This is a genomic window from Rhodoferax sp. TH121, assembly GCF_002251855.1.
Classification (GTDB): domain Bacteria; phylum Pseudomonadota; class Gammaproteobacteria; order Burkholderiales; family Burkholderiaceae_C; genus Allorhodoferax.
Genome location: NZ_NOXW01000022.1, coordinates 735,931 through 959,301 on the forward strand (window position 1 = coordinate 735,931; position 223,371 = coordinate 959,301).

229 protein-coding genes and 2 tRNA genes (1 of these 231 only partly in view) are annotated in these 223,371 nt (G+C 59.7%); 156 read left to right on the plus strand and 75 right to left on the minus strand.

The window, feature by feature from the left end; all coding sequences use genetic code 11:
• Together CHU94_RS17810 and CHU94_RS17815 are read left to right on the plus strand one after the other, a co-directional pair.
• Positions 1-1,311: the 3' portion of a CRTAC1 family protein gene (locus CHU94_RS17810; RefSeq protein WP_255034025.1), read on the plus strand. 318 nt of this gene lie to the left of the window's left edge; 1,311 of the gene's 1,629 nt are visible here — the last part of the coding sequence; its start codon lies off the left edge, out of view; it ends in the stop codon at positions 1,309-1,311.
• A complete protein-coding gene (locus CHU94_RS17815) occupies positions 1,308-2,666 on the plus strand; it encodes a vanadium-dependent haloperoxidase (protein WP_176452076.1) in 1,359 nt (452 codons plus the stop codon). The genes CHU94_RS17810 and CHU94_RS17815 overlap by 4 nt, the downstream gene beginning before the upstream one ends.
• Positions 2,667-2,683: 17 nt before the next feature.
• Here CHU94_RS17815 and CHU94_RS17820 read toward each other — a convergent pair whose 3' ends face one another.
• On the minus strand, positions 2,684-3,322 hold the full coding sequence (locus CHU94_RS17820; protein ID WP_094482341.1) for a protocatechuate 3,4-dioxygenase: 639 nt from the start codon (positions 3,320-3,322) through the stop codon (positions 2,684-2,686).
• 135 nt (positions 3,323-3,457) lie between these two features.
• Positions 3,458-4,042 (minus strand): hemerythrin domain-containing protein, encoded by a 585-nt coding sequence (locus tag CHU94_RS17825; RefSeq protein ID WP_094482343.1) that lies wholly within the window; start codon positions 4,040-4,042, stop codon positions 3,458-3,460.
• 155 nt (positions 4,043-4,197) lie between these two features.
• Between CHU94_RS17825 and CHU94_RS17830 the strand changes: the two genes are divergently transcribed.
• From CHU94_RS17830 to CHU94_RS17840, 3 genes are all read left to right on the plus strand, one after another.
• Positions 4,198-7,929, plus strand: coding sequence for a DUF748 domain-containing protein (locus CHU94_RS17830; protein WP_094482345.1), 3,732 nt, complete (start codon positions 4,198-4,200; stop codon positions 7,927-7,929).
• Between the two features lie 11 nt (positions 7,930-7,940).
• Positions 7,941-8,585 carry an FMN-binding negative transcriptional regulator gene (locus CHU94_RS17835; protein ID WP_094482347.1) on the plus strand — a complete coding sequence of 215 codons (645 nt, stop codon included), beginning with the start codon at positions 7,941-7,943 and terminating at the stop codon, positions 8,583-8,585.
• An 87-nt stretch (positions 8,586-8,672) separates the two neighbouring features.
• A complete protein-coding gene (locus tag CHU94_RS17840; protein WP_255034026.1) occupies positions 8,673-9,722 on the plus strand; it encodes a collagen-binding domain-containing protein in 1,050 nt (349 codons plus the stop codon).
• Positions 9,723-9,805: 83 nt separating this feature from the next.
• Here CHU94_RS17840 and CHU94_RS17845 read toward each other — a convergent pair whose 3' ends face one another.
• Positions 9,806-10,822, minus strand: a complete 1,017-nt coding sequence (locus tag CHU94_RS17845) for a pirin family protein (protein WP_255034027.1) — start codon at positions 10,820-10,822, stop codon at positions 9,806-9,808.
• Between the two features lie 79 nt (positions 10,823-10,901).
• Between CHU94_RS17845 and CHU94_RS17850 the strand changes: the two genes are divergently transcribed.
• The 9 genes from CHU94_RS17850 (at position 10,902) to CHU94_RS17890 (ending at position 19,030) form a co-directional block, all read left to right on the plus strand.
• Positions 10,902-12,101, plus strand: a complete 1,200-nt coding sequence (locus CHU94_RS17850; RefSeq protein ID WP_094482353.1) for an exo-alpha-sialidase — start codon at positions 10,902-10,904, stop codon at positions 12,099-12,101.
• Entirely contained in the window at positions 12,098-12,712 is a 615-nt protein-coding gene (locus tag CHU94_RS17855; protein ID WP_094482355.1) for a hypothetical protein, read from the plus strand. Before CHU94_RS17850 ends, CHU94_RS17855 begins: the two co-directional genes overlap by 4 nt.
• 134 nt (positions 12,713-12,846) lie before the next feature.
• Positions 12,847-13,752, plus strand: coding sequence for a 4,5-DOPA dioxygenase extradiol (ygiD, locus tag CHU94_RS17860; protein ID WP_094482357.1), 906 nt, complete (start codon positions 12,847-12,849; stop codon positions 13,750-13,752).
• A 101-nt stretch (positions 13,753-13,853) separates the two neighbouring features.
• Positions 13,854-14,558: a TetR/AcrR family transcriptional regulator gene (locus CHU94_RS17865; RefSeq protein WP_094482359.1), complete on the plus strand. Its 705-nt coding sequence runs from the start codon at positions 13,854-13,856 to the stop codon at positions 14,556-14,558.
• A 159-nt stretch (positions 14,559-14,717) separates the two neighbouring features.
• Positions 14,718-15,272, plus strand: coding sequence for a TRAP transporter small permease (locus tag CHU94_RS17870; RefSeq protein WP_176452077.1), 555 nt, complete (start codon positions 14,718-14,720; stop codon positions 15,270-15,272).
• Between the two features lie 17 nt (positions 15,273-15,289).
• Positions 15,290-16,567, plus strand: coding sequence for a TRAP transporter large permease subunit (locus CHU94_RS17875; RefSeq protein WP_094482361.1), 1,278 nt, complete (start codon positions 15,290-15,292; stop codon positions 16,565-16,567).
• A gap of 100 nt (positions 16,568-16,667) precedes the next feature.
• Positions 16,668-17,675 (plus strand): TRAP transporter substrate-binding protein, encoded by a 1,008-nt coding sequence (locus tag CHU94_RS17880; protein ID WP_094482363.1) that lies wholly within the window; start codon positions 16,668-16,670, stop codon positions 17,673-17,675.
• A gap of 66 nt (positions 17,676-17,741) precedes the next feature.
• Positions 17,742-18,197 carry a type II 3-dehydroquinate dehydratase gene (gene aroQ / locus CHU94_RS17885; RefSeq protein ID WP_094482365.1) on the plus strand — a complete coding sequence of 152 codons (456 nt, stop codon included), beginning with the start codon at positions 17,742-17,744 and terminating at the stop codon, positions 18,195-18,197.
• Positions 18,197-19,030: a shikimate dehydrogenase gene (locus CHU94_RS17890; RefSeq protein ID WP_094482868.1), complete on the plus strand. Its 834-nt coding sequence runs from the start codon at positions 18,197-18,199 to the stop codon at positions 19,028-19,030. The genes aroQ and CHU94_RS17890 overlap by 1 nt, the downstream gene beginning before the upstream one ends.
• Before the next feature lie 85 nt (positions 19,031-19,115).
• On the opposite strand, the gene CHU94_RS17895 is transcribed toward CHU94_RS17890, so the two are convergent.
• From CHU94_RS17895 to metK, 4 genes are read right to left on the minus strand one after another with little or no spacing between them, the layout of a single operon-like run.
• Positions 19,116-20,939, minus strand: a complete 1,824-nt coding sequence (locus CHU94_RS17895) for a glycosyltransferase family 39 protein (protein WP_094482367.1) — start codon at positions 20,937-20,939, stop codon at positions 19,116-19,118.
• Positions 20,936-21,427 carry a GtrA family protein gene (locus tag CHU94_RS17900; RefSeq protein WP_094482368.1) on the minus strand — a complete coding sequence of 164 codons (492 nt, stop codon included), beginning with the start codon at positions 21,425-21,427 and terminating at the stop codon, positions 20,936-20,938. Before CHU94_RS17900 ends, CHU94_RS17895 begins: the two co-directional genes overlap by 4 nt.
• Positions 21,424-22,665: a glycosyltransferase family 9 protein gene (locus tag CHU94_RS17905; protein ID WP_094482370.1), complete on the minus strand. Its 1,242-nt coding sequence runs from the start codon at positions 22,663-22,665 to the stop codon at positions 21,424-21,426. The genes CHU94_RS17900 and CHU94_RS17905 overlap by 4 nt, the downstream gene beginning before the upstream one ends.
• A gap of 53 nt (positions 22,666-22,718) precedes the next feature.
• Complete coding sequence (gene metK / locus CHU94_RS17910; RefSeq protein ID WP_094482372.1) at positions 22,719-23,900, minus strand: methionine adenosyltransferase; 1,182 nt, start codon at positions 23,898-23,900, stop codon at positions 22,719-22,721.
• Positions 23,901-24,084: 184 nt separating this feature from the next.
• Between metK and CHU94_RS17915 the strand changes: the two genes are divergently transcribed.
• Both CHU94_RS17915 and CHU94_RS17920 read left to right on the plus strand, forming a co-directional pair.
• On the plus strand, positions 24,085-24,915 hold the full coding sequence (locus CHU94_RS17915) for a lysophospholipid acyltransferase family protein (RefSeq protein ID WP_094482374.1): 831 nt from the start codon (positions 24,085-24,087) through the stop codon (positions 24,913-24,915).
• A 33-nt stretch (positions 24,916-24,948) separates the two neighbouring features.
• Positions 24,949-25,800: a lipid A biosynthesis acyltransferase gene (locus CHU94_RS17920; RefSeq protein WP_255034028.1), complete on the plus strand. Its 852-nt coding sequence runs from the start codon at positions 24,949-24,951 to the stop codon at positions 25,798-25,800.
• A gap of 4 nt (positions 25,801-25,804) precedes the next feature.
• Here the strand turns inward: CHU94_RS17920 and yihA are convergent, their stop codons facing one another.
• Complete coding sequence (gene yihA, locus CHU94_RS17925; RefSeq protein WP_255034051.1) at positions 25,805-26,452, minus strand: ribosome biogenesis GTP-binding protein YihA/YsxC; 648 nt, start codon at positions 26,450-26,452, stop codon at positions 25,805-25,807.
• 154 nt (positions 26,453-26,606) lie between these two features.
• Here yihA and CHU94_RS17930 point away from each other — a divergent pair, with 154 nt between their 5' ends.
• From CHU94_RS17930 to CHU94_RS17950, 5 genes are all read left to right on the plus strand, one after another.
• Positions 26,607-27,245, plus strand: a complete 639-nt coding sequence (locus tag CHU94_RS17930) for a cytochrome c (protein ID WP_094482381.1) — start codon at positions 26,607-26,609, stop codon at positions 27,243-27,245.
• A gap of 115 nt (positions 27,246-27,360) precedes the next feature.
• Positions 27,361-29,493, plus strand: a complete 2,133-nt coding sequence (locus CHU94_RS17935; protein ID WP_094482383.1) for a cytochrome c biogenesis protein ResB — start codon at positions 27,361-27,363, stop codon at positions 29,491-29,493.
• A 4-nt stretch (positions 29,494-29,497) separates the two neighbouring features.
• Positions 29,498-30,856: a c-type cytochrome biogenesis protein CcsB gene (gene ccsB, locus CHU94_RS17940; protein ID WP_094482385.1), complete on the plus strand. Its 1,359-nt coding sequence runs from the start codon at positions 29,498-29,500 to the stop codon at positions 30,854-30,856.
• Between the two features lie 44 nt (positions 30,857-30,900).
• A complete protein-coding gene (msrP, locus tag CHU94_RS17945; RefSeq protein WP_094482870.1) occupies positions 30,901-31,908 on the plus strand; it encodes a protein-methionine-sulfoxide reductase catalytic subunit MsrP in 1,008 nt (335 codons plus the stop codon).
• A gap of 3 nt (positions 31,909-31,911) precedes the next feature.
• Positions 31,912-32,526 (plus strand): sulfite oxidase heme-binding subunit YedZ, encoded by a 615-nt coding sequence (locus tag CHU94_RS17950; RefSeq protein WP_094482387.1) that lies wholly within the window; start codon positions 31,912-31,914, stop codon positions 32,524-32,526.
• A 43-nt stretch (positions 32,527-32,569) separates the two neighbouring features.
• Here the strand turns inward: CHU94_RS17950 and lysA are convergent, their stop codons facing one another.
• Both lysA and CHU94_RS19130 read right to left on the minus strand, forming a co-directional pair.
• Entirely contained in the window at positions 32,570-33,853 is a 1,284-nt protein-coding gene (lysA, locus tag CHU94_RS17955) for a diaminopimelate decarboxylase (RefSeq protein WP_094482389.1), read from the minus strand.
• The gene (locus CHU94_RS19130) at positions 33,850-34,035 is read right to left on the minus strand and encodes a lipoprotein (RefSeq protein ID WP_141211488.1); all 186 of its coding nucleotides are present in this window, start codon (positions 34,033-34,035) and stop codon (positions 33,850-33,852) included. The genes lysA and CHU94_RS19130 overlap by 4 nt, the downstream gene beginning before the upstream one ends.
• A 12-nt stretch (positions 34,036-34,047) precedes the next feature.
• On the opposite strand from CHU94_RS19130, the gene cyaY reads away from it, so the two are divergent.
• The gene (cyaY, locus tag CHU94_RS17960) at positions 34,048-34,377 is read left to right on the plus strand and encodes an iron donor protein CyaY (protein ID WP_094482391.1); all 330 of its coding nucleotides are present in this window, start codon (positions 34,048-34,050) and stop codon (positions 34,375-34,377) included.
• Here cyaY and CHU94_RS17965 read toward each other — a convergent pair whose 3' ends face one another.
• A complete protein-coding gene (locus CHU94_RS17965; RefSeq protein ID WP_255034052.1) occupies positions 34,378-36,675 on the minus strand; it encodes a penicillin-binding protein 1A in 2,298 nt (765 codons plus the stop codon).
• On the opposite strand from CHU94_RS17965, the gene CHU94_RS19605 reads away from it, so the two are divergent.
• The 44 genes from CHU94_RS19605 to tatC all read left to right on the plus strand — a co-directional run bounded on the left by CHU94_RS19605 (position 36,599) and on the right by tatC (position 73,735).
• Positions 36,599-36,781, plus strand: coding sequence for a hypothetical protein (locus tag CHU94_RS19605; RefSeq protein WP_255034055.1), 183 nt, complete (start codon positions 36,599-36,601; stop codon positions 36,779-36,781). The genes CHU94_RS17965 and CHU94_RS19605 overlap by 77 nt on opposite strands.
• A 233-nt stretch (positions 36,782-37,014) precedes the next feature.
• Positions 37,015-38,094, plus strand: a complete 1,080-nt coding sequence (locus CHU94_RS17970; RefSeq protein WP_094482872.1) for a pilus assembly protein PilM — start codon at positions 37,015-37,017, stop codon at positions 38,092-38,094.
• Positions 38,091-38,747, plus strand: a complete 657-nt coding sequence (locus CHU94_RS17975) for a PilN domain-containing protein (protein ID WP_094482396.1) — start codon at positions 38,091-38,093, stop codon at positions 38,745-38,747. Before CHU94_RS17970 ends, CHU94_RS17975 begins: the two co-directional genes overlap by 4 nt.
• A gap of 9 nt (positions 38,748-38,756) precedes the next feature.
• The gene (locus CHU94_RS17980) at positions 38,757-39,422 is read left to right on the plus strand and encodes a type 4a pilus biogenesis protein PilO (RefSeq protein ID WP_094482398.1); all 666 of its coding nucleotides are present in this window, start codon (positions 38,757-38,759) and stop codon (positions 39,420-39,422) included.
• Positions 39,419-39,967, plus strand: a complete 549-nt coding sequence (locus tag CHU94_RS17985; RefSeq protein WP_094482400.1) for a pilus assembly protein PilP — start codon at positions 39,419-39,421, stop codon at positions 39,965-39,967. Before CHU94_RS17980 ends, CHU94_RS17985 begins: the two co-directional genes overlap by 4 nt.
• Before the next feature lie 29 nt (positions 39,968-39,996).
• Entirely contained in the window at positions 39,997-42,054 is a 2,058-nt protein-coding gene (gene pilQ / locus CHU94_RS17990) for a type IV pilus secretin PilQ (RefSeq protein ID WP_255034053.1), read from the plus strand.
• A 33-nt stretch (positions 42,055-42,087) separates the two neighbouring features.
• Positions 42,088-42,612, plus strand: a complete 525-nt coding sequence (locus tag CHU94_RS17995; RefSeq protein WP_094482876.1) for a shikimate kinase — start codon at positions 42,088-42,090, stop codon at positions 42,610-42,612.
• A gap of 59 nt (positions 42,613-42,671) precedes the next feature.
• Positions 42,672-43,778: a 3-dehydroquinate synthase gene (gene aroB, locus CHU94_RS18000; protein WP_094482402.1), complete on the plus strand. Its 1,107-nt coding sequence runs from the start codon at positions 42,672-42,674 to the stop codon at positions 43,776-43,778.
• 58 nt (positions 43,779-43,836) lie between these two features.
• Positions 43,837-45,045 (plus strand): deoxyguanosinetriphosphate triphosphohydrolase, encoded by a 1,209-nt coding sequence (locus CHU94_RS18005; RefSeq protein WP_094482405.1) that lies wholly within the window; start codon positions 43,837-43,839, stop codon positions 45,043-45,045.
• A gap of 20 nt (positions 45,046-45,065) precedes the next feature.
• On the plus strand, positions 45,066-45,650 hold the full coding sequence (locus CHU94_RS18010) for a DUF1415 domain-containing protein (RefSeq protein ID WP_094482878.1): 585 nt from the start codon (positions 45,066-45,068) through the stop codon (positions 45,648-45,650).
• The gene (locus CHU94_RS18015) at positions 45,647-46,543 is read left to right on the plus strand and encodes an SAM-dependent methyltransferase (protein ID WP_094482407.1); all 897 of its coding nucleotides are present in this window, start codon (positions 45,647-45,649) and stop codon (positions 46,541-46,543) included. The genes CHU94_RS18010 and CHU94_RS18015 overlap by 4 nt, the downstream gene beginning before the upstream one ends.
• 74 nt (positions 46,544-46,617) lie before the next feature.
• On the plus strand, positions 46,618-47,085 hold the full coding sequence (locus tag CHU94_RS18020; protein ID WP_255034029.1) for a hypothetical protein: 468 nt from the start codon (positions 46,618-46,620) through the stop codon (positions 47,083-47,085).
• A gap of 93 nt (positions 47,086-47,178) precedes the next feature.
• Complete coding sequence (locus CHU94_RS18025; protein WP_094482409.1) at positions 47,179-47,955, plus strand: MBL fold metallo-hydrolase; 777 nt, start codon at positions 47,179-47,181, stop codon at positions 47,953-47,955.
• Positions 47,956-47,994: 39 nt separating this feature from the next.
• Positions 47,995-48,687 (plus strand): transposase, encoded by a 693-nt coding sequence (locus CHU94_RS18030; RefSeq protein ID WP_094482411.1) that lies wholly within the window; start codon positions 47,995-47,997, stop codon positions 48,685-48,687.
• A 184-nt stretch (positions 48,688-48,871) separates the two neighbouring features.
• On the plus strand, positions 48,872-53,644 hold the full coding sequence (locus CHU94_RS18035; protein ID WP_094482413.1) for a glutamate synthase-related protein: 4,773 nt from the start codon (positions 48,872-48,874) through the stop codon (positions 53,642-53,644).
• A 34-nt stretch (positions 53,645-53,678) separates the two neighbouring features.
• Entirely contained in the window at positions 53,679-55,145 is a 1,467-nt protein-coding gene (locus CHU94_RS18040; protein ID WP_094482415.1) for a glutamate synthase subunit beta, read from the plus strand.
• A 56-nt stretch (positions 55,146-55,201) separates the two neighbouring features.
• Positions 55,202-56,041: an ABC transporter ATP-binding protein gene (locus CHU94_RS18045; RefSeq protein ID WP_094482417.1), complete on the plus strand. Its 840-nt coding sequence runs from the start codon at positions 55,202-55,204 to the stop codon at positions 56,039-56,041.
• Positions 56,038-56,820 carry a lipid asymmetry maintenance ABC transporter permease subunit MlaE gene (mlaE, locus tag CHU94_RS18050; RefSeq protein WP_094482419.1) on the plus strand — a complete coding sequence of 261 codons (783 nt, stop codon included), beginning with the start codon at positions 56,038-56,040 and terminating at the stop codon, positions 56,818-56,820. The genes CHU94_RS18045 and mlaE overlap by 4 nt, the downstream gene beginning before the upstream one ends.
• Positions 56,821-56,830: 10 nt before the next feature.
• A complete protein-coding gene (gene mlaD / locus CHU94_RS18055) occupies positions 56,831-57,313 on the plus strand; it encodes an outer membrane lipid asymmetry maintenance protein MlaD (protein WP_094482421.1) in 483 nt (160 codons plus the stop codon).
• A gap of 131 nt (positions 57,314-57,444) precedes the next feature.
• Positions 57,445-58,062 carry a VacJ family lipoprotein gene (locus CHU94_RS18060; RefSeq protein WP_255034030.1) on the plus strand — a complete coding sequence of 206 codons (618 nt, stop codon included), beginning with the start codon at positions 57,445-57,447 and terminating at the stop codon, positions 58,060-58,062.
• A 116-nt stretch (positions 58,063-58,178) separates the two neighbouring features.
• A complete protein-coding gene (locus CHU94_RS18065) occupies positions 58,179-58,775 on the plus strand; it encodes a phospholipid-binding protein MlaC (RefSeq protein WP_255034054.1) in 597 nt (198 codons plus the stop codon).
• Position 58,776: 1 nt separating this feature from the next.
• Positions 58,777-59,043, plus strand: a complete 267-nt coding sequence (locus CHU94_RS18070) for a lipid asymmetry maintenance protein MlaB (protein ID WP_094482425.1) — start codon at positions 58,777-58,779, stop codon at positions 59,041-59,043.
• A 28-nt stretch (positions 59,044-59,071) separates the two neighbouring features.
• A complete protein-coding gene (locus tag CHU94_RS18075) occupies positions 59,072-60,001 on the plus strand; it encodes an ABC transporter ATP-binding protein (RefSeq protein WP_094482427.1) in 930 nt (309 codons plus the stop codon).
• Positions 59,998-60,753 carry an ABC transporter permease gene (locus CHU94_RS18080; protein WP_094482429.1) on the plus strand — a complete coding sequence of 252 codons (756 nt, stop codon included), beginning with the start codon at positions 59,998-60,000 and terminating at the stop codon, positions 60,751-60,753. The genes CHU94_RS18075 and CHU94_RS18080 overlap by 4 nt, the downstream gene beginning before the upstream one ends.
• 5 nt (positions 60,754-60,758) lie before the next feature.
• Entirely contained in the window at positions 60,759-61,001 is a 243-nt protein-coding gene (locus tag CHU94_RS18085; RefSeq protein ID WP_094482431.1) for a BolA family protein, read from the plus strand.
• A 7-nt stretch (positions 61,002-61,008) separates the two neighbouring features.
• Positions 61,009-62,274, plus strand: coding sequence for a UDP-N-acetylglucosamine 1-carboxyvinyltransferase (gene murA, locus CHU94_RS18090; protein ID WP_094482433.1), 1,266 nt, complete (start codon positions 61,009-61,011; stop codon positions 62,272-62,274).
• Between the two features lie 5 nt (positions 62,275-62,279).
• Positions 62,280-62,918: an ATP phosphoribosyltransferase gene (gene hisG, locus CHU94_RS18095; protein ID WP_094482884.1), complete on the plus strand. Its 639-nt coding sequence runs from the start codon at positions 62,280-62,282 to the stop codon at positions 62,916-62,918.
• A gap of 18 nt (positions 62,919-62,936) precedes the next feature.
• On the plus strand, positions 62,937-64,253 hold the full coding sequence (hisD, locus tag CHU94_RS18100) for a histidinol dehydrogenase (RefSeq protein WP_094482435.1): 1,317 nt from the start codon (positions 62,937-62,939) through the stop codon (positions 64,251-64,253).
• A 29-nt stretch (positions 64,254-64,282) separates the two neighbouring features.
• The gene (locus CHU94_RS18105; protein ID WP_255034031.1) at positions 64,283-64,654 is read left to right on the plus strand and encodes a hypothetical protein; all 372 of its coding nucleotides are present in this window, start codon (positions 64,283-64,285) and stop codon (positions 64,652-64,654) included.
• 61 nt (positions 64,655-64,715) lie between these two features.
• Entirely contained in the window at positions 64,716-65,702 is a 987-nt protein-coding gene (galE, locus tag CHU94_RS18110) for a UDP-glucose 4-epimerase GalE (RefSeq protein ID WP_094482437.1), read from the plus strand.
• A gap of 69 nt (positions 65,703-65,771) precedes the next feature.
• Positions 65,772-65,999: a CopG family transcriptional regulator gene (locus CHU94_RS19320; RefSeq protein ID WP_176452079.1), complete on the plus strand. Its 228-nt coding sequence runs from the start codon at positions 65,772-65,774 to the stop codon at positions 65,997-65,999.
• Positions 65,992-66,456, plus strand: coding sequence for a PIN domain-containing protein (locus tag CHU94_RS18115; RefSeq protein ID WP_176452080.1), 465 nt, complete (start codon positions 65,992-65,994; stop codon positions 66,454-66,456). Before CHU94_RS19320 ends, CHU94_RS18115 begins: the two co-directional genes overlap by 8 nt.
• A gap of 19 nt (positions 66,457-66,475) precedes the next feature.
• Entirely contained in the window at positions 66,476-67,624 is a 1,149-nt protein-coding gene (hisC, locus tag CHU94_RS18120) for a histidinol-phosphate transaminase (RefSeq protein WP_094482439.1), read from the plus strand.
• Between the two features lie 38 nt (positions 67,625-67,662).
• A complete protein-coding gene (hisB, locus tag CHU94_RS18125) occupies positions 67,663-68,256 on the plus strand; it encodes an imidazoleglycerol-phosphate dehydratase HisB (RefSeq protein WP_094482888.1) in 594 nt (197 codons plus the stop codon).
• Positions 68,256-68,915: an imidazole glycerol phosphate synthase subunit HisH gene (gene hisH / locus CHU94_RS18130; protein ID WP_094482441.1), complete on the plus strand. Its 660-nt coding sequence runs from the start codon at positions 68,256-68,258 to the stop codon at positions 68,913-68,915. The genes hisB and hisH overlap by 1 nt, the downstream gene beginning before the upstream one ends.
• 68 nt (positions 68,916-68,983) lie before the next feature.
• Positions 68,984-69,724 carry a 1-(5-phosphoribosyl)-5-[(5-phosphoribosylamino)methylideneamino]imidazole-4-carboxamide isomerase gene (gene hisA / locus CHU94_RS18135; RefSeq protein ID WP_094482443.1) on the plus strand — a complete coding sequence of 247 codons (741 nt, stop codon included), beginning with the start codon at positions 68,984-68,986 and terminating at the stop codon, positions 69,722-69,724.
• A complete protein-coding gene (gene hisF, locus CHU94_RS18140) occupies positions 69,724-70,503 on the plus strand; it encodes an imidazole glycerol phosphate synthase subunit HisF (protein ID WP_094482445.1) in 780 nt (259 codons plus the stop codon). Before hisA ends, hisF begins: the two co-directional genes overlap by 1 nt.
• A 59-nt stretch (positions 70,504-70,562) precedes the next feature.
• On the plus strand, positions 70,563-70,976 hold the full coding sequence (gene hisI, locus CHU94_RS18145) for a phosphoribosyl-AMP cyclohydrolase (protein ID WP_094482447.1): 414 nt from the start codon (positions 70,563-70,565) through the stop codon (positions 70,974-70,976).
• 11 nt (positions 70,977-70,987) lie between these two features.
• A complete protein-coding gene (locus tag CHU94_RS18150; RefSeq protein ID WP_094482449.1) occupies positions 70,988-71,371 on the plus strand; it encodes a phosphoribosyl-ATP diphosphatase in 384 nt (127 codons plus the stop codon).
• A gap of 10 nt (positions 71,372-71,381) precedes the next feature.
• Positions 71,382-71,777, plus strand: coding sequence for a hypothetical protein (locus CHU94_RS18155; RefSeq protein ID WP_094482451.1), 396 nt, complete (start codon positions 71,382-71,384; stop codon positions 71,775-71,777).
• Positions 71,774-72,148, plus strand: a complete 375-nt coding sequence (locus CHU94_RS18160) for a histidine triad nucleotide-binding protein (RefSeq protein WP_176452082.1) — start codon at positions 71,774-71,776, stop codon at positions 72,146-72,148. Before CHU94_RS18155 ends, CHU94_RS18160 begins: the two co-directional genes overlap by 4 nt.
• 74 nt (positions 72,149-72,222) lie before the next feature.
• Complete coding sequence (tatA, locus tag CHU94_RS18165; RefSeq protein WP_094482453.1) at positions 72,223-72,462, plus strand: Sec-independent protein translocase subunit TatA; 240 nt, start codon at positions 72,223-72,225, stop codon at positions 72,460-72,462.
• Between the two features lie 14 nt (positions 72,463-72,476).
• A complete protein-coding gene (gene tatB, locus CHU94_RS18170; RefSeq protein ID WP_094482455.1) occupies positions 72,477-72,920 on the plus strand; it encodes a Sec-independent protein translocase protein TatB in 444 nt (147 codons plus the stop codon).
• A 20-nt stretch (positions 72,921-72,940) separates the two neighbouring features.
• Positions 72,941-73,735 carry a twin-arginine translocase subunit TatC gene (gene tatC / locus CHU94_RS18175; RefSeq protein ID WP_094482457.1) on the plus strand — a complete coding sequence of 265 codons (795 nt, stop codon included), beginning with the start codon at positions 72,941-72,943 and terminating at the stop codon, positions 73,733-73,735.
• A gap of 126 nt (positions 73,736-73,861) precedes the next feature.
• Here tatC and CHU94_RS18180 read toward each other — a convergent pair whose 3' ends face one another.
• Positions 73,862-75,004, minus strand: a complete 1,143-nt coding sequence (locus CHU94_RS18180) for a S1C family serine protease (RefSeq protein WP_094482892.1) — start codon at positions 75,002-75,004, stop codon at positions 73,862-73,864.
• Between the two features lie 98 nt (positions 75,005-75,102).
• On the opposite strand from CHU94_RS18180, the gene CHU94_RS18185 reads away from it, so the two are divergent.
• The 3 genes from CHU94_RS18185 to pdxA are packed head-to-tail and all read left to right on the plus strand — an operon-like array spanning position 75,103 to position 77,280.
• The gene (locus tag CHU94_RS18185) at positions 75,103-75,468 is read left to right on the plus strand and encodes a hypothetical protein (RefSeq protein ID WP_176452083.1); all 366 of its coding nucleotides are present in this window, start codon (positions 75,103-75,105) and stop codon (positions 75,466-75,468) included.
• 16 nt (positions 75,469-75,484) lie between these two features.
• Complete coding sequence (locus tag CHU94_RS18190) at positions 75,485-76,237, plus strand: Nif3-like dinuclear metal center hexameric protein (RefSeq protein WP_094482459.1); 753 nt, start codon at positions 75,485-75,487, stop codon at positions 76,235-76,237.
• Positions 76,234-77,280, plus strand: coding sequence for a 4-hydroxythreonine-4-phosphate dehydrogenase PdxA (gene pdxA / locus CHU94_RS18195; protein WP_094482461.1), 1,047 nt, complete (start codon positions 76,234-76,236; stop codon positions 77,278-77,280). Before CHU94_RS18190 ends, pdxA begins: the two co-directional genes overlap by 4 nt.
• An 83-nt stretch (positions 77,281-77,363) precedes the next feature.
• Here pdxA and mscL read toward each other — a convergent pair whose 3' ends face one another.
• Complete coding sequence (gene mscL, locus CHU94_RS18200) at positions 77,364-77,792, minus strand: large conductance mechanosensitive channel protein MscL (protein WP_094482463.1); 429 nt, start codon at positions 77,790-77,792, stop codon at positions 77,364-77,366.
• Positions 77,793-77,947: 155 nt separating this feature from the next.
• On the opposite strand from mscL, the gene petA (CHU94_RS18205) reads away from it, so the two are divergent.
• The 6 genes from petA (CHU94_RS18205) to CHU94_RS18230 all read left to right on the plus strand — a co-directional run bounded on the left by petA (CHU94_RS18205) (position 77,948) and on the right by CHU94_RS18230 (position 82,085).
• A complete protein-coding gene (petA, locus tag CHU94_RS18205) occupies positions 77,948-78,562 on the plus strand; it encodes a ubiquinol-cytochrome c reductase iron-sulfur subunit (RefSeq protein ID WP_094482465.1) in 615 nt (204 codons plus the stop codon).
• A gap of 11 nt (positions 78,563-78,573) precedes the next feature.
• On the plus strand, positions 78,574-79,986 hold the full coding sequence (locus tag CHU94_RS18210) for a cytochrome bc complex cytochrome b subunit (RefSeq protein WP_094482467.1): 1,413 nt from the start codon (positions 78,574-78,576) through the stop codon (positions 79,984-79,986).
• Between the two features lie 19 nt (positions 79,987-80,005).
• Positions 80,006-80,761: a cytochrome c1 gene (locus CHU94_RS18215; RefSeq protein ID WP_094482469.1), complete on the plus strand. Its 756-nt coding sequence runs from the start codon at positions 80,006-80,008 to the stop codon at positions 80,759-80,761.
• Positions 80,762-80,863: 102 nt separating this feature from the next.
• Positions 80,864-81,475 carry a glutathione S-transferase N-terminal domain-containing protein gene (locus tag CHU94_RS18220; protein WP_094482471.1) on the plus strand — a complete coding sequence of 204 codons (612 nt, stop codon included), beginning with the start codon at positions 80,864-80,866 and terminating at the stop codon, positions 81,473-81,475.
• A 19-nt stretch (positions 81,476-81,494) separates the two neighbouring features.
• Complete coding sequence (locus CHU94_RS18225) at positions 81,495-81,959, plus strand: ClpXP protease specificity-enhancing factor (RefSeq protein WP_176452101.1); 465 nt, start codon at positions 81,495-81,497, stop codon at positions 81,957-81,959.
• A 50-nt stretch (positions 81,960-82,009) separates the two neighbouring features.
• Positions 82,010-82,085: transfer RNA gene (locus CHU94_RS18230), tRNA-Thr, on the plus strand.
• Between the two features lie 13 nt (positions 82,086-82,098).
• Here the strand turns inward: CHU94_RS18230 and CHU94_RS18235 are convergent.
• Positions 82,099-82,422 carry a hypothetical protein gene (locus CHU94_RS18235; protein WP_094482896.1) on the minus strand — a complete coding sequence of 108 codons (324 nt, stop codon included), beginning with the start codon at positions 82,420-82,422 and terminating at the stop codon, positions 82,099-82,101.
• Between the two features lie 26 nt (positions 82,423-82,448).
• On the opposite strand from CHU94_RS18235, the gene CHU94_RS18240 reads away from it, so the two are divergent.
• The 5 genes from CHU94_RS18240 (at position 82,449) to CHU94_RS18260 (ending at position 88,917) form a co-directional block, all read left to right on the plus strand.
• Entirely contained in the window at positions 82,449-83,405 is a 957-nt protein-coding gene (locus CHU94_RS18240) for a M23 family metallopeptidase (RefSeq protein ID WP_094482475.1), read from the plus strand.
• A gap of 137 nt (positions 83,406-83,542) precedes the next feature.
• Complete coding sequence (gene secA / locus CHU94_RS18245) at positions 83,543-86,296, plus strand: preprotein translocase subunit SecA (RefSeq protein ID WP_094482477.1); 2,754 nt, start codon at positions 83,543-83,545, stop codon at positions 86,294-86,296.
• A gap of 10 nt (positions 86,297-86,306) precedes the next feature.
• The gene (argJ, locus tag CHU94_RS18250; RefSeq protein WP_094482479.1) at positions 86,307-87,536 is read left to right on the plus strand and encodes a bifunctional glutamate N-acetyltransferase/amino-acid acetyltransferase ArgJ; all 1,230 of its coding nucleotides are present in this window, start codon (positions 86,307-86,309) and stop codon (positions 87,534-87,536) included.
• A gap of 11 nt (positions 87,537-87,547) precedes the next feature.
• On the plus strand, positions 87,548-88,432 hold the full coding sequence (locus CHU94_RS18255; RefSeq protein ID WP_094482481.1) for an ATP-binding protein: 885 nt from the start codon (positions 87,548-87,550) through the stop codon (positions 88,430-88,432).
• Complete coding sequence (locus tag CHU94_RS18260) at positions 88,429-88,917, plus strand: NUDIX domain-containing protein (RefSeq protein WP_094482483.1); 489 nt, start codon at positions 88,429-88,431, stop codon at positions 88,915-88,917. The genes CHU94_RS18255 and CHU94_RS18260 overlap by 4 nt, the downstream gene beginning before the upstream one ends.
• A gap of 28 nt (positions 88,918-88,945) precedes the next feature.
• Here CHU94_RS18260 and CHU94_RS18265 read toward each other — a convergent pair whose 3' ends face one another.
• The 10 genes from CHU94_RS18265 to rfbB all read right to left on the minus strand — a co-directional run bounded on the left by CHU94_RS18265 (position 88,946) and on the right by rfbB (position 97,928).
• Positions 88,946-89,149: a DNA gyrase inhibitor YacG gene (locus CHU94_RS18265; protein WP_094482485.1), complete on the minus strand. Its 204-nt coding sequence runs from the start codon at positions 89,147-89,149 to the stop codon at positions 88,946-88,948.
• An 18-nt stretch (positions 89,150-89,167) separates the two neighbouring features.
• Positions 89,168-89,923 carry a cell division protein ZapD gene (zapD, locus tag CHU94_RS18270; protein ID WP_094482487.1) on the minus strand — a complete coding sequence of 252 codons (756 nt, stop codon included), beginning with the start codon at positions 89,921-89,923 and terminating at the stop codon, positions 89,168-89,170.
• 22 nt (positions 89,924-89,945) lie between these two features.
• A complete protein-coding gene (gene coaE, locus CHU94_RS18275) occupies positions 89,946-90,554 on the minus strand; it encodes a dephospho-CoA kinase (RefSeq protein WP_094482490.1) in 609 nt (202 codons plus the stop codon).
• Positions 90,555-90,558: 4 nt separating this feature from the next.
• Positions 90,559-91,404: an A24 family peptidase gene (locus CHU94_RS18280; protein ID WP_176452084.1), complete on the minus strand. Its 846-nt coding sequence runs from the start codon at positions 91,402-91,404 to the stop codon at positions 90,559-90,561.
• On the minus strand, positions 91,404-92,621 hold the full coding sequence (locus CHU94_RS18285; protein ID WP_094482492.1) for a type II secretion system F family protein: 1,218 nt from the start codon (positions 92,619-92,621) through the stop codon (positions 91,404-91,406). Before CHU94_RS18285 ends, CHU94_RS18280 begins: the two co-directional genes overlap by 1 nt.
• 20 nt (positions 92,622-92,641) lie before the next feature.
• The gene (gene pilB / locus CHU94_RS18290; RefSeq protein WP_094482494.1) at positions 92,642-94,372 is read right to left on the minus strand and encodes a type IV-A pilus assembly ATPase PilB; all 1,731 of its coding nucleotides are present in this window, start codon (positions 94,370-94,372) and stop codon (positions 92,642-92,644) included.
• 133 nt (positions 94,373-94,505) lie between these two features.
• Positions 94,506-95,042 carry a dTDP-4-dehydrorhamnose 3,5-epimerase gene (rfbC, locus tag CHU94_RS18295; RefSeq protein ID WP_094482496.1) on the minus strand — a complete coding sequence of 179 codons (537 nt, stop codon included), beginning with the start codon at positions 95,040-95,042 and terminating at the stop codon, positions 94,506-94,508.
• Entirely contained in the window at positions 95,042-95,944 is a 903-nt protein-coding gene (gene rfbA, locus CHU94_RS18300) for a glucose-1-phosphate thymidylyltransferase RfbA (RefSeq protein WP_094482498.1), read from the minus strand. Before rfbA ends, rfbC begins: the two co-directional genes overlap by 1 nt.
• Positions 95,945-95,946: 2 nt before the next feature.
• Positions 95,947-96,852: a dTDP-4-dehydrorhamnose reductase gene (rfbD, locus tag CHU94_RS18305; protein WP_094482500.1), complete on the minus strand. Its 906-nt coding sequence runs from the start codon at positions 96,850-96,852 to the stop codon at positions 95,947-95,949.
• Positions 96,849-97,928, minus strand: coding sequence for a dTDP-glucose 4,6-dehydratase (rfbB, locus tag CHU94_RS18310; protein ID WP_094482502.1), 1,080 nt, complete (start codon positions 97,926-97,928; stop codon positions 96,849-96,851). The genes rfbD and rfbB overlap by 4 nt, the downstream gene beginning before the upstream one ends.
• Positions 97,929-98,233: 305 nt before the next feature.
• On the opposite strand from rfbB, the gene CHU94_RS19610 reads away from it, so the two are divergent.
• The 12 genes from CHU94_RS19610 (at position 98,234) to CHU94_RS18370 (ending at position 110,923) form a co-directional block, all read left to right on the plus strand.
• On the plus strand, positions 98,234-98,890 hold the full coding sequence (locus CHU94_RS19610; RefSeq protein ID WP_255034032.1) for a PEP-CTERM sorting domain-containing protein: 657 nt from the start codon (positions 98,234-98,236) through the stop codon (positions 98,888-98,890).
• Positions 98,891-99,053: 163 nt separating this feature from the next.
• Positions 99,054-99,890, plus strand: a complete 837-nt coding sequence (gene epsA / locus CHU94_RS18320; protein ID WP_094482506.1) for an XrtB/PEP-CTERM-associated transcriptional regulator EpsA — start codon at positions 99,054-99,056, stop codon at positions 99,888-99,890.
• The gene (locus CHU94_RS18325) at positions 99,883-101,298 is read left to right on the plus strand and encodes an undecaprenyl-phosphate glucose phosphotransferase (RefSeq protein WP_094482508.1); all 1,416 of its coding nucleotides are present in this window, start codon (positions 99,883-99,885) and stop codon (positions 101,296-101,298) included. Before epsA ends, CHU94_RS18325 begins: the two co-directional genes overlap by 8 nt.
• Before the next feature lie 98 nt (positions 101,299-101,396).
• Positions 101,397-101,930, plus strand: coding sequence for a Crp/Fnr family transcriptional regulator (locus tag CHU94_RS18330; protein WP_176452085.1), 534 nt, complete (start codon positions 101,397-101,399; stop codon positions 101,928-101,930).
• Between the two features lie 8 nt (positions 101,931-101,938).
• A complete protein-coding gene (locus CHU94_RS18335) occupies positions 101,939-103,081 on the plus strand; it encodes a hypothetical protein (protein WP_176452086.1) in 1,143 nt (380 codons plus the stop codon).
• 22 nt (positions 103,082-103,103) lie between these two features.
• Positions 103,104-104,201 carry an EpsD family peptidyl-prolyl cis-trans isomerase gene (locus CHU94_RS18340; protein ID WP_094482514.1) on the plus strand — a complete coding sequence of 366 codons (1,098 nt, stop codon included), beginning with the start codon at positions 103,104-103,106 and terminating at the stop codon, positions 104,199-104,201.
• The gene (gene epsE / locus CHU94_RS18345; RefSeq protein WP_094482516.1) at positions 104,198-105,004 is read left to right on the plus strand and encodes a polysaccharide export protein EpsE; all 807 of its coding nucleotides are present in this window, start codon (positions 104,198-104,200) and stop codon (positions 105,002-105,004) included. Before CHU94_RS18340 ends, epsE begins: the two co-directional genes overlap by 4 nt.
• Before the next feature lie 11 nt (positions 105,005-105,015).
• Positions 105,016-106,446 (plus strand): GNVR domain-containing protein, encoded by a 1,431-nt coding sequence (locus tag CHU94_RS18350; RefSeq protein ID WP_094482518.1) that lies wholly within the window; start codon positions 105,016-105,018, stop codon positions 106,444-106,446.
• Entirely contained in the window at positions 106,443-107,396 is a 954-nt protein-coding gene (epsG, locus tag CHU94_RS18355; protein WP_094482520.1) for a chain length determinant protein tyrosine kinase EpsG, read from the plus strand. The genes CHU94_RS18350 and epsG overlap by 4 nt, the downstream gene beginning before the upstream one ends.
• Before the next feature lie 20 nt (positions 107,397-107,416).
• The gene (locus CHU94_RS18360) at positions 107,417-108,916 is read left to right on the plus strand and encodes an O-antigen ligase (RefSeq protein WP_094482522.1); all 1,500 of its coding nucleotides are present in this window, start codon (positions 107,417-107,419) and stop codon (positions 108,914-108,916) included.
• A gap of 10 nt (positions 108,917-108,926) precedes the next feature.
• Positions 108,927-110,033 carry an acyltransferase gene (locus CHU94_RS18365; RefSeq protein ID WP_141211489.1) on the plus strand — a complete coding sequence of 369 codons (1,107 nt, stop codon included), beginning with the start codon at positions 108,927-108,929 and terminating at the stop codon, positions 110,031-110,033.
• Between the two features lie 5 nt (positions 110,034-110,038).
• Positions 110,039-110,923: a hypothetical protein gene (locus tag CHU94_RS18370; protein WP_094482526.1), complete on the plus strand. Its 885-nt coding sequence runs from the start codon at positions 110,039-110,041 to the stop codon at positions 110,921-110,923.
• Between the two features lie 27 nt (positions 110,924-110,950).
• Here CHU94_RS18370 and CHU94_RS18375 read toward each other — a convergent pair whose 3' ends face one another.
• Genes CHU94_RS18375 through CHU94_RS18385 form a run of 3 tightly spaced genes read right to left on the minus strand, consistent with a single transcriptional unit; the run spans position 110,951 to position 114,032 of the window.
• Positions 110,951-112,144, minus strand: a complete 1,194-nt coding sequence (locus CHU94_RS18375; RefSeq protein ID WP_094482528.1) for a glycosyltransferase family 4 protein — start codon at positions 112,142-112,144, stop codon at positions 110,951-110,953.
• Positions 112,141-113,112, minus strand: coding sequence for an NAD-dependent epimerase/dehydratase family protein (locus tag CHU94_RS18380; RefSeq protein ID WP_094482530.1), 972 nt, complete (start codon positions 113,110-113,112; stop codon positions 112,141-112,143). The genes CHU94_RS18375 and CHU94_RS18380 overlap by 4 nt, the downstream gene beginning before the upstream one ends.
• A gap of 5 nt (positions 113,113-113,117) precedes the next feature.
• On the minus strand, positions 113,118-114,032 hold the full coding sequence (locus CHU94_RS18385; protein ID WP_094482532.1) for a glycosyltransferase family 2 protein: 915 nt from the start codon (positions 114,030-114,032) through the stop codon (positions 113,118-113,120).
• 100 nt (positions 114,033-114,132) lie between these two features.
• Between CHU94_RS18385 and CHU94_RS18390 the strand changes: the two genes are divergently transcribed.
• From CHU94_RS18390 to CHU94_RS18420, 7 genes are all read left to right on the plus strand, one after another.
• Positions 114,133-115,083 carry a glycosyltransferase family 2 protein gene (locus tag CHU94_RS18390; protein ID WP_094482534.1) on the plus strand — a complete coding sequence of 317 codons (951 nt, stop codon included), beginning with the start codon at positions 114,133-114,135 and terminating at the stop codon, positions 115,081-115,083.
• A gap of 5 nt (positions 115,084-115,088) precedes the next feature.
• Positions 115,089-116,060: a glycosyltransferase family 2 protein gene (locus CHU94_RS18395; protein WP_176452087.1), complete on the plus strand. Its 972-nt coding sequence runs from the start codon at positions 115,089-115,091 to the stop codon at positions 116,058-116,060.
• Between the two features lie 14 nt (positions 116,061-116,074).
• Entirely contained in the window at positions 116,075-117,874 is a 1,800-nt protein-coding gene (locus CHU94_RS18400) for an asparagine synthetase B family protein (RefSeq protein WP_094482538.1), read from the plus strand.
• The gene (locus CHU94_RS19615; protein ID WP_255034034.1) at positions 117,871-118,461 is read left to right on the plus strand and encodes an acyltransferase; all 591 of its coding nucleotides are present in this window, start codon (positions 117,871-117,873) and stop codon (positions 118,459-118,461) included. The genes CHU94_RS18400 and CHU94_RS19615 overlap by 4 nt, the downstream gene beginning before the upstream one ends.
• Complete coding sequence (locus CHU94_RS18410) at positions 118,458-119,672, plus strand: glycosyltransferase family 4 protein (RefSeq protein WP_094482540.1); 1,215 nt, start codon at positions 118,458-118,460, stop codon at positions 119,670-119,672. The genes CHU94_RS19615 and CHU94_RS18410 overlap by 4 nt, the downstream gene beginning before the upstream one ends.
• Positions 119,669-120,574 (plus strand): glycosyltransferase family A protein, encoded by a 906-nt coding sequence (locus CHU94_RS18415; RefSeq protein WP_094482542.1) that lies wholly within the window; start codon positions 119,669-119,671, stop codon positions 120,572-120,574. Before CHU94_RS18410 ends, CHU94_RS18415 begins: the two co-directional genes overlap by 4 nt.
• Positions 120,575-120,668: 94 nt before the next feature.
• On the plus strand, positions 120,669-122,561 hold the full coding sequence (locus tag CHU94_RS18420) for a right-handed parallel beta-helix repeat-containing protein (RefSeq protein WP_176452088.1): 1,893 nt from the start codon (positions 120,669-120,671) through the stop codon (positions 122,559-122,561).
• 182 nt (positions 122,562-122,743) lie between these two features.
• Here the strand turns inward: CHU94_RS18420 and CHU94_RS18425 are convergent, their stop codons facing one another.
• The 3 genes from CHU94_RS18425 to CHU94_RS18435 form a co-directional block, all read right to left on the minus strand.
• On the minus strand, positions 122,744-123,727 hold the full coding sequence (locus CHU94_RS18425) for a glycosyltransferase family 61 protein (protein WP_176452089.1): 984 nt from the start codon (positions 123,725-123,727) through the stop codon (positions 122,744-122,746).
• A 63-nt stretch (positions 123,728-123,790) separates the two neighbouring features.
• Complete coding sequence (locus tag CHU94_RS18430; protein WP_094482548.1) at positions 123,791-125,110, minus strand: oligosaccharide flippase family protein; 1,320 nt, start codon at positions 125,108-125,110, stop codon at positions 123,791-123,793.
• Between the two features lie 25 nt (positions 125,111-125,135).
• A complete protein-coding gene (locus CHU94_RS18435) occupies positions 125,136-125,891 on the minus strand; it encodes a WecB/TagA/CpsF family glycosyltransferase (RefSeq protein ID WP_255034035.1) in 756 nt (251 codons plus the stop codon).
• A gap of 198 nt (positions 125,892-126,089) precedes the next feature.
• Between CHU94_RS18435 and CHU94_RS18440 the strand changes: the two genes are divergently transcribed.
• From CHU94_RS18440 to CHU94_RS18460, 5 genes are read left to right on the plus strand one after another with little or no spacing between them, the layout of a single operon-like run.
• Positions 126,090-127,412 (plus strand): UDP-glucose/GDP-mannose dehydrogenase family protein, encoded by a 1,323-nt coding sequence (locus CHU94_RS18440; RefSeq protein ID WP_094482550.1) that lies wholly within the window; start codon positions 126,090-126,092, stop codon positions 127,410-127,412.
• A 39-nt stretch (positions 127,413-127,451) separates the two neighbouring features.
• A complete protein-coding gene (gene xrtB / locus CHU94_RS18445) occupies positions 127,452-128,351 on the plus strand; it encodes an exosortase B (protein WP_094482552.1) in 900 nt (299 codons plus the stop codon).
• Complete coding sequence (gene epsI, locus CHU94_RS18450) at positions 128,348-129,043, plus strand: exosortase-associated protein EpsI, B-type (RefSeq protein ID WP_094482554.1); 696 nt, start codon at positions 128,348-128,350, stop codon at positions 129,041-129,043. The genes xrtB and epsI overlap by 4 nt, the downstream gene beginning before the upstream one ends.
• Before the next feature lie 21 nt (positions 129,044-129,064).
• A complete protein-coding gene (locus CHU94_RS18455; RefSeq protein ID WP_094482556.1) occupies positions 129,065-130,168 on the plus strand; it encodes a sugar phosphate nucleotidyltransferase in 1,104 nt (367 codons plus the stop codon).
• Between the two features lie 28 nt (positions 130,169-130,196).
• Positions 130,197-131,642, plus strand: a complete 1,446-nt coding sequence (locus CHU94_RS18460) for a mannose-1-phosphate guanylyltransferase/mannose-6-phosphate isomerase (protein WP_094482558.1) — start codon at positions 130,197-130,199, stop codon at positions 131,640-131,642.
• Positions 131,643-131,647: 5 nt separating this feature from the next.
• On the opposite strand, the gene CHU94_RS18465 is transcribed toward CHU94_RS18460, so the two are convergent.
• Both CHU94_RS18465 and CHU94_RS18470 read right to left on the minus strand, forming a co-directional pair.
• Positions 131,648-131,724 (minus strand) — tRNA-Pro (locus CHU94_RS18465).
• A gap of 25 nt (positions 131,725-131,749) precedes the next feature.
• Entirely contained in the window at positions 131,750-132,679 is a 930-nt protein-coding gene (locus tag CHU94_RS18470; protein ID WP_094482560.1) for a polyprenyl synthetase family protein, read from the minus strand.
• 208 nt (positions 132,680-132,887) lie between these two features.
• Between CHU94_RS18470 and rplU the strand changes: the two genes are divergently transcribed.
• The 4 genes from rplU (at position 132,888) to proB (ending at position 135,838) form a co-directional block, all read left to right on the plus strand.
• Positions 132,888-133,199 (plus strand): 50S ribosomal protein L21, encoded by a 312-nt coding sequence (gene rplU / locus CHU94_RS18475; protein ID WP_094482562.1) that lies wholly within the window; start codon positions 132,888-132,890, stop codon positions 133,197-133,199.
• Between the two features lie 12 nt (positions 133,200-133,211).
• Positions 133,212-133,469, plus strand: coding sequence for a 50S ribosomal protein L27 (rpmA, locus tag CHU94_RS18480; protein ID WP_094482564.1), 258 nt, complete (start codon positions 133,212-133,214; stop codon positions 133,467-133,469).
• A 72-nt stretch (positions 133,470-133,541) separates the two neighbouring features.
• Positions 133,542-134,633, plus strand: coding sequence for an Obg family GTPase CgtA (gene cgtA / locus CHU94_RS18485; RefSeq protein WP_094482566.1), 1,092 nt, complete (start codon positions 133,542-133,544; stop codon positions 134,631-134,633).
• A gap of 68 nt (positions 134,634-134,701) precedes the next feature.
• On the plus strand, positions 134,702-135,838 hold the full coding sequence (gene proB, locus CHU94_RS18490; RefSeq protein ID WP_094482568.1) for a glutamate 5-kinase: 1,137 nt from the start codon (positions 134,702-134,704) through the stop codon (positions 135,836-135,838).
• Positions 135,839-135,849: 11 nt separating this feature from the next.
• Here proB and CHU94_RS18495 read toward each other — a convergent pair whose 3' ends face one another.
• Together CHU94_RS18495 and CHU94_RS18500 are read right to left on the minus strand one after the other, a co-directional pair.
• Complete coding sequence (locus CHU94_RS18495; RefSeq protein WP_094482570.1) at positions 135,850-136,377, minus strand: CNP1-like family protein; 528 nt, start codon at positions 136,375-136,377, stop codon at positions 135,850-135,852.
• Positions 136,370-136,999, minus strand: a complete 630-nt coding sequence (locus CHU94_RS18500) for an RNA pyrophosphohydrolase (RefSeq protein WP_094482572.1) — start codon at positions 136,997-136,999, stop codon at positions 136,370-136,372. The genes CHU94_RS18495 and CHU94_RS18500 overlap by 8 nt, the downstream gene beginning before the upstream one ends.
• A gap of 90 nt (positions 137,000-137,089) precedes the next feature.
• Between CHU94_RS18500 and CHU94_RS18505 the strand changes: the two genes are divergently transcribed.
• Together CHU94_RS18505 and CHU94_RS18510 are read left to right on the plus strand one after the other, a co-directional pair.
• On the plus strand, positions 137,090-138,832 hold the full coding sequence (locus CHU94_RS18505; RefSeq protein ID WP_094482574.1) for a proline--tRNA ligase: 1,743 nt from the start codon (positions 137,090-137,092) through the stop codon (positions 138,830-138,832).
• Positions 138,829-139,473, plus strand: a complete 645-nt coding sequence (locus tag CHU94_RS18510; protein WP_094482576.1) for a lytic transglycosylase domain-containing protein — start codon at positions 138,829-138,831, stop codon at positions 139,471-139,473. Before CHU94_RS18505 ends, CHU94_RS18510 begins: the two co-directional genes overlap by 4 nt.
• Here CHU94_RS18510 and CHU94_RS18515 read toward each other — a convergent pair.
• Together CHU94_RS18515 and grxD are read right to left on the minus strand one after the other, a co-directional pair.
• Positions 139,470-141,371, minus strand: a complete 1,902-nt coding sequence (locus CHU94_RS18515; RefSeq protein ID WP_176452090.1) for a bifunctional diguanylate cyclase/phosphodiesterase — start codon at positions 141,369-141,371, stop codon at positions 139,470-139,472. The two genes, CHU94_RS18510 and CHU94_RS18515, sit on opposite strands and share 4 nt — an antisense overlap.
• Positions 141,372-141,446: 75 nt before the next feature.
• Entirely contained in the window at positions 141,447-141,773 is a 327-nt protein-coding gene (gene grxD / locus CHU94_RS18520) for a Grx4 family monothiol glutaredoxin (protein WP_094482580.1), read from the minus strand.
• A gap of 112 nt (positions 141,774-141,885) precedes the next feature.
• Between grxD and CHU94_RS18525 the strand changes: the two genes are divergently transcribed.
• Complete coding sequence (locus tag CHU94_RS18525) at positions 141,886-142,362, plus strand: peptidylprolyl isomerase (protein ID WP_094482582.1); 477 nt, start codon at positions 141,886-141,888, stop codon at positions 142,360-142,362.
• Between the two features lie 166 nt (positions 142,363-142,528).
• Positions 142,529-144,268: a 2-isopropylmalate synthase gene (leuA, locus tag CHU94_RS18530; RefSeq protein WP_217901332.1), complete on the plus strand. Its 1,740-nt coding sequence runs from the start codon at positions 142,529-142,531 to the stop codon at positions 144,266-144,268.
• Positions 144,269-144,294: 26 nt separating this feature from the next.
• On the opposite strand, the gene CHU94_RS18535 is transcribed toward leuA, so the two are convergent.
• The 3 genes from CHU94_RS18535 to prmC all read right to left on the minus strand — a co-directional run bounded on the left by CHU94_RS18535 (position 144,295) and on the right by prmC (position 146,429).
• Positions 144,295-145,125: an ABC transporter substrate-binding protein gene (locus tag CHU94_RS18535; protein ID WP_217901333.1), complete on the minus strand. Its 831-nt coding sequence runs from the start codon at positions 145,123-145,125 to the stop codon at positions 144,295-144,297.
• 95 nt (positions 145,126-145,220) lie between these two features.
• A complete protein-coding gene (locus tag CHU94_RS18540) occupies positions 145,221-145,559 on the minus strand; it encodes a zinc ribbon domain-containing protein YjdM (RefSeq protein ID WP_094482586.1) in 339 nt (112 codons plus the stop codon).
• 54 nt (positions 145,560-145,613) lie between these two features.
• Positions 145,614-146,429, minus strand: a complete 816-nt coding sequence (gene prmC / locus CHU94_RS18545; protein WP_094482588.1) for a peptide chain release factor N(5)-glutamine methyltransferase — start codon at positions 146,427-146,429, stop codon at positions 145,614-145,616.
• Between the two features lie 197 nt (positions 146,430-146,626).
• Between prmC and CHU94_RS18550 the strand changes: the two genes are divergently transcribed.
• Complete coding sequence (locus tag CHU94_RS18550) at positions 146,627-148,594, plus strand: methyl-accepting chemotaxis protein (RefSeq protein WP_255034036.1); 1,968 nt, start codon at positions 146,627-146,629, stop codon at positions 148,592-148,594.
• Positions 148,595-148,669: 75 nt separating this feature from the next.
• On the opposite strand, the gene prfA is transcribed toward CHU94_RS18550, so the two are convergent.
• Both prfA and hemA read right to left on the minus strand, forming a co-directional pair.
• Entirely contained in the window at positions 148,670-149,779 is a 1,110-nt protein-coding gene (prfA, locus tag CHU94_RS18555) for a peptide chain release factor 1 (RefSeq protein ID WP_094482592.1), read from the minus strand.
• A gap of 127 nt (positions 149,780-149,906) precedes the next feature.
• Entirely contained in the window at positions 149,907-151,166 is a 1,260-nt protein-coding gene (gene hemA, locus CHU94_RS18560) for a glutamyl-tRNA reductase (RefSeq protein ID WP_094482594.1), read from the minus strand.
• 77 nt (positions 151,167-151,243) lie between these two features.
• On the opposite strand from hemA, the gene CHU94_RS18565 reads away from it, so the two are divergent.
• The gene (locus CHU94_RS18565; protein WP_094482596.1) at positions 151,244-151,513 is read left to right on the plus strand and encodes a hypothetical protein; all 270 of its coding nucleotides are present in this window, start codon (positions 151,244-151,246) and stop codon (positions 151,511-151,513) included.
• 29 nt (positions 151,514-151,542) lie between these two features.
• Complete coding sequence (locus CHU94_RS18570; protein WP_094482598.1) at positions 151,543-152,205, plus strand: HAD family phosphatase; 663 nt, start codon at positions 151,543-151,545, stop codon at positions 152,203-152,205.
• Positions 152,206-152,266: 61 nt separating this feature from the next.
• Here CHU94_RS18570 and ugpQ read toward each other — a convergent pair whose 3' ends face one another.
• The 5 genes from ugpQ to ugpB form a co-directional block, all read right to left on the minus strand.
• Positions 152,267-153,049, minus strand: coding sequence for a glycerophosphodiester phosphodiesterase (gene ugpQ, locus CHU94_RS18575; protein WP_094482600.1), 783 nt, complete (start codon positions 153,047-153,049; stop codon positions 152,267-152,269).
• Positions 153,046-154,071, minus strand: a complete 1,026-nt coding sequence (locus CHU94_RS18580; protein ID WP_094482602.1) for a sn-glycerol-3-phosphate import ATP-binding protein UgpC — start codon at positions 154,069-154,071, stop codon at positions 153,046-153,048. Before CHU94_RS18580 ends, ugpQ begins: the two co-directional genes overlap by 4 nt.
• Positions 154,072-154,175: 104 nt before the next feature.
• Complete coding sequence (ugpE, locus tag CHU94_RS18585; protein WP_094482604.1) at positions 154,176-155,027, minus strand: sn-glycerol-3-phosphate ABC transporter permease UgpE; 852 nt, start codon at positions 155,025-155,027, stop codon at positions 154,176-154,178.
• A complete protein-coding gene (gene ugpA, locus CHU94_RS18590) occupies positions 155,027-155,914 on the minus strand; it encodes a sn-glycerol-3-phosphate ABC transporter permease UgpA (protein ID WP_094482606.1) in 888 nt (295 codons plus the stop codon). The genes ugpE and ugpA overlap by 1 nt, the downstream gene beginning before the upstream one ends.
• 62 nt (positions 155,915-155,976) lie before the next feature.
• A complete protein-coding gene (ugpB, locus tag CHU94_RS18595) occupies positions 155,977-157,305 on the minus strand; it encodes a sn-glycerol-3-phosphate ABC transporter substrate-binding protein UgpB (protein ID WP_094482608.1) in 1,329 nt (442 codons plus the stop codon).
• Between the two features lie 199 nt (positions 157,306-157,504).
• Between ugpB and CHU94_RS18600 the strand changes: the two genes are divergently transcribed.
• From CHU94_RS18600 to CHU94_RS18675, 16 genes are all read left to right on the plus strand, one after another.
• Positions 157,505-161,431: a DUF3683 domain-containing protein gene (locus CHU94_RS18600; RefSeq protein ID WP_094482610.1), complete on the plus strand. Its 3,927-nt coding sequence runs from the start codon at positions 157,505-157,507 to the stop codon at positions 161,429-161,431.
• A gap of 9 nt (positions 161,432-161,440) precedes the next feature.
• Complete coding sequence (locus tag CHU94_RS18605) at positions 161,441-161,854, plus strand: gamma-butyrobetaine hydroxylase-like domain-containing protein (RefSeq protein WP_094482613.1); 414 nt, start codon at positions 161,441-161,443, stop codon at positions 161,852-161,854.
• Between the two features lie 68 nt (positions 161,855-161,922).
• Positions 161,923-162,654: a bifunctional demethylmenaquinone methyltransferase/2-methoxy-6-polyprenyl-1,4-benzoquinol methylase UbiE gene (gene ubiE, locus CHU94_RS18610; RefSeq protein ID WP_094482615.1), complete on the plus strand. Its 732-nt coding sequence runs from the start codon at positions 161,923-161,925 to the stop codon at positions 162,652-162,654.
• A gap of 22 nt (positions 162,655-162,676) precedes the next feature.
• A complete protein-coding gene (locus CHU94_RS18615) occupies positions 162,677-163,657 on the plus strand; it encodes a Tim44 domain-containing protein (protein ID WP_176452091.1) in 981 nt (326 codons plus the stop codon).
• A gap of 41 nt (positions 163,658-163,698) precedes the next feature.
• Positions 163,699-164,253, plus strand: a complete 555-nt coding sequence (locus CHU94_RS18620; protein ID WP_094482616.1) for an SCP2 domain-containing protein — start codon at positions 163,699-163,701, stop codon at positions 164,251-164,253.
• The gene (ubiB, locus tag CHU94_RS18625) at positions 164,250-165,815 is read left to right on the plus strand and encodes a ubiquinone biosynthesis regulatory protein kinase UbiB (protein ID WP_094482618.1); all 1,566 of its coding nucleotides are present in this window, start codon (positions 164,250-164,252) and stop codon (positions 165,813-165,815) included. Before CHU94_RS18620 ends, ubiB begins: the two co-directional genes overlap by 4 nt.
• Positions 165,816-165,866: 51 nt before the next feature.
• Complete coding sequence (locus CHU94_RS18630; RefSeq protein ID WP_094482620.1) at positions 165,867-166,178, plus strand: FmdB family zinc ribbon protein; 312 nt, start codon at positions 165,867-165,869, stop codon at positions 166,176-166,178.
• 31 nt (positions 166,179-166,209) lie between these two features.
• On the plus strand, positions 166,210-166,851 hold the full coding sequence (locus CHU94_RS18635) for a DUF502 domain-containing protein (RefSeq protein ID WP_176452102.1): 642 nt from the start codon (positions 166,210-166,212) through the stop codon (positions 166,849-166,851).
• A gap of 47 nt (positions 166,852-166,898) precedes the next feature.
• Positions 166,899-168,713 (plus strand): aspartate--tRNA ligase, encoded by a 1,815-nt coding sequence (aspS, locus tag CHU94_RS18640; RefSeq protein WP_094482622.1) that lies wholly within the window; start codon positions 166,899-166,901, stop codon positions 168,711-168,713.
• A gap of 61 nt (positions 168,714-168,774) precedes the next feature.
• Positions 168,775-169,254, plus strand: a complete 480-nt coding sequence (nudB, locus tag CHU94_RS18645) for a dihydroneopterin triphosphate diphosphatase (RefSeq protein ID WP_094482624.1) — start codon at positions 168,775-168,777, stop codon at positions 169,252-169,254.
• Positions 169,255-169,313: 59 nt separating this feature from the next.
• Positions 169,314-170,054: an endonuclease/exonuclease/phosphatase family protein gene (locus tag CHU94_RS18650; RefSeq protein WP_094482911.1), complete on the plus strand. Its 741-nt coding sequence runs from the start codon at positions 169,314-169,316 to the stop codon at positions 170,052-170,054.
• The gene (gene clsB, locus CHU94_RS18655; protein WP_255034037.1) at positions 170,051-171,250 is read left to right on the plus strand and encodes a cardiolipin synthase ClsB; all 1,200 of its coding nucleotides are present in this window, start codon (positions 170,051-170,053) and stop codon (positions 171,248-171,250) included. The genes CHU94_RS18650 and clsB overlap by 4 nt, the downstream gene beginning before the upstream one ends.
• A gap of 113 nt (positions 171,251-171,363) precedes the next feature.
• Positions 171,364-172,065: a GTP cyclohydrolase I gene (gene folE, locus CHU94_RS18660; protein WP_094482628.1), complete on the plus strand. Its 702-nt coding sequence runs from the start codon at positions 171,364-171,366 to the stop codon at positions 172,063-172,065.
• 4 nt (positions 172,066-172,069) lie between these two features.
• Complete coding sequence (locus tag CHU94_RS18665) at positions 172,070-172,492, plus strand: BLUF domain-containing protein (RefSeq protein ID WP_094482630.1); 423 nt, start codon at positions 172,070-172,072, stop codon at positions 172,490-172,492.
• Positions 172,493-172,589: 97 nt separating this feature from the next.
• Positions 172,590-173,471 carry an EamA family transporter gene (locus CHU94_RS18670; RefSeq protein WP_094482632.1) on the plus strand — a complete coding sequence of 294 codons (882 nt, stop codon included), beginning with the start codon at positions 172,590-172,592 and terminating at the stop codon, positions 173,469-173,471.
• A 3-nt stretch (positions 173,472-173,474) separates the two neighbouring features.
• On the plus strand, positions 173,475-174,311 hold the full coding sequence (locus CHU94_RS18675) for a DUF429 domain-containing protein (RefSeq protein WP_094482634.1): 837 nt from the start codon (positions 173,475-173,477) through the stop codon (positions 174,309-174,311).
• Positions 174,312-174,329: 18 nt separating this feature from the next.
• Here CHU94_RS18675 and CHU94_RS18680 read toward each other — a convergent pair whose 3' ends face one another.
• From CHU94_RS18680 to gpmA, 5 genes are all read right to left on the minus strand, one after another.
• A complete protein-coding gene (locus tag CHU94_RS18680; RefSeq protein WP_094482636.1) occupies positions 174,330-175,166 on the minus strand; it encodes a MinD/ParA family protein in 837 nt (278 codons plus the stop codon).
• Positions 175,166-175,960 (minus strand): GGDEF domain-containing protein, encoded by a 795-nt coding sequence (locus CHU94_RS18685; RefSeq protein ID WP_094482638.1) that lies wholly within the window; start codon positions 175,958-175,960, stop codon positions 175,166-175,168. Before CHU94_RS18685 ends, CHU94_RS18680 begins: the two co-directional genes overlap by 1 nt.
• A 99-nt stretch (positions 175,961-176,059) precedes the next feature.
• Entirely contained in the window at positions 176,060-176,809 is a 750-nt protein-coding gene (locus CHU94_RS18690; RefSeq protein WP_094482640.1) for a molybdopterin-synthase adenylyltransferase MoeB, read from the minus strand.
• A gap of 6 nt (positions 176,810-176,815) precedes the next feature.
• Entirely contained in the window at positions 176,816-178,252 is a 1,437-nt protein-coding gene (locus tag CHU94_RS18695) for a S41 family peptidase (protein WP_094482642.1), read from the minus strand.
• Positions 178,253-178,350: 98 nt separating this feature from the next.
• A complete protein-coding gene (gene gpmA, locus CHU94_RS18700; RefSeq protein WP_094482913.1) occupies positions 178,351-179,094 on the minus strand; it encodes a 2,3-diphosphoglycerate-dependent phosphoglycerate mutase in 744 nt (247 codons plus the stop codon).
• A 106-nt stretch (positions 179,095-179,200) separates the two neighbouring features.
• On the opposite strand from gpmA, the gene CHU94_RS18705 reads away from it, so the two are divergent.
• The 4 genes from CHU94_RS18705 (at position 179,201) to CHU94_RS18720 (ending at position 181,501) form a co-directional block, all read left to right on the plus strand.
• Positions 179,201-179,608, plus strand: coding sequence for a rhodanese-like domain-containing protein (locus CHU94_RS18705; RefSeq protein WP_094482644.1), 408 nt, complete (start codon positions 179,201-179,203; stop codon positions 179,606-179,608).
• A 29-nt stretch (positions 179,609-179,637) separates the two neighbouring features.
• Positions 179,638-179,901, plus strand: coding sequence for a glutaredoxin 3 (gene grxC / locus CHU94_RS18710; RefSeq protein WP_094482646.1), 264 nt, complete (start codon positions 179,638-179,640; stop codon positions 179,899-179,901).
• An 84-nt stretch (positions 179,902-179,985) separates the two neighbouring features.
• Complete coding sequence (secB, locus tag CHU94_RS18715; RefSeq protein WP_094482648.1) at positions 179,986-180,429, plus strand: protein-export chaperone SecB; 444 nt, start codon at positions 179,986-179,988, stop codon at positions 180,427-180,429.
• 55 nt (positions 180,430-180,484) lie between these two features.
• Positions 180,485-181,501: an NAD(P)H-dependent glycerol-3-phosphate dehydrogenase gene (locus tag CHU94_RS18720; RefSeq protein WP_094482915.1), complete on the plus strand. Its 1,017-nt coding sequence runs from the start codon at positions 180,485-180,487 to the stop codon at positions 181,499-181,501.
• Here the strand turns inward: CHU94_RS18720 and cphA (CHU94_RS18725) are convergent.
• Both cphA (CHU94_RS18725) and cphA (CHU94_RS18730) read right to left on the minus strand, forming a co-directional pair.
• Positions 181,498-184,068, minus strand: coding sequence for a cyanophycin synthetase (cphA, locus tag CHU94_RS18725; protein ID WP_094482650.1), 2,571 nt, complete (start codon positions 184,066-184,068; stop codon positions 181,498-181,500). The genes CHU94_RS18720 and cphA (CHU94_RS18725) overlap by 4 nt on opposite strands.
• 7 nt (positions 184,069-184,075) lie before the next feature.
• The gene (gene cphA, locus CHU94_RS18730) at positions 184,076-186,250 is read right to left on the minus strand and encodes a cyanophycin synthetase (protein WP_094482652.1); all 2,175 of its coding nucleotides are present in this window, start codon (positions 186,248-186,250) and stop codon (positions 184,076-184,078) included.
• 149 nt (positions 186,251-186,399) lie between these two features.
• Between cphA (CHU94_RS18730) and CHU94_RS18735 the strand changes: the two genes are divergently transcribed.
• The 4 genes from CHU94_RS18735 to CHU94_RS18750 all read left to right on the plus strand — a co-directional run bounded on the left by CHU94_RS18735 (position 186,400) and on the right by CHU94_RS18750 (position 191,041).
• A complete protein-coding gene (locus CHU94_RS18735) occupies positions 186,400-188,661 on the plus strand; it encodes an ABC transporter ATP-binding protein (protein ID WP_094482654.1) in 2,262 nt (753 codons plus the stop codon).
• Positions 188,658-189,149: a DUF1854 domain-containing protein gene (locus CHU94_RS18740; protein WP_094482656.1), complete on the plus strand. Its 492-nt coding sequence runs from the start codon at positions 188,658-188,660 to the stop codon at positions 189,147-189,149. The genes CHU94_RS18735 and CHU94_RS18740 overlap by 4 nt, the downstream gene beginning before the upstream one ends.
• Positions 189,150-189,260: 111 nt before the next feature.
• On the plus strand, positions 189,261-189,833 hold the full coding sequence (locus tag CHU94_RS18745; protein ID WP_094482658.1) for an SPOR domain-containing protein: 573 nt from the start codon (positions 189,261-189,263) through the stop codon (positions 189,831-189,833).
• A 236-nt stretch (positions 189,834-190,069) separates the two neighbouring features.
• Entirely contained in the window at positions 190,070-191,041 is a 972-nt protein-coding gene (locus CHU94_RS18750; RefSeq protein WP_094482660.1) for a porin, read from the plus strand.
• Positions 191,042-191,112: 71 nt separating this feature from the next.
• Here CHU94_RS18750 and panC read toward each other — a convergent pair whose 3' ends face one another.
• The 4 genes from panC to CHU94_RS18770 all read right to left on the minus strand — a co-directional run bounded on the left by panC (position 191,113) and on the right by CHU94_RS18770 (position 194,061).
• Positions 191,113-191,937 (minus strand): pantoate--beta-alanine ligase, encoded by an 825-nt coding sequence (panC, locus tag CHU94_RS18755; protein ID WP_094482662.1) that lies wholly within the window; start codon positions 191,935-191,937, stop codon positions 191,113-191,115.
• Positions 191,938-191,947: 10 nt separating this feature from the next.
• On the minus strand, positions 191,948-192,850 hold the full coding sequence (panB, locus tag CHU94_RS18760; RefSeq protein WP_094482664.1) for a 3-methyl-2-oxobutanoate hydroxymethyltransferase: 903 nt from the start codon (positions 192,848-192,850) through the stop codon (positions 191,948-191,950).
• 92 nt (positions 192,851-192,942) lie between these two features.
• Positions 192,943-193,791 (minus strand): ScpA family protein, encoded by an 849-nt coding sequence (locus CHU94_RS18765; protein WP_094482666.1) that lies wholly within the window; start codon positions 193,789-193,791, stop codon positions 192,943-192,945.
• Between the two features lie 63 nt (positions 193,792-193,854).
• Positions 193,855-194,061: a DUF3460 family protein gene (locus tag CHU94_RS18770; protein ID WP_094482917.1), complete on the minus strand. Its 207-nt coding sequence runs from the start codon at positions 194,059-194,061 to the stop codon at positions 193,855-193,857.
• Positions 194,062-194,153: 92 nt separating this feature from the next.
• Between CHU94_RS18770 and nadC the strand changes: the two genes are divergently transcribed.
• The 8 genes from nadC (at position 194,154) to CHU94_RS18810 (ending at position 199,564) form a co-directional block, all read left to right on the plus strand.
• Complete coding sequence (gene nadC, locus CHU94_RS18775) at positions 194,154-195,023, plus strand: carboxylating nicotinate-nucleotide diphosphorylase (RefSeq protein WP_094482668.1); 870 nt, start codon at positions 194,154-194,156, stop codon at positions 195,021-195,023.
• Positions 195,023-196,126 carry a quinolinate synthase NadA gene (gene nadA, locus CHU94_RS18780; protein WP_094482670.1) on the plus strand — a complete coding sequence of 368 codons (1,104 nt, stop codon included), beginning with the start codon at positions 195,023-195,025 and terminating at the stop codon, positions 196,124-196,126. Before nadC ends, nadA begins: the two co-directional genes overlap by 1 nt.
• 303 nt (positions 196,127-196,429) lie before the next feature.
• The gene (locus CHU94_RS18785) at positions 196,430-196,819 is read left to right on the plus strand and encodes a hypothetical protein (protein ID WP_094482672.1); all 390 of its coding nucleotides are present in this window, start codon (positions 196,430-196,432) and stop codon (positions 196,817-196,819) included.
• A 27-nt stretch (positions 196,820-196,846) separates the two neighbouring features.
• A complete protein-coding gene (locus tag CHU94_RS18790) occupies positions 196,847-197,245 on the plus strand; it encodes an Imm10 family immunity protein (protein WP_094482674.1) in 399 nt (132 codons plus the stop codon).
• Positions 197,246-197,409: 164 nt separating this feature from the next.
• Positions 197,410-197,847, plus strand: a complete 438-nt coding sequence (locus CHU94_RS18795; RefSeq protein ID WP_094482676.1) for a hypothetical protein — start codon at positions 197,410-197,412, stop codon at positions 197,845-197,847.
• 535 nt (positions 197,848-198,382) lie between these two features.
• The gene (locus tag CHU94_RS18800; protein ID WP_094482678.1) at positions 198,383-198,823 is read left to right on the plus strand and encodes a tetratricopeptide repeat protein; all 441 of its coding nucleotides are present in this window, start codon (positions 198,383-198,385) and stop codon (positions 198,821-198,823) included.
• A 328-nt stretch (positions 198,824-199,151) separates the two neighbouring features.
• Positions 199,152-199,292: a hypothetical protein gene (locus tag CHU94_RS19135; protein ID WP_176452092.1), complete on the plus strand. Its 141-nt coding sequence runs from the start codon at positions 199,152-199,154 to the stop codon at positions 199,290-199,292.
• A gap of 23 nt (positions 199,293-199,315) precedes the next feature.
• Positions 199,316-199,564, plus strand: coding sequence for a DUF3297 family protein (locus CHU94_RS18810; protein ID WP_094482682.1), 249 nt, complete (start codon positions 199,316-199,318; stop codon positions 199,562-199,564).
• A gap of 78 nt (positions 199,565-199,642) precedes the next feature.
• Here CHU94_RS18810 and CHU94_RS18815 read toward each other — a convergent pair whose 3' ends face one another.
• From CHU94_RS18815 to nhaR, 8 genes are all read right to left on the minus strand, one after another.
• Positions 199,643-200,086 (minus strand): PRC-barrel domain-containing protein, encoded by a 444-nt coding sequence (locus tag CHU94_RS18815; protein ID WP_094482684.1) that lies wholly within the window; start codon positions 200,084-200,086, stop codon positions 199,643-199,645.
• Positions 200,087-200,252: 166 nt separating this feature from the next.
• Positions 200,253-201,347 carry a sulfate/molybdate ABC transporter ATP-binding protein gene (locus CHU94_RS18820; protein ID WP_094482686.1) on the minus strand — a complete coding sequence of 365 codons (1,095 nt, stop codon included), beginning with the start codon at positions 201,345-201,347 and terminating at the stop codon, positions 200,253-200,255.
• A gap of 24 nt (positions 201,348-201,371) precedes the next feature.
• The gene (cysW, locus tag CHU94_RS18825; protein WP_094482688.1) at positions 201,372-202,259 is read right to left on the minus strand and encodes a sulfate ABC transporter permease subunit CysW; all 888 of its coding nucleotides are present in this window, start codon (positions 202,257-202,259) and stop codon (positions 201,372-201,374) included.
• A gap of 3 nt (positions 202,260-202,262) precedes the next feature.
• Positions 202,263-203,165, minus strand: coding sequence for a sulfate ABC transporter permease subunit CysT (gene cysT / locus CHU94_RS18830; protein ID WP_094482690.1), 903 nt, complete (start codon positions 203,163-203,165; stop codon positions 202,263-202,265).
• Positions 203,166-204,167, minus strand: a complete 1,002-nt coding sequence (locus tag CHU94_RS18835) for a sulfate ABC transporter substrate-binding protein (RefSeq protein WP_094482692.1) — start codon at positions 204,165-204,167, stop codon at positions 203,166-203,168.
• A gap of 123 nt (positions 204,168-204,290) precedes the next feature.
• Positions 204,291-205,142, minus strand: a complete 852-nt coding sequence (locus CHU94_RS18840; protein WP_094482694.1) for a MipA/OmpV family protein — start codon at positions 205,140-205,142, stop codon at positions 204,291-204,293.
• Positions 205,142-205,612: a CopD family protein gene (locus CHU94_RS18845; protein WP_094482696.1), complete on the minus strand. Its 471-nt coding sequence runs from the start codon at positions 205,610-205,612 to the stop codon at positions 205,142-205,144. The genes CHU94_RS18840 and CHU94_RS18845 overlap by 1 nt, the downstream gene beginning before the upstream one ends.
• 44 nt (positions 205,613-205,656) lie before the next feature.
• Entirely contained in the window at positions 205,657-206,550 is an 894-nt protein-coding gene (gene nhaR / locus CHU94_RS18850; protein ID WP_094482698.1) for a transcriptional activator NhaR, read from the minus strand.
• 133 nt (positions 206,551-206,683) lie between these two features.
• Between nhaR and CHU94_RS18855 the strand changes: the two genes are divergently transcribed.
• Positions 206,684-207,205, plus strand: coding sequence for an Rrf2 family transcriptional regulator (locus CHU94_RS18855; protein ID WP_094482700.1), 522 nt, complete (start codon positions 206,684-206,686; stop codon positions 207,203-207,205).
• Positions 207,206-207,256: 51 nt separating this feature from the next.
• On the opposite strand, the gene CHU94_RS18860 is transcribed toward CHU94_RS18855, so the two are convergent.
• From CHU94_RS18860 to CHU94_RS18885, 6 genes are all read right to left on the minus strand, one after another.
• Positions 207,257-207,817: an alpha/beta hydrolase gene (locus CHU94_RS18860; protein WP_094482702.1), complete on the minus strand. Its 561-nt coding sequence runs from the start codon at positions 207,815-207,817 to the stop codon at positions 207,257-207,259.
• Between the two features lie 139 nt (positions 207,818-207,956).
• Positions 207,957-209,648: a SulP family inorganic anion transporter gene (locus tag CHU94_RS18865; protein WP_094482704.1), complete on the minus strand. Its 1,692-nt coding sequence runs from the start codon at positions 209,646-209,648 to the stop codon at positions 207,957-207,959.
• 25 nt (positions 209,649-209,673) lie between these two features.
• Positions 209,674-210,018 carry a TIGR01244 family sulfur transferase gene (locus tag CHU94_RS18870; protein ID WP_094482706.1) on the minus strand — a complete coding sequence of 115 codons (345 nt, stop codon included), beginning with the start codon at positions 210,016-210,018 and terminating at the stop codon, positions 209,674-209,676.
• A gap of 1 nt (position 210,019) precedes the next feature.
• Positions 210,020-210,463: a DUF6691 family protein gene (locus tag CHU94_RS18875; RefSeq protein WP_094482708.1), complete on the minus strand. Its 444-nt coding sequence runs from the start codon at positions 210,461-210,463 to the stop codon at positions 210,020-210,022.
• 11 nt (positions 210,464-210,474) lie between these two features.
• The gene (locus CHU94_RS18880; protein WP_094482710.1) at positions 210,475-210,906 is read right to left on the minus strand and encodes a YeeE/YedE family protein; all 432 of its coding nucleotides are present in this window, start codon (positions 210,904-210,906) and stop codon (positions 210,475-210,477) included.
• Positions 210,903-211,247, minus strand: coding sequence for a helix-turn-helix transcriptional regulator (locus CHU94_RS18885; protein ID WP_094482713.1), 345 nt, complete (start codon positions 211,245-211,247; stop codon positions 210,903-210,905). The genes CHU94_RS18880 and CHU94_RS18885 overlap by 4 nt, the downstream gene beginning before the upstream one ends.
• Positions 211,248-211,359: 112 nt before the next feature.
• On the opposite strand from CHU94_RS18885, the gene CHU94_RS18890 reads away from it, so the two are divergent.
• A complete protein-coding gene (locus CHU94_RS18890) occupies positions 211,360-212,226 on the plus strand; it encodes an MBL fold metallo-hydrolase (RefSeq protein WP_094482715.1) in 867 nt (288 codons plus the stop codon).
• Between the two features lie 40 nt (positions 212,227-212,266).
• Positions 212,267-212,890: a ubiquinol-cytochrome c reductase iron-sulfur subunit gene (gene petA, locus CHU94_RS18895; protein ID WP_094482717.1), complete on the plus strand. Its 624-nt coding sequence runs from the start codon at positions 212,267-212,269 to the stop codon at positions 212,888-212,890.
• A 94-nt stretch (positions 212,891-212,984) separates the two neighbouring features.
• Here the strand turns inward: petA (CHU94_RS18895) and CHU94_RS18900 are convergent, their stop codons facing one another.
• From CHU94_RS18900 to ccoG, 4 genes are read right to left on the minus strand one after another with little or no spacing between them, the layout of a single operon-like run.
• Positions 212,985-213,341: a rhodanese-like domain-containing protein gene (locus tag CHU94_RS18900; RefSeq protein WP_094482719.1), complete on the minus strand. Its 357-nt coding sequence runs from the start codon at positions 213,339-213,341 to the stop codon at positions 212,985-212,987.
• Between the two features lie 48 nt (positions 213,342-213,389).
• The gene (locus tag CHU94_RS18905) at positions 213,390-214,283 is read right to left on the minus strand and encodes a DUF2892 domain-containing protein (protein WP_094482721.1); all 894 of its coding nucleotides are present in this window, start codon (positions 214,281-214,283) and stop codon (positions 213,390-213,392) included.
• Positions 214,276-214,524 carry a hypothetical protein gene (locus tag CHU94_RS18910; protein ID WP_094482723.1) on the minus strand — a complete coding sequence of 83 codons (249 nt, stop codon included), beginning with the start codon at positions 214,522-214,524 and terminating at the stop codon, positions 214,276-214,278. The genes CHU94_RS18905 and CHU94_RS18910 overlap by 8 nt, the downstream gene beginning before the upstream one ends.
• 10 nt (positions 214,525-214,534) lie before the next feature.
• Complete coding sequence (ccoG, locus tag CHU94_RS18915; RefSeq protein WP_094482725.1) at positions 214,535-216,004, minus strand: cytochrome c oxidase accessory protein CcoG; 1,470 nt, start codon at positions 216,002-216,004, stop codon at positions 214,535-214,537.
• Positions 216,005-216,237: 233 nt separating this feature from the next.
• Between ccoG and CHU94_RS18920 the strand changes: the two genes are divergently transcribed.
• From CHU94_RS18920 to CHU94_RS18945, 6 genes are all read left to right on the plus strand, one after another.
• Positions 216,238-217,326 carry an efflux RND transporter periplasmic adaptor subunit gene (locus tag CHU94_RS18920; protein WP_176452093.1) on the plus strand — a complete coding sequence of 363 codons (1,089 nt, stop codon included), beginning with the start codon at positions 216,238-216,240 and terminating at the stop codon, positions 217,324-217,326.
• Between the two features lie 26 nt (positions 217,327-217,352).
• Complete coding sequence (locus CHU94_RS18925) at positions 217,353-220,661, plus strand: efflux RND transporter permease subunit (RefSeq protein WP_094482729.1); 3,309 nt, start codon at positions 217,353-217,355, stop codon at positions 220,659-220,661.
• Between the two features lie 25 nt (positions 220,662-220,686).
• Positions 220,687-221,979 carry an NAD(P)/FAD-dependent oxidoreductase gene (locus CHU94_RS18930; RefSeq protein WP_094482731.1) on the plus strand — a complete coding sequence of 431 codons (1,293 nt, stop codon included), beginning with the start codon at positions 220,687-220,689 and terminating at the stop codon, positions 221,977-221,979.
• Positions 221,980-222,019: 40 nt separating this feature from the next.
• Positions 222,020-222,244 carry a DUF2892 domain-containing protein gene (locus CHU94_RS18935; protein WP_094482733.1) on the plus strand — a complete coding sequence of 75 codons (225 nt, stop codon included), beginning with the start codon at positions 222,020-222,022 and terminating at the stop codon, positions 222,242-222,244.
• Positions 222,245-222,315: 71 nt separating this feature from the next.
• Positions 222,316-222,609: a metal-sensing transcriptional repressor gene (locus CHU94_RS18940; RefSeq protein WP_094482735.1), complete on the plus strand. Its 294-nt coding sequence runs from the start codon at positions 222,316-222,318 to the stop codon at positions 222,607-222,609.
• A gap of 24 nt (positions 222,610-222,633) precedes the next feature.
• A partial coding sequence (locus CHU94_RS18945; protein ID WP_176452094.1) for a TolC family protein occupies positions 222,634-223,371 on the plus strand: 738 nt, incomplete at its 3' end.

Sequence of the window (223,371 nt, forward strand, 5' to 3'; positions counted from 1 at the left end):
CTGGAGCTGACCAATGCGGTAGGCGCCTACCCGCTGGACATCGACGGTGATGGCCAGACCGACTTGGTGGTGCTGCGCGTGGGTGAGGTGCAGGTGTTCAAGGGGCTGGGCCAATGCAAGTTCGAGCGCGCCAATGACGCCTGGACCATACGCACCGGCAATGGTTGGCACACCGCGTTTGCCGCCACCTGGGAGCAAGGCCAAAGCTGGCCCACGCTGGCCATTGGCACCTACACCGACCGCAGCAAACCAGAGTTCCCTTGGGGCAGCTGCACACCGGGTCTGCTGCTGCGCCCCAAAGAGGGGGGCGGTTACCAGCCTGCCACGCCCTTGGTGCCGGGCCACTGTGCGCTGTCCATGCTGTTTTCGGACTGGAATCGCTCGGGCACAGCTGCGCTGCGGGTCAGCAACGACCGTGAGTATTACAAGGGTGGTGAGGAGCAACTGTGGCAGTTGCCTGCGGGCGGCGCGCCTGCGCTGTACACCGCCGCCCAGGGCTGGAAGCCGTTGCAGATCTGGGGCATGGGCATTGCCAGCCACGACCTCAATGGTGATGGCTACCCCGAAGTGTTCTTGACCAGCATGTCCGACAACAAGCTGCAGACGCTCGAGGCGGGCGTGACCCAGCCGCGCTTCATCGATATAGCCTTCAAGCGCGGCGTCACCGCACACCGGCCCTACGTGGGCGGTGATGTGCACCCCAGCACCGCCTGGCACGCGCAGTTTGCCGACATGAACAACGATGGGCTGGCCGACCTGTTTGTGGTCAAAGGCAATGTGTCCACCATGCCCGACTTCGCCACGCTGGACCCCAACAATCTGCTGCTGCAAAAGGTCGATGGCAATTTTGTGGAAGCCGGCAGCCAGGCGGGCTTGGCCAGCTTCAAGCGCGGGCGCGGCGGCATGGTGGTGGACCTGAATGGTGACGGTTTGTTGGACGTGGTCGTGGTGAATCGCTGGGACAAGGCCCAGCTCTGGCGCCAGACCAGCAGCGGCGCACCTGCAGAGGCCAGCCACTGGCTGCAACTGCGCCTGCAACAGCCCGCAGCTAACCGCGATGCGGTGGGCGCCTGGGTGGAAGTGAAGCTGGGTGAGGGGGATGCGACCCGCGTGATTCGGCAGGAGCTCACGGTGGGCGGCGGTCACGCCAGCGGCCACCTGGGTTGGATGCACTTTGGCCTGGGCGCAGCAGAGGCTGTGCAGGTGCGGGTGCAATGGCCGCACGGCGGCTGGAGCGACTGGCTGCCCGCCAAGGCCGGCGCTTTCTACACCCTCAGCCCCCAAGGCCTTGTGAATTGGAAAGCCCCATGAAACACCGATTGCTCTCCCTGTGTCTGGCTGGAGTCTGCGTTTGGGCCGGTGGGCCCTTGGCCGCGCAGGCGCAGCAGCCCACCCCTGCGGCCCGCCCGGCCAGCGCCTTCAGTGCGAGTGTGGCCACCGAATGGTTCAACCTGGTCTTGTTGCTCACCCAGCAGACACCGGGATACAGCCCGCCCGTGGCCTCGCGGGCCTTGGCGTATCTGGGGCTCACGCTGTACGAGTCGGTGGTGCCCGGCATGCCGCAGCACCAAAGCTTGGCAGGCCAGCTCAACGAGCTGCAGTCCCTGCCCTGGGCCCAGCCCGATGAGGTGCTGCACTGGCCCACGGTGGCCAACGCATCCATGGCGACCATGACGCGCATGATGTTCCCCACCGCCAGCGCCGAGAACAAGACCCGGATCGACCTGCTGGAGCGCAGTCTGCCGCTCAAGTACAGCCAGGACTTTGACCCCAACACGGTCACGCCAGAGATCACCAACCGTTCGGAAACTTTTGGCAAGCTCATGGCCATGGCGATCATGACCTGGGCCCGGACCGACGGTGGCCACGAGGCCTGGGGCCCGCTGCGCCGCAGCCAGCAAAACTATGTGCCGCCGAGCGGTGAAGGCCAGTGGTCGGCTACACCGCCTGCGTTTGCTGCAGCGCTGTTGCCTTGGTGGGGAGACGTGCGGCCCTTTGTGTTGAAAACTGGCAGCAGCTGCGCTGCGCCGCCGCATCCCCCGTATTCAGAGAGCCCTGGGTCGGCCTTTTACAAAGAGGCACAAGAGGTCTACCAGGTGAGCAACAAGGCCACCCAAGAGCAGCGCCAGGTGTCGCTGTACTGGGCCGATGACCCACTCAAGACCCCCACGCCAGCGGGCCACTGGGCCTACATTGCCAACGACTTGCTGAAGTCGCAAAAAGCGGACTTGGCCAAGGCGGCCCACACCATGGTGCGCCTGAACCTGGCCATGGCCGACGCATTTATTGCAGGCTGGAAAACCAAATACACCGCCAACCTGTTGCGTCCAGTCACCTATGTGCAACTGGTGATCGACAGCAACTGGGTCCCCACGCTGATGCACACGCCACCGTTTCCCGAATACCCGTCTGGCCACTCCGTGCAGTCCAGCGCGGCGGCTGGAGTGCTGGAGCAGGTGTTTGGTGCCAACCAGCCGTTTACCGACAACACCCACAACGACCGGGGCTGGGGGCCGCGCACTTTTGCGAGTTTCCGCGTGGCGGCCGACGAGGCGGCGATTTCGCGCATGTACGCAGGCATCCACTTCCGCAGTGGCATTGAGGGTGGCAAGGTGCAGGGGCGCTGCGTGGCCCAGCAGGTGCTGGCGCTCAAGCTGGCGCGTTGAGGCCAACGCAGAGCCTGCTAGGCCTGCACCACGATGGGAAATTCGGCGCGCAGGCCGTTTGCGGAGGGGCTGAAGGTACGTGTCAGGGCGGCCCGCTCCTGCTCGTCGAGGCGTCGCCACAGGGCGTCGCGGTCGTTTCCGGGCTCGCCCGCCACATAGAGTTGTGTGGTTAGAAGCTCCTTGCGGTCGAGCTTCACTTTTACATGGATGTGGGGCGTGCGCCCGGTGTAGGGCGCTGGCCTCATGGTGCGAAAGCGGTAGCGGCCGTCTTTGCCAACTGCCACCGAGCCGAAGCCCTGAAAACTGGGGTCCGCTTTGTTGCCGTCGCGGGGGTGGTGGTAGTGGCCCTCGTGGTCACACTGCCAGATTTCAACCACCGCGCCAGACACCGGCACACCTTTCGTGTCGGTCACCACCCCCTCTACCCAAGCGACCTGTGCTTTGTTGTAGACCGCGCTACCGTTGCGCAACAGATCAAAGTCGTTGTCGCTGGGCAGGGCAATGGGGTAATAGGGCCCTTCGGTCTGGCTGGGCGTGGGTCGCAGGGCCGTCTGCGCCCATGCGGGGCTGAGCCAAGCGGAGGCACCCGTAACGGCAAAAATGCCTGCACCATGGGCCAGCAACGAGCGGCGGGATGGCGGGTTGGCGTCATGCATGGCGGAATCCTGAAAAATGGACGACTGGCCCCGCGAGGGGCATCAGACTACAAGCATCCGAATACGCAGAAACCGGAAAGTTCCACGCTTTGCCAAATCTGAGTGCCTTGGCGCCACGGTTCCGTAGCGCGGGGCTCAGCCTTCGCCCACTCCAATGGGCGCGGGCGCCCGCATCACGATGCGGGTGAACAGCCGGTCGAAAGCCGGATCGCGCGGATGTTGGCCGGTGAGCGGGTCGCAGTTGTTGGCAAAGGCCGCGTCCAACTCTGCCCAATCGGCATCGCCCAGCACGGCTTGCGCTACGGGCAGGATGGCAGTTTCTTCCAGCTTCATGTGGGCCAGGTAGGCGGCCACATAGCGGCGCACCGCGGCATCAAATGCGGCGTGGCGGCTTTCGCCCAGCAACTCCCAGGCCAGCAGCAGGTGTTGCAGCTCGCGCACGGCGGCTTCGCTGTGGGCGTGGTCTTTTTCCAGCTGGGTCACGGCTTCCATGGTCTGGGGCGCCAGGCGCACCACGCGCGGAAACAGCAGGTCCGACTCCTTGGGGTGGTGTAAACGCTCGGGGAATTCGTCGATGTAGAACAGCATGGCGCGCAGCACGTCAAAAAAGCGCTCGGGCTCATCACCGGGCCCACGGTCCAGCATGAGCAGCAGCGACTGCAGCATGGCGGCCAAGGCGGCGTGTTCGTCTTTGATGGTTTGCAGGCTGCTGCGGGGCATGGCGTGTCTCCGGTGATTTTGGTGAGAGCTTCCCACGCGCGGTGCCCGGTGAGCTTGATGCAGGTCAACGGCTGTGCACGGTTCAAATGGCGCCGTTACCATCTCTGGTGTGCGCCACCCGGCGCGGTACCGACGCTTTTACCTCCAGACCCGCCATGACCCCACTACCCCCCCGAATCCTGCCCTGGTTGCGCCGCCTGGCCTATGCGCTGGGTGCGCTGGTTTTGCTGTGGGGGCTGGCCTGGGCGCTGCTGCCTTCCATCGCAAAGAGCCAGGCCCAAACCCGGCTGTCGGCCCTGCTGGGCCGCGCGGTGTCGATTGGGGCTATTGAGTTTGCGCCCTGGTCGCTGGAGCTCACGGTGCGCGACTTGGCGGTGGCCAAGGCGGATGGCAGCGGGCCGCAGTTCAGCGTGGCGCGCGTCTATGTGGATGCCGAACTCCAGTCCTTGCTGCGCTTGGCGCCGGTGGTGGACGCCGTGGCGGTGGAGGCGCCCACGCTGCACCTCACCCACACGGGCAAAGGGCAGTACGACATTGACGACATCGTGCAGCGCCTGCAGGCACCCTCGGACGCTCCCGCAGGGGACCCGCTGCGCTTTGCGGTGTACAACGTCACCCTCAGCCGCGGCAGCGTGGACTACACCGACCAGTCGCTACAAGGCCCGCCGCGCCAGCACACGCTGCGCGAGCTGCAGCTCAATGTGCCGTTTTTGAGCAACTTTGATTCCAAGCGCGATGTGCTGGTGGAGCCCCGTCTGGCTTTTGTCCTCAATGGCAGCGCGTTTGACACGGCTGCCCAAGGTACCCCTTTTGCCCAAACCCGCAAGGGTGAGGCGCAACTCAAGATCAGCCAGTTCGACCTCAAGCCCTATCTGCCTTACCTGCCTGCGGGCCTGCCGGTGCAGCCGCAAAGTGCGGTGGTGGATGCAGAGCTCAAGATCGGCTTTGTGCAGCAGCCACAAACGGCGGTCACGCTGTCGGGTGTGGTCACTGTGGGCCAGTTGGCTGTCGCCGATGCCGCTGGTGCCCCCCTGCTGTCGCTGGACACGGTGCGCACCGAGCTGGTCGATGTACGTCCACTGGAACAGCAGGTGACGCTGGGCGCGGTAGAGATTACCAACCCGCGCCTGCAGGTGCAGCGCGCGCGCAACGGCCGCCTGAATCTGGAGCTGGCTAGTGCAGGTGCTGCCAAAAATGCTCCTAAAACAGAAGCTACTCGCGCAGAATCCACGGGGTCTAAAGGCCAAAAAGACTCAAAAATACCGGTGACCGCCAAGCCATGGGCCTTGGCGCTAGAGCGCCTGGCGCTGCGCGGCGGACGTCTGGATTGGCAGGATCAACAGACCCCCGCCAAGCTGGCCCTCACCGACCTGGAACTCAGCGCACAGGGCCTGCACTGGCCCTTGGAGAAGCCGGTGCAAGCAGAACTCAGCGCCAACCTGCCTGCGGGCAAGACCAGCGCGCGCCTGAGCATGCAGGCAGAGGGCACCGACCAGCAGGGTCGTGCCCAAGCCACGGTCAATGGCCTGGCATTAGCGCTGGCTGATCCCTACCTGTCTGCCTGGCTGCAGCCCACGGTGCGCGGGACGCTGGATGCCGAACTGGGCGCCACGTGGGCCGGCGACCAGCTGCAGGCTACGGTGAAAAAACTGGCCGTGCGCGACGCTGGCCTGGTGGCCAGCAAGGCCATGGTGGCTGCGGCCCCCACGCGAACGACGCGCAACTCTGAGAGCCCCAGCTCCCAGGATCTGCCCAAGTTCAAGCTGCTTGAGCTGAGTGATGCCCAGGTGGACGTGGCCGCCCGCAGTGCCCGTGTGGGCAAGCTGCTGCTGGCTGGCGCCAGCAGCGGTGTGCGCCGCGAGACAGACGGGACCTGGATGTTTGAGCGCTGGCTGAAGACGGCTACTGAGGCTGCGCCCAGTGCTCCTGCCATCCCGGCTGCCACTGCGCACGCTGCTACACCGTGGAAAGTGGTGCTGGGCGAGCTGCAACTGCAAGACGCCAGTTTGCAATTCACCGACCGGGTGAATACACGCCCGGTGCGACTGGACGTGTCAGCCCTGAACCTGCAGGCCAAAGGAGCTGCGCTCGATGGCAAGAAGCCGGTGCCGGTGACGCTCAGCGCCCGCGTCAAGTCCGGTCAGGCCGAGGCTGGCAGCCTGCGCTATCAAGGCACCGTGGCCTGGGAGCCTGTGCTGGCCCAGGGCACGTTGGAGCTTGTGGAGCTGCCAGTGCACGCGCTGGCACCGTATGGAGCCAGCCAGGTGAATCTGGATGTTCTGCGGGCCGATGCCAGCTTCAAGGGCCAGCTGCGCTTTGCCAGCACGGCCAAGGGGCCAGAGCTCGCCCTCAAGGGCGATGCGCAGCTGGAAGATTTCCGGGCCAACACCGTGCAAGGCGCAGCCGGCAGTTTTGCCGAAGAACTGCTGAGCTGGAAGTCACTCAACGTGCCTGGCATCGACCTGGCCATGGCGCCCGGCACCGCCACCCGCGTGAGCGTGCGTGAGGCGGCACTGTCCGACTTTTATGCCCGCCTCATCGTCAACCCCAATGGCCGCCTGAACCTGCAAGACCTGGGCAAAACCCCGGCCCAGGCCGATGCCGCCGCCAGTGCGCCAGCCGGTGCCACAGCTTCGGCCCCCGCACCTGCTGTATCCGCTGACGCCAGTGCCAACGCCAGCCCCGAAGCCATCATCACCATGGGCCCCATCAGCCTGGTCAACGGCCGGGTGCTCTTCTCCGACCGCTTTATCCAGCCCAACTACACGGCCAACCTGAGCGACCTGACCGGCAAGCTCAGCCAGTTCTCCAGCCAGCCCGCGAATGGTGTGGTGCAGCTGGCCGATCTGGAACTGCGTGGCCGTGCCGAGGGCACGGCTTCGCTGGAGATCACCGGCAAGCTCAACCCGCTGGCCAAACCGCTGGCGCTGGACATTGCGGGTAAGGTGCGCGACCTGGAGCTGTCGCCGCTCTCGCCCTATGCCGTCAAGTACGCGGGCTACGGCATTGAGCGCGGCAAGCTCAGCCTGGATGTGCGTTACACCGTGCAACCCGATGGCCAGCTCACCGCCACCAACAAGCTGGTACTCAACCAGCTGACCTTTGGCGACAAGGTGGACGGCGCGCCCAACAGCCTGCCGGTTAAGCTGGCGGTGACCCTGCTGGCCGACCGCAATGGTGTGATTGACCTAGACCTGCCCATCAGCGGCTCGCTCAACGACCCGCAGTTCCGCATCGGCCCGGTGATCTGGAAGGTGGTGACCAACCTGGTGGCCAAGGCCATCACGGCACCGTTCAGCTTGCTGGCCAACGCATTGGGCGGCGCAGGCAGTTCGGAACTGAGCACCGTGGCCTTTGCGCCCGGTAGTGGCGTGTTGACCGACTCCGCCAAAGCTGGCCTGGACAAGGTGGCCAAGGCCTTGGTGGACCGCCCCGGTTTGCGTCTGACCGTGCAAGGCACGGCCAACGTGGAGGCTGAGTACGGAGCCATCAAGCGCGAACGCCTCAAGGGTCTGCTGCTGGCCGAAAAGCGCCGTCGCACCACAGCCCAGGGACAAGATGCGGCGGCAGTGGCCAGCTACAGCGCCGAAGAAATGCCGGTGCTGTTACGCGCGGTCTACCGCCGCGCCGACATCACCAAACCACGCAACCTGGTGGGCCTGACCAAAGACATCGAAGTGCCCGACATGGAGGCCCTGCTGCTGGCCAACATCACGGTCAACGACGAGGCCGCGCGTGAGCTCGCGCTGCAGCGTGGTGTCGTGGTCAAGGACTACCTGGCTGCCAAACAGGTGAATGCCGAGCGCCTGTTTCTGGGGGCGGTGAAAACCGGTGGCGCAGCGGCCGAGGCCAAGCCACAAGCCGAACTCAACTTGGCTAGCCCATAGGAGCATGCCGGATGTACCAGCCCAGCCACTTTGAAGAAACCCGCACCGGGGTGTTGTATGCCTTGCTGCGCAGTCACCCGCTGGCCACATTGGTCACACGCACTGCACAAGGGATAGAGGCCAATCACATCCCCTTGCTGTTGCGCACCGAGGGTGTGGACCGACCCGTACTGGTGGGCCACGTCGCGCGGGCCAACCCACTGTGGCGTGAGACCGATCTGGCCACACCGGTGCTGGCGATCTTTCAGGGCCCGCAGCACTACATCAGCCCTGGCTGGTACGCCAGCAAGGCGGAGCATGGCAAGGTCGTGCCCACTTGGAACTACGCAGTGGTCCACGCCAAGGGCCTGTTGCGGGTGCATGACGATGCGACCTGGATTCGCCAGCAGATGCAAGACCTGACCACCCAACAAGAAGCGCCGATGCCAACGCCCTGGTCTGTGGAAGATGCCCCGCGCGATTACACCGACCGCCTGATCTCCGCGGTGGTGGGCATTGAAATTGCCCTCGACAGCCTGGTGGGCAAATGGAAGGTGAGCCAGAACCAGCCCGCTGCCAACCAGGCTAGCGTGCAGCAGGGGCTGCACGGCCTGGGCACCGATGCCGCTGCCACGATGGCAGGGCTGGTGGAAGGCTTTGGCGTGAGCGGCACGTGAGGGCATAGTCCATTTGGGCTATTGGTCCGGAGCGGGCCTGTGGGTACGATGCTGGTCGTAGTCACACGATGCTCCAGGGAGAAAGATTTGACCAAGTTACGCCCCCAATTGCTGGCTTTGGGCCTCGCGCTTTCGGCCACGCTGGCGCCACTGGCAGCGCATGCCGAACTGACCCTGGAACAGGCACTGAACCAGTTCAACTTGGTGGTGCTGGGTGATGCCAAGTCCAGCTCCCATGTGGACGGTCGGACCTTTGTGGGTGGCAACCTCGCCGGCAATGGTGATTTTGTGCAACACCCCGCTGATACCCCCGCGTCTGGCTACACCGGCCTCACGGTGCTGGGCAACGCCAATGTGGGCAGCGTCAACGGGCTGGGTGTGTACGTCGGTGGCAATTTGACGCAGGGCAATGTCAACTCGGGTGCCGCGCGCGTCCAGGGCAATGTGTCCAACGCCAACCTCAATGGCAGTGCCCCTGCCGCCATCGGCGGCACGGTATTGGGCAGCAACATCAACAGCGGCCGCATCGGTGGTGCGGCCGAAACTGCGGCCCTGGTGGCCGCCGGGGCGCAAGCCAACGCCCAGGACTTCGGTGCCTTGTTCAGCCAGTCGTCCAGTTTCATTGCCGGCTTGGCGGATACCGGCGGCACTGTCAGCATCGCCTACAACCGTGTCACCTTCAACGCTGTGGCCACGAACGGCGTGGCGGTGTTCGATCTGTCTGCCATCGATGACGCCGTGTTTGCTGCCGGAGAGTTTCAGTTCAACCTGAACGGCGCTACCACCGTCATCTTCAACAGCGACAAGGCGAATATCCAGACCAGTGCCAATTTCCTGGCCAACTCTGCGCTGGCCTACGGCAAGAGCTTTTTGTGGAATTTTTATAACGCCACGGACATCGTGTTGGGCAGCCAGTTTGGCGGCAGCATTCTGGCCACCAACGCCAAGCTCACCAACGCCAACAACATCGAAGGTTCGGTGGTGGTGAAGTCGCTGGACCAGAGGGGCGAGATCCACCTGCAGCCATTCGCCGGCACGATTCCGGTCACCCCTGTGCCTGAGCCAGGCACCTACGCCATGCTCTTGGCCGGCCTGGCACTGACGGCCCGTGTGGTTGCCAAGCGCCGCAAGGTCTGACGGGTTCTGGTCCCCAGCAAAAAAGCGCCCTGCGGGGCGCTTTTTTGCTGGCCTGCGCATCGGCGCAGCGTGGGGGTGAAGCTCTAGCGCTCTTCCACCTTGCCATCGGCGTGTTTGGCAAAGCGGCCCTGGGTGCGCGGGTGCACGGGGTCACTCGCGCCCCAGGGCCAGCCGCCAAATTCGGTGCGTCGGTAGTCGGCAAAGGCCTGGTGAATCTCTTGCTGGGTGTTCATCACAAACGGGCCGTACTGCGCCACCGGCTCACCAATCGGGCGAGCCTGCAGCACCAACAGTTCACTCTCGGCCTCACCGTTCACGAAACTGCAGCCATGGTCCGCCTGCACTTCCATCACGGATTGGACGGGTACTGACTCTCCCGCCACGGTGAGTGCGCCGCCCTTGAAAAAATACAGGATGCGGCGTGTGGCAGCACTCGCCGCCGCGGGCAAGGTCCACTGGGCGCCGGGGCTGAGTTTGATGGTGTAGATGCCCAGGTCGCTGCCCGGTTCGCTGGCCCAGGAGTCGGGGGGCGGGGGCAGGGCCTGTTTGCCTTCCAGGGTGCCGGCAATACACACCACCTCGGTGGTCTTGCCCTGTGCATCGGTCGCGGTAATGCGGGGAATGTCCTCGTGCCAGAACATGGTGAAGTGGGGCTCGGCCATCTTGTGCTTGGCCGGCAGGTTGACCCAGATCTGGAACAGCTCGGTCGGGTTGGGCGCGTCGGTGTGCAAGAGCGGAAACATCTCGCAGTGCACGATGCCTTTGCCGGCCGTGAGCCACTGCACGTCACCGCCGCCAAAGCGGGCGGTGGCTCCCAGCGAGTCGGAGTGGTCAATGCGGCCGTTGCGCACGATGGTGACCGTCTCAAAGCCCCGGTGCGGGTGCGAGGGGAAGCCCGGCACGGTGTCACCGTGGTACATGCTCCAGCCGTCCTTGCCGGCAAAGTCTTGGCCGATGTTGCGGCCGGCCAGCAGCGCCGGGTCGGGCGCCATCTGCGCGTTGCCCGCCGGGTAGGCGTCGTTGTGGTGCACGCAGAACAGGAAGGGGTCCATGGTCTGCCAGGGGAAACTCAAAGGGGCGATGGAGCGCAGGATTTTCATATCCCGCATTGTCCCCGCCTTGGTAAGTTTTTGCAGCCCTTGCGGCAGAGCCCCTGTGGCGCCCCACTAAGATCGGCGCATGCTTTTTTCTTCTCTTTTGGCGCGCCCCGGTGGCCGTGTGGCCCTGGTGCTGGCCAGCCTGGCGGTGCTGCTGGGCGCAGACTACGCGGTGCGCCCGCCTGCGGCCGCCCCCGCGCTGGCGCAGATGCCGGCCATTGCCGTGGGCGGCCAGCCGGTCCAGGCGGCGCAGTTGCAGCGTGTGGCCGGGGGCGATGTGCCCATGCCGCCTGGCGCCGCCGCCGCGCACGCCAGCAGCCTGCTACCCATGCCGTCCGGACACGCTGCAGCTTTGAGCCTGTTCTGGTTTTCGGGCGAGCGCGAAAGTGGCCCGCTGGTGCAGATTGCCGCCACCCAATGGGTCCGCGCCAGCCAGGCCTGGCTGCCGCCGCGCTTTGTGGTGAATCGCCACCAGATGGGCGACTTGCTGGGCCATGGCCTGCGCCGCTTGGGCAACCCCGTGGCGTGGAAGGATGCGCAGGGCCGCATGCACCTGTTTGTGGTGGCCACGGGCTGGGGCGGTTGGGCCGCCAGCCGGGTGCTGCATTTGCAGCAAAGCAGTGCCTCGCAGGACCTGGCTCAGCTGGCCTTTGCACCCGTGCGCGTGCTGCCCTTGTCGTGGTTGTGGAACACCAGTTTTTTGGTGCGCAACGCCACGCTGCCCCTGCAAGACGGCGGTGCGGTGTTGCCGGTGCACTTTGAGCTGGGGCTGAAATATCCAGCGGCCGTGCGGCTGGATGCGAACGGGGAATTTCTGGGCCTGACCCGTATGTCCAACCGGACCCACAACCTGCAACCCAGCCTCCTGCCGCAAAGCCCTGCGCAGTGGGTGGCGCTGATGCGCGATGAGCGGCACGGTGGCCGGGTCACCGCCGCACGCACCGACGATGGCGGCGCGCATTGGACCGATTTGCCCGACCTGCCGCTCGGCAACCCCGATGCGGCCGTCGCCGGCTTTGCACTGGGCCCGCAGCAAATGCTGCTGGCCCACAACCCCACCCCCGAAGGCCGCGCCCGGCTGGACCTGAGTCGTAGTGCTGACGGCCTGCAGTGGACGCTGCAGCAAACGCTGGCAAAAGGCGCGGAGGAGGCAGAGTTTTCGTACCCCGCGCTGGCTTGGGCCGATGGCGCCTTGTGGATCAGCTACACCGTGGACCGCGCGACGCTGTCCTGGCAGCGGTTTGCACCCGGTGGATCCGGCACACCTGGAGGCACGCCATGAGTGCGCCCGCTTTGCCACCACTGTGGTTGATGCAGGTCTGGCTGCCGTTGGGCTGGGCGGTGGTCCTGGCTGCCTTGGTGCTGCTGCTTGTCAGCCGCTTCACCCGGCATCGCGGTGTGGTGTGGGGCTTGCCGCTGCTGGTGGCGCTGTGGACCCTGCTGCCTGGCGAGTGGTCACCCGCGTACTGGCTGGGCCTGGCGTTTCAGGCGCCCAGCGTGCTGATGGTGCTGCTGTGCGCCTGGTGGGGCGGCCGCGTGCTGCGTGGTGCCCCTGGGGTGGCGCGCCCGGGCAAACCCATGGTCGTTGTGCTGCTTGCCGCCCTGGTGCTGGGCTGGCTGCTGTTGCTCGACACCCTGGCCCAACTGCCGGTCGCCTTGTATGCCTTGGGCTTTGGTGCGCCCGCCGTGGCTGTTGTGGCGCTGGTCACCGTATTGCCGCTCTTGCAAGCGGGTTCGGCCCAACGCGTGAGCACCTGGCTGGCGCCGCTGGCCGTGTTGCTGTTTGTGCTGCTGCGCCTGCCCACCGGCAACGTGTGGGACGCGGTGCTGGACCCCTGGCTGTGGCTGGCACTGCATGTGGTTCTGCTGCGGAGTGTTTTGAATCGCTCCTGATTTGATAGCTGCTCACGCAGCGATCACGAGGGCTAGAGGCTCATATGGCTTCAATAGGAGGACGGGGCGATAGAGCGTCTGCTCTGCCGCTGCCGTGGCGGGAACTTCATACCGCCAGCCGGGCTCCACACCCCATGCAACGCAGAACCACCTTGGCCGCTCTGGCCGCACTCCCCAGCCTGATCACCACCCCGCTGTCCAGCGCCGCCACCCAGCCCTTGTTGCAAGGGCTCAAGCCCTCGCCGCGCATGCCGGTGCTGTTTGTGGGGCATGGCAGCCCCATGAATGCGATTGAAGATAACGCCTGGCGGCGCAGCTGGCAGACCATGGGGACCGAGCTGTTGGCACGGGGCGTGCGGCCGCAGCTCATTCTGTGCATCTCGGCGCACTGGCTCACACCGGGCTGGCAGCTCACTGGCATGGCGAAGCCCAAGACCATCCACGACTTTGGTGGTTTTCCGCAGGCCCTGTTTGACCAGCAATACCCCGCGCCCGGCGCGCCTGCGGTGGCGCGCAGTCTGGCGAGCACACTCCAGTCGCCTGCCACTGGCGCGCCCTTGGGAGTGGACGCCCAGTGGGGCTTTGACCACGGCACCTGGTCGGTGCTCAAGCCCATGTTCCCCAAGGCCGACATTCCCGTGCTGCAACTCAGCATGGACTACAGCCGCGCGCCTGCCGAGCACTACGCGCTGGGCCGGCAGCTGCAGGCGCTGCGCGAGCGGGGCGTTCTCATCGTGGGCAGCGGCAACATCGTGCACAACCTGCGCGCCACCCGCGAAGGGACCGCCGCCAACGAGGCCTACGACTGGGCCACCGAGTTCGATACCGTGGTGCAGAACCAGATCAAAAAGGGGCAACTGGACGCCTTGCAAAACTTTCAGTCACTGGGTGCGGTGGCGCAGCAGGCCCACCCCTCGCACGACCACTACCTGCCACTCCTTTACGCGGCGGGTGCGGCGCGCGCCTCTGAGATGCCGCGCTTCTTCAACACTGGCTTCCAGTCCGCGTCCATCTCGATGCGCTCGGTGTTGTGGGGGTGAGGGGTTTTTGATTGCTATTAAAAATGTAGCTGTTTGCGCATATTCAATAAGGGATTTGGGCACTTTTTGTATATAGATTGAGGCCCTCCTATACTTGGGCCATGAGTGAGTCAGCCCTTTCTTCCGCCTTGCCAGCCAGCGCACACCCGGTGCCGCAATCTGCGCGTGCCGGCAAATCTGCCAAGCCAGCCACCCGCACCAATGACCCGGCCCGCACCATGGCCGGCATTATGGAAGTGGCGACCAAGGAGTTTGCCGCCAAGGGCCTGAGTGGTGCGCGCATCGATGCGATTGCCGAGGCCACCCACACCAGCAAGCGCATGATTTATTACTACTACGGCAGCAAGGAAGGGCTGTACGTAGCGGTGCTGGAAGAGTCCTACCGGCGCATGCGCCAGATCGAAGGACAGTTGCATCTGGAGGACATGGAGCCGGAGGCCGCGCTGCGCCGGCTGGTGGAGTTCACGTTCGACCGGCATGCGGACAACGAGGACTTCATACGCCTCGTGATGAACGAAAATATCGAGCAGGGCAGCTACCTGGCGCAGAGCAAGACCATCCAGCAGCTCAACGTGCCGGCCATACAGGCGATTCGCCAACTCTATGACCGGGGGGTGCAACAGGGTGTGTTCCGCCCGGGGCTGGATCCGGTGGACATCCACGCCTCCATCTCGGCGCTGACGTTTTTCAATGTGTCCAACCGCCACACCTTCGGGCTGATCTTCAAGGACAAGGCGCAGAACGCGCAGTCCGATGCCCGTCGCGCCAGCATCACCGAGATGGTGGTGCGCTTCGTGCGCAAGTAATCCCTTCGGTTCGATGCCCCTGGGCGCAAGGCGCCCCCAAGCCATTTACTTTTGGCATAACAGCTTTCCCGGCTATAGGCGATCGATCTAGGGAAAACCCGCATCTCGTAAAACTAACTAGTTCGTACATTGGCAAACGTACGAAATCTGGAGCGTTGCGTGGTCAACAAATTTATCAATGGGTACTGCAAGTTGTTGGGCTACCTGATCGCCGCAGCATTGGCGCTGATGGTGGTGCTGGTGTTTGGCAATGTGGTGATGCGTTACGCCTTCAACTCGGGCTTCACCCTGTCTGAGGAGTTGTCGCGCTGGTTGTTTGTGTGGGTCACCTTCATGGGCGCTGTGGTGGCCCTGCATGAAAAAGCCCACTTGGGCACCGACATGCTGGTGGGCCGCCTGGGCGCCACCGGCAAGAAGGTGTGCATGGTGCTGTCTCTGGTGCTGATGTTGTTCTGCCTGTGGCTGGTGGCCAAAGGTTCTTACGACCAGTACCTCATCAACAAGGGTTCCACCAGCCCGGTGATGGAAGTGTCCATGGGCATTTTTTACGCCTCGGGGGTGGTCTTTGCCGCACTGGGTGCACCCATTGTGCTGATGGACCTGTGGCGCTTGCTCAGCGGCCAGGTGGACGACGCACACCTGGTGCTGATCCAGGAATCTGAAGAGGCCCCGCACGGTGGCAATTCGGATGCCCAAGCCCATTCCCGCAACTGAGCCCGGAGCCGATTGAGATGACGATTGCAATTTTTCTGGGCTCTTTGCTGGCGGCCATGGCGCTAGGCGTGCCGATTGCGTTTGCCCTTCTGCTATGTGGCGCTGCGCTGATGTGGCAGATGAACATGTTCGATGCGCAGATCCTGGCACAGAACGTGATCGAGGGGGCGAACAGCTTTCCGTTGCTGGCGGTGCCCTTCTTCATGCTGGCCGGCGAAATCATGAATGCAGGCGGCCTGTCGCGCCGCATCGTGAACTTTGCCATGGCGCTGGTGGGCCACATCAAGGGTGGCTTGGGCTACGTGACGATTGTGGCAGCTGTGATCATGGCGTCGCTGTCGGGCTCTGCGGTGGCCGACGCTGCTGCGCTGACCGCTTTGCTCTTGCCCATGATGGTGGCGGCTGGCCACGACCGGGCCCGCTCGGCCGGGCTGATTGCATCGGCCGGCATCATCGCGCCCATCATTCCGCCCAGCATTGGCTTTGTGATTTTTGGCGTGGCAGCCAACGTGTCTATTTCCAAGCTCTTCATGGCCGGCATCTTCCCGGGCGTGTGGCTGGCCCTGTCCTTGGTGGTGACCTGGTGGTGGCTGGTGCGCAAGGAAATGGTGGTACCGCCACCGCGCAAGAGCGCAGCAGAGGTGCTGGAGGCCATGCGCTTGGCCACCTGGGCACTGGTGCTGCCCTTCATCATCGTGTTTGGCCTGAAGTTCGGGGTGTTCACACCCACCGAGGCGGCCGTGGTGGCAGCCGTCTATTCGCTATTTGTTTCTACCGTGATCTACCGCGAGCTGAATTTCAGCAAGCTGGTGCCTCTGTTTATTGCAGCCGCCAAGACCAGTGCGGTGGTGATGTTTCTAGTGGCAGCAGCCATGGTCTCAGCCTGGATGATCACCGTGGCCAACCTGCCTGGCCAGGTGGTGGAATTGCTGCAGCCGCTGCTGGACAGCCCGCGCCTTTTGATGTTGGCCATCATGATCCTGACGATTGTGGTGGGTACCGCACTGGACATGACCCCCACGATTCTGCTGCTGACCCCAGTGTTGATGCCGGTGGTCAAGGCTGCAGGCATTGACCCGGTGTACTTCGGTGTGATGTTCATCATCAACAACGCGATTGGTCTGATCACCCCGCCAGTAGGCACGGTGCTGAACGCCGTGGCCGGCGTGGGCAAGGTGGGTATGGACGAGGTGACCAAAGGGGTGCTGCCCTTCATGTTTGCGCAGTTCGCCATCATGTTTTTGATGGTCGCCTTCCCGCAGCTGGTGATGGTGCCTGCGCGCTGGTTTTATTGATTCTTAACGGCAGCCGGGCGTGCTTGGGTACGCCACGTCCGGCAGGCTTTTTGTAATGCGTACAGCCGCTCTCGGTTCCCACAATTTCAGGAGACAAGTCATGAAGCGTTTAGCCCTCAAAGCCATTGCCGCTGCCGCCGTCCTCGCCACCTTGGGCGTGGCCCAGGCACAAGAGATCCGTGAACACACCATCAAGTTCGCCACCCAAAACCCCAAGGGCCACCCCATGGTGCTGGGCATGGAGCGTTTTGCCGAGAATGTGACCAAGAAGTCCGGCGGCAAGATCAAGGTCAACCTGTTCCCCGGCGGTGTGCTGGGCGGTGACCAGGCCAATGTGTCCGCCGTGCAGGGCGGCACGCTGGAAATGGTGGTGCTCAACACCGGTATCTTGGCCAGCGTGGCCAAAGAGTTGGCAATTTTTGACTTCCCTTTCCTGATTAGCTCCGCCCAAGAAGCCGATGCGCTGGTGGACGGCCCCGTGGGCAAGAAGCTGCACGCCAAGCTGGAAGAAAAAGGCATTGTGGGTCTGTCCTACTGGGAGCTGGGATTTCGCAACATCACCAACAGCAAGCGCCCCATCCTCAAGGTGGAGGATATCGAAGGCCTGAAGCTGCGCGTGATCCCCAACCCCATCAATGTGGACTGGGTGAAGGCCCTGGGTGCCAACCCCACACCGCTGCCGTTCCCCGAGCTGTACGCAGCGCTGGAGCAAAAGGCGATTGACGGCCAGGAGAACCCCCTGACCGTGATCAATGCCAACAAGCTGTACGAGGTGCAGAAGTACGTCACGCTGACCAACCACCAGTACAACCCCCAGTCGGTGATCATCAGCAAGAAGTTCTGGGACACGCTGAACGCTGCCGAGAAGAAGCTGATTGACGAAGCATCGGACGACGCCACCAAGTACCAGCGCGAGCAGTCCCGCGCCCAAGCCGCTGCGGCGGTGGATGGTCTCAAAAAGGGCGGCATGACGGTGAGCGAGTTCTCGCCGGCCGAGCTGGCCAAGCTGCGCGAGAAGATGAAGCCCGTGGTGGCCAAGTACAGCGCCAACGTGGGTGAAGCCACCGTCGCCGAAGTGCAGGCCGAACTGGCCAAAAACCGCAAGTAAGGGCCGCCCCCCTGCGCAGCCAGGTGGCTGCGCAGGGCCGCTGAATTTTTAAGTATTCGAGGTTGTATGAAAGTCCTGATGCTGCACGGCATTAACCACAATATGTTCGGCAAGCGCGACCCCGCGCAGTACGGCACCATCACGCTGGACGAAATCAACGCCAGCTTGACCACGCTGGGCCGCGAGCTGGGCGTTGACGTGGAGGCCTTTCAGACCAACAGCGAGAGCGCCATGTGTGAGCGCATCCACCAAGCGTTTACCGATGGGGTGGACGCCGTGCTCATCAACGCCGGTGCCTGGACGCACTACAGCTATGGCATCCGCGATGCCGTCTCCATCCTGACCTGCCCGGTGGTGGAGCTGCACATGTCCAACATCCATGCGCGCGAGGAATTCCGGCACAAGTCGGTATTTGCCGACATCGTCAAAGGCCAGATTGCCGGCTTCGGCGCAGACAGTTATTTGCTGGCGCTGCGCGCCGGTGTGAATGCGGCCAAGGCTGCGAAGGCCGCGCAGGCATGATCATCAACGGCAACACCGAAGTCATTGCCCACATTGGCTTCCCCACGCACGCCTTCAAGGCCCCCATGATTTACAACCCCTGGTTTGAAAAAGCCGGGGCCAATGTGGTGGTGGTGCCCATGGGCTGCCAGAGCCCGGACTACGCCACCTTTTTGCGCAGCGTGTTCACGCTCACCAACATCCGCGGCGCACTCATCACCATGCCGCACAAGGTGCCTACCACGGAGCTGGTGGACGAGTTGTCGCCCACTGCGGCCATTGCCGGCGCGTGCAATGCGGTGCGCCGGGGCCCGCAAGGGCAGCTGCAGGGGGACATGTTTGACGGCGCCGGCTTTGTGCGTGGTGTGTTGCGCAAGGGCCTGAAGCTGCAAGGCGCCCGCGCCCTGGTGGTGGGCAGCGGCGGTGTGGGCTGTGCCATTGCGGCCTCGCTGGCGGCCGAAGGCCTGTCGGCACTGGCTGTGTTTGATGTGAACGCCGCTGCGTCCGATGGCCTGGCCGCCCGCCTGCGTCAGCACTACCCGCAGCTCGACGTGTTGACCGGCTCCACCGACCCGGTGGGCTTTGACCTGGTGGTGAACGCCACGCCGCTGGGCATGAATGAGGGCGACGCGATGCCGCTGGATGTGACACGCCTGGCCGCCACCACGTTTGTGGGCGAGGTGGTCATGAAGTCCGAGACTACGGCTTTTCTGGCCGCGGCCATCGCACGTGGCTGTAAGGTGCAGGTGGGGTCTGACATGCTGTTCGAGCAGATTCCGGCCTACCTGGAGTACTTTGGCCTGCCCAGCACCACCCCCGAAGAGCTGCGGGCCGTGGCCACGCTGCAGTACTGATTTTTAAGCCTTTTAGGCCTCTAGGCCTCGTGGATACTGCGTGAGCAGCTCCTAAATCAGGAGTGAAACGAGCTGCTGTTTGCGGCTAAGGCGTGCGCACCAGCAGCCATTCGCGGCGGAACAGCCAGTCCTGGGGGTGCCACAGGTTGTCCAGCGTCACCTCGCCACTCTTGTGGCGGCTCTTCACATGCCAGCGCTGCGCCACCAGCGTGCAGTGGGGCAGGCAGCTGGGGGCTTCGTTCAGGTCCTCTTGCAGCCAGACTATGGCGTCAAAATCTGCCAGCAAGCGGTCCAGTCGTTCCTTGGCGGGCATGTCGGGGTACAACGCGCCGGTGTTGCGGCCTTCGGAGTCGTAGGGGGTGATGCGCGCACCGGGCAGCACAAAGTGAAAACGTTCGTACTGGCCGGTAAACCCGTTGGGCACCACCACGCGCTGGCCGCGCATCTGCGCCTGCACGGCGGGGCTGTAGCCGGCGGCAACGGTAGAAATCGGCGCCACCATCAGCGTGAAGCAGCCATAGACCGCCGCACAGGTCAGCAGGCAGGCGTTGCGCACCCAGATTTTGGAAAGAAATCCTGCGGCAGCCCCAGCCAATCCTGCGCCAGCAGCTAGCAAAGTCATAGCAACTTCTGGCGTGCTGGCAATCCCCATGCTGCCCATGACCCAACCAATGCGTGCCAGCATCACCAGCGCTGGGGCGCACACCAAGAGGGTGACCCAGAACCAGACGCGGGGCAGCCGGTCCCACACCAGCGCCATGGCAATGGCCAAGGCTGGCATGGCCGGAATGACATAACGCGCCGAGCGCTGGCTGGGAATGGTAAACACCACCAGCCACACCACCAGCCAGGCCAGCAGCACCCACAGCGCCGGCGTGAGTTGCGCATAACTTTGGCGGCGCACGCCGCGCCACAGCACCAGCGCACAAAAGCCCAGGGCCATGAAGGCGAGCAGTCCCGCGTTTTCGGGGTAGGCCAGCAGCTGTGTCCACAGGGGGTAGGGGCCCGACAGCGCCGCTTGCCAGTAGCCCATGGTGTTGGACATCTTGCCCGCGTTTTCGGCCACCACAAATTCTTGCCAGACGGCAGCCGGGTCCGGATCCAGCACAAACCACAGCGCAAAAATGCCCACGCCCAGCAGCGTGCTCCAGGCCACGCCCGCGGTGGTGCGCCACGTGGTGCGCCAGGCCAAAGGTTCACTCAGCAGCACCGCGCACCACAGGGCTGCGGCAGCCGGGGCCACCAGGGCAAATGATTTGTAGGCCGCGCCCAAGCCCATGGCGATACCAAACAAGGTGTAAGCCAGCCAGCCCAGGGTGGATGGCTGGTTCAGGGCGTTGTCACGGACACGCAGCCACAACACCCACCACATTGGTAGGGCCAGCCAGAAGGTTTCGGGGGCCGAGGTGAGGTAGACACGCCCGTAGCGGAAGGTCGAGAAGAACAGCAGGTACAAGGCCGCTGCCACGCAGGCCGCGCGCAGCTTACCGGGCGCCGGCGCCATGCGGTGGGCAAAGAAGGCCAGCAGGGCGGTGGTGGCAAAGGTGTAGGCGATGCTGGGCAGGCGCAGCGCAAACAGGTCCCAGCTTTGGCCCCAGTCACCGGCCACCATGGCTTGCCAGATCAGTAGCGGCGGCTTGGTGTTACGCGTGCCCAGCAGCTCGGACTGCAGGGGCAGCCAGTGGCCGCTCTCGGCCGTCATGCGCGCGATGTGGATGTAAACCATCTCGTCGCCATTGGTGGGCGCGTAGGGGCTGCCCAGGCCCAACAGGTACAGCAGCGCAGTAAACGCTACCAAAAGCAGCCATGGCCAATGCGCAGATCGGTTTTTGCGCCGGGCCGCCCCAAGCAAAAACGCGCCCCCCTGGGGGGCAGCGACCCGCGCAGCGGTGGAGCGTGGGGGCTTCATTCTTTGGGGCGCTTGAAGGTCCAGCGGTCGTTGGCCAAGAAGTTGCTGACGCTGGCGGCGATGATGGCGATGATGTTCGCCACGCGGTAGTCCATGCTGCCCGACAGCAGCAGCGTGAGCACGTACTGCAGGCCGCTGCCGAAGGCCGACGCAGTGACGTACTGGCCAAACTCCATCCCCAGCAGACGCAGGCTCACGGGTTGGACTTCGCCGGCTTCCAGGTTCTTCACCCGGTCAGCCCACGTCCACAGGCGGTTCCAGGTGAAGTTGTTGAGGGTGGCCAGGGCGATGGCCAGTGCCAGGGACAGGTAGGGTTTTTTGTAACCCGCCTCAATGACATTGAAGAGGTATTCGTGGCCCAGGTAGAGCACGCTCAGGTTCACCACCACGCCGCTGGCGCCCACGATGCCAAATTTGATGAAACGGTAACGCTCCAGCAGGCCCAGCGCCCACAGCACGGCGCGCTGCAGTCCATTCACGCCACTCATACGCTTGCGGCCTCGGTGCGGGTGCGCAGGTAGGTCAGGGCTTGGTCCAGCACCGGGTCGGGGGCGATGCGTTTGAGGCACTGGTTATCGCCATCGCAAAAGGTCAGGCGGTGGTTGTAAGCGGTGAGGCAGGGCGAGCAGGCGATGCCCGACTCCAAAATGATGGTGCGCTTGCCCAGCGGCCCATAGAGTTTGCCCGTTTCGGGCCCGAAGAACACCATGGTCTGGATGGGCGTGACCGTAGCGAAATGACTGGGTCCGCCGTCATTGGTGATCAACAGGGCACTGGCGTGCATCAGCATGAGCAACTCGCGGATGCTCTTGGTGTAGCCGGTCAGGTTGAGGCAGGCTTCGTGGCCCACCTGGGTCTGGAGATCGCGTGCGAGGATGGCATCGTCCTTCAGGCCGATCAGGCCCACGGCATAACCGGCAGCACACAGGCCTTGGACCACGCGCGCATAGTGGCTGGCAGGCCAGGCGCGCTCGGGCAGGATGCCGCCGCCCGCATAGACCAGCACCAGGGGGCGATCCCGCGTCACGGGGTGGTCGGTTTCCACCTTGCTGCGGTAGGTCTCCAATTCGGTGGGCGTGAAGGCCACCGACAACTCTGGCTCGGCCGGAACGTCGCGGATGGCCCCTGCGCGGTTGCGTGGCATGCCGTGGGGCGACTGCAGTGCATCCACCAGCGACAAGAACTGCTTGCTGATGTGCTGGTAAGGGTTGTAGGGAATCGCGTGGTTGATGAAGCTGCCGCGGTACAGGCCTTCCTGCGTGTGGGGCGTAAAGCCCGCGCGCACGGGTGCACCCGTGCTGAAAGAGAGCAGGGCGCTCACGCGCGAAAACAGTTCGCAGTCAATCACTGCGTCCAGACCGAGGCGGCGCATGGTCAGGCTCACTTTGAGAATGTCTGCAATCAGTGCGCCACCGGAACTGTCGTCCAGCGTGTGCATGTGCTCGGGCTCGGTGAGCGAGAGCAGCTTGGAGACTTCCTGGTTTTTCTTGAGCTGCAGGATATGAATGGCCGCACCGGGGTATTGGCGGCGCAGCGCTGCAAACATGGGGCCTGCCAGCACAATGCTGCCCATCTCGGACAGCAGGATGACCAGAATATTCTTGGCTTGTGCGTCCAGCGTGGCGGGCGCAGACCATAAGCCGGTGACGCGTACCCAAGCCGAGACCGCAGCACACAGCAGTTGGCCAACCCAGCGGTCTATGAATCGTTGTGTTTGGAGTTTCATCGGGTTGGCATTGTGCCAGCCGCGCAGTTGTGCGCCGCTGGCTGAGGACGGCTTTACAGGCCGGCGGCTGCGCGCAGGGCGGCAGTCTTGTCGGTGCGCTCCCAGGTGAACTCGGGCTCTTCGCGACCGAAGTGACCGTAGGCGGCCGTCTTTTCGTAGATGGGGCGCAGCAGGTCCAGCATCTGGATGATGCCCTTGGGACGCAAGTCAAACACCTCGGCCACGATGGCAGAGAGCTTGTCGTCGGGAATCACGCCCGTACCTTCGGTGTACACCGTGATGTTCATGGGCTTGGCTACGCCGATGGCGTAGGCCACTTGCACCTGGCACTGCTTGGCCAAGCCTGCAGCCACCACGTTTTTGGCCACGTAGCGTGCAGCGTAGGCAGCCGAGCGGTCGACCTTGGAGGGATCTTTGCCAGAGAATGCGCCGCCACCATGGGGGCAGGCACCGCCGTAAGTGTCCACAATGATCTTGCGACCCGTCAAGCCGCAATCGCCCTGGGGGCCACCCACCACAAAGCGGCCGGTGGGGTTGATCAGGTACTTGGTGTTTTGCAGCCACTCTTTGGGCAGCACGGGCTTGATGATTTCTTCGATGATGGCTTCGGTGAACGAAGCCTTCATCTTGTGCTGGGTCTCCGACTGGTCGGGGCTGTGCTGGGTGGACAGCACCACAGTGTCGATGCTGTGGGGCTTGCCGTCTACATAGCGCATGGTGACCTGGCTTTTGGCGTCAGGGCGCAGGAAGGGCAGGCGGCCGTCCTTGCGCAGCTGCGCCTGGCGTTCCATCAGACGGTGCGCGTAGTAGATGGGGGCGGGCATCAGCTCGGGAGTCTCGTCGCAGGCGTAGCCGAACATCAGGCCCTGGTCGCCAGCGCCGGTGTTCAGGTGGTCGTCGGACGCGTGGTCCACGCCCTGGGCGATGTCGTTGGACTGCTTGTCATAGGCGACCAGCACGGCACAGCCTTTGTAGTCGATGCCGTACTCGGTGTTGTCGTAGCCGATGCGCTTGATGGTGTCGCGTGCCACCTGGATGTAGTCCACATGGGCGTTAGTGGTGATTTCACCGGCCAAGACCACCAGACCGGTGTTGGTCAGGGTCTCGGCAGCCACACGGGACATGGGGTCCTGCTTGAAAATCGCGTCCAGGATTGCATCGGAAATCTGGTCGGCGACTTTGTCGGGGTGGCCTTCAGACACAGACTCGGAGGTAAAGAGAAAATCGTTCGCCATAACTAGGTCTCCAAAATTAACGTCAAGTCGCGTTGCTTGGGCTTTGGAGCTTGCAGCGAACGCTTTAGCAGATTCGTCAAAAATTTGACAAGGCACAATGGCGGGCCTTGGGAGGCAAACCAGTGTGTGCGTCGCCCTGCAAGTAGTTCCATAACTCAGCGACGCTGCCGATTTTAGCCCACCCATGTTCCTGGTTTTCAAATTGCTGTCTTATCTGCCTTTGTGGCTATTACACGGCGTGGGCTGGGTGCTGGGATGGTTGGCCTTTCTCTTGTCGCCTACGTACCGCCAGCGCTTTGTCGCCAATGCACGTCAAGCGGGTTTGGGTGCGGCGCAGCGGCGTGCTGCGGTAGGCCAATCCGGCATGTTGGTGGCAGAGTTGCCGCGCTTGTGGTTGGGGGCGCCAGTGCCCGTGGTATGGCAGGGGCGACAGCATGTGGAAGCTGCCATGCAGGGGGGGCGTGGTGTGGTGTTCTTGACCCCTCACCTCGGCTGTTTTGAGATTACGGCCCAGGCCTATGCCCAGGCCTTTGGCCAGCAGGGCCGGCCCATGACGGTCTTGTTTCGGCCGCCCAGGCAAGCGTGGCTCGCGCCCCTGGTGACGCAAAGCCGTGCCCGGCCCGGCATGGAAACCGCTCCCACCACGCTGGCCGGGGTCAAGCAAATGCTCAAGGCGCTCAAGGCTGGGCATAGCGTGGGTTTGTTGCCGGACCAGGTACCGCCGCAATCGCAGGGGGTGTGGGCTCCGTTTTTTGGCCGAGATGCCTACACCATGACCTTGTCTGCCCGTTTGGCGGTCCAAAGCGGTGCAACGGTTTTGGTGGCTTGGGGTGAGCGACTGCCTTGGGGGGAGGGGTATGTCGTCCACGTACGGCCTTTGGATGCGCCCATGTCCCCCGATTTGAGTGTGGCTGCAGGCCAGATCAACGCAGCGATGGAGGCGCTCATCCTCCAGTGCCCGATGCAGTACCTGTGGGGTTATGCCAGGTACAAGACGCCGCGTGCGACGCCCTGAGGGGCCCAAAGGTAGGCCATGATGAGTCGCTGGATGCTGAAACTATTGGTGCTGCTGGGGGCACTGCCTTTGCCGCTACTGCGTGGTTTGGGATGGGTGTTGGGCGCGATGTTGTACGTCCTGGTTCCCTCCCGGCGGCATGTGGTGCAGACCAATTTGGCCTTGTGTTTTCCTGCGTGGAGCTCGGCCGAGCGCAGGCGGCAATGTCTTTTGACCTTTGTGCACTTCGCCCAATCCTGGCTGGACCGGGGGTGGCTCTGGCATGCACCGCCATCGCTGGTGCAGGCACGCTTGCAACTAAACGGTGCGCTGGAGGCACTGGCTGGCGATACCCCGACTGTCTTGTTTGCCCCTCATTTCATGGGCCTGGATGCTGCGTGGACGGCGCTGACCCAGCAGGTGCCGCGGCGGTTTTCGACGATTTACTCCCCCCAGCTCAACCCTGCGGTCGATGCCTGGGTCCTGGCGGGGAGACAACGCTTTGGACAGGCGGAGATGGTGGCGCGCTTGGATGGCGCCAAGCCGATTGTGGCGGCGGTACGTCGCGGGGAGCCCCTCTATCTTTTGCCGGATATGAACTTTGATCCATCCGAGTCACTGTTCGTGCCCTTTTATGGCGTGTCTGCGGCGACCGTGCCCTCCTTATCACGCTTTGCCAAGCTGGGGCGGGCCCAGGTGGTGCCTGTGGTGACTCGCATGACGCCCAAGGGCTACGCCATTCAAGTGTTGCCACCTTGGGACAACTTTCCGACAGCAGACCTCGAGGCCGATACCGAGCGCATGAATAGCGAGCTGCAGTCATACATCGACACCATGCCTGCCCAGTATTACTGGGTGCACAAACGCTTTAAAGACCGCCCCAACGGAGAGGCCCCGCCTTATTAATTAGTTAGGTCGCTGGCGCGGTGTCGGCTGGCGCAGCGCCTGTGGTGTCGCCCGGGTGGGCCCATTTCCACAGGAGCTGGGCGACCTCTTCAATGCCCTGGCGTTTGGGGGCCGAGAACAGCATGACTTCGCCGCCACCTGCCTGCAATTTGGTAATAGACAAAATCTTGGCTTGTTCGCTGCGGGTGAGCTTGTCGGCCTTGGTCAGGATGATCAAGAACTTCAGACCCTCTTGCACCCGGGGGCGGATCACATCGAGCAGGATTTCATCCAGCTCGGTCATCCCGTGGCGCGGATCGCACATCAACACAATAGCCTGCAGGTTTTTGCGCGTAACCAGGTAATTAGCCATGACCTGCTGCCAGCGGATCTTGTCCTGTTTGGGGACGGCCGCGTAGCCGTAACCCGGCAAATCGGTCAGCACTGCATCGGTCTGGCCCTGTTTGCCCAAGGCGAACAGGTTGATATGCTGGGTCCGGCCGGGCTTCTTGGAGGCAAAGGCCAGCTGCTTCTGCTGGGTCAGGATGTTGATGCAGGTGGATTTGCCTGCGTTGGAGCGGCCTACGAAGGCAATTTCGGGTACGTCCAGCTCCGGCAAAAAGTGCAATTGGGGCGCTGTTGTGAGAAAGCGGGCCGTATGTAACCAGCCCATGGCCACCGCTCCCGCCGACTTTTCTGCGCCGGGTGCGGGGGTGTTGGTGGCGCTTGGAGCGCGTGGGTTTGGTGTATTGGTCATTGAATGTGAAGGTAAACCCAGAGCTGCATTGTAGAATGGCGCTGTTTTGCTCACCAGACACGACATTCCTATGAAGTTGATTGCACACCTGCTCCTCGCGGCCTCTTTTGTGGCCTTCTCTGCGCCTTCCTTCGCAGAAGACGCCAAGCCAGAGGTTGCCAAAGCCGCCAAGCCTGACCTGGTCAAGGGTGAAGCCAGCTATGCCGCAGTGTGTGCCGCCTGCCACGGGGCGGATGGCAACGCGGGATCGCCTGCTTACCCCAAACTGTCGCAGCAGCATCCCGAGTATTTGGTGAAGCAGCTGCAAGAGTTCAAGGCCGACAAGCGCAACAACGCCGTGATGAAGGGTTTTGCATCAGCGCTGAGCGATGCTGACATGAAGAACATTGCCTACTGGTTGACTACGCAAAAAGCCAAGACTGGTTTTGCCAAAGACAAGGCGCTGGTGTCCTTGGGTGAGCGTATTTACCGGGGCGGGATTGCTGATCGTCAAGTTCCCGCATGTGCAGGTTGCCACAGCCCCAACGGCGCAGGTATTCCCTCCCAGTACCCGCGCCTGAGCGGCCAGCATGCGGATTATTCGGTGGCCCAGTTGGTCGCCTTCCGTGACGGCGTACGCAAGAACAGTTTGCAAATGAGCCAAGTGGCCGCCAAGATGAACGACCGTGAAATCAAGGCTGTGTCGGATTACATCGCCGGCCTGCGCTAAGTCTTATTTTTCGGCGCGCGCTTGGTTCTACGGAACCAATCGCACCGTAACCACCCCAACAGGCGGGACCATCCCATGATGGCCTGCCTTTTTTTTTGAATCTTCACAGCTGCCCATGACAGTTTCTACCCAAGGCTTGGCGTTAAAGACGGGCTCGCAGGCTTGGCGCTCTGCCGTCGAGTTGCTGTCGTCCATGCGTTTTGCTATTTCACTTCTCACGGTGATTTGCATTGCATCCATCATCGGCACGGTTCTCAAGCAGCACGAGCCTCTGAATAACTATGTCAACCAGTTCGGGCCTTTCTGGACCGATGTCTTTGGCATGGCCAGCCTTTTCAGCGTCTACAGCGCTTGGTGGTTCTTGTTGATTCTTGCGTTTTTGGTGACGAGCACGTCCTTGTGTGTCGCGCGCAATACGCCAAAAATTTTGGCGGATCTTCGTTCTTACAAAGAGAACATTCGCGAGCAAAGCCTGCAGGCTTTTGGGCAGCGGGCACAGGCGGAGTTGGCAGAGCCCGCAGAGCCAGCTGCACACCGGATTGGCAATTTGCTGGTCAGCGGTGGCTGGCGTGTCAAGTTGCAACGGCGTGAAACAGCACAAGGCACTGGGTGGATGGTGGCGGCCAAAGCGGGCGCGGCCAACAAGTTGGGGTATATCGCAGCCCATAGCGCGATTGTGTTGGTGTGTTTGGGGGGCTTGCTCGATGGCGACTTGATTGTGCGGGCCCAAATGCTGTTCAACGGCAAGCAGGTCTACAAGGGCGGAGGACTGATTGCGGACGTGCCGCAGCAGCATCGTCTGAGCGAGCGCAATCCGACTTTCCGCGGCAATTTGCTGGTCGCAGAAGGCACGCAGTCCAGCACGGCCATCTTGAACCAATCGGATGGCGTATTGTTGCAGGACTTGCCGTTTGCCATTGAACTCAAAAAGTTCATCGTGGAGTACTACTCCACAGGCATGCCCAAATTGTTTGCCAGCGATATCGTGATTCACGACAAAGTGACCGGTGAAAAGATTGAGGCGCGTACGGAGGTGAACCACCCTGTCAAGCACCGTGGCATCGAGATTTTCCAAAGCAGTTTTGACGACGGCGGCTCCAGCTTGCGTTTGCGCGCGCAGTCGCTCACCGGTCGTAGTCCCACCTTTGAACTACAAGGGGTGGTCGGAGGCAGCTCCCAATTGACGAACCAAGTTGGTCTGCCAGGCGATCAATTGACAGTGGAGTACACCGGTCTGCGCGTGATCAATGTAGAGAACTTTGGCAGCAATCCGGCAGAAGGCGTTGATGTTCGCAAAGTGGATTTGCGCGAGGCCATGAACGCCCAAATGGGCGCTGCCAACAAGACGAAAGAACAAAAAAATTTGCGCAATGTGGGCCCTAGCGTGACCTACAAGCTGCGCGATGGTGCCGGCCAAGCCCGCGAATACCACAATTACATGCTGCCGGTGGACATGGGTGAGGGTGTGCCTGTGTTTTTGCTCGGAATGCGAGAGACGCCGGCAGACACTTTTCGCTATATCCGTGTGCCTGCAGACGAGAAAGGCTCCATGGATGATTTCATGCGCCTGAGCCAAGCACTGGCCAATCCCGCCATGCGCGACAAGGCCGTGCAACGGTATGCCGCTAAGGCGGTGGATGGCAAGCGGCCGGAGTTGTCAGCGCAGCTCAGTGCTTCTGCGGCACGTGCGTTGGCCTTGTTTGCAGGCGTGCCAGTGGGGGAGCAGGTGACTGCCGTTGCAGGGCTGCAAGCCATTTCAGATTTTATTGAGGCCAATGTGCCGCAAACCGAGCGCAGCAAAGCTGGTGAGGTATTGGTACGTATTTTGAATGGTGTTTTGTTTGAGTTGGAGCAAGTGGCCCGTGAGCAGGCTGGGCTGCCAGCCTTTGCGCCCGATGCACGTGGCCAAGCCTTTATGACCCAAGCAGTGCTGGCGCTGAGTGATGTACCTTTGTATCCTGCGCCTTTCGTGTTGACGCTGGAAGATTTCACGCAGGTACAGGCCAGTGTGTTCCAAGTGGCGCGCGCCCCCGGTAAAACAGTGGTGTATCTGGGGTGTGCCCTCCTGATCATTGGGGTATTTGCCATGCTCTACGTTCGTGAGCGCCGCGTGTGGGTATGGTTGGCACCAGAGACCGGTGGTGCGACGACCCGGGCGTCCATGGCCTTTTCCTCCAATCGCAAGACCCTGGACAGTGACCAAGAGTTTGAGCACCTCAAAACACGTTTGTTGGCGTGGAAGGAATAGAGATATGAATGCAGTGACCGGAACCCGCAACGAGACTTTGGAGCAAGCGTCCGCGGACGCTATCAGCCTGAATGTGGGCTACTTTGCCCGGCGTACCTGGTTTGACTGGCTGTTTGCACTGCTGGTGGTTGCGGGCGGCCTGTTTGCCTTTACCCGCTATGCCGACAGCATGGATGTGTATGAGAAAGGCATTTTGCTGGCGGCGATTCCCTCGGTGATCTGGCTAGGTTGGTTTTGGAGACCCTTGCAGGCCTTGATGCTGGTAGTGGCCGGGCTGTCGCTGGCGGCCGTGTTCTCTTACCAAGGCTCGCTGGAGCGGGCCGAGACGGTGTTTTGGCTCAAGTACTTTTTGTCCAGCCAGTCGGCCATTTTGTGGATGAGCATGTTGTTCTTCATGGCGACGGTGTTCTATTGGATTGGCGTGTTTGCTAAAGGCCGCGCTGACGGTATAGAGTTGGTGGCGTCGCGTTTGGTGTGGGTGGCCATCACCATGGCACTGACCGGCACCATGGTGCGTTGGTACGAAAGTTATTTGCTGGGGGCTGACGTTGGGCACATCCCGGTGAGCAATCTGTACGAAGTTTTCGTTCTGTTTTGCTGGATGACTGCTGCGTTCTATTTGTACTTTGAAGCCCAATACAAGACTCGTTCTTTGGGAGCGTTTGTCATGCTGGTGATTAGCGCTGCCGTGGGCTTCTTGCTCTGGTACACGGTGGTGCGCCAGGCCCATGAAATTCAGCCTTTGGTGCCCGCACTGAAGAGCTGGTGGATGAAGCTGCATGTGCCGGCCAACTTCATTGGCTACGGTACCTTCGCCTTGGCTGCCATGGTGGCCTTTGCCTACCTGATCAAGCAACAGGCAACAGAAACCCGCTGGTACAAACTCGCTCCGCTGTGGTTGTTGGGCATTGTGTTGTGTTTTGAACCGCTGGTGTTTCGTCGGTCTGCGAGCGGCGGAATGAGCGACTATTGGGCCGTGTACTTTGGTGTCTCGGCCCTGGTGGTTGCGGGTATTTTGCTGGGGCGCAAGCAGATTGCGGCCAAGCTGCCCAGCTTTGAGATTCTGGACGACGTCATGTACAAGTCCATCGCGGTCGGCTTTGCGTTTTTTACCATCGCCACCGTGCTGGGTGCACTGTGGGCAGCTGAGGCATGGGGTGGCTACTGGAGCTGGGACCCCAAGGAGACCTGGGCCTTGATCGTGTGGCTCAATTACGCGGCTTGGCTGCATATGCGTCTCATGAAGGGGCTGCGCGGCACCGTGGCCGCGTGGTGGGCCTTGGCAGGGCTGGCAGTGACCACGTTTGCCTTTATTGGTGTCAACATGTTCCTGAGTGGCTTGCACAGCTACGGAACTTTGTAAGAAGCGGCATGGTCGGACGACCAATGACCATCCAAGGAGTCCCCATGCTGATCAAGTCCACAAGTTCCGGTTTTGAGCACCCGATCGCCAGCGAGATCACCGCGCCTGGCGTCTACGAGTCACGTCGCCAAATGCTCAAGCACTTGGCCACAGGTGTTGCAGGTGTTGGCATGGCGCAATGGGCGGCTCGGGACGCTTTGGCGCAGAGTGCCGTTTGGGGGGCAGCGCCTGGCAAACTGGCTGCATTGCCCTCCAAAGCCTCTTCTGTGGCAGGTGCCATGGCGATGGAAAAGGTGACTGCTTACAAGGACGCCAGCAGCTACAACAACTTTTACGAATTCGGTACCGACAAAGCGGACCCCGCTGTCAACGCCCACACACTCAGGACCGATCCCTGGTCGGTGGAGGTCGAGGGGTTGGTGAAAAAACCAGGCCGCTTCGCGCTGGAGGATCTGCTCAAGCTCAGCCCCATGGAGGAGCGGATCTACCGCCTACGCTGTGTGGAGGGTTGGTCCATGGTGATTCCGTGGGTGGGCTACTCGCTGGCAGAGCTGATCAGGAAGGTGGAGCCGCTAGGCAGTGCCAAGTACGTGGAGTTTGTGACTTTGGCTGACCCCAAGACGATGCCTTTTGTCGGTTCGCGTGTTCTGGACTGGCCCTATGTGGAAGGTCTGCGCATGGATGAGGCCCTACACCCGCTGACCTTGCTGAGCTTCGGCATGTATGGCGAAGTGCTGCCCAAGCAGAACGGAGCCCCCGTGCGTCTGGTGGTGCCATGGAAGTACGGTTTCAAGAGCGGCAAGAGCATCGTCAAGATCCGCTTCACCGAGAAGCAACCCGGTACTGCGTGGAACAAGGCGGCGGCCAACGAATATGGCTTCTATTCCAACGTGAACCCGAATGTGGACCACCCGCGCTGGAGCCAGGCCACTGAGCGCCGTATTGGCGAAGACGGCCTGTTTGCCAAGAAGCGCAAGACGTTGATGTTCAACGGCTACGAAGCCCAGGTGGGCCAGCTCTACGCCGGCATGGACCTCAAGAAGTTCTACTGAGGTATGGCCTTCGTAAATGCCTGGCTGGCCCATCGCGCGGCCAAGCCAGTGGTGTTTGCCGTGGCAGCCTTGCCGCTGGCGTGGCTGGTGTTTGCGGCTTTTGCGGACCGTCTTGGCGCCAACCCTGCAGAAGCGCTGGTGCGTGCCACGGGAGATTGGACGCTGCGCCTGCTCTGCGTGGTGTTGACGGTGACACCACTGCGGACGATTGCCGGTTGGCCCTCACTGGCTCGTCTGCGGCGCATGCTGGGGCTGTGGACCTTTGCCTACGCGCTGTTGCACCTGCTGGCCTACAGCTGGTTCGACATGGGGCTGGACGTGGGGGATATCGCCAAGGACATCGCCAAGCGACCGTTCATCCTGGTCGGCTTTACGGCTTGGCTTCTGCTGTGGGCCTTGGCAGCCACCTCGTTCAACCGGGTCATCAAGGGCATGGGCGCTAAGCGTTGGCAGGCGCTACATCGGGCGGTGTACGCCGTGGCTGGCTTGGCCCTGTTGCATTTCTTCTGGATGCGGGCCGGTAAAAACAACTTTGCCGAAGTCGCGGTTTACGCGCTCATCATCGCGCTGTTGTTGGGCTGGCGCCTGCGCCGTCTTTTGAAGAAAAACAGGCCCTAGCCCCCTTAGATTCTGCGCGAGCAGCTCCTGTTTTGATAGTGAATCAGAGCAGCAACTCACCGCGCAGTTGGTCTGCCAGCGTGTCGCGCTGGCGGATCAGGCGGGCCTGCACACCATCCACCAGCACTTCGGCAGCTTTGGGGCGGGAGTTGTAATTGCTCGACATGCTCATGCAATAGGCACCAGCCGACAGCACGGCCAAGCGATCGCCGGGTTGCGCTGCCAGGCTGCGGTCGCGGCCAATCCAGTCACCGCTTTCGCAGACCGGGCCCACCACGTCGTAGACCGTGCTGCCTGCAGTGGCAGACGTGGCTTGCAGCGGCACGATGGCATGAAAGGCTTGGTACATGGCCGGGCGGGGCAGGTCATTCATGGCGGCGTCGACGATGCAGAAGTTTTTCTGCTCGCCGGGCTTGAGGTACAGCACCTCGGTCACGCACAGGCCGGCGTTGCCCACCAGCGAGCGGCCCGGCTCGATCATCAGCTTGCGCTGGCCGAAGCCACGTGCGTCCAGCTTGGCCAGCAGCTTGGCCCACAGAGCGTCGGCTGCGGGTGGTGTATCGCCGTTGTAGTTGATGCCCAGGCCACCACCGAAGTCGATATGTTCAATCGGGATGCCGGCTTTCTCAATGGATTCCACCAGGTCCAGCATGCGGTCCATGGCATCCAGATAGGGCGTTTCCTCGGTGATTTGGGAGCCGATGTGGCAGTCAATGCCGACCACTTGCAGGCCGGGCAGGGCGGCGGCGCGCTGGTAGGTAGCGAGGGTGCGCTCGTGCGCGACACCGAATTTGTTGCCCTTCAGTCCCGTAGAGATATAGGGGTGGGTCTTGGGGTCGACGTTGGGGTTCACGCGGATGCTGATAGGGGCTTTGCGTCCCATCGATACCGCAACGTCGTTCAGCACGTCGATCTCGGCCTCGCTCTCCACATTGAAGCAGCCCACGCCGGCTTCCAATGCCTCGCGCATTTCGGCGCGGGTCTTGCCCACGCCGGAGAAGATCACTTTGGCCGCATCGCCGCCAGCTGCCAGTACGCGGGCCAGTTCGCCGCCCGACACGATGTCAAAGCCGCAACCGGCCTTGGCAAATAGCTGGAGCACGGCCAGCGAAGAATTGGCCTTCATGGCGTAGCAGATCTGCGCGTTGCGGCCGGCGAAGCCCTTCTGGTAGGCGGCTAGCGCTGCCAGCATGGAGCCCTTGGAATACACAAATAGGGGGGTGCCGTGTTGCGCTGCCAGCGCATCGACGGCGCAGTTTTCTACATGCAATTGCCCGTTGTCGGCGTAGTGGACAAAAGGGTGACCGGGCAGAGAGGCGTGGCTCATGGTGTGGAGGAGGTACTGCTGGAGGGGCTTGCTGCGGGCACCTGGGGTGCTGCTACAGGCGTGTTGCGGGGGGGAGTTTTGGCGGGCAGATACAGTGAGCCGGTCTGGCCACAGGCGGCCACAGTGAGCACACTGAGGGCAAGGGCAAGGTGTCTGACTAGAATTAGTGCTGCTTTCAACATGCTGAAATTGTAATGACCGACCAGGAATTCATGGATCGCGCCGAAGCGCTGCTCAAGGCAGTGGAGGTCGGCTGCGACAGGATCAACGATGATTCGGATGCCGACATCGACAACCAGCGGGTTGGTGGAATGGTGACGCTGACCTTTCCCAACCGCAGCCAGATCATCATCAACTTGCAAAAACCGCTGCATGAGGTCTGGATGGCGGCCAAGTCCGGCGGCTACCACTACTGCTGGTTGGACGGAGCCTGGCAGGATACGAAAGGGCAGGGAGAGTTCTTCTCGGCATTGACGGCCAACGCTACTCAGCAGGCCGGCATGGCACTGGTGTTCACGGCCTGATCATTGGCTGAACAGATCGAGGATTTTTTTCTTTTCCTCGGCTGCTGGCATTGGGATGGTTTCGGCTTCAGGTGCGTCACCCAAGCCCAGCGAGGAGATGCCCGCGCCTTTGGCGAATTCCTCGTAATACCACTCGCCTCCTTGGTGAACGACCCCCTCGGGTACGGGGACCTCGGTCACGGGCACGTTTTTGAGTGCCGTTTCCATGAAGCTGATCCACACCGGCAGACTCAGGCCACCACCGGTCTCCCGGTCGCCCAATTTGCGTGGGGTGTCGTAGCCAATCCAAGTGACTGCAGCCAAGGTGGGCTGGTAGCCTGCAAACCAGGCATCCATGGAGTCGTTGGTCGTACCGGTCTTGCCATAAAGGTCGGGGCGCTTGAGTGTGGCTTGCGCGCGCGCGGCAGTGCCGGAGCGGGTGACTTCCTGCAGCAGGCTAGACATGATGAAGGCATTGCGTGGTTCGATCGCACGCTCTGATTCTTCCAAGATGGGGGCCGAGGACTCAACCAGCACCTTGCCACGCTGTTCGCTGACCTTGGAGATCACCCACGGATTTACGCGGTAGCCCCCGTTGGCAAACACCGCATAGCCGGTGGCCATCTGCATGGGGGTGACAGTACCCGCGCCCAGCGCCATCGTGAGGTAGGCCGGGTGCTTCTCTGCTTCAAAACCAAACTTGCCCACCCACTGTTGGGCGTATTCGGTCCCTACCGACTGCAGCACCCGGATGGAGACCATGTTTTTGGACTTGGCTAGGCCACGGCGCAAGGTCATTGGGCCTTCGAAAGTGCCATCGTAATTTTTGGGCTCCCAGGGCTGCCCGCCTGTGACGCCGGCGCTAAAGAATAGGGGGGCGTCGTTGATCACAGTGGCCGGCGTGAACCCTTTTTCCAGGGCTGCCGAATAAATGAAGGGCTTGAAGCTGGAGCCTGGCTGGCGCTGGGCCTGGATGACATGGTTGAACTTGTTCTTGGCAAAGTCAAAGCCGCCCACCAGGGCTTTGATCGAGCCGTCCCGCGGGTCCAGCGCCACAAACGCGCCTTCCACTTCCGGCAACTGTGTCATCTCCCAGCCACCTTTGGCGGTTTTTGCGACACGAATGACAGCGCCACGGCGGATCTTGATGTTGGGCGGGGCTTTTTCTGATAGCCCCGACTGTGCCGGTTTGAGCCCATCCCCGGTGATTTCCACGATCTCGGCATTCTGTCGAATGGCTTTGACCAGTTTGGGAGTGGCTTCAAGGACGACCGCGGACATTACATCCCCATTGTCCGGGTGTTCGTCCAGGGCTTCGTCGATCGCATCTTCCAGCTCCTGCGCATTGGTGGGCAGGGTGATGAATTTTTCGGGGCCTCGATAGACTTGGCGACGCTCAAAATCCATGATGCCCCGGCGCAGGGCTTTGTAGGCTGCTATTTGGTCTTGTGTGCGTAGGGTGGTTTGAACGTCTAAGCCGCGGGTATATGTTTCCTCACCATACTGTGCATAGACCAGCTGGCGCACCATCTCCGCCACATACTCGGCGTGGACGGGGTTGGCAGCTGCGTTGTTTTTTATCCTGAGGGGCTCAGCTTTTGCCGCCACTGCCTGCTCTTCGGTGATGAAGTTGTTTTCCAGCATCCTGTCAATGATGTAGAGCTGGCGCGAGCGGGCGCGTTTGGGATTGGCGACCGGGTTGTAGGCTGAGGGGGCTTTGGGCAGCCCAGCCAACATGGCGGCTTCAGCGACGGTGAGGTCTTTCAGCGGTTTGCCGAAGTAGGTCTCCGCCGCAGCTGCAAACCCGTAGGCGCGGTTGCCCAAGTAGATCTGGTTCATGTAGATTTCCAGAATCTGATCTTTGCTCAAGTAGTGTTCCAACTTGAAAGTCAGCAGGATTTCATAGATTTTTCGTGTGAATGTTTTTTCAGAGGACAGATAGACATTGCGTGCCACTTGCATGGTGATCGTCGAGGCGCCTTGGCTTTTGACGCGGCCAACATTGGCCAGACCGGCCCGAACCACGCCGACATAGTCCACACCGCCGTGTTCATAAAAGCGTGCGTCCTCGATCGCCAAAATGGCGTTGGTCATGACCTTCGGGATGTCTTTGATGGGTGTGAGGTTGCGGCGTTCTTCGCCGAACTCTCCAATCAAATCACCGTCTGCTGAGAAAACACGCAGCGGCAGTTTGGGGCGGTAATCCGACAGATCCGAGATATCCGGCAAATTGGGAAAGGCCATGGCCAATGCCAAGGCCACCATTGCAAGAACAGAAAATACACCTGCCAAGCCTAGGCCCACCAGCCACAACAAGATGCGTAATACCCAGTGCATGGGCGTGGAGGAGGGTGGCGATTCGGATTTTGAAGCGGGCATACTGTGTGAAAGTGGCGGCGTACGCAATTATAAAAATGCTGCCTGAAAGCCAGCCGGAGGTAAGAACTGGCATTCTTCAACATACTCTGGTGGTCTGTGCACAGGCACCCTCTGAAATCCGTCACTCGCTTACTTTGCGTAACAAAGCGTCTGCTTTTGGCAACGTTGCTTAGAATCAAAATGGCGAAAAACCTTTGCCGCTCAATGATCTTGCTGCTAGCATTGAAGTGATTTCTTAAGTTTCGCCGGTCTGTTGCCGGTTTGTTTCAGGGGACCATTTTGATCGCATTGGGGTCGTTATTCAGTCGACAGCCCGCGCCCATGCTGGGGCTGGACATCAGTTCGTCCAGCGTTAAGCTGGTAGAGCTAGGGCGTGACAAGGCTGGTAATCTGGTCCTTGAGCGTTGTGCCATCGAACCGTTGGAGCGGGGTTGGATTTCTGATGGCAACATCGAAAAATTCGACGAAGTGGCGGAGGCCGTTCGCCGATTGGTCAAAAAAAGCGGTACCAAAACCAAGCACGTTGCAATGGCGCTGCCGCCATCTGCGGTGATTACCAAAAAAATTATTCTGCCCGGTGGCATGACAGACCAAGACTTGGAGTTGCAGGTCGAGTCGGAGGCCAACCAGTACATCCCCTTTCCACTCGATGAAGTCAGCTTGGACTTTTGCGTCATCGGACCCAGCGCAGCATCAGCAGGCGATATCGAGGTTCTGATTGCTGCTTCGCGTCGGGAGAAAGTTCAAGATGTTCAGGGCCTTGCGGAGGCCGCTGGCCTCACCCCGGTGGTCGTGGACGTGGAGTCATATGCCTCGCGCTTGGCTGCTGCACGCCTGATTGAAAATTTGCCCAATGAAGGCCGTGGGCTTATCGTCGCTTTGTTTGAGATCGGCGCGATGACCACCAGCATGCAAGTCATGCGTGATGACGAAGTACTCTATGACCGAGATCAAGCGTTTGGTGGTGCGCAGCTCACGCAGTTGATTGTTAGGCAGTATGGATTTTCTCAAGAAGAGGCAGAAAGCAAAAAGCGCAGTGGAGAACTGCCTGAGGACTACGAGTCCGCAGTCCTCAAGCCCTTTATTGACACCATGGTGCAGGAATTGGGGCGCGCGCTGCAATTTTTCTTCACCAGCACGCCGCACAACAAAGTGGACTACATCATGCTGGCTGGCGGCTCCGCAGCCTTGCCAGGCCTCACCAATGCTGTGACTCAGCACACTACTTTCCCTTGCAGCTTGCTGAACCCATTTGATGGCATGGAAATTGGTGATGGCGTCAGGCTTAAGCGCATGACACGTGAGGCACCGTCTTATCTGACTTCGTGCGGGTTGGCCTTGCGGAGGTTCGCACAGTGATTCTGATCAACTTATTGCCCCATCGCGAGGCAGCCCGCAAGCGCCGTCGTGATTTATTCAATGTCTCACTTGGCGCTTCCGCTTTGCTTGGCGGCATTATTGCGGGCTCTGTTTTCCTCTGGTATCAAGCTGCGATTGCTTCCCAACAGTCCAACAATACCTTGTTGGAAACTGAAATCAAGAAACTGGAAGCACAAATCAAGGACATTGCGACCCTCGAGTCCGAGATTGCTGCATTGCGCGCCCGCCAGCAAGCGGTGGAAGATTTGCAGTCGGATCGCAACTTGCCAGTGCACTTGTTGACGGAGTTGGTGAATCAGTTGCCTGATGGCGTGTATGTCAACAAAATGACTCAGGTAGACCAGTCAGTCACCTTGAACGGTGTTGCCCAATCCAATGAGCGAGTTTCTGAGTTGTTGCGTAATCTTGCGAACAACACCCCTTGGTTTTCCAAGCCAGAGTTGGTTGAAATCGTTTCGGGAACGGCGTCTATCTCGCCAAAAGAACAAAAGCGGGTTGCCAACTTTGTGATTCGTGTGCGCTTGGTCCGAGCCAGCGAAGCAGAAAAAATTGCAGCCAAGATGGCAGCCGAAGTAGCGTCCAGTGCTGTGCGGCCCGCTTCTTCGGTGGCGCTCGTGCCAGCCAAACCTTAGGTCCTGCGTATGGCTAAATCTACATCCTCTTCGATTGACTTTGCAGCTTTGCAGGAAAAGCTTGCAGGGCAGTTTCGTGACCTTGATCCCAAGGATCCGTCATTGTGGCCTTCGCTTCCCCAATACGCACTGTTCGCTGTTACCAGCATTGCCGTAGTCGTCGCACTCTGGTTTGTTTGGCTCAGTGGATCAGAGGAGGCTTTGAAGCTTGAGCAAGACAAAGAGCTGGTACTGCGTGAAGACTACAAGAAGAAGCTTGTAAAGGCGGTGAATCTGGATGCTCTGCGCAAGCAGCGTGAACAGGTACAGCAGTACGTGACCCAATTGGAAAAACAATTGCCCAGCAAGGCGGAGATGGATGCTTTGTTGTCGGACATCAACCAAGCTGGTTTGGGCCGCAGTTTGCAGTTTGAGCTTTTTCGGCCTGGGCAAGTGGCGGTGAAGGAGTACTATGCAGAACTGCCTATTACGCTACGTGTGACAGGGCGATACCATGACATCGGCGCGTTTGCATCAGACATTGCTCACTTGTCGCGTATCGTGACCTTGAACAACCTAACTGTTGTTCCACGGTCCGAAGGAGCCTTGACGTTGGACGCTACTGCCAAAACCTTCCGCTATCTAGATGCCGACGAAGTTAACGCGCAAAGAAAAGCTACTGGAGCAAAGAAATGATCCAGCAAGTGTGGAGGGTAATCCCGTTTTTGGCATTTGCTGTCTTGCTTGCCGGTTGTGGATCGTCTAGTGAGGACGATATTCGCCAATGGATGGTCAGCGAACGCAATCAAGCGCGCCCCAAGGTCGCTCCCATACCTGAGCCGAAGCAGTTTGTTCCCGCACCTTATACCAACATTGCGGCGGTTGAGCCGTTTAGCAATCAAAAACTGACGCAAGCGCTTAAGCGTGATTCGGCGCGGGCAGTGTCGAACGCCTCTCTGGTAGCGCCAGAATTGACCCGCCGCAAGGAGCCGCTCGAGGCCTTCCCGTTGGACACTATGTCTCTGGTGGGCAGTATTGTGAAGGCCGGCCAGCCTGTCGCTCTGGTGAAGGTGGATAACCTGTTGTACCAAGTCAAAGTAGGCAACTACTTGGGCCCCAACTATGGCCGTGTCATGAAGATCGATGAGACCGAAGTCACTTTGCGCGAGATTGTGCAAGACGCCGTTGGTGAGTGGATTGAACGCGCTGCAACCCTGTCGTTGCAAGAGAGGTCGAAATGATGATTCCTATGCTTATGCGAGAACTGCGAATGTACAAAAGAATTTGTGCGGCCTTTCTGTTGTCTTTGTGTGGATTGGTTTATGCCCAGCCCGTGATCGAAGCTGTAACGGGCTCCATGCAAGGTGGCGGTGAAGTTGTAAAGATTGACCTTTCCCAGGCGTTGACGGCGTTGCCAACAGGATTCGCTATTCAGTCTCCTGCGCGTATTGCATTGGACTTCCCTGGTGTCACTAACGCCATGGGGCGCTCGACAGTCGAAATTAATCAAGGAAATTTGCGTTCGGTCAGTGTGGTGCAGGCTGGAGAGCGCACCCGTGTGGTCTTGAATTTGAAGCAACCCGCAGCCTACAAGGCTGAAATCCAGGGCAAATCGCTATTGGTGGCGTTGGAGCCAGTCGTTGCGACTGGGCCTGCTTCGATCACCAATTTTGCTGAGAGTCGAAATCGCGACAGTGCTCCTCTCAAAGATCTGGATTTCCGTCGTACTGCAGAAGGTGCAGGCCGAGTGGTTGTGACCTTGCCCAATAATCAAGTGGGCGTGGATATTCGCCAGCAAGGTCAAACTTTGGTCGTTGACTTTATGAAATCCACCTTGCCCGAAGGTCTTCGCCGCAAGCTCGATGTGAGTGATTTTGGCACTCCAGTGAAGTCGGTGACGTCTGTACAGTCGGGTGACCGTGTCCGAATGGTGATTGAGCCGCAGGGCCAATGGGAGCACAGTGCCTATCAAAGCGATGAGCAGTTCGTCGTGGAAGTCAAAGAAATTAAGGTGGATCCCAAGAAGCTGACACAAGGCGTTGGTTATAACGGGCAAAAACTGTCCTTGAATTTCCAGAATATTGAAGTTCGGAGTTTGCTGCAAGTAATTGCAGACTTCACTAACTTCAATATCGTTACTTCAGACTCTGTGTCCGGTTCTGTGACACTCCGCCTGCAGGATGTGCCTTGGGATCAAGCACTGGACATTATTTTGCAAGCCAAGGGTCTGGGTCTGCGCAAGAGCGGCAATGTTCTTTGGGTTGCGCCCAAGGACGAAATTGCCGCCAAGGAAAAGCTGGATTTGGAATCCGTGGTTGCCGTGCAGAATTTGGAGCCTTTGCGAACACAGGCATTCCAGATTAACTATGGCAAAGCTTCAGATATCGCTGCAGGGTTGGTAGCTGCTGGGTCGGGGCCTGGACAAGGTGTAACACCTAGCCGGATTTTGAGTAGTCGCGGCAGCGTGATTTACGAAAATCGTACCAACCAGTTGTTCGTAACTGATATTCCGAGCAAGTTGGAGCAGGTGCAACAATTGATTGCCAAGATCGATATTGCAGTTCGCCAGGTGCTTATTGAAGCGCGTATCGTTGAAGCCTCGGACAGCTTTGGTAAATCCTTGGGCGTGAAGTTAGGTGGGGGCGGTACTGCGGCTGCCACCGCTGATCGTCCTGGGCTTGCTGTTGGCTCCAGTTATGTTGTGGGTTCAGCGGCTACAACCTCTGGGAACTTTGTTAATTTGCCGTCTACGGGCGCGTTGGGTTCCAGTAGCCCTGGTACTTTCGCGGTATCCATTTTTGGTGCTGGCGCAGACCGTTTCTTGAACTTGGAGATATCTGCGCTGGAGGCCGATGGGAAAGGTAAGGTTGTATCCAGTCCACGGGTTGTGACTGCAGACCAAATCAAGGCCTTGATTGAGCAGGGTACTGAATTGCCGTACCAAGTCGCTTCTTCCAGTGGAGCAACATCGATTGCCTTCCGCAAAGCTAACTTGAAGCTGGAGGTGTTACCGCAAATTACACCTGAGGGCAACATCATTTTGACTTTGGACGTTACAAAAGACACGGTGGGGCAATCCACGCCTGCTGGTTTTGCGATTGATACCAAACACATTCAGACGCAAGTGTTGGTCGAAAACGGGGGCACTGTGGTGATTGGCGGGATTTTCACGGAAGACCAAACCGAAAGTGAAACCAAGGTGCCATTTTTTGGCGATTTGCCCGGTTTGGGTGTGTTGTTCCGCAACCGTGCCAAATCCACCACCAAGCGGGAAATGCTGGTGTTCATCACTCCCAAGGTGCTGTCTGACAAGGCCATTGCCCGCTAACTCTGGAGTCGGTTGGGTGGATGTGTCTTGCTTTTGAGTATCAGTCTGGTCGGCTTGCCCGGCTCTGGAAAAACGACGGTAGGAAGGCAGCTTGCACGCAGGCTTCGCCTTCCTTTCGTCGATTCTGACCACGCTATCGAATCACGTCTGGGCTGTTCGATTCGCGAGTTCTTTGACCGCGAAGGAGAGGCCAAGTTTCGCGACATTGAGCAGGATGTGCTTGATACCTTGACGCTAGGGGATGTTTCGGTCATCTCCACGGGCGGTGGGGCTGTGTTACGGCCAACCAACCGCCAACACCTACATGACCGTAGCCATGTGGTGTACCTCAAATCCACACCTGAAGAGTTGTTTCGACGCTTGCGCCATGATGTCAGCCGTCCGCTCCTCCAGGTGGCTGACCCTTTAACCCGCATGCGGGACCTGTTTGCTGTGCGTGATCCCCTGTACCGGGAAACTGCCCACTTTGTGTTGGAGACCGGGCGCCCCTCCGTCGCCACTCTGGTGAACATGGTAGTCATGCAATTGGAGCTGTCAGGGCATTTGCCAGCGGCTTAACGTCGTTCTGCTGGGCAAGGGATCTCCGCTCACATGCGCTCAGCCTCTAAACTCGGGGGATGACGACTCCCACCTTCTCCACCGTTTCCATTGATCTGGGGGAGCGCAGCTATCCCATCATTATCGGCACGGGCTTGCTGGCCCACCCCGCTACCTACGCCCAGCTTCCCAAGGCCGCCCACGCCGTGGTGGTGACCAACACCACCGTATCGCCGCTGTACGCCGACGCACTGGTGTCCGCCCTGCGCACGCGCTACCCGGGGGTGGATCTAGTGGTGCTGCCCGATGGCGAGAGCTACAAGCACTGGCAGACGTTGAACCAGATCTTCGACGCCCTGCTGGGCAAAGGCTGTGACCGCAAGACCATTCTCTTTGCCCTAGGCGGTGGCGTGGTGGGCGACATGACTGGTTTCGCCGCCGCCAGCTACATGCGGGGCGTGCCCTTTGTGCAGGTGCCCACGACCTTGCTCGCCCAGGTGGACTCCTCGGTGGGGGGCAAGACCGGCATCAACCACCCGCTGGGCAAGAACATGATTGGCGCCTTCTACCAGCCACAAATGGTGGTGTGCGACATCGCCAGCCTCACCACCCTGCCTGCGCGCGAGCTGAGCGCGGGCCTGGCGGAGGTCATCAAATACGGCCCCATTGCCGATCTGCAGTTCCTCGACTGGATCGAAGCCAACCTGGAAGCCTTGATAGCGCGCGAGCCGCAGGCTCTGGCCTATGCCGTGCAGCGCAGCTGCGAGATCAAGGCCTGGGTAGTGGGCCAGGACGAGCGCGAAGCCGGCCTGCGCGCCATCCTGAACTTTGGCCACACGTTTGGCCACGCCATCGAAGCCGGACTCGGCTATGGCGAATGGCTGCACGGCGAGGCCGTGGGCTGCGGCATGGTGATGGCGGCGCATTTGTCGCAGCGCCTGGGCTTGGTGGATGTCGCCTTTGTGGAGCGACTCACGCGGCTGGTCCAGAAGGCCGGTCTGCCTATCGTCGGCCCGAAGCTGGACGCTGCAGACAACGCAGGCCGCTACCTGGAATTGATGCGTCTGGACAAAAAGTCGGAAGCGGGCGATATCCGCTTCGTGGTGATAGACGGGCCGGCGCGAGCGGCCGTGCGCGGTGCACCGGATGCTGTGGTGCGCGAGGTGATTGACCACTGTTGCGCCTAATGCGCTATTGATTTAATAGCTGTTCGCGCATATTCCATAAGCTTTATAGCCCTAATCCATGCCAGAAACCCTGCGCCCGTACGCGTGTGACCCCGCGCATTCGCGCGGGCGGCGTTATGCGCAGCCCGATGCCCCGACACGCACCGCCTTCCAGCGCGACCGCGACCGCATTGTGCACTCCACGGCCTTTCGGCGGCTGGTCTACAAGACGCAGGTGTTCATCAACCACGAAGGGGATTTGTTCCGCACGCGGCTGACCCACTCGCTGGAGGTGGCACAGCTGGGGCGCTCCATGGCCCGCACCTTGGGGCTGAGCGAAGACCTGGTGGAAACCATTGCGCTGGCCCATGACCTGGGGCACACCCCGTTTGGCCATGCCGGACAAGACGCACTCAATGAATGCATGGCGCCTTTTGGGGGCTTTGAGCACAACTTGCAAAGCCTGCGCGTGGTGGATTGGCTGGAGGAGCGTTACCCCCAGTTCGACGGGCTCAACCTCAGCTTCGAGTCGCGCGAAGGCATCCTCAAGCACTGCTCGCGCAGCAATGCCGGGGCGATTGAGGCGCTGGAGCCCGCATACGCCGATGGCGGCGGCGGGGTAGGGCGCCGCTTTCTGGGCCCAGGCCAGCCCAGCCTAGAGGCGCAGCTTTGCAACCTGGCCGACGAGATCGCCTACAACGCGCATGACATTGACGACGGGGTGCGATCGGGCCTGCTGAAGCTGGAGCAGCTGCAGGACGTGCCGCTGTTCGCCGAGTTCAGCCAGTCCGCCCTGACGCAGCACCCCGACCTGGGCCAGCCCGCGCACGCGCGCCGCTGGCTGTACGAATCCATCCGCCTGATGCTCAGTGCGCAGGTGTACGACCTGATGGCCGCCACCCAGGCCGCGCTGGATGCGGCGCAGCCGGCGTCCGTGGCGGCGGTGCGCCAGCACCCGGAGGCGCTGGTGTGCTTCAGTGCCGACATGCGGGCCCAGTCCCGCGCCATGAAGGCCTTTTTGTTCAAGCACCTGTACCGCCACCCCCAGGTCACGCAGACCATGGCCCAGGCCAAGCAGGTGATTGCCGATTTGTTTGCCGCCTACTGCGACGCACCCACGCAAATGCAAAACGAAGCGGCAGTTCGCCTGGCCGCCCCGGCACCGAAGCACCACCTGCACGATGCCTGTGTGGAGCGCCGGGTGGCGGACTACATTGCCGGCATGACCGACCGCTTTGCGCTGCGCGAACATGAACGCCTTACGGGGCAGCGCCTGTTTGCCGCATGACCCTGACCTGCACCACATCCATGTCGTCTTCCGCCAACGCCCCCACCCCCGAAGCGGCGCGTGCCATCGCCGCCATGCAGCATTGGCTGGAGCGCGCCGTGATTGGCCTGAACCTGTGCCCGTTTGCCAAGGCGGTGCACGTCAAGCAGCAGATCCACTACGTGGTCTACCTGGGTGACGATGCCCAAGAGTGCCTGGCCTTGCTGCGGGCCGAACTGCGCGACCTAGCAGACGCCGACCAAGAGGTGCGTGACACCACCTTGCTGATCGCGCCCCATGCCTGGCCCGACTTTCTGGATTTCAATGATTTTCTGAACCAGGCCGACCGGGTGCTGCGCAAGGCCAAGCTCGACGGCGTGTTGCAGATCGCCAGTTTTCACCCCCAGTTCCAGTTTGCCGATGCTGCGCCGCAGGACATTGGCAACTACACCAACCGCGCCCCGTTTCCCACCCTGCATTTGCTGCGCGAAGCGAGCATTGACCGGGCGGTCCAGGCCTTCCCCAACGCCGAGTCCATCTTCGAGAAGAACATTGAGACCCTGGAGCGGCTCGGACATGCCGGTTGGGATGCACTGGGTTTGCGCTCCACCAAGGACTCATCATGAACACCAAGCCACGCAAGCCGGGTGCCCAAGTCAGCGCGCCGCCCAAGGCCCATCCCCTGGCCGAAGAGGTGCGACCCGGGCAATCCATCCAGCTGCTGCAGGAGCTGCACATCCTCACGCGTGAGGGCAAGCTCAACCAGGACTCGCGCCGCAAGCTCAAGCAGGTCTACCACCTCTACCAGTTCATTGAAAAACTCATGCTGGAGCTACCCCCCAGCAGCAGCGGCACGCTGACCCTGGCTGACCACGGGGCCGGCAAGTCCTACCTAGGCTTTATCCTGTACGACCTGTTCTTCAAGAACCTGCCAGCCAGTCACCTCTATGGCATCGAGACGCGGGCGGAACTGGTGCAGAAATCGCTGACCCTCGCGCAGCAGCTGGGCTTTGCGCGCATGAGTTTCCTGAACATCAGCGTGGCCGAATCGACCCAGTCCAGCGACTTGCCGCCCACCTTCGATGTGGTCACGGCCCTGCACGCCTGCGACACGGCCACCGACGATGCCATCGCGTTTGGCCTGCAAAAGAAGGCTCGCGCCTTTGTGCTGGTGCCTTGCTGCCAGGCCGAAGTTGCACGCCACCTTAGCCAGAGCAAGGCCCTTTCGCTGACGCGCACGCCGCTGGCCGAGCTGTGGCGCCACCCGCTGCACACGCGTGAATTGGGTAGCCAGATCACCAATGTGCTGCGCTGCCTGTACTTGGAGGCGCATGGCTACCAGGTCACGGTGACCGAGCTGGTGGGCTGGGAGCACAGCATGAAGAACGAGTTGATCCTGGCGCGCTACACCGGCCAGCGCAAGCGGTCTGCCGCCCAGCGCCTGCGCGCCATTCTGGAAGAATTTGGCCTGCTGGCCCTGCTTGACACGCGGTTTACATTGCCGGTCGAGAATGCGTAGGACAACGCCTTGCCCGTCTGAACCGTTAAGAAGGGCTGGCGATGCGGTTCGCAATTGTGAAACAGGAGTTTTATATGCAAATGAATCTGAAATCGGTGGGCTCTGTGGCACTGGTGTTGGCCTTGGTTGCCTGTGCCAGCAGCAGCCCTGACGTGATTCAGCGTGGCGATGCCCAGCGCATGGCCCAGGTGCAAGACGGCGTGGTTCTGTCCGTGCGCACTGTGGTGGTGGACGGCAGCCAGTCCGGTATTGGCGCAGCCGTCGGTGGCGTTGTGGGTGCTATCGGTGGCTCCGCCGGCAGCGGCGTGCAGCGAGAGGCCCAGGTTCTGGGCGTGTTGGCGGGTGTGGCGGGGGCGGCTGCTGGCAATGCCATCGAACGGTTTTCCACCAAAGAAGAAGCCGTGGAAATTCTGGTGCAGCTCAAAGGTGGTGACCGCCGTGCCATCGTTCAGGCCAAAGGCAGCGAGCAATTGGCAGCAGGGGACCCAGTGATTTTGGTGACAACAGGTGGCAAGGTCCGTGTGACCAAAGCGCCCAAGTAACCTGACTTAGATCAATACTGTTGCGGGGGCGTCGCCCCACAATGGGAACCGAACGGGCGCAATCAAGCGCTCGTTGTCTTTGGGGTCCCCAGCATGCCAATCGAGCTTTACAAAGATGCCCATCACTGCTGCGTGATGTTTACGGACCTGGTGTCCGATGAAGCCGAGGCGGTACAGGCCAACCAGTTCCTGATCGTCAACCACGGGGAGGGCGTCATCCTGGATCCGGGTGGCAACATGACCTATAACGAGCTGAACCTGACCATGCGCAAGTACATTGCGCCCCAGCAGCTGGACTACATCCTCGCCTCCCACGCGGACCCCGACATCATTGCTTCCCTGGATCGCTGGATGACCTCCACCCAGGCCAAGCTGGTGATCTCCAAACTTTGGGCACGGTTTGCGCCTCACTTTTGCAAAATCGGAAAAACGGAAGACCGGATCATCGCCATTCCCGATGAGGGCGGGCGCCTGCACTACGGCAAGGCCGATCTGTGGCTACTGCCGGCCCACTTTCTGCATTCCGAGGGCAATTTCCAGTTTTACGACCCAGTAAGCAAAATCCTGTTTTCGGGTGATCTCGGTGTTTCCCTGGTCAGCGGTCAGGAGGCGCAGCAGTTCATTACCTCATTGACTCCTATGCCGCCTGGCATGGAGGCCTTTCACCGTCGCTACATGGTTAGCAACAAAATCCTTAAACTTTGGGTACGCATGGTGCGGGAGCTGGAAATTTCCATGATCGTGCCCCAGCATGGCGCGCCAATTAAGGGCGAGGCAATCGGGCAATTGTTGGACTGGCTAGAGACCTTGTCCTGCGGAATCGACCTGATGGGCACGCCCCAGTACCAGTTGCCGCATACGCGTCTTTGAGTTTGCCAAGGATTGGCGGCATTCGGGCAAACTAACGATATGGCACGTCTCCCCCGATTGACCCTGGCGGCTCATCCTCACCACATCATCCAGCGCGGCAATAACCGCCAAGCCATTTGCTTGGACAGTGCGGATTTCCAGGCCCTCAAAGACGCTTTGGACACATCCGCTCAGCGCCTTCAGGTCGCTGTACACGCTTTTGTGCTCATGGACAACCACTTCCACCTGCTGGCCACGCCGCCTACGGATGAAGCCTTGCCCAAGATGATGCAGGCCCTGGGGCGCAGCTATGTGCGTTACTTCAACGACCGCCACCAACGCACTGGCACCCTATGGGAAGGGCGCTACAAGTCCACGTTGATCGAGCCGGAGCCGTATCTGCTGGCCTGCATGGTCTACATCGACCTCAACCCTGTACGAGCCGGCATGGTCGCCAATGCGGCGGACTACCCCTGGTCCAGCTATGCGAACTACGCGGGTATGCGCGCGGACAAGCTGCTGACCCCACATCACTTGGTCTGGAACCTTGGTAACACTCCGTTCGCGCGCGAGGCCGCCTACGCCGAATTGGTGCAGGCTGGCCTCACATCCGTGCAGCAGGCTGCGCTCACCCAGGCGGTGTTACACGGTTGGGCACTGGGGGCGCCAGAGTTTCTCGATGCCTTGCAGAAAAAAACCCCGCGCCGCGTTACCAAGGGTACTCCAGGGCGGCCGTCCAAATCTGCAAGTTAGAAGCGAAATTGGCCTCTAGCCCTTGTGGGCATTGCGTAAGTAGCTATTAATTTTAATATGTCCCTATTTATTTCCCGACAGAAACATTCAACAAATAAGTGTAATCTGACCCCTTTTAAAGTGTTTGGCACTTTTGTTGCATTGCAGTATCCTCACAATCCACTGCAATTTTCAGGAGTGCGCCATGACCACGGCAGCCGAAATCCAATACCTCAAAGACCACGGTTTGTATTCCAACGCCAATGAGCACGATGCCTGCGGCGTCGGCTTTGTGGCGCATATTCGTGGCGAAAAGAGTCACGATATTGTCAAGAATGCCCTGAAAATCCTGGAGAACTTGGATCACCGGGGTGCCGTAGGCGCTGACGCATTGATGGGTGATGGTGCGGGCATCCTGATCCAGTTGCCTGATGCGTTGTACCGAGAAGAGATGGCCGCCCAAGGTGTCACTCTGCCGCCGCAAGGCGAATACGGTGTGGGCATGATCTTCCTCCCCAAAGAGCACGCCTCCCGCCTCGCTTGCGAGCAGGAAATGGAGCGCGCCATCAAGGCAGAAGGCCAAGTGCTGTTGGGCTGGCGTGACGTGCCGGTGAACCGCGACATGCCCATGTCGCCTACCGTGCGCGATAAAGAACCAATCCTGCGCCAAGTTTTTATTGGTCGCGGTAACGACGTGATCGTGCAGGATGCGCTGGAGCGCAAGCTGTACGTGATCCGCAAAACCGCCAGCGCCAATATTCAGGCCTTGGGCCTGAAGCACAGCAAGGAGTACTACGTTCCCAGCATGTCTAGCCGTACCGTGGTCTACAAGGGCCTGTTGCTGGCCGACCAGGTGGGTGTGTACTTCAAGGACCTGGAAGATGCGCGCTGCGTGTCTGCCCTGGGTCTAGTGCACCAGCGCTTTTCCACCAATACCTTTCCAGAGTGGCCACTGGCTCACCCCTACCGCTATGTGGCCCACAACGGTGAAATCAACACCGTCAAAGGCAATTACAACTGGATGAAGGCCCGCGAAGGCGTGATGTCCTCGCCTGTTTTGGCAGCCGACCTGCAAAAGCTCTACCCCATTAGCTTTGCCGATCAGTCCGATACGGCTACCTTCGATAACTGCCTCGAGCTGTTAACCATGGCCGGCTACCCTATTAGCCAGGCCGTGATGATGATGATTCCCGAGCCCTGGGAACAACACACCACCATGGATGAGCGCCGCAAGGCCTTCTACGAATACCACGCTGCCATGATGGAGCCATGGGATGGCCCGGCCTCTATCGTGTTCACCGATGGCCGCCAGATCGGTGCCACGCTGGACCGGAACGGCCTGCGTCCTTCCCGCTACTGCATCACTGATGACGACCTGGTCATCATGGGCTCCGAATCCGGCGTGCTGCCGGTGCCGGAGAACAAAATTGTGCGCAAGTGGCGCCTACAGCCTGGCAAGATGTTCTTAATCGACCTGGAACAAGGTCGCATGATTGACGACGAAGAGCTCAAAGCCAACCTCGCCAACAGCAAGCCCTACAAACAATGGATCGAGAACCTGCGCATCAAGCTTGACGACGTCAAGTTCGATGAGCGCCGCACCGACAAGGCTCTGGCCGACGTGGTAGCCGGTGTGGAGCCGAAGCGCGTCACCGACCAAGTGAGCTTGCTGGACCGCCAGCAAGCTTTCGGCTTTACCCAGGAAGACCTGAAGTTCCTGATTGCACCTATGGCAATCGCCGGCGAAGAAGCCATCGGTTCCATGGGCAACGATAGTCCCTTGGCGGTTTTGTCGGACAAAAACAAGCCGCTGTACAGCTACTTCAAGCAGCTCTTCGCCCAGGTGACCAACCCGCCTATCGACCCGATCCGCGAAGCCATCGTGATGTCGCTGGTGTCCTTCATCGGTCCCAAGCCCAACCTGCTTGACATCAACCAGGTGAACCCGCCCATGCGTCTGGAAGTGAGCCAGCCGATTCTGGACTTTGCCGACATGGCCAAGGTACGCGACATCGAGCAGCACACCCAAGGCAAGTTCCGCAGCGCCACGCTGGACATCACCTACCCGCTGGCCTGGGGCCACGAGGGTGTGGAAGCCAAGCTGGCGTCCCTGTGTGCAGAAGCGGTTGACGCCATCAAGGGCGGCAAAAACATCCTGATCATCAGCGACCGCGGCATCAGCGCGACCCAGGTGGCGATTCCTGCGCTTTTGGCACTCTCTGCTATTCACCAGCATTTGGTGCGCGAAGGGCTTCGCACCACAGCAGGTCTGGTGGTGGAAACCGGCACGGCCCGTGAAGTGCACCACTTTGCAGTGTTGGCCGGTTACGGCGCAGAGGCCGTACACCCCTACCTCGCCATGGAAACTCTGGAGAGCATCCATAAGGATCTACCAGGCGACCTGAGCGCTGAGAAAGCCATCTACAACTACATCAAGGCGATCGGCAAGGGCCTGTCCAAGATCATGTCCAAAATGGGCGTGTCGACCTACATGTCCTACTGCGGTGCCCAGCTGTTCGAAGCCATTGGCCTGAACACCGAAACCATCGACAAGTACTTCACCCGCACTCCCAGCAAGGTGGAGGGGATAGGCGTGTTCGAGATCGCGGAAGAAGCCATCCGCATGCACAAGCTGGCCTTTGGTGACAGCCCTGTGCTGGCGAACGCCTTGGACGCCGGCGGTGAATACGCCTGGCGTACCCGTGGTGAAGAGCACATGTGGACACCAGATGCGATTGCCAAGCTGCAGCACTCCACCCGCGCCAACAACTGGAATACCTACAAAGAGTACGCCCAGATCATCAACGACCAGTCCAAGCGCCACCTGACGCTGCGCGGCCTGTTCGAGTTCAAGGTGGATCCTGCCAAGGCCATTCCGCTGGAAGAAGTTGAGCCCGCCAAGGAAATCGTCAAGCGCTTTGCGACTGGCGCCATGTCTTTGGGCTCCATCTCCACCGAAGCGCACGCGACGCTGGCTGTGGCGATGAACCGTATCGGTGGAAAGAGCAACACCGGTGAAGGTGGTGAAGACGCGGCACGTTACCGCAACGAACTCAAAGGCATCCCGATCAAGCAGGGCGACAGCCTCAAGAGCGTGATCGGCGCCGAGAACGTGGAAGTGGATCTGCCTTTGTTGGCCGGTGACTCCCTGCGTAGCCGCATCAAGCAAGTGGCGTCCGGCCGCTTTGGTGTGACCGCTGAGTACCTGTCCAGCGCGGATCAGATCCAGATCAAGATGGCCCAGGGCGCCAAGCCCGGCGAAGGCGGCCAGTTGCCTGGCGGCAAAGTGTCCGATTACATCGGCAAGCTACGCCACTCCGTGCCCGGTGTGGGCCTGATTTCGCCCCCTCCGCACCACGACATCTACTCCATCGAGGACTTGGCCCAACTGATCCATGACCTGAAAAACGTCGCGCCACACTCTGGCATCAGCGTCAAGCTGGTGTCTGAAATCGGTGTGGGCACCATCGCTGCCGGCGTTGCCAAGTGCAAGGCCGATCACGTGGTGATCGCAGGTCACGATGGTGGCACCGGTGCGTCCCCCTGGTCGTCCATCAAGCACGCCGGTTCCCCATGGGAAATCGGCTTGGCCGAAACCCAGCAGACTCTGGTGCTGAACCGTCTGCGCAGCCGCATCCGCGTGCAGGCAGATGGCCAAATGAAGACGGGCCGCGACGTAGCCATCGGAGCCTTGTTGGGTGCGGATGAATTCGGCTTTGCCACTGCTCCGCTGGTGGTGGAAGGTTGCATCATGATGCGCAAGTGCCACCTGAACACCTGCCCCGTGGGCGTGGCAACCCAAGACCCTGTATTGCGTGCCAAGTTCTCCGGCAAGCCAGAGCACGTGGTGAACTACTTCTTCTTCATTGCCGAAGAAGTTCGCCAAATCATGGCCCAACTGGGCATCCGCAAGTTCGATGACATGATCGGCCGCGCCGACCTGCTCGACACCCGCAAGAGCGTCGAGCACTGGAAAGCCCAAGGCTTGGACTTCACCCGATTGTTCGCACAACCCAATGTGCCGGCCGATGTGCCTCGCTTCCAGACCCTCACCCAGGACCACGGTCTGGAAAAGGCTCTGGACAATGTGTTAATCGCTAAAAGCCGCGCCGCGATCGACAAGGGTGAGCGTGTGCAATTCATGGAAGTGGCCCGCAATGTGAACCGTTCCGTGGGTGCCATGCTCTCCGGTGCGGTCACAAAGGTGCACCCCGAAGGGTTGCCGGATGACACTATCCGCATTCAGTTGGAAGGCACAGGCGGCCAGTCTTTTGGCGCATTCCTGGCCAAGGGCATTACCTTGTATCTGATCGGTGACGCCAACGATTACACCGGTAAGGGCCTCTCCGGCGGCCGCGTGGTGGTGCGTCCGAGCATCGATTTCCGTGGTGAAGCGATTCGCAACACCATCGTGGGTAACACCGTGATGTACGGCGCCACCACCGGTGAAGCCTTCCTGAGTGGCGTGGCCGGCGAGCGCTTTGCAGTTCGTTTGTCCGGCGCCACTGCCGTGGTGGAAGGCACTGGCGACCACGGTTGCGAGTACATGACCGGCGGAACGGTCGCTGTGCTGGGTAAAACCGGCCGCAACTTTGCAGCCGGCATGAGCGGCGGTATTGCCTACGTCTATGACGAAGACGGCCAGTTCGCCAAGCGTTGCAACACCGCCATGGTGAGCCTGGAGAAGGTGCTGACTGCCAAAGAGCAGGAAGCCAGCATTGACAAAGCCGTTTGGCACCGAGGCGAGAGCGACGAGGCCCAGCTCAAGAAGCTACTGGAGGACCACAACCGTTGGACTGGTAGCAAGCGTGCCCGAGAGTTGCTGGACAACTGGGAGGTGTCGCGCGCCAAGTTCGTCAAGGTCTTCCCCAACGAATACAAGCGTGCCCTGGGTGAAATTAATGCAAAGAAAGAGGCTCAAACCGTTGTCAAGACTGCGCAAGCAGCTACTAAAAAAGTAGCAACTCCTGCCAAGTAAGACCCGTTTGAACCAAGCAACAAGGATAGACATCATGGGAAAAGTCACTGGCTTCATGGAATACGAGCGTCTCGAAGAGGGCTACAAACCAGTCACCGAGCGCCTGAAGCACTACAAGGAATTCGTGGTCGGCCTGGACGATGCACAGGCTAACAAACAGGCCGCGCGCTGCATGGACTGCGGCACGCCGTTTTGCAATAACGGCTGCCCCGTCAACAACATCATTCCAGACTTCAATGACTTGGTCTATACGAAGAACTGGAAGGCAGCGATTGACACATTGCACAGTACCAACAACTTTCCTGAATTCACCGGACGCATCTGCCCAGCACCTTGCGAGGCAGCCTGCACGTTGAACGTGAATGACGACGCTGTAGGCATCAAGTCCATCGAGCATGCCATCATCGATCGTGCTTGGGCCGAAGGCTGGGTTCAAGCCCAGCCCGCCAAGGTCAAGACCGGCAAGAAGGTCGCTGTGGTCGGCTCCGGTCCTGCAGGCATGGCCGCGGCCCAGCAGCTGGCCCGTGCTGGCCACGACGTGACGTTGTTCGAGAAAAACGACCGCATTGGCGGCCTGCTGCGCTATGGCATCCCCGACTTCAAGATGGAAAAGTCCCACATCGACCGCCGTGCCGAGCAGCTGGTTGCCGAAGGCGTGACCATTCGCACTGGCATTTTGGTGGGGGAGATGCCAAAGGGCTCCAAGGTCACGAACTGGGCCAAGGAAACCATCTCCGCCGAGCAGTTGAAGAATGACTTTGATGCGGTGCTGCTCACTGGCGGTTCCGAGCAATCGCGTGACCTGCCCGTACCTGGTCGTGAATTGGATGGCATCCATTTCGCCATGGAGTTTCTACCCCAGCAGAACAAGGTCAATGCCGGCGACAAGCTCAAGAACCAGCTGCGCGCGGACGGCAAGCACGTGATCGTCATCGGTGGTGGTGACACGGGGTCTGACTGCGTGGGTACCTCCAACCGCCATGGCGCGGTGAGTGTTACCCAGTTTGAAGTCATGCCACAGCCACCTGAAGAGGAAAACCGTCCCCTGACTTGGCCCTACTGGCCACTGAAACTGCGCACCAGCTCCAGCCATGAAGAGGGTTGCGAGCGCGTGTTCTCTATTTCCACCAAGGAGTTCATTGGTGAAAAAGGAAAGGTCACCGGCCTGAAGACCGTACAAGTCGAGTTCAAGGATGGCAAGCTGGTGGACGTGCCCGGCACTGAAAAAGTGCTCAAGGCTGACCTGGTGTTGCTGGCCATGGGCTTTGTAAACCCCGTTGCCACGGTGATGGAATCGTTTGGCGTGGACAAGGATGTCCGTGGCAATGCCAAGGCTACTACTGACTTCATCGGTGGTTACGCTACCAACGTACCCAAGGTATTTGCTGCCGGCGACATGCGCCGCGGCCAGTCACTGGTGGTGTGGGCCATCCGCGAAGGCCGCCAGGCTGCGCGTTCGGTCGATGAGTTCTTGATGGGCTTTAGCGACCTGCCGCGCTAATTTCGGGTAATCCCTTATGATTCCAAGGCCGGGTATCCCCCGGCCTTGTTACTTGTATGGCAGACCATCCCATCACCCCTCTTGTTGAACTCCAGAACCTGTCCTTTGGCTACGGCGAGCGCCTGATCCTGGACGGGGTGACGCTGTCCATCCCGCGTGGCAAGGTCACGGCGCTGATGGGTGCTTCAGGTGGCGGGAAGACCACAGTATTGCGTTTGATTGGTGGCCAATACAAAGCGCAACAAGGGGGCGTGTTGTTTCACGGTGCGCATCATGGTCAAGGCACCCAGGATATGGGCCAAGCCAATGCCCAGCAGCTTTATGCGGCCAGGCGCCGCATGGGCATGCTGTTCCAGTTTGGGGCCTTGTTTACCGACCTCAGTGTGTTCGACAACGTAGCGTTTCCGCTTCGCGAGCACACCGATCTGTCGCCAGCCTTGGTGCGCGACATTGTGCTCATGAAGCTCAACGCAGTGGGCCTGCGCGGTGCACGTGACCTGATGCCATCTGAAATTTCCGGTGGCATGGCCCGCCGTGTTGCGCTGGCGCGTGCCATTGCGCTGGATCCAGAGTTGGTCATGTACGACGAACCTTTTGCCGGTTTAGATCCCATCTCTCTGGGCACTGCAGCGCGCCTGATTCGCCAGCTAAATGACACCATGGGCCTGACCAGCGTGGTCGTTTCGCATGACTTGGAAGAGACTTTCCATATTGCCGACAAGGTCATCATTCTGGCCAATGGAAAGATTGCAGCCCAAGGTACACCCGAGGAGGTTCGCCACAGCTTTGATCCTTTGGTGCACCAGTTTGTCAACGCTCTGCCTGAAGGACCTGTGCGCTTTCATTACCCGTCATCCAGTGTGGATGCCGATTTTTCAGCAGGAGCTGGGCGATGAGTTGGTATCACCCTGCAGACGTCGGCTATGCCGTGCGTGCCAAGTTGGCTGATTTGGGCTACGGTGCTCGCTTGTTTGGCCGCCTCATCGCATCACTGGGGACGGTCCTGCGCCGCCCGGGGCTCGTGCGTGACCAGATCCATTTCATGGGCAACTATTCATTGGCCATCATTGCGGTCTCCGGTGTTTTTGTTGGCTTTGTGATGGGCTTGCAGTACTACTATGGCCTACAGCGCTTTGGCGCCTCGGACTCTGTAGGGATGTTGATCAGCTTGAGCCTGGTGCGGGAGTTTGGCCCCGTCCTCACCGCTTTGTTGTTTGCCGGCCGGGCAGGCACTTCGCTGACTGCGGAAATCGGCTTGATGAAAGCGGGCGAGCAACTCAGCGCGATGGAGATGATGGCGGTGGATCCGGTGTCTCGCATTTTGGCGCCGCGTTTTTGGGGCGCGGTAGTTGCCATGCCTTTGCTGGCAGCCGTGTTCAGTGCGGTTGGTGTGCTGGGTGGCTGGGCGGTCAGCGTGGTCATGATCGGGATTGACCCCGGTGCTTTCTGGAGCCAGATGCAAAGCAATGTGGATGTTTGGGCTGATGTTGGCAACGGCGTGCTTAAGAGTGTGGTGTTCGGCTTTGCAGTCAGCTTTATCGCCCTGTTGCAGGGCTACGAGGCCCAGCCAACGCCTGAAGGTGTGGCCCATGCGACGACACGCACCGTGGTGGTTGCATCTCTCACGGTGTTGGGGTTGGATTTTGTGCTGACCGCCATGATGTTCAGTATTTAGGGGATTGCAAATGCAACGTTCTGGCAAAGATGTGTGGGTAGGTATGTTTGTGCTGTTGGGCGCTGCTGCTCTGCTGTTTTTGGCACTGCAGGCAGCGAATTTGCTGTCTCTGAACTTTGAGCGTGGGTATCCTGTCAGTGCCAAGTTCGACAACATTGGGGGGCTCAAACCCAAGGCGGCTGTCAAGAGTGCCGGTGTGGTGGTGGGACGGGTGGAGTCCATCACCTTCGATGACAAAACCTTCCAAGCCAAGGTGACGCTGTCGATGGACAAGCGTTTTTCCTTCCCCAAAGACAGCTCTTTAAAAATTTTGACCAGCGGCTTGCTCGGCGAGCAGTACATTGGCATCGAGGCGGGCGCGGATGCCGCCAATCTGGTTGCCGGTGACAGCATCAGCACAACCCAGTCCGCCGTGGTACTGGAGAACCTGATCAGCCAGTTCTTGTACAGCAAAGCTGCTGACGGAGCGGGTACCGAAAAAGAGGGCAAATGAGCTGTTCTGGAAAGCTGTCTGCGGCTTCCTTGCATCGCGCGATGCGGGGACTTGTGGCTTGTGTCTTCGGCTGTGCCATGTTACTGCTGCAAGGCTGCGCCACCGTTGCCTCGCCAGATGCTCGGGACCCCATGGAATCTTTCAACCGGGGTGTTTTCAGTTTCAACGATGGCTTGGACCGGGTGGTTCTTAAGCCTACTGCCCGCGCTTACCAGGCTACCTTGCCCGACTGGGCGCGCAAAGGTGTCGGTAACTTTTTCAACAATCTAGAAGATGTCTGGTCAGCGTTGAACAATGGTTTGCAGTTGCGTGGGCAGGAGATGGGCGACAGCATTGGCCGGGTGATGGTGAACAGCACCTTGGGTTTGGGTGGCCTGATAGATGTGGCCAGCGACTTGTCGATTGACCGGCATCCCGCCAATTTCGGCTTGACCTTGGGGCGCTGGGGAGTAAGCCCTGGGCCTTATCTGGTGCTGCCTCTGCTGGGGCCAGCCACGCTGCGCGAGGTTGCGGCTCTCCCGATCGACCAGCAAGGTAGCTTGATTACCCATGTTCCTGATGAGGCGACACGCACTACTCTGACCCTGACCAACGTGGTAGACACCCGAGCCCGCTACTTGCGTGCCGGGGATGTAGTGGATGGTGCAGCGCTCGATCGCTACTCCTTTACCCGGGATGCCTATTTGCAGCGCCAACGCAACGCTGATTACGATGGTGATCCTCCACCGGAGGAAGGCACCGAACCATGAAGGGGCATCTGCAGCGTGCTGCAGGGCGGACCTAGTCTGTGGATAATGGAACGCATGGAGACTAGCGCATGATTTTGAACAAACGACAGTTGGTAAATGCCATTGCGGCAGCGGCCATGCTTGGGGTAATGGCTTTTTCTCCAGCAGTCCGTGCAGAAGATGAGGCCCCCGACGCTCTGATCAAGCGGCTCTCAGTAGATGTTCTTGACACCATCAAGGCAGACAAGGCCATCCGTGCAGGCGATATGGCGCGTGTGGTTGCGCTGGTAGACAGCCGGATCATGCCCAACGTGAATTTCCAGCGCATGACGGCTTCGGCCGTAGGCCCTGGCTGGCGCCAGGCCACGCCCGAGCAGCAAAAACGCTTACAAGATGAATTCAAGACACTGCTGGTACGTACCTACGCCGGCGCCTTGGCACAAGTGAGCGATCAGACCATTGCCATGAAGCCTCTGCGGGCAGCGCCGGAGGACAAAGAGGTGGTGGTGCGCACCGAGGTCAAGGGCAAGGGTGACGCCATTCAGCTCGACTACCGCCTCGAAAAAACCCCCGGCGTGGGCTCCGGCTGGAAGATTTACAACCTCAACGTTTTGGGCGTCTGGTTGGTGGAAACTTACCGCAGCCAGTTTGCACAACAAATTAATGCCAAAGGCATCGACGGGCTTATCGATTCCCTGACCGAACAAAACAAGGCCAACGCCAAGAAAGGCTGATGTGCTGAACCTTCCCTCCACTTTGACCCAGGACGTCGCGCACGATTGCTTGGCCACCTTGCGTTCCGGTCTGCAGGCGGAGCCGCAGACCATTGTGGTGGATGGTGCTTCGTTGCAGCGTTTTGACTCGTCTGCCTTGGCCGTGTTGTTGGAGTTGCGCCGCGAATGCGCGCGCATCGGCAAGCAGTTTGCTGTGCGCAGCCTGCCCCAGCGCTTGCGTGATCTGGCCACTCTGTACGGGATTGACGGCCTGCTGACGGCCGCCTGAGCTGCTCCGCGTAAAATCGCGGGTTCCCATGCCCGCCATCTCATTCCAATCCGTCTCCAAAGCCTACGCCTCACCCAAAGGCCCCAAAGGCACTACCTTCAAGGCCCTGGACGGGGTCAGTCTCCAGATCGATGAGGGCGAATTTGTCGGCCTGCTCGGTCCCAATGGGGCAGGTAAAACCACCATGATAAGCATCTTGGCCGGGCTCACCCGTGCCAGCAGCGGCAGCGTACAGGTGCTGGGCAGCGATGTCCAGGCCGACTACGCTAACGCCCGGCGCAAGCTCGGTGTGGTGCCCCAAGAGTTAGTTTTTGATCCTTTCTTCAATGTGCGTGAAATGCTGCGCATCCAGTCGGGCTACTTTGGTGTCAAGAACAACGACGCCTGGGTGGACGAACTGCTCGAAGGCCTGGGTCTGACCGATAAGGCGAACGCCAATATGCGTCAGCTCTCAGGTGGCATGAAACGCCGCGTGCTGGTGGCGCAGGCGCTGGTGCACAAGCCCCCCGTTATCGTGCTGGACGAACCCACGGCCGGTGTGGACGTGGAGTTGCGCCAGACGCTGTGGCAGTTTGTGGCCACGCTCAACAAACAAGGCAGCACAGTGCTGCTGACCACCCACTACCTGGAGGAGGCCGAGGCGCTGTGTGGTCGCATTGCCATGCTCAAGACTGGCAAAATCGTGGCGTTGGACAAGACCAGCGACCTGCTCAAGGCCGCTAGCAGCAATGTGCTGCGCTTCAAGACGGGCGATGCCCTGCCCATCGAGCTGGCGGCACGTGCGCGCATCACAGGTCGTATCGTGCAATTGCCCGCACATAACGCACTGGAGATTGAGCAGTACCTGGCTGCTGTGCGCCAGGCGGGTGTGACGGTGGAAGACGTGGAAATCCGCAAGGCCGACCTGGAGGATGTGTTCCTCGATGTTATGGGCAACACAGAAGAGGTGGGCGCATGAACGGCTGGCAAACCCTGTTGTACAAGGAAGTGCTGCGCTTCTGGAAGGTGAGTTTCCAGACGGTGGCGGCGCCGGTGCTCACGGCCCTGCTGTACTTGATGATCTTTGGTCACGCTTTGGGCGACCACGTGAAGGTCTACGACACCATCAGCTACACCGCCTTTCTGGTACCAGGGCTGGTGATGATGAGCGTGCTGCAAAACGCGTTTGCCAACAGCTCGTCCTCGCTTATCCAGAGCAAGATCATGGGCAACCTCGTATTCCTGCTGCTTACGCCACTGTCGCACTGGAGCTGGTTCTTCGCCTATGTGGGCTCCAGCATTGCGCGCGGCTTGGTGGTGGGGGCAGGAGTGATGCTGGTAACCGTATTCTTTACGCCCATCCACTTTGTCGCTCCGTGGTGGATTTTGGCCTTTGCGCTGATGGGTGCTGCTTTGCTCGGCACGCTGGGCCTGATCGCCGGGCTGTGGGCCGAGAAATTTGACCAACTGGCGGCTTTCCAGAACTTCATCATCATGCCCATGACGTTCTTGAGCGGTGTGTTCTATTCCATCCACTCGCTGCCCAGCTTCTGGCAGAGCGTTAGTCACCTCAACCCCTTCTTTTACATGATCGACGGATTCCGCTATGGCTTCTTTGGCCAGAGCGATGTGTCGCCCTGGCTGAGCCTGGGCATTGTGGGCATTGCGCTGGCTGTGGTGAGCGCCATTGCCATCCACTTGCTGCGCACGGGCTACAAGATCCGCCACTAACCGCTATGACTGCTGACCAACTCCAAGCCCTGATCACCGCGGGCCTGCCCTGCGAACATTGCGCCCTAGAGGGCGATGGCCGCCACTGGTATGCCACCATCGTGTCTGCCGCGTTTGAGGGCAAGCGCCTGATTCAGCGTCACCAGCAGGTCTATGCCACGCTGGGCAGCCGCATGCACACCGACGAGGTGCATGCCCTGTCGATGAAGACCTACACCCCGGCCGAGTGGGCCGCACAATCCGCCTGAAACCGCCATGGACAAACTTCTGATTCGTGGTGGCAACCGGCTCTCCGGTGAGGTCCTGATTTCCGGCGCCAAGAACGCGGCCCTGCCCGAGCTGTGCGCCACGCTGCTGACGGCCGATCCGGTCACGCTGCTGAACGTACCGCGCCTGCAGGACGTTTCCACCATGCTCACGCTGATCCGCAATATGGGCGTGCAGGTGGAGCAGGGCGCTGACGGTGCGGTGCATATCAACGCCGGCCCGTTGAATTCTCCCGAGGCGCCCTATGAGCTGGTCAAGACCATGCGCGCCTCGGTGCTCGCGCTGGGCCCATTACTGGCGCGCTTTGGCGAGGCCACGGTATCCCTGCCTGGTGGCTGTGCCATTGGCTCGCGCCCGGTGGATCAGCACATCAAGGGCCTGCAGGCCATGGGGGCGGAGATTGTGGTCGAGCACGGCTACATGATCGCCAAGTTGCCCAAGGGGTGGACGCGCCTCAAAGGCGCGCGCATTGCTACCGATATGGTGACGGTAACCGGGACCGAGAATTTCCTCATGGCCGCTGCGCTGGCCGAGGGCGAGACGATTCTGGAAAACGCCGCCCAAGAGCCCGAAATTCCCGATTTGGCCGAAATGCTCATCAAAATGGGCGCCAAGATTGAAGGTCACGGCACCAGCCGCATCCGCATCCAGGGTGTGGAGAAGCTACATGGTTGCACCCATCAGGTGGTGGCGGACCGCATTGAAACGGGCACCTTCCTCTGTGCCGTGGCGGCCACGGGCGGTGATGTGGTGCTTAAGCATGGCCGCGCAGACCATCTGGACGCTGTCATCGACAAGCTGCGCGACGCGGGCGCCGCGGTGGAATCCATCGACGGTGGCATCCGCGTGACGTCCGAAGGCCGCCTCAAGGCACAGAGCTTTCGTACCACCGAATACCCCGGCTTCCCCACCGACATGCAGGCGCAGTTCATGGCGCTCAATGTCATCTCGCAGGGTGCCAGCAAGGTCACCGAGACGATTTTTGAGAACCGCTTCATGCACGTCAACGAGCTGGTGCGCCTGGGCGCCCACATCCAGACCGATGGCAAGGTGGCGGTGATCGAGGGCGTGGAAAAGCTGTCCGGCGCAACCGTGATGGCGACCGACCTGCGCGCCTCCGCCAGCCTGGTGATTGCCGGCCTGGTGGCCGAAGGCGAGACCATGGTGGACCGCATCTACCATCTGGACCGCGGCTACGACCAGATGGAAGCCAAACTGCGCGGCATTGGCGCCGATATCGAGCGAATCAAATGACAGACATGATCACACTCGCCCTGTCCAAGGGCCGTATCTTTGAAGAAACCGTCCCCCTGCTGAAGGCCGCAGGCATCGAGGTGTTAGATGACCCCGAGAAATCGCGCAAGCTGATTCTGGACACCAACCAGCCCAATGTACGCGTGCTGGTGGTGCGTGCGACCGACGTGCCCACGTATGTGCAGTACGGCGGTGCCGACTTGGGCATTACTGGCAAAGACACGCTGTTGGAGCATGGCAGCCAAGGCCTGTACCAGCCGCTGGATCTGCAGATTGCCAAGTGCCGCATCAGCGTAGCAGTGCGTGCGGACTTTGACTACGCGTCCGCCGTCAAGCAGGGCTCGCGCCTCAAGGTCGCCACCAAGTACGTGGCCATCGCGCGCGAGTTCTTCGCCAGCAAGGGCGTACACGTGGACCTGATCAAGCTTTACGGCAGCATGGAGCTGGCGCCCCTGGTGGGGCTGGCCGATGCCATCGTCGATCTGGTGTCCACCGGCAACACGCTCAAGGCCAACCACTTGGTGGAAGTGGAGCGCATCATGGACATTAGCTCCCGCCTGGTCGTGAACCAGGCCGCGCTCAAGCTCAAGCAGGAACCCATCCGCAAGATCATCGAAGCCTTTGCCGGCGCGGTGGGCAAGTAAACACTCTTTGAATTTGCTATGACTTTTGTAGCTGCCCCCGCACTGTTGACGACGGCCGATGCCCAGTTTGAGGCTCAATTCAAGGCGCGTCTGCACTGGTCTGCCGACACCGATGCGGCCATCGAGCAGCGCGTGGCCGACATCCTGGCCGACGTGCAGGCCCGGGGCGACGCCGCCGTGCTGGAGTACACCGCCCGTTTTGACGGCCTGAGCGCGCCCACCATGCAGGCGCTGGAGCTGACGCAAACCGAACTCAAGGCCGCCTTTGACAGCATCCCCACCGCACAACGCGATGCGCTGCAAGCAGCCACCGCCCGCGTGCGTCGCTACCACGAGGCGCAGAAGAAGGCATCAGGTGAGAGTTGGACTTATCGCGACGAAGACGGAACGCTGTTGGGCCAAAAGGTCACGCCGCTAGGCCGTGTGGGCATTTATGTGCCCGGCGGCAAGGCGGCTTACCCCTCGTCCGTGCTGATGAACGCCATCCCCGCCCACGTGGCCGGTGTGGGCGAAATCATCATGGTGGTCCCCACGCCCAAGGGAGAGAAGAACGCCCTGGTGCTGGCCGCGGCCTATGTGGCCGGCGTGTCGCGTGCCTTCACCATCGGTGGCGCGCAGGCCGTGGCCGCCTTGGCCTATGGAACGGCCAGCATCCCGGCTGTGCACAAGATCACCGGCCCCGGCAACGCCTATGTGGCCGCCGCCAAGCGCCGTGTGTTTGGCACCGTGGGCATCGATATGATTGCCGGTCCCAGCGAGATTCTGGTGCTTGCCGACGGCAGCACACCACCTGATTGGGTGGCCATGGACTTGTTCAGCCAGGCTGAGCACGATGAGCTGGCGCAAAGCATCCTGCTGTGCCCCGATGCGGCCTACATCGCCCAGGTGCAGGCCAGCATCAACCGCCTGTTGAACGAGATGCCGCGCGCCGAGATCATTGCCAAAAGCCTGACCGGCCGCGGCGCGCTAATCCACACCCGCAGCATGGAAGAAGCCTGCGAGATCAGCAACCGCATTGCGCCCGAACACTTGGAGGTGTCCAGCAACGACCCGCACAAGTGGGAGCCGCTGCTCAAGCACGCCGGCGCCATTTTCCTGGGCGCCTACACATCCGAGAGCTTGGGCGACTACTGCGCAGGCCCCAACCACGTGCTTCCCACCAGCGGCACCGCGCGCTTCAGCAGCCCGTTGGGCGTGTACGACTTCCAGAAGCGCAGCAGCCTCATCGAAGTCAGCGAGCAGGGCGCGCAGGGGCTGGGCCAGATTGCCTCGGTGCTCGCCCACGGCGAAGGCCTGCAAGCCCATGCACGTGCGGCGGAAATGCGATTGAAGTAAGAATGTGCGCAGAAGGACGACCAACTCCCATGCGCACCACTTTCTCCATTCTTTCCTGGCGGTTTGCTGCCACTGCCTTTACGGGCTTTGCCATGTTGTGCGCCAGCGCACAGGCCATGACCATCCGCGAAATGCGGGCGCTGGAAAAGACTGAAAAGCAAGGCAGCACCTACACCGACTACTACCTGGTCGGCGTGATGGAAGGTGCGGTGGAGGCCCACAACCAGGCGGTGCGCCAGGGTGCTGCGCCGACCATTTGCCTGAACGGCCGCAAACTCGAACCCCACATGGCCAAGGGCCTGTACACCACCGAACTCAAGCGCAATGCCGACGTGTACGAGGCGGACTTTCCCGTGCAATTGGTGGTGACCAACGCACTGAGTACCGTCTACCCCTGCTAGAGCTTTCTACAATGCGCCGTAGGCTCCAACAGGAGCCACCAGACGCATCAGGGAACACAACATGGCACTCAAGGTATTGGTGGTGGGCGGCGCGGGCTACATCGGCTCGCACATGGTCAAACGGCTGGGGCAACTGGGCTGCACGGTCACCACGTTGGACAACCTGAGCGCCGGGCATCGCGATGCGGTCCTCTGTGGCGAACTGGTGCAGGGTGACATTGCTGACCGCCCCTTGCTCGATGCGTTGTTTGCTCGAGGCCAGTTTGATGCGGTGATGCACTTCGCGTCCTTCATCCAGGTGGGTGAATCGGTCAAAGAGCCCGCCAAGTACTACGACAACAACGTCACCAACACCCTCATCCTGCTGGACGCCATGCGTGCGGCCGGTGTCCAGCGCTTTATCTTCTCGTCCACCGCGGCCACCTTTGGCGAGCCGCAGTATGTGCCGATTGACGAGGCCCACCCGCAGCAGCCCATCAACCCCTATGGCCGAACCAAGTTCATGGTGGAGCAGGTGCTGCGCGACTACGAAGTGGCCTATGGCCTGCAATCCGTGGTGCTGCGCTACTTCAACGCCGCCGGTGCCGACCCCGAAGGCCAGTTGGGCGAGCGCCATGAGCCAGAGACCCATCTGATTCCCCTGGTTTTGCAAGCCGCCTCCGGGCGCCGCTCGCACATCAACGTGTTCGGCCGCGATTACGACACCCCCGATGGCACCTGTATCCGCGACTACATCCACATTCAGGATTTGTGCGAAGCGCATTGGCTGGCCATCCAGTCCCTGCTGGCGGGCAAGGGTAGCCAGGCCTACAACCTGGGCAATGGCAGCGGTTTCTCGGTGCAAGAGGTCATCGACACCGCCCGCGCTATCACCGGCCAGCCCATCCTCGTGGTGGATGGCCCCCGCCGCGCGGGCGACCCAGCCCGCTTGGTGGCCGACGCCACCCAGGCCCGTGAGCGCCTGGGCTGGCAGCCCCAGTATGCGGATTTGGCCACCATCGTGCGCCACGCGTGGCATTGGGAGCAAAAGGTCGCGGCGCGGCGCTGAATCTGGAAGCGCAAGGCATCAAAAACACGAATTTCGTGCAACACGAAATTCGTGTAAACTGGCTTCGAGATGAAAAACGTCACCATCACCGTCGAAGACGCCACCCTGGAGTGGGTGCGTATTGAGGCGGCGCGGCGCAATACCAGCGTCTCGCGCTTGGTGGGCGAGATGCTGACGGACAAGATGCAGCATGACGACGCCTATGCCCGCGCCCAGCGCGATTGGGTGGCGGACACCTCCAGCTTCAGCTCGTGTGGCAAGGCGTATCCGGTACGGGGCTCACAAGATCATGGCTAGCCCGCTCGACACCTCTGGCGCCATCGTCTTTGTGGACACCAATGTGCTGCTGGCTGCAGACGACGCGTTTGACGCGGCCCGTCAGGCCCGTGTGCGCGACTGGCTGCAGGCCCTCTGGGCGCGGCGTGCCGGGCGCATCAGCACCCAGGTGCTGAATGCCTACTACGTGGGCGCTACACGCCACTTTGCCATGCCGCAGGGCGACGCGCGCGCCAAGCTGCGCCGCTACCAGCTCTGGCAGCCTTGGCAAATCGACCACCAGACGGTGGAAACCGCCTGGGGTGTGGAGGCGCGCTTTGGCCTGCCGTACTGGGATGCGCTCATCGTGGCCGCTGCAGCCCAAAGCGGCGCCAGCCATGTGCTGTCGTTCGACCTGCAGCATGGTCAGCAGATCGATGGCATCACCGTCCTCCACCCTCTGCAAGCTACGCCCGCCAATCTGGCGCTGGCCGATTAGTTTTGATGAAAGCCCCTGCATGACTACCTCTGCCGATATCGCTGCTGACGTTCAGGCGCTCGTCGCGCGCCGCATTCGCCAAGACGTGCAGGGCATGCATGCCTACGCTATTCAGAATTCCAAAGGCATGGTCAAGCTCGACGCCATGGAAAACCCGTTTTCTCTGCCGCCACACTTGCAGGCCGCGCTGGGCCAACGCCTGGGCGCACTAGCGCTCAACCGCTACCCCGATGGCCGCGTCAACGACCTGCGCTCTGCCTTGACCACCTACGCGGGCATGCCCGAAGGCCACGACATCATGCTGGGTAACGGCTCTGACGAGTTGATCAGCTTGCTATCCATGGCCTGTGATGTGCCTGCCCAGCCCGGCGAAGCCCGCCCGGTGGTGCTGGCGCCTACACCCGGTTTTGTGATGTATGCCATGAGCGCGCAATTACAGGGCCTGGATTTTGTGGGGGTGCCGCTGACGCAGGACTTTGCGCTGGACGTGCCCGCCATGGTGGCTGCCATTGCGAAACACGAGCCCGCCATCGTGTACCTGGCCTACCCCAACAACCCCACTGCAAACTTGTGGGACGAGGCCGACATGCGCGCCGTGATTGCTGCTGCCAAGCAGGCTGGCAGCATCGTGGCGGTGGACGAGGCCTACCAGCCGTTTTCCAGCCGCACCTATATGGACGTGATCCGCGCCAATCCCGCCGACAACAGCCATGTGGTGCTGATGCGCACCCTGAGCAAGTTCGGGCTGGCTGGTGTGCGTCTGGGCTACATGACCGGCCCTGCGGCCCTGATTGCAGAAGTTGACAAGGTGCGCCCGCCGTACAACATCAGCGTGTTGAACTACGAATGCGCGCTGTTTGCGCTTGAGCATCAAGAGGCTTTTGCGGTGCAGGCTCAGGAAATATGTGCGCAACGCGCTATTCTTTTGGGAGCATTGCGCGCCATGCCAGGGCTCAAGGCGTGGGACAGCGATGCCAATATGGTGCTGGTGCGCTTCCCTGGCGCGGACGATGCAGCGCAAAAAATATTCGACGGTTTGAAGGCGCGCGGGGTGCTGGTCAAGAACGTTTCTAAAATGCACCCATTGCTAGCCCGCTGCTTGCGTTTGACCGTAGGTACCGCCGAAGAAAACGCCCGTCTGATTCAGGCCTTGCAGGAAACCTTATGAGCAACCCCAACTACCCATTGACCGAAGTTCCTGCCGTGATGCCCGCCCGCATTGCTGAAGTGTCCCGTAACACTGCGGAAACCAAAATCCGCGTGCGCGTGAACCTGGACGGCACCGGTGTGAGTCGCTTGTCCACTGGTATCGGTTTTTTTGACCACATGCTCGACCAGATCGCCCGCCACGGGCTGATTGACCTCGACATCGAAGCCGAAGGCGACTTGCATATCGATGGCCACCACACCGTCGAAGACGTGGGTATCACCCTGGGCCAGGCCTTTGCCAAGGCCGTGGGCGACAAGAAGGGCATCCGTCGCTACGGCCATGCCTACGTGCCGCTTGACGAGGCGCTGAGCCGCGTGGTGATCGACTTTTCTGGCCGCCCGCAGCTGGAGATGGATGTGCCTTTCAAGAGCGGCATGATCGGCGCGTTTGATACCCAGCTGACTCACGAATTTTTCCAGGGCTTTGTGAACCACGCGCTGGTGACCCTGCACATTGACAACCTGAAAGGGGAAAACGCCCACCACCAGGCCGAGACGGTGTTCAAGGCCTTTGCGCGCGCACTGCGTGCGGCCATCGAGTTCGATCCGCGCGCCCTGGGCGTGATTCCCTCCACCAAGGGCACGCTGTAATGAAAAAAGTGGCGGTGGTGGACTACGGCATGGGCAACCTGCGTTCGGTCACCCAGGCTGTGATGCACGTGGCGGCCGATGCGGGCGTGGATGTGGTCTGGGCCCGTACCGCGCAAGAGGTGATGGATGCCGAACGTGTGGTGTTGCCCGGCCAGGGTGCTATGCGCGACTGCATGCGCGAACTGCACGTTTCCGGAATGTTTGATGCAGTGATGCACGCTGCAGCGCACAAGCCCCTGATGGGGGTGTGCGTGGGCATGCAAATGTTGCTGGACCACAGCGACGAGCAAAACACGCCCAGCTTGGGACTGATACCTGGCAAGGTAGTCAAGTTTGACCTGGCGGGCCAGATCCAGCCTGATGGCAGCCGTTACAAGGTGCCCCAAATGGGCTGGAACCAAGTGTGGCAGACCAGCCATGGTGGCGTGCCCCGCCACCCGGTGTGGGGCGAGGTGCCCGATGGCAGCTACTTTTACTTCGTCCACAGCTATTACGCCCAACCGTCTGATGCGCGCCACAGCGTGGGCGAGACGGACTATGGCCAGCGCTTCTCAGCGGCGATTGCACGCGATAATATTTTCGCAACCCAGTTTCACCCTGAAAAGAGCGCCGAGCACGGCCTGGCGCTGTACCGTAACTTCCTGCACTGGAATCCTTGAATCTTTATCCTTGCCGCATTTGTGCAACTGGCAACGTGACTCTCTTTTCCCTCCAACCCTGAAGCACCATGCTTTTAATTCCTGCAATTGACCTCAAAGATGGCCACTGCGTTCGCCTGAAACAAGGCGATATGGACCAATCCACCACCTTCGGCGAAGACCCCGCGGTCATGGCCCGCAGTTGGGTGGACAAGGGCGCGCGCCGCCTGCACTTGGTGGACCTGAATGGCGCCTTCGCTGGCCACCCCAAGAACGAGCAGGCCATTCGCAAGATTCTCAAGGAAGTGGGCAACGAAATCGACGTGCAGTTGGGCGGCGGCATCCGCGACCTGGACACCATCGAGCGCTACCTGGACGCCGGCCTGCGCTACGTCATCATCGGCACCGCTGCCGTCAAGAACCCCGGTTTTCTGCAGGACGCCTGTACCGCCTTTGGCGGCCACATCATCGTTGGCCTGGACGCCCGCGACGGCAAGGTAGCCACCGATGGCTGGAGCAAGCTCACTCGCCACGACGTGGTCGATTTGGGCAAAAAGTTCGAGGATTACGGCGTCGAAGGCATCATCTACACCGACATCGGCCGCGACGGCATGTTGTCTGGCATCAACATCGAGGCCACCGTCAAGCTGGCCCAGGCCCTGACCATCCCTGTCATTGCCTCTGGCGGTTTGTCCAACATGGCTGACATCGAAGCCCTGTGCGCAGTGGAGGACGAAGGCGTGGAAGGCGTGATCTGCGGCCGCGCCATTTACAGCGGTGACTTGGACTTTCAGAAGGCGCAAGAGCGCGCCGACGAGCTCAACGGCTGATGCTCGCTAAACGCATCATTCCTTGCCTAGATGTGACCGGTGGTCGCGTTGTCAAAGGCGTCAATTTTGTCGAGTTGCGTGATGCCGGTGACCCGGTGGAAATCGCGGCACGTTACAACGACCAGGGCGCCGACGAGCTCACCTTTCTGGACATCACCGCCACCAGCGATGGGCGCGACCTGATCCTGCATATCATCGAAGCCGTGGCTTCGCAGGTATTCATCCCGCTGACCGTCGGTGGGGGTGTGCGCGTGGTGGAAGACGTGCGCCGCTTGCTGAACGCGGGGGCCGACAAGGTGAGCTTCAATTCTGCCGCCTTGGCCAACCCGCAAGTCATTGAAGATGCATCGCTGAAATACGGTTCCCAGGCCATCGTGGTGGCCATCGACGCCAAGCGCCGTTCCGATGAAGACGCAGCCACCCGTGGCCCCGGCTGGGATGTGTACAGCCACGGCGGGCGCAAGAACACCGGCTTGGATGCCGTGGCCTGGGCCACTGAGATGGCGCGCCGTGGGGCTGGCGAAATCCTGCTCACCAGCATGGACCGTGACGGTACCAAGAGCGGCTTTGACCTGGCGCTGACCCGTGCCGTGGCCGACGTCATCAGCGTGCCCGTGATCGCCAGCGGCGGTGTGGGCAGCCTGGACCACCTGGCCGATGGCGTGCAGCAGGGCGGGGCCGATGCGGTGCTGGCTGCCAGCATCTTCCATTACGGCGAATACACGGTGGGCCAGGCCAAGGCGCGCATGGCTGAGCGCGGAATTCCTGTCAGAATTTAAGCCCTTTGGGGCTTTAGCCCCCGTAAATGCTGCGCAAGCAGCTATGAATTGGATAGCACATGGAACCCACTCTCCCCCCGCCGGTCAGCTGGATCAAACACATCCGCTGGGACTCCAAAGGCCTGGTGCCCGTGATTGCGCAGGAGCAGGGCACCAACGACGTGTTGATGTTCGCCTGGATGAACCGCGAGGCTCTGCAAAAAACCGTGGAGCTGGGCCGGGCTGTGTATTTCAGCCGCACACGCGACAAGCTTTGGTACAAGGGTGAGGAGTCCGGCCACGTACAGAAGGTGCATGAAATTCGCATGGATTGCGACAACGACGTGATTTTGCTCAAGGTCACCCAACTGGGTCACGAGCCCGGCATCGCATGCCACACCGGCCGTCACAGCTGTTTCTTCAACGTGCTGGAAAATGGCGAATGGAAATCGGTAGACCCGGTCTTGAAAGATCCGGAGTCGATCTACAAATAACGCCCTACAACATGTCCACCTCTCAAGACTCTTTGGCCGCCCTGGCTGCCGTGATAGAAAGCCGCAAGGTCGCCAACGGTGGTAACCCGGACGCGAGCTACGTGTCCCGCCTGCTGCACAAGGGGCCCGACGCCTTTTTGAAGAAGATTGGCGAAGAAGCCACGGAAGTGGTGATGGCCGCCAAGGATGCGGACCATGGCGGTGATGCCAGCAAGATCGTCTACGAGGTGGCCGACCTGTGGTTTCACACTATGGTGGCGTTGTCGCACTACAACTTGTCGCCGGCCGATGTGATTGCAGAGCTGGAGCGCCGTGTCGGTACCAGCGGGCTGGAAGAAAAAGCTTTGCGCAAGGTGCTAGCGCGTGAGGCGGAGCCCAAAGCCGATTCCCACTGAAGGAGTGTTTATGAGCCAGGATTTCACCACCCCCACCGAAGTGCCTAGCCTGGAAAAGCTGCAGTCGCTCAACACCGTGGGCACCATCAGTTACGTGCTGCACCTCATCGTGGCGGTCAGCGCCTTCATTCCGGGTGGCCAGTTTGGCGTGACCCTGCTGCTGGTGGCTTTAATTCTGGACATGGTCAAGCGCGACGACGCGGTGGGCACTTGGCATGCCTCGCACTTCCGCTGGCGCATCCGCTCGGTGGTGATTGCGGGTGTGGCCTACCTGGTGACCATGCCCTTGTTTCTGTTGCTGTATTTCCCTGGCGCGATCGCTTGGGCCCTGATCTCGGTGTGGTTTCTGTACCGCATCATTACCGGCTTCATCGCCATGAACAAAGGCCAGGAGATCGGTGCATGAGTGCGCATATGCCAGGCCACGATGCCAACTGCATTTTTTGCAAGATCATTGCCAAGCAGATTCCCTCCAAAGCGGTGTACGAGGACGAGCAGGTCTACGCGTTCCACGACATCAACCCCTGGGCGCCGGTGCATTTTTTGCTCATTCCCAAGGCCCATATTCCCAGCATGGCGCACATAGGCCCCGAGCACGCGGGCCTGATGGGTCACATGATGGCCCTGGTACCAAAGTTGGCGCTGGAGCAGGGTTGCAACCCGTACCCGGATGGCGGTTACCGGCTGGTGACCAATACCGGTGCAGAAGGGGGGCAGGAAGTACATCACTTGCATTTCCATGTGATGGGGGGGGCTCGCCCTTGGTTGCGGGGTTAGGTGTTGGTGCAAGGCGCGGGAAAAAGGGCTTTGTCTGCGCCGACTAGAATTCAACAAATCGTTAGGAGTACATCATGGGTTCATTTTCTATTTGGCACTGGTTGATTGTTCTGTTGATCGTGGTGATGGTGTTCGGCACCAAGAAACTCAAAAACATCGGTTCCGATTTGGGCGGTGCGGTCAAGGGCTTCAAGGACGGCATGAAAGATGGCTCCACCCCCGCTGCCGATGACAAGCCGGCGGCCCCTGCGCAGCAAGTGGCCAACGCTTCAGAGAAAACCACGATTGACGTGGAAGCCAAGCAAAAAAACTAAAGCGTTAGTACGGCGTGATTGACCTCGGCATATCGAAGATGGCGCTGATCGGCGCGGTGGCGTTGATCGTCATCGGCCCCGAGAAGCTGCCCAAAGTGGCCCGCACCGTGGGTGCCTTGCTGGGCAAGGCGCAGCGCTACGTGGCGGACGTGAAGGCCGAAGTCAACCGCTCCATGGAGCTCGATGAGCTCAAGAAGATGCGCGAGACGGTGGAGGGCGCTGCCCGCGACGTGGAGAACTCCATCCAGACGCAGGCCAGTGACTTCGAGAAATCGTGGTCGGAGGCTACCGACACGGCGCTGGAGCCCGAGCCTCCCGCCTACAAACATCCCAATAAAAACTGGCGCCTCAAGCAAGGTGCCATGCCCCAGTGGTACAAGGCCCGCCATGGCGTGCGGACCAAGGCACAGTCGGGCGCGGCCCGCGTGGCGCGCTTCCGTCCGCCGCGCGTACGCTGACCTTTTTACCTTTTCTCCCCATGGCATCTGACGACAACAAGCAGGACGAGCTCGCCGGTACGGAGCAGCCCTTTGTGCAGCACTTGATGGAGCTGCGCGACCGCTTGGTCAAGGCCGCCATCGCCGTGGGCGTGGCCCTGGCGCTGCTGGCGCTGTACCCCGGCCCGGCCGCGCTCTATGACATCCTGGCGGCGCCTTTGGTCTCCACTTTGCCGGCCGGCGGCAAACTGATTGCCACGTCGGTGATCTCACCGTTCCTGGTGCCGCTCAAGATCATGCTGATGACGGCCTTTCTGCTGGCGCTGCCGGTGGTGCTGTGGCAGGTCTGGGCCTTTGTGGCGCCCGGGCTGTACAGCCATGAGAAAAAACTGGTGTTGCCCCTGGTGGTGTCCAGCACCGTGCTGTTTTTTATCGGCGTGGCGTTTTGTTATTTCTTTGTGTTTGGCCAGGTGTTCAAGTTCATTCAGAGCTTTGCCCCCCAAAGCATTGCAGCCACGCCGGATATCGAGTCTTACCTTGACTTCGTTCTTTCCATGTTCCTGGCCTTTGGCCTGGCATTTGAGGTGCCCATTGTGGTGATTGTTCTGGCGCGCATGGGCATCGTGAGCATCGACAAGCTCAAGGCCTTCCGCAGCTATTTCATCGTGCTGGCCTTTGTGGTGGCCGCCATCGTGACGCCACCTGATGTAGTGTCCCAACTGGCCTTGGCCATACCGATGTGCATCTTGTACGAAATCGGCATCTGGGCAGCACAGATCTTCATCAAGCACACCCAAGCACCGTCTGATGAAGCCCCCGCACCGGATGCGTCGTAGCGTCATTTGGTAACGAATTGGCTGCTAGGCCGCATGGTTGTTGCGTAAAAAGCTCCTAAAAATATAGCAAAAAAGGCGACCCAAAGGTCGCCTTTTTTTGTGTCTGCAAGGGCTTGTGCCGCTGGTTCAGCGCGCCGCCTTGGGTTTGGGTCGCACACCGGGAGTCACGTTCAGTTCCATCTTCTGGTTTTTGCGCTCGATGGTGAAGGGCGCCGGTGTGCCAGGTTTGAGTGAGGCCACGATAGACAGCAATTGGGTCACGTCACCAATCGGCTTGTCGGCAATGCTCACAATCACATCGCCGGGGCGCACACCGGCTTGGGCTGCCGGGCCGTTTTGCAGCACGCCGGTGATGATCACGCCTTCTTTGGCTTTCACGTCAAAGGTCTCCGCCAGCTCAGGCGAGAGGTCGTTGGGCTCCACGCCAATCCAGCCGCGTGTGACCTGTCCGTCTTTCACAATACCGTCCAGCACCATCTTGGCCGTCGTTACAGGGATGGCAAAACCAATACCCATGCTGCCGCCCGAACGGGAGTAGATCGCAGTGTTGATGCCCAGGAGGTTGCCATGGGTGTCCACCAGCGCTCCGCCCGAATTGCCGGGGTTGATGGCGGCGTCGGTCTGGATGAAGTTCTCGAAGGTGTTGATACCCAGCTGGTTGCGCCCCAGTGCGCTCACGATACCGCTGGTCACGGTCTGGCCCACGCCAAAGGGGTTGCCAATCGCCAGCACCTGGTCGCCGACCTGCAGGCTATCGGAGTTGCCCAGCACGATGGTGGGCAGCTTGTCGAGTTCAATCTTCAGCACCGCCAAGTCGCTGTCGGGGTCGGTGCCAATCACTTTGGCGGCTACACGGCGGCTGTCATTGAGGATGACTTCAATTTCGTCGGCCTCTTCGATCACGTGGTTATTGGTCAGGATGTAGCCGCTGGGACTCACGATCACGCCGCTGCCCAGGCCCCCCTGGGGCTCATTGCCCTGGTCGCCGTAGAAGAATTTGAACCACGGGTCGTTGGCATTGGGGTTCTTGGCGGCCACCTTGCTGGTGTTGATGCTCACCACCGCGGCGGATGCCTTTTGTGCGGCCAGGCGGTAGCTGCCGGGCGGAACCTCGCCGGGTTGTGAGGGCGGAGCCTGGAGCAGAGCGATGGCACTATCCACCGTGCTGGGGCCATGGCCTAGCCATTGGGGCTTGAGGGTGGCCACTACAAAGTACGCAGCAAGCAGCACCGTAGCGGTTTGGGAAAACAGCAACCAAAGTCGTTTCATCGGGAGTTCCAGCAGGCGCGGCACACCGGTGTGCCGCGCAGGGCAAATTGTAGGCGGCATGGGCTCGCGCGTTACAGTGGTGCATTGCGTTGTTGACCATGCAAACCATCCTCATCCACCCCGCGGCGCCGTCCAAACCCCCAGAGGGCGCCCCCTGCAATGGCTGCGGCGTGTGCTGCCTGGCCCAGCCATGCCCCGTGGGCATGCTGTTGTCACGCCGCCGGCACGGGGCTTGCGGGGCCTTGCGCTGGGAAGCCGCGCAGGCCGTTTACCGCTGTGGGGCCATCACTGCGCCACGTGCCGCCGTGGTGGTTGCACTGCCACCTTGGCTGCGATGGCTCGCCCCAGTGCCTGCCGCTTTGTTAAAGCGCTTGGCCCGGCGCTGGGTGGCTGCCGGGCAGGGCTGTGACAGCGACCTGCAGCCCCTGTCCCCCCCGCCCGCTACAACGACAATCCACTCTTGATCTCGCCGTTTGCCTTATGACTGACCGTACCACCTTGCTCTCCACCCTAGACGCGCTGCTACAACCCGAACGCTTCAAAGACTACGGCCCCAACGGGCTGCAGGTGGAGGGGCGTTCTGAGGTGAACTCTTTGGTCTCGGGCGTCACGGCCAGTCTGGCGCTCATCGAGGCGGCCATTGCAGCCAAGGCCGATGCCATCTTGGTGCACCACGGCTTGTTCTGGCGCGGCCAGGATGGCCGCGTGACGGGCTGGATGCGCCAGCGCCTGGGCCTGCTGCTGGCCCACAACATCAACCTCATTGCCTACCACTTGCCGCTGGACGCTCATGCCGAACTGGGCAACAACGCGCAGTTGGGCAAGGTATTGGGGCTGGTGGCGGACGCCCGCTTTGGCGAGCAGCAGCTGGGCTTTGCAGGGCCCGCGCCTGCGGCCCTGGCCACCGCGCAGGCGCTGGCCGACCATGTGCATGCCTCACTGGGCCGTGCCGTGACTCTGGTGCCCGGGGGCGCACAGCCGCTGCGCCGTATTGCCTGGTGCACCGGTGGCGCCCAAAGTTATTTTGAAGACGCCATTGCCGCCGGGGCCGATGCTTTTATCACCGGCGAGATTTCCGAGCCCCAGGCCCACTACGCGCGCGAATGTGGTGTGGCCTACATCGCCTGTGGCCACCACGCCAGCGAGCGCTACGGTGCGCCAGCAGTGGCTGCCCACGTCGCCTCCCAATTGGGGCTGGTTCACACCTTCATCGATATCGACAACCCCGCATGAGTGACACTGTTCTCCCTGTCGCTATTACGCTGGGCGACGCTGCTGGCATTGGCCCCGAAATCATTGCCCAGTCGTTTCTGCGCAACCCCGAGGCCGTGCAAGGCTGCTTTGTCGCTGGGGATGTGCAAGCCATGCGCCGCGCATTGGCCGTGGTGCAGGGTGCCGTGCCACTGCCCGTAGTGGAGCTCGCAACCCCCGCTGAGGTCTTGCAGCTACCCCCGCGCTGCCTGCCGGTGTTGCAGGTGGGCGATGCGCTGACGCCCGTGGCCTGGGGGCAGGTCAGTGCTACCGCGGGCGAATTCGCCGGGCGCTGCGTCGGGTGGGCAGCCGACGCCGCGTTGCGCGGCGAAATCGCCGCGCTGGTAACGGCACCGCTGCACAAGGAGGCCTTGTCCGCCGCCGGTGCGCCCTACGACGGCTATCCAGGCCACACCGAGATGTTGCAGGCCGCAGCGGCGCGCCATGCTGGCGTGGCGGTAGACGCGATGCCGGTGCGCATGATGCTGGCCAACGACGAGCTGCGCACCGTGCTGGTCAGCATCCATGTGTCGCTGCGCGATGCGCTGGCCGCGGTGACCGTGGATAACGTCTTGCAAACGATTCGGATCACCCACGACGCGCTGTCTCGCACACTGGGCCGTGCGCCGCGCATTGCTGTGGCCGGTGTGAACCCGCATGCGGGCGAGGGCGGCCTGTTCGGTCGTGAGGAGCTGGATACGGTGATCCCGGCCATCGAGGCAGCACGCGCCCAAGGCTGCCAGGTCTACGGTCCGATTGCGCCTGACACCGTATTCATGCGCGCCCGCCATGCGCCGGGGCATCCGGGCGAGTTTGATGTGGTGGTGGCCATGTACCACGACCAGGGGCTGATTCCCGTGAAGTACCTCGGCGTAGAGCAGGGCGTGAACGTGACGCTGGGCCTGCCGCTGGTGCGCACCAGCCCGGACCATGGTACTGCGTTTGACATCGCTGGCACGGGCCGCGCCGACCCGTCCAGCCTGCTGGCGGCCATTCGGATGGCGCGCCAGCTTTCATTGCCCTGATTTGAGATGAAGTAGGGTCTTGGGCCCCGTGGATACTGCGCAAATAGCTATAAAAATGATAGCGTATTGCGCGGGTCGGCGTTTTACTTCTTGAGACTGTCGCGGATCTCGCGTAGCAACAGCACGTCTTCGGGCGTCACCACGGGGGCGGGCGCCGCAGCCGGAGCTTCTTTCTTCAGGCGGTTGATTTGCTTGACCATCAGGAAAATGATGAAGGCCAGAATCGTAAAGTTCACGGCCACGGTGATGAAGCTGCCATAGGCAAATACGGGAATGCCGGCTTTTTTGAGTCCGGCCAGGGTGGTTTCGGTGCCGGGTGGCACGGCCCCCAATACCCAGAACATATTGGAGAAGTCCAGTTTTCCGATGATGGCGCCCACCAGCGGCATGATCAGGTCGCCCACGACCGAGTCCACAATCTTGCCAAAAGCAGCACCAATGATCACGCCCACAGCCAAGTCAATCACATTGCCTTTGACCGCGAAATCCTTGAATTCCTGAATCATTCCCATCGCTTGTTGCTCCAAAGTGGTTGAAAGAAGCCGAGTATTACCGACAAAACAGGGGTAAACCAGAGCAGCCGCGTCAACTGGCGCGTTGAATGTCCCCACTGCCGTCAGCTACAATCCCGGCTTACCCCTACTAGCGATGTTCATTGAGGATTCTCATGAGTGAAACCCCTGTCGACAGCAAAAAGATCGACTCCAGCAAACGGACCTGGCTGATTGCTTCCGGCTGTGCTGGTGCAGTGGGCGGTGTCGCAACCGCCATCCCCTTTGTGAGCACTTTCCAGCCCTCCGAGCGCGCCAAGGCCGCCGGTGCTGCCGTGGAAGTGGACATCGGTGAACTCAAACCCGGTGAAAAAGTCACGGTGGAGTGGCGTGGCAAGCCGGTCTGGATCGTCCGTCGCACTCCAGAGCAGGTGGCCGCGCTGGCGGGTATCGATGGGCAACTGGCAGACCCCAAGTCGGAGCGCAAGCCCGATGAACTGACGCCCGAGTATGCCCGCAACGAGGCGCGCTCTATCAAGCCAGAATTTTTTGTCGCAGTCGGTATTTGCTCTCACTTGGGCTGCTCGCCTTCCGACAAATTCCAGACCGGTGCCCAGCCCTCGCTGCCCGACGACTGGAAGGGCGGCTTCTTGTGCCCCTGCCACGGTTCCACTTTCGATATGGCTGGCCGTGTCTTCAAGAACAAGCCTGCACCAGACAACCTCGAAGTGCCGCCGCACATGTACCTGTCTGACAGCAAGCTGCTGATCGGCGAAGACAAGAAAGCCTGAGGAAGAACAACATGGCGACTTTCAAGGAAATCTCCCCCAACGCCTCCGCTGGCGAAAAGGTGACGAACTGGTTCGAAAACCGTTTCCCCACGGCGTTTGACGCCTACAAGGTGCACATGTCGGAGTACTACGCTCCGAAAAACTTCAACTTCTGGTACATCTTTGGCTCGCTGGCCCTGTTGGTGCTTGTGATCCAGATCGTCACCGGCATCTTCCTGGTCATGCACTACAAGCCCGATGCTGCCCTGGCGTTTGGCTCGGTGGAATACATCATGCGCGACGTGCCATGGGGCTGGTTGATCCGCTACATGCACTCCACAGGTGCTTCTGCCTTCTTCGTGGTGGTTTACCTGCACATGTTCCGTGGCCTCATCTACGGCAGCTACCGCAAGCCGCGCGAACTGGTCTGGATCTTTGGCTGCGCTATTTTCCTGTGCCTGATGGCTGAAGCCTTCATGGGTTACCTGCTGCCTTGGGGGCAGATGTCCTACTGGGGTGCCCAGGTGATCGTGAACCTGTTTGCTGCTGTGCCTTTGGTTGGGCCCGATTTGGCCTTGCTGATCCGCGGCGACTTCGTCGTGGGTGATGCCACCCTGAACCGCTTCTTCAGCTTCCACGTGATCGCTGTGCCCCTGGTCCTGTTGGGCCTGGTGGTGGCGCACTTGCTGGCGCTGCACGATGTGGGTTCCAACAACCCCGACGGTATCGAAATCAAGGGCCCCAACGCGCCCCGCGATGCGGCTGGCCATCCCTTGGACGGTGTGCCTTTCCATCCGTATTACACCGTGCACGACATCTTTGGTGTCAGCGTCTTCCTGATTGTGTTTACCGCCATCATCTTCTTCGCGCCCGAGTTTGGTGGCTACTTCCTGGAGTACAACAACTTCATCCCGGCTGACCCGCTGAAAACTCCTGCACACATCGCTCCGGTTTGGTACTTCACGCCCTTCTACTCCATGCTGCGTGCCATCACCAGCGAGATGATGTATGCGCTTATCGCCTGCGTGCTGGCTGCGGCTGCTTTCAGTATCTTTAAGTTCAAGATGCCCGCGATCTTCAAGGGCGTGTTGGCTGGTGCCGCTGTCGTGGCAACGGTGCTCATGCTTTCCATCGACGCCAAGTTCTGGGGTGTGGTGGTCATGGGGGGCGCTGTGGTGATCCTGTTCTTCCTGCCTTGGCTGGACTACAGCCCCGTCAAGTCCATTCGTTACCGTCCTGATTGGCACAAGTACCTCTATGGCATCTTTGTGATCAATTTCGTGATTCTTGCCTACCTCGGCGTGCAGCCTCCATCTCCTCTTGGTGAGCGTGTGTCGCAAGTGGGTACCTTGTTTTACTTCGGTTTCTTCTTGCTGATGCCTTGGTGGAGCACATTGGGTAAATCCAAGGAAGTGCCTGCCCGTGTGACCTTTGCGGCCCACTGAGCGCCGGAGACTGACTGACATGAAAAAACTTCTGATTACCTTTGTGGCAGCTGTGGGCTTTGTTGCCGGTGCCCATGCAGCCGGTGGTGGCATCCCTTTGGACAAGGCGCCCGTCAAGACCAACGATTTGGTCTCCCTGCAAAATGGCGCCAAGCTGTTTGTGAATTACTGCCTGAACTGCCACTCTGCAGCGTTCATGCGTTTCAATCGTCTCAAAGACATTGGTTTGACCGATCAGCAAATCAAGGACAACTTGCTCTTCACGACTGAAAAGGTCGGTGAAACCATGAAGGCGGCCATTGACCCCAAGCAAGCCAAAGACTGGTTTGGTGCCAACCCACCCGATTTGACCGTGATTGCACGCTCGCGCGCAGGTGCGGGTGGTTCGGGTGCAGACTATCTGTACACCTACTTGCGCACCTACTACCCTGATGACACCAAGGCGACCGGCTGGAACAACTTGGTGTTCCCCAGTGTTGGCATGCCTCATGTGCTGTGGGAACTGCAGGGCAAGCGCGTCCCCGTGTATGACACGGTGGAAGAGCATGGGCACGAGGTGCATGTTTTCAAGGGCTGGAAGCAAATCACGCCCGGTACTATGACCCCTGCCCAGTACGACCAAGCGATTGGTGATCTGGTCAATTACATGCAGTGGATGGGAGAGCCCGCACAAAACACCCGTGTTCGGGTGGGTGTCTGGGTCTTGCTGTTCTTGTCGGTGCTGACGCTGTTTGCCTGGCGCCTGAATGCGGCGTTCTGGAAAGACGTCAAGTAAAGTCGCGCGCTGTCGCATGGGCCTGTTAGGCCTAGGCTGATGGTGTCAGAGTGGGTCAGCCGAGGCGACCCACTCTTTTTCATTTTTTAGGAGTCTCTTGCCATGATGGTGCTGTATTCAGGAACAACCTGCCCCTTTTCTCACCGTTGCCGTTTTGTGTTGTTCGAGAAAGGCATGGACTTCGAAATCCGCGATGTGGACTTGTACAACAAGCCCGAAGACATCAGCGTGATGAACCCCTACGGCCAAGTTCCCATCTTGGTCGAGCGTGACCTGATCCTGTACGAGTCGAACATCATCAATGAATATATTGATGAGCGTTTCCCTCATCCCCAGCTGATGCCCGGTGATCCCGTGGATCGCGCCCGTGTGCGCCTGTTTTTGCTGAATTTCGAGAAAGAGCTGTTCGTGCACGTGTCCACCCTGGAAGCCCGCGCCTCCAAGGGTAACGAGAAGGCATTGGACAAGGCCCGCGCACATATCCGTGACCGCCTGACTCAGCTGGCCCCCGTGTTCCTCAAGAACAAGTACATGCTGGGTGAAAATTTTTCCATGCTGGACGTCGCCATTGCGCCGCTGCTCTGGCGCTTGGACTACTACGGCATTGACCTCAGCAAGAATGCGGCCCCCTTGCTCAAGTACGCAGAGCGCATCTTCTCGCGCCCGGCCTACATTGAGGCGTTGACGCCGTCTGAAAAGGTGATGCGTAAATAAGCTGCTTGGAGTTGCCATGATGGATGCTGACAACGCCCAGTCCACACGTCCGTACCTCATTCGTGCTTTGTACGAATGGTGTACGGACAATGGCTTCACGCCTTTTATTGCAGTGCAGGTGGACGATTCGGTCCGCGTGCCACATGAGTACGTCAAGGATGGGGAAATCGTGTTGAACGTCAGTTTCGATGCGACCAGTGCCTTACAGCTGGGCAATGAATTCATTGAGTTCAAAGGGCGTTTTGGGGGTGTGGCGCGAGACATTCTGGTGCCGGTGCACCGCGTGCTTGCCATTTATGCGCGGGAAAATGGGCAGGGTATGGCTTTTCCAGTGACTGCAGTCCCAGAAGGTGCTGCGCCCAAGCCCCCCGTGCCGGAGGCCAAGCCTGCGGTGTTGGCGCCTGTGCCTAGCTCAGAAGATGCCGGTCCCGACACTCCGCGTCCCCCTGGCGGCGGTCGGCCCGCTCTGACGCGTGTGAAATAGACGGCTTTATGTCCAATCGGGCGTCGTGCTTGATGTAGAATTCGGCCCGTGCCGCTTTAGCTCAGTTGGTAGAGCAACCGCCTTGTAAGCGGTAGGTCGTCAGTTCGAATCCGACAAGCGGCACCATTTCACCCTCCCGTCATAGCTTATTTTTGCTTGGCGGCGACACTTGGACCTTTAAGCGAATTGAGTTAACCTCCCAGCCTTTGGAGCGCAAGTGCGCTTGCATGGCGGGAAGCAGTTGGCGCAATTTGGCTGCCACAGCATTGTTGTCCAGTAGCAGGCACCACTCGCTCCCATCAATAGGGCCGGCCTGAATTGCCATACGCAAGGTACGTGGAATCAGGCTTTCCAAGCTTTTGAGCCGCGCAGAAGATTCTGTTGCCAAGTCACTGAGTCGGGCCAAGGCAGGCGATTCCCGGCTTGCTTGCAAAGCAGATACGGCTCGGTGATTGCGGATCAAGGGTTGCATGAAGAGGGTGTTGGAATATGCAAGTGATTATCACGGATGCCTGGATGGCCAAGAGCCGAGCTTTCCATTTGAGCGGGGCCAAACTCTTGCTGTCGCTGTTCGCGCTGTCCATGGCGCTGATGCTCGTTTCAGCTGGCCTGTACCACTGGGTGTTTCTAAAAGGCGCACGCGAAGGCTGGCCTGTTATTGGATCTTTGGTGCGCCTGGTGGTTAAAGACGAATTTGCCCAGCGTGACCGTTATCTGCGCGAAAACATTGAAGTACTGGCCAAAAAGTTGGGTGAGATGCAAGCCAAGTTGCTCCAGTTGGAGTCTTTGGGCGAGCGCGTTTCTGGTTTGGCGGGAATCAACCCGGCCGATATCAAGGTGAAGCCGGGGCAAGGCGGGCTTTTGGTAGAGGGTCGACCTCTGACCTTGCAGGAGCTGGATGCGGGGCTTGAAGCGCTGGATGTGATGGCGAGCCAACGGTCTGAAGCCATGGCACAAATCGAGTCCCGTCTGTTCGAGCAAAAAATCAAGAAGATGATGGTGCCGACCCAGACGCCAGTACCTGATGCCAACCTGGGCTCTGTGTTTGGCTGGCGCATTGATCCGATTACGGGGCGTTCTGCGCTGCACACCGGCCTTGATTTCCCTGCGGAGACCGGCACCCCGATCTACTCCGCGGCTGGCGGTATGGTGGTGACCCAGGAATTCCACTTTCAATACGGCAATATGATTGAGGTGGACCATGGCAACAACCTTATTACCCGTTATGCACATGCCTCCAAGGTGTTGGTCAAAAAGGGTGATTTGATCAAACGTGGCCAGAAGATTGCCGAAGTGGGAACTTCCGGGCGATCCACCGGGCCGCACCTGCATTTCGAGGTGCTGGTGCAGGGTGTGCCACAGGATCCGCAGAAGTTTTTGAATGCCGGGCGCAATCTTCCGGCTGCCCAAACAGCGCAATCCAAAGCGGCCGATACGCAACGCTAAAATCGGCGATTTGGTATTTGTGGTGGTGCGGGCGCACACGCGCTTGTCTTCCATCTGAATGCCCCCATTTCACCCAGACGAGAAAAAGGACTGCGCTGATCTGCCACCCATGGTGGGGGCAGGCCAGTCTTGCATGCATGGCCATCAATATCCTTACCAAAATCTTTGGCAGTCGCAATGACCGCTTGCTCAAGCAATACCGTTCCGTGGTCGCGCGGATCAATTCGCTGGAGCCGCAGTTCGAGCAGTTGACTGACGATGGTCTGCGCGCGAAGACGCAGGAGTTCAAGGACCGCATTTCCAAGGGTGAGACACTGGACGCCATCCTGCCTGAGGCATTTGCCGTGGTACGCGAGGGTTCCAAGCGTGTCATGAAGATGCGGCATTTCGATGTGCAATTGTTGGGCGGTATGTCGCTGCACAACGGCAAAATCTCTGAAATGCGTACGGGTGAAGGCAAAACCCTGACTGCGACGCTGCCGGTCTACCTCAATGCCCTGAGTGGCAAGGGGGTGCACGTTGTGACAGTGAATGACTACTTGGCCAGCCGCGATGCCAAGTGGATGGGACGCTTGTACAACTTCCTGGGTTTGACAGTGGGCATCAATCTGCCTCAAGCGCCCCGTGAGGACAAACAAGCTGCCTACCGTGCCGACATCACCTACGGCACCAATAATGAATACGGTTTTGATTACCTGCGCGACAACATGGTCTACGAGGTGGCAGACCGTGTTCAGCGTGGCCTGAACTACGCCATCGTGGATGAGGTGGACTCCATCTTGATTGACGAGGCACGCACGCCGCTCATCATCAGCGGCCAAGCTGAGGATCACACGGACCTCTACATTGCCATCAACAAGGCGATCCCGAAGCTGGTAAAGCAAGAGGGCGAAGCAGATCCCCGCACCGGTGAAGGCGTGACCAAGCCTGGTGACTTTACGTTGGATGAAAAAAGCCATCAGGTTTTCTTGACCGAGCAGGGCCACGAATCAGCCGAACAGATCTTTGCAGAGTTGGGCCTGATTCCTGCGGGTTCGTCGCTGTACGATCCGGCCAATATCACGCTGATGCATCACCTGTACGCGGCGCTGCGGGCCAATCACCTCTACCACCGCGACCAGCACTACGTCGTGCAACAAGGTGAAATTGTGATCGTGGACGAATTCACCGGCCGACTGATGACCGGTCGCCGCTGGAGCGATGGCCTTCACCAGGCTGTGGAAGCCAAAGAGGGCGTGCAGATCCAGGCAGAAAACCAAACGCTGGCCTCCATTACCTTCCAGAACTACTTCCGCTTGTACGGCAAGCTCGCTGGTATGACGGGTACGGCGGATACCGAAGCTTACGAATTCCAGGAAATCTACGGTTTGGAGACCGTGGTGATTCCGCCCAACCGCAAGAGTCTGCGGGAGGACCAGTTGGATCGCGTCTACAAAACCACGCGTGAAAAGTACGAAGCTGCGATCAAGGACATTCGCGAATGTTACGAACGTGGCCAGCCCGTGCTGGTCGGCACCACCTCGATTGAAAACTCCGAAATTATTGCGCAGCTGCTGGAGAAGGAAAAGCTGCCGCACCAGGTACTCAATGCCAAGCAGCACGCACGTGAAGCGGACATTGTGGCCCAGGCTGGTCGCGCGAAGATGATCACCATTGCGACCAACATGGCGGGCCGAGGCACCGACATTGTGTTGGGCGGCAATATAGAGAAAGCCTTGCAAGAAGTTGAGTCCGATGAGGCCTTGGATGCCACGGTCAAGGACGAAAAAATCAAGGCCTTGCGTGCGCAGTGGATGCAGGACCATGAAGCAATCAAGGCTCTGGGAGGTTTGCGCATCATTGCCACCGAGCGCCATGAGTCACGCCGTATCGACAACCAGCTGCGTGGCCGCTCAGGCCGCCAGGGTGACCCTGGTTCTTCGCGTTTCTACCTGAGTCTAGACGACTCGCTGATGCGTATCTTCGCGGGCGATCGCGTGAAGTCGATCATGGATCGCCTGAAGATGCCTGATGGCGAGGCCATTGAGGCTGGCATTGTCACGCGCAGCATTGAAAGCGCCCAGCGCAAGGTGGAGGCACGCAACTTTGACATGCGCAAGCAATTGTTGGAGTACGACGATGTATCCAACGACCAGCGCAAGGTGATTTACCAGCAGCGCAATGCGATTCTGGACGCGCAGGACTTGGGCGCCCAGATTGGTTCGCTACGCGAGGGGGCATTTGAGGATTTGGTGCGCCAGTACGTGCCCGCAGAGTCTGTGGAAGAGCAGTGGGATGTTCCTGGTTTGCAAAAAGCACTTGCCGATGATTGGCAAATCAGCCTGGACTTGCAAAAGCAGGTGTCGGAAGCGAGTTCCATTACCGACGAAGAAGTCGCCAGCACCGTGGTGCAAGCTGCCAATGCGGCTTTCCAGGCCAAAGTGGATTTGGTCGGCGCTGAAAACTTCACACAGTTTGAACGCATGGTGTTGCTGCAAAGCATTGACAGCCATTGGCGTGACCACCTGAGCGCGCTGGACTATCTGCGCCAAGGCATTCACCTGCGAGGCTATGCCCAGAAGCAACCCAAACAAGAGTACAAGCGTGAAGCGTTTGAGCTGTTTGGCCAGTTGCTGGATTCGGTCAAGAACGACGTCACCAAGGTGTTGATGACGGTCAAGATTCAGTCCAATGAACAACTGGAGCAGGCTGCAGATGCCATGGAGGCGCGCGGCGAAAGCATTTCGAATGTGACGTACAGCGCCCCCACTGAGACTGGTGAGGTGCAAACCACGGTGGATACGGCTACCGTGAAGCCCAGTGTCAATGATGTGCCTCGCGTGGGCCGCAACGAGACTTGCCCTTGTGGTAGCGGCAAGAAGTACAAACACTGCCACGGCCAATTGACCTGAGAGTGCTTCCATGCCTGTGAACCTTCCATTGCCCGAAGCGGCATTGCTAACCCCCATCCCCGGCGTGCGCATTGGGGTGACTGAAGCCGGTGTGCGCAAGCTAGGCCGCAAAGACTTGACCGTCGTGCTGTTGGACGAAGGCGCTAGCGTGTCGGGGGTTTTCACTTCCAACCGGTTTTGCGCCGCCCCCGTCCAGCTGTGCCGCGAGCATTTGGCGTCTGGTCAGTCCATGCGTGCCCTGCTGATCAATACGGGCAATGCGAATGCGGGTACGGGTGCGGATGGGCTGGCCCGTGCGCAACGCAGCTGCGTGGCCTTGGCCGCCAAGCTGGGAATTGCGCCCCAGCAAGTATTGCCATTTTCCACGGGTGTAATCATGGAGCCCCTGCCGATTGATCGCATCGAAGCTGGCTTGGACGCAGCCATTGCCGATGCGCGTCTGGACCACTGGCTGAAGGCAGCAGAGGGCATCATGACTACTGACACGCAGCCCAAGGCCTGCAGTGCCAAAGTCACCGTGGGTGGACGCGAAGTCAGCATTAGTGGCATCAGCAAGGGCGCGGGCATGATTCGCCCCAATATGGCAACCATGCTGGGTTTTATTGCCACCGATGCTTGCGTGAGCCAGGCCGTGATGCACCAACTGTCGCAGGAATTGGCGGAGGGTTCTTTCAACCGCATTACCGTGGACGGTGACACGTCCACCAACGACTCTTTGGTCGTGATTGCCAGCAACAAGGCGGGTAACGCTGAAATTACTTCGCTGCAGTCGGCAGATGGATTGGCGCTCAAGGCAGCCATGCTGGGTGTGGCACGCCAACTAGCCCAGGCCATCGTACGGGATGGTGAGGGCGCTACCAAGTTCATCACCGTGCAGGTGGAGGGTGGGCGCACTGCGCAAGAGTGCCGCAAAGTGGCCTATGCAATTGCACACTCACCGCTGGTCAAGACCGCGTTCTACGCCAGCGACCCAAATTTGGGCCGCATTTTGGCTGCTGTAGGGTATGCCGGTATTGATGATCTGGACCAGACAGGTATCGAATTGCATCTGGACGATGTGCATGTCGCTACGCGTGGCGGGCGCAATCCTAGCTACCGCGAAGAAGACGGCCAACGGGTGATGAAGCAAAGCGAAATCACCGTGCGGGTGGGCTTGGGTCGCGGTACCGCGACCGAGACCGTGTGGACGTGCGACTTTAGCCACGATTACGTCACGATCAACGCTGACTACCGCTCCTGAGCGCAACCTCTATGACGGATACCCTGCCCCGAGAGTTGGCCGGTTTTTTGGCGCGTGCCGAGCTGTTTATGGCGCGCGTGGAGGCTTCCTTGCCGCATGGCGTGGAGCCGCCGGATTGGGAGGCTTCGATCGCCTTTCGCTACCGCCGTCGCCGTTCAGGCCAGGGCGTGATCACACCAGTGCATCATGTAGGCGCCATGAGCTTGGACGACCTGAAGGAAATTGACGACCAAAAAGAAAAAATCCAGCGCAATACGGCCCAGTTCGTCCGGGGTGCCACTGCCAACAACGTGCTGCTAACCGGCGCACGAGGCACCGGTAAGTCCTCCTTGATCCGTGCCTGCTTGCACACCTACGCAGCCCAAGGGTTGCGTCTGATCGAGGTGGACAAGGCCGACTTGGTGGACCTGACGGATATCGTCGAACTGGTCGCTCAACGACCCGAGAAATTCATCGTGTTCTGTGACGACCTGAGTTTTGACGAGGGCGAGGCGGGCTACAAGGCCTTGAAGTCGGTGCTGGATGGCTCGGTGGCGGCTGCGACGCCCAATGTGCTGATCTACGCGACCAGCAACCGCCGCCACCTGCTGCCCGAGTACATGTCCGAGAACCTGACCTACAAACACACCGACGACGGTGAGGTGCATCCGGGTGAGGGCGTTGAGGAAAAGATTTCTCTGTCCGAGCGTTTCGGCTTGTGGGTGAGTTTTTATCCTTTTAGCCAAGATGAGTACTTGGCCATCGTGGCCCAGTGGTTGGCTGCTTTGGGTGTTTCACAAGCACGTATCGCAACTGCACGTGCAGATGCCTTGTTATGGGCGCTGGAGCGCGGCTCGCGTAGCGGCCGGGTGGCCTACCAGTTCGCCAAGGACTTTGCAGGGCGCGAGCAGGCATGACCATCCCCTTGGTTGCGGACCCGGGAGCTGCCCGTGTTGGAGGCACTGATCGCCAGGCCGTAGAGGTCGCCGTGGGGGTGTTGGTGCGCGAAGATGGCGCCTTCTTGTTGACCTCCCGACCAGCTGGCAAAGCCTATGCCGGGTACTGGGAGTTTCCTGGCGGTAAACTTGAAGCAGGTGAAACCGTAGAGCAAGCATTGCGACGTGAATTGTGTGAGGAGATCGGCATCACCATTGCGTCGGCCGTGCCCTGGAAGGTGGAGTTGGTCGACTACCCGCATGCTCTCGTGCGCTTGCATTTCTGCAAGGTGTTTGAGTGGTCGGGTGAATTGCAGATGCGGGAGGCGCAAAGCTGCTCATGGGAACAGCTCCCGGTCCAAGTCATGCCAGTACTACCGGGTACTGTACCTGTGCTGGACTGGTTTGCCGCTGAGCGGGCATACCAGGGTGCTACATATTCGATAGCTGTTAGCGCAGGTAACTAGTGGGCTAGAGCCATTTTTGGCTTAATTTTCATTGTAGTTTGGTGTCGCCAAACACTTGGTCGTCAGGCGGAGCCTCAGTAGGCACACGGAACGACTCACTGGCCCACGCACCCAAATCCAGGTTCTTACAGCGTTCACTGCAAAATGGGCGGTAGGCATTGCTAGGGGCGTAGATGCTGTCACCCCCGCATTGGGGGCAGGCGACGATCTTCTGGGATGAAGACTCAGGCATAGAACGGTGTGTGCTCGGTCAAGAGCACAAGGTCAGCTCAAATGCCCCATCCTCGCCGCTGGGATGCAGACGGTCGTCGTCTGCGTGGCGCATCAGGCGAATAGACACCATCAGGCGATTGCCACTGATCTCAGGAATCACTTGCAAGGCTGGGTCCAGCGATAGCCGCAGCAGCTGGAAGGTTCTTCCCTGGGGCAGGTTTTGCTGGAACTGCCCACCCACCGCAACGACTTTTTGTGGCGCACCCGAGTCACGCAGCATTTTGAGCAGCAGGTGAATGGACTCTGCCAAGGGGGCCAGCGTGGACGCCCAACGTTGCAAGTCTTCCTGGCGAGCCTCTGCGTTGCGGTGTTGCCATGCGTAGTAGGCGGGCAGGTCAAATTCACAGGTGCCGCCTGGAATGCCGACTCGGCTGCGGATACTCATGAGCCAGTCATTTTCGGTCAAGGCTTGGCCTGCTTTGCCGGTTAGCCCATTCAAGGAGGTAAAGCAGTGGTCTAACTGCCCAATCACTCGGTCGAGCACGGTTTCGGCGATTGCAGGGTTGCCACGGTAGCCGTTGAGGATCTGCTTTTGTTTGTCCAGATCTTTGAGAACGTCCGACTTTAAGTCAGCGCGTGCCCCCACGTCCATCACTTCAAAAATCGTCGCCAGCGCAAAGTGGTGGTCCAACGGTTCCGCACGTGACATCAATTCCGCCAAGCGCAAAAACAGGTGTTCGAGTCGCAAATAGGTGCGAATGCGTTCGTTGAAGGGGTATTCGTAGAGGATCACGCTGTATTTTCCGGTCGTCGAATCATAGCCCGAACTGCCGTCCAATTTGCTGCACATGCAGGGCCAATGCATCGAGGCTGATGCCATCGTTGAACAGCACCGCATCAGCGGCCCGCAGACGCTGTGTGCGCTTGGCTTGTGCGGCCATGATGTTTTGCACTTCGCTACGTGACATACCGTTGCGCTGCATCACACGCTGGATCTGGGTCTCGCTGCTGCAGTCCACGACCAGAACCCGGTGCAGGCGTTGGCGCCAGTGCGCTGATTCCACAAGAAGCGGAATGTCAAAGACGAGGCAATGTGTGCCCTTGGTTTCCGCGTCCTGCGCCTCTTGTTCAATGGCTGCGCCAACCAAGGGGTGAACAATGGCCTCCAGCCTCGTGCGCGTACTGGCATCTGAAAAAGCCAGCTGGCGCATCTTGTCGCGGTCCAGCGCTCCCGCCGCATTCAGCAGCCCAGGCCCAAAGGCTTCCTGGATTGCGGGAATAGCGGCCCCACCTGCCGCTGTAGTCGCACGTGCCAATGCGTCTGCGTCAATGACATGTGCGCCTTGAGTCTGGAGCAGTGCGGCGACGGTGCTCTTGCCGCTGCCGATCCCGCCGGTAAGGCCCAAACGCAAGGCGGCAGGCATGTGTTCAGATACCGACCAGTTGGCGTAGCGTCTGAGGCCCAAGGAGCATGGCTGCGAAACCAGCCCCTGCCAGAAAGGGGCCAAAGGGCACGTAACCACCTTCGCGCAGGCCGCTGGTGAACTTCATGGCAATACCCACCACGCCACCAATCACAGATGCAATCAGGATGATGGGAATTAGCATCGGCCAGCCAAACCAAGCCCCCAAGGCCGCAAACAGTTTGAAGTCGCCGTAGCCCATACCTTCTTTGCCCGTGACCAGCTTAAACACCCAGTAAATGGACCACAGGGACAGATAACCAGCGACAGCGCCCCAAAATGCGGTCACGAAGGGAACTGGAGTCCATTGAAGCGCCGCAGCCACCAGACCCAGCCACATCAGTGGCAAGGTCATGTCATCCGGCAGCAGGGTGGTGTCCCAGTCAATGAGCGCCATGCCCAAGAGCAAGGCGGAGAAGGCACACCAAGCAAGTCCGGTGGCGGAGGCGCCCCACTGCCAACCGGACCACAAGAACAGGGCACCCGTGGCCAACTCGACCACCGGGTAGCGCAGGCTAATCGGTGCTTTGCAAGCAGCACACTTGCCGCCCAGCACGGCATAACTCACGACCGGAATATTTTCAAACCAGCGAATCTGGTGCCCACAGTGCGGGCAGCGTGAGCGCGGCACCATGAGATTGAATGGCTCTGAAGCATCAACTTCTTTGCCGGCCAGTTCAGCACACTCAGCTGCCCATTGCCGTTCCATCATCTTCGGCAGGCGGTACACCACCACATTGAGAAAACTGCCGACTAACAGACCCAGCAGTCCCATCAGGCTGGCATCTAGCCACAGCAGACCTGTCAGCATCAAACCACTTGTCCCAGCTTGAAGATAGGCAGGTACATGGACACTACGATACCGCCGATGATAGTGCCCAGCACCACAATGATGATGGGCTCCATCAGGCTGGAGATACCCGCCACCATGTCATCCACTTCGGCTTCAAAAAAGTCAGCGGCTTTGCCCAGCATGTGGTCAATGGAGCCCGACTCTTCACCAATCGCGCACATCTGTAGCACCATGCTGGGAAACAGATTGGCGTTGGTCATGGCGGTCGTCAATGCGGTGCCAGTAGAGACCTCCTGCTGGATCTTTTGCGTGGCGTTCTGGTAGACGATGTTGCCAGAGGCGCCGCCCACGGAATCTAGCGCTTCCACCAGTGGCACACCCGCCGCAAACATGGTCGAAAGCGTTCGCGTCCAGCGCGCTACACAACTTTTGTCGACCATCACACCAAAGATTGGCAGCTTGAGCATCAGGCGGTCCATAAAAGCCTGCACTTTTTCATTGCGCTGCCAGGCCTGCATAAAGAAATACAAGCCGCCACCGATGCCACCAAAAATCAGCCACCAGTAATCAATGAAAAACTCACTCATGGCGATCACGATCAATGTGGGGGCCGGCAACTCGCCACCAAACGAGCTGAACACCTGTTTGAAGGACGGAATCACGAAAATCATGATCACAGAAACCACCACAAAAGCTACAACCAGCACGGCAATGGGGTACATCAGTGCCGATTTGATTTTTGACTTGATAGCTTCTGTTTTTTCCATGTAGACCGCCAATCGGTCCAGCAGCTGGTCCAAGATACCTGCGGATTCGCCCGCCTCCACGAGGTTGCAGTACAGGTTGTCAAAGTACAGCGGGTACTTGCGAAATGCGGTGCTCAGCGATGTACCCGTTTCCACATCCTGACGGATGTCGTTTAGCAACTTGGTCACGCTGGGGTTGGGGTTGCCGCGGCCCACAATGTCGAATGCCTGAAGCAAGGGCACCCCTGCTTTCATCATGGTGGCCAGCTGGCGCGTGAAGATCGCCATATCCTTGGGTTTGATGCTCTTGCCCGACCGCATGCGACGCTTCTTGATCTTGGTGGGCGTCACCCCTTGCCGGCGCAAGGAAGACTTGACCTGGTTCTCGCCCACGGCACGTATTTCACCCCGCACCTGCTTGCCGTTGCGGTCTTTGCCTTCCCACTCGAATACTGCGTCTTTGCTGTCCGCAGACTTTGCTGTTGCCATAGGGTCCCCTGGGTTGCCTTTTATTCGTTGGTGACGGCCAGCACTTCTTCCAACGAAGTCAGCCCGAGTTTCACCTTGTGCAGGCCGGCCTGACGCAGTGAGCGCACGCCTTCGGCCTCGGATTGCGCTGCAATCTCCATGGCACTGCCGTCCCGCAAGATGATGCGCTGAATTTCATCACTAATGGGCATCACTTGGTAAATACCAACACGCCCTTTGTAACCGTTGTTACACATAGAGCAGCCTACCGCCCGGTAGGGTTTCCAACTGCCGTCCAAGTCAGACTCCTTGAACCCTGCGTCCAGCAGCGCGGCTTTCGGTACCTCGGCGGGTTGCTTGCAGTTCATGCACAGACGGCGCGCCAGGCGCTGGGCTGTGATCAGTATGACGCTGGATGCAATATTGAAGGGCTGAATGCCCATATTGCGCATGCGCGTAAGTGTGGTGGGCGCATCGTTAGTGTGCAGGGTAGATAACACCAAGTGGCCTGTTTGTGCCGCCTTGATGGAAATGTCCGCCGTCTCTAGGTCCCGAATTTCCCCCACCATGATGATGTCTGGGTCTTGACGCAAAAATGACTTCAACGCCGCTGCAAAGGTCAATCCTGCCTTTTCATTCACGTTCACCTGGTTCACGCCGGGCAAGTTGATTTCGGAGGGGTCCTCGGCTGTCGCAATGTTGACGCCTGGTTGGTTCAGCAGGTTCAGGCAGGTATACAGCGACACGGTTTTTCCCGAGCCCGTGGGGCCCGTCACCAAAATCATTCCGTAAGGTCGCCCGATAGCCTTCAGCAGACGCTCTTTCTCTTCGGCTTCGTAACCCAAGGCATCAATGCCCAGTTTGGCGCTACTCGGGTCCAAAATCCGGATCACAATTTTTTCGCCGAACAAGGTGGGCAGGGTGCTCACGCGGAAGTCGATCACGCGGTCGGCCCCCACCTTGAGCTTCATGCGGCCATCTTGTGGCACCCGCTTCTCAGAAATATCCATCCGCGAGATCACCTTGATCCGCGAGGCCAGCTTGTCTTTGATTGCAATGGGTGGACTGGCAATTTCGCGTAGCTCGCCATCAATCCGGAACCTTACCCGGTATTGGTGTTCGTAGGGCTCAAAGTGCAAATCGGATGCCCGCATGCTGAAGGCATCCATCAACATCTTGTGCAAAAAGCGCACCACCGGCGCATCTTCCACCTCAGCCGTTGTAGCCGTGGTTTCTGTGCTTACCTCGGTGGCGCTTTCATCAAATTCAAAGTCCCCGCCAATGATGTCTTCCATCGCCTCGGTGGCAGTGGTGGTGTTGGCGTCCACCATCTTGGAGAGCTTGTCAAACTCTGCGATGACCCAGTCGAACCCCATTTGGGTCGAGAACTTGATGCGCTCGGCAGCGGCCTGGTCGGATGGATCCGCCGTGGCAATGATTAGGCGGTTGCCACGTTTGCTCAGTACCAGCACCCGGAAGTCGGTGCAAATCTTGGGGTCCAGCAGACCTTTGGGCAAGCGTTGAGGATCTACAGCGTCCAGATCCACCAGCGGGGCGGCAAAGGCTGCCGACAGGGTGTGCGCCAAGTCGGCAGAGGATACAGCGCCAGAACCCACCAGCTCTGCCATGAAGCTGCTTTTGCCGCCCACGGCTTTGCGATAGAGGTCTTCTGCGGCCTTTTGGGGAAGCTTTCCAGCGGCCACCAGAGCGCGACCAATGCCGGGCAGGGCCACTGTGGTGGTATCGCGGTTTACAGATTCAGCTACAGCCATAGCCGGCTAGGATATACGAAGCTAGGTGTATTCGTGCGGTTGCAAGGGGACGGAGAGGTAAATTCGCCCCTTTATGCGTGGCGTATTTCCCACCGTGGCCTGACTGGGGGTTGGCGGAGGCAGTGTGATCGGGTCAGGCAGCGTGGAAAGCTATGCCCGCCGCATCCTTGGCAGACAACAGCGGCGGCATGCCCAAGTCGGGCCATGTGATGGCCAGATGCGGGTCGTCCCAGGCAATACAACGCTCGTAAGCCGGGGCGTAGTAGTCGGTCGTTTTGTACAAAAACTCGGCCGACTCCGACAACACCACAAAGCCATGCGCCAGTCCCGGCGGGACCCATAGCTGGCGTTTGTTGTCGCCAGACAGGATTTCCCCCACCCATTGACCATAGGTGGGTGAGTTGCGGCGTATGTCCACAGCGACATCGAAAACCTCGCCCGCCACTACACGCACCAGCTTACCTTGGGCTTGTTGGGTTTGGTAGTGCAGTCCGCGTAGCACTCCGCGGGCCGATTTGGAGTGGTTGTCCTGCACAAAAGGCAGGGTCACGCCAGTGGCTTCGCGGAACACACGTTCGTTAAAACTTTCAAAGAAAAAACCGCGTTCGTCCCCGAAAATCTTGGGTTCGATTAACAGTACGTCGGCAATGGCGGTGGGTGTGACCTTCATCAAAATACCTTGTCTTTGAGCAGGCGCAGCAGATACTGCCCATAACCCGATTTGGCCAGCGGTTGCGCCAGCTTCTGCAGCTGTGCATCGTCAATCCAGCCACTGCGCCATGCAATTTCTTCTGGTGCCGCCACCTTAAGACCCTGGCGGTTTTCTATCGTGTAAATAAATTGGCTGGCTTCAAGCATGGATTCGTGGGTACCGGTGTCCAGCCATGCGTAGCCGCGACCCATGGTCTGCACATCGAGTTGGCCGCGCTCCATGTACAGGCGGTTCAGGTCGGTAATTTCCAGCTCGCCGCGCGCCGAAGGTTTTACCTGTTTGGCCAACTCCACCACTTGGTTGTCGTAGAAATACAGACCAGTTACCGCATAGCGCGACTTGGGTACTTTGGGCTTCTCTTCCAAGCTGATCGCCCGGCCCTCGGCATTGAACTCCACCACGCCGTAGCGCTCGGGGTCATTCACTGCGTAGGCAAATACGGTGGCACCAGTTGTTTGCGCCGTGGCGCTTTCGAGCAGTCCGGCAAAGTCATGGCCATAAAAAATGTTGTCACCCAGTACCAACGCACTCGGTGCACCGTCCAAAAACGTCTCGCCAATTAAAAACGCCTGCGCCAGGCCATCCGGTGAGGGTTGAACCGCGTATTCAATGTGTATGCCCCATTGGGCACCATCTCCCAGCAACTGCTCAAACCGCGGCGTGTCCTGTGGGGTGCTGATCACCAGCACCTCCTTGATGCCCGCCAGCAGCAAGACGCTCAGCGGGTAGTAAATCATGGGCTTGTCGTAGATGGGCAGCAGCTGTTTGCTCACGGCCTGGGTCGCGGGGTACAGGCGTGTACCAGAGCCGCCTGCCAAGATGATGCCTTTGCGCTGCTTGGTGCTGGTTGTATTGGTCATGGTTATTTCCCTGAGATTTCGGTCAGCATGCGGGCCACGCCCACCTGCCAGTGCGGTAGCGTCAGGCCAAAGGTGGCTTGCAGTTTGCCGGTGGTCAGCCGCGAATTGAGCGGTCGTTTGGCCGGCGTGGGGTAACTGCTGGTAGTCGTGGGGGTGACTTGGGCAGGCCCGGCCTTCAACGGATGGCCCAAACGCTGCGCCTCGCCCAGCACAAACTGGGCGTAGCCATGCCACGTGGTTTCTCCGCTCGCTACGCAGTGGTACAGCCCGGATTGTTCGGGGTGGGCCTGTAGTTGTCGAAGGGTATGCGCTGTTACATCTGCCAGTAGCTCTGCAGACGTGGGTGCGCCAAATTGATCGTTGATCACTGTCAGTGCTTCGCGTTCGCTGGCCAGACGCAGCATGGTCTTTGCAAAGTTGTTGCCGCGCGTGGCATAGACCCAGCTTGTGCGCAAGATCAGGTGCTTGGGCGTGGAGGCCACGGCGCGCTCACCTTCCAGCTTGGTCTTGCCATACACGCTCAACGGGCCAGTGGCATCAGCCTCCTTCCAGGGCGTGGAGCCACTCCCATCGAACACATAGTCGGTGCTGTAGTGCACCAGAAACGCTCCTATTTTGGTAGCTACTTGCGCAAGTGTGGTGGGGGCCGTAGCGTTAATTGCTAGTGAAAGTTCAGGTTCACTTTCGGCCTTGTCTACGGCTGTGTGGGCAGCCGCGTTTACGATCACATCGGGGCGCACCTGCAGCACGCTGCGTTCCAAGCCTGCCTGATCTGTGAGATTGCCGCAAAGACCATCAGGGTTGTGCGCAGCGTCAGCGCCCAGCGCCACCACCTCGCCGAGCACGGCCAAAGAGCGTTGCAGCTCCCAGCCTACTTGACCACTTCGGCCCAGCAGCAGAATCTTCATGCAGCAGCCCTGGCGTCCATGCCATATTGCTTGTTTACCCAGTCGCGGTAGCCGCCGCTCAGCACATTGCCCACCCAATCTGGGTTGTCCAGGTACCACTGCACCGTTTTTCGAATCCCAGTTTCAAAAGTTTCTGCCGGTTTCCAGCCCAGCTGTTCCTCGATCTTGCGTGCGTCGATCGCGTAGCGGCGGTCGTGGCCTGGGCGATCGGTCACATAGGTGATTTGCTCTCGGTAGGGCTTGCCATCGGCGCGGGGCTTGAGCTCGTCCAGCAGCGCACACACGGTGTGCACGATATCTAGGTTCGGCTTTTCGTTCCAGCCACCAACGTTGTAGGTTTCCCCCACCGTGCCCGCTTCCAGAACGCGGCGAATAGCGCTGCAGTGGTCTTTCACATACAGCCAGTCGCGCACCTGCTGACCATCTCCGTACACAGGCAAGGGCTTGCCCGCCTGCGCATTCACGATCATCAGCGGGATCAACTTCTCGGGAAAGTGGTAGGGGCCGTAGTTGTTGCTGCAGTTGGTGGTCAGCACCGGCAGTCCATAGGTGTGGTGGTAAGCGCGCACCAAGTGGTCGCTGGCGGCTTTGCTTGCGCTGTAGGGACTGTTGGGTTCGTACTTGTTGGTTTCAGAAAATGCCGGGTCTGTTTTGGACAATGAGCCGTACACCTCATCCGTGGACACATGCAAGAACCGGAAGGCGGTCTTTGCGCCAGCTTGCAGGTTGCCAAAGTAAGCCCGTACGCACTCCAGTAAATGGAAGGTGCCCACGATATTGGTTTGGATGAAATCTTCTGGACCATGGATGGAGCGGTCTACGTGGCTCTCTGCGGCGAAGTTCAGCACAGCGCGGGGCTGGTGTTCCGTCAGCAGACGATTCACCAAAGCTGTGTCTCCGAAATCACCCTGCACGAACACATGACGCACATCCCCCTCCAGACTGCGCAGGTTGTCAAGATTTCCCGCATACGTCAGCTTGTCGAGGTTGATCACGGCTTCGTCGCTTTGAGCCAGCCAGTCAAGCACAAAATTGCTGCCAATAAAGCCGGCTCCGCCGGTTACCAAGATGGTCATGTTTCTCTTTCCCTGAGTGTCTAGGTGCGCAATCGATCGCGCAGAATATAGCAGGGCAAATCATTCCGCACGGCGCGCCATCCGACGCACTTTTGGTAACACCAATTCGGGTTTCTCCTGCTTGTCGAGCACTGGCTGCGCCAATTAGTCCGAACGGACTATTGTTGGATCTGGGGGCGATTGGCACACTATCTCCCAAGGTCGGACTCCGGCTGTAAGTAGTTAGCACCACCGTTCTTAACTCACAGGGATACACAATGAAATTCACCAAGCTTTTAACCGCGGTAGCCTTTTCGGCTGCATCTTTGACCGCTTTCGCTGACATCACTGTCCAAGGCAGTTCTTTTGTTGCTGGCGCCGCCACGCAGTCCACTTTGATGGGCACCTTCGCAGCGTACAAATCCGGCGCAACACCAGGCGAATTCTCTTTTGCCCCCGCCATGGGTGGTTACCAAGGTGTGGGTGTTGCCGGTGGTGTGAATGGCGAAATCGATGGCAAAGAAAGCATTGTCGGCACGCTGAACCAAGCCTACGGCATTTCTCAATTCACCTTGGGCCTGTTTTTTGACGGCCCTGAGTACGGCGACGTTGAAGAGCAAGCAGAAGTCAAGGTGCAATACGCTGACAGCTCCTTCGGCACTTTTGTGTTGACAGCCCTCAGCTCCACCGTGGCAACTTGGACCAACGCTGCTGGCGTGGTGACCAACTTGGCTTTGGCTGATTTGGGCAAAGGCGGTGTTTGGTCTGTTTCCAACCCCTTCGGTAACCAGAAAGTAACCTCCATCGCTTTCTCCGCGCTGCCTGGCGTTTGCAAGCCTGGTGCAACTTGCACCAGCCAGTCTGATTTCACTTTGGTAAGCGTGACAGCAGTTCCAGAAGCTGAAACCTACGCCATGATGTTGGCCGGTTTGGGCTTGATGGGTGCCATTGCCCGTCGCCGCAATAAAGCCAAGACTGCCTAATCACCGGGCTTCTTGCTAACGAAAGGCTTGCCCGTACCGGCAAGCCTTTTTTTATGCCAAAAGACTTGCACTGTTTACCTCCATATCACCCGTTTGGGGGATGGCAGTGTCACAAAAAATGGGTACTATTTAAGGCTCACTTTTGATTGGTACCCGTTTCCCCATGCCCTTGCTATCGCGAGATGTCACGACGCCCACTGAAGAGGACTTCAGCCAGTTTTCCGCACTGGTGAATGAAATCTTGAGTGTGCGCAGGCACATCGATCTGATGAAATGGTTGCAGGGCAGTTTGCAGCAGTATTTGCCTCACGACATTTTGATTGCCGCTTGGGGTGACTTTCATTTGGGTTTGATCCATTACGACGTGGTGTCGTCCATGCCGGGCGTCCGGTCTGAAAGCGCGGTTGCCGAATCCATCGCGCCGTTGCTCACCGGCTTGTTTGATCGCTGGATCACGCAAGACAGGGCGCCATTCACCATCAACGTAAACGAAACCGGTTTTACGTGGGACGGTGTGGACGTGCAGGGCCCCATCGCCGAAGCCATGTCTTCCATGCGCTCGTCTCTTGTTCATGGCATCAATGACCAGCGTGGTCGCCACGACTGCCTTTACGTATTTTTCAGCAGGTTCCCCAAGCGCAGGCGCAATGAGTCCAACGCGGTCAAGATTCTTTTGCCTTATATCGACTCCACATTGCGGCAAGTCGAACTGCTCCCCAACCAATACGCAAACCCGCCAGTTGTAGAGGCAGAGTCCCCCCTAGTTGCCGACAACGGCCCCCTCAGTGATCGCGAGGCCGAGATCATGAAGTGGGTTGCCATGGGAAAGACCAACGGTGAAATTGGTAGCATACTGAACGTAAGCTCCTTCACCATCAAAAACCATATGCAACGTATTTTCAAAAAGCTGGACGTTTTCAACCGCGCCCAGGCAGTGTCCAATTTCAAACGGCATTACACCCAATCCGACGCGGCACGCAAACTTTCGCAAGATGCCTGAGACCAGCAAGCCCGCCGCGGCCTTGTCTGCGCGCCACGAGCCCGGCCCCTTGGGAAAAGACAATTTGCTCAGTGCCTTTGAAGCAGGCCTGGAGCCTTTGTGTCTGGTTCTTTCCCTCTGGGGTGCTGCCATCTACTTTGAGGGCTCGCTCCCTGCCGCCTACCTCATACTCTCTGTGCTGGTGTTTGCGGTCACATTTCCCGGCACGCCCCGGCTCAACTCCTCGTGGTGGCAGCTTCTGGGTGATGTATTCCTCAGCTGGGTCTGGACGGCGGCGTTGCTGCTCTTGACCGGCATCGCGACCGGGTATCTCAAAGAATTTTCACAACCCGCGTTGTGGGCCTGGCTGGTTTTGGCCCCATTGAGCCAGCTCGTCGGCCATGCTTTGCTGCGATTCTGCGCTCCCTACCTTGTGCAACTGCAAGGGCCGCCGAGACGAGCCATTATTGTGGGCATGAATGACCAGGGAGTTGCATTGGCGAGCCGGGTTGAAGATACGCCGTACTCCCGAATCGAATTCGCGGGTTTTTTTGATGACCGTGATCTCAAGCGGCTTGACGCATCGAGTGACTACCGCATGATTGGGCGCTTGAATGAGCTCCCTGCCTATGTCCGCAATCACAACATCCAGTTGATCTATCTTTCGCTACCCATGGCCTCGCAGCCGCGCATTCTGCAGGTGCTTGATGAACTTAAAGATACAACTGCCTCCATTTTCTTTGTCCCCGACATGTTCATCACGGACCTCATCCAGGGCCGAACTGGCTCGGTGTGTGGCATGCCCGTCATCTCCGTGTGTGAAACTCCTTTCACGGGGTCCAGTGGCGTAATCAAACGTGTGAGTGATGTCGTTTTGGCGACGCTCATCCTTTTGTTGATTTCTCCCATTTTGCTGGGTGTCGCGTTGGCGGTGAAATTCACGTCACCCGGCCCCGTCATCTTCCGGCAGCGGCGATATGGCCTCGACGGCAAAGAAATTGTGGTCTACAAGTTCCGCTCCATGACGGTCACCGAAGACGGTGCCAAAGTGCAGCAAGCCACCAAAAACGACAGCCGAATCACGCCCCTTGGGGCCATTTTGCGCAAAACCTCCATTGATGAACTTCCCCAGTTCATCAACGTGTTGCAGGGGCGCATGAGCATTGTCGGACCGCGTCCTCACGCCGTTGCGCACAATGAGATGTATCGCAAATTGATCAAAGGCTACATGGTGCGCCACAAGGTCAAACCAGGGATTACCGGTTGGGCCCAGGTAAATGGCTACCGTGGGGAGACCGACACTCTGGAAAAAATGCAAGGTCGTATTGACTACGATCTCGATTACCTGCGGAACTGGACCTTGCGTCTGGATCTCTACATTATTTTGCGCACCATACGATTGGTTGCAAAAGACCAGCAGGCCTATTAGATGGATTTAGCCCGTATGGACTATTGTGGGGCGGTTCAAAGCAATCGCATAATCCGAAAGATATACGCGCACTCTGGTGCATAAGAGGAGCTGGAGACTTGGCCAATACGACGTCGAATTTCATTGAACTACAGCCCGATTCGGAGCCCTTGGGAACCGTGAGTGATTTTGTCAATGAATTCATTGATGCCGTGCAGCCCCAGCACCTGTTTGATGACTTCAGCCGCCAAGAAACTGCGCTTCTCAGCAATTATTTGGAAGTCTACGGCGTGCCGCGCCAATCCACCGTACTCCGTGTTGGAGACGCTGGCGACTTTCTCGCTTTCCTCATCACCGGCAAAGCGGTCATAGTCAGAAACATCAACGGTATCGACACCGTGGTGCATGAACTTTCGCCTGGAGAGGTCATCGGAGAAATCTCCTTGTTTGACGGCGAGACCCGCATCGCAAGCTGCATTACCACCGAGCCTAGTGATTTCGCGGTGCTCTCGTCCCAAAGCCTCAACGCCTTGTTGGCGGACCATCCCCGTTTGGGCAACAAGTTTCTGCTCATGGTTGTCAAGCTCACTGCCAAACGTCTGCGCCAGGCATTGACGTCCTCCACCCGCAGCGCCCTTGACGCCAGCCTTTAAGACCTCCCATGAGCTCGCACCCACTACGCCTTGGGTCAGGTGTAATTCTTTTGGCCGTCGCGCCGTCGCTTTGGGCCCAGGCCCAAGACGTGGTGACCCTGCGTGCGGGGCTCAGCGTATTGAATGCAGACAACTTTTTTCGTACCAGCGCAGCCAATGCCGTTTCCGAGCGGGTCACTACCCAGAATACAGGCATCAATGTGGTCTTGCCCTATGGCCTCCAGCAGTTTGATCTGGATGCTAGCCTTACTAGCAACCAGTACCAAACCAACAGCAGCTTCGACTACGTAGGCCAAAACTACAGCGCCGCGTGGCGCTGGAGTCTCACGCCGCGCTTGACCGGCAACCTCCGCAGTGCCCGCACGGAAACACTCAACGCGACGACGGATAGCGTCAATCCCAATCTGCGTAATAAAAACAAGACCCAGGGCACAGAGCTCTCTTTGGCCTATGGGCTGCGTGGTCCTTGGCAGCTCACCACCGGCCTGTCCGACAACAGCTCTATCAACGAACGAGCCTTGGTTGGCCAATCCGACAATCGCTCCACTGGCGCCAATATTGGTTTGCGGTATGAGGCCGCCCCTGGGCAAACGCTGGCTTACGCATTGCAGCAAGGCCGCGGCGTAAGCAATACCGACTACACCAGCACCTCGCACAATTTCACAGCACTGTGGGCCCCAAGTGGCAAAACCAGCGTAAATGCCCGCCTCAGCCACACCCAGCTGCGCTACGGAAATACGCCCCAGTTTGACTACAGTGGCATAGCTGGCAGCGTGGGTGCCGACTGGCGTATTTCCGGCAAAACATCATTGCAAGCCAGTTGGCAGCGTGACCTCTCCAGCTACCAAACCTCTGGCACAACCCACGTCCAGACCGACAGCATCACCGTGTCGCCCTTGTGGCAAATCTCGTCCGAGACGTCTTTGCGCCTTCAGTATCGCCATGCACGGCGGCTAGACCAGGGCAATCCCACTGGCGTTGCCACCAACAGATTGGACTACCTGCATGACACCTCAGTTTCTTACACTTGGCAGCCACGCAAGCAGGCCACACTGAGCGTGACGCTGGCCGAATCCAGCCGCCAGAGCAACATCGCCAATGCCGATTACGTCGCGCGCCAACTGACCTTGGCCGCGCAGTTCGCTTTCTAGTTTTTAAGGGTAGGTAATAAATATGTTCCAGCAACGCATCAACAAACGTCCTTTCGCCACACTCGTCATTGCCAGCGCAGTGCTTTTGGCTATCGCAGGCTGCAGTAAAAAAGAGGTCACCAGCACCCAGGTGGTGGCCTCTGTCGATGGCGAGGAAATTTCGGTCCACCAAGTGAATGCGATGCTGGGCAAGGCGCGTGGTGTCACGCAAGAAACACTTCCCTTGGCCAAAGCGGAAATCCTGGGCAGCTTGGTCGACCAACAGTTGGCCATCAATATGGCAATCAGCAAGAAGCTGGACCGCTCGCCTGAAATCGTTGCAGCCATCGAAACTGCCAAACGGGAAATCCTGGCCCGCGCCGCACTCGAACAAATCGCGTCTTCCCAGCCCAAACCCACTGAAGAAGAGGCCAAAAAGTACTACGCCGAAAACCCCGCATTGTTTAGCGAGCGCCGTATCTACAACCTGCAAGAAATCACACTTGGCAAAGCCACTTCCAATCTGGACCAAGTGCGCGCCCGTGTGGCGTCTGCCAAAAGCATGGAAGAAATCGCCGCTTGGCTGAAAGAGCGCAATATCAACTTTGCACCCAACTCCGGAACCCGCTCCGCGGAGCAGCTCCCCTTGGAAATACTGCCCAAATTGCACGCGATGAAGGACGGCCAAATTGCCTTCTTGGAGAGCAAAGACAACTTTCTCGTAATGCGCGTGGCTAGCTCGCAGCAGCAACCTGTATCCGAAGCCCAAGCCCTGCCCGCCATCAACGTGTTCCTCACCAACCTGCGGGGCGGTGATGCCATCAAGGCCGCAAAGGCTGACATGAAAGCCAAAGCGAAGATCGAATACTTTGGTGAATTTGCTGGCGGCGAAGCCGCGCTCAAAGCCAAGGCGCAAGCCGAGGCCGACGCCGCGGCACAAGCCAAGGCCAAGGCCGCCGAAGACGCCAAGGCCTCCGCCGACGCTGCGGCCAAGCTCAAGGCTGAAGAACAAGCCGCCGCCCAAGCCGAGCAAGAGGCGCGCGCCAAGGCACGCGAAGCAGCCCGGGCCCAGGGTGGGAAAACAGAACAGGCGAACCCCAACCCAGCCAATCTTGAAAAAGGCCTGAAGGGACTCCAATGACACTCCGCACACTCATCCGCACACTCTGCTTTGGCGTGCTGCTTTGCAGTGGGCTGGGCCACGCACAAGACCAGGTTTTTGATGACAAGCTCGGTGCTGGCGACACCGTGCGCATCCAGGTCTTTCAAAACCCAGACCTCACACTGGAGACCCGCATCCAGGAGTCCGGCGACATCACCTTTCCCCTGATCGGCTCCGTTCGCCTGGCGGGCTTAACCATCCCTGGCGCTGAAAGGCTCATTGCCGCAGCTCTCAAGAATGGGGGCTACATGCAGCAGCCCCAAATCAATGTGAGCCAAGTCCAGTCGCGCCGCAAGCAGGTCTCCATCATGGGTGCTGTGCTCAAGCCAGGCCTTCATCCCCTGGAATACATCCAGACCCGCTTGTCTGATGTGCTGGCACTTGCAGGCGGCGTTGCGCAAGGTGGCGCAGATTCCGTGGTGGTCACGGGGCAGCGTGACGGCCGACCCTTCCGCCAAGATGTCGATTTGCTCTCCATTTACCTCCATGGCGCTGCGGGCAACAACCTCATCATGGCCCCGGGCGATACCGTCTATGTTAGCCGTGCACCGGTTTACTATATCTATGGTGAGGCCCAGCGTTCTGGCTCGTTCCGCGTAGAGCGCAACATGACCTTCTTGCAAGCCTTGGCAAGCGCTGGTGGCCCCACTGCGCGTGGCACCGAAAAAGGTTTGCGCGTGCATCGCCAAAGCCAAGACGGCAAAGTCACCGAACTCACCCCTTCGTTGACCGACATGGTGCAGCCCGACGACGTGATCTTTGTGCGTGAGAGCCTGTTTTAAGTGAACATGCCATGACGCCCAAACAAATCTTTCTCATCGTCTTTGCCCACCGCTACGTCGCCGCCTTGGCCTTTGTAGTGGTGGCCATTGCCGGTGGCGCCTACACCTGGACCACCCCCAAGGCCTACCAAGCCACTACCGACCTTCTGGTCGACTCTCGCATCGACCCGATTGCGGGCACTGCTGCGGGCGGTGGCAACTACATTGCCACCCAAATTGCCATTTTGCAGAGCGAGCGGGTCGCCATTGGCGTGGTCAAGCGCTTGCGCATTGCAGACACACCGAGCCTTGTCGACCAGTGGAAAAATGCCACCCAAGGCAAAGTCCCGCTAGAGAACTACTACGCCAACATCCTGCGCCGCGGCCTCTTGGCCGAACCCTTGCGTGGCAGCAACGTCATCCGCCTCACATTCGAGGGCGGAGACCCCAAGTTCGTCACTGGTGTCGTCAACACCTACGCACAAGCCTACCTCGACCTCGTCATCGACTTGCGCGTAGAACCCGTGCGCCAATATGCAGACTGGTTTGAAGACCGCCTGAAAACCCTGCGTGACAACGTGGAGGCCTCCCAGGCCAAACTCTCCGAATACCAGCGCGAAAAAGGCATTGTCGGCAACGACCAGCGCGCTGACATTGAAGCTCAGCGCCTCGACGCACTGTTGGCCCAACTCGTCGCCCTGCAGGGCGAAAACATGGGCATCAGCAGCCGCCAGAAAACCGCGAACGACGAACTCTCGCCAGACGTGCAAGCCAGTCCTGTTGTGCAAAGCTTGCGCGGAGAGCTCAGCCGGGCCGAAAACAAGCTCACCGAGCTCAGCGTGAACCTAGGCCCCAACCATCCCCAGCGCGTGCAGCTGGAGGCGCAGGTCGACGAGCTCAAGCAGCAGTTGGCCAAGGAAATCAGCCGCGTCTCTGGTACCACCCGGGTGGCCAAAACCACGGCAGGCCTGCGCGAGAGCGAACTGCGTGCCGCCATCGATGCCCAAAAAGAGCGCGTACTCTCACTTCGTGCCGAACGTGACCAAGTAGCCGTGCTGGCACAAGACGTGGAGGCTGCCAAGCGCATTTACGACTCGGTGCTCCAGCGCAGCAACCAGCTCAACTTGGAAAAGCAAACTGACCAGGCCAACGTCTCCATCCTCAGCCCGGCCATCGAACCTTCCGCACCTTCCAAACCCAACATCCCCAAATACATTGCGGGCACCTTGTTGGGCGCCTTGGGGGCTGCGTTTGCTGCAGCCATGGGCCTGGAGCTACTAAGCCGCAAAGTGCGCGTGGTGGAAGACATCATGATTGATGACATCCCGGTGCTCGGCATCATCGAACGGCGTGGCGATGCCTACAGCCTGTCTGAGCGCTGGGCGCTGTTCCGCAAATTTTTCACCAAGCGCAAACTGCGCAAAGAAATGGCGACATCAAGCCGACTCGCAGGACTGTCATGAGTGAATCCAAATTCCGCAATTCCTCGCTTTTCCCGGAAGATGTTGACATCGACCTCAACGGCCTGGACGCCCCGGTAGCCAAAACAAAAACCAAGCGCTCCATTGGTACCATCCTCGTAGAGGCGGGCATCATCAGCGAAGATGACGCCTTGCGCGTCATGGCCTTGCAGCGCGAAAAGAAAATCCGCTTTGGCGAGGCCGCCATCATGATGGGCCTCATCAGCGAAGGCGACATCCGCTACGCCCTCTCGTACCAGTACGAGTACGCCTACTTGCCACGCTCCAGCGGCAAGGTCACCAATCCCGAGTTGGTGGCCGCGTACATGCCGTTTAGCCACGAGGTAGACCAGCTGCGTGCGATTCGCAGCCAGCTCAAACTCCGTTGGTTCGACAAAGCCCAAGGCCACGCCATGTTGGCCGTGGTGGGGGCGGGCAGGGCAGAGGGCGGCAGCTACCTGGCCGCCAACCTTGCCATCGTGTTTGCCCAAATGGGTGAGCGCACCTTGCTCATTGACACCGACATGCGCACTCCCCGCCAGCATGTCTTGTTCCAGCTGAACAACCAGCTGGGCTTCTCCAGCCTGCTGGCTGGCCGTTCTGCCGTGGCCAGCGCGCTGCACAGTATTGGCTTTATCCCCAATCTGGACGTGCTGCCCGCGGGCCCCATACCGCCCAACCCGCTGGAGCTGCTCAACCGCGACAACCTGACCGAGCTGTTTGAATGGGCGGGCAAAACCTACGACATCGTCATCATCGACACCACCTCCGTCTCTGCAGGGGCCGACGCCATGATCGTGGCAGACAAAGCCGGTGCCGCATTAGCCGTTGCGCGGGCCAACAGCACCAAGCTCTCCGCCTTCAAGGACATGATGGGTGAACTCAAGCGCTCCCACATCAATGTAGTGGGCTCCGTGCTGAACGATCCCCCGCTGGTTGATGTCGCGCCCTAAGTCCGCGTAGACACAGTTCTATGCCGGAATTTCTGCGGTCGCTGCTGGTGGTGCTGTTTCTGGCCACCGGCATTTTCTATTTTGCAAAAAAATACGCCAAACCTTTGGGTCTAGACCCCAAGGTTTTGCAGCCGCGCATTACTGCTTGGTATCTCATTACCTGTGCAGCATTTTTGAGCCCTGATTTTTGGCTCTTTGCTGTAATCACGGTGTTTGTGTTATTTCGTGCAGCCAAGCAAGATAAAAATCCACTGGCGTTGAGTCTCTTTGTTTTGTACGCCGTGCCGCTGTTTGAAAAGCAGATCCCCGGTGCTGGCATCGTCAATTATCTTTTTGATATCAATTACTTTCATTTAATCTTATTTGTTGTTTTTGTCCCGTTGTATTTAAAAATTCGGAAAGCTAAAGACACGGTGCCGCTTGGCAGTATTTGGCCCGACCGATTCATCATTGGATATGTGGTGTATTCACTGATATTGGTTTTCCCCAATACGACGATTACAAACTTCGCCCGCATCACTTTTACGCAATCCCTGGATGTGCTGCTACCTTACTATGTGGCAAGCCGATATTTCCGTTCGCTACAGGAATTCACCGATGCAATTCAGGCTTTGTTAATTGCCTCATGTATTGCGGCCAGCATCGCCATTGTGGAGTTTGCCAAAGGCTGGCTTTTGTATTCCACCCTCGCGCCTGCCTTTGACATTTTTTGGGGCTATGGTGGATATCTGCGCCGCGGGGAGAGTCTGCGGGCTCTGGCCAGCTCTGGGCAGGCCATTGTGCTGGGCTACACCATGGCCATTGCTTTGGGTTTGTATTGGTACCAAGCCAAAACCCAGATGCAACAACAAAAGCAACTTATTTGGGCTGTAGGTCTGTTGCTGTGTGGTGGCCTGTTTGCACCGGTATCGCGGGGGCCCTGGGTGGGGGGCGCCCTCATGCTCTTGGTATTTATATTTCTTGAGCCCGCTCCACTTAAGCGTCTTTTGAAATTGGGAGCCATCGCATTTGTACCCGGAGTGATATTTTTGCTGACTCCCTACGGAGCGAAATTTGTCAACTACCTTCCATTTGTTGGCACCGTCGATGCCGAGACTGTTACGTACCGCCAAGATTTGCTAGAGAACTCATTGCAGGTGATTCGAAATAATTTGTGGTTTGGATCCTCGGATTATCTATATACTGAAGAGCTTGAATCCATGCGCGCAGGTGCGAATGGCGGAATTATTGATCTTGTAAACTCGTATATTGCGGTTGCATTATCGGGTGGCCTCATTGGATTGGTTTTGTTTATGGGTTACTTTTTCACAACTGCTCACGTGGCCTGGTCCGCACTTCGACGTACCAAAGTCATGGAAGAAAAGATTTTGGGGCAGGCGCTATTCGTAACAATGCTTGGTATTGTATTTATGATTTACACAGTGAGTAGTATATTGATGATACCTATTCTGTATTGGATTTTGGGTGGGCTCTGTGTAGCATATTTTTCTTGCGTGCTAGAAGGTAATTATTCTCGATAAAGAATATTTCTTGGCGTCTTTCAAAATGCTTCACCCTGTGCCTAGTTATTTTTCTATATACATGGATGGGTTGCGACTTGCCGCGGCTTATTATGTTTTTCTGTTTCATTTGAAAAAACTACAAATCGGGACGGAATCCTTTCTTAAATTGATACCTGATCACGGCCATGATGCTGTAGTTTTGTTTTTTGTTTTATCAGGTTATGTTATTGCTGCAACGGTAGATCGAAAAAAGTCGTCGGGGTGGCAAGACTATCTACTGGACCGTGCTGCTCGTGTGTATTCGGTGGCTCTTCCAACGTTGATTTTTTCCGCTTTGGTTGCTCTTGTCATCCAGTGGGCTGCGCAGGGTGGTAGCAGAGGCCTATCTGTTCTAGGAGTATTGGGTAGCACAGTTCTCAATTTCTTTTTCTTGGGGCAATCTTGGGGCCTGGAAAGTTGGGTGGTGTACAACCAGCCCTATTGGTCCCTGTGCTACGAGGTGTTGTACTACGCTTTATTTGGTGTTGCGGTATTTGCCAAGTCGTATTGGCGTTACATCGGACTTTTGATCGTCGGGCTCATGACTGGCCCCAAGGTTTTGTTGTTGCTGCCCTGCTGGTTGTTGGGTGTTTACGCCTACCGTTGGCGGGACCGCCTCGTTATGTCACCCACAGTTGCGGTGGTAGTTGGATTCGTGTTACCTGTGGCAATATTGGTGTTACTCAATAAATTGGGGTTTGGTCCCTCTACCCGCGCGTGGATGGATGCTTTGATCGAGAACAGAAAAGACCGACTAGAGTTTTCTGCAGATTTTTTGATTGACTATGTGACTGCAACACTGGTTGCAATCAACCTATATGCAGCAAGGTTCATCCCATTTCGGTTTCCAAACATTGTGAGTGCGGTTTTTAAAGGTGGTGCGAATATTTCCTTCACACTCTACCTAATGCACATGCCTTTGATTTATTTGGTTTTGCATTTTGTCGCTGATGCACGGCACACATTGTTTTGGTTCTTTGTTTGTGCTATCGGCGTTCCCTTATTTTGTTATTTTGTTTCTCAATTTACAGAATTGAGGCGCTCTTCACTGCGTCACTGGTTGGCGTTGCGCCTTGCTGTATTCAATAGACGCTGATTACCATGGAATTTGGAATTCTTACCCTCGCCACACCCAACGATTACCGCAAGGCAATTGGGCTTGCTTTGTCTGCACGTGTATCTAACCCCGGCGTACCCCTTGCGGTTGCTTGTTCTGCCAAGGTGGGTGAGTTATTAAAGCCTTACTTTGACCATGTCATTCTCGAGGACTCCAGTCTCAGGGGATTTGAGCACAAGGTGCATCTAGACAGATATTCTCCATTTCAAAATACCTTCTTCTTTGATTCCGATGTTTTGCTGTTCAAAGATTTGGGGCCTATCACCGACAGTTGGGGCCAGCAGGCTTACACTGCGATTGGTGGCTATATGTCGGATGGTTTTAGTAGCTTCGGTTTAGACCGGCAACGGGTGCTGGCCAAGATTGGTAAGGAAAAATTGGCGGTCATCGATGGCGCTGGGCATGCGTTTTTTACCAAACCTGCATGCCAAGAGGTATTTGATTTGGCGCGTCATATCACTGAAAAACACGCTGAATATGCTGGGGATATTCCCTATGCCGATGAAGATGTCATGGATATTGTCATGACGATTTTGAATTTGGTGCCTGCACCTGGGGACGGCTTTTTTTCCCGCTATTTGACAGCCGTCCCTGGGACGCTGCAAATGGATGCGACCGCAGCAAAGTGTCGCATGATTGCCAATTACTCAGGCCTTCCAATTGAGCCTTGCATGATGCATTTCGCGTCCAACGAGGCGCCTTTTCCCTATGCAAAACAGTTGTACAAGCTGTTCAAGCAGAGCGGTGTCAGCACGGAGGGGCTTTATTCTGAGGCCTTTATAGATTTCTACACTATGGAAATACTCTGGCCCTTGAAGGCCAAACTGAAGCGGGTGTTGAAGATGGTCGGAATTCGGGTCGGCAAATAGTGCTCTAACTTTGATGTATTGAGATGGTTATGCCTTGCAGTCATGAATCCGTAGGGCATCGGCCACTTTCTTTGCTTCCGCTTCCCACGAGCTTCCCGCTACGGTAGCCAGCCCAGCTTGGTGCAGGCGCTTCCACTCTGCCGGGTTATTTATGACCTCCACCAATGCCGCTGCCAGCGCTTGAGGGTTGGGTTCCGCCAGTTTGGCGTTGCTAGGGTTCAGTTGCCATTCGGCCCAAGGGCCCATGTTGCTCACCACTGGTGTGCCGCAGGCCATCAGCTCCAATGGCAAGAGCGATAGATTGGTCATCGACAGCACCAGCGCGGCATCGCAGCTGTTGTAAAGGGCGCCTAGTTCACTGACCCTGAGCTTGCCGCAAATTTGGTGCGGGAATGCAAATTTTTGACGTTCGAGATTGCCCCCCGCAAACACCACCTCGATGTTGGGGTACAGCTGGTGCAGGCAGTGCAATGCCAATACGCCTAGCTCAAACGCCCGGCGTTCTGTCTCTGGGCGCGCGTAAAAGAATATGCGTTTCGTTGTGCGGTGTTGTCGCGGCAAGGGTTGGTAAAGTTTGGCGTCGTAAGAGAAGGCGAATGGATGCGTTTCCATTCCAAACTCTGCATGCAGCTTGTCGGCCAGCCAGCTTCCAGCAGTTAGGCCGATAAAGCCAAAGCGATAGGTGTTTTCCGCAAAAATGAATTCGCTGCCAGGCGCTGAAAACCAAGGCTCGTAATCCTGCACAAAGTAAAAACGTTTGTGTGTGGACGTAAATGCCCGCACATAGTAGGCGGTATCAAAGCCGGTCGCTACACATGCGTATGCGGGGGGCGCAGCTTGGGCGTCCAAGTACACCTTTGCCTGCATGGGGCCAAATGCCTGCACCATGCGTTGTTGAACTGCATCCGGGTCCCCCATCCATCGGCCCTCGCCAAACACAATTCTGCATTCATAGCCTAAGGCCTCCAGCCCTTGTACAAAACGCATGATGTTGATGTGTCCACCGCTTGTGGCAGAGAATCCAGACAAAAACCAGTTGATGGTGTTTACTGAAACATCGTCGGTTTGGGGGTGGCGTGGGTAGGGCCCCAGCAATGTGTAGCTGTATTGTTTACTCAGGTCACGGGGAGGGCCAAATCGCAAGCGATCAAGAAACTCCTTGGGGCCGTGTTCCCGGAGATAAGTCCAAGCATTGCGGGCTTTGCTGAAAGTGCTGCTCATGCGCGGTGTCCGTATTCCTGTTGTATCCACTGCCACGTCTGGGCGATGCCAGTGTGCAAATTCGTTTGGGGGGCCCAGCCTAGCTGTTGCGCAGCGCGGGTCACGTCCAGCACATTCACTGGCACATCAAAGCCTCGGCCCGGTTGGTAGGCTACGTTCAAGTCTTTCCCAGTCACTTCGCGGATCGTAGAAAGCAGCGTGTTCAACGAACTCCCCATTCCCGATCCAATATTGAATATCGTGTGGCTGGCGTCTGTCGTCGCTGCGGCGATGAGCGCGTGTACGACATCCGAGATGTGGAGGTAGTCGCGCACCACAGATCCGTCGCCCCATATCTCAATGGATTCGCTCCGCAAAGCCCGCCCCAGAAAAACAGCAATGGCTCCCTGGCTGGCCTCGATGCGTTGCCGCTCTCCATAGGGGTTGGCCAGCCTCAACACGGTGTGTTGCAAACCATGCAACTGTTGGTAGAGGGCCAAATACTTCTCAATGGCCAGCTTCATGATGCCGTAAGAGCAAGTGGGTTCGGTCGGATGGTTCTCTGCAATGGGCGTGTGGCGGGGGTTGCCATACACCGTGCCACCCGACGATGTAAACACCATGCGCTGTACCTTGTGGCGCACGGCGGCATCCAGCAGGCGCAAGGTACCTAAAAGATTGGTCTCAATGTCGTAGGCGGGGTCCAGGTTTGAAGTTTTGGGCAACGTGGTGGATACCAAGTGGTAGCACACATCCACACCCTCCAGCGCAGCGTCTATATCTTTGGTGCTGACCAAGTCACCTTCCAGGTTCGTGAGGCCTGGGCGTTTGTCTTCTGGTACCCCTTTGACAGCCTGAATGCCGGGTCGGTCAAAGGCGCGTACCCTTGCGCCAGCTGCCAACAGCGCGTCTGTCAGGTGCGAGCCGATAAAGCCGCGCGCACCCAGGACCAAGCAGGTGGAGCCGGCTAGGGAAGATGGATGGTTCATGTGGGTTAGTGGCCGCGTAGCAGGCAGAAGAGAAGACGAAAGTTGGATGCCCGAAAAGGGCGCATGCGCATAGCTCGAAAACCGTGGTACCTGGCCGTGGCGATGTTGCCAGCATCCAGCGCCCACCATGCCCATTTGGTGTAAATATCGGCCGGAGAAGTTTGTTCTTTTGTAGGTATGGGTGCGGTGTTTGTTCGCTCTTGGAGCAACCCACGCCGATCATGCGCAGATTTGGCTGCACGGGCCGCAGACGTTTGCTGAGTTTTAGCGTATTTATATCCAATGCTTGCTGGATGTTGGCGGTAATGTAGCAATATCTCCGGGATATTGGCCAACTCACCAACCTCCGCTAAGCGCAAAAAGAGGTCTAGGTCTTCGGCGTGCAAATAGTCATACTTATAACCTCCAGCAAACTCAAACGCTGACTTGCGAATCATTGCGCTCGGATTAATTATTGCACCGCCACGGCCAATCAAGTTAGCCTTGTCTATTTGATCATGAGTGGTGCCAGCCAACATGGGTTTTAGAGCCCTTCCCATAGGGTCAATCAAAAGTACCTGTGAACCAACCGCAACACAATTGCCGTTCGTCTTCATGTAGTTCAGCTGCACTGACAAGCGACTTGGCATACAAATGTCGTCTGCATCCATCAGTGCAACCAAATCTGTTTTACAAAGTCCAATTCCCATATTTCGACTGCCAATCAATCCTTGATTGGGTCCCGTGAATACTCGACAGCGATCATCCTTTTCTTCGTAGTTGCGAAGAATTTCAAGTGTAGTGTCCGTGCTGCCATCATCGACGAGCAGTAATTCAAAGTTCGGATAGTCCTGTGCTAAAACCGAGTCGATAGCTTGATGTAAATAGCGCTCTCCATTGTGTATGCACAATACGAAGGATGCTTCTGGTGGCGGGGGCATAAGTTGTGACAGCAGAGAAAAGTGGTGCTCTGCCCGGAGGGCTAGATAGTATTCGTTCGATCATAATAGGCCCCGTCACACGTCAAGATCAGGCCCACCCGTGGTAGATATATCAGTCATCATCGTCAGCTACAACACTGCACATCTGCTCGAAGAAGCGGTAAGCAAAGTCAAGAATGCAGCCCAAGGCCTGTCGTTGGAGTGCATTTTTGTGGACAACGCCTCCAAAGACGATTCGGTTGCGCGTATTCGTGCGCTTTTTCCTGCCGACACACTCATCGTTAACCAAACCAATGTAGGCTTTGGCCGCGCGAACAACCAGGCGCTGGCGCATGCGCGCGGGCGCTATGTGCTGCTGCTCAACACCGACGCCTTTGTAGCCACCGACACCTTGGTCAACACTGTGGCCCACATGGACGGCAACCCGCGCTGCGGCATCTTGGGGGTGCGCCTGGAGGGCCGAGACGGCGAATTGCAACCCTGCGCGCGCTATTTCCCCACGCCATTCAACCAGTTTTTGCAACGCACGGGCTTGCACAAATACTTCAAGAGCGTTCGCCTGGTCGACGACATGGCCTGGGACCACGCCAGCGTGCGCACCTGCGATTGGGTGGTGGGCTGCTACTACCTGGTGCGCAAAGAAGTCATCGACCAGGTAGGCTTGTTTGATCCGCGCTATTTTTTGTATTTTGAAGAGGTGGACCATTGCTTCGCTGCCAAGCGGGCAGGATGGGAGGTGGTGTTTTACCCCCACACCACGGTAGTGCATCTAGGCGGGGAGAGTGCCAAAAGCAGCGGTGAAATTACCCAAAGCGGGCGACAGTTATCGGCGCTACAGGTGGAGAGTGAACTGCTGTACTTTCGCAAAAATCATGGTCTTGCAGGTGCGTTGATGGATACGTTTCTGAGCCTGACTGCAGATGCCTTGCATGCGCTAAAGCAGTTGCTCAAAGGCAAGGGTGCGCAAGAGGTAGCCAACGCCTGGAAGCATGCCAGCTTGTTGTTGCGGTTGTGCCTTCGTACCCGTTTGGGTTCGCGTCCCACGCGATGAGTCACATGGCTGCACCAAGTCCGTTGCGCCTGTCGGTTGTCGTCATTGGGCTGAACGAAGAAGCCCGTTTGCAGGGGGCGCTGCAAGCGGTGTTTGACACCTGCCCCGCCCACTGCGAGTTGGAAGTGTTCTATGTCGATAGCGGTTCCAAAGACCGTAGTGTGGCCATAGCGGAAGCCATGCCGGGGGTGCAAGTGTTGCGCTTGCAGACCCAGCGACCCTCTGCAGCCAAGGCGCGCAACATGGGGCTGGCACAGGTGCGTGGAGACTACGTGCAGCTGATCGATGGCGACAGCGTGCTGCAAGCGGGGTGGCTTGAAACTGCTGTGCAGACGCTGGAGGCCAACTCTGGCATTGCCTGTGTGTTTGGCCAGTGCGTAGAGGCCTATCCGGAGCAAAGTGTTTACATGCGGGTGTGTGGGTTGGACTGGCACATACCGGCCGGAGACCATCGCCTGTGTGGTGGTAACTCGATGTGGCGCCGCGAAGTGATTGCGGCGCACGGTTTTTTTGATGAGGCACTGCAGTTGGGGGAAGAGCCCGACTTGTGCTACCGCGTGCGCCAGCAAGGGCATCGTATTGTGTGTGTAGACCAACCCATGGTGCTACACGATTTGGCGATGGTGACATTCAAACAATATTGGAAGCGTGGCGAGGCGACGGGCAAGGCCTACGCACGCGTGGCTTCCCGGTATTGGCGCTTGCCTGAAAAAATGTGGCTGCGGGAATTGGTGCGCAACTTCACTGAGCCCCTCACGTGGGCCGTTGTGGTCTGCCTGGGTGCGGTCTTCGTCGGTGGTGTTGGTGGCGGATTGTTGGCGCTCTTGGCATGGTGGTTGCTGCGTGCCGCAAAGATTGCGCGGACTGTGCGCAAGCGGGCTGACGGATGGCTGGGGGCTTGCTTGTATGGCTTGCATTGCCAGTTTATTCGGCTCCCGGTTGTGGTGGGGCAGGTCAAAGGGCTGTTGCAGCGTTAACAGGGAACATGTAAATGGCAGGATTCTTGGTGGCGTGGACGCATGACGCGGCATCGCCCGATACCGCAAGCTGGGCGCACGCAGAGCGCATTGCACTTCGCGGTGGCGCATTGGGCGCAAGTCACACTACCGTCCAATGCCGTGTGTTGACCTGGCGGCGCAGAACCGGCGAGTTTCCACACAGCGGCAAGGTGTTCGAGTCTGGTCGCAAACACGTGGCATGGGTGGGCCAGTGTGTAGACGAGGGGGGAGAAGCTAGCCAACAGGCCATCCACGTACTGGCCCGAGATGTCTGGAATGATGCAGCGGCAGCCCGTTGCAATGGACCCTTCTGCGCGGTAGTGATGGGAACCGAGCCCTTTTCGTTGCGTGTGGTGACAGACCGCTACCGCCACTACCCCGTGTATGTGTACAAGGGCGCGGGCGTTGCGGTAGCGTCTACAGACATGAAGTGCCTGCTGCCTTTTATGGGCAAACGTGCACTGAACTTGGCTGCGGTGGATATGCTGCTGCGGAGCGGTGAGCTGATAGACCGCGATACCTTGTTGGACGGCGTGGAGCTACTGCCGCCTGGCACGGTCTTGTCCTTGGAAACAAACGCCGCTGGTGCTTTGCAAACCACGGAACACCGGTACTGGGCCATGCGGCACGATGGTGCGGCGGCTGGTAGCTTGTCGCGCACCGCCGATGAACTGGCGCAGAGATTGTCTGCGTCCGTGCGCAGGCTGGAGGCGGTGTCGCCCCGTTTGGGCATCACGCTGAGCGGTGGTCTGGATTCGCGCATCATTTTGGATTTGTGTGCACATCCCGAGCGGGTGCCCAGTTTTACCTGGGGCTTGCCCGGTTGCCGTGATATTGCGTGTGCAAGCCGTTATGCCCAGGTGGTGGGCTCACCCCACACGGTGCGGCACTGGAGTCCCCCAGACTTCCCTCCGCTGTGGCCCACCGGAGCAGACCTGACGGCGGGTAGCTTTGGGGTGGAAAGCATGCATATGCTGCCGTTCATTCCCTTGTTGGCGTCTCATTGTGATGTGGTGCTCAATGGTTTGGCGGGTGATGTCATCTTGGGTGGCAATTTCATCAAATACGATTGGCTGGGTCAGCGCGATGTCAGCAAACTAGGTCGATCCATTTGGCGATGGAGGGTCTCTGCAGAGGAAGAGCGGCAAGTGGACATGCTCAAGGTGTCTGATACATCGAAGTCGGCGGCGCAGCGATGGGTAGATTCCATCGCTGCACGCGAAGGCGCAAGACCGGTTGAGCGAGCAAACGATTGGCTCTACGAGAATAGGATATTTCGATATACCAATTCCGGAACCATGTTGTTGCGCAGTGCCGTAGAGTCGCACTCGCCGTTTTTTGACAACGACTTTATCGATGCCGTGACAGCGGTTCGGCAGGAACACAAGTTCAAGCACCGCTTGTACTTGGAGGTTATGCGCCGAGCGGCTCCGCGTGCGGCATCAGTCACGTGGCAGCGCACCAATATCCCGCCAGCTTGGGGATTTCAGGCCAACGTGCTGGCAATGGGTGTGCACCGCGTGGTGGGCAAGCTGGCATCGCGCTTGGGGTTGGAGGCCTTCAAGGACTTGAAGGTCGCCGATCCGGCTGGGTGGTTGCGTACCGATTGGCAGTCCGTTGCTGCGGACATCGTGCTGGGGGCTCGGGCTCAAGAACGCGGCGTCTGGAATCCGCAGGCCGCGCAGGGCCTCTGGCAGTCGCATATGCGCGGCGGCAACCACACACGCACCTTGGGCGCCATGGTTGCAGTGGAGTTGTTTGCGCGCAGCGTGTTGGACGAGGACTTGGTATGAGCTTGCGCAACATGGCCTTGGGTACTCTGGTGCGTGTGGTGGCACCGTGTGTCCGATGGGGCGGCTATGTTGTGCGTCCGTGTCAACGCCTGTGGCGTCTCATTCAACTGAGTGCTTGGAGTGAAGGTGAAGTCCCGGTGAGCACCCAGTTCGACGGACCGGTCCATCTGCCAAAACGCATTGCGCTGTGGCTTGGTGCATCCTGCAGGTTTGGGCGCGAAGTTTTTTTGGACACCAACGGTGGACGCATCACGCTGGGACGCCATGTGCGCATCAATACGGGGTGTGTCTTGGTGTCGTATGCCTCCATCTCCATTGGAGATGACTGCCTGATTGGTGAGTACGTCAGTATTCGGGATGCCAACCACGGCACGATTGAGGGGCAAGCCATGCGGTTGCAGCCGCATACCAGTGCCCCCATTGTTATTGGCAACAATGTGTGGATCGGGCGTGGTGCCGTTGTCTTGAAGGGGGTGCAGATTGGGGACGGCGCAGTGGTCGCCGCGAATAGTGTGGTGACCCGGGACGTAGCCCCCCGTACTTTGGTCGGGGGTGTCCCAGCGCGTTTGATCAAGGCCCTGGTATGAACCCCTTAACCGTGGCCTACCTATCCCCCGCCATGCCAGCCCTTTCGGAAACCTTTGTCTACGAAGAGCTGCTGGCGTTGGAGCGCCGTGGGGTGACGGTGGTGCCATTTTCGGTGCGCCAGCCTGCCAAGCCCGTGCCTGCCCAGCAGGCCCTGGCCGCGCGGGTGACCCACCTATACGCGGGCGGCCCCTTGGCGGTGGTGCTGGGCGGGCTGTTGCAGTTGCCACGCTTTGGCCTGCGCGTGGGCAAGGCGCTGGGCTGGCTTGCCAGTGATGTGACGGAATGCGGGCCGCTGCGCCTTTCCAGCTGGAAGCTGGCCTACCAGTTCTTGGCGGGGGCGCGTTTGGCCGCGCTGTTGCGGCAGCGTGGCTGTAGCCATTTGCATGTGCACTTTGCCCATGTGCCAAGCCAAATTGCCATGTATGCCTCTGCCCTGGGTGGTGTGCCGTTCACCATCATGGCCCATGCCAACGACATTTTTGAAGACGGCATCTTGCTGCAAAAGAAGGCCATGCGCGCCAAGCGCATGCTCACCATCTCGGACTACAACCGCCGCTACCTGCAAGGGCTGGGCATTGCGCCAGACCGGCTGGCAGTGGTGCGCTGCGGGGTCAGTTTTGCGCCACCTGTCACGCCACCCCGCTGGGAGGCCGGCCCGGTGTTCAAGCTGGCATCACTGGGGCGCATGGTCGAGAAAAAAGGCTTCGACGTGCTGATTGCCGCAGTAGCCCTGCTGCGCAACAAGGGGCTGGCGGTACAGCTGAGCCTGGCAGGGGATGGTCCTTTGCTATCAAATATGAAGCTGCTCGCGCAGCAGCTATGCGGGCTAGAGGCTGTTTTGTTTGTTGGTTCGCTGCCTCACCATGAGGTGGCGGCCTGGATGCGACAGCACGACGCCTTTGTGTTGGCTTGCAAGCAAGACAGACATGGCGATATGGATGGCATTCCGGTCGTGCTGATGGAGGCCATGTCGCAGGGGGTGCCCGTGGTGTCTACGCGCCTCTCTGGCTTGCCGGAGTTGGTGCAGCACCAACAAACGGGGCTGCTGGCCGAGCCGAACGATGCCGCCAGCTTGGCCCAGCAAATAGAAGCGCTGATGCAGTCCCAAACCTTGCGCGAGCGCCTGGCCACGCAAGCCCAAGCCTACGTAGGCATGGAGTTTGGGCAGGCCACCAATATTGATCGACTTATGGACCATATTCGTCTATGACAACCTCCCTTGGCTACGTGTTGATTTCCCCCTGCCGCGATGAGGCCGACTACATGCGCCAGACTCTGGACACCGTCGTGGCCCAGTCGGTACTGCCCGCGCGCTGGATCATTGTGGACGACGGTTCAACGGATGCAACACCCCAAATACTGGCTGAGTACGCTGCCAAACACCCTTGGATTACTGTGGTGACGCGGCAGAACCGTGGCCACCGCGCAGTGGGGCCGGGAGTGATAGACGCCTTTTATGCGGGCTACCAAACCATCAACCCCCAAGACTTTGAGTTTGTGTGCAAGTTGGACTTGGACTTGCGCCTGCCCCCGCGCTACTTCGAGATACTGATGGAGCGTATGCACGCCAACCCGCGCATTGCCACGTGCAGCGGCAAAGCCTATGTGGAGCAGGGGGGGCGGCTGGTGAATGAGGGGCATGGCGATGAAACGAGCCTGGGGATGACCAAGTTTTACCGCGTGAGCGCCTTTGCGGCTATGGGCGGCTTTGTGCGCGAGGTGATGTGGGACGGCATTGACTGCCATCGCTGCCGCATGATGGGCCTGATCGCTTGCAGCTGGGATGAGCCAGAACTGCGGTTTGTACACCTGCGCCCCATGGGCTCCAGCCAGCAAAGCATTTACACAGGGCGCATGCGCCACGGATTTGGCCAGTACTTCATGGGCACTGGGTTTTTGTATATTTTTGCCAGTGCGCTCAAGAAAATTCCTGAGAAGCCGTATGTACTCGGCGCGGCGTACATGCTTTGGGGCTGGTTGAAGAGTGCGCTGCAGGGCAAGCCCCGCTACAACGACCTGGAATTCAGGCGTTTTTTGCAGGCTTATCAGTGGCGTGCATTGTGGGTGGGAAAGCGACGGGCGGTGGAAGAAATAGACCAACGTGCACGCTGACGCATTTGCTTGCAAGCATGGTTAACGTATTCTTGAACCACCCGGGTTTCGTGCCCTGGGTGGCTACACATTTATCTGATCGATGAGGTTCGCTATGTCCACTTTTGCGCAAACTACATTGGTTCGTTATGCCCGTTGGGGCCTTATTGCGGCATCGGTTGCAGTGACTGCGGCGTGTGGAGGTGGCGGTGGTGGTGGCGCCCCTAGCACTCCCGCCAACATGGCAAGCCCGGCTAGCGTCGCGTCAACTGGTATAGATTTGGTTTTGAATGCCAATCGTGTAAGCGGTGTTGCACCTTTAGCCGTTTCGTTCAATTCAATTGGTACAACAGCCGACGCGGCTTTGACCACTCGCCCTTTTCACGAACTTAGCTACAAATGGGAGTTCAGTGATACATCCGACGTACCTGATTGGACATACGGTGCTACTCCTGCAGCTAGGAAAAAGAATATTGCCTATGGTCCAGTAGCTGGGCATGTATTTGAGAAGCCTGGTACTTGGACGGTTACTCTAACTGCTGTATCAGCAAAGAACCGTAGCGTAACTGCGCAGAGGTCGTTAACTATCTCCGTTGCAGACCCAGCAGCACTAACGACAGTCTGTGTCTCTAATTCCGGTATACCTGTGCCTGGGGTGGCTGGTTGTCCTGCGGGTGCCACTGGGCAAATGGTCCCGAGTTGGGCTGGCATAGGGAGTCTGACTGATACTTATAAGCGAGTGCTTTTAAAACGAGGGGATGTTTGGAGTAGCGACGGGCATTTATCCATAAGCTCTTCGCGGACAGGGGGAATCGTCGGAGCATACGGTGCTGGCAACGTAAAGCCTAAAGTCATCTTGGTTTCAAATAATGCTGGCTTCTACCTTGCAGGCACATCAGATTGGAGAATTCTTGATGTGGAGGTTTCCGGCAATGGCATCCAAGGGGCTTCTAAGCAAGGTATTGTGTTTACAAATGGCTCGAATGTTTTAGTATCAGGTGTCTCAATCTCTGATGTGTTTATTGGAGTGTCGTCAGGAATAGTTCGAGGGTTGACTATTGAGGCGTCTCATATTTATGGGCTATACGACGCTAGCGGGGGGCATCCTGGTATCGCGATGTATTTAGAAAACACTGATGAGCTCTCTATACTGGGCTCCAAATTTAGTGATTCGCCCACTACCCATGTAATCCGTCTTCAAGGCGTTGAGAAATCAGTAATCTCTAACAATCAAATTGAGATGGCTGGACCAAGCAGAAATGCTTTAACTATTCGAGGCAAGTCAACATCCAGTGCATTTGCATGGAATGGCAATTGGACTCAACATGTAGTCGTCAATAATAATATTATTGATAATTCTGTAAGAGGGGGGTATGCTTTGTACGTTGGACCGCAAAGCACCGGACACGCTGAACGCATTCGGGATGTGATCATTGAGGGCAACTACATAAAATCTAGAGAACTCTACGCTGCTAATTTTCAAGTGGCAGAGAATTTGTCTGTAAGAAATAATATTCTAAGTACATACTACGCATACGCTATTGGTCTAGGACTTGGTGGCAATGTGGCAGGATCTCCAGCAACAAAAGGAGCATACATCTACCATAATACTATTTACAAGGTAGATACTAGTATGACGTCGAACTTTTCAGCATTCTATTTGTCTAGCCCTGGATTGGCGAGCGAGGTCAGGTTGAGTAACAATATAGTTTATGCAGTTGGAAATAATCGAAATGGTGCGGGGAATGGAAGTGGGGCAACATTGCTTGCCCAGGGAGGGGTAGTCGGCTCAGACGGAACACATTTTTTTACCCAGGGTAATACTGATGATGTCGATATTGCGGTATCCAAGCCTTGGACTAGCATAAATCCAACCGATCCTGTGCATTTTAAGCCTGATGCCAACTATGCTAGTTCTGGAAATACCTTTAGCCTTGATGGAGGTGTTTGGGATTTGACATATCAAGAGTTGTCATCTTCACGATTGCGTGGAGCTCTTGAGAGATAGAGGATGTATTTGATTTTCGACTGGCAGCATTATTAAAACTGCTCTGTTACCTCGAAAGCTGAGTACTACTGCTATTCCTCATTGAGTCAGAATTGAGTGACGCGCGAAAGACTGTAGAGATTTTGAAAATTTTTGTTGAAAATCTCATTGCGATTGCAATGTGCCAAATAATTATTGGATGATTAAATGCACGCGTCTATCATTTTTTGAAGGTGTGTAATGTTTTGGTGCGTCCTTCCTGAAATGCTGTCTCCGATGGTAAATGCGTATTTTCTATATGTTACATCGCAGTAGTCTTTGAATATATTATTAAATCTATTTGGTGGCTGAATTACCAATAGGCAGCCGTGTTCGGGCATGCTGAGTAAGGCGTTGGCTAGGTGGCTACCTTCTATGCCTATTACAAGTTTTGCATCTAAGAGATTTTCTATAATTTCTTTTGCTGAGTCCTTTTCGGGGTTGATGATCGTGCCGCCGATCTTCAGCATGAAATTTATAATTGCGTCTTCATTTTCCAAATTTCTATTGTCATGGTTATTTCCGCCGCGACGAATGAATACAACTTCTTTCTTCTTAGAATGAAGATGCGAGAATCGTTTGCGGAATTGGCGTAGGCTTCCTACCTGCACAGAGTTTAGTGGTGCTGGCTCGAGGATACTGATTTCTTTATACAAGCAGTTATTGTCTAGTTCTGTGGGTGGGGGGGTCTGTAGAGCTTCATAGTATCCTGCTTCGTGTATGTACGGCTTTTTTCCAAAATGAGAGGTAAGCACTCTCCCATGATTTTGACAAAAAATTGTCATTGGAAGCTCGTCATGTAGCCAGTGCCCGAAATATTGATGTGATTGCCGATTTGCGACAACTACACCCGTAGTATTCATTTCTCTTGTTATTTTTGAAAAAAGGCTTCTTGTATTGCCTGCAATTAAATGCTTTGCTCTATTTGAATAAATATTGCCATTGGTGAAAATTGCATCTTTTAGTGAGTGGAAAACAGCTGGCGGGATGCCAATGTCGCATTGACTAAGCCTGGCGACTTCCAATGCCATGCTCCTGTAAGGAGCAATTCCGGTTATTTTTCCTAACTCTTCCTTTCGATACATCGCTTGTTGACGCTCTATTGTCAAATATTCTCCAGCCACCCATCTTTTTGAACTGGCTTGCATTAAATTTTTGCTGAGTCCCAAATGCTTAAGCGAGGATAGGAGGATTGGTGATACATACATACGCTAGTTTGTCCACTTAAAGATGAGTAGAGCAACAAATCCGGTTGCGGTCATGAAAAAGAGGTCTGTTTTTAGATTCAGAAATCCTATGCTTTTATACGCGATTGCGTACGCTGGATAAATTAATAAGTTAGAGACTGCGATGCCCCATAAAAGTCCGTCTGCTTCGGCGAGATGAAATCCGATATACATGCCTCCCCATAGAAATAATCCCTGAATCGCCTGCAGTCTAATGCTAATGTTCAGTTTATTAATTGCCAGGAATAATCCGTTGTATGAGAGGTAGAGCATGCCAATCATCATTCCAATGCACTGAATTCTTAAAATTCCGATGCTTTCTTGGTAGCGACTATCAAATAGTAGTGATATTATTTTGCTTGCAAATAATATTATGAAAAAATAAAGCAGCCAGGCGATTGTGAGTTGTAGATATCTGGTTTGCAATACTGTTTTCTGCATTCTTTGCGAGTCGCCGGTCCTATAAAGTTCGGCATACATGGGCATAAAAACTCGATTAGAGACTGTTTGTATTGCTTGCCAAGGGGCCCAGGATAGGGCTCCGGCCAAGGTAACTAGACCTAAAGTTTTGAGATCTAACATTGTTGCGGAGAATAGGCGAGCTCCTTCTCCAGTAAAATAGGTCATGGACGAGCTAATAAGAGTAAGGCCGCCAAGACTTAGTATCCCTTTTGCAGAGCTCCATTGCCAATGAATGCGATTTTTTTCTCCCGGGATGAGCCAGTGACTCATTGCAACAGATAACATATTTCCAGCGACTAGTGCCCAAACCAACGCACTTGTTGTTTTTAATAAATATGCAAATGCTATCGTTATTGCACTGTTTGATGCAATAGTTAGAATTTCTACTGCGACTCTTCTGCCTGCTAAAATTTTCCTGTCGGCTATTGCAATTTTGGTTGACGTGAAGCCCGCTATAAGTGGTGATAGAGAAACTATTTGCATCAGATTTTTTAGTTCTGGAGCATTCATTACCTTTGCGGCTATGGGTGCAATTAAGTACATGGCAATGGCCATGAAGAGGCCGCGAATGATTTGAAATGTCCAGGCTGTGTTGATGTAGTTTGGGTTATCGCCATTTTTGTGGGTGATGATTCCCGCAGATATTCCCATGTCTGTTAGTAAATTCACTCCGGCTTGGATTGTAAATATTATCGCCATTAGGCCAAAAGCTTCAGGGAAAAGTATTCGGCTTAATATTAAGTTGGTCCCGAGTCGAGCTACTTGTGATAATGCATAACTCAAGATGGTCCAGCCGGCAGCTGAGTAAACTCTGTTGCGAAGTGTGCTTTTGATACTGCTCATTTGTTGTGCATTTATTATTTGCGTATTAGGGTTTAGGCGGTGATTTTTTGTTTTTTGGCGCTTTGTTTAGTTTCATATCTTTCAAGCAGCTAAAAACCAAAGCAAGGAAAAATGCTCCATCGCTGAAATACCTACGCCATAAGTTCGGCTCCTCCTTAATCCGCCAAAACCACTCTAAACCTACCCGCTGCATCCACACGGGTGCCCGTTGCACATTCCCCGCCACAAAATTCACCACTGCCCCCAGGTGGCTGATGATGGGCGCGTGCAGATGTGTGCGGTTGCGTTCTATCCAAGCCTGCCCCTTCTTGGCGCCCAGTGAGACGACGACAAAGTCGGCTTCGCTGGCGTTGATGTGGGCCAGTAGCTCTGGTGTGCTGATGTCATCCAGGCTGCCAAAGCCAGGAGAGCAATAGCCCACGCATTGCATGCTGGTGCTGTCTTGGTTGATGGCGTTGGCCGCTTTTTCGGCCACGCCGTCTGGCCCACCAAAAAAATACACGCGCAAGGGCCTGTCTTCGGGCTCTAGGGGGCTGTAGCGCAGCTGCTCAAACAGGGTAGACCCCGCTACCCGCTCGCGAATTGGAGCTTTCAAGAGCTTGGCCAGCCATAGGATGGGCATGCCATCTGCCAGGCTGAGGTCGCTGTGGATCACCGAATTGCGGAAAGCGGGGTCCTTCTGGCTGGCGATCAAAAAGTTGAGGTTGGGCGTAGATATAAACAGCGGCGTACGCTGACGCGCAGCGTTGCGCACGGTTTGCACCGCCTCCGCAAGGCTCATGGCATCAAAGGGGAGGCCAAGTATCCAGTGCAATGCTCTGTCTCGGGCTGGGTGCGCCGGAGCGCTAGGATATGGGGTTTGCATGCATTCTGTGGGCTTGGTTTGGGCGGTCAGCTTACCCGATTCAATGTGACGCTTCTGCAAGTAGGATTGCGCACTGACGCAAACCATATGCAGATGCAGTTAAAGGGAGTTTGAATGAAAGTTACGGTTATTGGCACTGGCTATGTGGGCCTGGTGTCTGGCACTTGCTTGGCGGAGCTGGGCAATGATGTGGTGTGTTTGGATGTGGACGCAGCCAAGATTCAGGTCTTGCTGGATGGTGGTATTCCCATCTACGAGCCGGGTTTGCAAGACCTGGTGCGCCGCAATGTGGCCGCGGGGCGTTTGCACTTCACCACCGATGTCGAGAAAGCCGTACACCACGGCACCATCCAGTTCATTGCCGTAGGCACCCCGCCAGACGAGGATGGCTCCGCAGATTTGCAGTATGTGGTGGCCGCAGCGCGAAATATTGGTCGCTACATGACGGACTACAAGGTCATTGTGGACAAGAGCACGGTGCCTGTGGGCACGGGCGACAAAGTGAAAACCGCCGTGGCTGCCGAGCTGGCCCAGCGTGGTGTGGCCACGCCGTTTAGCGTGGTGAGCAACCCCGAGTTTTTGAAAGAAGGCGCTGCGGTCGAAGACTTTATGCGACCGGACCGCATTGTGGTGGGCTGTGACGATGAGCAGGCCGTGCAGTACATGCGCGCGCTGTACACCCCGCTGCAGCGCAACCACGATCGCCTGATCGTGATGGATGTGAAGAGCGCGGAGCTGACCAAATACGCCGCCAATGCGATGCTGGCCACTCGCATCAGCTTCATGAATGAGCTGGCCAATTTGGCGGGCATGCTGGGCGCCGACATCGAACATGTGCGCAAGGGTATTGGTAGCGATAGCCGCATTGGTTACGACTTTTTGTATGCAGGCTGTGGCTACGGTGGGTCTTGCTTCCCCAAAGACGTCAAGGCGCTCATCAAGACAGCGCAAGACGACGCTGGTTTGGGGCTCAAGGTGTTGCACGCCGTAGAAGCCGCCAACGATGCGCAAAAGCGTGTGCTGACCGACAAGATCAAGGCCAAGTTTGGCGCCAATTTGGCGGGCAAACATTTCGCGCTGTGGGGCTTGGCATTCAAGGCCAATACCGACGATATGCGTGAGGCGGCCAGCCGCGTGGTGGTGGACGAGCTGCTGTCCCAGGGGGCCACGGTCACTGCCTATGACCCGGTCGCCATGCACGAAGCGCAGCGCATTTACGCTGCGGAGCCGCGCCTGACCTATGCCGCCAACCCCATGCAAGCCTTGGACAAGGCCGATGCCTTAGTGATTGTGACGGAGTGGAAGGAGTTTCGCAGTCCGGACTTTGAAGCCATCAAAGCCGCGCTGAAGACGCCCACCATTTTTGATGGCCGCAACCTGTATGACCCTAAATTGGTACGTGGCATAGGCTTGGACTACCAGGCAATCGGGCGTTGATAATGGCGGTGTCACACATCAATACCAATATCAAAGGCTATGGCAAATACGCACATACAGGCAGAGCAGGGCTGGCTGCCGCAGGGGACTGACAAGGTTGTTTTGGGGCTGCTGGCGCTGGCGCTGGCGGCGCTATACATCCCCAGCTACATGGAGTTGTCGCGCACGGTGTGGAACACCGATGAGCAGGGGCATGGCCCCATCATTTTTGCGGTGGCGGTTTGGCTGTTTTACCGGCACCGTCACGCCGTGGCAGAGCTGGCGGCCGAACCCAAGGCTGGCTTGGCATGGGCCATTCTGGTGCCCAGCTTGCTGATGTATGTGTTGGGGTATTCCCAGTCCTTCTTGATGCTGGCGGTGATCTCCCAGATCGGCGTGCTGGCTGCAATGATCTTGCTGTTCAAGGGACGGGCGGCGCTGCGCTTGGTGTGGTTTCCCCTGTTCTTTTTGGTGTTCATGACGCCCTTCCCGGAATCGCTGGTGGCGGCGGTCACCGGGCCGCTCAAGTCTGCGGTGTCGGTGGTGGCGGCGGATCTGCTCTACAGCGTGGGTTACCCGGTCAGCCGGGTGGGTGTGATCCTGAATGTGGGCCAATACCAGTTGTTGGTGGCGGATGCCTGTGCGGGGCTGAACTCCATGTTCACCCTGGAAGCGCTAGGGCTTCTGTACATGAACCTCATGCAGTACAAATCGGCCACGCGCAATGTGCTGCTGGCGGTGTTGGTGGTGCCCATTGCCTTTGGGGCCAATGTGGTGCGGGTGATGGTGCTGGTGCTGGTGACCTACCATTTTGGTGACGCGGCCGGGCAGGGCTTTGTGCATGGCTTTGCGGGCATGGTGCTGTTCATCGTGGGGCTGATTTTGGTGTTGTTTACCGACTATGTGCTGGGCTGGTTCTTCAAGAACGAGTCCGCAGCAGCCAAAGAGGTGGCCGCATGATCCCCGCACGGCGCAAGGCGCTGGCCGTGCTGGCGGCGACGGGGGCATCGGTGGCCACGGCCCGCTACATGCGGCCCACGGTGCATATGTCTGACACTTTGGGCAAGCCGGATTTGGAGCTGATCTTCCCCAAGGCGTTTGCTGACTGGCGCATTGATGCACGCTCGTCGATGGTGCTGCCTTCGCCCGCGACCCAGGCTTTGCTGGACAGTATCTACAACCAGACCCTGACGCGCACCTACATCAACTCAGCGGGCGAACGCATCATGTTGTCGGTGGCCTATGGCGGCGACCAGAGTGACGCCACTCGGGCGCACCTGCCGGAGGTGTGTTACCCCGCGCAGGGGTTCCAGATCAGCCAAAATTTTGCCGGGCAGCTGCGACTGGAAGGGCGTACGGTGCCGGTGCGGTACCTCATGTCTAACCAGGGCAACCGCTTTGAGCCCATCACCTACTGGCTGGTGGTGGGAGACCGGGTTACGGTATCGCGGACCGATCAAAAACTGGCTCAGTTTGCGCTGGGGCTCAAGGGGTTGATTCCCGACGGCATGTTGGTGCGGGTCTCCAGCATCGACCGTGACATGGCGCGAGGGCACCAGTTGCAAGCTGTTTTCTTGCAGGAATTGGCCGCCGCCTTTGCGCCCGCTGCGCGCGACCGGGTGTTTGGCGCCCTCAGCAGCAACCCCATTTAAAAGCAATCAGGGATAGACGACATGGCAAAAGGAATGATTCTGGCGGCGGGGCAGGGTACGCGGGTGCGGCCTTTGACGAAGGACTTGCCCAAGCCCATGGTGCCGATTTTGGGCAAGCCGGTGATGGAGTATTTGATTGAGCACCTGGCCCGCCACGGTATCAAGCAGATCATGGTGAACGTCGCCTTCCACCACCAGCGCATTGAGCAGTATTTCGGCGACGGCAGCCGTTGGGGCGTGGAGATTGGCTACTCTTATGAAGGCGTGCGCGACCATGGCGATATTTTGCCGCGGCCCATGGGCTCTGCGGGGGGCATGCGCCGCATTCAGGATTTCAGCGGCTTCTTTGACGAAACCACCTTGGTCTTGTGTGGCGATGCCTTGATCGATCTGGACATTACCGCTGCCTTGGCCGAACACAAGGCCAAGGGGGCGCTGGCCAGTGTGGTAGCGGCCGAAGTGCCACTGCAAGACACCCAGGCCTATGGGATGGTGTTGGCGGACGCAGAAGGGCGCATCCAGTCCTTTCAGGAGAAGCCCAAGCCTGAGGAGGCCAAATCCACCCTGGCCAGCACGGGGATCTACATTTTTGAACCAGAAGTGCTGAACAAGATTCCACCGAACAAGGTGTACGACATTGGTTCGCAACTGTTCCCACAATTGGTGGAAGAGAAACAACCCTTCTTTGTGCAGAGCAGGCCATTCAACTGGCTGGATATCGGCCGCGTCAGCGACTATTGGTCGGTGCTGCAGCGAGTCCTCAAAGGAGAGATTGAGTACCTGCGCATGCCTGGTACTGAGGTGCGCCCCGGGGTGTGGGTGGGGCTCAATACCCATATTCCGTGGGACAAGGTGAACATCCAGGGCCCCGTCTATATTGGCTCCAGTGTGCTGATTGAGCCTGGCGCCACGATCACAGGCCCAGCTTGGATTGGGCATGGCAGCGTGGTGCGTTCGCGCGCCAAGGTAACCCGTAGCGTGCTGTTTGAGTACACGCGCATTGCGGCGGACATGCACTTCAACGAAATGATCGTGTCGCGCCACTATTGTGTGGACCGCTACGGCGAGACGATGTACCACGGTGATGAAACCGCCCAGATCCGCTGGGGCGACGCGCGGGCCTGAGGGCTGCTTCCACTTCTCCTTTGCACTTATGTTGATTCAACCTGTTGTTTTGTCTGGCGGATCTGGCACGCGTTTGTGGCCCCTGTCGCGCGAGAAGTATCCCAAGCAGTTGCTGCCATTGATTGGCGAAGATTCCTTGCTGCAGGCCACGGTGCGCCGGGTCGAGGGGATTGCCGGGGTGGAGCTGGCCGCCCCCTTGGTGGTGTGCAACGAAGAGTACCGCTTCGTCATTGCTGAGCAGCTGCGTTTGATGGGCAAGCCTGGCACGGTAGTACTGGAGCCTTTGGGACGAAATACGGCTCCAGCCCTCACCATTGCTGCGCGAGCAGCTATGAAAGAAGGAGCGGATCCCGTCTTGCTGGTGATGCCCGCCGACCATGTGATTGTCGACACGCAAGCTTTTCAGGCGGTGGTGCGCCAAGGCGCCGCCTTGGCAGAGGCGGGGGCTGTGGTGACATTTGGCATTACCCCGGATGCTCCAGAGACTGGCTACGGTTACATCCAGTCTGGGGACGTTTTTGGTGCCACCGGGGCCAAGCGCATTGCCCGCTTTGTGGAAAAGCCCAACTTGGCCACTGCCCAAGCGTACCTGGACGAGGGTACGTATTCCTGGAACAGTGGTTTGTTCATGGTGCGTGCCTCGGTGTGGCTGGCTGCGTTGTCTGTGTGCCGGGCGGACATCGCCGCGGCGTGCCAAGCGGCTTGGGAGCATGGGCGCGAAGATGGCGAGTTTGTGCGTGTGGGCAAAGAGGCGTTTAGCCAGTGCCCCAGTGACTCGATTGACTACGCGGTGATGGAGCGTATTGCGGCTGACCAAGGGGCTGCAAGCACGCTGCCCGTGGGGGTGGTGATTCCGCTGTCTGCGGGCTGGTCTGATGTGGGCGCCTGGGAGGCGCTGTGGAATGTCTTGCCCAAGGATGCGCAGGGCAATGTGGCGCAGGGCGATGTTCTGTTGCAGGACAGCCGCAATACCCTGGCCTTGTCGGAAGGACGACTGATTGCTTGCGTGGGGGTGGACGACCTGATCGTGGTGGAGACGGCCGACGCCATTTTGGTGGCCCACAAAAACAAGACGCAGGATGTGAAGAAGATTGTGGATCGCCTGAAGCAGGCTGGCCGCAGCGAGGGCCAAACGCACCGCAAGGTGTTTCGCCCTTGGGGCTGGTACGACAGCATTGACAGCGGCGAGCGTTTTCAGGTCAAGCGTATTGTGGTGAAGCCCGGCGCAGCCTTGTCGCTGCAAATGCACCACCACCGCGCGGAGCATTGGGTGGTGGTGAGCGGAACGGCCAAGGTCACCGTGGGTGACAAGACGGTTTTGCTGTCGGAGAACGAGTCAACCTACATTCCCCTGGGCACGACCCACCGCTTGGAAAACCCCGGCAAGCTGGCGCTGGAGATGATTGAGGTCCAGTCCGGTAGCTACCTCGGTGAGGACGATATCGTCCGTTTTGAGGATGTGTACGGAAGATGAAAGATTGGTCGGGGTGAGAGGATTCGAACCTCCGATCTCTTCGTCCCGAACGAAGCGCCTTACCGGACTAGGCCACACCCCGACTGTGTGATTCTCGGCGCCGTCAATCAGTGATTGCGTGCCAACAATTGCGTCGCCAATTGTACCAAGCTGTCAGTGTGCGGACCTCCAGGCAAACGCTCTGCTGCTGCAATGGCGCGCTGCGCTTCAGCATGCGCTGCCGCTTGGGCCACATCCAGTGCGCCTGTTTTTTTGACGATGGCGATGACTTGCTCCAGCATGGCAACGTCGCCTGTTTCGATGGCGGTCTGGACGGTCAGGCGCTCGGCTTCGGTACCGCGCTGCATGGCGGCGATCAAGGGCAGGGTGGTTTTGCCTTCACGCAGGTCGTCGCCAAGGTTTTTGCCCATCACGGCAGCATCGCCGGTGTAGTCCAACACGTCGTCAATGACCTGGAACGCAGTGCCCAAGGCTTGTCCGTACTCTGCGCAGGCTTCTTCTTGCTCTGGCGTCGCTTGAGAGAGGATGGCGCCCACACGCGCACTCGCTTCAAACAGCTTGGCAGTTTTGGACCGGATGACTTGTACGTAACCGGCTTCGTCCAGTGCTGCGTTGTGCATGTTCATGAGTTGCAGCACTTCACCTTCGGCAATCACGTTGGTGGCTTCAGCCAAGACCTCCATGATGCGCATGCTCTGGGCTTCCACCATCATCTGAAAAGCGCGCGAATACAAGAAGTCGCCAACCAGTACGCTCGCCGGGTTGCCAAACTTGGCATTGGCCGTCGCATGGCCGCGGCGCAGGGCTGAGTCATCCACCACATCGTCGTGCAGCAGCGTGGCCGTGTGGATGAACTCCACCACGGCGGCTAGGTTGTGGCGTTGTGTCCCCTGGTAGCCGAGCGCTCCGCAGCACAGCAACAGCAACACTGGTCGCAAGCGTTTGCCACCTGCGGAGATGATGTAATGGGAAACGCTGCCAACCAAGGGGACGCCAGAGTCCAACCTCTGTGTGATGACCTTGTCGACCTGACGCATGTCGTTTTCGACGATGGAGAGACCCGTCGATGAGCCGGAAGTAGTGACTTGCAAGGCGATGAACCGGTTTGTTATGGCCCGATTATAGGGAGGCGCTCTGACGCACGCCCTGCGATAGATGGGCGGGGTTTTGCGTTTCGGGCTGAAATGGTATACTCCAAGGCTCTGCGAAAATTCATTTGCAGATTTCCTAGTCGAAGAGGTCAACATGTACGCGGTCATAAAAACCGGTGGCAAGCAATATCGCGTTGCTGCTGGCGAAAAAATTAAAGTAGAACAGATTGCTGCGGACGTAGGCCAAGAGATCGTGATCGACCAGGTTCTGGCAGTCGGCAACGGCGCAGAACTGAAGGTTGGCACCCCCTTGGTGTCCGGCGCAACAGTTACTGTCACAGTAGTGGCACACGGCAAGCACGACAAAGTGAGCATTTTCAAAATGCGTCGTCGCAAGCATTATCAGAAACGTCAAGGACATCGCCAGCAGTTCACCGAACTGCAAATCGGCGCGATTTCTGCATAAGGGGCATAGGTCATGGCACAGAAAAAAGGCGGCGGCTCTACGCGAAACGGGCGCGATTCCAAGCCCAAGATGCTCGGTGTGAAGGCTTTTGGCGGTGAGTTGATCAGCGCTGGTTCCATCATCGTGCGTCAACGCGGTACCAAATTCCATGCTGGCGACAACGTCGGTATGGGCGTGGACCACACCCTGTTTGCACTGGTAGACGGCCATGTGTCGTTTGCGGTCAAGGGTGCGTTGAACAAGCACACCGTGAGCGTGACAGCAGCGTAACCTGCCCATGCTCCCCCGAGAAACCCTGCGCCCTTTGCGCGGGGTTTTTCATTTCTAACCTCGGTACATGCCATGAAGTTTGTTGACGAAGCCTACATTGATATCTCCGCGGGAGACGGTGGCGCTGGCTGCGTCTCCTTCCGGCACGAGAAGTACAAAGAGTTCGGTGGCCCTAACGGGGGGGATGGTGGTCGCGGTGGTCACGTGTTCGCCGTAGCCGACCCCAATCTCAATACCTTGGTGGACTACCGCTTTGCGCGCCGTTACGACGCCAAGCGTGGTGAGCATGGCATGGGTTCCGATATGTTTGGCGCCGCGGGTGATGACATCACACTCAAAATGCCGGTCGGCACCATCATCACGGATGCAGAAACCGGCGAGGTTCTGTTTGAGCTGTTGACCCCAGGCGAGGTCATTACGATTGCCAAGGGTGGCGATGGCGGCTTTGGCAACTTGCGCTTCAAGAGTGCAATCAACCGTGCGCCACGCCAGAAGACCCCCGGATGGCCTGGCGAGAAGCGCAACCTCAAGCTGGAGCTGAAGGTGCTGGCGGATGTGGGACTGCTGGGCATGCCCAATGCGGGCAAGTCCACCTTCATCTCTGCGGTGTCCAACGCCCGTCCCCGTATTGCCGACTATCCCTTCACCACCCTGCACCCCAATCTGGGTGTGGTGCGGGTGGGGCCGGAGCAGAGCTTTGTGGTTGCAGATTTGCCGGGGCTCATTGAAGGCGCTGCCGAAGGTGCTGGTCTGGGCCATCAGTTCTTGCGCCATTTGCAACGCACGCGTTTGCTGTTGCATGTGGTGGACATGGCGCCATTTGACGAGGGTGTGGACACCGTGGCGCAGGCCAAGGCCATCGTCAATGAACTCAAAAAATACGACGAAAACCTCTACAAGAAGCCGCGCTGGCTGGTCTTGAACAAGCTCGATATGGTGCCGGGTGACGAGCGCCCGGCCTTGATCAAGGACTTCATCAAGCGTTACAAGTTCAAGGGCCCGGTGTTCGAGATCTCGGCGCTGACCCGCGAAGGGTGCGAGCCGCTGATCAAGGAAATTTACAAACACATCAAGGCTCAGCAGGTGGCCGAGCAGCCGCATGTGGAGGTGGATCCACGCTTCCTCTCCGGAGCGGCTGACACCACGGATACCCCAGCGTCCTGAAGGCATTTATTTGCTATTTATTTATTTAGTAGCTGTTTGCGCAATAAATACAAGGGCTAGAAGCCAAAATGATTCAAAAATTCAGCTCCCCGGTATTGCGTGATGCGCGACGTGTGGTGGTCAAGGTGGGCTCCAGCTTGGTCACCAACGAAGGCCGTGGGCTGGATGAGCAGGCAATTGGCGAGTGGTGTCGGCAACTGGCGCTGCTGATTCGCGATGGCCGTGAGGTCATCATGGTCTCCAGTGGGGCGATTGCCGAAGGCATGAAACGCCTGGGCTGGGCCACACGGCCCAAGGAGGTCCATGAGTTGCAAGCGGCTGCTGCCGTGGGGCAGATGGGGCTGGCCCAGATGTACGAGTCCAAGCTCAGCGCCAATGGCCTGGGCAGTGCCCAGGTGCTGCTGACACACGCGGACTTGGCGGACCGCGAACGTTACCTCAATGCCCGCTCTACGCTGCTGACCCTGTTGAAGTTGGGCGTGGTGCCCGTGATCAATGAAAACGACACGGTGGTCAACGACGAAATCAAGTTTGGTGACAACGACACGCTGGGGGCCTTGGTGGCCAATCTGGTGGAGGCCGATGCACTGGTCATCTTGACGGACCAAAAGGGTCTTTATACGGCCGATCCGCGCAAAGACCCTGCCGCTGAGTTTGTGCACGAAGCCAAGGCCGGTGATCCAGCTTTAGAGCTGATGGCGGGTGGTGCAGGGTCCAGTATTGGCCGGGGCGGCATGTTGACCAAGATTTTGGCAGCCAAGCGCGCGGCGGGCTCGGGTGCCTCTACCGTGATTGCCTGGGGGCGCGAGGCTGATGCGCTGGTGCGCCTGACACAGGGGGATGCAATTGGTACCTTGCTGATTGCCCAAACCCAGAAGAACCAGGCCCGCAAGCAGTGGATGGCCGACCATCTGCAGATGCGTGGTGCGGTTGTGGTGGATGCAGGCGCTGCTGCCAAGCTGCGTGACGAGGGGAAGAGCCTGCTGCCAATTGGCATGGTCCTGGTGGAAGGGGACTTCTCGCGCGGCGATGTGATTGCCGTGCGCGATGAAGCGGGGCAGGAGATTGCCCGTGGTCTGGCTAACTACGCCAGCGCGGAGGCGCGCTTGCTGTGCCGCAAGTCATCCAGCGAGTTTGAACGGCTGTTGGGATATGCGGCCGAACCTGAAATGCTGCACCGGGACAACCTGGTGTTGAGCCGCTAATACCGCGCTTGTCAGTTCAAGCTGGGTTTGGCGCTGCGGGGCTTTTGCTGGGTTTGCAGCGCCTTGATCACGTCTTCCAGGCGGTTAGCCACCCGCACATCGCAGGCTGCCAGCCGTGCAAACACCAAGGCGTGTTTGGACGGCTGGTTGCCATTCACATCGCGCCATGTGGGTTCCGGCAAGACCGACCACTCCCCGGAAGCTCCAGCACGTGCATAGACCTTGACCTGGTCGCTGGCGCAACGTATGCCTTCGTAAACCGCGTTGACGGAGCCAGTCGCATTGCTCATCACGGCAACGTAGCGCACTACGCCATCTTTGCCCACGGTTACCGTGGCAGGATCTATGCCCACCCGTACTGACACGTAGTTGGGCATGTCCAGCGGCAGCGCCCGTGTTGCCGAGAATGCCGGTGGCGGAGGCTCTTTGTCTTCCACCCAGTCCAGGTTGTCCAAGCCGTTGCCGGCCTGTCCCCAGGCGGCACAGGTAGTGCTGAGCAGCAGTGCGGCCGCCCAGGCTCTGTGGTTCGTCTTATTCATGATGCGGTGGTCGGTTGGTGCCTGGGTCGGGCTCGAACGAAGCACCCGGAGGCAACTCAATCCGTGCGCCCACAGCAGACCCCTCGGGGGGCACTTCACTGGGCCCGTGTGGACGATGGTTGTGGCGCAAATAGCGGTTGCGCGGCTCGTGCCGTGGCAGGTAGCGCGATAGTTCTGTGAGTGCCATCTCGTAGACACCGCGTTTGAATTCAACGACAGCGTCCAGTGGCACCCAATAGTCGTTCCAGCGCCAGGCATCGAACTCCGGGTGGTCGGTGGCACGCAGGTTCAAATCCCAGTCGTGCCCCACCAGTTGGAGCAAATACCAAATCTGTTTTTGCCCTTTGTAGTGACCGCGTGCGTCACGTCGGATGTACCGGTCTGGCACCTCGTAGCGCAACCAGTCTCGGGTACGGGCGACGATGCTCACGTGCTCCGGATGGAGCCCCACTTCCTCGTGCAATTCGCGGAACATGGCCTGCTCGGGAGTTTCGCCCCGGTCAATGCCGCCCTGCGGAAACTGCCACGAATGGGTACGTATGCGTTTGCCCCAAAATACCTGATTTTTCTGGTTGAGCAGGACGATGCCGACATTGGGCCGAAATCCGTCCCGGTCAAGCATAATCAAACCCCAATTTTTAAACTTCGTTCATTATGCACAGCGAAAGCAGTGCATCAAGAGCAGAACGCCCCGTCGTCAGCGAGTTCCGTCATGAAAGCCTCCCAATTCCTTATCTCCACCCTCAAAGAAGCGCCTGCGGACGCCGAGGTCGCCAGCCACAAGCTCATGATGCGGGCCGGCATGATCAAGAAATTGGGGGCCGGCATCTACACCTACATGCCCATGGGCTTGCGTGTCATTCGCAAGGTGGAAGCCATCGTGCGCGAAGAAATGAACCGCGCAGGCGCAGTGGAATGCACCATGCCTGTGGTGCAACCGGCCGAGCTGTGGCAAGAAACCGGCCGCTTCGACAAAATGGGCCCCGAGTTGCTGCGCATCAAAGACCGCCATGACCGTGACTTTGTCATTCAGCCCACCAGTGAAGAAGTGGTGACCGACATCGCGCGGCAGGAAATCAAAAGCTACAAGCAACTGCCCAAGAACCTGTACCAAATCCAGACCAAGTTCCGCGACGAGCGTCGTCCGCGTTTTGGCCTGATGCGCGGGCGCGAGTTCATCATGAAGGATGCCTACAGCTTTGACCGCGACCAGGACTGCGCCAAGGCCAGCTACCAGGTGATGGCCGGTGCCTACCGCAAGATCTTCGACCGATTTGGCCTGCGCTACCGCGCGGTGGCAGCGGACAGCGGTGCTATTGGCGGGGACCTGAGCGAAGAGTTCCAGGTGATTGCCTCTACTGGGGAAGACGCCATCATCTACTGCCCGACCAGCGACTACGCTGCCAATATTGAAAAAGCAGAGGCTTTGGCGCCCTCAGCCCCCAGGGGATCTGCGCAGGCAGCTATGGAAAAGATAGCAACACCAGGCAAAAGCACGTGTGCGGACGTAGCTGAGTTGCTGAACGTGCCACTGGCCACGACCGTCAAGTCGCTGGTACTGGCCACCGATACGCTGGACGAGAAAGGCAATGTCACCAAGACCCAGGTCTGGTTGCTCCTGCTGCGTGGCGACCATGACATGAACGAAGTCAAGGTGGGCAAGCTGCCCGGCCTGGCCGATTTCCGCTTTGCCACCGTGCCTGAAATTGAGGCTCACTTTGGCTGTAAGCCGGGTTACTTGGGCCCCATTGGTTTGAAGCTACCCGTCACCATTGTGGCTGACCGGGATGTGGCCGTGATGGCTGACTGGATTTGCGGTGCCAACGAAGAGGATTTCCACATCCGTGGCGTCAACTGGGGCCGTGACCTGCCCGAGCCCGCGCTGGTGGCGGACTTGCGCAATGTGGTGGCAGGCGATGCTTCGCCCGACGGCAAGGGCATCTTGGCGATCGAGCGCGGTATCGAGGTGGGTCACGTGTTTTACTTGGGCACCAAGTACAGCAAAGCCATGAACGCAACGTTTTTGGGCGAGAACGGCAAGCCCCAGTTCATGGAAATGGGTTGTTACGGCATCGGCATCACCCGCCTGCCTGCTGCGGCCATCGAGCAGAACCACGATGACAAGGGCATCATCTGGCCCGACGCGCTGGCCCCCTTTACCGTGGTGCTGTGCCCCATCAGCCCCGACCGCTTTGCCGATGTAAAGGCGGCTGCCGACACGCTCTACGCTGAACTGTTGGCTGCTGGCGTGGACGTGATGCTCGACGACCGCAACGAGCGCCCCGGTGCCATGTTTGCCGACTGGGAATTGATTGGTGTGCCCCACCGTGTGACTATCGGTGACCGCGCTTTGAAAGAGGGGGTGGTGGAGTACCAGCACCGCCGTGACACCGAAGCGACCAAAGTGCCGGTGGCGGATGTCGCCAGCATGCTGCTGTCACGCCTGAAGGCATGAATGCCTCACCGGGGGCGAGCGCATTGATTGGCAGGCGACAGGGCCTGCTGCGCTTGCTGGTGGGGAGCGGGGCACTGTCGTTCGCAGATCTGGTGCTGGCCGGTGGCCAGATTGAAGAACCCTTGGTCGACTCGGTGCGCACCGCCTTGTCCTCCGCTATCCAGAATTCTGCGCCACCCATCCCTGAGTTTGCCGATACGGAGTCGCGGCTGAAGTACCTGCGCTGGTTGGGTGCCATGAGTGAACGGCTGAAGAAAAAGAAGCCAGACTGGGAGACTCGAAAAGAGTTTTTGCAATCGGTGTGGTACGAGAGCAAGCGTGCCGGGCTGGATGTGGCGCTGGTGATGGGCTTGATCCAGGTGGAAAGCAACTTCCGCAAGTTCGCCGTGAGCCGTGTGGGCGCGCGGGGCTATATGCAAGTGATGCCCTTCTGGACCCGTGTGCTCGGCGACGGGGATGCGGGCAAGCTTTTTCACATGCAAACCAATCTGCGCTTTGGTTGTGTGATCCTGCGCCACTACCTGGAACGTGAGCGGGGCGACATGTTCATGGCCCTTGGGCGTTACAACGGTTCGCGCGGCAAGGCACCTTACCCCAGTGCCGTGATGGGTGCCAAGCGCACCTGGGACTGGGCCGGTTAAAGGCGAACGGCAACGCCAGGCGTGGCCAACTGCGCACGCCAAAGTTCTTCAAACTGCGCGGCTGGCATGGGTTTGGCAAACCAGTAGCCTTGCGCCTGGTCGCAGCCCATGCCCTGCAGTGCATCGCGGGTTTCCACGTTTTCTACCCCTTCTGCGGTCACCGTCAGATTCAGGCTTTTGGCCAGATGAATGATGGCACTGACCATGGCGACGTCTTTCTGTCCTTCGCGCAAGCGGCGTACAAAAGATTGGTCTATTTTGAGCTTGTCGACCGCAAAGCGTTGCAGGTACGAGAGGTTGGAGTACCCAGTGCCAAAGTCGTCGATGGACAGCCGAATCCCCATGGCTTTGATGCGTTGGAGCGTCGACATGAACTTGTCCGTGTCCTGGATCAGGGTGGACTCGGTCATTTCCAGTTCCAGTTGGCGCGGGTCCAGCCCGGATTGCTGCAGCGCGCGTTCAATCACCGCCTCTACATCGCCGCGTCGGAACTGCACGGCAGACAGGTTCACGGCCACCATGAGTTCAGGAGCTCCAGCTTGTCGCCATGCCTGCATTTGTCGGCAGGCGTCTTGCAGCACCCATTGACCGATGTCCACGATCAGGCCGGATTTCTCTGCTGCGGGAATAAACAGGCCGGGTGAGACAAGCCCCAGTTTGGGGTTTTGCCATCGCACCAAAGCTTCAGCCCCCACCAGACGGTTGTCGCGCAGGTCAAACACTGGCTGGTAGTGCAGCACCAGCTCGTTCTGGGCCAGCGCCTGGCGCAGGCTGGAGATCAAATGCAAGTTTTCACGGATGCTGGTGTTGATTTCCTCATCGAAGAAGCGATAGGCATTGCGCCCTGACTCCTTGGCCTGGTACATGGCCAGGTCGGCATGGCGCAACAAGGCTTCGAAGGTGGCCCCATCCTTGGGGTACACCGCAATGCCGATGGAGCAGGTGGCCAGAATTTCCAGTCCGCGCAGATGAAAGGGGGCCTGCATCTGCTGCAGCACTTGGGTGGCGACCTGCGCAATACCCTGGGTGTCGGAGATGTCGGTCACTCCGATCAGGAACTCGTCGCCACCTTGGCGGCAGACGATATCGGCTTGGCGCACTGCATCACGCAGACGAAGGGCCACTTGTTTGAGAAATTCGTCCCCCGCTGAATGCCCGACCGAGTCGTTCACATCCTTGAAATTGTCCAGGTCCACAAACAGCAGGGCCACCAACTGCTGGTGCCGCGCGCTACTGGCAATGGCCTGTTCCACCAATTCGCTACCCAGCACGCGGTTGGGCAAGCGGGTCAGTGCATCGTGCTGGGCCAGGTGGGTAAGGTTTTTCTCAGACTCCCGGAATCGCGCAATTTGCACGCGCAGCCCCATCAGCGCCTTCTGCATGTCGTAGGCCAGAAACCATACCAATATGCCGTTCACCACCAAGATGGTGACGCTGTCCGTGAGCCGGTCGATGTCCGTTCCCGGTGTGGTGGCACCCCGCCAGCCATAGAGCGTGCCCAACCCTAAGCAGACCACACACAGTACCATCCCGGCCAGCAGCCACCAGAATTTTTGGGGTTTGAGCAGCTGGCCTGCGGCAATCAGGATGACAGGGTAGCCCAGCAAAGAGGAGTCGCGTAGTCCGTCGCTACGCCACATGATGCCGAAGAGCGCCAAAGTGGCCGACCCTAGGATAAGAATGGATGCAGTTTCGTAGTGCCCGCGGCGATTGAGCCATTGGCAAGGCAGCATCAGCGCTGCCGTGGTGCTCAGAATTACGACTACGTCCCAGCGCTGCTGGAAACCGTATTGCACAGCGGTCCCCGTGAACGCAAAGAACAGCAACGCCGCAAACTGGAACAGACGACGACTGCGCAGGTCATCGTCAAGAGCGTCTGTAGCGCTGTGGTCTGACACGTGAGGGGTCCCTGAAGCTCCAGTAGTTGCTGCGGCACCCCGGTTCATGCGCCGGGTCTTGTGCCGGCGCGGAAGTCAGGCTTGGCTCTTGCCCAAAGTTTGTGCCAATTCGCCCGACTCGTACATTTCCATCATGATGTCGGAGCCGCCGATGAATTCGCCCTTGATGTAGAGCTGCGGAATAGTGGGCCAGTTGCTGTATTCCTTGATGCCTTGGCGGATGCCGTCGTCTTCGAGTACGTTCACGGTCTTGACGGACTTGGTGTCTACGCCACAGGCCTTGAGGATCTGGATGGCACGGCCGGAGAAACCGCACTGGGGAAAGCTGGCAGTGCCCTTCATGAAGAGCAGGATTTCATTGGATTTGACGAGTTCGTCAATGCGTTGTTGTGCGTCGCTCATGTTTCGGCTTCCAAGTAGATAGATACCCTAATTATTTCACCTTCCCCGGCGCTTGTGCCGGGTGGCGGTGCTTGGCAGATGACGGGCAAGGCTTTTTTGGATAATAGACGCCATGAACATCACCAAAAACACCGCAGTCACACTGCAATTCAAGGTCACCGACACCACCGGCAAGCTGCTGGACCAAAGCCAGGAACCCATCGCCTACCTGCACGGCGGTTATGGCAACACCTTCCCCAAGATCGAAGAAGCGCTGGAAGGCCAGAGCGTGGGCTTTGCCACCACGGTGGAGCTGGCCCCGGTCGATGCCTTTGGCGAGTACAACGAAGCACTGTTGCAAACCATCCCCAAAACCCAGTTTCCTCCCGGCGTCAAGGTGGGTGGCCAGCTGGAAGGCCGGGCGGAAGATGGCAACACCATTGTCTTCACCGTGGTCAAGATCAAAGGCCCGGTGGTGCACCTGGACGGCAACCACCCTCACGCCGGCAAGACACTGCGTTTTGCGGTGAAGGTGCTGGACGTGCGCGCCGCCAGCGAAGAAGAAATCGCCCATGGACACGTGCACGGTGCCCACGGCCATCATCACTGATTGCCTGAAATTTTTCTTTAGTTTTCGGAAATGGCTAGATTTGAAAAAATCCAGCCATTTTTTGCTTATTTGCTGCTGATTTAAGCACCAAGTCGCAATGGGCTGCTCTGCCTGCCGGGCTACGATACACGCCAGTTACCTTGTATCTGCCACCAGGAGTCTTGCCGTGTTGTCTCATCCCGCTACCAAGTACCGCGCTTTCCCAGCCATTGACCTGCCCAACCGGCAATGGCCCACGCGCTCCATCACCCAGCCGCCGATCTGGATGAGCACGGACTTGCGGGACGGCAACCAATCCCTGTTCGAACCCATGAATGCGGAGCGCAAGATGCGTATGTTCCGCACGCTGCTGCAAGTGGGTTTCAAAGAGATCGAGGTCGGTTTCCCTAGCGCCTCGCAAACCGACTTTGACTTTGTGCGCGAGTTAATTGAAGGCGGCCATGTGCCGGACGATGTGACCATTGAAGTGCTCACCCAATCCCGCGAACACCTGATCCGCCGCACCATCGAATCGCTCAAGGGTGCCCGCCGCGCCATCGTGCACGTGTACAACGCCACCGCCCCCGTCTTCCGCGACGTGGTGTTCGGCATGAGCAAGTCCGAGGTCAAAGAGTTGGCTGTGTCATCGGTGCGCCTGATCAAAGAGATCACCGCCACCATGCCGGAGACCGAGTGGGTGCTGCAGTACAGCCCCGAGGTGTTCACCAGCACCGAGCTCGAATTCGCCTGCGAAGTATGTGATGCCGTCACCGCCGAGTGGGGCGCCACACTCGCCAACAAGGTGATCCTCAATTTGCCGGCGACTGTCGAGGTGTCCACCCCCAATATTTATGCTGACCAGATCGAGTGGATGCACACCCACTTGGCCCGCCGCGACAGCGTCATCCTGAGCCTGCACCCGCACAACGACCGGGGCACCGGCGTGGCAGCGGCAGAGTTGGGGCTCATGGCCGGCGCCGACCGTGTCGAAGGCTGCCTGTTCGGCAATGGCGAGCGCACCGGCAACGTGGACTTGGTCACCCTGGCCCTCAACCTCTACACCCAGGGCGTGAGTCCCGGCCTCGATTTTTCGGACATCAACGCCATTGCCCGCACCGTCGAGCATTGCAACCAGTTGCCCATCCACCCCCGTCACCCGTATGTGGGTGACCTGGTGTTCACCGCGTTCAGTGGCTCCCACCAGGACGCCATCAAGAAAGGCTTTGCCGCCCAAAAGGCAGCCGGCCCGGACGCGCTGTGGAACGTGCCCTACATGCCCATTGACCCTGCCGACGTGGGTCGCAGCTACGACTCGGTGATCCGCGTGAACAGCCAATCCGGCAAGGGTGGCGTGGCCTATCTGATGGAGGCCGAGTTTGGTGTGGTGATGCCGCGCCGCCTGCAGGTGGAGTTTTCTGGTGAAGTGCAGAACTACACCGACACCCATGGTGGTGAGATGAGTGCGCAGGACATCTGGAACCTCTTTGACGCGACGTACCTGCATGCAGCCGACGCCCAAGTGCGCTATGTCGAGCACCATCTGTTTGACCACCCCGGCCAGACCGGCAAGGCCCATGTGCAGGGAATCCGCATCGGCGTGGAAGTGGACGGCCAGTCCATGCTGATTACTGGCGAAGGCAATGGCCCCATCGACGCGGCCGTGCACGCGCTGCAAACCATCGGCATCAAGGTCCAGGTGCGCAGCTATGAGGAGCGCAGTACCCGTGCCAGTACGGATGGCGGAGATGCGCAAGCCTGTGCATTTCTGGAGCTTGTGGCCGCCCAGGGCGATACAGGCAAGGGCGGCGAGCGCTTTGGCGTGGGCATGGACACCAACATCGTGACGGCGTCGGTCAAAGCGCTGATCAGCGGCGTGAACCGCCTGGGGCTGGTGGATGTGGGCGTCTTGGAGGGGGTAGCGGCCTGAGTGGGCCCCAGGGCGACCGGATGCGCTCAGGGGCCGACTTGCTGGCGCCAGCGCTGGATGTTGTTTTCTACCAGCTGCTTCATCACATTGTCTTTGGTGAGCTTGTGCAGTGCCTTGGCAATGCGCCCGCGCATCTCCCCGGTGTTGCACGGGGATTGGTGCGCGAGCGTGAGGTGCAGCCCCTCATTGCTTACCGCGACAGACGAGGTTTTCAAATCGTCGTAGCCCAGCTTCGTCGCCAATGCCCGGCCCGGGTCTTCTTCGTAAACGATGTACTGGGCCCGACCCACCCCCAACATGCGAAAGGCCTGCTCTAGCTGCGACACCTCGTCGATCTGCAAAAACTCCTTGGCATAGCGGTCAAACGCCTCGCCAAAGCTGTTGTTGATCACCGTCAGGCCTTTGCGGCCCTTGAGGTCGCCCCAGGTCTTGTAGGTGAAAGTGTTTTTGGCAGGTGTCCAGATCACCGTGCGGGTGCTGCGAAAGGCGGGGTAAAAGTAGTCCATGTACTCCAGCCGCGGCAACGTGAAGAAGGCGCCGGCAATCAGGTCCACACGGCCATTTTTGGCCTGTTCTTGCACACGGGCCCAGGAGCCTTGGTACTTCACTTCGATGGGCAGGCCTATCTCCTTGGACAGCAACTGCATCAGGTCCGCATTGGCGCCTATGAGCCGGGTCTCGTCAGTCGGGTCACGCCACAGATAGGGGGTGTATTCGGGATTGCCTGTGGCTACCAGGCTCTTGCAAGATACCGATTGCGCACTGACTTGTCCGGCCCACAAGCAGAGCCCCACCACAGCCCACAGGCAGCGTTTGCCCAAGTTCGGGGCCGGTCCAACGGAAGTTCTTATTTGCATGGCCTTGTCACGGGGGCTTGCCACATGGCCCTTGCAGTCTAGCGGCAAGCTTTTGCTGCTGTAAACACCTAAATCATGACAGTGTGGTGTCGGAATCAGGCTTTTTTCAGAAAGCAGGCTTTCAGCATAAAACTCCCGCCATCCATCTTGCAGTCCACCTCATGGTCTCCACCGACCAAACGGATGCTCTTCACCTTGGTGCCCTGTTTGAGCACGGTGGAACTGCCCTTTACCTTCAGGTCCTTGATCAGGACCACGGCATCACCGTCCTGCAAGACTTGGCCATTGGAGTCCTTCACCACCGCCACATCGTCGTCCTCTGCGGCAGTGGCTTGGGGCCATTCAAATCCACAGTCGGCGCAGACGAAGTTGGCGCCATCGGGGTAGGTGTTCTCCAGGGTGCATTGGGGGCAAGCAGGGGTGTGAGAGGGCATGATGAATCTGTTTTGCTATGAAATTAGGAGCTTATAGCGCAATAACTATGGGGTCTAGGGCCATATTCCGCCACTGCAGCGGGGAATTCCAGCCAGGTCGTTGCGACTCTGCACCCGGAGAAAACCGGCCTCTTGCAAGAGCGAGCGCACAGCTGGCGCTTGGTCATAGCCATGCTCCAGCAGCAGCCAGCCGCCGGGTCGCAGACGTTCGCGCGATTGCGTGATGATGGTGCGGATGTCGTCCAGCCCGTCGGCTCCGGCGGTCAGGGCTTGGCGGGGCTCATGCCGCAGGGCCGGCAGGTGTTCGTCGTCCTCGCGGATGTAGGGCGGGTTGGAGACGATGGCATCCAGCGGACCGGCGATGCCTGACATCCAGGAGCCCTGGTGAAAGCTGACTTCCAGGCACAAGCGCTGCGCATTGGCCAGGGCCACCGCCAGAGCTTCTGCGCTGTAGTCCACCGCCTGCACTTGCAGGCTGGGGCGGCTGTGCTTGAGTGCCAGTGCGATCGCACCGCTGCCGGTGCCCAGGTCCACCACATGGGCCGCGGGCTGGGTGGTTAGCACGTCGAGTGCCCAGTCCACCAGGGTTTCGGTGTCCGGGCGGGGTACCAGCACGCGCGCGTCTACTTGCAAGTCCAGGCCATAAAACTCTTTGTGGCCCGTGATGTAGGCCACGGGTTCGCCCGCCAAGCGGCGTGGCAAGGCCTGGTTTAGCCAGCGCTGTGCCGCTGCGTGCAGTGGGGTATCGCTGTGCAGCAGCAACCATGCTCGGTCGTGCGGCGGGCGGTCCATGGCATGCAACACCAGCATCTGGGCGTCCAGTCGGTCCAGGCCATACTTCAAGAAAGTATCAATGGTGTTGGAGATCATGCTTGGTGTTTGCTATTGAATTGGTAGCGTTGAACGCACCAATAGTGTGCACTTTTGCGGTGTATGGCCTTGCCGGATATTTTGCACGCACGCGTTGTCCATATGCGCTACGATGACTTTGCGAACAAAAAAGTACATGCAATCGCGCAAGGTGGTGGCAGGTGAGGCGCCGGGTCTGAACCTAAGGAATTATGCATATGAGCCTCTCATTGTCCTCCGAAGCCCACCCTATCAGCCGGCAGCGTTTGCCGTTGTCGCTGAGTACCAAGCTTGGTCTGGCTGCCACGGGGCTGGTCGTACTCAGCCTGGCCATCACTTCCATGGTGATTGGCTTCAAAAGTAGCACAGCGGCAGAAGAAGCCACCATGGACTTGGCCCGCACCTCTGCACGTGAAGCGGCCGGTGCGCTGCAAACCCGTATCCGCGCCAACCTGGCCAACGTCACAGCACTGGCCGGTGCCATGGCCACCACCAAGGTGGCCAACTTGCCGTTGCAGCGCGGTCAGATCAACGAGATGGTGAAGTCCACGCTCAGCAGCGCCGAAGACTTCATTGGAGCGGCTGTAACTTGGGAGCCCAATGCTCTGGACGGCAAGGACGCTGACTATGCGGGCAAAACACCCGAGTACGACGACTCCGGACGATTCATGCCTTACTGGACGCGCAAAGCCGGTGGTGGCTTCCATGTGGACCCGATCGTGTTTGACCCAAAAACGCCGGGTGCCAACGATTGGTACGACGTGCCCAAAAAGTCGGGCAAGGTCAATTTCACCGAGCCCTACGTTTATCCCATCGAGGGCAAGGATGTGCTGATGGCCACGCTGGCGGCCCCCATACTGATACAGGGCCAGTTTCAGGGGCTTTCCAGTGCCGATTTCACGCTCACTCAGCTGGGGAAAATCCTGGCTGACTTGAAAGTGATGGAAGGGGGCTCCCTGGCATTGCTGTCCAACGGTGGCTTGTATGCCTCGCACCCCGACCCAGCGCGCATCAACAAAAAAGCCGAGGACGTGCCGGTCGATGGCTTGGCCGCTGTGCTGGCGGGCAAGCCCTTCGAGTACCAGGACACCCAGGGTGTGATCCACTTGCTGCAGCCAGTGGCCATCCACCCCGACACACAGCCTTGGAGTGTGCGTCTGAGTTTTCCGCGCAGTGTGGCAACGGCCTCATCGCGCCAGCTCACTGCCTATGCCCTCCTGGTGGCGGTGGTGTGTGCAGTGGCTACGGCCTTGATTCTGGTGGCGGTGGTGACGCGCCTCATGCGTCCGTTGCGCGCGCTTAGCCAAGCCATGGTGAATTTGTCCAGCGGTGAAGCTGACCTGCGCACCAAGCTGGATGTTCGGGGCAACGATGAATTGGCTGCCATTGGCTCGGGTTTCAACCAATTTGTTGGCAAGATCCACGGTGTGTTGACCCAGGTGCGGGGAAGTGCAGATAGCGTGGCCAACGCCAGTGCAGAGATTGCGCAGGGTAATAACGATCTTTCTGCCCGCACGGAACACCAGGCTAGCGCTTTGGAGGAAACCGCAGCCAGTATGGAAGAGCTCAATTCGACTGTGCAGCAAAACGCCGAGAACGCGCGCCAGGCGAACCAACTGGCCATGAGCGCCTCCACCGTGGCAGTGCAAGGTGGTGAAGTGGTGGGTCAAGTGGTTGAAACCATGAAGGACATCAACGAGGCGTCCCGCAAGATCAGTGACATCATCAGCGTCATTGATGGCATCGCCTTCCAGACTAACATCTTGGCGCTCAACGCTGCCGTAGAAGCCGCGCGGGCCGGTGAGCAAGGTCGAGGCTTCGCAGTGGTTGCGTCGGAGGTGCGTAGCCTGGCCGGCCGAAGTGCTGAAGCTGCGAAAGAAATCAAATTTCTTATTAACGCCAGCGTAGAGCGGGTCGAACAAGGCACTGCCTTGGTCGACAAAGCTGGCGTGACCATGACCGAAGTGGTAACCAGCATCCGCCGAGTCACCGACATTATGGGCGAGATCAGCGCGGCCAGCAGCGAACAAAGTGCAGGTGTTGCCCAGGTGGGCGAAGCCGTGACGCAGATGGACCAAGCCACGCAGCAGAACGCGGCGCTGGTGGAGGAAATGGCCGCTGCTGCCAGTAGCCTCAAGAGCCAAGCCAACGAACTTGTGCAGGTGGTGGGGGTGTTCAAGCTCTGAGTGACGCGGCACGGCCTGCCAGCACCTTGCTGAGAGGCTTCGTGTGAGCTTTTGGGGGGGCTGGGATGCTGAAAGCTAGCCCAGGTTGTTTTCCAGCGCCGCTAGCTGCTGTGCCGCCTCGTAGGCTTGCAGCGCGTCCACCACGTCACCCAGGTCGCCTTCCATGGCGCGGTCCAGCTTGTAGAGCGTGAGGTTGATGCGGTGGTCTGTCAGGCGGCCCTGCGGGTAGTTGTAGGTGCGGATTCGATCGCTGCGGTCACCACTGCCCACCAGGCTCTTGCGTTCGGCGGCGTCCTTGGCAGCGCGCTCGCTGCGTTCCTTTTCGTGGATGCGGGCGGTCAGCACTTTCAGGGCCTGCGCCTTGTTGCTGTGTTGGCTGCGCCCGTCCTGGCACTCGGCCACGATGCCGGTTGGGATGTGCGTGATGCGCACCGCCGAGTCGGTCTTGTTGATGTGCTGGCCACCGGCACCGCTGGCGCGGTAGGTGTCAATGCGCAGGTCGGACGGGTTGATCTTGGCTGCCTCCACTTCATCCTGCTCGGCCAGCACGGCGATGGTGCAGGCGCTGGTGTGGATGCGGCCCTGCGTTTCGGTAGCGGGCACGCGCTGCACGCGGTGGCCACCGCTCTCGAACTTGAGCATGCCGTAGGCGCCGCAGCTGCCGCTGCCAGTCTGCGTGCTGCCTTCGATGCGCAGCACCACTTCCTTGTAGCCGCCCAGTTCGCTCTGCGACTCGCTCATGATCTCGGTCTTGAGGCCGATGCTGTCGCAGTAGCGGGTGTACATGCGGGCCAGGTCGGCGGCAAAGAGCGCGGATTCATCACCGCCCGTGCCAGCGCGGATTTCCACAAACGCGGGGCGCTGGTCGTCGGGGTCCTTGGGCAGCAGCATGCGCTGCAGCTCGGCCTCCAATTGCGCCAGTTCAGCCGTGGCGCTGGCAATTTCTTCCTCGGCCATTTCCGCCATATCGGGGTCAGCACGCATCTCCTGCGCGCCGGCCAGATCGCCCTCGCGCTGCTGGTAGCGGCTCCAGCGGCCAGCCACGGCCGCCACGTCGGTGTGCTCGCGAGAGAGTTTGAGGAATTGCTCCATGTCTTTCATGATGTCCTCGCGGGACAGCAAAAACTCCAGCTCCCCCTGGCGGTCGGCATAACGGGCAAGTTGTTGGCGAAGAAACGGTTTCATAGGACTGGAATCAGGTTGGCAAGCAAGGCAAAGGCAGTAAGGCCGTGGCCGAAGCGAAAAAAAGTGGCGGTTAAAGCTCTCCTCTCGCCAGAGGGGAGAGGGGTGGGGGAGAGTGGGGCCAGCCCAGCTAACGGCTGTTACGAAGGAAGAAGTGCTGGATCGCCGAACTCGCACGGTCCCGTGCCGCAGCATCCCCTGCATGCAACTCGGCCATCGCCCCGTGCAGCATTTTTTGCGTCAGGCCTTTGGACAAGGCCTCCAGCACGGTGTCCACATCTTCACCCTTGGCCAATAACTTGCGCGCGCGGGCCAATTCGGCAGCACGCCATTCGTCGGCTTGGGCGTTGAGTTGCTGGATCAGTGGCACCGCGCTGCGCTGGTCGACCCAGTGCATAAAGCTCTGCACACCCGCATCCACAATGGCCTCGGCTTGGGCTACAGCGGCTTGTCGGTTGGCTTGCGCGGTTTGCACCACGCTGGCCAGATCGTCCACGGTATAGAGGTAGACGTCGCCCAAAGCTTTGACCTCGGGCTCGATGTCGCGCGGCACAGCCAGGTCGACCATGAACATGGGACGGTGGCGGCGCTTCTTGAGCGCGCGTTCCACGGCGCCCAAACCGATGATGGGTAGGGTGCTGGCGGTGCAGCTGACGATCGCGTCAAACTCGTGCAGGCGTTCGGGCAGGTCGGCCAGACGCATGACCTCGCCGCCAAAGCGGCTGGCCAGCTTCTCGCCTCGCTCCAGCGTGCGGTTGGCAATGGCGATGGCTTTGGGGTTCTTCGCCGCAAAGTGCGTGGCACACAGCTCGATCATCTCGCCCGCACCCACAAACAGCACCTTCACCTCGGCCAGGTCTTCAAACAGATTGCCCGCCAAGCGCACAGCCGCGGCCGCCATGCTGATGCTGTGTGCACCGATTTCGGTGGAGGTGCGCACCTCCTTGGCCACGGCAAAGGATCGCTGGAACAGCTGCGAGAGTGTGGTGCCCAAGGCCCCGGCTTCGTCTGCAGCGCGTACGGCGTCTTTGAGCTGGCCCAGGATCTGGGGTTCACCCAGCACCATGCTGTCCAGACCGCTGGCCACGCGGAAGGCGTGGCGCGCGGCCTGGCCATCTTCGAGCCGGTAGGTGTGGGCGCGCAGTTCGTTGGGTGTCACGCCGCCGCTTTGCGCCAGCCAGGCCAAGGTGTGGTCCAGCGCGGTTTCATCGCCGGCGCAGTAAATTTCGGTGCGGTTGCAGGTGGAGACAATCGCCGCCTCGGGCGGGCGGGCCATGCTCTGGCGCAGGCCGTGGAGCTGCGGTGCAATCTGGTCCATGGCGAACGCAAACCGGCCCCGCATATCCAGCGGTGCGGTGGTGTGGTTGATGCCTAATGCCCAGACTGCCATATGTGTAGGCCTCGATTATAAAATCGAGGCCTCACCCACCACCTGACGGGCCTGTATTGGCCTTTGTGCCAACCGCCATGGGCCCTTTGGACCTTCTCAACCACCTCCTGAACTTTGCGGCCCCTGCTTTGGCCGTGGGGCTGGTGTTGGCCTTTCTGGCCCCTGTTTTCATGAAGAATAAGGCGCTAGACCGCACGCGAACTGCGCAAGTAGCTATTAATTTTGTAGTGGGTTTGCTCGCTCTGCTGGCTGGCCTGCTGTTCTTTGGCCGCGACGGCAAGATGGCCAGCTACGCCGCGCTGGTGTTGGCGACGGCCGCTAGCCAATGGTGGGCCATGCGCCGCTGAGCTTCTTTTTCCTGATCAAAGCTTGACCTATGTCAATCCGTTTCCGCGCTGTTCTTTTTGACCATGACGGAACCTTGGTGGATTCCGAGGGCCAGCACTTTGTCCTGTGGAACCAGGTACTGGCGCCCTACGGCTTTGCCTTGACGCTGGCGCAATACAAGGATTTTTATGCCGGTGTGCCTACCGATGCCAATGCACTGGATTTGGTGGAGCGTTTTGGCGTGCAAGAGTCACCCGAGGTGCTGGCCCGACTGAAGAACGAGTCTGCCCAGGCCTATTTGCAGACGGCGGCTTTTCCGCTCATGCCCGGTGTACCCGCATCCATTGACCAGTTGCAGGCCGCCCGGCTGCGCATGGGGGTGGTGACGGGCGCGCGGGCCTATGCCATTGCCGCAACATTGCGTTCCCACGATCTGGCCGCTGCGTTTGAGACCGTGGTGTCTGCCGACGATGTGGTGCACAGCAAACCCGCCCCCGATTGCTACCTGCTGGCCCTGCAGCGCATGGGCTTGTTGGCGCAGGACGTCGTGGCCTTCGAGGACACCGAGCACGGCGTGGCAGCAGCCATTGCCGCCGGGCTGGCCTGTGTAGCCATTCCCACTGAAATGTCAGCCGGTCACGACTTCACGGCTGCGACCGTTGTTGTGCCCACGATGCAAGATGCCGTAGCGTGGGTCTTGGCCGCAAAATAAGTGCCAAACAGGCCTTTTGCCGTCTTGTATCCTGCGCGAGCAGCTATCGTTTGTATAGCAATCAGCTGGGGCTGAACAGATCCACCCGGTCGGTGATGATGCCGTCCGTACCCAAATCGATCAGGCGCTGGGCGGCCCAGTCGTCGTTGACCGTGTAGCTCAAGGTGCGAAAGCCTGCGCTTTGGGCCTGGGTCACCGTGCTGCGGTCCCACAGCGCATGGTTGCAGACAATGGCCTGGCACTCGAGACGCAGCGCGGTTTCCAGCCAGCCTGTCCACAGGGTATCAAGCAGCAAACCGCGCGGCAATGCGGGCGCTGTGGCCTGCGCGCCTTCCAGCGCTTCGGGGTTAAAAGAGGTGAGCAGGGGCGGCACCGCCTGGCCCGCCCACAGGCGGGCAGCGTGTTGCGCCACCACCTCGCCCGTATGGCGCTCGGTGCCGGGCGTGGGTTTGATTTCGATGTTCAGAAAGTAGCCGTTGCGTAGGCAGTACGCGGCCACGGCGCCCAGTGTTGCCAGCGGCTCGCCTGCGTAGGCACGGCTGTGCCAGCTACCGGCGTCGAGTTGTGACAGCACGCCCCAAGCGTGATCGCCGCCTACCGCGCTGTGGCCCTGGCCAATTTTTGCGCGCGCATTGGTGGTGCGCTGCAGCGTCGCGTCGTGCATCAAAAACGGCACGCCGTCGCTGCTCAGTTTCACATCACACTCGAACATGCGGTAGCCATGGCTGGCGCCCAGGCGGAACGCGGCCAGGGTGTTTTCGGGTGCCAGCTTGCCGGCGCCGCGGTGCGCCACCCAGCGCGGGTAGGGCCAAGTGGGGAGGTCGAGTGTGCTGCTAGCTGTCATGGGGTGTCGATTCTCTTGCCAGTGTTGGCGTCAAAGTGGTGGATGCGGTCCGGGCGCGGCGTGACATGCAGCGTGGTGCCCAAGACGGGCACGGCGGCCGACTCTTCGGTGCGGATGATCATCAGCTCATCGCTGCCGCCGCCTGCCCACTTGGCGTAGACCAAGCGCTCGGCACCCAACATTTCCACCGCCTCGACTTGCAGTGCCCAGCCAGTGGGCGTGATGTCCAGGTGTTCGGGGCGGATGCCGGTGATGCAGCCGGGTTTGCCGTCCGGTGCGTTTTTCAGCAGGTTCATGGGCGGCGAGCCGATGAAGCTGGCCACAAAGGTACTGGCGGGGCGGGTGTAGACCTCTTCGGGCGTACCGAACTGTTCCATCACGCCGCCGTTCATCACGATCATGCGCTGGGCCAGCGTCATGGCTTCGACCTGGTCGTGCGTCACAAACAGGCTGGTGATGCCCAGCTCGCGGTGCAGTTTCTGGATTTCGAGTCGGGTCTGGGCGCGCAGTTTGGCGTCTAGGTTGGAGAGCGGCTCGTCAAACAAGAATACCTGGGGCTGGCGCACGATGGCACGGCCCATGGCGACGCGCTGGCGTTGGCCACCGGACAGAGCCTTGGGTTTGCGCTCCAGATACGGGCCTAGCTCCAGAATTTTGGCGGCCTTGTCCACGCGACGCTTGATTTCATCCATGGGCACGTTGGCGATCTTGAGGCCATAGGCCATGTTCTCGAACACGCTCATGTGGGGGTAGAGCGCGTAGTTCTGGAACACCATGGCGATGTCGCGGTCGGAGGGCTCCAGGTCGTTGACGACCTTGCCGCCAATGCAGACCTGGCCCTCGCTGATTTCTTCCAGGCCAGCCACCATGCGCAGCAAGGTGGATTTGCCACAGCCGCTGGGACCGACGATCACGATGAATTCGCCATCGGCGATCTGTGCGTTCACACCATGGATGACCTGGTTGGCCGTTTTGCCACTGCCGTAGCGTTTGATGACGTTTTTGAGTTCGATGGAAGCCATAGAGCGGAGGGGGAATTAAATGTGTACGGGAGCCAAGGAGCGAGGTTGAGGCCCGGCTTCTGCGCTGCTGCGGTTTACATGGGTTGGCGACGAGTAGGGGTGGATCATTTTTCGGTGTCCACCAAGCCTTTGACAAACCACTTTTGCATCAGCATGACTACCAGTGCGGGCGGCAGCATGGCCAGCATGGCAGTGGCCATCACGATGTTCCATTCGGTTTGCGCATCGCCACCAGAGATCATTTGTTTGATGCCCACCACGACGGGGTACATGCTTTCTTCGGTGGTGACCAGCAGCGGCCACAGGTATTGGTTCCAGCCATAGATGAACTGGATCACGAACAGCGCAGCGATGCTAGTGCTGGACAAGGGTACCAGGATGTCCTTGAAGAAACGCAGTGGCCCGGCGCCATCCACCCGCGCAGCTTCCACCAGCTCATCGGGCACCGTCAAGAAAAACTGGCGGAACAGGAAGGTGGCAGTGGCCGAGGCAATCAGCGGGACTGTGAGGCCGGCATAACTATTCAGCAAGCCCAGGTCGGCCACTACCTGGTAGGTGGGGCCGATGCGCACCTCCACGGGCAGCATCAGCGTGACAAAGATGGCCCAGAAGAAAAACATGCGTGCCGGAAAACGGAAGTACACGATGGCAAAGGCCGACAGCAGCGAGATGGCGATCTTGCCCAGCGAGATCACCAGGGCGGTGACCAGGCTCACCATCATCATGCCGCCGACGGCGGCCTTGGAGCCAGTGCCCTCACGGCCGCCCAGCAGGGCGGTGCGGTAGTTGTCCCACAGGTGTGCGCCGGGGAACAATGGCATGGGGGACTGCACCACCTCTTGCGTGGTGTGGGTTGAGGCGACAAAGGTGATGTAAACCGGGAAGGCAATCACCAGGACACCAATGATCAGGATGGCATGCGACAGAAAGTCCAGCCAAGGGCGACGTTCAACCATCAGTAATTCACCTTTTTCTCTACAAACCGGAACTGCACCACGGTCAGTGCTACCACGATGAACATCAACACCACCGATTGCGCAGCCGAGCCACCCAAGTCCATCGCCTTGAAGCCGTCAAAGTAGACTTTGTAGACCAGGATGGCCGTGTCTTTGCCAGGGCCGCCTTTGGTGGCCGCATCCACGATCGCAAACGTGTCAAAAAACGCATAGACGATGTTGATGACCAGCAGGAAGAAGGTGGTGGGCGAGAGCAAGGGGAACTGGATGGTCCAGAAGCGACGCCAGGGGCGGGCACCGTCCATGGCGGCCGCCTCGATGAGCGACTTCGGGATCGACTGCAAGCCCGCCAGGAAGAACAGGAAGTTGTACGAAATCTGTTTCCACACCGCGGCCATGACGATCAACGCCATGGCGTGGTTGCTGTTGAGCAGAGGGTCCCACCCCATGCCGAGCTGGCGGATGCCATACGACACGATGCCAATGCTGGGCGCAAACATGAACAGCCACAGCACCCCTGCCACCGCAGGCGCTACTGCGTAGGGCCAGATCAGGAAGGTGCGGTAAATGCCGGAACCGCGCACGACACGATCGGCAAAAATGGCCAGCGTCAGCGACAAGGACAGGCCCATGACCGCGACCAGCGCGGAAAAAATGGCGGTGGTCTTGAAGGACTCCAGGTAGGACGCGTCATTCCACAGGTTGCGGAAGTTGTCCAGACCGACGAATTCCACCGAGGTGCCAAATGCGTCACTTTGTTGCACCGACTGCAGCAATGCCTGCGCCGCAGGCCAGAAAAAGAAAATGGCAATGATTGCGACCTGCGGTGCAATCAGCACCCAGGGCAGCCATGCCGACTTGAAAACGACTCTTTTTTCAACCGCCATAACAACCGATCAGAAAAGCAAAGTGGCGGCACAGGCCGCCACTTGTTGGAAGAAGCTGGAGTTTACTTGTTCGCTTTTTCGAAACGGGCCAACAGCTCATCGCCACGTGTCACGATGGAGTCAAGTGCTTCCTTGGCCGACTTTTTGCCAGCCCACACTTGTTCGAGTTCTTCGTCCTCAATGGCACGGATCTGCACGTAGTTGCCCAGGCGAATACCGCGGGATTTGTCCGTCACCTTGCGTACCATTTGCGTCACGGCCACATCGGTACCAGGGTTTTGCTTGTAGAAGCCGGAGTCTTCGGTCAGCTTGAAAGCGGCGGTCGTGATGGGCAGGTAACCTGTGCGCTTGTGGCTGGCGGACTGCACTTCGGGCTTGGACAGGAAGTCAAAGAACTTGGCAATACCTTTGTACTCTTCGGCTTTTTTGCCTGACATGACCCAAAGGCTGGCGCCACCAATGACGGTGTTTTGCGGGGCGCCGGGAACGTCTTGGTAGTGGGGTAGAGGTGCCAAGCCGAAGGCAAACTTCGCATTCTTCTTGACGTTGCCGTAAAAGCCGCTCGAAGTCGTCATCATGGCGCACTCGCCCGAGACAAAGCTGGCTTCTGGCACGTTGCCGCGGCCCTTGTACACAAACAGGCCTTGTTTAGCCATGTTGGCCAAGTTTTCAATGTGGCGCACGTGCAGGGGCGAGTTGATCTTCAGGCGGGCATCCATGCCTGCCAGGCCATTTTGTTTGCTCGCGAACTCCACGTTGTGCCAGGCGGAGAAGCTCTCCAGCTGGGTCCAGCCTTGCCAGGCGATGGAGATGGGGCATTTGTGACCGCTGGCTTTGAGCTTGGCGGCAGCCAGCGCGACTTCGGCCCAGGTGGCGGGGGCTTTTTCTGCATCCAGTCCGGCGGCTTTGAAGGCGTCCTTGTTGTAATAAAAGACGGTCGTGGAGCTGTTGAAGGGAAAGCTCAACATCTGGCCACTAGGTGCCGTGTAGTAACCCGCCACGGCAGGAATGTAGACCTTGGGATCGAACTTGTAGCCCGCGTCCGTCATGACTTTGCCCACCGGGACCACGGCGCCCTTGCTGGCCATCATGGTGGCGGTGCCCACTTCAAACACCTGCAGGATATGGGGGGCATTGCCTGCGCGGAAGGCCGCCACGGCAGCCGTCATGGATTCATCGTACGTGCCCTTGAACGTAGGCAGGACGCGGTATTCCTTCTGGCTGGCGTTGAATTCCTTGGCCAAATCGTTGACCCATTCGCCGTTGACCGCGGTCATGGAGTGCCACCACTGGATGTCGGTTTGCGCTTGGGCGGGGGAGGCAATCGAGAAGGCAGCCGCTGTGATAGCGGCGATGGCCATTGCTCTGCGGGTGAGAGGGGTGTGCGACATAAGAGGACTCCTGAAAAGAATGGCGCGATGCTAGGTGAGCAGCGTGACAGATTTGTGTCAAATGTATTAAACGCCAGCTCTTCTGACCATTTGGTCAGGGGTTTCCACTAGAAAAGTCCGTGATTAGAGGGTGCGTTACCATCTAAGGCCTACCAAAAAAAGGCCTTTTTGTGCCTCTTGGCAGCTACCACCGACCCTGATGAACGCCCCCACCTCGCTCAATCACCTTCTCAGCGCCGCCAACCCTGGCGCGCACGTGCAAGAACGCATCCGCGAAATTCCCTACAACTACACGTCGTTTTCTGACCGTGAGATCGTGATTCGACTGCTGGGGTCTCACAGCTGGGAGTTGTTGAACCAACTGCGGGGCGAGCGCCAAACGGGTCGCTCCGCCCGCATGCTCTACGAAGTGCTGGGCGATGTCTGGGTGGTGCAACGCAACCCCTACCTGCAGGACGACCTGCTGGACAACCCCAAGCGCCGCAGCCAGTTGGTCGATGCGCTGAACCACCGTCTGGCCGAGGTGGAAAAGCGCCGTACCCCGCAGACCGACCCCGAGCGTGACGCCATGGTCGGCCAGTTGCTGGTGGCGGCCCGCGCGGCGGTCAAAACTTTTGACGCAGCCTTTGTCGAAGTAGGCTCCCTGCGCAAGAAGACGCAGAAGCTTCTCTACAAACTCACTGCCAAAGACAACGTCAAGTTTGACGGCCTCAGCCGGGTGAGCCACGTGACTGACGCCACCGACTGGCGCGTGGAATATCCCTTTGTGGTGCTGTGCCCCGATTCCGAAGAAGAGATGGCCGGCTTGGTGAAGGGCTGTATCGACTTGGGCCTGACCATCATCCCGCGCGGGGGCGGTACCGGCTACACGGGCGGTGCCATTCCGCTGACTTGGAAGAGCGCGGTCATCAACACCGAGAAGCTCGAAGCCATGACCGAGGTGGAGATGAAACGCCTGCCCGGCATGGACCGCGATGTGGCCACCGTCTGGAGCGAGGCTGGTGTGGTGACGCAGCGTGTGGCCGATGCGGCCGAACGCGGTGGTTATGTGTTTGCGGTGGACCCGACGTCTGCCGAGGCCTCGTGCATTGGCGGCAACATCGCCATGAACGCTGGTGGCAAGAAGGCCGTGCTGTGGGGCACGGCACTGGACAACCTGGCCAGCTGGCGCATGGTGACACCGCAGGCCGAGTGGCTGGAAGTGACCCGCATCAACCACAACATGGGCAAGATCCATGACGTGGACGTGGCCAGCTTCGAGCTGCAGTACTACAAGGCAGATGGCAAGACGCCGATCCGCACCGAGCGCCTGGACATTCCGGGCGCGACCTTCCGCAAGGAAGGCTTGGGCAAGGACGTGACCGACAAGTTCCTGAGCGGCTTGCCTGGTATCCAGAAAGAGGGCACCGACGGCCTGATCACCAGCGCGCGCTGGGTAGTGCACAAGATGCCGGGCCACACGCGCACCGTGTGTCTGGAGTTCTTCGGCAATGCCAAGGACGCCGTGCCCAGCATCGTGGACATCAAGGACTTCATGTTTGCCGAGCAAAAGCGCAGTGGCGTGCTGCTGGCCGGCCTGGAGCATCTGGACGACCGTTACCTCAAGGCTGTGGGCTATGCGACCAAGAGCAAGCGCGGCGGCTTTCCGAAGATGGTGCTGATTGGCGATATTGCCGGCAACGATGCCGACGACGTGGCGCGGGTGACCAGCGAGGTGATTCGCCTGGCCAACAGCCGCAGCGGCGAGGGCTTTGTAGCCGTGAGCGCCGAGGCACGCAAGAAATTCTGGCTGGACCGCAAGCGCACGGCAGCGATTTCCAAGCACACCAACGCCTTCAAGATCAATGAAGACGTGGTCATCCCCTTGCCCCGCATGGCCGAGTACACCGATGGCATCGAGCGCATCAACATCGAGCTGAGCCTGCAGAACAAGCTGGCCCTGTGCGACGCACTGACCGAGTTCTTCGAGCGCAGCGACCTGCCCTTGGGCAAGACCGACGACGCCAACGACATCCCCAGCGCGGAGCTGCTGGAGGATCGTGTGGCGCAAGCGCTGGAGCTGGTGGCCGAGGTGCGTGGCCAATGGCAAGGCTGGTTGGATGGCGTTCAGACCCTGTTCCCCCAGCTGCAGGACCACAGCCTGCGCGCCAGCTGGAAGACCCAGCTGCGCACGCCGCTGCAGTCCATCTTCACGGGTGCGGCTTTCGAAGCCATCCTGAAGGAATGCACGGCCATCCACAAGCGCGTGCTCAAGGGCCGTGTCTGGGTGGCACTGCACATGCACGCCGGCGACGGCAACGTGCACACCAATATTCCGGTCAACAGCGACGACTACGAGATGCTGCAGTCCGCTCACGGCGCGGTCAAACGCATCATGGCGCTGGCGCGTAGCCTGGACGGTGTGATCTCCGGCGAGCACGGCATCGGCATCACCAAGCTGGAGTTTTTGAGCGAAGCCGAGCTGGCCCCCTTCATCGCCTACAAGGCCAAGGTGGACCCGGAGGGGCGCTTTAACAAAGGCAAACTGCTACGCAATCAGGAGCTGCCCGCGCAGGACGGACAAGGCTTTGCACCGCATTTGACTGCAGACGGCTCGACCATTTACGCCGACCTGACCAACGCCTACACGCCGTCTTTCGGCCTCATGGGTCACGAGTCGCTGATCATGCAGCAGAGCGATATTGGCGCCATCGCCGACTCGGTGAAGGACTGCTTGCGCTGCGGCAAGTGCAAGCCGGTATGCAGTACCCACGTGCCGCGTGCCAATCTGCTCTACAGCCCGCGCAACAAGATCCTGGCGACCTCGCTGCTGGTCGAGGCTTTCCTTTATGAGGAGCAGACCCGCCGCGGCATTAGCGTCAAGCACTGGGAAGAGTTTGAAGACGTGGCCGACCACTGTACTGTCTGCCACCGGTGTGAGTCGCCCTGTCCGGTGAAGATCGACTTTGGCGATGTGACTATGAACATGCGCAACCTGCTGCGCAAGATGGGGCAGAAGTCCTTCCGTCCCGGCAACGCCGCGGCCATGTTCTTCCTGAACGCCACCAATCCCGAGACCATCAAGCTGATGCGCACGGCCATGGTGGGTGTGGGCTTCAAGGCCCAGCGCTTGGCCAACCAGGTGCTGCGCTTGGCCGCCAAGAAGCAGACCGCCAAGCCACCTGCCACGGTGGGCACCGCGCCCATCAAGGAGCAGGTGATCCACTTCATCAACAAGAAGATGCCAGGTGGCTTGCCCAAGAAGACGGCCCGAGCGCTGCTGGATATTGAAGATGCGGATTACGTGCCCATCATCCGAAACCCGCAGGCCACCACGGCCGAGACCGAGGCGGTGTTCTACTTCCCCGGCTGCGGCTCGGAGCGCCTGTTTAGCCAGGTGGGCCTGGCCACCCAAGCCATGCTCTGGCATGCCGGTGTGCAGACGGTGTTGCCGCCGGGCTACCTGTGCTGCGGCTACCCGCAGCGTGGCTCAGGCCAGTTCGACAAGGCCGAGAAGATGATCACCGACAACCGGGTGCTGTTTCACCGTGTGGCCAACACGCTGAACTACCTGGACATCAAGACAGTAGTGGTCTCCTGTGGCACCTGTTACGACCAGTTGCAGGGCTACGAGTTCGACAAGATTTTCCCGGGCTGCCGCATCATCGACATCCACGAATTCCTGCTTGAAAAAGGCATTACCCTGCCATCGGGTCAGGGTGGATTCCTCTACCACGAGCCATGTCATAACCCCATGAAGTTGGGCGATCCGATGAAGACGGTCAAGGCCCTGGTCGGTGACCAGGTGCTCAAGAGCGATCGCTGCTGCGGCGAGTCGGGCACGTTGGGAGTCACGCGTCCCGATATCTCGACACAGGTGCGCTTCCGCAAGGAAGAAGAAATTCGCAAGGGCGAGGCCACGCTGCGGGCCTCGGGTGCAGTGGCCGCAGATGCCAATGTGAAGATCCTGACCAGCTGCCCCAGCTGCCTGCAGGGTCTGAACCGCTACGGCAATGACCTGAACAACGGCCTGCTCGAAGCCGACTACATCGTGGTCGAGATGGCCAACCAGATTTTGGGCAAAGACTGGCTGCCCGAGTACGTGCAGACCGCCAATGCTGGCGGCATTGAGCGTGTTCTGGTCTAAGGGGCTTCCATGGCAGGACTGAGCGCAGGCGCACCTACCCCCACCGATCTCACGGTGCACGGCCAGAGCCGGGTGCTGGAGGTGGGGTTTTCGGATGGCGCGCGTTTCCGCATTCCCTTCGAGCTGATGCGTGTCTACTCGCCCTCGGCCGAGGTGCAGGGCCACGGTCCCGGCCAAGAGACGCTGCAAACCGGCAAGCGTGACATCGAGCTGGTGGCGCTGGATCCAGTCGGTAACTATGCTGTGCAGCCGCGTTTCTCGGATGGGCATGACACCGGCATTTATTCCTGGGATTACCTCTACTTTTTGGGTTCCCAAGAAGCGCGGCTTTGGGAGGAATACGCAGATAAATTGCAAGCTGCGGGTGCCGAGCGCGACGCGCCCATGCCGGCCAAAGGCGGCCACAGCTGTGCCAGCCACTAGTCTGCTATGATTTTGGTAGCTGCTTACGCATATTTCATAAGGGCTAGGCCCTGTTTTTGTATAAAATTATGACAACAACCCATTTTGGCTTTACGTCGGTCGATGAGGCCGAAAAAGCCCGCCATGTGCGCGGCGTGTTCGACTCCGTGGCCCCCAAGTACGACCTGATGAACGACCTGATGTCGGCGGGTCTGCACCGCGCCTGGAAGGCCTACACCGTGCTGGTGGCCAACCTCAAAGAGGGGGACAGGGCGCTGGATATTGCGGGTGGTACTGGTGATTTGGCCATGGCGTTTTCCAAAAAAGTGGGCAAAACCGGCCAGGTGGTGCACACCGATATCAACGAAGCCATGCTCTCGACAGGCCGTAACCGGCTGCTGGATGCCGGTGTCATTTTGCCCACCATGGTGTGTGATGCTGAGAAACTGCCGTTCCCAGACAACTATTTCAATGTGGTGAGCGTCGCTTTCGGCTTGCGCAACATGACCCACAAAGATGTGGCGTTGGCAGAAATGCAACGGGTCTTGAAGCCCGGTGGCAAGCTGTTGGTGCTGGAGTTTTCCAAGGTCGCGCCGCCTCTGGAGAAGGTTTACGACTGGTACTCTTTCAAGGTCTTGCCGCGTTTGGGCAAGCTGATCGCCGGAGATGACGCCAGTTACCGCTACCTGGCGGAGTCGATCCGCATGCATCCCGGCCAACAAGAGCTAAAGACCATGATGCACAAAGTGGGCTTTGGCCATGTGGACTATCACAACTTGACTGGCGGTATTGCCGCATTGCATGTTGGAATCAAGTGCTGAGATCACTAATTTTGGAGCAATCATGAAATTCTGGGCTTTGGGTTTGGCCTTGGTTTTGTCCCTCTCGGGCATCAACGCAGAGGCCGCCAAACGGCTGGGCGGCGGCAAGTCACTGGGCAAGCAATCCAGCAACGTGACGCAACGCGACGCTGCGCCCGCAGCACCGGCGGCCCCGACACAGAACGTCAACAATGCAGCAGCCAAACCCGCGCCCGCAGCGCCTGCCGCTGCAGCGCCCAAGCGCCCTTGGGGCGCCATGCTGGGTGGTCTGGCTGCGGGCCTGGGCTTGGCGTGGTTGGCCAATTCGCTGGGCCTGGGAGAAGCCTTTGGCAACATCCTGATGTTTGCGTTGCTGGCCATGGTGGTCATGATGGCGGTGGGCTGGTTCATGCGTAGCCGCAAGCAGGCAGCCGCCTCCAGCTCGCCTTTTGCTTTTCAGGGTGCTGGTGCAGGCCAGGCGCCGGTGACTGTGGCCAAGCCCTACCGCGCAGAAAACGTAGGCAACGACGCGTCGGCCCGCCCCTGGGAGCGCAGCAGCATGGCGTTTGAAGCGCCACAGCAGCCTCAAGGAGGCTCGATGATCGGCTCCGCGCTGATGGGTTCGCAGACCTGGGGTGTGCCCGCCGGTTTTGACAGCGAAGGCTTCCTCAAGGCCGCCAAGACCAATTTCGTGACCCTGCAGGCGGCCTGGGATCGCTCCGATATTCCGGCTCTGCGCGCCATGATGACGGACGGCATGCTGAAGGAAATCCAGGCCCAGTTGGCCGAGCGTGAAACCCACACTGGCAGCGGCCCCAACATGACCGACGTGGTGATGATCGAAGCCCGACTGTTGGGCATCGAAGAGCTGCCCGACGAGTACATGGCCAGTGTCGAGTTCTCCGGCATGATCCGCGAAGAAGCTTCGGCGGGCCCCAGCCCCTTCCGCGAAGTCTGGAACATGACCAAAGCCAAGACCGGTGCGAGCGGCTGGTTGGTTGCTGGCGTGCAGGCGCTGCAATAATCCGATAGCAGCGCGAGAGCGTGCCTGATAATCAGGGGACTATGGCAACACAGTCCCCTTTTTCTATGTTCGAGGGCTTTTTGAAGGCCCTCCCCACGCCACCCGCTCCCCCTGCCTGGATGGTGGAAGAAAGCCACCGCCGTGTGGTGCTCTTGCTCAACCACGTGCTCCAGCAGGAACCGCAAGCCATGGAGCGCCTAGCACGCCAGAAGGGCAAGGTCGTTGTGAGCCAATGGCAGCAGTTCACGTTCAAGGTGCAGGCTACTCCGGCAGGCCTGTTGGACCTGGCAGCCCCGGATGCGCGGCCTGACCTGACCTTGGCCATCTTGGAAGAATCTCTGTTTGCGATTGCCCAGGCCCTGATGCAAGGTGAAAAACCCAAGGTGCGCATCGAAGGTGATGTGCAGCTGGCGGCTGAAATCAACTGGCTGGCCGACCATGTGCGCTGGGATGTGGAGGAAGACTTGTCCCGCATCCTCGGCGATGCACCGGCCCACTTGTTGATGCAGACCGGGCGCACCTTGGCCCAAGCCCTGCAGCAGTTTGTTGGCAAGCGCACCGCGTCGGCTGACACGGCCTCTGGCACTGCCGCATGACACGGCTGGGCCGCGGGGTTTTTATCGTCTGGGTGGCCTTGCGTTATGGGCTGGACGAGTTGGTGCTTACCAGTTTCCAGAAGCCTTGGCTGCGCCTGCTGGCGCGCCTTGTATCGCTAGGGCGCAAACTGGACGCACCGCGCGGGCAGCGCCTGCGTGAGGCGCTGGAGCGCCTCGGTCCGATCTTTGTGAAATTTGGACAGGTGCTGTCTACCCGGCGCGATTTGCTGCCGCTGGACATTGCCAACGAGCTGGCCAAGCTGCAGGATCGCGTGCCGCCGTTTCCTTCCGAGGTGGCGGTTGCCACCATCGAACGCGCCCTGGGCAAACCCCTGGCCGAGCTCTTTGATTCGTTCGATCACACCCCGGTGGCCAGCGCATCGATTGCGCAGGTGCACTTTGCCGTGCTGCGCGACCGCAAGGGCCAGCCGCGTGAGGTTGCCGTCAAGGTGCTGCGCCCCGGCATGCTGGGCGTGATCGACAAGGACCTGAGCCTGATGCGCATGATGGCCGGCTGGGTGGAAGGCCTGTCGGCTGATGGCAAGCGCCTGAAGCCGCGCGAGGTGGTTGCGGAGTTCGATAAGTACCTGCATGACGAACTGGACTTGGTGCGCGAAGCGGCCAGCGCCGCCCAGCTGCGCCGCAACATGGAGGGTCTGGGCCTCGTCCTCATCCCCGAGATGTGGTGGGACCTGTGCAGCACCGAAGTCTTGGTGATGGAGCGCATGCACGGTGTGCCCATCAGCCAGGTGGACCGTTTGCGCGCCGCGGGCGTGGACATTCCGAAGCTGGCGCGCGATGGGGTGACCTTGTTTTTCACCCAGGTGTTTCGGGATGGTTTTTTCCACGCTGATATGCACCCGGGCAACATCCAGGTCAGCCTGGCGCCGGAGACCTTTGGTCGCTACATCTCGCTGGATTTTGGCATCGTGGGCACCTTGACCGAGGTGGACAAGGAGTACCTGGCGCAGAACTTCGTGGCGTTCTTCCGGCGTGACTACAAGCGGGTGGCCGAGCTGCACATCGAGTCGGGCTGGGTGCCTGCCAGCACCCGGGTGGACGAGCTGGAGGCTGCGGTGCGCGCGGTCTGCGAGCCCTACTTTGACCGTCCGCTCAAGGAAATTTCGTTGGGGCTGGTGCTGATGCGCCTGTTCCAGACCTCGCGCCGCTTCCAGGTGGAAATCCAGCCACAGCTGGTGCTGCTGCAAAAGACCTTGCTCAACATCGAGGGGCTGGGCCGCGACCTGGACCCCGATCTGGACCTGTGGGCCACGGCTAAGCCGTTTCTGGAGCAATGGATGCTGGAGCAGGTGGGCCCCCAAAAACTGATCCGCGAACTCAAGGCCCAGGCGCCGCGCTACGCCAAACTGTTGCCCGAACTGCCGGCTTTGTTGCACCAGTTCCTGCAACAGCGGGGCAGTGACAACAGCCAGTTGGTGCGGGAACTGCTGGTGGAGCAAAAACGGACCAACCGCCTGCTGCAAACGCTGGTAGCGGCGGTCATCGGTTTCGCGCTGGGCATGGTGGTCATGCAGATTGTGGTTCGGGTTGGGGTTTTCTGACCGCCACTTATAATTGAGGGCTTTGCAACTTGATGCCAGAGCCTTACTTCCATGCCCATCTACGCCTATAAATGCGAGTCCTGCGGGTTTGCCAAGGACGTATTGCAGAAAATCTCCGATGCCCCGCTGCAAGATTGCCCCACTTGCGCCAAGCCCACGTTCAAAAAGCAGGTGACTGCTGCGGGCTTTCAGCTCAAAGGTTCCGGCTGGTACGTGACCGATTTCAAGGGCGGCTCCGCGCCGTCCACAGCCGTGGCTCCGGCCGCGAGCGAGTCGAGCAGCCCGGCTGCCGGCGAAAACACTGCAGCCAAGCCTGTGGATACAGCGCCTGCTGCCCCAGCCGCCAGCACCACAAGCTCCTGACCTACTTCTGCGAACTGGAAATACCGTGCCCATTAAAAAATACCTGCTCACCGGCCTGATGGTCTGGCTCCCCCTGGCCATCACCATCTGGGTGTTGCTGTGGTTGGTGGGTCTGCTGGACGCCGTGTTTGGTGGGTTTTTGGCCGGCGTTGCTGCCGTCACGCCCGAATCCATGGGCCCGCACATTGAGCGCCTGCACAACATTCCCGGTCTCGGCGTGCTGCTGGTGTTTGCCGCCATGTTGATCACCGGTGCTCTGGTGTCCAACGTGGCCGGCCGCTGGTGGGTCAAGCAGTGGGACCGCCTGTTTACCAATATACCCATCGTCAAGTCCATCTACAACAGCGTCAAGAAGGTGTCTGACACGCTGTTTTCCAGCAATGGCAATGCGTTTCGCACGGCCTTGCTGATCCAGTACCCGCGTGCGGGCAGCTGGACCATTGCCTTCCAGACGGGTACGCCCAGCGGTGAAGTGCAGAGCCATCTGAATGGCGAGTTTGTCAGTGTCTACGTGCCTACCACCCCCAACCCGACCAGCGGCTTCTTCCTGATGCTGCCCAAGGCGGATGTAATCGAGCTGGAGATGAGCGTGGACGAAGCGCTGACCTACGTGATTTCCATGGGGGCGGTCGCGCCACTTGCGTCAGCGCCCCAAGCGTCTTCCTCCCAATAACCTATTACCAACCCGCCGCCCACAAGGCGGCGAACTGAAAGCAAGCTATGGCCATGCGCTCCCACTATTGCGGTCTTGTGACCGAAGCCCTGTTGGGCCAAACCGTAACCCTGTGCGGCTGGGTGAACCGCCGCCGTGACCACGGTGGCGTGATTTTTGTCGACGTGCGTGACCGCGAAGGGTATGTGCAGGTGGTGTGCGATCCTGACCGTGCCGATATGTTCAAGATTGCTGAAGACATCCGCAATGAGTTTTGCGTGCAAATCAAGGGCCTGGTGCGTGCGCGTCCCGAAGGCACGACCAATGACAAGCTCAAAAGCGGCCAGATTGAAGTGCTGTGCCATGAGCTGACCGTGCTCAACGCCTCGGTCACGCCTCCGTTCCAGATCGATGACGAGAACCTGTCCGAAACCACCCGCCTGACGCACCGCGTACTGGACCTGCGCCGCCCCTACATGCAGAACAACCTGATGTTGCGCTACCGCGTGTCCATGGAAGTGCGCAAGTTTTTGGATGCCAATGGCTTCGTAGATATCGAAACCCCGATGCTCACCAAGAGCACGCCCGAAGGTGCGCGTGACTACCTGGTGCCCAGCCGCGTGCATGATGGCCAGTTCTTCGCCTTGCCCCAGTCGCCCCAGCTGTTCAAACAGCTGCTGATGGTGGCCGGATTCGATCGCTACTACCAAATCACCAAGTGCTTCCGTGACGAAGACCTGCGCGCTGACCGCCAGCCTGAGTTCACCCAGATCGATATCGAAACTTCCTTCCTGACCGAAGAAGACATCCGTGACATGTTCCAGGGCATGATCACCACGGTGTTCAAGAACACTATTGGTGTGGACCTGGGCGAATTCCCGGTCATGACCTACCAGGACGCAGCGCGCTTGTACGGTTCCGACAAGCCCGACTTGCGCGTGAACTTGCAGTTTGCCGAACTGACCGACGTGATGAAGGATGTGGACTTCAAGGTCTTCTCCGGTGCTGCCACCATGAAGGGCGGTCGCGTGGTGGCCTTGCGTGTCCCTGGTGGTTCGAAGGAAGTCGGCGGCATCAGCCGTGGCGAAATCGATGCCTACACCGAGTTCGTCAAGATCTATGGCGCCAAGGGTCTGGCCTACATCCGCGTCAACGAACTGGCGAAGGGCCGTGACGGTCTGCAAAGCCCCATCGTCAAAAACATCCACGACGCGGCTCTGGCTGCGGTGTTGGAGCGTACCGGTGCGCAAGATGGCGACCTGATCTTCTTCGGTGCCGACAAGGAAAAGATCGTCAACGACGCGATTGGTGCCCTGCGCATCAAGATCGGCCACAGCGAGTTTGGCAAGAAAAACGGCTTGTTCACCGGTGGCTGGAAGCCGCTGTGGGTGGTGGATTTCCCCATGTTCGAATTCGACGAGGAAAGCCAACGTTACACCGCCGTGCATCACCCCTTCACCGCGCCCAAGGCCGGCCACGAAGACTGGATGGTGTCCGCGCCCGAGAAGTGCATTTCGCAAGGCTACGACATGGTCTTGAACGGTTGGGAAATGGGTGGCGGTTCCGTCCGTATCCACCGCGCCGACGTGCAGCAAAAGGTGTTCGATGCGCTCAAGATCACGCCCGAAGAAGCCCAACTCAAGTTCGGCTTCCTGCTGGACGCGCTGCAGTACGGCGCGCCCCCGCACGGTGGCCTGGCCTTCGGTCTGGACCGTATCGTCACATTGATGACGGGCGCCGAGTCCATCCGCGACGTGATCGCCTTCCCCAAGACCCAGCGCGCCCAGTGCTTGCTCACGCAAGCGCCCAGCCCGGTGGACGAGAAGCAGCTGCGCGAGCTGCACATCCGTTTGCGCAACCCGGACGCTGCCAAGGCCGCGTAAGCACGCGCCAGCCGGCAAGGCTGGGGCACAATGAAAGGGCGCTCAATGGGCGCCCTTTTTTATGCCCAAGCCCTACAAGATTCCGCAATCGGTGCTGGTGGTGATCTACACACCCGCGCGCGATGTGTTGCTGTTGCGCCGTGCGGATACGCAAGAAGAGTTCTGGCAGTCGGTCACCGGGTCCAAGGACGCCACCGATGAGGCCTGGGCGGTCACCGCTGCACGCGAGGTCTGGGAAGAGACCGGCATAGACTGCCGCCCAGGTGGGGCGCTGGCAGCGCAGTTGCAGGACTGGCTTTTGGAAAATGTCTATGCGATCTACCCGCGATGGGCGCACCGCTATGCGCCGGGCGTGACGCACAACACCGAGCGGGTGTTTGGCCTTGAAGTGCCGCTTGACACGCCGGTCACCCTGAGTCCGCGCGAACACACGGCGTACCAGTGGCTGCCCGTGCGCGAAGCGGCGGCCTTGTGTTTTTCGGGGTCCAATGCGCAGGCGATTGAACGATTGAAAAGTGTGGAGTTATTTAAGAGTTATTAGGCTGTAGCGCGCGTGGATATTGCGCAAGCAGCTATCATTTTGGAAGCGAGTTACAGACCATGCAACACTTGCGCATTGCCACCTACAACATCCACAAGGGCGTGCAAGGCCTGATTTTCAACAAACGCCTGGAAATCCATAACCTGGGCCACGCGGTGGAGCAGTTCGATGCTGACGTGGTTTGCCTGCAAGAGGTGCGCAAGGTGAATCGGCAGGAAGCGGAGTATTTCACCCGTTGGCCGCAGATGCCGCAGGCAGATTTTCTGGCCCCCGAGGGGTATGAGGCGGTGTACCGCACCAACGCCGTGACGCGCCACGGTGAGCATGGCAACGCGCTGCTGTCGCGCTGGCCGGTGCTGGACCACCAGCATGAGGACATGTCCGACCACCGCTTTGAGCAACGTGGCCTGCTGCATGCCGAAATGCAGGTGCAGGGCCGGTCGCTGCACGTGATTGTGGTGCACCTGGGCCTGATCCGGGCCAGCCGGGTGCGGCAACTGGCGCAGCTGCGGCGCTACATTGCACGCCGCGTGCCCGATGACGCGCTGCTGGTCGTGGCGGGTGATTTCAATGACTGGGGCCATCTGGTGCATCGCACACTGGGGTCCGTCGGTTTGCACGCCCATGCACAGGCGCGTGTGCCGACCTTCCCCTCGCGCCTGCCGCTGGCGCAGTTGGACCATGTGTTTGCGCGCGGCTTGCGGCCGGTGGGGCTTTCGGTGCCGAACGGGCCGATATGGCGCCGCATGTCGGACCACCTGCCCTTGATTGCCGAGTTTGCCTGGCCCGATGCTCCATGACCGACGCGCCCTATGTGCCTGGCCATCAACTGCGGCTGCTGCAGGGCGGGCAGGACTATTTCCCGGCGCTGGTGGCGGCCATCGATACCAGCCAGACGGAGGTGCGCCTGGAGACCTATATCTACGCCTTTGACGCCGAGGGTGAGCGTGTGGCGCAAGCGCTGGAGCGCGCGGCCCTGCGTGGGGTGCGTGTGGCGTTGCTGATGGACGGCATTGGCACGCCACAGGTGCCGCCGGCCTGGCAGCAGCGCTGGAACGCGGCCGGGGTGCACTGGTTGCGCTTTGCTCCGCTGGGGCGGCTGGGGTTACTGGTGCCCAGCCACTGGCGCCGCCTGCACCGCAAGCTGGCGGTGGTGGATGGCAGGGTGGCGTTTTGTGGTGGCATCAACATCCTGGACGACTACAGCGACCCCCAACATGGGCCTCAGCAAGTGGCCCGCTTTGACTTTGCCGTTCAGGTGCATGGGCCCTTGGTATCCCAGGTGCACAACGCCATGGCCCAGTTGTGGGACCGGCTGCTGGCCACGCGCCAACTGGAGCAGGGCCAGTGGTCTGCGGCACGGGCCGTGTGGCACAGCATGGCACGCCTGCAGGCACCTGACGTGTCCGGCGCACAGGGTGGGGCATTGGCGGCACTGGTGCTGCGCGACAACGTGCGCAACCGCACCCGCATCGAACGGGCTTACCGCAAGGCTTTGGGTACGGCGCAGCGCGAGGTGTTGATTGCCAATGCCTATTTTTTGCCTGGCGGCAAGCTGCTGCGTGCCTTGGTGCACGCAGCGCGGCGCGGTGTGCGCGTGCGTTTGCTGCTGCAGGGACGCTACGAGTACTTCATGCAGTACCACGCAGCACGCCCTGTGTTCGGGCTGTTGCTGGCGGCGGGGGTCGATATCCACGAATATTCCAGCGGGTTTCTGCACGCCAAGGTGGCGGTGGTGGACCAGCAGTGGGCCACGGTGGGCTCGTCCAATCTGGACCCGCTGAGCCTGCTGCTGGCGCGCGAGGCCAATGTGGTGGTGCAGGATGCCGCCTTTGCCACAGAGCTTCAGCAGCACCTGGAGGCGGCCATGGCCCAGCACAGCCGCCCGCTGGATGCGCAGGACTTTGGGCGGCGGCCTTGGCAGCAGCGGGCCTTGGACTGGCTGGCCTATGGCTTGATGCGGCTGACTTTGCTGCTGGCAGGGCGCCGTTATTGAGTTTTGCTACAAAAAAAGTAGCTTTTAACGCAGTGTTTATAAGGGCTTATAGCCAAAAACCCTACTATTCAAAGACTGGTAACATGCTTTCATTCTTGATCTCATAAAGCGCCATGAAACCTACCGACGCCGACGAGGGAACCCCGGTTTCCGTCAAAATTCGCGAACGCCTGCAGGCCTCCCGCAAACGTTTCAACGCCAATGACAACATTGCGCCTTTTATTGAACCTGGCGAGTTGGAGCTGCTGTTGGACGAGGTGGAAGAGAAGATGAAGGGCGTGCTCAGCAGCCTGGTGATCGACACCGACAACGACCACAACACGGACAACACCGCCCGCCGCGTGGCCAAGATGTATGTCAATGAGGTGTTCCGCGGCCGCTACGTGCCCGCGCCCAGCATCACCGAGTTTCCCAATGTGGGCCACCTCAACGAGCTGATGATCGTGGGCCCGATCACGGTGCGCAGCGCATGCAGCCACCACTTTTGCCCGGTCATCGGCAAGATCTGGATCGGCGTGATGCCCAATGAGCATACCAACGTGATTGGACTGTCCAAGTACGCGCGCCTGGCCGAATGGATCATGGGGCGCCCCCAGATTCAAGAAGAGGCCGTGGTTCAGCTGGCCGACCTGATCCAGGAAAAAACCCAGCCCGATGGCCTGGCCATCGTGATGGAAGCCAGCCACTACTGCATGGCCTGGCGGGGCGTGAAGGACATGGACAGCAAGATGATCAACTCGGTCATGCGCGGCGTGTTCCTCAAAGACCCCACCTTGCGTCGCGAATTCCTGTCCCTCATTCCCCGGAAAGGCTAATGCCATGTTGGTTCGTTTGCTCTACGCCAGCCGTGCGATTGACTCCAATCCAGAGGCCATCGAGGCCATCCTGACCCAGTCACGCCACTACAACCCCACCTGCGGCATCACCGGCATCCTCTGCTACGGCGGCGGCATTTTCTTGCAGGCCATCGAAGGCGGGCGCATGGCGGTCAGTGATTTGTATGGCCACATCCAGAAAGACGTGCGCCACAAGGACGTGGTGTTGCTGCACTACGAGGAAATCACCGAACGCCGCTTTGGTGGCTGGACCATGGGCCAGGTGAACATGTCCAAGATCAATACCAACATCTTGCTCAAGTACGCCGAGAAACCCGAGCTCGATCCGTACTCGGTGTCCGGCAAGGTCTCCCTGGCTTTGCTCGAAGAGTTGATGGCCACTGCGTCCATCATTGGTCGGGCCTGATTAGGCCCCACGCTCCGCCGCTGCGCGGAGCACTGCCCCTCAAGGGGGCAATTGCTCCTTGGGACGGCCCGGTGGGGCGTCGCTCCTCCCATTGACCATGCCTCTTTCCGCCCTCGCGCTTGTCATCTTTGCCGGCCTGATTCACGCAAGCTGGAACATCGCGGCCAAGAAGGCGGGAGGTGACGCACGGTTTGCCTGTTTCACGGCGCTGGTGATGATGGTGTTCTGGGCGCCCTTGGGGCTGTGGCTGGGCTGGCAGCAGGTGCCCGGCTGGGGCCGCACCGAATGGGGCTTTGTGGCACTCAGCGGCGTTCTCCACGTGGTCTATTACGTGGTCTTGTTGCGCGGCTACCGCAAGGCAGACCTCACAGTGGTCTACCCGCTGGCACGGGGCTCTGGGCCGTTGCTTTCGTCCATGGTCGCGATCTTCTTTTTGGGAGAGCACATTTCCAGCTGGGGTGTGCTGGGCATCCTGGCCGTGGTGGGCGGGGTGTTTCTGGTGGCGGGTGGTCCGGGCTTGTTCCGCCAGGCACACGACGCCCAGCAGCGTGCGCGTCTTCGCAAGGGCATGGTCTACGGCTTGCTCACGGGGGTGTTTATTGCCAGTTACACCGTGGTTGATGGGTATGCGGTGAAGGTCTTGCTGCTGTCCCCTATCCTGATCGATTACTTCGGCAATTTTGTCCGTCTGGTTTTTTTGCTGCCCCCCGTGTTGCGGGATCGGCCTGCTGCGGCAGTCTTGTGGGCTCAGCAGTGGAAGTACGCACTCATCGTGGGCATCATCAGCCCCATCTCCTACGTGTTGGTGCTGTATGCCATGCAGGTCGCCCCCATGAGCCATGTGGCACCCGCGCGCGAAGTCTCCATGCTGTTTGCTGCCTTGCTCGGCGGGCATTTGCTGGGGGAGGGGGATCGCGTGGCGCGCTTTTTGGGAGCTGCCTGCATTGCGGTGGGGGTGATGGCCCTGGCCTTGGGCTGACGTATGCGCTTGCTTGTTGGGTGTGATTTCTCCAGCAGCCCGTCGCGGCGCAAGCAAATTGTGCTGGCTACCGGGCATATGGACCGGGGTCGCTTGCTGCTGCAAGGGCTGGAGCGACTGGCCTCGCTGGATGCTTTCAGTGCGTGGCTGCTGGAGCACCCGGCCTGGACTGGCGGCTTCGATTTGCCTTTTGGCCTGCCGCGGGAGTTGGTGCAAACCTTGGGTTGGCCGCTGGAGTGGGAGCCCTGTATACGCCATTACGCCAGTCTCTCACGTGCAGACATTCGCGCGCAGTTTGCGGCTTTCTGTGACGCGCGCCCCATAGGTGGCAAGTTTGCGCACCGGGCGACCGATGGCCCGGCAGCCTCCAGCCCCTCCATGAAGTGGGTCAATCCGCCCGTGGCCTACATGCTGCATGCCGGTGTACCGCGGCTGCTCGATGCTGGGGTGTATGTACCCGGCGTACAGCCCGCCTTGCCAGCGGGCACGCAGGCTGGCCGTATTGCCCTAGAGGCCTATCCCGCCTTGCTGGCGCGCGAGATGGTGGGGGGGCGCAGCTACAAGAGCGACGATGCTGCGAAGCAGACGCCAGAGCGCCTGATCGCGCGCAAGGACCTTATTCATGGCCTCGAAATGGGCAGCGCCCGTTTGGGGCTGCGCCTCAAGCTCAGCCATGCCCAGCGGGATACCTTGGTGCAAGACGCTACGGGCGATGCGCTGGACGCCGTGTTGTGTCTGATGCAAGCCGCTTGGGCACAAGGCCAGTCCGACAGCGGGCATCCGTGTTACGGTCTGCCTGAGAATCTGGATCCGCTGGAAGGTTGGATTTTGACGGCCTGAGCGCGCTCCTGATACGGCTCAGGCTGCGCGCGGGGCGACCGTCTCTTCGATCTTCACGGCCAGCTGGGCGATAGCCAGAGCCGCTGGGCAGCCAGGCATGGTTTGCATCAGCAGCTGACGGCGCATGATGGCCTGGCGCACCGAAGGGTCGGCTGGGATATCGCCCATGTGCAGCAATTTCAGCGGCTTGCCACTTTCGGTGGTCACAAAGCGGTCCAGCACTTGCTGCAGCTGGGTGGTGATGGCACGGCCGTCGCCCAAGCGGGCGGTCTGGTTGATCACCACGCGAATCGTGCTGCGCTTTTGCTGGCTGGCCAGTACCTTGATGGTGGCGTACGCATCGGTGAGTGAGGTTGGCTCTGGCGTGGCAACCACGAGTACCTCGGAGGCCAGCGATACGGCAAACAAGACCACATCAGAAATGCCGGCCCCGGTGTCCAACAGCACCACGTCGTAGTGCGGCACCAGACCACTCATGATGCGCAAGAAATCGTCGCGCACCTCGGGCGTCAGGCGGGAATATTCCACCATGCCAGAGCCGGCCAGCAACACCGAGAAGCCGCCGGGCGCACGGATGATGGCTTCTTCGAGCTTGGCCTTGCCGGTGAATACGTCGTGCAAGGTGATCTTGGGGTAGAGGTTCAGCACCACGTCCAGGTTGGCCAGGCCTAGGTCAGCATCCAGCACCAGTACGCGGTGGCCGCGTTTGGCCAGTGCCGCGGCGAGGTTGGCCGAGACAAAGGTTTTACCCACACCGCCTTTGCCACTGGTGACGGCCACCACTTTGCCCAAAGGCTTGAGCGGCACGCCGGTGCTGCCTTCAGCGGTTTCGGGAGGATTTAGCACGTCAGACATCAAAACACCCTCTGCATGGCGCCATTGTTATTCCCGGCCGACATGTCGGTGGGGGCGCTTTCGATCCAGGCGGGGTCGCCCAGCGACAAGTGACCGAACAAAAGATTCTTTTCCTCGGCACTGACAAATACTTCTTGCTGCTGGTCCAGCAGCACGCGGTTGCGTCCCTCGGCCTTGGCGCGGTAGAGCTGTTGGTCAGCACGTTCGCTCCACAGCGCCGCGGTAGAGCGCACCCATTCGGGAGCAAAAGCACCGCCCACACTGATCGTTACCTGGATGCTTTGCCCCGGTGCGATCTGGATGGGCAAGCTCTCGATGGTTTTGCGGATACGTTCGGCCACGATAGATCCATAGGCGGTGTGGCAACTGGGCAGCATCACGGCAAACTCTTCGCCGCCCAGGCGTGCTACCGTGTCCATGGGGCGAACACAGCCCAGCAAAGTTTTGGCAATCGCCTGCAACACGAGATCACCAGCTTGGTGGCCGTAGGTATCGTTGACTTTTTTGAAATGGTCAATGTCCATCATCAGCATCAACGCGGGCTCACCTGAGCGCGCCACCACGTCAATGGCCCTGTCAACCACGGACCGAAAGTGTCTGCGATTTGCCAAGCCGGTCAGAGGGTCCTTGAGGGACAGTTCACACAGGCCGTCAATGATGGCCTGCAAGTGCACGGTGGCCGAGGCTTCAGCCGGTGGCAAGTTGAGGTTCAGACCGTGGTGGAGCAAAGCACGCGCATCGTCCAGCCGCAGATGCTGCAGAGCGACAGGGTCAGAAGGTGCGTTAGTGGCCACAGGGTGTCAAAGGGTCGCAATAGCGTACTGAAAGTCTAACAGGTCGTTTTGGGGCTGAAGGCAGGATTTGCCCGGTCTTGCAGGGCAATCTGCGGCGCTTCAACGCCCGGCGCACACCGGGCAATGGGCTTGTCGCGGCAGGCGCACTTCGTTCCACTCCATGTTCCGACCATCCAGCATCAACAGCCGCCCCGCCAGACTGGGAGTGAGGCCCAGCAGCAACTTGAGCGCTTCCGCGGCCTGCGTGGCTCCAATGATGCCGACCAGCGGGGCGAAGACGCCCATCGTGGCGCATTGTGTCTCTGGGGGCGCATCGCCAGGTGGAAATGCGCAGGCATAACACGGCGTGTCGTCGGCACGCGGATCAAAAACGCTAATCTGGCCGTCGAAGCGAATGGCCGCGCCCGAAACCAGTGGCTTGCGTTGTGCAACACAGGCGGCGTTCACCGCTTGGCGGGTGTTGAAGTTGTCGCAGCAGTCCAGAACAACGTCTGCCTGTGCGACCCATTCGGGCAAGGTTTCTGTATCTGCCTTGCCATGGATGGCAGTGACCTGTACCAATGGGTTGAGACCTTGCAGGGTCATTGCCAACGAACTGACTTTTGGCTCGCCAACCCGTGCGGTGGTGTGCGCAATCTGCCTCTGCAAGTTGGTCAGGTCTACGGTGTCGGGGTCCACCACGGTGACATGACCTACCCCGGCGCAGGCCAGGTACATGGCAGCGGGGGAGCCCAAGCCTCCGGCCCCAATGACCAGGGCATGGGCGGCGTTCAACCGCTCTTGCCCTTCTATCCCAATCTCATCCAGAAGGATGTGCCGCGAATAACGCAGCAGCGCGTCATCCTGCATGGCCGATCAGTTGTCCTTGCTTTCTTCCTTGCGCTCGGTCAGGGTTTTGCTCACTATCACGGGCTTGCCTTTGAGCTGGTTGAGGGCCTGTTGCAGTTGGAAGTCTTTGTCCGATCCAAACTCGGGGGGGCGGCGTTCAGAAGCAGGCTTGCGCGACTCTTCTTCGAGGCGTTTCATGGCTTCTTCACGTGCTTTCTCGCGTGCGGGGTCTTTCTTTTCTTCGCCCTGACCACTGGTCAAGTGTTTCTCCAGGTCGGCTTCACGCATGCGCAAAGCTGCGTAGGGGCTGCCTTCTTCGGTATCGTCCACCATCACGTCAGGCACGATGCCTTTGGCCTGAATGGAGCGTCCACTGGGGGTGTAATAGCGCGAGGTCGTGATTTTGAGTCCCGTGTCAGGGCCCAGAGGACGGAAGGTTTGCACCGAGCCCTTGCCAAAGGTCTGGCTACCCATGATGGTGGCGCGTTTGTGGTCTTGCAGCGCGCCCGCCACGATTTCGCTGGCCGAGGCCGAACCTTCGTTGACCAGCACGATCAGCGGGATTTTCTTCAGGCTGGCTGGCAGGGACTTGATGGCGTCCGATCCGTCGCGGCCCATGTAATCACGCGCCGTGGCCTTGAGCACCTGCTTGCTCTCGGGGGTCTGGCCATTGGTAGACACCACGGTCACGTTCTCCGGCAGGAATGCGGCAGAGATGGCTACCGCCGCATTCAGCAGACCACCGGGATCGTTTCGCAGGTCCAGCACCAAGCCCTTGAGCTTGGGGTCTTGTTTGTAGACTTCGTCGAGCTTTTTCGCGAAATCATCCACCGTACGCTCCTGGAACTGGCTGATGCGAATCCAGGCGTACCCAGGTTCAATGAGCTTGCCGCGTACCGATTGCTGTTTGATTTCTTCGCGCGTGATGGTCACCGGGAAGGTGCGGTTCTCATCCTTGCGGTAAATGGTCAGCAGCACCTTGGTGTTGGGCTCGCCCCGCATGCGCTTGACGGCGTCATTGAGCGACAGGCCTTTGACTGCGGTGTCATCGATCTTGGTGATCAGGTCATTGGTCTTGAGGCCGGCGCGGAAGGCCGGTGAGCCCTCGATGGGCGACACGATCTTGACCAGACCGTCTTCCTGGGTGATTTCAATGCCTACGCCGACGAATTTCCCGGAAGTGCCTTCGCGGAATTCCTTGAACGATTTCTTGTCGAAATACTGGGAGTGCGGGTCCAGGCTGGCCACCATGCCGGAGATGGCGTCTGTGATGAGTTTTTTCTCATCCACTGGCTCCACATAGTCACTCTTGACCATGCCAAAGACTGCGGCGAGCTGTTGCAGCTCTTCGAGGGGCAAGGGGGTCAAGGTATTGCGCGCTACGGTTTGCAGCGACACGGTAGTTAGTGCCCCGGCCAGTGCGCCCAAAGCAATCCAGCCGGTAATTTTCAGTTTGTGACCCATAAGTATTCCTGTGCCGCGCCAATATACACCTTGGAGGTCACTCTTTCGCCCCGGTTCCCTAGCTGCCCCACTATTTCAGTGGGGCAGGTTGCGTCAGCTTAGGCCTTGCCTTGGGAGGCTACCGCTGCCGCAGCCTTAGCTGCGGCTTCGGCGTCACCCAGGTAGTAGTGGCGGATCGGTTTGAGGTTCGCATCCAGTTCGTAGACCAGCGGGATGCCATTGGGGATGTTCACACCCACGATGTCATCGTCGGAGATGTTGTCCAGGTACTTGATCAGCGCACGGATGGAGTTGCCGTGGGCGGCTACGACGATGCGCTTGCCGGCCAGGATGGCGGGCGCCATGGCTTCGTTCCAGAAGGGCAGAACGCGGGCCACAGTGTCTTTCAGACACTCGGTCAGGGGGATCTGGTCGGCCTGTAGCTTGGCGTAGCGAATGTCCGAGCGCTCGCTGCGCGGGTCTGTCGCTTCCAATGCGGGTGGCGGGGTGTCGTAGCTGCGGCGCCATACCAGCACCTGGTCGTCGCCGTATTGTTTCGCTGTCTCTGCCTTGTTCAGGCCTTGCAGGGCGCCGTAGTGGCGCTCGTTCAGGCGCCAGCTGTGAACTACGGGCAGCCAGGTCCGGTCCATTTCGTCCAGCGTGTGCCACAGGGTGCGGGTGGCGCGCTTGAGCACGCTGGTGTAGGCCACGTCGAACTCGTAGCCCTCGGCCTTGAGCAGCTTGCCGGCGGTTTTGGCCTGCTCCACGCCCAGCGGGGTCAGGTCCACATCGGTCCAGCCGGTGAAGCGGTTTTCAAGGTTCCAAGTGGATTCGCCGTGGCGTACGAGAACGAGTTTGTACATGGTATGGGTGGCTAAACGGTAGGGAAAACCGGGCAGCGTGCCCGGCGGCGTACAGCTTGCCATTCTAAAATGCCGGGTTAGTGTGAAGTAACCAACAAGGAACAAAGTGAAATTTATTCTCGACAACTGGCCTCTGATTTCGATTGCATTGCTCTCCGGCGCGCTGTTGCTGTGGCCTGTGTTGCAAGGTGCCACGGCGGTGGGCATTGATCCCAATGCAGTGGTGCAGCTGATCAACCGCGAGAAGGCGGTGGTGGTGGATGTCTGCCAGCCGGAAGAGTATGCGCAGGGTCACATTGTGGGCTCCAAGAACGTTCCTCTGGCAGACCTGGAAGCCAAGTTGCCGGGTTTGGTGAAGAACAAGGCCTTGCCTCTGGTGCTGGTCTGTCAGAGCGGTGCTCGCTCGGCGCGTGCCGTGGCCACTGCCAAAAAACTGGGCTATGAGCAGGCCCAATCGCTGGCGGGCGGGCTCAAAGCCTGGAAAGCCGCTACGCTTCCGGTTGAAAAGGCCTGAGTAGGCCTGCTGAACCCGAGGTAAGAACCATGCAAGCCGTCAAGATGTACACCACCGCCGTCTGCCCCTACTGCGTGCAGGCCAAGCGTATTCTCAAGTCAAAAGGCGTAGAGACCATCGAGGAAATCCGGATTGATGCCCACCCCGAAGAGCGCGCCAAGATGATGGAAATCACCGGCCGACGCACCGTGCCTCAGATTTTTATCGGTGACACCCATGTCGGCGGCTGCGACGACCTGATGGCCCTGGACAGCCGGGGCGGCTTGCTTCCCTTGCTGGGCGCGGCGGCCTGACATAATTCCGCCCAACGAATGTTGTTTTCGTAGCCCGTCGGTGTTGTGCCGGCGGGCTTCTGTTTATCTAGAGAGACTATTGCTATGGCTGACCAAGATCCCGTTTTCCAAATCCAACGCGTGTACCTGAAAGAGGCCTCGCTGGAGCAACCCAATTCGCCCGCCATCCTCTTGCAACAAGAGCAACCCTCTGTGGACATCCAACTGGGCGTGGAAGCTGCTCCTGTGGCCGATGGCGTGTTTGAAGTTTGCGTGACCGCCACCGTAACCACCAAGATCGAAGACAAGACCGTATTCCTGGTGGAAGCCAAACAAGCTGGCATTTTCGAAATCCGCAACCTGCCCCAAGAACAACTGGGCCAGATCATGGGCATCGCCTGCCCGCAAATCGTCTACCCCTATCTGCGCGGCAACGTGGCAGACCTGATTCAGCGTGGTGGCTTCCCGCCCGTGCATCTGTCGGAAATCAACTTCCAGGCGATGTACGAACAGCAACAAGCGGACACTGCTGGCAGCCTGCCCCAGTAAGCGTGTTTAGGGGTCATTTTGGCCTCTAAGCCGCATGGATATTGCGCAAACAGCTATGAATATCATAGTGTTGGGTGCCGGTGCCTGGGGTACTGCGCTGGCCATCAGTGCGGCACGGGTGCCTTTGGTAGGGCGCACCGTTACGCTCTGGGCGCGTGACGCTGCGCTGGTGGCAGACATGGCGGCCCAGCGTGAAAACGCTCGCTACCTGCCGGCACAGGCATTGCCTCCCACATTGCAACTCAGTGCCCAGCCTCTGGATAGTTTGGTGGCAGCGGTACACGCCAATGACTTGGTCGTTGTGGCCACCCCCATGGCCGCATTGCGCGGCATGCTGAACCAGCTGCAAGGTCTGTCCGCGCCCGTGGCATGGCTGTGCAAAGGTTTTGAGTCCTCGGTGCAAGGCGCCTACGGCTTGCTAGGCCATGAGGTACAGGTCCAAGCGGCCCCGCAGTTGCAGGCTGGCGTACTCAGCGGCCCCAGTTTTGCGCAAGAAGTGGCGGCTGGCCAGCCCACGGCCTTGGTTGCCGCCAGTGCACATGCGAATGTGCGCGAGGCATTGGTCGCTGCGTTCCATGGCAACTCCTTGCGTGTTTACGCGAATGACGATGTGATTGGCGTGGAAGTGGGCGGTGCCGTGAAAAACGTGCTCGCCATTGCCACTGGCCTGTGTGACGGATTGCAGCTGGGCCTGAACGCCCGTGCGGCGCTGGTCACGCGTGGCTTGGCCGAAATCACCCGCTTGGGCCTGGCCCTCGGGGCCAAGCCTGAGACCTTTATGGGACTGAGCGGTCTGGGCGATCTGGTGCTCACCGCCACCGGCGATTTGTCACGCAACCGCAAGGTGGGACTCGCACTGGCCCAGGGGCAGACGCTGGCGCAAGCCGTGCAGGCTTTGGGCCATGTGGCTGAAGGCGTGTACAGCGCGCGCACCGTGCTGCAGCGGGCCCAGCACCTCGGGGTGTCCATGCCCATCACCCAGGGGGTGGTGGATCTGCTGGACGGTCGACTCAGCCCTGTGCAGGCGGTCACCACTCTGATGGGCCGGGAGCCCACCGTCGAAGGCGCCTAGCCTTTTTGCACCTTGGCCGCAATGTGGGCCATGGCTTCTTCCACCTGGTCCACCAGCACCAAGCACAGCTCGCCGGGCTGGAGCTGGTCCATGGCGGTGTCGATCGCCAAAAACTCGCCAAACACCTCGGAGCGCTTGACGGTGCGCTTGGCATTGGCCAGTCCTTCACGCAGCAAGGCAATCACCTCGCCATCGTTGCGCCCCCGCTGGCACTGGTCTTCGAACATCACCACTTCATCAAAGGCATCGCCCAGGATTTCGGTTTGCTGGCGGATGTCCTGATCGCGCCGGTCGCCCGCGCCGCTGATGACCACGGCCCGGCGCGTAGCGGGCATGGCCTGCACCGCCTGCACCAGCGCCAGCATGGCATCGGGGTTGTGGCCATAGTCGGCAATCACGGTGGCACCGCGGTAGTTGAACAGGTTGAAGCGGCCGGCTGCGTTGTGGCTGTCGTTCGAGAAGTTGGCCAGGCCTTGGCGGATGGTTGCCCAGTCTTGGCCCAAGGCCCAGGCGGCAGCCACGCTGGCCATCACGTTCTCGACCTGGAAACCAATGGTGCCGCCCAGGGTGATGGGCACATCGGCCAGCGGAATGGACTGCAGCAGCTCGCCCTTGGCAGCAATCAGGTGACCGCCTTCCACAAACACCACCGCATGGCCCTGCGCACGGTGGGTGGCCATGACTGGATGGTTCTTGTCGGCAGCAAAGAAGGTCACTGCGCCTTTGCATTTGGCTGCCATCGCAGCCACGATGGGGTCCGCCGCGTTGAGCACGGCGGTGCCGGTGGTGGCCACGTTCTGCACGATAACGCGCTTGAGTACAGCCAGTTCATTCACCGTGGTGATGTAGTTCAGGCCCAGGTGGTCGCCGCTACCTACGTTGGTGACCACGGCCACATCGCAGCGGTCAAAGGCCAAGCCTTCGCGCAGCACGCCGCCACGCGCGGTTTCCAGCACGGCGGCATCCACATCCGGGTGTAGTAGCACGCTGCGTGCGCTCTTGGGGCCGCTGCAGTCGCCGGTGTCAATGGTCTCACCATTGACGTAGACGCCATCGGTATTGGTCATGCCCACGCGCAGCCCGCTTTGCGTCAGCAAGTGCGAGATCAGGCGCACGGTGGTGGTTTTGCCGTTGGTTCCGGTCACCGCCACGATGGGGATACGGCCGTCCTGCCCCTTCTTGAACATGCTGGAGATGATGGCCTCGCCCACAGCACGGCCCTTGCCGAAGGAGGGCGAGAGGTGCATGCGCAGACCGGGCGCCGCGTTCACTTCCACAATGCCACCGCCTTGTTCTTCCAGCGGTTGCAAGATGCTGTCGCTCACCACGTCCACACCACAAATGTCCAGACCCACCATGTGTGCCGCCGCAATGGCGCGGGCCGCTACTTCGGGGTGCACATCGTCGGTGACATCGGTGGCGGAGCCGCCGGTGGACAGGTTGGCGTTGTTGCGCAGGTTCACCCGTTGGCCTTTTTCGGGCACGGAGTCGGCGGTCAGGCCCTGGGTGGCCAGGCAGGCGTGGGCAATATCGTCAAAGCGGATCTTGGTCAGCGAGGTGGCGTGGCCGGAGCCGCGGCGTGGGTCCTGGTTGACCTGCTCCACCAGCTGGGCAATCGTGTGCACGCCGTCACCCACCACTTTGGGCGGGTCACGCCGGGCCGCTGCGACCAGCTTGTCCCCGATCACCAGCAGGCGGAAGTCGTTGCCTGGCATGAAACGTTCGACCAGGATGTCATCGCGGAACTCCCGCGCAGTGGCATACGCCTTGCGCAACTGGGCCTCGGAGCTGATGTTGACCGTTACGCCCTTGCCCTGGTTGCCATCCAGAGGCTTGACCACCACCGGCAAGCCGATGTCTTGTGCAGCTTTCCAGGCGTCGTCGGCATCCGACACTGCTCGGCCTTCGGGCACGGGCACACCAGCGGCTGCCAGCAGCTTCTTGGTCAGTTCCTTGTCTTGTGCGATCGCTTCTGCAATGGCGCTGGTGGCATCCATCTCTGCAGCCTGAATGCGGCGCTGTTTGCTACCCCAACCCAGGCGCACCATGCTGCCTTCGGTCATGCGGCTGTAGGGAATACCGCGTGCCACAGCCGCGTCCACGATGGAGCCGGTGCTGGGGCCCAAGCGGACGTCCTCGTCGAGTTCGCGCAGCTGTTCCAGTGCGGCTGGGAGATCGAATGGGGTGTCGTTCAGGGCCGCCACACAGAGTTGCTGGGCCAATTCCAAAGCCAGCTTGCCCACTTCTTCTTCGCTGTACTCCACCACCACCTGGAACACATGCTGCTCCACTGTGGGGGTGGTGCAGCTGAAGGTCACCGGGCAACCGGCTTGGGCTTGCAAGCCCAATGTGGCCAGTTCCAATACGCGCGCCATCGGGACGTGGTCATCGTGGCCTGTGGCCTGGAAGGGGCTTATCTCGGGGAAACGTGCGCGCAAGCGGGTCTCAAACCCTGGCAAAGCTGCAATGTTGCACTCGTCAGCGCTGCACTCCACCACGGTTTGGATGGCCGTGTGGTGGGTCCACAAATTGGGGCCGCGCAGGGCGCGGATGCGGTTCACTTGCATGGAGGGCTCAGTAGGGAGTTTTCTTGGGGTTGGAATCGAAGGTGCGCAGTCCGGCTGCAATCAGCTCGACCGGTATGTTCAGCGCCCATGCGGCGGCCACGGCGGCCATCACCAGTTCGGGCTGGGCAGCTTTCACCGGGTTCAGGGTGTTCAGCGGCAACAGGGCGATCTCTTCGGCCTGCTGGGCCAGCACGACTTCGCCGTTGCGGACAAACACCACTTTTTCACCAGCAGCCCGATGTGCCACCAGGGTCGGGTGTTGTGCATCGGGGGCATAAAAAATGACCTTGCCGTCGCACAACTCCGCCAGCTCCACCACCTGCGGGTCGCTAGCATTGAGCACGGCAGTGCCGCTGGGCAGCACAACGTCCACTTGGGTGCGGGTGACCTTGAAGGCTTGCTCAGCGTCCTGAATGTCGTACTGCTGGAGGTCCTCAGTCCAGCCCACATTGGTGACCACGCCCACGGCACAGCGGTCGTAGGCCAGGCCTTCACCCAATATCATGGCGCTGCTGTTTTCAAATACGGCAGCCTGCACCGAGCGGTTAATCAGCAGGCGCTGACTAGGCTCCCAGCGGGCACAGTCGGTAGCAACCACGCGGCGGCCATCGAGGTACAGGCCTTCGCTGCAGGCCAGGCCCACATGGCGGCCGCTGATGTGCACCAGCCAAGCCACCAAGCGCGCCAGGCGACCGGTATTTTGGGTGCCAGTGATGCCGATGACGGGAATGCGACCATCTGCCTGCGGTTCAAACAGGTGTTCGACAATGGCCTTGCCCACATTGCGAGGGGTGCCTATGGCTGGTTTGATGTGGAACAGCAGGCCGGGGCTGGCATTCACCTCAATCACAGCGCCACGCTGGGCTTTCAGGGGGCGGCTGCAATCGTCCAGGACCATGTCGATGCCAGCAATATCCAGGCCCACCACGCGGGCGGCCAGTGCAGCGGCGGCGGCGACCGTGGGGTGGACTTCGTCCGTCACATCCCAGGCCACATTGCCGTTGCGCTGAATCAGCACCCTGCGGCCGGCAGCAGGCACGCTGTCGGGGGTCAGCCCGGCGCGGCGCAGCTCCAGCTGCACTTCGGGGCTTTTCTCCGGTTCGATGGGCGACAGCGGAAGTTCTTCGGCCTCCCCCCGGCGCGGGTCGGTATTGATTTGGGCATTGACCAGGGCCGTGACGGTGGATTGGCCATCACCGACGACCCAGGCCGATTCGCCCCGGGCCGCAGCCACGACCCGCTTGCCTACCACCAGCAATCGGTGTTCGTTGCCTGGAATGAACTGCTCGACGATGACGCTGCCGCCACTTTGTTCCTTGGCCACATAGAAGGCTGTTTCCACACTGGCTTGGTCCGACAGGTCCAGCGTGACGCCACGGCCATGGTTGCCGTCATACGGCTTGATGGCCACAGGCAAACCGATGTCCTGGGCCGCTTCCCATGCAGCTTCAGGGGAGTTGACGAGTGTGCCCTCCGGCACCGGCACACCGCAGGCCTTGAGCAAGCTTTTGGTCAGGTCCTTGTCGCTCGCAATTTCTTCGGCAATGGCGCTGGTCTGGTCGGTCTCGGCGGTCCAGATGCGGCGCTGGGCAATGCCGTAACCCAGTTGCACCAAGTTGCCCTCGGTCAGGCGGATGTGGGGAATGCTGCGGTCAGTGGCCGCATCCACGATGTTGGAGGTGCTTGGCCCCAGGCACAGCGAATCCACCATCTCGCGCAGCACCGTGAGTTGTGCTTCGAGGTCGTAGGGGGTGTTGTTGATAGCGGCGACGACCAAATCCCGGGCCACCACCAAGGCCGCCCGCCCAACCTGCTCCTGCCGGGTGCGGAAGGCCACCTTGTACACGCCGCGCTGGGAGGTCTGGCGGGCTTTGCCAAAGCTGGTTTGCATGCCAGCCAGGTTCTGGATTTCCAGCGTGACATGCTCCACGATATGGGCGGCCCAAGTACCTTCCTGCAGGCGCTGCAAAAAACCGCCGCGCACGCCCGGGCTGCATTTGTGTTCGATCAGGCCCGGCAGCCAGCCGGTCAGCCGTTCGTAAAAGCCGGGCAGGGTGTTCGAGGGGTGGTCTTCCAGGCTGCCAATGTCCAGCCAGGCCTCGATGACGGGGCGGTACGTCCAGATATTGGGACCGCGCAAGTAGGTTACCCGGAGAATGTCGATGTTTTTCTTGGCTGTCATGGCTGTATGAGGTGGGGCGGTGCACCATTGTGACGCGGCGCGCGTTATGTATTTTCGCTCAGCCCCCGTGTTGTGTAACGGATTTGTTCTCGGCGCCTTGGCGCGCAGATGACGCAAAATCCCGAGTTAAACCTTTTCCCTAGAAGTAGATGACCCCTGACGCCCTTGCTGTTTCTGTGCTGCCCGGAGAGCTCGCTCCGCAATGGCGGGCCACTGTGCAGCAGCAGCTGCACCCCCGAGAGAACGTATTGGCCTCGCTGGAGGTTGACCTAGATACGCAGCTGCGCTTTGTCAAAGGCTTGGTGCTGGTGACCAGCCAGCGTTTGCTGAGCCAGTCTGGCCCCGGCGCACCGTGGCGCTCCTGGCCATTGCAGGCTGGCCAGAGCTTGCACCACCATGACCACGCAGGTGTGGGCCATCTTGATTTGCAAGATGCCAGTGGCCAGCTGGCGACTTGGCGTTTCACATTGGGTCAAAACCTGCACGCGCTGCGCCTGGTAGACCAGTTTCAGGCACAACTGGAAAGCACCGTGTCGGGCCGTCCGCTGGTGCAGGCGCCTACCCAGGTTTGCCCCAGCTGCAAAGCGCCGCTGGAGCCGGAGCAGGAAGAGTGTCCCGTCTGTACCAAAGTGGTTCATACACCACCTAGCACCTGGACCCTGTTTCGCCTGTGGCGCTTTGCCAAGCCTTACCAAGGCCAATTGTTGTTGGGCTTTGTCCTCACCTTGCTGGGCACGGCTGCCAGTCTGGTGCCGCCTTACCTGACCATGCCACTCATGGACAATGTGCTGATCCCGTTCCAGAACGGGCAAACCATCGATCCCATGCTGGTGGCGCTGTACATGGGAGGGTTGCTGGGCTCGGCGGTGCTGGCCTGGGTCTTGAGCTGGGCCAAGACTTACATCTTGGCGCTGGTGTCCGAACGCATTGGTGCCGACCTGCGCACCACGACCTACGAACACTTGCTGCGTCTCTCGCTGGAATACTTTGGCGGCAAGCGCACGGGCGACCTGATGTCGCGCATTGGCAGTGAGAGTGACCGCATCTGTGTGTTCCTGTCCCTGCACCTGCTGGACTTTGCCACCGACGTGATCATGCTCACCATGACCGCGGTCATTCTGTTTTCGATCAATCCCTGGCTGGCGTTGGTGACCCTGGTGCCGCTCCCCTTTATTGCCTGGATGATCCACTTTGTGCGCGACCGCCTGCGCACCGGCTTCGAAAAAATTGACCGCGTCTGGGGCGAAGTGACCAATGTGCTGGCCGACACCATCCCCGGTGTGCGTGTGGTCAAGGCCTTTGCGCAGGAAAAACGGGAGGCTACGCGCTTCCGCGAGGCCAACAAGCACAACCTGGCAGTGAACGACCGCATCAACAAGATCTGGTCGCTGTTCTCGCCCAGCGTGTCCTTTTTGACCGAACTGGGCTTGTTGGTGGTGTGGGCTTTTGGCATCTGGCAGGTCTCGCGGGGCGAGATCACGGTGGGCGTGTTGACGGCCTTTATTGCCTATATCAGTCGCTTCTATGGCCGGCTCGACTCCATGAGCCGCATCGTCTCGGTCACACAGAAATCGGCCTCGGCCGCCAAGCGCATCTTCGACATCCTGGACCACGTCTCCAGCGTGCCCGAACCCGCCAAGCCCGTCCCCATGGGCAAGGTGCAAGGCAGCATTGAGGTGCGCGATGTGGGCTTTCGCTATGGCAACCGCGAGGTCAACCGCGGCATCTGCCTGAAGATCGCGCCCGGCGAGATGGTGGGCCTGGTGGGCCACAGCGGCTCGGGCAAAAGCACGCTGGTCAACCTGATTTGCCGTTTCTACGATGTGTCCGAGGGGGCCATCCTGGTCGACGGGGTGGACATCCGCTCCTACGCCATCTCCGACTACCGCCAGAACATCGGTTTGGTACTGCAGGAGCCTTTCCTCTTCTTCGGCACCATTGCGGACAACATCGCCTACGGCAAGCCCGACGCCACGCGCGCCGAGATCATCGCCGCCGCCCGCGCAGCCCATGCGCATGAGTTCATCCTGCGCCTGCCCCAAGGCTATGACTCCATGGTCGGCGAGCGCGGCCAGGGTCTTTCGGGTGGCGAGCGTCAGCGCATCTCGATTGCGCGCGCGCTGCTGATTGACCCGCGCATCCTGATCCTCGACGAGGCCACTTCCTCGGTGGATTCCGAGACCGAGAAGGAAATCCAGAGGGCGTTGGAAAACCTAGTGCAAGGCCGCACCACCATCGCCATCGCCCACCGCCTGTCCACGTTGCACCGAGCCGACCGCCTGGTGGTGCTGGACCGGGGCAAGGTGGTGGAGGAGGGGACGCACGACGCGTTGATGGCCGCCGAGGGCGCGTATTACAACCTCTACCAAGCCCAGGCCCGTAACAACACAATGCTGGAGGAGTCGGCATGAGCGCCCTGTACACGGTGACGGCCAGCCGTTTTGCGCTGGAGCGCACCCCGTTTGGAAAACTGGTGCTGACCAACGAAGCCGGTGAGCGCTTCGAGGGCGTGGTTCCGGTGCGTGCATTCCCTATCCAGTCGCCGGATGATGGCATTTCGCTGGTCAACACCGACGGCAAGGAAGTGGCCTGGGTGGACCAACTGGCCGATGTGCCCCAGCCCGCGCAGGACCTGATTCGCGCAGAGCTCACCACCCGTGAGTTCATGCCGGAGATTGCGCGCATTGTGTCGGTCACCAGCTATTCCACGCCTTGTACCTGGGCGGTAGAGACGGACCGTGGCAACACCGAATTCGTGTTGCGCGGGGACGAGGACATACGCCGCATTGGCAAGAACAACGGCCTGCTGATCGCTGATGCGCACGGCATCCAGTACCTGGTGCGCGACCAGTTCGCGCTGGACACGCACAGCAAAAAAATCCTGGACCGCTTCCTGTAGGGTGTTGTTTCCAAGTCAGTGTGCGCTCGCACCGGCCCGTGCTTGCGGTACATTTTGGGGCTGATGCCAGCGCGGCCGTGCGCTGCAGCCCAGAACAGAAAGCACTGACCCATGTCCACTCTGTCGATAACCTCATACCGCACCTCCACTTTCCGCAAGCTCCACTTGGCGGGTGCCTCGGCGGCCTGTGTAGTGTTGTTATCAGGTTGTGCCATCTGGCCCAAAGCCCTGACCTTCTGGGGCGACACCGAGCCCGTCGCAGCGGACACCAGTACCCAGCCCGCCGCCAGTGCCCCCAGCGCAGCCGCATCGGCCCCCGTGGAGACTGCGCCTGTGGTGACCAGCAGCCCGGTGATGGAGCCTGCCAAGGCTGACGTGGCGCCCATGGCCAGCCTGCCGCCAGAGCCTGCACCGGTTGCACCGGTCAAGCCTGCAGGCCCTGTGAAGATGGAGCGGGGCTACTACATCAACGTTGGTTTGTTTGCGGTGCCCAGCAATGGCAGCAATGCCTTTCAGAAACTGGAGAAAGCAGGTTTGCCTGCCTACACCGAATTGCTGGAAACCAATGTGGGCAAGCTCACCCGTGTGCGCGTGGGCGCCTTCCCCACCAAGGCCAAGGCCGACGCTGCGGCCAAAAAAATACGTAGCTTGCAGCTCGAGGCCATCGTCTTCCGCCACAAATAAAACAAGGGGCCCAACGGCCCCTTTTTTCTTGCGACTCCAGGGTGTGCCTCACACCCTCGTGGGCTATGCAGGTCATCGCTTTTGCAGCCCATGCCCGCACCCGCACGTTTGCTGCGGCGATGTCACCAAAACTTCATTCCCGTTTCACCCCTCCGACTTATTCACTCTTCAGACTCCGCGGTCGTTGTGTCTTGTCCTGATATGACTTTTTAAACCGCAATCAATTGGAGTATGGAATGTTGAAGAAATCTGCTGTGGCGTTCGCAGTTGCAACACTGGCCCTCGGCGTGCAGGCTGGTGAACTGGCCACTGACAAAGACGTGAAGTTTGAAGTGAACGTGGATGTTGGTACCTACTTTGTGAGCAAGAAAAATGCAGCCGGTCGCCAGATCGACGAAGTGTTGGGCAAGGGCCTCAACCAAGTGGAAATCAAGGCCACCAAAAACATCAATGAAGACGTCTCCATCTTCGGCGAAATCGAAGTGGACTACGACCCCGTGGTGGACAACTCGCCCTTCACTTCGGATGACACACGCGTTGGCATCGCCAGCAAGAAATTTGGTCGCTTCTCTGCTGGCCAGTTTGACAGCTTCATCGAAGACAACGTGATGGAAACCCTGGGTGTGGGCCATGGCGAAAACGGCTTCATGACCGAGCCCGCCTCTGCCAACAAGGGCCGCCATGTGCAGTACAGCCACAAGATGGGTGACCTGAGCTTTGCCGTGGACTACACCTCTGCCATCGGCCCTGCCGCCAACCCAGAGAACTCCAATGGTTTTGCTTTGGCAGCAAGCTACAAACTGGGCAACTTCACATTGGCCGGCGGCTGGAGTGAACTGGCCAAGTACAAGGCAGACAGCTCCAAGACCCAAGGCGAATTGAACACGGACCGCTACGCCACTGGCTTGGCCGCCACCTACCAAATGGGCAACTTGGCTTTGAAGGGCTTGGTGGCCGAAGTCGAAAGCACCGCCAAGATCAAGACCACGTTCAGCGGTGTGGCACTGACATACGTGATGGGTGAGTTTGACTTTGGCCTGTCCATGCAGAAGGTCAAGCCCGAGAACACCAACGGCCGCGATGAATGGTCGGTGGGTGTGGGTTACACCCCCTTCAAGAACATGCAGCTGTACCTGGATTACGCAGGCTTGGCTAAGGTGAATGGCGAAGGCGACGTCGTTGAAATGGGCTTGAAGTACACCTTCTAAGCACCCTGCTCCGGTATTCCAAGGTTTTTATGCCCGGGCTGGCCCCGGGCTTTTTTTCGTCCGGTGTCGGCTCACACTTCCATGTTGTCGATCAGCCGCGTGCTGCCCAAGCGCGCTGCGGCCAGCACCACCAGGTCGTCGCCACCACGTGGGGCTTGCAAATCGGCTTGGCGGCGCACCGCCACATAGTCCGGCACCCAGCCAGCGCTGCGCAGGGCGTGCATGCCTTCGGCTTCCAGTTGTGCCACATCGGAGGCCCCAGCGCGCAGCGCCGTCACGATTTTGCGTAGCGTGGCCGAGAGCAGCAGCGCTTCTTCGCGCTGAGCCGGGCTCAGGTAGCCATTGCGGCTGGACAAGGCCAGGCCCGCCTCGCTGCGCTGGGTTTCGCCGCCCACCACATCAATGGGCAAAGCAAACTGCTTCACCATATTGCGGATCACCATGAGCTGCTGGTAGTCCTTTTTGCCAAACAGCGCGGTGCGTGCTTGCGTCACCGCCAGCAGCTTCATCACCACGGTGCACACGCCAATGAAGAAGCCGGGGCGGAAGTGGCCTTCCAGAATGTCGGCCAGCTCGGTGGGCGGGTGGACTTTGAAGGTCTGGGGCTGGGGATACAGCTCTTGCTCGCTGGGTGCAAATACGATGTCGCAGCCGGCGGCTTCCAGCTGGGCGCAGTCGGCTTCCAGCGTGCGCGGGTAGGTGTCAAAGTCTTCGTGCGGTGCGAACTGCAGGCGGTTCACAAAGATGGTGGACACCGTCACATCGCCCAGCGGCTTGGCCTGGCGCACCAGGGCCAAGTGGCCTGCATGCAAATTGCCCATGGTGGGCACCACGGCGGGGTGGCGGTACTGGCTCAGCGCTGCGCGCAGCTCAGCAATGGTGTGGATCAGTTGCATGGGCGGGGGCTCACCAGGCGTGAAGAGAATCGTCAGGAAACGTGCCGTTTTTTACAGCAGCTACATAGGCTTCCATGGCGCCGCGGATGCTGCTGGCGTCGTTCATGAAGTTGCGCACGAACTTGGGGTTCTTGCCCAGGTTCACGCCCAGCATGTCGTGCAACACCAGCACCTGACCCGCCGTGCCTTTGCCGGCGCCAATGCCAATCGTGGCGCAGTGCGGCAGCTCTTGGGTCAACTCGGCAGAGAGTGGCGCGGGCACCATCTCCAGCACCAGCATGGAGGCACCGGCGTCTTGCAACGCGTGGGCCTGTTTCTTCATGACATCCGCCGCGGCATCGCCACGGCCCTGCACGCGGTAGCCGCCCAGCGCATGTACGGTTTGGGGTGTCAGGCCCAGGTGGGCGCACACGGGGATGCCGCGCTCCACGAGAAAGTGCACCACCTCGGTGGTCCAGCCGCCGCCTTCGAGCTTGACCATGTGGGCGCCGGCTTGCATGAGCACACTGGCGCTGCGGATGGCTTGTTCTTTGGATTCCTGGTAGCTGCCAAAGGGCAGGTCGCCAATCAGCCAGGCCGTACCTTGGGCGCGGCGCAGGCCGCGGGCCACGCTTTCGGTGTGATACGCCATGTCGTCCAGCGTCACGCCCACAGTGCTGTGCAGGCCCTGGCACACCATGCCCAGCGAGTCACCCACCAGAATGCACTCCACACCGGCGGCGTCGGCCACGGCCGCAAAGGTGGCGTCGTAGGCGGTGAGCATGGTGATTTTTTCGCCTCGACTGTGCATCTCCTGCAGGCGCGGCAGGCTGATGGGCTTGCGCGTGGACGGCGGAGATGCCGGAGGCAGCGTGCCGTAGGGAGTCGCGTTGGTTGCGCTGGAGGCTTGTTCACCGGTCGGGTTCAGGGCCATGGAGGACTCCAAAAAAGCGGGATTACCAAGGGTTTGGCGAAAGTGGGGCGAATACTAACCGCAGTTGCCCGGCGCGAATTAGAGGGCCCGGCTCAGGAGGGGGAATACGCCAAGCGTACGTAGATGGGCGCAAAAGCCTCAGCCTGCGTGATCTCGATCAGGGTCTCTTTGGCCAGCTCCAACAGGGCGATGAAGGTCACCACCAACACGGGCGCGCCCTGGCTGGCGTCGAACAGGTCTTCAAAGCCGACAAAGCGCTGACCTTGCAGGCGCTTGAGCACGATGCTCATGTGCTCGCGCACCGAGAGCTCTTCGCGGCTGATCTTGTGGTGTTGCACCAGGCGGGCGCGCTTCATGATGTCGCGCCAGGCCTCTTGCAGGTCGGTCAGGCTCACATCGGGAAAACGTGGCTGCAGGCTTTGCTCGATGTGGGCGTTGGCCTTGAGAAAGTCGCGCCCGTACTGCGGAATGGCGTTGAGGCGGGCCGCAGCCAGCTTCATTTGTTCGTATTCGAGCAGGCGGCGTACCAGCTCGGCACGGGGATCCTCCGCTTCTTCGCCCTCGGCCGTCTTTTTGGGCGGCAGCAGCATGCGCGATTTGATCTCGATCAGCATGGCCGCCATCAACAGGTATTCGGCCGCCAGCTCCAGATTGCGCTTGCGAATCTGCTCTACGTAGACCAAATACTGTTTGGTCACGCTGAGCATGGGAATGTCCAGGATGTTGAAGTTTTGCTTGCGGATCAGGTAGAGCAGCAAGTCCAGCGGGCCCTCAAAGGCCTCCAGAAACACTTCCAGCGCGTCCGGCGGGATGTACAAATCCTGCGGCATGGCAAACAAGGGTTCGCCATACAGGCGCGCCAATGCCACTTGGTCGACCACCTCGGGCATGACGGCGATATCGCCCACGTCAGAGCCGCTATCCGCAGAGAGAGTGCTCATGTTTGCTATTTAATTAGGAGCTGCCCGCGCAATATTAGCGAGGGCTAGAGGCCATTTTGGCTCTTATTCGCCGCTAGTCTGGTAGACGTAGGGCTTTTGGGGGACGCGGGCTTCGTTGTAGGCCTTCACCGCATTGCGGTCCACCTGTTTGTCCCACAGCAGGGCACGGCCCTGGCGTTGCTCGGCTTCCAGCGTGGGCTTGGCAGTCTTGAGCTGGTCAATGAACTGGGTGGCTTCGGATTGGTAGTCGGGGCGGCGGAAAATGTTCATGGATGAATCCTCGTTGGAGGCCATTTTAGCCGCCATGGGGCTGGTCTTCCCCATGGCCGGTTGGATGGCAAACCCGGTATCCTTGCGGCCCTATGCGCAATACCGACTTTTCCACCGCCCAGATTGCTGCCCTGGCCCAGGCCGACGTGGCCCGTGCCCTGCAAGAAGACGTAGGCACGGGGGACCTCACCGCCTCCCTGATCGACCCGACCCGCCGCGCCCGCGCCCGCGTGCTGGCGCGCGAAGCCGCCGTGTTGTGCGGTGAGCCCTGGGCCACGGCCGCCGTGCTGGCGCTGGACCCATCGGCCGCCATCATCTGGCATGTGCGCGAAGGCCAGCGCTGCCATGCGGACCAGGTGGTGGTGGAGATCGAAGGCAACGCCCAGGCGCTGCTGACCGCTGAGCGCACCGCACTGAATTTCTTGCAATTGCTCAGCGCCGTGGCCACCAAGACTGCCAGTTTTGTCAGCGCCGTGGAGTCTGTGCCCGGCAACCGTGCCGCCATTGTGGACACGCGCAAAACCCTGCCTGGCCTGCGCATGGCGCAAAAATACGCAGTACACATGGGCGGCGGTACCAACCACCGCATTGGCCTGTTTGACGCCGTTCTGATCAAAGAAAACCACATTGCCGCTGCCGGCGATGTGACCGCCGCACTGCAACGCGCCAGCCAGCTAGCTGCTAGCGCCAAATTCATTGAAGTGGAAGTGGAAACGCTGGACCAGCTGCGCGAGGCGTTGGACTGCGGTGCCAAGATGGTGCTGCTGGACAACATGACCATGGCCCACCTGGTGCAAGCCGTGGCCATCAACGCTGGGCGGGCGATTCTGGAAGTGTCGGGCGGCGTGAGCATGGACACCGTGCGCGCCATTGCCGCCACGGGTGTGGACCGCATCTCCATCGGCGCGCTGACCAAGGACGTCAAGGCTACCGACTTTTCCATGCGTTTTGAGGAGCTGTGATGTCTGCCAGTGATGTGATTGACGTCGAATACGAACAGCCCGCGTGCAGCACACAACACGCTTGGGCGCGCGTGCCGGTGGAGCCCACCCCCACGCAGCGCGTGGCGCTGAAGGACAAGATCAAGCGCCTGCTGAAGGAAAAGAATGCGGTCATGGTGTCGCACTACTACGTGCACCCCGACCTGCAGGACCTGGCCGAAGAAACCGGCGGCCTGGTGAGCGACTCGCTGGAGATGGCCCGCTTTGGCCGCGACCACAGCGCGCAGACGCTGGTGGTGTCGGGCGTGAAGTTCATGGGCGAAACCAGCAAAATTTTGTCGCCGCACAAGACTGTGCTCATGCCCGACCTGGACGCCACCTGCTCGCTGGACCTGGGCTGCCCCATTAGCGAGTTCAGCGCTTTTTGTGATGCCCACCCGGACCGCACGGTGGTCGTCTACGCCAACACCAGTGCCGCCGTCAAAGCGCGGGCCGACTGGCTGGTGACCAGCAGCTGCGCGCTGGACATCGTGAAAGCGCTCAAAGACAAGGGCCAGAAGATTCTGTGGGCGCCCGACAAACACCTGGGCGGCTACATCCAGCGCGAAACCGGTGCCGACATGGTGTTCTGGGAAGGTGCCTGCATCGTGCACGACGAGTTCAAGGCCTTTGAGCTGGAAGCTCTGATCAAGGAACACCCCAAAGCCAAGGTGCTGGTGCACCCCGAGTCGCCCCAAGACGTGGTGGCCCTGGCCCACGCCGTAGGGTCGACGAGCGCCATCCTCAAAGCTGCGCAGACGCTGGACGCCGATACCTTCATCGTTGCCACCGACAACGGCATGTTGCACAAGCTGCGCACGCTTAACCCTAACAAGACCTTCATCGAGGCGCCCACCGCCGGCAACAGCGCTACCTGCAAAAGCTGCGCCCACTGCCCCTGGATGGCCATGAACGGCCTGGCCGGCGTGGCCCAGGTGCTGGAGCTGGGCACCAACGAAATTCAGGTGGATGCCAAATACCTCGACCGCGCGCGGCTGCCGATCGATCGCATGCTGGCGTTTACTGCGGCGCTGAAGAACGGGCAGCCCGTGGGTGGGCTGATTCCGAATATTGGGGCGGCCTGAGGTTTAAGCAGTTTTGGCCTCTGAATGCCGTGGAATATGCGCGAGCAGCTATTGAATATGTAGCGGATCTGAGGGGCCGGTTGGCTGCTTTGCGGCGGAAGCCGACATTCAGAAATTCACCCGAATGGGGGATGTTCAGGGCCTGACCGAATCGCCAAAATTTGGGGTTGGCAGGCTAAGGGGTTAGTCGCTATTTTTATGGGAGCAGTTTGCGCAGGTTGGATATGGATAAATGCCAATTTCGTTAGACCACACTACCCATTTGTCCAGCAGTGTTTTGCGGCAGATATTTAATTGAATGCAATGAAACTCGCGCACCGCTATCTCCTTTTCGGCGCAGGATGGTTCTTCTCCGTACCACTTCTTGCAGTTGCTGTGTTTGCGTATTCCGCTTTCGGTGGCAACGTGGTCCTATCGACGCTGGTGTCTGTTGTATGGACCCTTGGATTAGTCGGCATCTTCTGGGCGTGGGCATCAAAGGACGCCGTGGCGCTTGGAAAATCTAAGAACGTGGCACGTTGGTTCACGGCTGCTTGGTTTGTGCTGTTGGTCGTAGCGGTATTTCCGTACTTATTCGTCACACGCGGCCTGAAAAACGGCTTGCTCGCTTCGCTTCAGTTCGCTTGCTTTCTCCTCGCGTGCGGCATCGTATTTGTGGGCGCGCCGAGGCTTATCTTTTCAATCATTTCGTGAAAACGGTCCGGTTTACGTTAAACCCGCATGGTTGTAGCACCAACATTTACCGCGACCGAAGTGAGCGTGCTTGATGAGCACGGCGTTCTCGTCACAACGCTCAGCGCGCCATCAACGGAAGACGATGACTTCTATCTGATGTTCCAGCACAAAGAGCCGTACACAGCACAGGACACCAGATTTGGAATGGACAAGCCTTATGTCGAGTACTGCGGTCAGGGTTGCTCCTGGTACGGGGAGATGGAGGCAGTCGAACTCTTTGCTGATCGACTTCTCGTTCGAATGAGCAAGGTTGCTGCAGAGCACATGCAAAATGGCGGCCTTCTGGAGGTTTCGTTTTCGTGTGGCATTCCCGAATTCAGTGAACTGCGGGATGCTTTACGGAGGACGTTTAATGGCCAGCCATACTTTATTGACCGGGTTTAACATGCCAAACGACACGGACCCACAACGAAATGAAGGCGGATTCGCCGCGTAGGTCATGTCCCGGTCACTGGAGGACCGCTAACAGTGTTTAAGCGCCTTGGTGATGAGTCGGTAGACTGCGTAATCGAATAATCATTTGTTTGGAATCACAGGGGGAATGAATAGTGGCTTCAAATCAGCTTCAACTCCAATCTCCGCCAAGCAAAAAAAGATCATTTGAGCATTGGCTTCAGCACGCAGCCGGTCGCATCATCTTCGAAGATATGCGAGGTTACGCATTGGAGAGAATCGATCCCAATCTTTCATCTGAGGCTCAGGCTGCAGCCCAGAAGGCCATCAATGACGCCGTGTACGGCTTAATGATGGTGATTGATGGAGTTTCCGGCACCCTCAGAAACGAACAACAGGCAGTCGAACTCTCTGTAGTAGTCAGCCTACTGAATCGAAATTCTGAGGAAGTGGTCGCTGAAATCGATCTAAGAGAAGGAGATGGAATGTGCATGGGCTATCACGGCTGGCTTGATGGCGACTACGGTGAAGATCCCGTTGCAGTTGTAGTTGAACGGTCGTTATCCAGCTTGAGCGCAGAGGGGCGTGAATGACTGCTATGAAGGGCTGCGAAATTCCGTTTCCAGTCTGTAGACGCCTGAGCTACTCGGAAGAATCTGACATCTGAAGTGACGATAACATTGCCCAATCCATAGTTCACACAGCTGCAACATGACATTTTCATTCGTATTGGTTGATGAACTCAGGCATGTAAAAGATCATTGTTGCCCGGACATGTCGGAGCAAAGCAACATGTCTTTCCCGGCAGCCGAAAGTCCTCTGCTAGGTTCTACTGACAAGCGAATCTATTGGTCGCCAGTGTTCGACGAGTACGGATTGATTTGTCAGCCTTCGGCTGAAGTTCTGCAGATTAGTCATTGTCCTTTCTGTGGCTCTAAGCTACCGCTATCTCGACGAGATAGATGGTTTGAGAAGTTGGCAGAGCATGGATGGAGTACTTGGGGCGACCCAATCCCCGCTGAACTACTCACACATAACTGGTGAAGTTTTTGACCGCTTTCAGTCTGCAGGCGCCTTGGTTTCGTGGCGATAGACTGCGAACTAGATCAATTGTTCGTTAGTTATCACATGGCAGCCGCAGAAGACATCTACTACGACCAAACACCCGATGAGGCGCGGAAACGGCTGCTTGAACTGGCCGGTATTGGAGACCACGAGGCGGAGTTCTATCTCGGGCATTTGGCGGACGAGGCGTCGCCAAAAGACTCCGTCGAAGCGCTGGCCTGGTACAAGAAGGCCGCCGCCGGTGGCATCTTGGAGGCAAAGCACTGGGTTGCGAGCTTCACATATCACGGCATGGGCACTGGTCAGGACGTCTTGGCAGCTGTTCGCCTACTTCGTGAATGCGCAGAAGAAGGAGTGGCCTCATCGCAGTGGAAGCTCGGTCAGCACCTTTTGCAGTTTCCGCAGAACAGATCCGAAGCTCTCCGGTGGCTGACCGCTGCGGCAAGCCAAGGGCACTCTGGGGCAATCGAATTGTTGGCCGAAGCAGAAGGACGTGATGTTTAAAAAGCCGTTCGACACGGAAAGGGCAGGCATTACGTCGGTCATCTTCGACGCCACCGACCGCTTTAGATCGCTGCCAATGACCGCAATCAGTCTTGAGGCGCCTTGGTGTCGTGGCGACAGACTGCGGAATCGATTAATTTTCCNTAAAGGGCACTCTGGGGCAATCGAGTTGTTGGCCGAAGCGGAAGGACGTGATGCTTAACAAAGCCGTTCAACACGGACAGGCGCAGGCATTACGGCGGTCATCTTCGACGCCACCGACCGCTTTAGAGCGCTACGAATGTCTGCAGTCAGTCTGCAGCCGCCCCATGCCTTACTATCACGCCCCATGAAGACAAGCTACATATTCGGCGCCATCCTCCTTTGCAGCATTGCCGGTGCGCTGGTGGGCTCGCGCGCCACCAAGACCGTTTTGCTGGTGGGTACCGGCGTTCTCTCGGCCTACGGGCTGTTCCGCATTCTGGGCTGAGCCCGCACAACACCTACACACTTATGAACGACACCACCGAACGCCCTCCGCTGCCCGACCACCTGTCCATCGACCCGCGCAGCCCGCACCATGTTGCCGCCGTGTTTGCGCACGATATTGGCATCCGCTTCAATGACAAGGAGCGCATGGACGTGGAGGAATACTGCATCAGCGAAGGCTGGATCAAAGTACCCGCTGGCAAAACTGTGGATCGCAAAGGCAAGCCCCTGCTGATCAAGCTCAAGGGCAAGGTGGAGGCGTTTTACGCCTGAGGTCCAGCCGCATTTCCCCAACTCAAAAAGGCCCGAAAGGGCCTTTTTCATTGCCTGCGCCACGTGGGCCTGGCGGGCTTAGTGGTTCAAACCGTCGGAATACGGCGTGGTGCCGTAGTAGGTGTGCAGATCTGCGGCCCAACGGGTGTCGGCCATGTCGGGCCAGTGGTCCTTGTCAAAACCCGGGGCATTGTCGAGTTTTTCTTTGGACACATTCAGCGTAAAGCGTTTGTTGCTGGTGTCCAGCGTCAAGGCTTCCCATGGCACGGCGAACAATCTTTCGCCCATGCCCATAAATCCACCGAAAGACAGCACGGCGTAGGCAATGCGCCCGGTGTGCATGTTCAGCATGATTTCCTTTACGTCGCCCAGGTCGTCGCCAGCCGGGTTGTAGACATCGTTGCCAATGAGGGTGTCGGCTCCCATGAGGCCAGGGCCGGGTCCATGGTACGCACCCAAAGGCGGGTTGCCATGCTGGGCGCTTTTGTACATGCCGTAGGTGTCTCTGTCGAGGTAGTTCATATGTGTCCGATCTGGAGGGTGCTTGCGCTCGAACCCCGGCTTGCGCGGGGGCACTGGGTGCAGGCGCGTGTGGCGCCCACCACGGCATCCTAGGAACAGAACGACAGAAACTCCGTGCGCTAGCCTACGCAGCGGAGCAATGCCCCACAAAAATCGGGCTGACGAATCAGGGAGAGACGAACACCCGTGCCTTGCGGGGTGTCAATACCACCACTTCGCCGTCTTTCAGGCCAAGCGCCGCATACTCTTGCGCGCCAATCTGCGCCTCGATGATGTCGCCGCTGCCGGCGGCGCTGCGGTCTTCGGGCAGCAGCTCCAGGCGGGCAATGGGGCCCACCACAATCGCGCGCACCAGCTTGGCGGCAATGCCGGTTTGGCCGGTACCGGCCCGGAAGCGTTCCACCGCCAGGTCGTGCGGCCGCACGTAGGCAAAGGCCTTGGCGTCTTGCGTGTCGGCGTGCTCGGGCGTGGCCAGGCGCACGCCGTGCTGGGCTTCGCCTATCAGCATTTCGCCTTCGTGGGCGCGGCCGTGGAACAGGTTCACATCACCCAAGAAGCCATAGACAAAGGGGCTGGCGGGGTGGTCCCACACTTCTTGGGGCGAACCAATTTGTTCGATGTTGCCGCTGTTCATCAGCACCACGCGGTCGGCGACTTCCAGCGCTTCTTCCTGGTCGTGCGTCACAAAGATGCTGGTGACATGCAGGTCGTCGTGCAGGCGGCGCAGCCAGCGGCGCAGCTCCTTGCGCACCTTGGCGTCCAGCGCGCCAAAGGGTTCGTCCAGCAGCAGCACCTTGGGTTCTACCGCCAGGGCGCGGGCCAAGGCGATACGTTGGCGCTGGCCGCCCGACAGTTGCGCCGGGTAGCGGTCGGCCAGCCAGTCCAGCTGCACCAGGCCCAGCAGGTCGTGCACCTTTTGTTTGATGACCGCCTCGCTGGGGCGTGTGGCACGCGGCTTCATGCGCAGGCCAAAGGCCACGTTGTCGAACACGCTCATGTGGCGGAACAGCGCGTAGTGCTGGAACACAAAACCCACGTTGCGCTCGCGCACATGGACGTCGGTTGTGTCCTCGCCGCTGAACAGGATGTTGCCTTGGTCGGCCGTTTCCAGCCCGGCAATGATGCGCAGGAGCGTGGTCTTGCCGCAGCCCGAAGGGCCGAGCAGCGCGACGAGTTCGCCGGACTCGATGTCCAGGTTCACATCGCGCAGGGCCTTGAAGGTGCCGAAGTCTTTGCTGACGTTGCGGATTGCAATGCTCATGGTTCTATTCTCGAAAAATGGGGCTCAGGCCAAGGGCCGTTCGGGAGGGAGTTCCGCTGCGGCTTTCTGGTCGCGCTCAAACTGCCATTCCACAAAAGACTTGATGACCAGCGTGACCAGGGCCAGCAGGGCCAGCAGCGAGGCAATGGCAAACGCGGCCACCGACTGGTACTCGTTGTACAAAATTTCCACGTGCAGCGGCATGGTGTTGGTCTGGCCCCGGATGTGGCCGGACACCACGGACACCGCGCCAAACTCGCCCATGGCCCGTGCGTTACACAAGATGACGCCGTAGATCAGGCCCCACTTGATGTTGGGTAGCGTGACATGCCAGAAGGTCTGCCAGCCGCTGGCGCCCAGCACTTGGGCAGCCTGCTCTTCGTCGGTGCCCTGTGCTTGCATCAGCGGAATCAGCTCGCGCGCGATGAAGGGGAAGGTGACAAAAATGGTGGCCAGCACAATGCCCGGCACGGCAAACACGATCTTGATGTCGTGCGCCTGCAGCCAGGGGCCAAACCAGCCGTGGGCGCCAAACATCAGCACATAGATCAGGCCTGCCACCACGGGGGACACCGAGAAGGGCAGGTCCACCAGCGTGGTGAGAAAGGCCTTGCCCTTGAACTCGTACTTGGCAATGGCCCAGGCCGCGGCTACACCAAACACCAGGTTCAGTGGCACCGCAATGGCGGCGGTGATAAGTGTGAGGCGGATGGCGCTCCAGGCGTCGGGTTCCTTGAAGGCTTCAAAGAACGCATCGGCGCCCTTGCGCAGCGCTTCGGTAAACACGGCGGCCAGTGGCAGCACGAGGAACAGGAAGATAAAGCCGAGTGCCAGGCCAATCAGCGTCCACTTCACCCAGGCGGGTTCGGTGGTGCCGGCTTTGGCGCGGCGGATGGTGCGGGAGTTACTCATAGGTCAGGCTCCCGAGCGCTTGCGCTGCCAGGACTGCAGGCCGTTGATGACCAGCAGCATGAAGAAAGAGGCCAGCAGCATCACGGTGGCCACGGCGGTGGCACCGGCGTAGTCGTACTGTTCCAGCTTGCCGATGATGATGAGCGGGGTGATTTCCGACAGCATGGGCATGTTCCCGGCAATGAAGATAACCGAGCCGTATTCGCCCACGCCGCGCGCAAACGCCATGGCAAAGCCGGTCAGCAGGGCAGGGCCGATGGTGGGGAAGATCACGTAGCGGAAGGTCTGCCAGCGCGTGGCGCCCAGGCAGGTGGCGGCTTCTTCCAGTTCCTTCTCGGCGTCTTCCAGTACGGGTTGTACGGTGCGCACCACAAAGGGCAGGCCAATGAAGATGAGGGCGATCACCACGCCGTTGCGGTTGAAGGCGAGCGTGATGCCGTAGGGCTCCAGAATGCTACCGACCCAGCCATTGCTGGCCAAGAGCGCGGTGAGCGAGATGCCGGCCACTGCGGTGGGCAGCGCAAACGGCAGGTCCACCAGCGCATCCACGATCTTCTTGCCGGGGAACTGGTAACGCACCAGTACCCAGGCTACCAGCAGGCCAAACACGGCATTGACCAGGGCCGCCAAGAACGAGGCGCCAAAAGTGAGCTGGTAGGAGGCGATGACGCGCGGGCTGCTGACGGCGCTGATGAACTGTTCCCAGCTCAGTGTGAAGGTCTTGAAGACCAGCGCCGACAGCGGGATCAATACGATCAGCGCCAGATAAAACAGCGTGAACCCGAGCGTGAGGCGAAAGCCGGGCAGCACGCGCTTGGCGGGCCGCTTGGCTGTCGGGGTGGCGGGGGCGGGAGGGGCTGCAGAAGGGCCGCCGGGCAGCCCCCCTGCCGTGGCGGCAGCAGTCATTTACTTAACGGTGTAGAGCTTGTCGAACTGGCCGCCGTCGTTGAAGTGCACTTTTTGCGCTTCGGCGAACGAGCCAAAGTAGTCTTCTGCACGGAACAGGCTGATGGGCTTGAACACATTGCTGTACTTCTTCAGGATGGCCTGGTTGGTCGGGCGAATGGCGTGCTTGGCGGCAATCTCCTGGCCCTCATCGGTGTAGAGGAAGTTCAGGTAGGCCTTGGCTTGTTCAGCCGTACCTTTCTTGGCCACGGTGCGTTCCACCACGGCCACGGGGTTCTCGGCCACGATGGAGCTGCTGGGGTGGATGGCGTCGACCTTGCCGGCACCAAACTCCTTGTCCACCGACACCACTTCGGATTCAAACGTGATCAGCACGTCGCCAATATTGCGTTGCAAGAAGATGCTGGTCGCATCGCGGCCACCCTTGGCCAGCACGGGCACGTTTTTGTAGAGCTTGCTCACAAACTCGGCGGCTTGGGCGTCGGTGCCGCCCTTCTTGCGGACTTGGCCCCAGGCGGCCAGGTAGGCCATGCGGCCATTGCCACCGGTCTTGGGGTTCACCACGATGACTTGCACGCCGGGTTTAACCAAGTCATCCCAGTCCTTGATGCCCTTGGGGTTGCCGTTGCGCACCAGAAACAGCATGGTGGAGCTGGTGGGGGCGGCACCCTGAGGGAATTTTGAGCGCCAGTCTTTCGCCACCACGCCGGTGCTTGCCAGAAAGTCTACGTCGGTGCTGGTGTTGAAGGTGACTACATCGGCTTCCAGACCGTCGTTCACAGCGCGCGCCTGGGTGGTGGTGCCTGCATGGGACTGGTCAATCTTGATGTCCTTGCCACTGGTCTTTTTGTAGTTGGCAATGAAGGCGGTGTTGATGTCCTTGTAGAACTCACGCGCTACGTCGTAAGAAACGTTCAGCAGCGTGGTCTGGGCTGCTACCAAATTGCTAGCTGTTAGCGCAATAATGGCAAGGGCTAGCGTGGCTTTTTGCTTGAAATTCATGGGGTGCTCCAAAGCAGGGTGGTGATGTGGTCAATACACAGAACCGCGATTTTGGAGGTCGCCCCATCAAACCACAACGAATACTTCGTTGTTTGTATATGCGCTTTCTAGTCTAAGCGCGCTTTAGTTCGCCGCTTTGGCGGCAGAGCGGCCCAGGGTCCAGTTCAGACCCAGCCCGGCCGAGGTGCCGGTGGACTGCTGGTACAACGGGCTGGCGGCATTGGCCGAACCCGCATAACTTTCGGCCCGCGCAAAGGCAAACACCCGCACATCCGGCCCCAAGCTGCGGGAGGCATTGACCGTGAGCCGCGTGGTGATCAGCCCGGCCTGGGCCGTGTAGGCCGGACGCTGGGCGGTTGCCAGGTCAGCGGGCACGCCGTAAAAGTACTGGTTCAGCCGACTATCGCCCAGCACCAGGCTGGCGCTGGTGGACATGCGCCAGCCGGCGCCCACGTCGCGCACCTCGTAGCTGATCTCGGGCTCCAGCGCAAAACCCTGGCTGCGCACGCCGCTGTTGATCTCTAGCACCGTGCGCAGCGGCAGCTCATAGCGTAGGCGGCTGCCCGCGCTGGGGCGCGCCAAAGTGCCTTTGAGCCGCGGCCCAAATTCGATTAGCGTGCCAAGATCGGTCATGCCTTGGCGCGCCGGAATGTCCTGGGAGCTGGCTGGCAACGACGCCGCAAAACCAATGTCCAGTTCGGTATCTTCGGTGCGCAGCAGGCGAGCACCCACGCCACCCCTGTCGGAGCGGAATACCTCGCCGCGGTAAATAAAAGTGGGCAGCACCAGTGCCCGCGTGCTGCGTTCGGAGGACGCGGGGTAGGCCGGGCTGGAAAGGCCACCAGCAAACACACCCAGTTCCCACAGCGGCAGTCCTTGCTCCTGGGCTTGGGCCGTAGCGGTCAAGCCGGTCAGCAGTGCCAAAGCAGCCCACGCCGCGCTGCGCACGCCCTGCAAGGCAGTGGGGTTTGCCATCAGCGCACCAAGCGCACGGCTGCAATGGCGACCCAGCCCAGCACGAAGTTGGCAAGTACCAACTTGTGGATTTGCCCAGCTGCCTTCGCGGCAACGGGCCATTCCCCGGCGGCTACCGCACGCTTGAACTTGCGAAAACCAGCAAAGTAAATGTGCCCAAAAATCAGCATCATCGTGATTCCCAGGACCAGCATCAGGTTCCAGCCCAGGGGCACGCTGCCAACGCCGCTGGCCAGTTTGCTGGCCTTGAAGGCGGCAGTGTAGAGGTGGCTGCCACTGAAAAACAGTGCCGCAACGGCCACCAGCACGATGGCAAAGAAGCGGCGCCACACTTCGCCCATCAGACGCGCGCGGGGCTGGGCCTCCATCAGCGCCAGGGTGGCCGGGCGCAATGCCAGCAGCATGAAGGTCATGCCCCCCATCCACACAATGCCTGCAACCAGGTGAATGAGTTTGGCGATGTCGTACATAAAACCCTTTAAGCAGCGTGTAATGGAAGGCCCGGATTGTCGTCTCAGGTGAACAGCTGGTCCCGCGCCGCCGTGGTAATGGCCACCACACACGGGTGGGTAATGCGCCGCTCCACCGATACCGCAAAGAACTCCTCCACCAGCTCATCGGTGCGGCCAATCACCTCCACGCCAAATTGCTCCACGATGTCCGGCTCCATGACCGAGGGCGCCATGAACACGCCGCGCCCCTTGCGGCCAAAGGCGTTCATCAGCGCGCCGTCGTCAAACTCGCCAATGGTGGTGGGGTGGATCTGGTGGTGGCTGAGCCAGCCTTCCCACTGCTGGCGCACCGAGGCCTGGGCGCCCTGCAGCAGCATGGGCATGCCGTTCAGGCATGCCGGAAACGGGCCCTTGAGCTGCGCCTTGAGCGCCGGGGTGCAGAAAAAGCTCATGGGGCTGCGCCCCAGCGGGTGGTTAAAGGCCTTGACGCTGATGCGTTTGGACATGGGCTCATCCGCAATCACGAGGTCCAGCTGATTGAGCGCCAGCTTGGCCAGCAGGTCGGGGAACTTGCCTTCGCTGCAAATCATGCGTACCGGGGCATCCACCTCCAACGCCGGCTCCAGCAGCCGGTAGGCCAGCGACTTGGTCACCGAGTCGGCCACGCCCACCTTGAAGTCCAACACCCGGCGCTTGCCGCTGGCCTGGCGCACCGCGTTTTCCAGCTCGGCGCCCAGCGTGAAGATCTGGTCCGCATAGCCCAGCGCCAGACGGCCGTCCTCGGTCAGCTCCATATTGCGCCCGCTTTTCTGGAACAGCTTGCGCCCCAACCAGTCCTCCAACAGCTTGATTTGGCCCGAAAGGGTTTGTGGTGTGGTGTGCAGCTGCTCGCCCGCACGCATGACGCCACCCGCCTTGGCGGTGACCCAAAAATAGTGAAGATGTTTGAAGTTCATGGTGCGCCCTCTGAAACAAACCGAAACACTGCGAAATAATCGAAGTAAAAAAATACAAAATACGAATTTACGCGAAGCATATCAGCCCCTACAGTTCGAGTCTTCCTAGTCACTTACTCAAAGGAGTAAACGTATGCGACTCAGTACCCGAGGCCGTTTTGCCATCACCGCCATGATTGACCTGGCCCTGCGCGAAAGTGCGCAGCCCGTGCCATTGCAAGACATCGCGCTGCGGCACCGCATCTCTCTGTCGTACCTGGAGCAAGTGTTTGCCAAGTTGCGCCAGCATGGCTTGGTGGAAAGTACCCGTGGCCCCGGTGGCGGTTACACCCTGGGTTTCCGGGGCAACAGCATTACCGTGGCCGACATCATTGGTGCGATTGAAGAACCCGCCGAAGCCAGCCCCGCACGCGATGGCGTGCAAGACATGACACAAGACCTGTGGGCGGCACTGCAGACCACCATCGTGGCGCACATGAAAACCATCACGCTGAAAAGCCTGGCCGAAGAGCAACGCGCCAAGGGCTTCCAGGTGCAAGAGCGCAAGCCCGCCAAAAAGGGTGTGCTGCAAAAGATCAAGCCACTGGCACCAGTGCGTACCAATGCGCCCAACTCGGTGTTTGCATTGGCCAATTCCCTGGCCCTGCGCGGCTGATTTTTAAGCCAAACAGGCCTCTGGCCTGCGCAGAATCTGTGCGAGCAGCACCTAAATCAATAGCGATTCTGGGCTGCTAGGTGCCGCTATGAGGGCCACGCTTAGCGACTGCAGCAGCGCCAGGCCCAGCGGCCAGGGGCCAAAGCCCGCCTCTACGTTGATGTGGCCGGCGTCCTGCAGGCGCACAAACTCGCTGCCCCAGGCGCGCGCATACGCGCCTGCCGTGCGCACCGGGCAAAACGGGTCGTTGCTGCTGGCCACCAGTACGCTGCGGTAGGGCAGGCGCTGGTAGGGCACGGGCGCAAAGTCGGCCAGAATGCCGCGCCGCTCAGGGTCAGCCGGTGCAACCAACAGGGCGCCCTGGATCTTGGCCGCCACGTCGGGTGGCAAGTGGGTGGTGGCAATGCAGCCCAGGCTGTGCGCGGCAATCACCACCGGGCCGGGTTGTTCGAGGATGGTTTGCCCGATGGAGGCCACCCAGGCCTTGCGCACCGGTGTGATCCAGTCGTCCTGGTGCACACGCACCGCGCCGGGAATGCTGTCGGCCCACAGCGTTTGCCAGTGGCCGGGGCCGGAGTCGCGCCAGCCGGGGACGATGACGAGAGAGACCATGGGGGATGTGCGGGGGTGCCAAATGCAAAACAGAGGCGCATTGTCAGAACCCGGCCTTCAAACCCAAACTACTTATTTCCCATTTGTATATGACGAACTCAGCCATAGCGACATGGCGGGTGCAGGCAAGGCGGCCCACTCAGGGCGCCACAAAGGCGTCGTGCACGCTGCGGAACACGCGGCCCGCCAGGCGCTGGCCCAGGGCGGTGTGCTGCAGGCGGTCCATCACCGGGCCTTTGACTTCTGCCAGGTCCAGGCGCACGCCACGCGCGGCCAGGCTCTGCTCCAAGCCTGTCAGAATGCCTAGCGCCGTGGCGTCGATCTGGTTCACCGCCGAACAGACCAGCAGCACCCGGCGCACTGCCGGGTCGGCCTGCACTAGCGCTTCGATGCGCTCTTCCAGCGCCGTGGCGTTGGCAAAAAACAAACTCTCGTCCACACGCAGGGCCAGCAGGCCTGGCACGGTTTGCACCGCGTGGCGCTCCACGTTGCGGAAGTGTTCCGTGCCCGGCACCCGGCCCACCACGGCCATGTGCGGGTGGCTGCTGCGCCACACCAGCACGCCCAGCGACAGCGCCACGCCCATAAGGATGCCCGCCTCTACCCCCAGCACGATCACACCGCCGGCCGTGGCCAGCAGCGAGAAGGCGTCGGCCTTGTCGTAAGTCCAGCTGGCTTTGAGTGTGTCCACATCCACCAGGGTGGCCACGGCCACCATGATGCTGGCCGCCAGCACCGCCAGGGGCAAGAAGTAAAACAGCGACGCAAAGAAATATACGATGAGCGCCATGAAGCCCGCCGTGATGATCGAGGCCAGCGGCGTTTGGGCGCCCGCTGCAAAGTTGATGACCGAGCGCGACAGCCCGCCGTGCACCGGGTAGGCGCCCGAGAAGGCCGCTGCCACATTGGCCGCACCCAGGCCCCACAGCTCGCGATTGGGGGCAATGCGCTGCTGGCGCTGCAGCGCAAACGACTGCGCCACCGATACGCTGCCCACAAAACCGACCAAGGTAATCAGTAGCGCGGGCAGCAGCAGTTGGCTCCAGGCGCGCGCCTCGGGCCAGACCCAGGCCAGCGCCGGCAGCCCGGCGGGCACGCTGCCCACCACGGCCACCTGGCGGCTCACGTCCCAATGGCCCCAGGCCACCAGGGCCGTACTCACGGCCACCGTGACTATCGGCGCCATGCGGGCCAGCAGGTCGGCAGCAGTGGCACCCAGGCCCAAGTGGCGCAGGCCGCGCCCCAGGTAGCGGCGCGCCAGCACCAGCACCAGCATGCTGCCGCCGCCCAGCGCCAAGGTGGTGAGGTTGGTTTGGGGCAGGGCGCGCCACAGGCCCTGCAGCGTGGCCCACGTGGAGCTGCTGGGCGCAGACACGCCCAGCACATGCTTGAGCTGGCCCAGCGCAATCACGATGGCCGAGCCGGAGACAAAACCGCTCACCACAGGCTGGCTCAAGAAGTAGGCCAGCCAGCCCAGGCGTAGCGCGCCAAAGGCCAAGAACATCAGCCCTGAAATCAGTGCCAGGCCCATGGCCAGCTGCACGTACTCGGTGGTGCCGGCAATCGCTAGCGGTTGCAGCGCGCTGGCCGTCATGAGGGCGGCAATGGCTACGGGGCCAATGGCCAGCGTCATGCTGGAGCCCAAGAGCGCGTAGGCCACCACCGGCAGGATGCTGGCGTACAGCCCCATCTCGGGCGGAAGCCCGGCCAAGAGCGTGTAGGCCAGGCTTTGCGGAATCACCAGCACCGCCACGATGAGCCCGGCCGACACATCACCGCCCAGCCAAGCGCGCTGGTAGTGGCGCAGCCAATCGGGCAGTAGCTTGTGCATGCGGGCCGCGGCAGTGAGAAGAGGTTTAACGGACCGCTTGGGCCAGCTCGAACATTTGGCCCGCGCGCATGCCGGAGCGGCAGAAGGCCAGCACGGGGGCAGGCAATTCTTGTAGGGCTTTGTGCATGGCTTGTACTTGCTCCGCGGTGTAAGCGCCGCTCACCACGGGCAGGTGCACGTAGGCCAGCCCGGCCGCTTGGGCTGCGGCCTCGATGGTGCTGCTTAGCGGTTGTTCCGCGCCGCCTTCGTGGTCAGGGCGATTGTTCAGGATGGACTTGAAGCCCTGAGCTGCAGCTTCGGCCACGTCTTGTGGGCTCAGTTGGGGGGCAACAAAAAATGCAGGGGTGATTGCACGTGCAGAAATAGCCATTTCAAACTCCTTGTGACAACGCGCGGTCCGCGCGGGATTCCAACCATTCAAAAACCAGCATGCCCGCCACCATGGCGGCCACAAAAATCCAGACTTTGGCATCGCCCAAGCCCAGAGATACCAGGGCCGGACCCGGGCAAAAGCCCGCCAGCCCCCAGCCTATGCCAAACAAGGCGCTGCCGCCCAGCAGGCGTCGGTCAATCACCGTAGCCTGGGGCAGAAAAATGGCGCTGCCCAACAGGGTTTTGCTGCGCCCTTTGGCCAGGGTGAATGCTCCCAAGCCGACCGCAATGCCGCCACCCATGACCAAGGCCAGCGATGGGTCCCAGGCGCCTGCCAGGTCCAGAAACGCCAACACCTTGGAGGGGTCGGTCATGCCGGCCAGCATCAGGCCCAAGCCAAACAGCAGGCCAGCCAAAAATTCAAATGCACGTTGCAAGGCCATGCTGGGCGCTCCTATCCCAGCACGTGGCGAACGATGAACACGGTGGCAAAACCGGTGGCCATGAACGTGAGCGTGGCCGCCAGGGAGCGGGCCGACAGGCGTGAGAGCCCACACACGCCGTGGCCACTGGTGCAACCTGTGCCATACCGGGTGCCCACACCCACCAGCAGACCGGCCACCACCAAGGTGACCCAATCGGCGTCAATGCGCGCTGTGGGCAAGGGTGTTACCCAGGAATAGACCAAGGGCGAGACAAGCATCCCGGCAAAAAAAGTCAGGCGCCAGCCCAGGTCGGCACGCTTGGCGCGCAGCATGTCGCCCAGGATGCTGCTGATGCCCAGCACCCGCCCGCTCACCAATATGAACAAGGCCGCAGCAAGGCCCAGTACGAGGCCACCGCCCAGCGATGTCCAGGGGGTAAATTGGTTCCAGTCAATCGTCATGTTGGTGAATCCGTCGGGGTTGCGCAAAACTGGCTGTACAAGACTTCGAGCAGGGCCAAGGCCTCGGGGCTGTTGATGCAGTAATAGATGTTTTTGCCGTCGCGGCGGGTACTCACCAAGCCCTCGTCGCGCAGCACTCCCAGTTGCTGGGACAGCGTGGGCTGCAGCACGCCTACCCGCTCTTCCAGCTCCCCTACGCGCATTTCGCCTTGCGCCAGCTGGCACAGCAGCAGCAGGCGGTCCGGGTTCGACAGGGTTTTGAGCAAACGGCAGGCGCTGTCGGCAGACTCGCGCAGCCGTTCTAAGGCCAAAGCCGCTGGGGGAGGAGCATCAGGACGCATGGGTTCATTCCGGGTAGGGGAGGGGTATATGCAAGATATTCTATTGACAAACAATATATCAAACAATAGACTATAAATTTACTAGTTGAAACCGCAAGGGCTTCCCATGGCAATGCATCCCGTCCCCGTCGTCAAGGCGTTTTTCGATCCAGCCACCTGGACCGTGAGCTACGTGGTGTACGCCGAGCCCGGTGGCCACTGCGCCATTGTGGACGCGGTGCTGGACTACGACCCAAAGTCAGGGCGCACCAGCACCACCTCTGCCGACCAGATCGCGGACTATGTACGTGCGCAACAGCTCACAGTGCAGTGGCTTCTGGAAACCCATGCGCATGCCGACCACTTGTCTGCCGCGCACTACCTGCGTGGCATCCTGGGCGGCAAGATCGCCATTGGCGCGCCCATCACCCACGTTCAAAAAGTCTTCAAATCCATCTTCCACCTAGAGGACAGCTTTGCCCCCGACGGCAGCCAGTTCGACCACCTGCTGCATGACGGCGAAGTGATTGCGGTGGGCCCTCTGTCGTTGCGGGCATTGAGTGTGCCGGGCCACACACCAGCATGTATGGCGTATCAGGTGGAGGATGCGGTGTTTGTGGGCGACACCCTGTTCATGCCGGACGTGGGTACCGCGCGCTGCGACTTTCCGGGGGGTGACCCGCATACGCTCTACCAGTCCGTGCAACGCTTGCTGTCCTTGCCGGACACCACCCGCTTGTTCATGTGCCACGATTACCCGCCCGCAGGCCGCAGCGCCCAATGGGAAACCACGGTGGCCGAGCAAAAGGCCGCCAATATCCATGTCCACAAGGGTGTCACTGAGGCCGAATTTGTGGCCATGCGCCAGGCGCGCGACGCCACCCTGGCCATGCCCAACCTGATCTTGCCCGCGGTGCAGGTGAATATCCGCGCAGGCGCCTTGCCACCGCCAGAGGCCAATGGCGTGGCCTACCTCAAGATCCCGCTAAACGCGCTCTAGGCGCCACGCACCCCATTTCAACCCGCCCAAGGAGGGCACCATGACCAGCCTGATACTTCCTTCCAGCCCGCTGTCCACCGAATCCACTGCCACCAACCCGGACCGCCGCACCTGGATGTTGGCTACCGGCGCCGTGGGCGCAGCAGGTGCTTTGGCCACGGCGGTTCCGTTTGTGGCGAGTGTGGCGCCCAGCGAACGGGCCAAAGCCATGGGCGCCGCAGTGGAGGTGGACATCGGCGACCTGCTGCCTGGCCAGACCAAGACCGTGGAGTGGCGTGGCAAGCCGGTGTGGATCACCCGCCGCAGCCCGGAGATGGTGGCGGCCCTTGCGGGCCAAGAGAGCAAGTTGGTAGACCCACAGTCGCAACGCGAACAGCAACCCGAATACGCCCAAAACGCGACCCGCTCGCGCACGCCTGACGTGTTTGTGGCCGTCGGTATCTGCACGCACCTGGGCTGCTCGCCCATAGCGGTGGCTGCCGGCACCAGCAATCCCAGCCTCGATGCAGACTGGGCGGGTGGCTTCTTCTGCCCCTGCCATGGCTCCACGTTTGATGGTGCGGGCCGGGTGTTCAAGAACAAACCCGCGCCCACCAACCTCGAAATTCCGCCCCACTACTTTGCAGGTGCCAACCGCGTCGTTATTGGCGAAGACGCGGCCTAGGTGAACTTGCTCCTAAATCAGTAGCTGTTTGCGCAGTATTGATAAGGTCTGGGGGTGTATTTCGCTACAAATTGACCCACTCTGATAGGTTGAATCAGTCAATCAACTTGGTCCATGGCCCGGCGTTGTACACCGCGTCAAACCCGTTTTTCTTCAACAACATCCGCGCCATCCCGCTGCGGGTGCCGCTGGCGCAGCACACCACCACAGGGGCTGATGTCGGAATCTCTGCCAACCGTGCACCCAGCTGTTGCAGCGGTATGTTCACCGTGCCCGGTGCATGGGCCTGCTCGAACTCCTGCGGCGAACGCACATCCACAAACATGGCACCCGCCTGGCGCAGCTGTGGCAGTTTGGCAGCCACTTGGCGTGTGTTCCACCATTTGTAGCCCAGCCAAGTAGCAAGCGCCAGGAAAGGCCAGTACTGCTGAAGTAGTTCAGGAAAATTCATCTGTGTCGTTCTCGTAGTGCTTGTGGAAAGCTGGCGGCACCCATGGTGTCAGCCGCGCTGCAGATAGACTTTCACGAAACTGCTTTTGAGCTTTTCGCCCAGAGAAGGCAGCGCGTCGGCTTGCTGGCTGCGGGTTGCAGCATCCACTGCATCCAGGTTGCGCCGGATCGCCTGGATGTCTGCATCCTGGGCCTCTGCCTCCACGGCTGCAAGCTTGTCACTCACACCGGGGTACAGGGCTGCCAACTTGGCCATGTCCTTGGCCTGGGCCGCTATCAGTATCAGCTCCATGGCGTCATGAAAATCCACCAGCGCCACCGCTAGCAAGGAGAAGCCATTGCGTTTGAACACGTCCTGAAATACAGGCCGCACTTGCTCAAGCGCCAGGTGCGCGGCTTGCAAATCTCCTGTCTTCACGAGTTCGGCCACATCGCCCACCATCCGGCGTACCCGGTCCAGATCGGCAAGCCATTGCGAGTCGCCGCGCAGGGCAAACGGTTGGTAGCGGGTGTATTTGCTTACAAACCCTTCCAGGGCCGGTACCAGCTGCGCGTATTGCGCATTGGCCTTTTCCCGCTCGTGCTTGCCGGTCAGAAACAAGGTCTGCTTGTAGAACCCGTTCATGACATTGAAGTCTTCGAGGAAAACCTTGCGGCTGGCAAAAGCACTTGCGTAGCTGCCGCCCACCAGCGTGACCAGCAGCAAGACCCAGGCCACGCCAGTTCGAATCGGGCTGGCCGGTACGCTGGGTGCCGTGCGGGTGCTGATGCCCAGCAAGCGGTACAGCGGGCAAAAATTCAGCGCTGCGGTGGCGAGCATCACCACGCTGGCGGCGTAGGCGGCCCACTGCCAAGCCCCGCTGAGCCAAAAGAAACCCAGCACCAGCAGGCAGACGCCTGCCAGCGCGCGCAGAAAACGGTCGATAGGGTGGGTGTTAGCCATGGTCAGGTCCTTGGTTTAATTCCGTGGCCGATAGGCGGAGGGTGTAGGTCAGCCAGCTGCTGGCCGCAGTGACGCTCCAAAAGGCGAAGAAGGCCAGCGTGTAAACGCCCTGGTGGCCCAGGCCCCAGCCACGTGCCCAGCCTTGCAGGTCGTGTGGGTCAAACAGGGCAAACACCACCATCTCCATCACACAGGCCGCCAGAAACGCGGGCCAGACCACCAGCATCCACTTCTTTTGCATAAGGCCTCCTTTAGCGGGGAACAATAAACACCGACTTCTCCACGACCTTGGCGGTGCCCTGCTGCGCAGAGATGGCGAACTCGAACGGATGGGACCCCGCCACAGCGGTTTCATAGGGAATTTGCACCCGAACCGCCACCCAGCGCGCCTGTGCGGGGCCAATGGCTAGGGTGGGCTGGTCCATGGAGGCCTCGATGCCGTCCAGTCCGGTGGCCTCCACCGTGAATTCCTGCGCCTGCTCGGTGGCGTTCATGATCTGCAGTCGGTAGACGTTTTCCATCTTGCCGCCGGCCACGATACGGGCCAGCGCGCCCCGGTCGCGTACCACGTCCACCTTGAACGGGCTGCGCAGCGCCAGGCTCACGCCCATGGCCACCAACACCGTCGCCAGAATGCCCACGTACACCAGCACCCGCGGTCGCAACACATGGCGCAGTGTCTGGGCCCGGGTCCAGTGTTGGTGGATCGCATTTTGGGTGGAGTACTTCACCAAGCCGCGGGCGTATCCCACTTTGTCCATCACTGAGTCACACACATCGGCGCACGCACCGCATCCAATGCACTCGTACTGCAGGCCCTTGCGGATATCGATGCCGGTGGGGCAAACCTGCACACACAGACTGCAGTCCACACAAGCCCCCAGGTTCAGGGCGCGTGGATCGGCCTTTTTGGAGCGGGCGCCGCGTGGCTCACCGCGTTCGCTGTCGTAGGTCACGATCAGCGTGTCCTTGTCGAACATGGCGCTTTGGAAGCGGGCATACGGGCACATGTATTTGCACACCTGCTCGCGCATGTAGCCGGCAAAGCCATAGGTGGCAAAGCCGTAAAAGAAAATCCAGAAGGTTTCCCAGGGGCCCAGCGTCCACTGCAACACCGCGCTACCCAGGGCGTGGATCGGGGTGAAGTACCCCACAAACGTAAAACCCGTCCAGAGGGCTACCGTGATCCACATGCCCTGGGTGGCGCCCTTGCGCCAGACCTTGTCCCAGTTCCAGGGGCCCGCGTCGCGGCGCATGCGGGCGGAGCGGTCGCCCTCCGCGAGTTTTTCCAGCCACAAGAAGATTTCGGTGTATACGGTTTGTGGGCAGGCATAGCCACACCACAGGCGGCCCGCCACCGCGGTGAACAGAAACAGCGAAAACGCAGAGATCACCAGAATCCCCGTGAGGTAGATGAAGTCCTGCGGATAGAGCACCAGGTTGAAGATGTAAAAACGCCGCGCGCCCAGGTCAAACAAGACCGCCTGGCGTTGGCCCCACTCCAGCCAGGGCGTGAAATAAAACACCAGCTGCGTCAGAAACACCAGCGCCCAACGCCACTTGGCGAAGTAGCCCGAAACGCTGCGCGGGTAAATCCTTTTGTGCGCCTCGTACAGGGCCACCATTTCCGGCTCTGCGCCAGGCGGCGCTTCGATGGGGCTGCGGTCGCCGGATACGGCAATGGGTATCACCTTGCGGGTGGAGTCGGCATCTGGATTCATGGAAATACCTTTAGCACATTAACCATAGATGAGCTTCAAGCATACATGTATGGGTATGCAAATAGATGATTTAAGTCAAATTCCGTCCAGAAATTGGCTGTTTGTGATGATCAAACGCCGGCCTGGATGGCGCTTCAAACGGGAGAGACTTGGATTTGTTAGGGGGCAATTCAGAAATTGCTTGATACCCATTGGGGTATTACATATACTACATGGGGTATCAAGGAATTATCATGACACACACCACTCACATCCAGTCTCTGCGTCACCGTCACCTCGGCCTCATGGCAACCCTGGGTTTGGCTGCGGCTTTGGCATGGGTTCCCGCAAGTGTGCGGGCGCAGGCTTCCCCGACATTCACTATTGGCCTGAAGCAAAGCGGTGCCAGTACCTTTCTGGACGGTGTGGTCCAACCCGTCAAACAGAGCACCGTGTCCGCCCAGGCGTCTGGCCGTATTGCCAGCTTTGTGGTGAAGGCGGGTGACAAGGTCAAAGCCGGCCAACTGCTCGCTACCATTGACGACCGCGAGGCTTCGGTGGGTCAGCAGCGCAGCCAGGCCCAGGTGGACCAGGCCGACGCGGACCTGCGCAACGCCAAAGCCAACTTCGACCGCACCAAGGACCTGCAGGCCAAAGGATTTATCAGCCAGGCCGCGCTGGACACCGCCGATGCCCAACTCAAGAGCGCCAAAGCGCAGCGCGATCAAGCCAGCGCCGCCATCCGCCAAAGCAGCCTGGCCCAGGGTTTCACCCGTGTGACCGCCCCATTTGATGGTTGGGTGCTGCAAACCGACGCCCAGGCCGGCGACCTCGCCGTGCCCGGCAAACCCCTGCTAGTGATCTACGCCCCCTTGCCCTTGCGGGTGGTGGTGCAAGTGCCGGCTTCACGCGCAGTGCTTGTGGGTCAAGCCGCCAATGTCCAAGTACAGGCCGGTGAGGCCGTGCCCGGCGCCTGGATTACCCCCAGCGCGACCAGCGTCATCCCGTCCTCGGACCCCGTGTCGCAAACCACCGAATGGCGTCTGGAACTACCGGCCGCCCAAAGCGCGGGGCTGGTGCCCGGCCTGCAAGTGCGGGTGAAGTTCAGTGTCCCCGCAGCCACCAATCGCAGCTTGCTTGCAGTGCCAGAGCAAGCCATCGTTCGCCGTGGCGAATTGACGGCGGTGTATGTGAAAAACGGTGAAGTCTTCACCCTGCGCGCCGTGCGCCTAGGCCAAACGCTGGGCGCGGACGGTACCGAAGTATTGGCAGGCCTGAAGGCGGGTGACGTGGTGGCGCTGGACACCGTGCGCGCCGCACAAGCCCGTCCAACCGCCCAATAAGCCGCTACCACCGAACCGAGGCTGCCATGCACGCACCTGAATCCACTCCCGCCAAACTGGGCGCTTCCGGCCGCATAGCCGCAGCCTTCCAGTCGAACGCGCTCACTCCTTTACTGGCGCTGGTGGCGCTGCTGCTGGGCCTTTTTGCTGTGCTGGTCACCCCGCGCGAAGAAGAGCCCCAGATCAACGTCACCATGGCCAATGTGCTGATCCCATTCCCCGGGGCCAGCAGTGCCGACGTGCAAAACATGGTGGCCAAACCTGCTGAGCAGGTGCTGGGTCAGATTGCCGGCATCGAACACACCTACTCCGTCTCGCGCCCCGGCGTGGCGGTGCTCACCGTGCAGTTCAAGGTGGGCGTGCCCCGCACCGAGGCGCTGGTGCGTCTGTATGACGTACTTAATGCCAACCAAGACTGGCTGCCCCGCGACCTGGGCACCTTGGCACCTATCGTCAAACCCAAGGGCATTGACGATGTGCCGGTGGTTGGCATCACGCTCTGGAGCCCCGAAGGCACCCCCGCCAGCGAGCTGGAGGCCGTCGCCCACACGCTCGAAGGCGAGCTGAAGAGTGTGCCCGGTGTGCGTGAAGTCACCACCATTGGCGCCCCCGGCCGCTCCATCCAGATCGACATTGACCCCACCCGCATGCGCGACCGGGGCGTGGACCTGCTGAGCCTGCAAAAGACCATTGCCGCCGCCAACTTCGGCATGCCCGCCGGTAGCGTAGTGGACAACCAGGCCAACCGAAGCAGCGCCCAGATGCTGAGCGTAGAGGCCGGCGAGTTTTTGCGCAGTGCCGACGACGTGGCCGACATGGTGGTCGGTGTGAGCAAGGGCAAGCCCGTGTTCTTGCGTGATGTGGCGCGCATCAGCACCGGTGCCCAGCAGGCCGGCAGTTATGTGTGGTTCATGCAAGGCGCGGCCAATGGATCCAGCCCACGCGGCGTGGTCGCCCCAGCGGGCCAGGCACTGCCTGCGGTAACCATTCAGGTCACCAAGAAGCCTGGCGAAAACGCGGTGGATGTTTCGCGCGCCGTGGGTGAGCGTTTGAAGGCGCTGCAAAACACCGTCATTCCCGGCGACATGCAAGCCACCGTGACCCGTGACTACGGTGAAACCGCTGCCGAAAAAGCCAACAAGCTGATCCAGAAACTGGCCTTTGCCACGGGTTCGGTGATTCTGCTGGTGGGCTTTGCGCTGGGCCGCCGCGAAGCGCTGATCGTGGGCGCCGCCGTGATCTTGACGCTCACCGCTACGTTGTTTGCCAGCTGGGCCTGGGGCTTCACGCTCAACCGCGTGTCCCTATTCGCCCTCATCTTTTCCATCGGCATCCTGGTGGACGACGCGATTGTGGTGGTGGAAAACATCCACCGGCACCAGCAGCTCACGCCGCACGATTCACTCAAAGACATCATTCCCCGCGCAGTGGATGAAGTGGGCGGTCCAACTATTCTGGCTACCCTCACCGTGATCGCGGCGCTCTTGCCCATGGCCTTTGTGTCCGGCCTCATGGGTCCGTACATGAGCCCCATCCCCATCAACTCCAGCCTGGGCATGGCCATCTCGCTGGCCATTGCCTTCACCGTGACACCCTGGCTGGCGCTCAAGTTCATGCGCGAGCATGGTGCGGGCCACGCGGCGCACACCGCCACTGCCACGGCACAGCCCGGCAAAGTGCAGCGCATTTTCGACAAAATCCTCATGCCCCTGCTGCAGAGCGCCCGCAAGCGCTGGTACTTGCTGGGCGGCATTGTGGGTGCGCTGCTGCTCTCCGTCAGCCTGGCGCTGGTGCCTAGCTCCATGGTGGGCGTGGTGCTCAAGATGTTGCCCTTCGACAACAAGAGTGAGTTCCAAGTGGTGGTCGACATGCCCGCCGGCACCGCGCTGGAAGACACCGCTGCGGCCCTGCAAGACCTGAGTGTCTACCTGGCCCAGCAGCCCGAGGTGCTGAACCTGCAAGGCTACGCGGGCACTGCGTCGCCCATCACCTTCAATGGCCTAGTGCGCCAGTACTACCTGCGCGCCGATGCCGAGCAAGGCGACCTGCAAGTGAACCTGGTGGACAAGCAACACCGCAGTGAAAAAAGCCACGTGATCGCCCAGCGCTTGCGCCCGGCGCTTGAAGAGATCGGTGCCAAACACGGCGCCCGTATCAAGGTGGTGGAAGTGCCGCCCGGCCCACCCGTCATGTCGCCCCTGGTGGCCGAGGTGTATGGCCCCGACGAAGCCGGCCGCCAAGCACTGGCCGCCAAGATCGCCAAGTCGTTTGACGCCACCGATGACATCGTGGGCGTAGACACCAGCCTGCGTGAAGACGCCCCCCGCGCATTCCTGCGCGTGCGCCGCCAGCGTGCCGAGTCGCTGGGTATTCCCGTGGCCGCTGTGGCGCAAACCGTGTCGGGCGCGCTCAGCGGTGCCGATGCGGCCTACCTGCACGATGGCCAAAGCAAGTACCCCGTGCCCGTGCGCATCCAGCTGCCGTTGGAAAGCCAGGTGGGGCTGGAGCGCATCCTGGGCCTGTCGCTGCGCGCAGCGAACGGCCAACTGGTGCCATTGTCCGAGCTGGTGACCGTGGAGCGCGGCATCATCGACAAGCCTTTGTTCACCAAAGACCTCAAGGGCGTGAGCTACGTGTTTGGCGACATGGCTGGCAAGCTCGATTCGCCCCTGTATGGCCTGTTTGCCATTCGCAGCACCATGGACAAAGCCGCCAAGGAAGGCGATGCCACCGTGGGCGAATACTGGATCCACCAGCCCACCGACACTTACCGCGGCTTCGCACTCAAGTGGGATGGTGAATCGCAGATTACCTACGACACCTTCCGCGACATGGGCGCCGCCTACGGCGTGGGCCTCATCCTCATCTACCTGTTGGTGGTGGCCCAGTTCAAGAGTTACCTCACGCCGCTGGTCATCATGGCGCCCATTCCGCTCACCATCATCGGGGTGATGCCGGGCCATGCCCTGCTGAACGCGCAGTTCACCGCCACCAGCATGATCGGCATGATCGCGTTGGCCGGCATCATCGTGCGCAACTCCATTTTGCTGGTGGACTTTATTGAGCTGCAGGTGAGCCAAGGCATGGTCTTCCGTACCGCTGTGCTGCAGTCGGCTGCCGTACGTGCGCAGCCCATTGTGCTGACTGGCGTGGCCGCCATGATCGGCGCCTTCTTCATCCTGGACGACCCCATCTTCAATGGCCTGGCCGTCTCGCTCATCTTCGGCATTTTGGTGTCCACCCTGCTCACGCTGGTGGTGATACCCGTCTTGTATTACGCGCTGTACCGGCGCCGTATGGAGTCGCGCGAAGACGCGGCCCTGTCAGGTACGTAAATCCACCCACCCAGGAGACAACACCATGGCCCATATCGTTATCGTCGGCGCAGGCATAGGCGGCATGCCCGCCGCGTATGAAATTCGCGAGCTGCTTGGCAAAGAACACAAGATCACGGTGGTCAACAACACCGACTACTTCCAGTTCGTGCCCAGCAACCCGTGGATCGCGGTGGGCTGGCGCCAGCGCGAAGACATCACCTTGCCCATTGCACCCTACCTCACCCGCAAGGGCATAGGCTTCATCCCCAAAGGCGTTGAAAAGATTGATGCCGATGCCAACCAGCTCACCCTGGTGGGTGGCGAAACCCTGGCCTATGACTACCTGGTCATCACCACCGGCCCCAAGCTGTCGTTCAGTGAAGTGCCCGGTGCCGGCCCGGCCGCGCACGGCGGTGGCGGCTTCACCCACTCGGTGTGCAGCGTGGACCATGCGCAGGCCTTTTTTGCCGACTACGAAAACTTCCTCAAGAACCCTGGCCCCGTCATCATCGGCGCCATGCCCGGCGCCAGCTGCTTTGGCCCGGCCTATGAGTTTGCGTTCATCCTCGACACGGATTTGCGCCGCCGCAAGCTGCGCCACCTGGTGCCCATCACCTATGTGAGCAGCGAGCCCTACATCGGCCACCTGGGCCTGGGCGGCGTGGGCGACAGCAAATCCATGCTGGAGTCCGAAATGCGCAACCGCGACATGAAGTGGATCACCAACGCCAAGACCACCAAGGTGGAAGAAGGCAAGATGTTTGTGACCCAGCTCGACGACCTTGGCAACGTCTACAAAGAGCACGAGCTGGGCTTCAAGCTGTCCATGATGCTGCCCGCCTTCAAGGGTGTGGACGCCGTGGCTGCGGTACCCAATCTGTGCAACCCGCGCGGCTTTGTGATCATTGACGAGTACCAGCGCAGCAAGGCCTACAAGAACATCTTTTCTGCGGGCGTGTGTGTGGCCATTCCGCCCGTAGAGGTCACCCCGGTGCCTACCGGCACGCCCAAAACCGGCTACATGATCGAAAGCATGGTGGGCGCCATTGCCCACAACGTTGCCAACGAACTTGCCGGTAAGCCCGCCCTGGATAAAGGCACCTGGAACGCCATCTGCCTGGCCGACATGGGTGACACCGGTGCCGCCTTTGTGGCGCTGCCACAAATCCCGCCGCGCAACGTCAACTGGTTCAAAAAAGGCAAGTGGGTGCACCTGGCCAAGATCGCGTTCGAGAAGTACTTCATGCGCAAGATCAAAAAAGGCAACTCCGAGCCTGTCTACGAGAAATACGTGCTCAAGGCCCTGGGCATTGCCCGCCTGGCCGACAAACCCTGACCCCCAACTTCCAACTTTCTTTACTTCACCGGAGAACACCATGACCGTCGCACGCTATATCCACCTCTTTGCAGGCACCTTCATCCTCTTGTCGCTCGCGCTGGGCGTGCAGGGCAGCCCACTCTTTGTGTCGCAATGGTGGCTGGCCTTCACTGCCTTTGTGGGTGCCAACCTGTTCCAGTTCGGCATTACCGATGTGTGCCCCATGGGCTGGATGCTCAAGAAACTAGGCGTTCCTGAAACCAAAGTGGCTTGCAGCCGCTGAGGTTTAACCCCGTGGCAACGCTTGCGTCCGGCTCCGAAGACAATACCCCCCAGACTATTCCGGAGGACTGTATGAAGACCGCATTGACTGACGAAGCCGCCCGCACCGATGTGCTGAACCGCCTGCGCCGTGCCGAGGGGCAGCTGCGTGGCATTCAGCGCATGGTGGAAGAGGGCGAAGACTGCCTGAAGATCGGCCACCAGTTCTCGGCCGTGCGCAAGGCGCTAGACAGCACCTACCTGCGCATGACACTGTGTTTTCTGGAGCAGGAACTGGAAACCCGCATGCAACCCGATGAGTCCCAAAAAGACGATATGGATGACATGTTCAAAAACCTGGAAACCATGCTGGCCCGCATGCGATAGCGGCCCGCACCTTGGAGTAATACTATGCAACGCCCCCCTTTCATCCCCCGTTGGAAAGCGCTGAGCCTCGCCCTCGCTTTGGCAGGCGGTGCGCTGCCCTCCCTCCAAGCCCAAAGCCTGGTCGACCTGTACACCTCCGCCCGCAGCTTTGACGCCAGCTACCAATCCGCCAAGAGCCAGTTCGATGCCAACCTGGCCAAGTCCGCCCAAGCCCGGGCCGCCATCCTGCCCACGGCCAATTTTGCGCTGGGTGCGAGCCGCTCCAACCAGGAAGTCTTGCCCCAGCCCGAGCGTTCGTATGGCTCCCAGACTGCTACCATCAGCGCCTCCCAGCCTTTGTACCGCCCGGCCAACTGGGCCAGCTACGAGCAGGGCAACAAGCAAGTGGCGTTGGCCCAGGCCCAGCTGCAAGCTGCCGAGCAGGATTTGATCGTGCGGGTGAGCCAGGCCTACTTTGATGTGCTGGCTTCCACCGACAGCCTGGCTTTTGTGAAGAGCCAGAAGACCGCAGTGGCCGAGCAATTGGCTTCGGCCAAGCGCAACTTTGAGGTGGGCACCTCCACCATCACCGACAGCCGTGAGGCCCAGGCCCGGTATGACTTGGTGATTGCCCAAGAGCTGGCGGCCGAGAATGATCTTCGCGTCAAGACCATTGCCCTGAACCAGCTGGTGGGCAAGAGTGATGCAGCCCCCAAGCCTTTGGCCGCCCCGGTGGTGCTGACCCCATTAGAACCGGCTGATGCCGAAGCCTGGGTGCAGCAG

Bases quoted from the DNA above. Each gene is read 5' to 3' on its own strand.
- CHU94_RS18875 (WP_094482708.1), bottom strand. From the start codon at position 210,463: ATGGCCTTGCAACGTGCATTTGAATTTTTGGCTGGCCTGCTGTTTGGC.
- hemA (WP_094482594.1), bottom strand. From the start codon at position 151,166: ATGGCAGTCTGGGCATTAGGCATCAACCACACCACCGCACCGCTGGAT.
- ygiD (WP_094482357.1), top strand. From the start codon at position 12,847: ATGCAACGCAGAACCACCTTGGCCGCTCTGGCCGCACTCCCCAGCCTG.
- CHU94_RS18210 (WP_094482467.1), top strand. From the start codon at position 78,574: ATGGCGACTTTCAAGGAAATCTCCCCCAACGCCTCCGCTGGCGAAAAG.
- CHU94_RS17880 (WP_094482363.1), top strand. From the start codon at position 16,668: ATGAAGCGTTTAGCCCTCAAAGCCATTGCCGCTGCCGCCGTCCTCGCC.
- CHU94_RS18460 (WP_094482558.1), top strand. From the start codon at position 130,197: ATGTTGATTCAACCTGTTGTTTTGTCTGGCGGATCTGGCACGCGTTTG.
- CHU94_RS18750 (WP_094482660.1), top strand. From the start codon at position 190,070: ATGTTGAAGAAATCTGCTGTGGCGTTCGCAGTTGCAACACTGGCCCTC.
- CHU94_RS18890 (WP_094482715.1), top strand. From the start codon at position 211,360: ATGCATCCCGTCCCCGTCGTCAAGGCGTTTTTCGATCCAGCCACCTGG.
- CHU94_RS18410 (WP_094482540.1), top strand. From the start codon at position 118,458: ATGAACCCCTTAACCGTGGCCTACCTATCCCCCGCCATGCCAGCCCTT.
- CHU94_RS18770 (WP_094482917.1), bottom strand. From the start codon at position 194,061: ATGAACATTTTCCGCCGCCCCGACTACCAATCCGAAGCCACCCAGTTC.
- CHU94_RS18040 (WP_094482415.1), top strand. From the start codon at position 53,679: ATGGGAAAAGTCACTGGCTTCATGGAATACGAGCGTCTCGAAGAGGGC.
- CHU94_RS17820 (WP_094482341.1), bottom strand. From the start codon at position 3,322: ATGCATGACGCCAACCCGCCATCCCGCCGCTCGTTGCTGGCCCATGGT.
- CHU94_RS18225 (WP_176452101.1), top strand. From the start codon at position 81,495: ATGGATGCTGACAACGCCCAGTCCACACGTCCGTACCTCATTCGTGCT.
- CHU94_RS18865 (WP_094482704.1), bottom strand. From the start codon at position 209,648: ATGCACAAGCTACTGCCCGATTGGCTGCGCCACTACCAGCGCGCTTGG.
- rfbB (WP_094482502.1), bottom strand. From the start codon at position 97,928: ATGACCATCTTGGTAACCGGCGGAGCCGGCTTTATTGGCAGCAATTTT.
- cphA (WP_094482650.1), bottom strand. From the start codon at position 184,068: ATGCAAGTGAACCGCATCCGCGCCCTGCGCGGCCCCAATTTGTGGACC.
- CHU94_RS18920 (WP_176452093.1), top strand. From the start codon at position 216,238: ATGACACACACCACTCACATCCAGTCTCTGCGTCACCGTCACCTCGGC.
- CHU94_RS18680 (WP_094482636.1), bottom strand. From the start codon at position 175,166: ATGTCTGACGTGCTAAATCCTCCCGAAACCGCTGAAGGCAGCACCGGC.
- epsI (WP_094482554.1), top strand. From the start codon at position 128,348: ATGATCCCCGCACGGCGCAAGGCGCTGGCCGTGCTGGCGGCGACGGGG.
- hisD (WP_094482435.1), top strand. From the start codon at position 62,937: ATGACTTTTGTAGCTGCCCCCGCACTGTTGACGACGGCCGATGCCCAG.
- CHU94_RS17865 (WP_094482359.1), top strand. From the start codon at position 13,854: ATGAGTGAGTCAGCCCTTTCTTCCGCCTTGCCAGCCAGCGCACACCCG.
- CHU94_RS18280 (WP_176452084.1), bottom strand. From the start codon at position 91,404: ATGCTGACAGGTCTGCTGTGGCTAGATGCCAGCCTGATGGGACTGCTG.
- argJ (WP_094482479.1), top strand. From the start codon at position 86,307: ATGCCTGTGAACCTTCCATTGCCCGAAGCGGCATTGCTAACCCCCATC.
- CHU94_RS18045 (WP_094482417.1), top strand. From the start codon at position 55,202: ATGGCAGACCATCCCATCACCCCTCTTGTTGAACTCCAGAACCTGTCC.
- CHU94_RS18690 (WP_094482640.1), bottom strand. From the start codon at position 176,809: ATGCAGGATGACGCGCTGCTGCGTTATTCGCGGCACATCCTTCTGGAT.
- cyaY (WP_094482391.1), top strand. From the start codon at position 34,048: ATGACCGACCAGGAATTCATGGATCGCGCCGAAGCGCTGCTCAAGGCA.
- CHU94_RS17985 (WP_094482400.1), top strand. From the start codon at position 39,419: ATGATCCAGCAAGTGTGGAGGGTAATCCCGTTTTTGGCATTTGCTGTC.
- CHU94_RS18600 (WP_094482610.1), top strand. From the start codon at position 157,505: ATGAACGCCCCCACCTCGCTCAATCACCTTCTCAGCGCCGCCAACCCT.
- murA (WP_094482433.1), top strand. From the start codon at position 61,009: ATGGACAAACTTCTGATTCGTGGTGGCAACCGGCTCTCCGGTGAGGTC.
- CHU94_RS17900 (WP_094482368.1), bottom strand. From the start codon at position 21,427: ATGAGTGGCGTGAATGGACTGCAGCGCGCCGTGCTGTGGGCGCTGGGC.
- pilQ (WP_255034053.1), top strand. From the start codon at position 39,997: ATGTACAAAAGAATTTGTGCGGCCTTTCTGTTGTCTTTGTGTGGATTG.
- CHU94_RS18840 (WP_094482694.1), bottom strand. From the start codon at position 205,142: ATGGCAAACCCCACTGCCTTGCAGGGCGTGCGCAGCGCGGCGTGGGCT.
- CHU94_RS17915 (WP_094482374.1), top strand. From the start codon at position 24,085: ATGTTCCTGGTTTTCAAATTGCTGTCTTATCTGCCTTTGTGGCTATTA.
- CHU94_RS18265 (WP_094482485.1), bottom strand. From the start codon at position 89,149: ATGCCTGAGTCTTCATCCCAGAAGATCGTCGCCTGCCCCCAATGCGGG.
- CHU94_RS18395 (WP_176452087.1), top strand. From the start codon at position 115,089: ATGGCTGCACCAAGTCCGTTGCGCCTGTCGGTTGTCGTCATTGGGCTG.
- CHU94_RS18580 (WP_094482602.1), bottom strand. From the start codon at position 154,071: ATGGCTTCCATCGAACTCAAAAACGTCATCAAACGCTACGGCAGTGGC.
- coaE (WP_094482490.1), bottom strand. From the start codon at position 90,554: ATGCCTGCCGCCTTGCGTTTGGGCCTTACCGGCGGGATCGGCAGCGGC.
- CHU94_RS18630 (WP_094482620.1), top strand. From the start codon at position 165,867: ATGCCCATCTACGCCTATAAATGCGAGTCCTGCGGGTTTGCCAAGGAC.
- CHU94_RS18885 (WP_094482713.1), bottom strand. From the start codon at position 211,247: ATGCGTCCTGATGCTCCTCCCCCAGCGGCTTTGGCCTTAGAACGGCTG.
- CHU94_RS18500 (WP_094482572.1), bottom strand. From the start codon at position 136,999: ATGCTTGACCGGGACGGATTTCGGCCCAATGTCGGCATCGTCCTGCTC.
- CHU94_RS17830 (WP_094482345.1), top strand. From the start codon at position 4,198: ATGACCCCACTACCCCCCCGAATCCTGCCCTGGTTGCGCCGCCTGGCC.
- ugpE (WP_094482604.1), bottom strand. From the start codon at position 155,027: ATGGTTGAACGTCGCCCTTGGCTGGACTTTCTGTCGCATGCCATCCTG.
- CHU94_RS18835 (WP_094482692.1), bottom strand. From the start codon at position 204,167: ATGAATTTCAAGCAAAAAGCCACGCTAGCCCTTGCCATTATTGCGCTA.
- CHU94_RS17835 (WP_094482347.1), top strand. From the start codon at position 7,941: ATGTACCAGCCCAGCCACTTTGAAGAAACCCGCACCGGGGTGTTGTAT.
- CHU94_RS17825 (WP_094482343.1), bottom strand. From the start codon at position 4,042: ATGCCCCGCAGCAGCCTGCAAACCATCAAAGACGAACACGCCGCCTTG.
- CHU94_RS18790 (WP_094482674.1), top strand. From the start codon at position 196,847: ATGGTTGTAGCACCAACATTTACCGCGACCGAAGTGAGCGTGCTTGAT.
- CHU94_RS18035 (WP_094482413.1), top strand. From the start codon at position 48,872: ATGACCACGGCAGCCGAAATCCAATACCTCAAAGACCACGGTTTGTAT.
- CHU94_RS18785 (WP_094482672.1), top strand. From the start codon at position 196,430: ATGAAACTCGCGCACCGCTATCTCCTTTTCGGCGCAGGATGGTTCTTC.
- CHU94_RS18115 (WP_176452080.1), top strand. From the start codon at position 65,992: ATGGCTAGCCCGCTCGACACCTCTGGCGCCATCGTCTTTGTGGACACC.
- nudB (WP_094482624.1), top strand. From the start codon at position 168,775: ATGCCCAAGCCCTACAAGATTCCGCAATCGGTGCTGGTGGTGATCTAC.
- CHU94_RS18900 (WP_094482719.1), bottom strand. From the start codon at position 213,341: ATGAATTTTCCTGAACTACTTCAGCAGTACTGGCCTTTCCTGGCGCTT.
- ccsB (WP_094482385.1), top strand. From the start codon at position 29,498: ATGAATGCAGTGACCGGAACCCGCAACGAGACTTTGGAGCAAGCGTCC.
- CHU94_RS18505 (WP_094482574.1), top strand. From the start codon at position 137,090: ATGAAAGCCTCCCAATTCCTTATCTCCACCCTCAAAGAAGCGCCTGCG.
- pilB (WP_094482494.1), bottom strand. From the start codon at position 94,372: ATGGCTGTAGCTGAATCTGTAAACCGCGATACCACCACAGTGGCCCTG.
- rplU (WP_094482562.1), top strand. From the start codon at position 132,888: ATGTACGCGGTCATAAAAACCGGTGGCAAGCAATATCGCGTTGCTGCT.
- CHU94_RS18370 (WP_094482526.1), top strand. From the start codon at position 110,039: ATGGAATTTGGAATTCTTACCCTCGCCACACCCAACGATTACCGCAAG.
- galE (WP_094482437.1), top strand. From the start codon at position 64,716: ATGGCACTCAAGGTATTGGTGGTGGGCGGCGCGGGCTACATCGGCTCG.
- tatC (WP_094482457.1), top strand. From the start codon at position 72,941: ATGGCATCTGACGACAACAAGCAGGACGAGCTCGCCGGTACGGAGCAG.
- hisA (WP_094482443.1), top strand. From the start codon at position 68,984: ATGCTTTTAATTCCTGCAATTGACCTCAAAGATGGCCACTGCGTTCGC.
- CHU94_RS18860 (WP_094482702.1), bottom strand. From the start codon at position 207,817: ATGGTCTCTCTCGTCATCGTCCCCGGCTGGCGCGACTCCGGCCCCGGC.
- CHU94_RS18510 (WP_094482576.1), top strand. From the start codon at position 138,829: ATGAATGCCTCACCGGGGGCGAGCGCATTGATTGGCAGGCGACAGGGC.
- CHU94_RS17850 (WP_094482353.1), top strand. From the start codon at position 10,902: ATGCTTTTTTCTTCTCTTTTGGCGCGCCCCGGTGGCCGTGTGGCCCTG.
- CHU94_RS18495 (WP_094482570.1), bottom strand. From the start codon at position 136,377: ATGAATAAGACGAACCACAGAGCCTGGGCGGCCGCACTGCTGCTCAGC.
- prfA (WP_094482592.1), bottom strand. From the start codon at position 149,779: ATGAAACCGTTTCTTCGCCAACAACTTGCCCGTTATGCCGACCGCCAG.
- gpmA (WP_094482913.1), bottom strand. From the start codon at position 179,094: ATGTACAAACTCGTTCTCGTACGCCACGGCGAATCCACTTGGAACCTT.
- CHU94_RS18180 (WP_094482892.1), bottom strand. From the start codon at position 75,004: ATGAAACGACTTTGGTTGCTGTTTTCCCAAACCGCTACGGTGCTGCTT.
- CHU94_RS18260 (WP_094482483.1), top strand. From the start codon at position 88,429: ATGACCATCCCCTTGGTTGCGGACCCGGGAGCTGCCCGTGTTGGAGGC.
- metK (WP_094482372.1), bottom strand. From the start codon at position 23,900: ATGGCGAACGATTTTCTCTTTACCTCCGAGTCTGTGTCTGAAGGCCAC.
- CHU94_RS18325 (WP_094482508.1), top strand. From the start codon at position 99,883: ATGCCTGAGACCAGCAAGCCCGCCGCGGCCTTGTCTGCGCGCCACGAG.
- epsE (WP_094482516.1), top strand. From the start codon at position 104,198: ATGACACTCCGCACACTCATCCGCACACTCTGCTTTGGCGTGCTGCTT.
- CHU94_RS18385 (WP_094482532.1), bottom strand. From the start codon at position 114,032: ATGCCCCCGCCACCAGAAGCATCCTTCGTATTGTGCATACACAATGGA.
- CHU94_RS17895 (WP_094482367.1), bottom strand. From the start codon at position 20,939: ATGAAGCCCCCACGCTCCACCGCTGCGCGGGTCGCTGCCCCCCAGGGG.
- CHU94_RS18925 (WP_094482729.1), top strand. From the start codon at position 217,353: ATGCACGCACCTGAATCCACTCCCGCCAAACTGGGCGCTTCCGGCCGC.
- CHU94_RS18800 (WP_094482678.1), top strand. From the start codon at position 198,383: ATGGCAGCCGCAGAAGACATCTACTACGACCAAACACCCGATGAGGCG.
- CHU94_RS18415 (WP_094482542.1), top strand. From the start codon at position 119,669: ATGACAACCTCCCTTGGCTACGTGTTGATTTCCCCCTGCCGCGATGAG.
- CHU94_RS18030 (WP_094482411.1), top strand. From the start codon at position 47,995: ATGGCACGTCTCCCCCGATTGACCCTGGCGGCTCATCCTCACCACATC.
- xrtB (WP_094482552.1), top strand. From the start codon at position 127,452: ATGGCAAATACGCACATACAGGCAGAGCAGGGCTGGCTGCCGCAGGGG.
- CHU94_RS18455 (WP_094482556.1), top strand. From the start codon at position 129,065: ATGGCAAAAGGAATGATTCTGGCGGCGGGGCAGGGTACGCGGGTGCGG.
- CHU94_RS18880 (WP_094482710.1), bottom strand. From the start codon at position 210,906: ATGACGATTGACTGGAACCAATTTACCCCCTGGACATCGCTGGGCGGT.
- CHU94_RS18160 (WP_176452082.1), top strand. From the start codon at position 71,774: ATGAGTGCGCATATGCCAGGCCACGATGCCAACTGCATTTTTTGCAAG.
- nhaR (WP_094482698.1), bottom strand. From the start codon at position 206,550: ATGAACTTCAAACATCTTCACTATTTTTGGGTCACCGCCAAGGCGGGT.
- aspS (WP_094482622.1), top strand. From the start codon at position 166,899: ATGGCCATGCGCTCCCACTATTGCGGTCTTGTGACCGAAGCCCTGTTG.
- CHU94_RS19605 (WP_255034055.1), top strand. From the start codon at position 36,599: ATGGCCAATGCCAAGGCCACCATTGCAAGAACAGAAAATACACCTGCC.
- tatA (WP_094482453.1), top strand. From the start codon at position 72,223: ATGGGTTCATTTTCTATTTGGCACTGGTTGATTGTTCTGTTGATCGTG.
- CHU94_RS18430 (WP_094482548.1), bottom strand. From the start codon at position 125,110: ATGAGCAGTATCAAAAGCACACTTCGCAACAGAGTTTACTCAGCTGCC.
- grxC (WP_094482646.1), top strand. From the start codon at position 179,638: ATGCAAGCCGTCAAGATGTACACCACCGCCGTCTGCCCCTACTGCGTG.
- epsA (WP_094482506.1), top strand. From the start codon at position 99,054: ATGCCCTTGCTATCGCGAGATGTCACGACGCCCACTGAAGAGGACTTC.
- cysT (WP_094482690.1), bottom strand. From the start codon at position 203,165: ATGACTGCTGCCGCCACGGCAGGGGGGCTGCCCGGCGGCCCTTCTGCA.
- CHU94_RS18420 (WP_176452088.1), top strand. From the start codon at position 120,669: ATGTCCACTTTTGCGCAAACTACATTGGTTCGTTATGCCCGTTGGGGC.
- CHU94_RS18565 (WP_094482596.1), top strand. From the start codon at position 151,244: ATGGGCCCTTTGGACCTTCTCAACCACCTCCTGAACTTTGCGGCCCCT.
- cgtA (WP_094482566.1), top strand. From the start codon at position 133,542: ATGAAGTTTGTTGACGAAGCCTACATTGATATCTCCGCGGGAGACGGT.
- CHU94_RS18190 (WP_094482459.1), top strand. From the start codon at position 75,485: ATGACTGACCGTACCACCTTGCTCTCCACCCTAGACGCGCTGCTACAA.
- CHU94_RS17930 (WP_094482381.1), top strand. From the start codon at position 26,607: ATGAAGTTGATTGCACACCTGCTCCTCGCGGCCTCTTTTGTGGCCTTC.
- CHU94_RS17875 (WP_094482361.1), top strand. From the start codon at position 15,290: ATGACGATTGCAATTTTTCTGGGCTCTTTGCTGGCGGCCATGGCGCTA.
- mlaD (WP_094482421.1), top strand. From the start codon at position 56,831: ATGCAACGTTCTGGCAAAGATGTGTGGGTAGGTATGTTTGTGCTGTTG.
- CHU94_RS18360 (WP_094482522.1), top strand. From the start codon at position 107,417: ATGCCGGAATTTCTGCGGTCGCTGCTGGTGGTGCTGTTTCTGGCCACC.
- CHU94_RS18020 (WP_255034029.1), top strand. From the start codon at position 46,618: ATGCAAATGAATCTGAAATCGGTGGGCTCTGTGGCACTGGTGTTGGCC.
- pdxA (WP_094482461.1), top strand. From the start codon at position 76,234: ATGAGTGACACTGTTCTCCCTGTCGCTATTACGCTGGGCGACGCTGCT.
- CHU94_RS18720 (WP_094482915.1), top strand. From the start codon at position 180,485: ATGAATATCATAGTGTTGGGTGCCGGTGCCTGGGGTACTGCGCTGGCC.
- CHU94_RS18670 (WP_094482632.1), top strand. From the start codon at position 172,590: ATGCCTCTTTCCGCCCTCGCGCTTGTCATCTTTGCCGGCCTGATTCAC.
- CHU94_RS17815 (WP_176452076.1), top strand. From the start codon at position 1,308: ATGAAACACCGATTGCTCTCCCTGTGTCTGGCTGGAGTCTGCGTTTGG.
- CHU94_RS18010 (WP_094482878.1), top strand. From the start codon at position 45,066: ATGTCGTCTTCCGCCAACGCCCCCACCCCCGAAGCGGCGCGTGCCATC.
- clsB (WP_255034037.1), top strand. From the start codon at position 170,051: ATGACCGACGCGCCCTATGTGCCTGGCCATCAACTGCGGCTGCTGCAG.
- CHU94_RS18105 (WP_255034031.1), top strand. From the start codon at position 64,283: ATGCGCACCACTTTCTCCATTCTTTCCTGGCGGTTTGCTGCCACTGCC.
- CHU94_RS18745 (WP_094482658.1), top strand. From the start codon at position 189,261: ATGTCCACTCTGTCGATAACCTCATACCGCACCTCCACTTTCCGCAAG.
- lysA (WP_094482389.1), bottom strand. From the start codon at position 33,853: ATGAGCCACGCCTCTCTGCCCGGTCACCCTTTTGTCCACTACGCCGAC.
- CHU94_RS18435 (WP_255034035.1), bottom strand. From the start codon at position 125,891: ATGAGCCTTGCGGAGGCGGTGCAAACCGTGCGCAACGCTGCGCGTCAG.
- CHU94_RS18650 (WP_094482911.1), top strand. From the start codon at position 169,314: ATGCAACACTTGCGCATTGCCACCTACAACATCCACAAGGGCGTGCAA.
- CHU94_RS18735 (WP_094482654.1), top strand. From the start codon at position 186,400: ATGACCCCTGACGCCCTTGCTGTTTCTGTGCTGCCCGGAGAGCTCGCT.
- CHU94_RS18570 (WP_094482598.1), top strand. From the start codon at position 151,543: ATGTCAATCCGTTTCCGCGCTGTTCTTTTTGACCATGACGGAACCTTG.
- folE (WP_094482628.1), top strand. From the start codon at position 171,364: ATGAAACCTACCGACGCCGACGAGGGAACCCCGGTTTCCGTCAAAATT.
- grxD (WP_094482580.1), bottom strand. From the start codon at position 141,773: ATGAGCGACGCACAACAACGCATTGACGAACTCGTCAAATCCAATGAA.
- petA (WP_094482717.1), top strand. From the start codon at position 212,267: ATGACCAGCCTGATACTTCCTTCCAGCCCGCTGTCCACCGAATCCACT.
- rfbA (WP_094482498.1), bottom strand. From the start codon at position 95,944: ATGACCAATACAACCAGCACCAAGCAGCGCAAAGGCATCATCTTGGCA.
- ubiB (WP_094482618.1), top strand. From the start codon at position 164,250: ATGACACGGCTGGGCCGCGGGGTTTTTATCGTCTGGGTGGCCTTGCGT.
- hisB (WP_094482888.1), top strand. From the start codon at position 67,663: ATGCCCGCCCGCATTGCTGAAGTGTCCCGTAACACTGCGGAAACCAAA.
- epsG (WP_094482520.1), top strand. From the start codon at position 106,443: ATGAGTGAATCCAAATTCCGCAATTCCTCGCTTTTCCCGGAAGATGTT.
- CHU94_RS18665 (WP_094482630.1), top strand. From the start codon at position 172,070: ATGTTGGTTCGTTTGCTCTACGCCAGCCGTGCGATTGACTCCAATCCA.
- CHU94_RS18855 (WP_094482700.1), top strand. From the start codon at position 206,684: ATGCGACTCAGTACCCGAGGCCGTTTTGCCATCACCGCCATGATTGAC.
- CHU94_RS18440 (WP_094482550.1), top strand. From the start codon at position 126,090: ATGAAAGTTACGGTTATTGGCACTGGCTATGTGGGCCTGGTGTCTGGC.
- aroB (WP_094482402.1), top strand. From the start codon at position 42,672: ATGACGACTCCCACCTTCTCCACCGTTTCCATTGATCTGGGGGAGCGC.
- CHU94_RS18695 (WP_094482642.1), bottom strand. From the start codon at position 178,252: ATGGGTCACAAACTGAAAATTACCGGCTGGATTGCTTTGGGCGCACTG.
- CHU94_RS18155 (WP_094482451.1), top strand. From the start codon at position 71,382: ATGAGCCAGGATTTCACCACCCCCACCGAAGTGCCTAGCCTGGAAAAG.
- CHU94_RS18375 (WP_094482528.1), bottom strand. From the start codon at position 112,144: ATGAGCAGCACTTTCAGCAAAGCCCGCAATGCTTGGACTTATCTCCGG.
- rfbC (WP_094482496.1), bottom strand. From the start codon at position 95,042: ATGAAGGTCACACCCACCGCCATTGCCGACGTACTGTTAATCGAACCC.
- CHU94_RS18615 (WP_176452091.1), top strand. From the start codon at position 162,677: ATGAAATTCTGGGCTTTGGGTTTGGCCTTGGTTTTGTCCCTCTCGGGC.
- CHU94_RS18935 (WP_094482733.1), top strand. From the start codon at position 222,020: ATGACCGTCGCACGCTATATCCACCTCTTTGCAGGCACCTTCATCCTC.
- CHU94_RS18675 (WP_094482634.1), top strand. From the start codon at position 173,475: ATGCGCTTGCTTGTTGGGTGTGATTTCTCCAGCAGCCCGTCGCGGCGC.
- CHU94_RS18535 (WP_217901333.1), bottom strand. From the start codon at position 145,125: ATGCAAATAAGAACTTCCGTTGGACCGGCCCCGAACTTGGGCAAACGC.
- CHU94_RS18185 (WP_176452083.1), top strand. From the start codon at position 75,103: ATGCAAACCATCCTCATCCACCCCGCGGCGCCGTCCAAACCCCCAGAG.
- CHU94_RS18075 (WP_094482427.1), top strand. From the start codon at position 59,072: ATGCCCGCCATCTCATTCCAATCCGTCTCCAAAGCCTACGCCTCACCC.
- secB (WP_094482648.1), top strand. From the start codon at position 179,986: ATGGCTGACCAAGATCCCGTTTTCCAAATCCAACGCGTGTACCTGAAA.
- CHU94_RS18905 (WP_094482721.1), bottom strand. From the start codon at position 214,283: ATGGCTAACACCCACCCTATCGACCGTTTTCTGCGCGCGCTGGCAGGC.
- hisC (WP_094482439.1), top strand. From the start codon at position 66,476: ATGACTACCTCTGCCGATATCGCTGCTGACGTTCAGGCGCTCGTCGCG.
- CHU94_RS18470 (WP_094482560.1), bottom strand. From the start codon at position 132,679: ATGCGTCAGGTCGACAAGGTCATCACACAGAGGTTGGACTCTGGCGTC.
- nadA (WP_094482670.1), top strand. From the start codon at position 195,023: ATGTCTGCCAGTGATGTGATTGACGTCGAATACGAACAGCCCGCGTGC.
- CHU94_RS18215 (WP_094482469.1), top strand. From the start codon at position 80,006: ATGAAAAAACTTCTGATTACCTTTGTGGCAGCTGTGGGCTTTGTTGCC.
- CHU94_RS18870 (WP_094482706.1), bottom strand. From the start codon at position 210,018: ATGGCTATTTCTGCACGTGCAATCACCCCTGCATTTTTTGTTGCCCCC.
- CHU94_RS18605 (WP_094482613.1), top strand. From the start codon at position 161,441: ATGGCAGGACTGAGCGCAGGCGCACCTACCCCCACCGATCTCACGGTG.
- yihA (WP_255034051.1), bottom strand. From the start codon at position 26,452: ATGGGCTGGTTACATACGGCCCGCTTTCTCACAACAGCGCCCCAATTG.
- CHU94_RS18285 (WP_094482492.1), bottom strand. From the start codon at position 92,621: ATGGCAACAGCAAAGTCTGCGGACAGCAAAGACGCAGTATTCGAGTGG.
- CHU94_RS18025 (WP_094482409.1), top strand. From the start codon at position 47,179: ATGCCAATCGAGCTTTACAAAGATGCCCATCACTGCTGCGTGATGTTT.
- CHU94_RS18150 (WP_094482449.1), top strand. From the start codon at position 70,988: ATGTCCACCTCTCAAGACTCTTTGGCCGCCCTGGCTGCCGTGATAGAA.
- ubiE (WP_094482615.1), top strand. From the start codon at position 161,923: ATGACAACAACCCATTTTGGCTTTACGTCGGTCGATGAGGCCGAAAAA.
- CHU94_RS18380 (WP_094482530.1), bottom strand. From the start codon at position 113,112: ATGAACCATCCATCTTCCCTAGCCGGCTCCACCTGCTTGGTCCTGGGT.
- mscL (WP_094482463.1), bottom strand. From the start codon at position 77,792: ATGGGAATGATTCAGGAATTCAAGGATTTCGCGGTCAAAGGCAATGTG.
- CHU94_RS18335 (WP_176452086.1), top strand. From the start codon at position 101,939: ATGAGCTCGCACCCACTACGCCTTGGGTCAGGTGTAATTCTTTTGGCC.
- CHU94_RS19130 (WP_141211488.1), bottom strand. From the start codon at position 34,035: ATGTTGAAAGCAGCACTAATTCTAGTCAGACACCTTGCCCTTGCCCTC.
- CHU94_RS19320 (WP_176452079.1), top strand. From the start codon at position 65,772: ATGAAAAACGTCACCATCACCGTCGAAGACGCCACCCTGGAGTGGGTG.
- CHU94_RS18340 (WP_094482514.1), top strand. From the start codon at position 103,104: ATGTTCCAGCAACGCATCAACAAACGTCCTTTCGCCACACTCGTCATT.
- CHU94_RS19615 (WP_255034034.1), top strand. From the start codon at position 117,871: ATGAGCTTGCGCAACATGGCCTTGGGTACTCTGGTGCGTGTGGTGGCA.
- CHU94_RS18065 (WP_255034054.1), top strand. From the start codon at position 58,179: ATGCTTGGGGTAATGGCTTTTTCTCCAGCAGTCCGTGCAGAAGATGAG.
- CHU94_RS18005 (WP_094482405.1), top strand. From the start codon at position 43,837: ATGCCAGAAACCCTGCGCCCGTACGCGTGTGACCCCGCGCATTCGCGC.
- proB (WP_094482568.1), top strand. From the start codon at position 134,702: ATGATTCAAAAATTCAGCTCCCCGGTATTGCGTGATGCGCGACGTGTG.
- CHU94_RS18740 (WP_094482656.1), top strand. From the start codon at position 188,658: ATGAGCGCCCTGTACACGGTGACGGCCAGCCGTTTTGCGCTGGAGCGC.
- panB (WP_094482664.1), bottom strand. From the start codon at position 192,850: ATGGCCCTGAACCCGACCGGTGAACAAGCCTCCAGCGCAACCAACGCG.
- CHU94_RS18085 (WP_094482431.1), top strand. From the start codon at position 60,759: ATGACTGCTGACCAACTCCAAGCCCTGATCACCGCGGGCCTGCCCTGC.
- CHU94_RS17905 (WP_094482370.1), bottom strand. From the start codon at position 22,665: ATGAAACTCCAAACACAACGATTCATAGACCGCTGGGTTGGCCAACTG.
- hisH (WP_094482441.1), top strand. From the start codon at position 68,256: ATGAAAAAAGTGGCGGTGGTGGACTACGGCATGGGCAACCTGCGTTCG.
- CHU94_RS18220 (WP_094482471.1), top strand. From the start codon at position 80,864: ATGATGGTGCTGTATTCAGGAACAACCTGCCCCTTTTCTCACCGTTGC.
- CHU94_RS17920 (WP_255034028.1), top strand. From the start codon at position 24,949: ATGCTGAAACTATTGGTGCTGCTGGGGGCACTGCCTTTGCCGCTACTG.
- CHU94_RS19135 (WP_176452092.1), top strand. From the start codon at position 199,152: ATGAAGACAAGCTACATATTCGGCGCCATCCTCCTTTGCAGCATTGCC.
- CHU94_RS18815 (WP_094482684.1), bottom strand. From the start codon at position 200,086: ATGAACTACCTCGACAGAGACACCTACGGCATGTACAAAAGCGCCCAG.
- nadC (WP_094482668.1), top strand. From the start codon at position 194,154: ATGCGCAATACCGACTTTTCCACCGCCCAGATTGCTGCCCTGGCCCAG.
- panC (WP_094482662.1), bottom strand. From the start codon at position 191,937: ATGCAACTGATCCACACCATTGCTGAGCTGCGCGCAGCGCTGAGCCAG.
- CHU94_RS17845 (WP_255034027.1), bottom strand. From the start codon at position 10,822: ATGAAAATCCTGCGCTCCATCGCCCCTTTGAGTTTCCCCTGGCAGACC.
- ccoG (WP_094482725.1), bottom strand. From the start codon at position 216,004: ATGAATCCAGATGCCGACTCCACCCGCAAGGTGATACCCATTGCCGTA.
- CHU94_RS18425 (WP_176452089.1), bottom strand. From the start codon at position 123,727: ATGCAAGCCAGTTCAAAAAGATGGGTGGCTGGAGAATATTTGACAATA.
- CHU94_RS17950 (WP_094482387.1), top strand. From the start codon at position 31,912: ATGGCCTTCGTAAATGCCTGGCTGGCCCATCGCGCGGCCAAGCCAGTG.
- petA (WP_094482465.1), top strand. From the start codon at position 77,948: ATGAGTGAAACCCCTGTCGACAGCAAAAAGATCGACTCCAGCAAACGG.
- CHU94_RS18765 (WP_094482666.1), bottom strand. From the start codon at position 193,791: ATGAGCACTCTCTCTGCGGATAGCGGCTCTGACGTGGGCGATATCGCC.
- CHU94_RS18940 (WP_094482735.1), top strand. From the start codon at position 222,316: ATGAAGACCGCATTGACTGACGAAGCCGCCCGCACCGATGTGCTGAAC.
- CHU94_RS18620 (WP_094482616.1), top strand. From the start codon at position 163,699: ATGGCAACACAGTCCCCTTTTTCTATGTTCGAGGGCTTTTTGAAGGCC.
- CHU94_RS17935 (WP_094482383.1), top strand. From the start codon at position 27,361: ATGACAGTTTCTACCCAAGGCTTGGCGTTAAAGACGGGCTCGCAGGCT.
- CHU94_RS18015 (WP_094482407.1), top strand. From the start codon at position 45,647: ATGAACACCAAGCCACGCAAGCCGGGTGCCCAAGTCAGCGCGCCGCCC.
- CHU94_RS18540 (WP_094482586.1), bottom strand. From the start codon at position 145,559: ATGCCCTCTCACACCCCTGCTTGCCCCCAATGCACCCTGGAGAACACC.
- cphA (WP_094482652.1), bottom strand. From the start codon at position 186,250: ATGACAGCCAAGAAAAACATCGACATTCTCCGGGTAACCTACTTGCGC.
- CHU94_RS18810 (WP_094482682.1), top strand. From the start codon at position 199,316: ATGAACGACACCACCGAACGCCCTCCGCTGCCCGACCACCTGTCCATC.
- hisI (WP_094482447.1), top strand. From the start codon at position 70,563: ATGGAACCCACTCTCCCCCCGCCGGTCAGCTGGATCAAACACATCCGC.
- cysW (WP_094482688.1), bottom strand. From the start codon at position 202,259: ATGAGTAACTCCCGCACCATCCGCCGCGCCAAAGCCGGCACCACCGAA.
- CHU94_RS18255 (WP_094482481.1), top strand. From the start codon at position 87,548: ATGACGGATACCCTGCCCCGAGAGTTGGCCGGTTTTTTGGCGCGTGCC.
- rpmA (WP_094482564.1), top strand. From the start codon at position 133,212: ATGGCACAGAAAAAAGGCGGCGGCTCTACGCGAAACGGGCGCGATTCC.
- prmC (WP_094482588.1), bottom strand. From the start codon at position 146,429: ATGATCTCCAACACCATTGATACTTTCTTGAAGTATGGCCTGGACCGA.
- secA (WP_094482477.1), top strand. From the start codon at position 83,543: ATGGCCATCAATATCCTTACCAAAATCTTTGGCAGTCGCAATGACCGC.
- CHU94_RS18350 (WP_094482518.1), top strand. From the start codon at position 105,016: ATGACGCCCAAACAAATCTTTCTCATCGTCTTTGCCCACCGCTACGTC.
- CHU94_RS18400 (WP_094482538.1), top strand. From the start codon at position 116,075: ATGGCAGGATTCTTGGTGGCGTGGACGCATGACGCGGCATCGCCCGAT.
- CHU94_RS18550 (WP_255034036.1), top strand. From the start codon at position 146,627: ATGAGCCTCTCATTGTCCTCCGAAGCCCACCCTATCAGCCGGCAGCGT.
- CHU94_RS17855 (WP_094482355.1), top strand. From the start codon at position 12,098: ATGAGTGCGCCCGCTTTGCCACCACTGTGGTTGATGCAGGTCTGGCTG.
- CHU94_RS18910 (WP_094482723.1), bottom strand. From the start codon at position 214,524: ATGCAAAAGAAGTGGATGCTGGTGGTCTGGCCCGCGTTTCTGGCGGCC.
- aroQ (WP_094482365.1), top strand. From the start codon at position 17,742: ATGAAAGTCCTGATGCTGCACGGCATTAACCACAATATGTTCGGCAAG.
- CHU94_RS18240 (WP_094482475.1), top strand. From the start codon at position 82,449: ATGCAAGTGATTATCACGGATGCCTGGATGGCCAAGAGCCGAGCTTTC.
- hisG (WP_094482884.1), top strand. From the start codon at position 62,280: ATGATCACACTCGCCCTGTCCAAGGGCCGTATCTTTGAAGAAACCGTC.
- CHU94_RS17980 (WP_094482398.1), top strand. From the start codon at position 38,757: ATGGCTAAATCTACATCCTCTTCGATTGACTTTGCAGCTTTGCAGGAA.
- ugpQ (WP_094482600.1), bottom strand. From the start codon at position 153,049: ATGACAGCTAGCAGCACACTCGACCTCCCCACTTGGCCCTACCCGCGC.
- msrP (WP_094482870.1), top strand. From the start codon at position 30,901: ATGCTGATCAAGTCCACAAGTTCCGGTTTTGAGCACCCGATCGCCAGC.
- CHU94_RS18820 (WP_094482686.1), bottom strand. From the start codon at position 201,347: ATGAGCATTGCAATCCGCAACGTCAGCAAAGACTTCGGCACCTTCAAG.
- rfbD (WP_094482500.1), bottom strand. From the start codon at position 96,852: ATGAAGATTCTGCTGCTGGGCCGAAGTGGTCAAGTAGGCTGGGAGCTG.
- CHU94_RS18930 (WP_094482731.1), top strand. From the start codon at position 220,687: ATGGCCCATATCGTTATCGTCGGCGCAGGCATAGGCGGCATGCCCGCC.
- CHU94_RS18525 (WP_094482582.1), top strand. From the start codon at position 141,886: ATGAACATCACCAAAAACACCGCAGTCACACTGCAATTCAAGGTCACC.
- CHU94_RS18060 (WP_255034030.1), top strand. From the start codon at position 57,445: ATGGAATCTTTCAACCGGGGTGTTTTCAGTTTCAACGATGGCTTGGAC.
- hisF (WP_094482445.1), top strand. From the start codon at position 69,724: ATGCTCGCTAAACGCATCATTCCTTGCCTAGATGTGACCGGTGGTCGC.
- ugpA (WP_094482606.1), bottom strand. From the start codon at position 155,914: ATGGCGGTTGAAAAAAGAGTCGTTTTCAAGTCGGCATGGCTGCCCTGG.
- ugpB (WP_094482608.1), bottom strand. From the start codon at position 157,305: ATGTCGCACACCCCTCTCACCCGCAGAGCAATGGCCATCGCCGCTATC.
- CHU94_RS18845 (WP_094482696.1), bottom strand. From the start codon at position 205,612: ATGTACGACATCGCCAAACTCATTCACCTGGTTGCAGGCATTGTGTGG.
- mlaE (WP_094482419.1), top strand. From the start codon at position 56,038: ATGAGTTGGTATCACCCTGCAGACGTCGGCTATGCCGTGCGTGCCAAG.
- CHU94_RS18080 (WP_094482429.1), top strand. From the start codon at position 59,998: ATGAACGGCTGGCAAACCCTGTTGTACAAGGAAGTGCTGCGCTTCTGG.